The organism is Phenylobacterium sp. (assembly GCF_965229015.1).
GTDB lineage: Bacteria > Pseudomonadota > Alphaproteobacteria > Caulobacterales > Caulobacteraceae > Phenylobacterium.
Genome location: NZ_CBDDIM010000001.1, coordinates 2,827,181 through 3,047,962, shown reverse-complemented (window position 1 = coordinate 3,047,962; position 220,782 = coordinate 2,827,181). Strand labels below are relative to the sequence as shown.

The 220,782-nt window shown below is 69.6% G+C and carries 210 protein-coding genes and 2 tRNA genes (2 of these 212 only partly in view); 99 read left to right on the top strand and 113 right to left on the bottom strand.

Annotated features, from left to right (window positions below; all coding sequences use genetic code 11):
- Together ACO06I_RS15310 and ACO06I_RS15305 are read left to right on the top strand one after the other, a co-directional pair.
- On the top strand, positions 1-53 hold the final stretch of the coding sequence (locus ACO06I_RS15310; protein WP_421933424.1) for a hypothetical protein. It extends 208 nt beyond the left edge of the window; only the last 53 of its 261 coding nucleotides appear in the window; its start codon lies beyond the left edge, outside the window; the stop codon is at positions 51-53.
- Between the two features lie 65 nt (positions 54-118).
- Positions 119-685, top strand: a complete 567-nt coding sequence (locus tag ACO06I_RS15305; RefSeq protein ID WP_421933423.1) for a histidine phosphatase family protein — start codon at positions 119-121, stop codon at positions 683-685.
- Here the strand turns inward: ACO06I_RS15305 and ACO06I_RS15300 are convergent.
- From ACO06I_RS15300 to fsa, 3 genes are read right to left on the bottom strand one after another with little or no spacing between them, the layout of a single operon-like run.
- The gene (locus tag ACO06I_RS15300) at positions 682-1,611 is read right to left on the bottom strand and encodes a tyrosine recombinase XerC (protein ID WP_421933422.1); all 930 of its coding nucleotides are present in this window, start codon (positions 1,609-1,611) and stop codon (positions 682-684) included. The genes ACO06I_RS15305 and ACO06I_RS15300 overlap by 4 nt on opposite strands.
- Positions 1,596-2,273 (bottom strand): DUF484 family protein, encoded by a 678-nt coding sequence (locus ACO06I_RS15295; RefSeq protein WP_421933421.1) that lies wholly within the window; start codon positions 2,271-2,273, stop codon positions 1,596-1,598. Before ACO06I_RS15295 ends, ACO06I_RS15300 begins: the two co-directional genes overlap by 16 nt.
- A gap of 17 nt (positions 2,274-2,290) precedes the next feature.
- Positions 2,291-2,944 (bottom strand): fructose-6-phosphate aldolase, encoded by a 654-nt coding sequence (fsa, locus tag ACO06I_RS15290; RefSeq protein WP_304697892.1) that lies wholly within the window; start codon positions 2,942-2,944, stop codon positions 2,291-2,293.
- 308 nt (positions 2,945-3,252) lie between these two features.
- Between fsa and ACO06I_RS15285 the strand changes: the two genes are divergently transcribed.
- Positions 3,253-5,418 carry a primosomal protein N' gene (locus ACO06I_RS15285; RefSeq protein ID WP_421933420.1) on the top strand — a complete coding sequence of 722 codons (2,166 nt, stop codon included), beginning with the start codon at positions 3,253-3,255 and terminating at the stop codon, positions 5,416-5,418.
- A gap of 177 nt (positions 5,419-5,595) precedes the next feature.
- Here ACO06I_RS15285 and ACO06I_RS15280 read toward each other — a convergent pair whose 3' ends face one another.
- The 4 genes from ACO06I_RS15280 to ACO06I_RS15265 all read right to left on the bottom strand — a co-directional run bounded on the left by ACO06I_RS15280 (position 5,596) and on the right by ACO06I_RS15265 (position 9,084).
- The gene (locus ACO06I_RS15280) at positions 5,596-6,072 is read right to left on the bottom strand and encodes a hypothetical protein (protein WP_421933419.1); all 477 of its coding nucleotides are present in this window, start codon (positions 6,070-6,072) and stop codon (positions 5,596-5,598) included.
- A gap of 33 nt (positions 6,073-6,105) precedes the next feature.
- Complete coding sequence (locus tag ACO06I_RS15275; protein WP_421933418.1) at positions 6,106-7,773, bottom strand: MDR family MFS transporter; 1,668 nt, start codon at positions 7,771-7,773, stop codon at positions 6,106-6,108.
- Between the two features lie 101 nt (positions 7,774-7,874).
- The gene (locus tag ACO06I_RS15270) at positions 7,875-8,690 is read right to left on the bottom strand and encodes a TerC family protein (protein WP_421933417.1); all 816 of its coding nucleotides are present in this window, start codon (positions 8,688-8,690) and stop codon (positions 7,875-7,877) included.
- Positions 8,691-8,943: 253 nt separating this feature from the next.
- On the bottom strand, positions 8,944-9,084 hold the full coding sequence (locus ACO06I_RS15265; protein WP_421933416.1) for a hypothetical protein: 141 nt from the start codon (positions 9,082-9,084) through the stop codon (positions 8,944-8,946).
- Positions 9,085-9,300: 216 nt separating this feature from the next.
- Between ACO06I_RS15265 and ACO06I_RS15260 the strand changes: the two genes are divergently transcribed.
- The 3 genes from ACO06I_RS15260 to ACO06I_RS15250 all read left to right on the top strand — a co-directional run bounded on the left by ACO06I_RS15260 (position 9,301) and on the right by ACO06I_RS15250 (position 12,226).
- Entirely contained in the window at positions 9,301-9,930 is a 630-nt protein-coding gene (locus tag ACO06I_RS15260; RefSeq protein ID WP_421933415.1) for a CHAP domain-containing protein, read from the top strand.
- A 5-nt stretch (positions 9,931-9,935) separates the two neighbouring features.
- Positions 9,936-10,892, top strand: a complete 957-nt coding sequence (locus ACO06I_RS15255) for a magnesium transporter CorA family protein (protein WP_421933414.1) — start codon at positions 9,936-9,938, stop codon at positions 10,890-10,892.
- Positions 10,893-11,014: 122 nt separating this feature from the next.
- Positions 11,015-12,226 (top strand): pentapeptide repeat-containing protein, encoded by a 1,212-nt coding sequence (locus tag ACO06I_RS15250; RefSeq protein ID WP_421933637.1) that lies wholly within the window; start codon positions 11,015-11,017, stop codon positions 12,224-12,226.
- 166 nt (positions 12,227-12,392) lie between these two features.
- On the opposite strand, the gene ACO06I_RS15245 is transcribed toward ACO06I_RS15250, so the two are convergent.
- Positions 12,393-13,253, bottom strand: a complete 861-nt coding sequence (locus tag ACO06I_RS15245; protein ID WP_421933413.1) for a crotonase/enoyl-CoA hydratase family protein — start codon at positions 13,251-13,253, stop codon at positions 12,393-12,395.
- A 196-nt stretch (positions 13,254-13,449) separates the two neighbouring features.
- Positions 13,450-14,088, bottom strand: a complete 639-nt coding sequence (locus ACO06I_RS15240) for a COQ9 family protein (RefSeq protein WP_421933412.1) — start codon at positions 14,086-14,088, stop codon at positions 13,450-13,452.
- Between the two features lie 176 nt (positions 14,089-14,264).
- On the opposite strand from ACO06I_RS15240, the gene rpsU reads away from it, so the two are divergent.
- Positions 14,265-14,504, top strand: a complete 240-nt coding sequence (rpsU, locus tag ACO06I_RS15235; protein WP_215342650.1) for a 30S ribosomal protein S21 — start codon at positions 14,265-14,267, stop codon at positions 14,502-14,504.
- A gap of 189 nt (positions 14,505-14,693) precedes the next feature.
- Complete coding sequence (gene ftsH, locus ACO06I_RS15230) at positions 14,694-16,574, top strand: ATP-dependent zinc metalloprotease FtsH (RefSeq protein WP_421933411.1); 1,881 nt, start codon at positions 14,694-14,696, stop codon at positions 16,572-16,574.
- Positions 16,575-16,710: 136 nt separating this feature from the next.
- Here ftsH and ACO06I_RS15225 read toward each other — a convergent pair whose 3' ends face one another.
- Positions 16,711-17,598 (bottom strand): 4-hydroxy-tetrahydrodipicolinate synthase family protein, encoded by an 888-nt coding sequence (locus tag ACO06I_RS15225; RefSeq protein WP_421933410.1) that lies wholly within the window; start codon positions 17,596-17,598, stop codon positions 16,711-16,713.
- 245 nt (positions 17,599-17,843) lie between these two features.
- Positions 17,844-18,047, bottom strand: a complete 204-nt coding sequence (locus ACO06I_RS15220; RefSeq protein ID WP_421933409.1) for a hypothetical protein — start codon at positions 18,045-18,047, stop codon at positions 17,844-17,846.
- A gap of 211 nt (positions 18,048-18,258) precedes the next feature.
- Here ACO06I_RS15220 and ACO06I_RS15215 point away from each other — a divergent pair, with 211 nt between their 5' ends.
- Together ACO06I_RS15215 and folP are read left to right on the top strand one after the other, a co-directional pair.
- Positions 18,259-18,642, top strand: a complete 384-nt coding sequence (locus ACO06I_RS15215; protein WP_421933408.1) for a hypothetical protein — start codon at positions 18,259-18,261, stop codon at positions 18,640-18,642.
- A gap of 22 nt (positions 18,643-18,664) precedes the next feature.
- A complete protein-coding gene (gene folP, locus ACO06I_RS15210; RefSeq protein ID WP_421933636.1) occupies positions 18,665-19,441 on the top strand; it encodes a dihydropteroate synthase in 777 nt (258 codons plus the stop codon).
- 144 nt (positions 19,442-19,585) lie between these two features.
- Here folP and ACO06I_RS15205 read toward each other — a convergent pair whose 3' ends face one another.
- Positions 19,586-20,338: an SDR family oxidoreductase gene (locus ACO06I_RS15205; RefSeq protein ID WP_421933407.1), complete on the bottom strand. Its 753-nt coding sequence runs from the start codon at positions 20,336-20,338 to the stop codon at positions 19,586-19,588.
- 61 nt (positions 20,339-20,399) lie between these two features.
- Between ACO06I_RS15205 and thiD the strand changes: the two genes are divergently transcribed.
- Together thiD and ACO06I_RS15195 are read left to right on the top strand one after the other, a co-directional pair.
- The gene (gene thiD, locus ACO06I_RS15200) at positions 20,400-21,203 is read left to right on the top strand and encodes a bifunctional hydroxymethylpyrimidine kinase/phosphomethylpyrimidine kinase (protein WP_421933406.1); all 804 of its coding nucleotides are present in this window, start codon (positions 20,400-20,402) and stop codon (positions 21,201-21,203) included.
- A complete protein-coding gene (locus tag ACO06I_RS15195) occupies positions 21,200-21,769 on the top strand; it encodes a nucleotidyltransferase family protein (RefSeq protein ID WP_421933405.1) in 570 nt (189 codons plus the stop codon). The genes thiD and ACO06I_RS15195 overlap by 4 nt, the downstream gene beginning before the upstream one ends.
- Here ACO06I_RS15195 and ACO06I_RS15190 read toward each other — a convergent pair.
- The 5 genes from ACO06I_RS15190 to ACO06I_RS15170 all read right to left on the bottom strand — a co-directional run bounded on the left by ACO06I_RS15190 (position 21,760) and on the right by ACO06I_RS15170 (position 27,171).
- Positions 21,760-22,194, bottom strand: coding sequence for a GNAT family N-acetyltransferase (locus tag ACO06I_RS15190; RefSeq protein ID WP_421933404.1), 435 nt, complete (start codon positions 22,192-22,194; stop codon positions 21,760-21,762). The genes ACO06I_RS15195 and ACO06I_RS15190 overlap by 10 nt on opposite strands.
- A gap of 53 nt (positions 22,195-22,247) precedes the next feature.
- Positions 22,248-23,954, bottom strand: coding sequence for a response regulator (locus tag ACO06I_RS15185; RefSeq protein WP_421933403.1), 1,707 nt, complete (start codon positions 23,952-23,954; stop codon positions 22,248-22,250).
- Between the two features lie 113 nt (positions 23,955-24,067).
- On the bottom strand, positions 24,068-24,655 hold the full coding sequence (locus ACO06I_RS15180; RefSeq protein ID WP_421933402.1) for a hypothetical protein: 588 nt from the start codon (positions 24,653-24,655) through the stop codon (positions 24,068-24,070).
- A 140-nt stretch (positions 24,656-24,795) separates the two neighbouring features.
- Positions 24,796-25,224, bottom strand: coding sequence for a hypothetical protein (locus tag ACO06I_RS15175; protein WP_421933401.1), 429 nt, complete (start codon positions 25,222-25,224; stop codon positions 24,796-24,798).
- A 126-nt stretch (positions 25,225-25,350) separates the two neighbouring features.
- Positions 25,351-27,171, bottom strand: coding sequence for an ATP-binding protein (locus ACO06I_RS15170; RefSeq protein ID WP_421933400.1), 1,821 nt, complete (start codon positions 27,169-27,171; stop codon positions 25,351-25,353).
- Positions 27,172-27,472: 301 nt separating this feature from the next.
- Between ACO06I_RS15170 and ACO06I_RS15165 the strand changes: the two genes are divergently transcribed.
- Positions 27,473-27,811 (top strand): hypothetical protein, encoded by a 339-nt coding sequence (locus tag ACO06I_RS15165; RefSeq protein WP_421933399.1) that lies wholly within the window; start codon positions 27,473-27,475, stop codon positions 27,809-27,811.
- Positions 27,812-27,874: 63 nt separating this feature from the next.
- A complete protein-coding gene (locus ACO06I_RS15160) occupies positions 27,875-28,321 on the top strand; it encodes a hypothetical protein (protein ID WP_421933398.1) in 447 nt (148 codons plus the stop codon).
- Here the strand turns inward: ACO06I_RS15160 and ACO06I_RS15155 are convergent.
- A complete protein-coding gene (locus ACO06I_RS15155) occupies positions 28,318-29,211 on the bottom strand; it encodes a DMT family transporter (protein ID WP_421933397.1) in 894 nt (297 codons plus the stop codon). The genes ACO06I_RS15160 and ACO06I_RS15155 overlap by 4 nt on opposite strands.
- Positions 29,212-29,407: 196 nt before the next feature.
- Between ACO06I_RS15155 and ACO06I_RS15150 the strand changes: the two genes are divergently transcribed.
- Complete coding sequence (locus tag ACO06I_RS15150; protein WP_421933396.1) at positions 29,408-30,577, top strand: phosphoserine transaminase; 1,170 nt, start codon at positions 29,408-29,410, stop codon at positions 30,575-30,577.
- Between the two features lie 80 nt (positions 30,578-30,657).
- Positions 30,658-32,232, top strand: a complete 1,575-nt coding sequence (serA, locus tag ACO06I_RS15145) for a phosphoglycerate dehydrogenase (protein WP_421933395.1) — start codon at positions 30,658-30,660, stop codon at positions 32,230-32,232.
- A 42-nt stretch (positions 32,233-32,274) separates the two neighbouring features.
- On the opposite strand, the gene ACO06I_RS15140 is transcribed toward serA, so the two are convergent.
- Positions 32,275-32,538, bottom strand: a complete 264-nt coding sequence (locus ACO06I_RS15140) for a MoaD/ThiS family protein (protein WP_421933394.1) — start codon at positions 32,536-32,538, stop codon at positions 32,275-32,277.
- Entirely contained in the window at positions 32,538-33,662 is a 1,125-nt protein-coding gene (locus ACO06I_RS15135) for a glycosyl hydrolase (RefSeq protein ID WP_421933393.1), read from the bottom strand. Before ACO06I_RS15135 ends, ACO06I_RS15140 begins: the two co-directional genes overlap by 1 nt.
- Positions 33,663-33,822: 160 nt before the next feature.
- Here ACO06I_RS15135 and ACO06I_RS15130 point away from each other — a divergent pair, with 160 nt between their 5' ends.
- From ACO06I_RS15130 to ACO06I_RS15105, 6 genes are all read left to right on the top strand, one after another.
- On the top strand, positions 33,823-34,146 hold the full coding sequence (locus ACO06I_RS15130) for a hypothetical protein (protein WP_421933392.1): 324 nt from the start codon (positions 33,823-33,825) through the stop codon (positions 34,144-34,146).
- A complete protein-coding gene (locus ACO06I_RS15125; RefSeq protein ID WP_421933391.1) occupies positions 34,074-34,607 on the top strand; it encodes an ImuA family protein in 534 nt (177 codons plus the stop codon). The genes ACO06I_RS15130 and ACO06I_RS15125 overlap by 73 nt, the downstream gene beginning before the upstream one ends.
- Positions 34,525-36,045 (top strand): DUF6504 family protein, encoded by a 1,521-nt coding sequence (locus ACO06I_RS15120; RefSeq protein ID WP_421933390.1) that lies wholly within the window; start codon positions 34,525-34,527, stop codon positions 36,043-36,045. The genes ACO06I_RS15125 and ACO06I_RS15120 overlap by 83 nt, the downstream gene beginning before the upstream one ends.
- On the top strand, positions 36,042-39,233 hold the full coding sequence (locus ACO06I_RS15115) for an error-prone DNA polymerase (RefSeq protein WP_421933389.1): 3,192 nt from the start codon (positions 36,042-36,044) through the stop codon (positions 39,231-39,233). The genes ACO06I_RS15120 and ACO06I_RS15115 overlap by 4 nt, the downstream gene beginning before the upstream one ends.
- Positions 39,234-39,338: 105 nt before the next feature.
- On the top strand, positions 39,339-40,832 hold the full coding sequence (locus ACO06I_RS15110; protein WP_421933388.1) for a carboxylesterase/lipase family protein: 1,494 nt from the start codon (positions 39,339-39,341) through the stop codon (positions 40,830-40,832).
- A complete protein-coding gene (locus ACO06I_RS15105) occupies positions 40,832-42,112 on the top strand; it encodes a sulfatase (protein ID WP_421933387.1) in 1,281 nt (426 codons plus the stop codon). The genes ACO06I_RS15110 and ACO06I_RS15105 overlap by 1 nt, the downstream gene beginning before the upstream one ends.
- A 6-nt stretch (positions 42,113-42,118) precedes the next feature.
- On the opposite strand, the gene otsA is transcribed toward ACO06I_RS15105, so the two are convergent.
- Together otsA and otsB are read right to left on the bottom strand one after the other, a co-directional pair.
- Positions 42,119-43,519, bottom strand: a complete 1,401-nt coding sequence (otsA, locus tag ACO06I_RS15100; RefSeq protein ID WP_421933386.1) for an alpha,alpha-trehalose-phosphate synthase (UDP-forming) — start codon at positions 43,517-43,519, stop codon at positions 42,119-42,121.
- The gene (gene otsB, locus ACO06I_RS15095; RefSeq protein ID WP_421933385.1) at positions 43,516-44,268 is read right to left on the bottom strand and encodes a trehalose-phosphatase; all 753 of its coding nucleotides are present in this window, start codon (positions 44,266-44,268) and stop codon (positions 43,516-43,518) included. The genes otsA and otsB overlap by 4 nt, the downstream gene beginning before the upstream one ends.
- A gap of 154 nt (positions 44,269-44,422) precedes the next feature.
- On the opposite strand from otsB, the gene zwf reads away from it, so the two are divergent.
- On the top strand, positions 44,423-45,886 hold the full coding sequence (gene zwf, locus ACO06I_RS15090) for a glucose-6-phosphate dehydrogenase (RefSeq protein ID WP_421933384.1): 1,464 nt from the start codon (positions 44,423-44,425) through the stop codon (positions 45,884-45,886).
- Here the strand turns inward: zwf and ACO06I_RS15085 are convergent.
- Positions 45,883-46,110 (bottom strand): DUF5961 family protein, encoded by a 228-nt coding sequence (locus tag ACO06I_RS15085; protein WP_421933383.1) that lies wholly within the window; start codon positions 46,108-46,110, stop codon positions 45,883-45,885. The genes zwf and ACO06I_RS15085 overlap by 4 nt on opposite strands.
- A 60-nt stretch (positions 46,111-46,170) precedes the next feature.
- Positions 46,171-47,958, bottom strand: coding sequence for a glycoside hydrolase family 15 protein (locus ACO06I_RS15080; protein WP_421933382.1), 1,788 nt, complete (start codon positions 47,956-47,958; stop codon positions 46,171-46,173).
- A gap of 125 nt (positions 47,959-48,083) precedes the next feature.
- On the opposite strand from ACO06I_RS15080, the gene pyk reads away from it, so the two are divergent.
- Positions 48,084-49,505 carry a pyruvate kinase gene (gene pyk / locus ACO06I_RS15075; RefSeq protein ID WP_421933381.1) on the top strand — a complete coding sequence of 474 codons (1,422 nt, stop codon included), beginning with the start codon at positions 48,084-48,086 and terminating at the stop codon, positions 49,503-49,505.
- 33 nt (positions 49,506-49,538) lie between these two features.
- Here pyk and ACO06I_RS15070 read toward each other — a convergent pair whose 3' ends face one another.
- A complete protein-coding gene (locus ACO06I_RS15070) occupies positions 49,539-51,689 on the bottom strand; it encodes a glycogen debranching N-terminal domain-containing protein (RefSeq protein WP_421933380.1) in 2,151 nt (716 codons plus the stop codon).
- An 11-nt stretch (positions 51,690-51,700) separates the two neighbouring features.
- The gene (locus ACO06I_RS15065; protein WP_421933379.1) at positions 51,701-52,765 is read right to left on the bottom strand and encodes a glycosyltransferase family 4 protein; all 1,065 of its coding nucleotides are present in this window, start codon (positions 52,763-52,765) and stop codon (positions 51,701-51,703) included.
- Positions 52,766-52,911: 146 nt separating this feature from the next.
- On the opposite strand from ACO06I_RS15065, the gene pgl reads away from it, so the two are divergent.
- Genes pgl through eda form a run of 4 tightly spaced genes read left to right on the top strand, consistent with a single transcriptional unit; the run spans position 52,912 to position 57,006 of the window.
- The gene (gene pgl, locus ACO06I_RS15060; protein ID WP_421933378.1) at positions 52,912-53,586 is read left to right on the top strand and encodes a 6-phosphogluconolactonase; all 675 of its coding nucleotides are present in this window, start codon (positions 52,912-52,914) and stop codon (positions 53,584-53,586) included.
- A 17-nt stretch (positions 53,587-53,603) separates the two neighbouring features.
- Positions 53,604-55,418, top strand: a complete 1,815-nt coding sequence (gene edd / locus ACO06I_RS15055) for a phosphogluconate dehydratase (RefSeq protein ID WP_421933377.1) — start codon at positions 53,604-53,606, stop codon at positions 55,416-55,418.
- A complete protein-coding gene (gene glk, locus ACO06I_RS15050; protein ID WP_421933376.1) occupies positions 55,415-56,389 on the top strand; it encodes a glucokinase in 975 nt (324 codons plus the stop codon). The genes edd and glk overlap by 4 nt, the downstream gene beginning before the upstream one ends.
- Positions 56,386-57,006 (top strand): bifunctional 4-hydroxy-2-oxoglutarate aldolase/2-dehydro-3-deoxy-phosphogluconate aldolase, encoded by a 621-nt coding sequence (eda, locus tag ACO06I_RS15045; protein WP_421933375.1) that lies wholly within the window; start codon positions 56,386-56,388, stop codon positions 57,004-57,006. Before glk ends, eda begins: the two co-directional genes overlap by 4 nt.
- A gap of 89 nt (positions 57,007-57,095) precedes the next feature.
- Here the strand turns inward: eda and ACO06I_RS15040 are convergent, their stop codons facing one another.
- Genes ACO06I_RS15040 through ACO06I_RS15025 form a run of 4 tightly spaced genes read right to left on the bottom strand, consistent with a single transcriptional unit; the run spans position 57,096 to position 60,126 of the window.
- A complete protein-coding gene (locus tag ACO06I_RS15040; protein WP_421933374.1) occupies positions 57,096-57,455 on the bottom strand; it encodes a hypothetical protein in 360 nt (119 codons plus the stop codon).
- 39 nt (positions 57,456-57,494) lie between these two features.
- The gene (locus tag ACO06I_RS15035) at positions 57,495-58,178 is read right to left on the bottom strand and encodes a GNAT family N-acetyltransferase (RefSeq protein WP_421933373.1); all 684 of its coding nucleotides are present in this window, start codon (positions 58,176-58,178) and stop codon (positions 57,495-57,497) included.
- Between the two features lie 5 nt (positions 58,179-58,183).
- The gene (locus tag ACO06I_RS15030) at positions 58,184-58,963 is read right to left on the bottom strand and encodes an enoyl-CoA hydratase/isomerase family protein (RefSeq protein WP_421933372.1); all 780 of its coding nucleotides are present in this window, start codon (positions 58,961-58,963) and stop codon (positions 58,184-58,186) included.
- Positions 58,960-60,126, bottom strand: coding sequence for an acyl-CoA dehydrogenase family protein (locus ACO06I_RS15025; RefSeq protein ID WP_421933371.1), 1,167 nt, complete (start codon positions 60,124-60,126; stop codon positions 58,960-58,962). Before ACO06I_RS15025 ends, ACO06I_RS15030 begins: the two co-directional genes overlap by 4 nt.
- 172 nt (positions 60,127-60,298) lie before the next feature.
- On the opposite strand from ACO06I_RS15025, the gene ACO06I_RS15020 reads away from it, so the two are divergent.
- Positions 60,299-61,516: a CaiB/BaiF CoA transferase family protein gene (locus ACO06I_RS15020; RefSeq protein WP_421933370.1), complete on the top strand. Its 1,218-nt coding sequence runs from the start codon at positions 60,299-60,301 to the stop codon at positions 61,514-61,516.
- A gap of 175 nt (positions 61,517-61,691) precedes the next feature.
- On the opposite strand, the gene ACO06I_RS15015 is transcribed toward ACO06I_RS15020, so the two are convergent.
- From ACO06I_RS15015 to ACO06I_RS15005, 3 genes are all read right to left on the bottom strand, one after another.
- Positions 61,692-62,105 (bottom strand): Zn-ribbon domain-containing OB-fold protein, encoded by a 414-nt coding sequence (locus ACO06I_RS15015; protein WP_421933369.1) that lies wholly within the window; start codon positions 62,103-62,105, stop codon positions 61,692-61,694.
- Between the two features lies 1 nt (position 62,106).
- On the bottom strand, positions 62,107-63,291 hold the full coding sequence (locus ACO06I_RS15010; protein ID WP_421933368.1) for a thiolase domain-containing protein: 1,185 nt from the start codon (positions 63,289-63,291) through the stop codon (positions 62,107-62,109).
- Positions 63,292-63,536: 245 nt separating this feature from the next.
- Positions 63,537-65,018 carry an AMP-binding protein gene (locus tag ACO06I_RS15005; protein WP_421933367.1) on the bottom strand — a complete coding sequence of 494 codons (1,482 nt, stop codon included), beginning with the start codon at positions 65,016-65,018 and terminating at the stop codon, positions 63,537-63,539.
- 205 nt (positions 65,019-65,223) lie between these two features.
- Between ACO06I_RS15005 and ACO06I_RS15000 the strand changes: the two genes are divergently transcribed.
- From ACO06I_RS15000 to ACO06I_RS14985, 4 genes are all read left to right on the top strand, one after another.
- Positions 65,224-66,774: a class I adenylate-forming enzyme family protein gene (locus ACO06I_RS15000; protein ID WP_421933366.1), complete on the top strand. Its 1,551-nt coding sequence runs from the start codon at positions 65,224-65,226 to the stop codon at positions 66,772-66,774.
- Positions 66,771-67,268, top strand: a complete 498-nt coding sequence (rraA, locus tag ACO06I_RS14995) for a ribonuclease E activity regulator RraA (RefSeq protein ID WP_421933365.1) — start codon at positions 66,771-66,773, stop codon at positions 67,266-67,268. Before ACO06I_RS15000 ends, rraA begins: the two co-directional genes overlap by 4 nt.
- A gap of 97 nt (positions 67,269-67,365) precedes the next feature.
- A tRNA-Ser gene (locus ACO06I_RS14990) sits at positions 67,366-67,455 on the top strand.
- 432 nt (positions 67,456-67,887) lie between these two features.
- Positions 67,888-68,556: a hypothetical protein gene (locus ACO06I_RS14985; RefSeq protein WP_421933364.1), complete on the top strand. Its 669-nt coding sequence runs from the start codon at positions 67,888-67,890 to the stop codon at positions 68,554-68,556.
- A 634-nt stretch (positions 68,557-69,190) separates the two neighbouring features.
- Here ACO06I_RS14985 and ACO06I_RS14980 read toward each other — a convergent pair.
- Both ACO06I_RS14980 and ACO06I_RS14975 read right to left on the bottom strand, forming a co-directional pair.
- The gene (locus tag ACO06I_RS14980; protein WP_421933363.1) at positions 69,191-69,640 is read right to left on the bottom strand and encodes a hypothetical protein; all 450 of its coding nucleotides are present in this window, start codon (positions 69,638-69,640) and stop codon (positions 69,191-69,193) included.
- A complete protein-coding gene (locus ACO06I_RS14975) occupies positions 69,630-70,169 on the bottom strand; it encodes a hypothetical protein (protein WP_421933362.1) in 540 nt (179 codons plus the stop codon). Before ACO06I_RS14975 ends, ACO06I_RS14980 begins: the two co-directional genes overlap by 11 nt.
- A 432-nt stretch (positions 70,170-70,601) precedes the next feature.
- Between ACO06I_RS14975 and ACO06I_RS14970 the strand changes: the two genes are divergently transcribed.
- From ACO06I_RS14970 to ACO06I_RS14955, 4 genes are all read left to right on the top strand, one after another.
- Positions 70,602-71,093, top strand: a complete 492-nt coding sequence (locus tag ACO06I_RS14970) for a hypothetical protein (RefSeq protein WP_421933361.1) — start codon at positions 70,602-70,604, stop codon at positions 71,091-71,093.
- An 85-nt stretch (positions 71,094-71,178) separates the two neighbouring features.
- Positions 71,179-72,096 carry a DUF6454 family protein gene (locus ACO06I_RS14965; protein WP_421933360.1) on the top strand — a complete coding sequence of 306 codons (918 nt, stop codon included), beginning with the start codon at positions 71,179-71,181 and terminating at the stop codon, positions 72,094-72,096.
- A gap of 44 nt (positions 72,097-72,140) precedes the next feature.
- Entirely contained in the window at positions 72,141-72,335 is a 195-nt protein-coding gene (locus tag ACO06I_RS14960; protein ID WP_421933359.1) for a hypothetical protein, read from the top strand.
- A gap of 100 nt (positions 72,336-72,435) precedes the next feature.
- Positions 72,436-72,819 (top strand): hypothetical protein, encoded by a 384-nt coding sequence (locus tag ACO06I_RS14955; protein WP_421933358.1) that lies wholly within the window; start codon positions 72,436-72,438, stop codon positions 72,817-72,819.
- A 21-nt stretch (positions 72,820-72,840) separates the two neighbouring features.
- Here the strand turns inward: ACO06I_RS14955 and ACO06I_RS14950 are convergent, their stop codons facing one another.
- The 4 genes from ACO06I_RS14950 to ACO06I_RS14935 all read right to left on the bottom strand — a co-directional run bounded on the left by ACO06I_RS14950 (position 72,841) and on the right by ACO06I_RS14935 (position 75,190).
- On the bottom strand, positions 72,841-73,014 hold the full coding sequence (locus tag ACO06I_RS14950) for a hypothetical protein (RefSeq protein ID WP_421933357.1): 174 nt from the start codon (positions 73,012-73,014) through the stop codon (positions 72,841-72,843).
- Positions 73,015-73,103: 89 nt separating this feature from the next.
- Positions 73,104-73,232, bottom strand: coding sequence for a hypothetical protein (locus ACO06I_RS14945; protein WP_421933356.1), 129 nt, complete (start codon positions 73,230-73,232; stop codon positions 73,104-73,106).
- A gap of 53 nt (positions 73,233-73,285) precedes the next feature.
- A complete protein-coding gene (locus ACO06I_RS14940; protein ID WP_421933355.1) occupies positions 73,286-74,350 on the bottom strand; it encodes a sensor histidine kinase in 1,065 nt (354 codons plus the stop codon).
- Positions 74,351-74,563: 213 nt separating this feature from the next.
- Positions 74,564-75,190: an FMN-dependent NADH-azoreductase gene (locus tag ACO06I_RS14935; RefSeq protein ID WP_421933354.1), complete on the bottom strand. Its 627-nt coding sequence runs from the start codon at positions 75,188-75,190 to the stop codon at positions 74,564-74,566.
- A 103-nt stretch (positions 75,191-75,293) separates the two neighbouring features.
- Here ACO06I_RS14935 and ACO06I_RS14930 point away from each other — a divergent pair, with 103 nt between their 5' ends.
- Positions 75,294-76,232 carry a LysR substrate-binding domain-containing protein gene (locus tag ACO06I_RS14930; RefSeq protein WP_421933353.1) on the top strand — a complete coding sequence of 313 codons (939 nt, stop codon included), beginning with the start codon at positions 75,294-75,296 and terminating at the stop codon, positions 76,230-76,232.
- On the opposite strand, the gene ACO06I_RS14925 is transcribed toward ACO06I_RS14930, so the two are convergent.
- Complete coding sequence (locus tag ACO06I_RS14925; RefSeq protein WP_421933352.1) at positions 76,229-76,591, bottom strand: hypothetical protein; 363 nt, start codon at positions 76,589-76,591, stop codon at positions 76,229-76,231. The genes ACO06I_RS14930 and ACO06I_RS14925 overlap by 4 nt on opposite strands.
- A 117-nt stretch (positions 76,592-76,708) precedes the next feature.
- Here ACO06I_RS14925 and ACO06I_RS14920 point away from each other — a divergent pair, with 117 nt between their 5' ends.
- On the top strand, positions 76,709-77,224 hold the full coding sequence (locus ACO06I_RS14920) for an RNase H family protein (RefSeq protein WP_421933351.1): 516 nt from the start codon (positions 76,709-76,711) through the stop codon (positions 77,222-77,224).
- A 90-nt stretch (positions 77,225-77,314) separates the two neighbouring features.
- Positions 77,315-80,101, top strand: a complete 2,787-nt coding sequence (locus ACO06I_RS14915; RefSeq protein ID WP_421933350.1) for a PAS domain S-box protein — start codon at positions 77,315-77,317, stop codon at positions 80,099-80,101.
- A 67-nt stretch (positions 80,102-80,168) separates the two neighbouring features.
- Here ACO06I_RS14915 and ACO06I_RS14910 read toward each other — a convergent pair whose 3' ends face one another.
- Both ACO06I_RS14910 and ACO06I_RS14905 read right to left on the bottom strand, forming a co-directional pair.
- Positions 80,169-80,858 (bottom strand): hypothetical protein, encoded by a 690-nt coding sequence (locus tag ACO06I_RS14910; RefSeq protein WP_421933349.1) that lies wholly within the window; start codon positions 80,856-80,858, stop codon positions 80,169-80,171.
- 62 nt (positions 80,859-80,920) lie between these two features.
- Positions 80,921-81,562 (bottom strand): hypothetical protein, encoded by a 642-nt coding sequence (locus ACO06I_RS14905; RefSeq protein WP_421933348.1) that lies wholly within the window; start codon positions 81,560-81,562, stop codon positions 80,921-80,923.
- Positions 81,563-81,613: 51 nt separating this feature from the next.
- On the opposite strand from ACO06I_RS14905, the gene ybaK reads away from it, so the two are divergent.
- Together ybaK and ACO06I_RS14895 are read left to right on the top strand one after the other, a co-directional pair.
- Positions 81,614-82,084: a Cys-tRNA(Pro) deacylase gene (gene ybaK, locus ACO06I_RS14900; protein ID WP_421933347.1), complete on the top strand. Its 471-nt coding sequence runs from the start codon at positions 81,614-81,616 to the stop codon at positions 82,082-82,084.
- Between the two features lie 98 nt (positions 82,085-82,182).
- On the top strand, positions 82,183-83,877 hold the full coding sequence (locus tag ACO06I_RS14895; protein ID WP_421933346.1) for a hypothetical protein: 1,695 nt from the start codon (positions 82,183-82,185) through the stop codon (positions 83,875-83,877).
- On the opposite strand, the gene ACO06I_RS14890 is transcribed toward ACO06I_RS14895, so the two are convergent.
- Positions 83,874-84,560, bottom strand: a complete 687-nt coding sequence (locus ACO06I_RS14890) for a TMEM175 family protein (protein WP_421933345.1) — start codon at positions 84,558-84,560, stop codon at positions 83,874-83,876. The two genes, ACO06I_RS14895 and ACO06I_RS14890, sit on opposite strands and share 4 nt — an antisense overlap.
- 233 nt (positions 84,561-84,793) lie before the next feature.
- Here ACO06I_RS14890 and ACO06I_RS14885 point away from each other — a divergent pair, with 233 nt between their 5' ends.
- From ACO06I_RS14885 to ACO06I_RS14850, 8 genes are all read left to right on the top strand, one after another.
- The gene (locus tag ACO06I_RS14885) at positions 84,794-87,088 is read left to right on the top strand and encodes a TonB-dependent receptor (protein WP_421933344.1); all 2,295 of its coding nucleotides are present in this window, start codon (positions 84,794-84,796) and stop codon (positions 87,086-87,088) included.
- Between the two features lie 121 nt (positions 87,089-87,209).
- A complete protein-coding gene (locus ACO06I_RS14880; RefSeq protein WP_421933343.1) occupies positions 87,210-87,893 on the top strand; it encodes a GDSL-type esterase/lipase family protein in 684 nt (227 codons plus the stop codon).
- An 87-nt stretch (positions 87,894-87,980) separates the two neighbouring features.
- Positions 87,981-89,252 (top strand): LLM class flavin-dependent oxidoreductase, encoded by a 1,272-nt coding sequence (locus ACO06I_RS14875; RefSeq protein WP_421933342.1) that lies wholly within the window; start codon positions 87,981-87,983, stop codon positions 89,250-89,252.
- A gap of 11 nt (positions 89,253-89,263) precedes the next feature.
- Entirely contained in the window at positions 89,264-90,040 is a 777-nt protein-coding gene (locus tag ACO06I_RS14870; RefSeq protein ID WP_421933341.1) for an alpha/beta fold hydrolase, read from the top strand.
- Between the two features lie 65 nt (positions 90,041-90,105).
- Positions 90,106-91,578 carry a hypothetical protein gene (locus tag ACO06I_RS14865; protein ID WP_421933340.1) on the top strand — a complete coding sequence of 491 codons (1,473 nt, stop codon included), beginning with the start codon at positions 90,106-90,108 and terminating at the stop codon, positions 91,576-91,578.
- Positions 91,575-92,345, top strand: a complete 771-nt coding sequence (locus ACO06I_RS14860) for a hypothetical protein (protein WP_421933339.1) — start codon at positions 91,575-91,577, stop codon at positions 92,343-92,345. Before ACO06I_RS14865 ends, ACO06I_RS14860 begins: the two co-directional genes overlap by 4 nt.
- 274 nt (positions 92,346-92,619) lie before the next feature.
- A complete protein-coding gene (locus tag ACO06I_RS14855; RefSeq protein ID WP_421933338.1) occupies positions 92,620-92,967 on the top strand; it encodes a c-type cytochrome in 348 nt (115 codons plus the stop codon).
- On the top strand, positions 92,964-94,358 hold the full coding sequence (locus tag ACO06I_RS14850; protein ID WP_421933337.1) for a D-arabinono-1,4-lactone oxidase: 1,395 nt from the start codon (positions 92,964-92,966) through the stop codon (positions 94,356-94,358). Before ACO06I_RS14855 ends, ACO06I_RS14850 begins: the two co-directional genes overlap by 4 nt.
- 150 nt (positions 94,359-94,508) lie before the next feature.
- Here ACO06I_RS14850 and ACO06I_RS14845 read toward each other — a convergent pair whose 3' ends face one another.
- The 3 genes from ACO06I_RS14845 to ACO06I_RS14835 form a co-directional block, all read right to left on the bottom strand.
- Positions 94,509-95,567, bottom strand: coding sequence for a GDSL-type esterase/lipase family protein (locus tag ACO06I_RS14845; protein ID WP_421933336.1), 1,059 nt, complete (start codon positions 95,565-95,567; stop codon positions 94,509-94,511).
- Between the two features lie 258 nt (positions 95,568-95,825).
- Entirely contained in the window at positions 95,826-97,028 is a 1,203-nt protein-coding gene (locus ACO06I_RS14840; RefSeq protein ID WP_421933335.1) for an acetyl-CoA C-acyltransferase, read from the bottom strand.
- Positions 97,029-97,134: 106 nt separating this feature from the next.
- Entirely contained in the window at positions 97,135-99,216 is a 2,082-nt protein-coding gene (locus ACO06I_RS14835; RefSeq protein WP_421933334.1) for a 3-hydroxyacyl-CoA dehydrogenase NAD-binding domain-containing protein, read from the bottom strand.
- Positions 99,217-99,389: 173 nt separating this feature from the next.
- Here ACO06I_RS14835 and ACO06I_RS14830 point away from each other — a divergent pair, with 173 nt between their 5' ends.
- The 5 genes from ACO06I_RS14830 to ACO06I_RS14810 all read left to right on the top strand — a co-directional run bounded on the left by ACO06I_RS14830 (position 99,390) and on the right by ACO06I_RS14810 (position 105,224).
- Complete coding sequence (locus ACO06I_RS14830) at positions 99,390-100,166, top strand: SDR family oxidoreductase (protein WP_421933333.1); 777 nt, start codon at positions 99,390-99,392, stop codon at positions 100,164-100,166.
- 94 nt (positions 100,167-100,260) lie between these two features.
- Positions 100,261-103,302 (top strand): intermembrane phospholipid transport protein YdbH family protein, encoded by a 3,042-nt coding sequence (locus ACO06I_RS14825; RefSeq protein ID WP_421933332.1) that lies wholly within the window; start codon positions 100,261-100,263, stop codon positions 103,300-103,302.
- A 19-nt stretch (positions 103,303-103,321) separates the two neighbouring features.
- Positions 103,322-103,504: a YnbE family lipoprotein gene (locus ACO06I_RS14820; protein ID WP_421933331.1), complete on the top strand. Its 183-nt coding sequence runs from the start codon at positions 103,322-103,324 to the stop codon at positions 103,502-103,504.
- Between the two features lie 11 nt (positions 103,505-103,515).
- Entirely contained in the window at positions 103,516-103,869 is a 354-nt protein-coding gene (locus ACO06I_RS14815) for a YdbL family protein (RefSeq protein ID WP_421933330.1), read from the top strand.
- A 125-nt stretch (positions 103,870-103,994) separates the two neighbouring features.
- A complete protein-coding gene (locus tag ACO06I_RS14810; RefSeq protein WP_421933329.1) occupies positions 103,995-105,224 on the top strand; it encodes a TetR/AcrR family transcriptional regulator in 1,230 nt (409 codons plus the stop codon).
- A gap of 61 nt (positions 105,225-105,285) precedes the next feature.
- Here the strand turns inward: ACO06I_RS14810 and ACO06I_RS14805 are convergent, their stop codons facing one another.
- The 4 genes from ACO06I_RS14805 to ACO06I_RS14790 all read right to left on the bottom strand — a co-directional run bounded on the left by ACO06I_RS14805 (position 105,286) and on the right by ACO06I_RS14790 (position 112,824).
- Complete coding sequence (locus tag ACO06I_RS14805) at positions 105,286-106,773, bottom strand: MFS transporter (RefSeq protein ID WP_421933328.1); 1,488 nt, start codon at positions 106,771-106,773, stop codon at positions 105,286-105,288.
- Positions 106,774-106,832: 59 nt separating this feature from the next.
- Complete coding sequence (locus tag ACO06I_RS14800) at positions 106,833-108,326, bottom strand: MFS transporter (protein WP_421933327.1); 1,494 nt, start codon at positions 108,324-108,326, stop codon at positions 106,833-106,835.
- A 90-nt stretch (positions 108,327-108,416) separates the two neighbouring features.
- Complete coding sequence (locus tag ACO06I_RS14795) at positions 108,417-109,940, bottom strand: MFS transporter (RefSeq protein WP_421933326.1); 1,524 nt, start codon at positions 109,938-109,940, stop codon at positions 108,417-108,419.
- 274 nt (positions 109,941-110,214) lie between these two features.
- Positions 110,215-112,824 (bottom strand): TonB-dependent receptor, encoded by a 2,610-nt coding sequence (locus tag ACO06I_RS14790; protein WP_421933325.1) that lies wholly within the window; start codon positions 112,822-112,824, stop codon positions 110,215-110,217.
- 438 nt (positions 112,825-113,262) lie between these two features.
- Between ACO06I_RS14790 and ACO06I_RS14785 the strand changes: the two genes are divergently transcribed.
- The 5 genes from ACO06I_RS14785 (at position 113,263) to ACO06I_RS14765 (ending at position 118,890) form a co-directional block, all read left to right on the top strand.
- Positions 113,263-114,141 carry an SDR family NAD(P)-dependent oxidoreductase gene (locus tag ACO06I_RS14785; protein ID WP_421933324.1) on the top strand — a complete coding sequence of 293 codons (879 nt, stop codon included), beginning with the start codon at positions 113,263-113,265 and terminating at the stop codon, positions 114,139-114,141.
- A gap of 402 nt (positions 114,142-114,543) precedes the next feature.
- The gene (locus ACO06I_RS14780) at positions 114,544-115,911 is read left to right on the top strand and encodes an alginate export family protein (protein WP_421933323.1); all 1,368 of its coding nucleotides are present in this window, start codon (positions 114,544-114,546) and stop codon (positions 115,909-115,911) included.
- A gap of 14 nt (positions 115,912-115,925) precedes the next feature.
- On the top strand, positions 115,926-117,206 hold the full coding sequence (locus ACO06I_RS14775) for a CmpA/NrtA family ABC transporter substrate-binding protein (protein WP_421933322.1): 1,281 nt from the start codon (positions 115,926-115,928) through the stop codon (positions 117,204-117,206).
- An 11-nt stretch (positions 117,207-117,217) separates the two neighbouring features.
- A complete protein-coding gene (ntrB, locus tag ACO06I_RS14770) occupies positions 117,218-118,093 on the top strand; it encodes a nitrate ABC transporter permease (protein ID WP_421933321.1) in 876 nt (291 codons plus the stop codon).
- A gap of 11 nt (positions 118,094-118,104) precedes the next feature.
- Positions 118,105-118,890 carry an ABC transporter ATP-binding protein gene (locus ACO06I_RS14765; protein ID WP_421933320.1) on the top strand — a complete coding sequence of 262 codons (786 nt, stop codon included), beginning with the start codon at positions 118,105-118,107 and terminating at the stop codon, positions 118,888-118,890.
- A 6-nt stretch (positions 118,891-118,896) separates the two neighbouring features.
- On the opposite strand, the gene ACO06I_RS14760 is transcribed toward ACO06I_RS14765, so the two are convergent.
- On the bottom strand, positions 118,897-119,874 hold the full coding sequence (locus ACO06I_RS14760; protein ID WP_421933319.1) for an NAD(P)H-quinone oxidoreductase: 978 nt from the start codon (positions 119,872-119,874) through the stop codon (positions 118,897-118,899).
- 84 nt (positions 119,875-119,958) lie between these two features.
- On the opposite strand from ACO06I_RS14760, the gene ACO06I_RS14755 reads away from it, so the two are divergent.
- Together ACO06I_RS14755 and ACO06I_RS14750 are read left to right on the top strand one after the other, a co-directional pair.
- Positions 119,959-120,165 (top strand): DUF1192 domain-containing protein, encoded by a 207-nt coding sequence (locus ACO06I_RS14755; RefSeq protein ID WP_421933318.1) that lies wholly within the window; start codon positions 119,959-119,961, stop codon positions 120,163-120,165.
- Positions 120,166-120,283: 118 nt separating this feature from the next.
- Complete coding sequence (locus tag ACO06I_RS14750; RefSeq protein WP_421933317.1) at positions 120,284-120,796, top strand: DUF1465 family protein; 513 nt, start codon at positions 120,284-120,286, stop codon at positions 120,794-120,796.
- Positions 120,797-120,927: 131 nt separating this feature from the next.
- Here ACO06I_RS14750 and rpmE read toward each other — a convergent pair whose 3' ends face one another.
- Entirely contained in the window at positions 120,928-121,152 is a 225-nt protein-coding gene (gene rpmE, locus ACO06I_RS14745) for a 50S ribosomal protein L31 (protein WP_293495507.1), read from the bottom strand.
- A 118-nt stretch (positions 121,153-121,270) separates the two neighbouring features.
- Between rpmE and ACO06I_RS14740 the strand changes: the two genes are divergently transcribed.
- Complete coding sequence (locus ACO06I_RS14740) at positions 121,271-123,121, top strand: ABC transporter transmembrane domain-containing protein (RefSeq protein ID WP_421933316.1); 1,851 nt, start codon at positions 121,271-121,273, stop codon at positions 123,119-123,121.
- Between the two features lie 3 nt (positions 123,122-123,124).
- Here the strand turns inward: ACO06I_RS14740 and ACO06I_RS14735 are convergent, their stop codons facing one another.
- From ACO06I_RS14735 to ACO06I_RS14710, 6 genes are all read right to left on the bottom strand, one after another.
- Positions 123,125-123,484, bottom strand: coding sequence for a GIY-YIG nuclease family protein (locus tag ACO06I_RS14735; RefSeq protein ID WP_421933315.1), 360 nt, complete (start codon positions 123,482-123,484; stop codon positions 123,125-123,127).
- Positions 123,485-123,573: 89 nt separating this feature from the next.
- Positions 123,574-124,596, bottom strand: coding sequence for a glycerophosphodiester phosphodiesterase (locus tag ACO06I_RS14730; protein WP_421933314.1), 1,023 nt, complete (start codon positions 124,594-124,596; stop codon positions 123,574-123,576).
- Positions 124,597-124,662: 66 nt separating this feature from the next.
- Positions 124,663-125,457 carry an inositol monophosphatase family protein gene (locus tag ACO06I_RS14725; RefSeq protein WP_421933313.1) on the bottom strand — a complete coding sequence of 265 codons (795 nt, stop codon included), beginning with the start codon at positions 125,455-125,457 and terminating at the stop codon, positions 124,663-124,665.
- Positions 125,457-126,026 (bottom strand): elongation factor P, encoded by a 570-nt coding sequence (efp, locus tag ACO06I_RS14720; protein WP_421933312.1) that lies wholly within the window; start codon positions 126,024-126,026, stop codon positions 125,457-125,459. Before efp ends, ACO06I_RS14725 begins: the two co-directional genes overlap by 1 nt.
- 67 nt (positions 126,027-126,093) lie before the next feature.
- On the bottom strand, positions 126,094-126,741 hold the full coding sequence (gene thiE / locus ACO06I_RS14715; protein WP_421933311.1) for a thiamine phosphate synthase: 648 nt from the start codon (positions 126,739-126,741) through the stop codon (positions 126,094-126,096).
- Between the two features lie 66 nt (positions 126,742-126,807).
- A complete protein-coding gene (locus tag ACO06I_RS14710) occupies positions 126,808-127,929 on the bottom strand; it encodes a cytochrome ubiquinol oxidase subunit I (protein ID WP_421933310.1) in 1,122 nt (373 codons plus the stop codon).
- 209 nt (positions 127,930-128,138) lie between these two features.
- Between ACO06I_RS14710 and ACO06I_RS14705 the strand changes: the two genes are divergently transcribed.
- From ACO06I_RS14705 to ACO06I_RS14695, 3 genes are all read left to right on the top strand, one after another.
- Positions 128,139-128,324 (top strand): (2Fe-2S)-binding protein, encoded by a 186-nt coding sequence (locus ACO06I_RS14705; protein WP_421933309.1) that lies wholly within the window; start codon positions 128,139-128,141, stop codon positions 128,322-128,324.
- 111 nt (positions 128,325-128,435) lie between these two features.
- Positions 128,436-128,927, top strand: a complete 492-nt coding sequence (gene bfr / locus ACO06I_RS14700; protein WP_421933308.1) for a bacterioferritin — start codon at positions 128,436-128,438, stop codon at positions 128,925-128,927.
- A gap of 193 nt (positions 128,928-129,120) precedes the next feature.
- A complete protein-coding gene (locus ACO06I_RS14695; RefSeq protein WP_421933307.1) occupies positions 129,121-130,761 on the top strand; it encodes an MFS transporter in 1,641 nt (546 codons plus the stop codon).
- Here ACO06I_RS14695 and ACO06I_RS14690 read toward each other — a convergent pair.
- Positions 130,758-132,023: a TetR family transcriptional regulator gene (locus ACO06I_RS14690; protein WP_421933306.1), complete on the bottom strand. Its 1,266-nt coding sequence runs from the start codon at positions 132,021-132,023 to the stop codon at positions 130,758-130,760. The two genes, ACO06I_RS14695 and ACO06I_RS14690, sit on opposite strands and share 4 nt — an antisense overlap.
- A gap of 159 nt (positions 132,024-132,182) precedes the next feature.
- Between ACO06I_RS14690 and ACO06I_RS14685 the strand changes: the two genes are divergently transcribed.
- Complete coding sequence (locus ACO06I_RS14685) at positions 132,183-134,426, top strand: TonB-dependent receptor (protein ID WP_421933305.1); 2,244 nt, start codon at positions 132,183-132,185, stop codon at positions 134,424-134,426.
- Positions 134,423-135,535 (top strand): serine hydrolase domain-containing protein, encoded by a 1,113-nt coding sequence (locus tag ACO06I_RS14680; RefSeq protein WP_421933304.1) that lies wholly within the window; start codon positions 134,423-134,425, stop codon positions 135,533-135,535. Before ACO06I_RS14685 ends, ACO06I_RS14680 begins: the two co-directional genes overlap by 4 nt.
- A gap of 64 nt (positions 135,536-135,599) precedes the next feature.
- On the opposite strand, the gene fba is transcribed toward ACO06I_RS14680, so the two are convergent.
- From fba to tkt, 5 genes are all read right to left on the bottom strand, one after another.
- Entirely contained in the window at positions 135,600-136,685 is a 1,086-nt protein-coding gene (fba, locus tag ACO06I_RS14675) for a class II fructose-bisphosphate aldolase (RefSeq protein WP_421933303.1), read from the bottom strand.
- Between the two features lie 30 nt (positions 136,686-136,715).
- A complete protein-coding gene (locus tag ACO06I_RS14670; protein ID WP_421933302.1) occupies positions 136,716-137,906 on the bottom strand; it encodes a phosphoglycerate kinase in 1,191 nt (396 codons plus the stop codon).
- Between the two features lie 11 nt (positions 137,907-137,917).
- On the bottom strand, positions 137,918-138,928 hold the full coding sequence (gap, locus tag ACO06I_RS14665) for a type I glyceraldehyde-3-phosphate dehydrogenase (protein ID WP_421933301.1): 1,011 nt from the start codon (positions 138,926-138,928) through the stop codon (positions 137,918-137,920).
- Between the two features lie 216 nt (positions 138,929-139,144).
- Positions 139,145-140,344, bottom strand: a complete 1,200-nt coding sequence (gene purT, locus ACO06I_RS14660; protein ID WP_421933300.1) for a formate-dependent phosphoribosylglycinamide formyltransferase — start codon at positions 140,342-140,344, stop codon at positions 139,145-139,147.
- Between the two features lie 177 nt (positions 140,345-140,521).
- Positions 140,522-142,489 carry a transketolase gene (gene tkt / locus ACO06I_RS14655; protein ID WP_421933299.1) on the bottom strand — a complete coding sequence of 656 codons (1,968 nt, stop codon included), beginning with the start codon at positions 142,487-142,489 and terminating at the stop codon, positions 140,522-140,524.
- Between the two features lie 134 nt (positions 142,490-142,623).
- Between tkt and ACO06I_RS14650 the strand changes: the two genes are divergently transcribed.
- On the top strand, positions 142,624-142,935 hold the full coding sequence (locus tag ACO06I_RS14650; protein WP_421933298.1) for a DUF4164 family protein: 312 nt from the start codon (positions 142,624-142,626) through the stop codon (positions 142,933-142,935).
- Positions 142,936-142,937: 2 nt separating this feature from the next.
- Positions 142,938-143,264 (top strand): cell division protein ZapA, encoded by a 327-nt coding sequence (locus ACO06I_RS14645; protein ID WP_421933297.1) that lies wholly within the window; start codon positions 142,938-142,940, stop codon positions 143,262-143,264.
- Between the two features lie 171 nt (positions 143,265-143,435).
- Here ACO06I_RS14645 and ACO06I_RS14640 read toward each other — a convergent pair whose 3' ends face one another.
- Both ACO06I_RS14640 and mutL read right to left on the bottom strand, forming a co-directional pair.
- Positions 143,436-143,912 carry a hypothetical protein gene (locus tag ACO06I_RS14640; protein ID WP_421933296.1) on the bottom strand — a complete coding sequence of 159 codons (477 nt, stop codon included), beginning with the start codon at positions 143,910-143,912 and terminating at the stop codon, positions 143,436-143,438.
- A 9-nt stretch (positions 143,913-143,921) separates the two neighbouring features.
- A complete protein-coding gene (mutL, locus tag ACO06I_RS14635) occupies positions 143,922-145,766 on the bottom strand; it encodes a DNA mismatch repair endonuclease MutL (RefSeq protein WP_421933295.1) in 1,845 nt (614 codons plus the stop codon).
- A gap of 58 nt (positions 145,767-145,824) precedes the next feature.
- Here mutL and ACO06I_RS14630 point away from each other — a divergent pair, with 58 nt between their 5' ends.
- Both ACO06I_RS14630 and ACO06I_RS14625 read left to right on the top strand, forming a co-directional pair.
- Positions 145,825-146,757, top strand: coding sequence for a TraB/GumN family protein (locus ACO06I_RS14630; protein ID WP_421933294.1), 933 nt, complete (start codon positions 145,825-145,827; stop codon positions 146,755-146,757).
- A gap of 76 nt (positions 146,758-146,833) precedes the next feature.
- Entirely contained in the window at positions 146,834-147,208 is a 375-nt protein-coding gene (locus ACO06I_RS14625) for a hypothetical protein (RefSeq protein WP_421933293.1), read from the top strand.
- Here the strand turns inward: ACO06I_RS14625 and ACO06I_RS14620 are convergent.
- The 7 genes from ACO06I_RS14620 to ACO06I_RS14590 all read right to left on the bottom strand — a co-directional run bounded on the left by ACO06I_RS14620 (position 147,205) and on the right by ACO06I_RS14590 (position 155,635).
- A complete protein-coding gene (locus ACO06I_RS14620; protein ID WP_421933292.1) occupies positions 147,205-148,620 on the bottom strand; it encodes an esterase/lipase family protein in 1,416 nt (471 codons plus the stop codon). The two genes, ACO06I_RS14625 and ACO06I_RS14620, sit on opposite strands and share 4 nt — an antisense overlap.
- Before the next feature lie 89 nt (positions 148,621-148,709).
- Positions 148,710-149,267, bottom strand: a complete 558-nt coding sequence (locus ACO06I_RS14615) for a DUF3035 domain-containing protein (RefSeq protein ID WP_421933291.1) — start codon at positions 149,265-149,267, stop codon at positions 148,710-148,712.
- 81 nt (positions 149,268-149,348) lie between these two features.
- Entirely contained in the window at positions 149,349-149,834 is a 486-nt protein-coding gene (gene lspA, locus ACO06I_RS14610) for a signal peptidase II (protein ID WP_421933635.1), read from the bottom strand.
- 2 nt (positions 149,835-149,836) lie between these two features.
- On the bottom strand, positions 149,837-152,749 hold the full coding sequence (ileS, locus tag ACO06I_RS14605) for an isoleucine--tRNA ligase (RefSeq protein ID WP_421933290.1): 2,913 nt from the start codon (positions 152,747-152,749) through the stop codon (positions 149,837-149,839).
- Positions 152,750-152,913: 164 nt separating this feature from the next.
- Positions 152,914-154,005 carry a S1C family serine protease gene (locus ACO06I_RS14600; RefSeq protein WP_421933289.1) on the bottom strand — a complete coding sequence of 364 codons (1,092 nt, stop codon included), beginning with the start codon at positions 154,003-154,005 and terminating at the stop codon, positions 152,914-152,916.
- A gap of 266 nt (positions 154,006-154,271) precedes the next feature.
- Positions 154,272-155,207, bottom strand: a complete 936-nt coding sequence (locus tag ACO06I_RS14595) for a bifunctional riboflavin kinase/FAD synthetase (protein WP_421933288.1) — start codon at positions 155,205-155,207, stop codon at positions 154,272-154,274.
- Positions 155,208-155,212: 5 nt separating this feature from the next.
- Positions 155,213-155,635, bottom strand: coding sequence for a MaoC family dehydratase (locus ACO06I_RS14590; protein WP_421933287.1), 423 nt, complete (start codon positions 155,633-155,635; stop codon positions 155,213-155,215).
- Positions 155,636-155,744: 109 nt separating this feature from the next.
- Here ACO06I_RS14590 and ACO06I_RS14585 point away from each other — a divergent pair, with 109 nt between their 5' ends.
- Complete coding sequence (locus ACO06I_RS14585; RefSeq protein WP_421933286.1) at positions 155,745-156,221, top strand: copper resistance protein NlpE N-terminal domain-containing protein; 477 nt, start codon at positions 155,745-155,747, stop codon at positions 156,219-156,221.
- 6 nt (positions 156,222-156,227) lie between these two features.
- Here ACO06I_RS14585 and ACO06I_RS14580 read toward each other — a convergent pair whose 3' ends face one another.
- From ACO06I_RS14580 to ACO06I_RS14555, 6 genes are all read right to left on the bottom strand, one after another.
- Positions 156,228-157,085, bottom strand: a complete 858-nt coding sequence (locus tag ACO06I_RS14580; protein WP_421933285.1) for a TIGR01459 family HAD-type hydrolase — start codon at positions 157,083-157,085, stop codon at positions 156,228-156,230.
- A 177-nt stretch (positions 157,086-157,262) separates the two neighbouring features.
- Positions 157,263-158,525: an EAL domain-containing protein gene (locus ACO06I_RS14575; protein ID WP_421933284.1), complete on the bottom strand. Its 1,263-nt coding sequence runs from the start codon at positions 158,523-158,525 to the stop codon at positions 157,263-157,265.
- A gap of 86 nt (positions 158,526-158,611) precedes the next feature.
- Entirely contained in the window at positions 158,612-160,270 is a 1,659-nt protein-coding gene (locus tag ACO06I_RS14570; protein WP_421933283.1) for a GMC family oxidoreductase, read from the bottom strand.
- A gap of 77 nt (positions 160,271-160,347) precedes the next feature.
- On the bottom strand, positions 160,348-161,226 hold the full coding sequence (locus ACO06I_RS14565; protein WP_421933282.1) for a 3-hydroxybutyryl-CoA dehydrogenase: 879 nt from the start codon (positions 161,224-161,226) through the stop codon (positions 160,348-160,350).
- 228 nt (positions 161,227-161,454) lie between these two features.
- A complete protein-coding gene (locus tag ACO06I_RS14560; RefSeq protein WP_421933281.1) occupies positions 161,455-162,399 on the bottom strand; it encodes an electron transfer flavoprotein subunit alpha/FixB family protein in 945 nt (314 codons plus the stop codon).
- Positions 162,399-163,145, bottom strand: coding sequence for an electron transfer flavoprotein subunit beta/FixA family protein (locus ACO06I_RS14555; protein ID WP_421933280.1), 747 nt, complete (start codon positions 163,143-163,145; stop codon positions 162,399-162,401). Before ACO06I_RS14555 ends, ACO06I_RS14560 begins: the two co-directional genes overlap by 1 nt.
- Before the next feature lie 151 nt (positions 163,146-163,296).
- Here ACO06I_RS14555 and ACO06I_RS14550 point away from each other — a divergent pair, with 151 nt between their 5' ends.
- Positions 163,297-163,566, top strand: coding sequence for a hypothetical protein (locus tag ACO06I_RS14550; protein WP_421933279.1), 270 nt, complete (start codon positions 163,297-163,299; stop codon positions 163,564-163,566).
- Here ACO06I_RS14550 and ACO06I_RS14545 read toward each other — a convergent pair.
- Positions 163,563-164,135: a cob(I)yrinic acid a,c-diamide adenosyltransferase gene (locus ACO06I_RS14545; RefSeq protein WP_421933278.1), complete on the bottom strand. Its 573-nt coding sequence runs from the start codon at positions 164,133-164,135 to the stop codon at positions 163,563-163,565. The genes ACO06I_RS14550 and ACO06I_RS14545 overlap by 4 nt on opposite strands.
- Positions 164,136-164,137: 2 nt before the next feature.
- Positions 164,138-164,338: a twin transmembrane helix small protein gene (locus tag ACO06I_RS14540; RefSeq protein WP_421933277.1), complete on the bottom strand. Its 201-nt coding sequence runs from the start codon at positions 164,336-164,338 to the stop codon at positions 164,138-164,140.
- Positions 164,339-164,893: 555 nt separating this feature from the next.
- On the opposite strand from ACO06I_RS14540, the gene ACO06I_RS14535 reads away from it, so the two are divergent.
- Together ACO06I_RS14535 and ACO06I_RS14530 are read left to right on the top strand one after the other, a co-directional pair.
- A complete protein-coding gene (locus ACO06I_RS14535) occupies positions 164,894-165,502 on the top strand; it encodes a TetR/AcrR family transcriptional regulator (protein ID WP_421933276.1) in 609 nt (202 codons plus the stop codon).
- Positions 165,503-165,616: 114 nt separating this feature from the next.
- The gene (locus tag ACO06I_RS14530; protein WP_421933275.1) at positions 165,617-166,222 is read left to right on the top strand and encodes a TetR/AcrR family transcriptional regulator; all 606 of its coding nucleotides are present in this window, start codon (positions 165,617-165,619) and stop codon (positions 166,220-166,222) included.
- Between the two features lie 12 nt (positions 166,223-166,234).
- Here the strand turns inward: ACO06I_RS14530 and ACO06I_RS14525 are convergent, their stop codons facing one another.
- Positions 166,235-167,884, bottom strand: a complete 1,650-nt coding sequence (locus tag ACO06I_RS14525) for an acyl-CoA dehydrogenase family protein (RefSeq protein ID WP_421933274.1) — start codon at positions 167,882-167,884, stop codon at positions 166,235-166,237.
- Positions 167,885-167,951: 67 nt separating this feature from the next.
- Between ACO06I_RS14525 and ACO06I_RS14520 the strand changes: the two genes are divergently transcribed.
- A complete protein-coding gene (locus ACO06I_RS14520) occupies positions 167,952-168,590 on the top strand; it encodes a glutathione S-transferase family protein (RefSeq protein WP_421933273.1) in 639 nt (212 codons plus the stop codon).
- Between the two features lie 15 nt (positions 168,591-168,605).
- On the opposite strand, the gene ACO06I_RS14515 is transcribed toward ACO06I_RS14520, so the two are convergent.
- Together ACO06I_RS14515 and ACO06I_RS14510 are read right to left on the bottom strand one after the other, a co-directional pair.
- Positions 168,606-169,388 carry an alpha/beta fold hydrolase gene (locus ACO06I_RS14515; protein ID WP_421933272.1) on the bottom strand — a complete coding sequence of 261 codons (783 nt, stop codon included), beginning with the start codon at positions 169,386-169,388 and terminating at the stop codon, positions 168,606-168,608.
- 53 nt (positions 169,389-169,441) lie between these two features.
- Entirely contained in the window at positions 169,442-170,323 is an 882-nt protein-coding gene (locus ACO06I_RS14510) for a D-alanyl-D-alanine carboxypeptidase family protein (protein ID WP_421933271.1), read from the bottom strand.
- 38 nt (positions 170,324-170,361) lie between these two features.
- Here ACO06I_RS14510 and ACO06I_RS14505 point away from each other — a divergent pair, with 38 nt between their 5' ends.
- Positions 170,362-171,456, top strand: coding sequence for a L,D-transpeptidase family protein (locus tag ACO06I_RS14505; RefSeq protein ID WP_421933270.1), 1,095 nt, complete (start codon positions 170,362-170,364; stop codon positions 171,454-171,456).
- A gap of 138 nt (positions 171,457-171,594) precedes the next feature.
- Positions 171,595-172,572 (top strand): hypothetical protein, encoded by a 978-nt coding sequence (locus tag ACO06I_RS14500; protein WP_421933269.1) that lies wholly within the window; start codon positions 171,595-171,597, stop codon positions 172,570-172,572.
- A gap of 124 nt (positions 172,573-172,696) precedes the next feature.
- Here the strand turns inward: ACO06I_RS14500 and ACO06I_RS14495 are convergent, their stop codons facing one another.
- The 6 genes from ACO06I_RS14495 to ACO06I_RS14470 all read right to left on the bottom strand — a co-directional run bounded on the left by ACO06I_RS14495 (position 172,697) and on the right by ACO06I_RS14470 (position 180,357).
- Positions 172,697-174,007: a DUF2272 domain-containing protein gene (locus ACO06I_RS14495; protein WP_421933268.1), complete on the bottom strand. Its 1,311-nt coding sequence runs from the start codon at positions 174,005-174,007 to the stop codon at positions 172,697-172,699.
- The gene (locus ACO06I_RS14490) at positions 174,004-175,236 is read right to left on the bottom strand and encodes a hypothetical protein (RefSeq protein ID WP_421933267.1); all 1,233 of its coding nucleotides are present in this window, start codon (positions 175,234-175,236) and stop codon (positions 174,004-174,006) included. The genes ACO06I_RS14495 and ACO06I_RS14490 overlap by 4 nt, the downstream gene beginning before the upstream one ends.
- 54 nt (positions 175,237-175,290) lie before the next feature.
- Positions 175,291-176,391 (bottom strand): Rieske 2Fe-2S domain-containing protein, encoded by a 1,101-nt coding sequence (locus ACO06I_RS14485; protein ID WP_421933266.1) that lies wholly within the window; start codon positions 176,389-176,391, stop codon positions 175,291-175,293.
- A gap of 17 nt (positions 176,392-176,408) precedes the next feature.
- Complete coding sequence (locus ACO06I_RS14480) at positions 176,409-178,010, bottom strand: alpha-amylase family glycosyl hydrolase (RefSeq protein ID WP_421933265.1); 1,602 nt, start codon at positions 178,008-178,010, stop codon at positions 176,409-176,411.
- A gap of 1 nt (position 178,011) precedes the next feature.
- Positions 178,012-178,623 carry an ATP-dependent Clp protease proteolytic subunit gene (locus tag ACO06I_RS14475; protein WP_421933264.1) on the bottom strand — a complete coding sequence of 204 codons (612 nt, stop codon included), beginning with the start codon at positions 178,621-178,623 and terminating at the stop codon, positions 178,012-178,014.
- 258 nt (positions 178,624-178,881) lie between these two features.
- The gene (locus ACO06I_RS14470) at positions 178,882-180,357 is read right to left on the bottom strand and encodes a M20 family peptidase (protein ID WP_421933263.1); all 1,476 of its coding nucleotides are present in this window, start codon (positions 180,355-180,357) and stop codon (positions 178,882-178,884) included.
- Positions 180,358-180,489: 132 nt separating this feature from the next.
- On the opposite strand from ACO06I_RS14470, the gene ACO06I_RS14465 reads away from it, so the two are divergent.
- Together ACO06I_RS14465 and ACO06I_RS14460 are read left to right on the top strand one after the other, a co-directional pair.
- Positions 180,490-180,861, top strand: a complete 372-nt coding sequence (locus ACO06I_RS14465; RefSeq protein ID WP_421933262.1) for a hypothetical protein — start codon at positions 180,490-180,492, stop codon at positions 180,859-180,861.
- Positions 180,828-181,241 (top strand): extensin family protein, encoded by a 414-nt coding sequence (locus ACO06I_RS14460; RefSeq protein WP_421933261.1) that lies wholly within the window; start codon positions 180,828-180,830, stop codon positions 181,239-181,241. Before ACO06I_RS14465 ends, ACO06I_RS14460 begins: the two co-directional genes overlap by 34 nt.
- 239 nt (positions 181,242-181,480) lie before the next feature.
- Here the strand turns inward: ACO06I_RS14460 and ACO06I_RS14455 are convergent, their stop codons facing one another.
- Entirely contained in the window at positions 181,481-182,605 is a 1,125-nt protein-coding gene (locus ACO06I_RS14455; RefSeq protein ID WP_421933260.1) for a 3-deoxy-7-phosphoheptulonate synthase, read from the bottom strand.
- A 173-nt stretch (positions 182,606-182,778) separates the two neighbouring features.
- On the opposite strand from ACO06I_RS14455, the gene ACO06I_RS14450 reads away from it, so the two are divergent.
- Positions 182,779-183,687 carry an aminoglycoside phosphotransferase family protein gene (locus tag ACO06I_RS14450; RefSeq protein WP_421933259.1) on the top strand — a complete coding sequence of 303 codons (909 nt, stop codon included), beginning with the start codon at positions 182,779-182,781 and terminating at the stop codon, positions 183,685-183,687.
- A gap of 174 nt (positions 183,688-183,861) precedes the next feature.
- On the opposite strand, the gene ACO06I_RS14445 is transcribed toward ACO06I_RS14450, so the two are convergent.
- On the bottom strand, positions 183,862-184,473 hold the full coding sequence (locus tag ACO06I_RS14445) for a pyridoxamine 5'-phosphate oxidase family protein (protein ID WP_421933258.1): 612 nt from the start codon (positions 184,471-184,473) through the stop codon (positions 183,862-183,864).
- Between the two features lie 94 nt (positions 184,474-184,567).
- Here ACO06I_RS14445 and ACO06I_RS14440 point away from each other — a divergent pair, with 94 nt between their 5' ends.
- The gene (locus ACO06I_RS14440) at positions 184,568-185,446 is read left to right on the top strand and encodes a LysR substrate-binding domain-containing protein (RefSeq protein ID WP_421933257.1); all 879 of its coding nucleotides are present in this window, start codon (positions 184,568-184,570) and stop codon (positions 185,444-185,446) included.
- A gap of 20 nt (positions 185,447-185,466) precedes the next feature.
- Complete coding sequence (locus ACO06I_RS14435) at positions 185,467-186,663, top strand: M20 metallopeptidase family protein (protein ID WP_421933256.1); 1,197 nt, start codon at positions 185,467-185,469, stop codon at positions 186,661-186,663.
- Here the strand turns inward: ACO06I_RS14435 and ACO06I_RS14430 are convergent, their stop codons facing one another.
- From ACO06I_RS14430 to ACO06I_RS14400, 7 genes are all read right to left on the bottom strand, one after another.
- Positions 186,664-187,629 (bottom strand): alpha/beta fold hydrolase, encoded by a 966-nt coding sequence (locus ACO06I_RS14430; RefSeq protein ID WP_421933255.1) that lies wholly within the window; start codon positions 187,627-187,629, stop codon positions 186,664-186,666. It abuts the gene before it with no gap.
- A 120-nt stretch (positions 187,630-187,749) separates the two neighbouring features.
- Positions 187,750-188,079, bottom strand: coding sequence for a UrcA family protein (locus ACO06I_RS14425; protein WP_421933254.1), 330 nt, complete (start codon positions 188,077-188,079; stop codon positions 187,750-187,752).
- Between the two features lie 416 nt (positions 188,080-188,495).
- The gene (locus tag ACO06I_RS14420; protein ID WP_421933253.1) at positions 188,496-188,825 is read right to left on the bottom strand and encodes a UrcA family protein; all 330 of its coding nucleotides are present in this window, start codon (positions 188,823-188,825) and stop codon (positions 188,496-188,498) included.
- 316 nt (positions 188,826-189,141) lie between these two features.
- Complete coding sequence (locus ACO06I_RS14415) at positions 189,142-189,333, bottom strand: hypothetical protein (protein ID WP_421933252.1); 192 nt, start codon at positions 189,331-189,333, stop codon at positions 189,142-189,144.
- 33 nt (positions 189,334-189,366) lie between these two features.
- A complete protein-coding gene (locus tag ACO06I_RS14410; RefSeq protein ID WP_421933251.1) occupies positions 189,367-190,044 on the bottom strand; it encodes an MnmC family methyltransferase in 678 nt (225 codons plus the stop codon).
- A 27-nt stretch (positions 190,045-190,071) separates the two neighbouring features.
- The gene (locus ACO06I_RS14405) at positions 190,072-190,761 is read right to left on the bottom strand and encodes a hypothetical protein (RefSeq protein ID WP_421933250.1); all 690 of its coding nucleotides are present in this window, start codon (positions 190,759-190,761) and stop codon (positions 190,072-190,074) included.
- Between the two features lie 7 nt (positions 190,762-190,768).
- Positions 190,769-191,146 carry a VOC family protein gene (locus ACO06I_RS14400; protein WP_421933249.1) on the bottom strand — a complete coding sequence of 126 codons (378 nt, stop codon included), beginning with the start codon at positions 191,144-191,146 and terminating at the stop codon, positions 190,769-190,771.
- A 213-nt stretch (positions 191,147-191,359) separates the two neighbouring features.
- Between ACO06I_RS14400 and ACO06I_RS14395 the strand changes: the two genes are divergently transcribed.
- The 5 genes from ACO06I_RS14395 (at position 191,360) to ACO06I_RS14375 (ending at position 195,371) form a co-directional block, all read left to right on the top strand.
- Positions 191,360-192,124, top strand: a complete 765-nt coding sequence (locus ACO06I_RS14395; RefSeq protein ID WP_421933248.1) for an SDR family oxidoreductase — start codon at positions 191,360-191,362, stop codon at positions 192,122-192,124.
- A 219-nt stretch (positions 192,125-192,343) separates the two neighbouring features.
- On the top strand, positions 192,344-192,793 hold the full coding sequence (locus ACO06I_RS14390; RefSeq protein WP_421933247.1) for a GNAT family N-acetyltransferase: 450 nt from the start codon (positions 192,344-192,346) through the stop codon (positions 192,791-192,793).
- A 106-nt stretch (positions 192,794-192,899) separates the two neighbouring features.
- Positions 192,900-193,988, top strand: a complete 1,089-nt coding sequence (locus tag ACO06I_RS14385; RefSeq protein WP_421933246.1) for a sensor histidine kinase — start codon at positions 192,900-192,902, stop codon at positions 193,986-193,988.
- Positions 193,989-194,000: 12 nt separating this feature from the next.
- A complete protein-coding gene (locus ACO06I_RS14380) occupies positions 194,001-194,432 on the top strand; it encodes a response regulator (RefSeq protein ID WP_421933245.1) in 432 nt (143 codons plus the stop codon).
- A gap of 135 nt (positions 194,433-194,567) precedes the next feature.
- On the top strand, positions 194,568-195,371 hold the full coding sequence (locus ACO06I_RS14375; protein ID WP_421933244.1) for an enoyl-CoA hydratase/isomerase family protein: 804 nt from the start codon (positions 194,568-194,570) through the stop codon (positions 195,369-195,371).
- Positions 195,372-195,534: 163 nt separating this feature from the next.
- On the opposite strand, the gene ACO06I_RS14370 is transcribed toward ACO06I_RS14375, so the two are convergent.
- The 4 genes from ACO06I_RS14370 to ACO06I_RS14355 all read right to left on the bottom strand — a co-directional run bounded on the left by ACO06I_RS14370 (position 195,535) and on the right by ACO06I_RS14355 (position 198,691).
- Positions 195,535-196,404, bottom strand: coding sequence for a CPBP family intramembrane glutamic endopeptidase (locus ACO06I_RS14370; RefSeq protein ID WP_421933243.1), 870 nt, complete (start codon positions 196,402-196,404; stop codon positions 195,535-195,537).
- Positions 196,401-196,997: an HAAS signaling domain-containing protein gene (locus tag ACO06I_RS14365; RefSeq protein ID WP_421933242.1), complete on the bottom strand. Its 597-nt coding sequence runs from the start codon at positions 196,995-196,997 to the stop codon at positions 196,401-196,403. The genes ACO06I_RS14370 and ACO06I_RS14365 overlap by 4 nt, the downstream gene beginning before the upstream one ends.
- Entirely contained in the window at positions 196,994-197,356 is a 363-nt protein-coding gene (locus ACO06I_RS14360; protein ID WP_421933241.1) for a PadR family transcriptional regulator, read from the bottom strand. The genes ACO06I_RS14365 and ACO06I_RS14360 overlap by 4 nt, the downstream gene beginning before the upstream one ends.
- A 162-nt stretch (positions 197,357-197,518) precedes the next feature.
- Complete coding sequence (locus ACO06I_RS14355) at positions 197,519-198,691, bottom strand: aminotransferase (protein WP_421933240.1); 1,173 nt, start codon at positions 198,689-198,691, stop codon at positions 197,519-197,521.
- Between the two features lie 55 nt (positions 198,692-198,746).
- Here ACO06I_RS14355 and ACO06I_RS14350 point away from each other — a divergent pair, with 55 nt between their 5' ends.
- On the top strand, positions 198,747-199,202 hold the full coding sequence (locus ACO06I_RS14350; RefSeq protein ID WP_421933239.1) for a GNAT family N-acetyltransferase: 456 nt from the start codon (positions 198,747-198,749) through the stop codon (positions 199,200-199,202).
- Here the strand turns inward: ACO06I_RS14350 and ACO06I_RS14345 are convergent.
- The 4 genes from ACO06I_RS14345 to ACO06I_RS14330 form a co-directional block, all read right to left on the bottom strand.
- The gene (locus tag ACO06I_RS14345; protein ID WP_421933238.1) at positions 199,199-199,558 is read right to left on the bottom strand and encodes a response regulator; all 360 of its coding nucleotides are present in this window, start codon (positions 199,556-199,558) and stop codon (positions 199,199-199,201) included. The genes ACO06I_RS14350 and ACO06I_RS14345 overlap by 4 nt on opposite strands.
- Positions 199,555-200,865: a sensor histidine kinase gene (locus ACO06I_RS14340; protein ID WP_421933237.1), complete on the bottom strand. Its 1,311-nt coding sequence runs from the start codon at positions 200,863-200,865 to the stop codon at positions 199,555-199,557. The genes ACO06I_RS14345 and ACO06I_RS14340 overlap by 4 nt, the downstream gene beginning before the upstream one ends.
- Before the next feature lie 7 nt (positions 200,866-200,872).
- On the bottom strand, positions 200,873-202,705 hold the full coding sequence (gene typA, locus ACO06I_RS14335) for a translational GTPase TypA (protein WP_421933236.1): 1,833 nt from the start codon (positions 202,703-202,705) through the stop codon (positions 200,873-200,875).
- Positions 202,706-203,115: 410 nt separating this feature from the next.
- On the bottom strand, positions 203,116-204,021 hold the full coding sequence (locus ACO06I_RS14330; RefSeq protein WP_421933235.1) for an N-formylglutamate amidohydrolase: 906 nt from the start codon (positions 204,019-204,021) through the stop codon (positions 203,116-203,118).
- A 129-nt stretch (positions 204,022-204,150) separates the two neighbouring features.
- Between ACO06I_RS14330 and cpdR the strand changes: the two genes are divergently transcribed.
- The 4 genes from cpdR (at position 204,151) to ACO06I_RS14310 (ending at position 212,067) form a co-directional block, all read left to right on the top strand.
- The gene (gene cpdR / locus ACO06I_RS14325) at positions 204,151-204,510 is read left to right on the top strand and encodes a cell cycle two-component system response regulator CpdR (RefSeq protein WP_215338251.1); all 360 of its coding nucleotides are present in this window, start codon (positions 204,151-204,153) and stop codon (positions 204,508-204,510) included.
- Between the two features lie 74 nt (positions 204,511-204,584).
- Positions 204,585-204,659, top strand: a tRNA-Val gene (locus ACO06I_RS14320).
- A gap of 553 nt (positions 204,660-205,212) precedes the next feature.
- Positions 205,213-208,362, top strand: coding sequence for a TonB-dependent receptor domain-containing protein (locus tag ACO06I_RS14315; protein ID WP_421933234.1), 3,150 nt, complete (start codon positions 205,213-205,215; stop codon positions 208,360-208,362).
- A gap of 564 nt (positions 208,363-208,926) precedes the next feature.
- A complete protein-coding gene (locus ACO06I_RS14310) occupies positions 208,927-212,067 on the top strand; it encodes a TonB-dependent receptor domain-containing protein (protein ID WP_421933233.1) in 3,141 nt (1,046 codons plus the stop codon).
- A gap of 175 nt (positions 212,068-212,242) precedes the next feature.
- Here the strand turns inward: ACO06I_RS14310 and ACO06I_RS14305 are convergent, their stop codons facing one another.
- From ACO06I_RS14305 to ACO06I_RS14290, 4 genes are all read right to left on the bottom strand, one after another.
- On the bottom strand, positions 212,243-212,647 hold the full coding sequence (locus ACO06I_RS14305; protein ID WP_421933232.1) for a DUF6491 family protein: 405 nt from the start codon (positions 212,645-212,647) through the stop codon (positions 212,243-212,245).
- Between the two features lie 34 nt (positions 212,648-212,681).
- On the bottom strand, positions 212,682-214,493 hold the full coding sequence (gene mnmD, locus ACO06I_RS14300) for a tRNA (5-methylaminomethyl-2-thiouridine)(34)-methyltransferase MnmD (RefSeq protein WP_421933231.1): 1,812 nt from the start codon (positions 214,491-214,493) through the stop codon (positions 212,682-212,684).
- Positions 214,494-214,562: 69 nt separating this feature from the next.
- Complete coding sequence (locus ACO06I_RS14295) at positions 214,563-214,853, bottom strand: hypothetical protein (protein WP_421933230.1); 291 nt, start codon at positions 214,851-214,853, stop codon at positions 214,563-214,565.
- Between the two features lie 193 nt (positions 214,854-215,046).
- Entirely contained in the window at positions 215,047-215,334 is a 288-nt protein-coding gene (locus ACO06I_RS14290) for a hypothetical protein (protein ID WP_421933229.1), read from the bottom strand.
- Between the two features lie 259 nt (positions 215,335-215,593).
- On the opposite strand from ACO06I_RS14290, the gene ACO06I_RS14285 reads away from it, so the two are divergent.
- Complete coding sequence (locus ACO06I_RS14285) at positions 215,594-216,484, top strand: alpha/beta fold hydrolase (protein ID WP_421933228.1); 891 nt, start codon at positions 215,594-215,596, stop codon at positions 216,482-216,484.
- On the opposite strand, the gene ACO06I_RS14280 is transcribed toward ACO06I_RS14285, so the two are convergent.
- Positions 216,473-217,402, bottom strand: coding sequence for a thioesterase family protein (locus ACO06I_RS14280; protein ID WP_421933227.1), 930 nt, complete (start codon positions 217,400-217,402; stop codon positions 216,473-216,475). The genes ACO06I_RS14285 and ACO06I_RS14280 overlap by 12 nt on opposite strands.
- A gap of 156 nt (positions 217,403-217,558) precedes the next feature.
- Here ACO06I_RS14280 and ACO06I_RS14275 point away from each other — a divergent pair, with 156 nt between their 5' ends.
- Positions 217,559-218,389 carry a cytochrome b/b6 domain-containing protein gene (locus tag ACO06I_RS14275; protein WP_421933226.1) on the top strand — a complete coding sequence of 277 codons (831 nt, stop codon included), beginning with the start codon at positions 217,559-217,561 and terminating at the stop codon, positions 218,387-218,389.
- The gene (locus ACO06I_RS14270) at positions 218,386-219,162 is read left to right on the top strand and encodes a molybdopterin-binding protein (RefSeq protein WP_421933225.1); all 777 of its coding nucleotides are present in this window, start codon (positions 218,386-218,388) and stop codon (positions 219,160-219,162) included. Before ACO06I_RS14275 ends, ACO06I_RS14270 begins: the two co-directional genes overlap by 4 nt.
- 1 nt (position 219,163) lies before the next feature.
- Here ACO06I_RS14270 and ACO06I_RS14265 read toward each other — a convergent pair whose 3' ends face one another.
- The gene (locus ACO06I_RS14265; RefSeq protein ID WP_421933224.1) at positions 219,164-219,970 is read right to left on the bottom strand and encodes an acid phosphatase; all 807 of its coding nucleotides are present in this window, start codon (positions 219,968-219,970) and stop codon (positions 219,164-219,166) included.
- Between the two features lie 180 nt (positions 219,971-220,150).
- On the opposite strand from ACO06I_RS14265, the gene ACO06I_RS14260 reads away from it, so the two are divergent.
- Together ACO06I_RS14260 and ACO06I_RS14255 are read left to right on the top strand one after the other, a co-directional pair.
- Positions 220,151-220,498 carry a DUF2089 domain-containing protein gene (locus ACO06I_RS14260; protein ID WP_421933223.1) on the top strand — a complete coding sequence of 116 codons (348 nt, stop codon included), beginning with the start codon at positions 220,151-220,153 and terminating at the stop codon, positions 220,496-220,498.
- Positions 220,495-220,782, top strand: partial view of a hypothetical protein gene (locus ACO06I_RS14255; protein WP_421933222.1) — the 5' portion only. The gene runs 75 nt beyond the window's last position; only the first 288 of its 363 coding nucleotides appear in the window; the start codon lies at positions 220,495-220,497; the stop codon falls past the right edge of the window. The genes ACO06I_RS14260 and ACO06I_RS14255 overlap by 4 nt, the downstream gene beginning before the upstream one ends.

Here is a 220,782-nt window from a genome sequence, read left to right as displayed (position 1 = left end):
CCACTATCGTCCGCGACGTAGCGCAGGGCGACGGCCGCTTCGCCAAACCCTGATCGCCCCTTGATGCGCGGCTGAAAATCGGTCCCTTGGAGGGCAAAGCCTCCGGGGAAGGAAACCGATGGAACTCGTGCTCATCCGCCATGGCCTGCCGGTGCGCAGCGCCGAAAGCTCCGATCCGCCCCTGCATGAGGAGGGTCACGATCAGGCCCGCAAGGTGGCCGACTGGCTGGCGGGCGAGCGCTTCGACGCGGTCTATTCCAGCCCCATGCTGCGCGCCATCGAGACCGCCGCCCCCCTGCTGGCGGCCAGCGGCCATGAGCTGCGCCACCACGAGGGCATCGCCGAGTTCGACCGCGACTCAGGCGCCTATGTCCCAATGGAGGAGCTCAAGCGCGAGGACTACGCCGCCTGGAAGGCCATGGCCGAGGGCGACCACGGCGTCGACATCGGCCAGTTCCAGCAGGCGGTCGTCTCGGCCCTGGAGGAGATCATCGAGGCCCATCCCGGCCAGCGGGTGGCGGTCTTCTGCCATGGGGGCGTGATCAATGTCTGGACCGCCCACGTGCTCTCCATGGCGCCGCGCCTGTTCTTCGAGCCCCGCTACACCAGCCTCCACCGCTACATGTGCGCCCGCAGCGGCCAGCGGAACATCCTCAGCCTCAACGAGACGGCGCACCTGCGCTAGGCGTGTGGGTGCGCGCTGTTGTACGCGCTCAACAACGCCGCCGCGTCCACGTCGGTATAGCGCTGGGTGGTCGACAGGGAGGCGTGGCCCAGCAGTTCCTGGATGGAGCGCAGGTCGGCGCCCGCCCCCAGCAGGTGGGTGGCGAAGGAGTGGCGCAGGGCATGTGGCGTGGCGCTGGCGGGCAGGCCGAGCCGGCCGCGCAACCCCTGCACCGTGGCCTGCACGTGGCGCGGGCTCAGCGCCCCGCCCCGCTTGGCGCGGAACAGCGGCTCGCCCGGCGAGAGCACGAAGGGAACCGCCGCCAGATAGGCGTCCACCGCCTCGCGCACGGCCGGCAGCACCGGCACGATCCGCGTCTTCGACCCCTTGCCGACGATGCGAAGCGAGTCCCCCAGCGGCGCGTCCGAGCGCTTCAGCGACAGCCCCTCGGAGATCCGCAGGCCGCAGCCATAGAGCAGGGTCAGCACCGCCTCGTCGCGGGCGACTTCCCAGTCCTCGCGGTCAGGGTCCATGGACGGTTCGGCGATCAGGCCACGGGCCTGGTCCTCGGTGACCGGGCGCGGGGCCGAGGGCTTCACGCGGGGGCCGCGCACCAGGGCCAGGTGCGGGTTGGGGGTGTCGTGGCGGCGGTCGAGATAGCGGTGGAAGGTGCGGATCGCCGACAGAGACTGGGACAGGGACCGGGGCGATAGGGGATGGTCGCCGGACCTCAGGTGCGCCAGCCAGGCGCGGATCTCGCCGGCGGTCAGCTCACCGCAGGCCTTCAGCGTCAGGGTCTCGCCCCGATGGCCCTCTTGAAACGTGATGTAGCGGCCGGCGGCGAAGCCATAGGCCTCCACCGTGCGCGGCGAGGCGCGGCGTTCCTGGGCCAGGTGGACCAGCCACTGCGCCAGGACCGCGCGGGCCGTGGTCACAGGACCGGCCATCGCTCCGCCGTGCGTTCCACCACGCGCGCCAGGAAGGCCACCAGCTCGGCGCCCATGTCCTCGGTGAAGCCGTGCGCGTCGGAAGACCCGAAGGCCAGCAGGCCGGTGCGGGCCGGCTCCCAGATCGCCATGCGGACCATGGCCATGGACTTGATCTCCGGGGCGCGTTCCCCGAACAGGCCCAGAGCCGTGGGCTGGAAGCCCATCAGGGCCACCCGCTGGTGACCGATGACCAGATCGATCTGACCCTCGGCCATCACCCGCCAGCCGGCCGGCGTGCGGTCAGGCCCCTCCAGGGCGACGACCCCGGCGGCCAGGCCGAAGCGCAGCTGGGCCAGTTCGTCCACCCGGCGGGCCAGGTCGGCGTGGTTGCGGGAATCCAGCAGGTCCACCACCGCGCCGTGGGTCTGGGCCTGGGCGGCGAAGTTGGCCCGGGCCGTGGCCTCCAGGTGCTTGCGCGCCCTGGATTCCTTCTTGTGGGCCTCGTGCACGCGGGCCAGCGCCGCGGGGCCGAAGTCCACGATATTGGCCGCGTCGGGCCGCAGGCTCAGCTCGGCCATTAGGGCGGTGTCGGTCAGCAGGAAGTCGGGGTTGTCGGAAAGGAAGCGGCGCACCTCGTCGGGGCCCAGCGTCTGATCCTTCAGCCCGACCCCGAGATCCATGCGTCGCCCCTGTGGTTCTACAGAATGGACTGGCCGGTTTTGGCCCAGTCGCTCATGAACTGTTCAAGACCCTTCTCGGTTAACGGGTGCTTGAAGAGGTCCAAGAAAACCCCTGGCGGTATTGTCGCACAGTCGGCGCCGGCGAGCGCCGCGGCGGTCACGTGGGCCGGGTTGCGGATCGAGGCGGCCAGGATCTCGGTGTCGAACTCGTAGTTGTCGTAGATCGCCCGGATCTCGGCGATCAGCTCCATGCCGTTGGCGCCGTGGTCGTCCAGCCGGCCGACGAAGGGCGAGATGTAGGTTGCGCCCGCCTTGGCGGCCAGCAGGGCCTGGGCGGCCGAGAAGCACAGGGTGACATTGGTGGAGATGCCCTGCACCGCGAACTCGGCGGTGGCGATCAGCCCCTCGCGGGTCAGGGGCACCTTGACCACGATATTGGTGGCGATGGCGGCCAGCTTGGCGCCCTCGGCCAGCATGCCGGCCACGTCGGTGGCGGCCACCTCCGCGCTCACCGGGCCCTCGACGAGATCGCAAATCTCGGCGATGACCTCCAGCATGGGCCGGCCGGACTTGGCGATCAGGGTGGGATTGGTGGTGACGCCGTCCACCAGGCCCGTTCCGGCCAGGTCCTTCAGGACCGCGGTGTCCGTGGTGTCGAGAAAGAGCTGCATGAAGGGCCTCTGCGCGGGAATGAACGGGGCTTCCTTAGCCTTTGCGCCCCGGCGCGGCCAGCCTATGTGCGGGGCGTGATGCACCAACTCCCGCTCATCCCGGCGAAGGCCGGGACCCAGATTCATTCCGCACGCCAAACGCCGGCCCGCTGTTCTTGTGGTTCGTGGACAATCTTGACGGGCCTCTGCGACGTCGCCTCCGAAAGAGTTGGAACCACGAACCACACGAACCACACGAACGGGTTTCCTGATCGAAATCCGGAGATGAAGCTGGGTCCCGGCCTTCGCCGGGATGAGCGGGTCTTTCAATGACCCGCCGCATCGCCTCCATCCTCCTGCCCATGCCCCTGCCCGAGGCCTTCGACTACGAGGAGCCCGAGGGCATGGGCCTCCAGGTCGGCGACCAGGTGGCCGCCCCCCTCGGCCCCCGCCTGCTGCGCGGCGTGGTCACCGCCCTGCGCGACGGGACCGGCGGCAACCGGCCCCTGAAGGCGGTGGAGGCCAGGCTCGATGATCCGCCCCTGCCCGAACGCGCCCTGGAGTTCATCCAGTGGGCCGCCCGCTATTCGGTGGACTCTCCCGGCGCGCCGCTGGCCATCACCCTGCGCGGCGCCCGCGCTCAGAAGGCGAAACCCGAGAGGGTCGTCGAGGCCACCGGCGTCCAGCCCGCCCGCGCCACCCCGGCCCGGACCCGGGTGCTGGAGACCGTCGCGGCCCAACAGCTCTCGCCGCCGGACCTGGCCCGCGCCGCCCAGGTCTCCTCCGGCGTCATCAAGGGCCTGGTGGACGAGGGCGTCCTGGCCGTCCGCCTGGTGGAGGCGCCGGTGGCCTTCGATCCCCCGGACCTGACCCTCGCCGGCCAGCCCCTCAACGCCAGCCAGGACGCCGCGGCCAGGATGCTGGTGGCGATGCTGGGGGAGGGGGGCTTCAATGTCGCCCTGCTGGACGGGGTCACCGGCTCGGGCAAGACCGAGGTCTATCTGGAGGCCGTGGCCGCCGCCCTCGCCGCCGACGCGCAAGCCCAGGTGCTGATCCTGCTGCCGGAGATCGCCCTGACCCAGGCGGTGATCGCCCGGGTCGCGGCCCGCTTCGGCGCGGCCCCGGCCGAATGGCACTCCGACATCACCCCGCCGGCGCGGCGCCGGGTGTGGGAGGCCGTCGCCACCAACCAGTGCCGCATCGTCATCGGCGCCCGCTCGGCCCTGTTCCTGCCCTTCGCCAAGCTCGCCCTCATCGTGGTCGATGAGGAGCACGACGCCTCCTACAAGCAGGAGGAGGGCTTCATCTACCAGGCCCGGGACCTGGCCGTGGCCCGCGGCAAGATCGAGGACGCCGCCGTCATCCTGGCCTCGGCCACCCCGTCCCTGGAATCCCTGCGCAACGCCGAGCTGGGCCGCTATCGCTGGCTGCGGCTGTCCTCGCGCCACGGGACCGCCGTCCTCCCCGACATCACCCTCATCGACATGCGCGAGACCCCGCCGGAGACCGGCCGCTGGCTCTCGCCGCCGCTCATCAAGGCCATGGGGGAGACCTGGGCGCGGGGCGAGCAGACGCTCTTGTTCCTCAACCGCCGCGGCTACGCCCCCCTAGTGCTGTGCAAGGCCTGCGGCGAGCGCATGACCTCGCCCGACACCGATTCCTGGCTGGTGGAGCATCGCTATTCCGGCCGCCTGGTCTGCCACCTCACCGGATTTTCCATGCCCAAGCCGGCGGCCTGCCCCCACTGCGGGGCCAAGGACAGCCTGGTCTCCATCGGGCCGGGGGTGGAGCGGGTGGAGGAGGAGGCCAAGGCCCTGTTCCCCGACGCCCGGGTCAGCGTCTTCTCCTCCGACACCGCCTGGGATGCGCGGGAGGCCAAGCGGCTGATCGGGGCCATGGAGGAGGGCCAGATCGACATCCTGGTGGCGACCCAGGCCGCCGCCAAGGGCCACAACTTCCCGGGCCTGACCCTGGTGGGGGTGGTGGACGCCGACCTCGGCCTGCGCGGCGGGGACCTGCGGGCCGCCGAGCGCACCTATCAGCTCCTGGCCCAGGCCACGGGCCGCGCCGGCCGCAAGGACCGTCCCGGCCGCGCCATGCTGCAGACCTATGCGCCCGAGCACCCGGTCATGCAGGCGCTCAAGGCCCAGGACCGCGACGCCTTCACCACCGCCGAGCTGGAGGAACGCGAGATCGCGGGTCTGCCGCCCTATGGCCGCCTGGGCGCCATCATCGTCTCAGGCCCCGATCCGGCCCAGCTGGAGGCCTTCGTGGAGAAGATGGCCCAGGTCGCCCCCAACGCCGAGGGCGTCGCCGTCTACGGCCCCGCCGACGCCCCCCTCGGCCTGATCCGCGGCCGCCGCCGCAAACGCTTCCTCATCCGCGCCGACCGCACGGTGGACCTGTCGGCCTACCTCGCCGCCTGGCGCGCGCGGTTCCGCCCCCCCGGCATGATCCGCGTGGCCATCGACGTGGACCCGTACAGCTTTCTGTAAGGCGTCTATCCGGCTCGCCGTCGCTCCTCCTCGCCCCCTTCAGGGGGAGAGGATGGGAGAGGGGGCCTCCGCGTAGCGGAGGTCTTGCGCCCGCAGCAACAACGGAAGCTCAGAAAGAGCCCTCACCCTACCCTCTCCCGCAAGCGGGAGAGGAAGGCGCTTCCGCCAGGCGCGAGACTAATTCGCGCTCAGGGAGACGTACCAGTCATCCTCCACGGGGCGATCACCATAGGCGTACCTCTGCGCCTCTCGACCCTGCGCCAATTCGTCATCAGTGCTGCGGATGATCTTTTCGGGTGGATCGTCGGAGTAGGTCATGCCTTTGAGGGTTCCGCCGATCGAGAGGCCAGACACATGGGCGTCGAAGGCGACGTGATTGGACCCCGCGCGAATCGAAGTGAGTCTGGCGCACGCGAAGACATCGCGGATAGGGCGCGCCCGGGCCTCTGGCACACCGACCGGCTCGAACTGGAGTTCGCCAGCTTTCGAGGCCTCGACGCGCCTTATCAGGGGGCGCTGCCGGATCGCCGCCAGGGCTGCTTGATACTGTGGTTGGCAACGATGGAAATCGGCGATCAGCGCCTCGTCAGTTGGGACAGCTTCACGGCTGCAGCCAAGTAGCGCGGCGAGGCACACAGGAATCAATATCCGCATTCCTGGGCTCCAGGTTGGGCATGAGCGAAGATCCTAAGCCTCCCCCGCCTCCATCGCCACATCATCCCCCGGCCGCGCGGCATGGGCCGCCGCGATGGGCCGCTCCCGCAGGGTCGCCACCGGGATGAACAGCATCAGCACGAAGCCGCAGAGCAGGGAGCAGAGCGCAAAGATCATACCGTGGACGATGGCCACGGAGAAGCTGGTGCGGATGGTCCGCTCCATGGCCACCTGCTTGGGATCGGCGGCCCGCGCCGCGGCCTGCTCGGGGTGCAGGTTGCGCTCCATGGCCATCTTCTGCAGGTCCGAGAGCTCCAGGTGGCGCACCACGGCGCCGGGCTCGGCCGGCGCGTGCTTGGCCAGCTCCGAGGCGAGCCCTGAGGTCAGCAGGGCGCCGAACAGGGCCACCCCCATGGTCGAGCCGATCTGGCGCACGAACTGGCCCGAGCTGGTAGCCACCCCGATCTGGTGGAAGGGCACGGCGTTCTGCACCGCCAGGCCGAACAGGCTCTGGCCGGGGCCGAGGCCGATGCCGACGATCAGCAGCCGCCAGGCCAGGTCCAGGGTGGAGGTGTCGGGTCCGATGAAGCACATCAGGAAGACGCCGAGGATCAGCACGCAGCCGCCGCCGATCATGAAGGGCTTGTAGCGGCCGGTCTTGGTCACCAGCTGGCCGTTGATGGTCGATGAGGCGATCATGCCTCCCATCAGGGCCAGCATGGTCAGGCCGCTGGTGGTGGCGGGAATCCCTTGGCCCACCTGCATGTAGAGGGGCAGGAAGCTGGTCACCCCCATGAAGGCCATCGAATAGACGAAGGCCGCGCCGTTGGCGGTGGTGAAGGTGGGGTTCCGAAACAGCTCCAGCGGGATGATCGGGTCGCGGACCTGCTTCTCCACGAAGACGAAGGCGGTCAGGGCGGCGACCGCGAAGACCAGCATGCCGACGATCAGGGGCGAGGCCCAGGGATACTCCCGCCCGCCCCAGGTGATGGCCAGCAGCAGGGGGACGAAGCCGGCGATGATCAGGCCCGCCCCGCCCCAGTCGATGCGTCCGGTTCCCCGGATCGGCAGGGTCGGCATCTTCACCAGGATCATGGCCACGGCGGCCAGGGCGAAGGGGATGTTGCAGTAGAAGACCCAGCGCCAGCCGGCGATGACGTGGCCGAACAGGGTCACGGTCCCGTGGTCGGTGAAGAAGCCCCCCACCACGGGGCCGAACACGCTGGCGATCCCGAACACCGAGCCGAACAACCCGGAGAACTTGGCCCGCTCGCGGGGCGCGAACAGGTCGGCGATGATGGCGAAGGCGGTGGTGAACAGGGCCCCGCCCCCCAGGCCCTGGACGGCCCGAAAGACGATCAGCTGGGTCATGCCGCCGCCGAGCAGGGGCAGGGTCCCGAACTCGCCGGCCAGGCCCGCCAGCCAGGAGCCGGCCAGGAAGATGCCGATGCCGGCCAGGAGGATGGGCTTGCGCCCGTAGAGGTCCCCCAGCTTGCCCCAGATCGGCACCATCACGGTGGAGGCCAGCAGGTAGGCGGTGGTGGCCCAGGCGTAGAGGTGGAGACCCGACAGCTCGGCGATGATCCGCGGCATGGCCGTGCCGACGATGGTCTGGCTCATGGCCGACAGCAGGAAGACGATCATCACCGATATGAGCGTCAGCCGGCGCTCGTCGTCGCTATAGACGTGGGGCTCGTTCAATTGGCGTTTCCCGGCGGCGAAATGGGCCGCCCCTAATGATCTAATTTTATGGTCGCAGCGTCCGGGGGCGGACGGAAATGCCGCCGCCCCCGCATCCGATGTTACGGAACGCTATCAGACTTTTCCATGGGCGCGGCCGCGGCCTTGCGCTGCTGGGCGCGGCGCGAGGCCATGTTCAGCCCCTCGACGAGGCCCGAGAAGGCCATGGCCGCGTAGATGTAGCCCTTGGGCACGTGCACCCCGAAGCCGTCGGCGATCAGGGTCGCGCCGATCATCAGCAGGAAGCCGAGGGCCAGCATCACCACGCTGGGATTGGCGTTGATGAAGTTGGCCAGCGGGCTGGCCGCCACCAGCATCAGGCCCACCGCCACGATCACGGCGATGACCATGATCGGCAGGTCGTCGGTCATCCCCACAGCCGTCAGGATCGAGTCGATGGAGAAGACGATGTCCAGCAGCAGGATCTGGATGATCGCCGCGCCGAAGTTGATGGCGATCGGCGCCTTCTTGTCGAGGACGTCGTGGCTGGGGGTGGGATCCATGGTGTGGTGGATCTCGTTGGTGGCCTTCCAGACCAGGAACAGGCCGCCGGCGATCAGGATCAGGTCGCGCCAGGAGAAGGCCAGCTCGAACGCCGGATGCCCGTCCGCGCCCACCGGCCCCGTCCAGGGCAGCTCGAACACCGGGGCGGTGAGGCCGACGATGAAGGCGATGGTGGAGAGCAGGACCAGCCGCATGATCAGGGCCAGGCCGATGCCCAGGCGCCGCGCCTTGGCCTGCTGCTCGGGGGGCAGCTTGTTGGACAGGATGGAGATGAAGACCAGGTTGTCGATGCCCAGCACCACCTCCATGACGATGAGGGTGATCAAGGCGGCCCAGGCGGCCGGGTCGGCGGCCAGGGTCATAAGGCTCTGCATGGGGGTCCTCTATCGGTTTCCCCACTTTTCTAGCTGATCCCGCGCCAGCGCCTACTGCGAATGGTTCTCAAAGTCGCCTGAGTCGGGCCAGGGCGCCGCGACGGGCGCCCCTACGGCGCCGCTTTTCAGGGCGCCGCGCGGTCGATGCCCGAAATGTGACCTGCCGCCAGGGGCGGCGTCTCTTCTTGGGCGTCGTCGCGCGAACCGGCGCCGAGGTCTTGGGAGGCCGCCCGTTCGTCTGTTTCGGTTTGTTTCAGGGTTCGGAGGCCAAAGTATCGGCGTGATGATCTTTGGTATCCATGAATGACGCCGTCATGGCTTGCCAGCTTAACAACAGGAATTTCGCGCGAATCGCGTGGTTAGTTTCCTTGGCGTTAAGGGTTTGATTTCCCATCTTATGGAATCAACTTGCCCCTGGACCGCGCCGCGACCCCTTGAAGCTGTGGATGGATCGGTGGGCGACTCGGCGACCTTCCGACGCACACGCCGAAAAGCTCTTTGCTTTCGCGCCGAGGGTGAGTATCCCTAATCGCAGTTCGCGTGGGGAGTTCCTCTTAACATGCTTAAACGGACCAGAACCGTTCTCGGTTCCCTGGCCGCCGCGGCGGTTATGACGCTCGCGCCCGTCACGGGCGCCGTGGCCGACACCTACTGGCAGTGCGTGCCCTTCGCGCGCCTGGTGTCCGGCGTCCAGATCTTCGGCGACGCCTGGACTTGGTGGAAGCAGGCCGCCGGCAAGTACGAGACCGGCTTCTCCCCCAAATCCGGCGCGGTGCTCTGCTTCAAGCCCAACGGCAAGATGCAGCTCGGGCACGTCGCCGTGGTGAGCCAGGTGCTCACCGACCGCGTCATCCAGATCACCCACGCCAACTGGTCGCGCATCGGCGGGACCCGTGGCCAGGTGGAGAAGGACGTCACCGTCATCGACGTCTCCCCGGCCGGCGACTGGTCCCAGGTCAAGGTCTGGTACGATCCGGTCCGCGACCTCGGCTCCACCACCTATCCCACCTACGGCTTCATCTACCAGGACTCCGCCGCCCAGCGCATGGCGAACTCCGGCCTGAACGCCGCCGGCAACACCGCCATCGCCATGGCCCAGGGCGCCGCCAGCCAGATGGCCTCGGCCGTCCGTCCCGGCGCCGGTCCCTTCTCCATGCTGAGCCAGGCGGCCGACTCCACCGACAAGATCGCCGCCCTGATCATGGCAGCGACCTCGCAAGGGTCCTCCGAAGCCAAGTAGGCCCCATGCTGACCCTGATCCGCCGCGGCGCTTCGGCCTCCACCCCCGAGACGCCGGGCCCGGGCTGGGTCCTGCCGACCGACACCCTCTGGATCGACCTGCTCAACCCCACCCGGGAGGAGGAGCTGGCTGTCGAGCGCGCGCTCTCCGTCGACCTGCCGACCCAGGAGGAGATGGCCCAGATCGAGCCCTCCTCGCGCCTCTACCAGGAGGACAAGGCCACCTTCCTCACCGCCACCCTGCTGTCCCACAGCCAGGAGGACCGGCCCGCCGGCACGCCGGTGACCTTCGTCCTGGCCCGGGGCGTGCTGGTCACCCTGCGCTACGCCCCGCTGAAGGCCTTCACCGTCTTCGCCGCCCGCGCCGCCGACAACCGCGACCTCACCAGCGGCGCCGAGGCCCTGCTGGAGCTGCTGGACGCGGTGGTGGAGCGCCTGGCCCACGTGCTGGAGGCCTCCTCGGCGGCGGTGCAGGAAAGCTCCAACGCCATCTTCGACCGCCCCCGCGGCGGCGCCTTCGAGCCCCTGCTGACCGGCCTGGCCCGCACCCAGTCGGTGGCCTCCATGGCCCGGGCCAGCCTGGTGAGCCTCGGCCGCCTGGCCAGCTTCGCGGCCCTGGCGCCGGAGATCGTCGCCGCCCCGGCCTGCCAGGCCCACCTGGTCTCCCTGCAACACGACATCCAGTCCCTCACCGAGCACTCCGGCTCGCTCTCCTCCCACATCGCCTTCCTGCTGGACGCGGCGCTGGGCCTGATCAACATCGAGCAGAACGGCATCATCAAGTTCTTCTCGGTGGTCTCGGTGGTGCTGATGCCGCCCACCCTGGTGGCCTCGATCTACGGCATGAACTTCCACCACATCCCTGAGCTCTCCTGGGCCCTGGGCTACCCCTGGGCGCTGGGCCTGATGCTGCTCACCGGGATCGGCCCCTTCCTGTGGTTCAAGAAGAAGGGGTGGTTCTGACCGCCCCCAGGCCTCGGAAAACCCTGGTCTTCGACAAGAATCGGCCTCTGTGGCGGATTGTCGCAACGGTTCCTTAAGCGCGTTCGGCGAACCTGTTGGCTTCCACGAGTTCTCCGCCCGACATGCCCGCCCCGGCCCTTCTCCTTCGTCCGCTCGACTCCGATGGCCTGCGCCTGGCGCTGGACAAGCATCGGCGATTCCTCGAGGGCCGCAGCGGCGGCCGCCGGGCCAATCTGGCCTATGTCGACCTCACCAACCGTCCCCTGGACGGGGCCGACCTGCGCGACGCCGACCTCACCGGAGCGCGGCTGAACGGAGCGTCCCTGGCCGGCGCCAACCTGGCCGGAGCGGTGCTGTTCGGCGCCGACCTGCGCGACACCGACCTGCGCAACGCCAACCTCGCCAAGGCCGACCTGCGCGGCGCCTGCCTGCGCGGCGCCAACCTGGCCCATGCCGACCTGTCGGGCTGCGACCTGCGCGAGGGCCGCATCGCCCTGCAGGACAAGACCGAGGGCTTCCGCATCCTGCAGCACGAGGACCGCCCCGGCGAACTGACCTTCGCGGTGCTCTCCGGCGCCAACCTAGCCGGCGCCCACATGCACGGCCTCTCGGCCATGGCCGCCGACTTCACCGACGCCGACCTTTCCGGGGCCACCCTGGGGGGCGCCCGGCTGGTGAAGGCGGTGCTGGACGGGGCCAACCTCACCGGCGCGGACCTGGCCGGCGCCGACCTGTCGGGCGCCTCGCTCAAGCGCGCCATCATGGTCCGCTGCGACGTCTCGATGTCCAACATCAAGGGCGCCGATCTCACCGGCGTGCTCCAGGCCCCCGCCGTGGCGGTCTATATCGACGACCAGCCCCTGGAGAAGATCCTCGCCGCCCACGAGGCCTTCTGCGACTCCGCCGGCAGGAGCGGCAAGGTCGCCCGCCTGCCGGAAACCGACTTCCGCTCCGCCGGCGCGCTCAAGGGCCGCAAGCTCAGCGGCCTCTCGGCCCCGGGCTCCATCTTCTTCGGCATGAACCTGCAGGGCATCCAGCTCCAGGGCGCCGATCTTACCGGCTGCGACCTGCGCGGCGCCAATCTGCGCCAGGCCGACCTGCGCGGCTGCCGCCTGGCCGACGCCCTGCTCACCCGCGCCGACCTGCGCGGCGCCAAGCTGGGGCCGCTCTCCATCGACGACGGCCGCATGGTCCGCACCGACCTCTCCCGCGCCATCCTGCGCGGCGCCGACCTCACCGGCGCCTCGGCTCCCCGCGCCCGCTTCTTCGACGCCGACCTCTCCGGCGCCAAGCTGTCGGGGGCCAACCTCAAGGGCGCCGAGCTGGAGGCGTAGAGTGAGATGCTCCCCTCCTGGGGGAGCTGTCGGCGAAGCCGACTGAGGGGGACTTTGACTCTTGTTTGGGAGGCCCTGCCGACCACCCCCTCCGTCACGCGCATATCTGCGCGCGCCACCTCCCCCAAACCGCGCTGACGCGTTGGGGGAGGATCTGCCAGAGCCCCTACATCCCGTGCTTCAGCGGCTGCAGGTCCTGGAAGTTCGGCTCGCGCTTCTCGGCCTTGGCCTTGAAGGCCTCGCCCATGTGGGCGCCGGAGAACATGCCGGTCTGCCAGACGGCGATATAGTCCAGGCCGTCGCGGATGGTGTGGTCGCGGGCGTAGTTGATCATCACCTTCGAGCCGGTCACCGCCAGGGGCGCCTTGGCGGCGATCTCGCGGGCCGTCACCAGGGCGTGGTCGAGACAGGCGGCGTGGTCGGGGAAGACCTCGTTGACCCAGCCGATCTCCTTGGCCTTCTGGGCGGGCATGCGGCGGCCGGTATAGGCCATCTCGCGCACCCAGCCCTCGGGGATCAGCTTGCACAGCCGCGGGAAGGTGCCGACATCGGCGGTCATGCCGATATTGATCTCCTGGATGCAGAAGAAGGCGTCCTCGGTGGCGTAGCGGATGTCGCAGGCGCTGGTCATGTCCACCGCCCCGCCGATGCAGCCCCCCTGGATCGCCACGATCACCGGGATCCGCGCGTCGTCCAGGCAGCCGAAGCAGTCCTGCAGCCACAGGATATGATGCCGCTGCTGCTCGGCGTTGATGTGCCGGTCCTGGTTCTGGTTGGCCGAGGTCGACCCCCCGCCGCCGAACACCGCCAGGTCCATGCCGGCCGAGAAGTGCTTTCCGGTGGAGCTGATCACAATGCAGCGGGCCCGCGCATTGTGGTCGATGTCCTTCACGATCACCGGCAGCTCGTTCCAGAACTCCCGGATCATCGAGTTCATCGCCTCGGGCCGCTTGAGCTGGATATGGGCGACGCCTGCCTCGATGGTGACCTTGAAGCAGGTGAAGTCGGTGGTGGTGACGTCGGTCATGGCGTTTCCTCTCGTTGGAAACATCATCCTCCCGTGACGCGGGGAAAGGGAAGGCCCCCTAAACCCTCGCCCCCTTGGGGGAGAGGGTAGGGTGAGGGGCGCGCAGCAAGGCTGCGCGTCGCTGAGGCGGAGCAACAACGGACGTTCAGAAAGAGCCCTCACCCTGCCCTCTCCCGCAAGCGGGAGAGGAATGAGCTCACCCGTACCGCATCTTCCCCAGGGCCGCGGCCACGTCCCTCAGCAGGTCCCCGCCCTTCAGGCCGGCCTTCCATTTCTCATAGGCCATGACGTTCTCGATCCGGCCGTCGACGAAGGCCATGGCGTCGGCCTTGCCGGAGGCCAGCCGGAGCGCCAGGGCCGAGGCCAGGATCCCCGAAAGGATGGCGCGCTTGGAGTAGTGGTTCTCGTCGGTGGCGGTGTCCCCGGCCCAGCGCCACAGGACGTCGGCGCTCTCCCACAGCAGCCGCAGGGCCAGCGGAATGTGCAACGGCAGGGCCAGCCAGCCGGCCCAGCGGCGAACGGCGCCCTCGTCGGCGGCCGCGGCGTCCAGCCGCGCCTCCACCGCCGCCCGGATGCGGGCGCGGATCTTCAGGTTGGCGGGATCGGTCCCCGCCAGCCGCGCCAGGGCCTGGGCGTCATGGCGCCGCGACAGCAGGGCCGCCAGGTCGGCGGGGCCGTGCGGGATCAGCAGTTCGGTCTCCGGCCCGGTCAGGCCGCAGGCCTTGCCGGCGGCCCGCGCCATGGGCCAGGTCCAGCCCTGGGCGGGCGCGAGCTTGAGGGCCGCGTCCAGAATCTGTTGTTCGGTGGCCTCAGCCCAGTCGGTTTCGTGCGCCATGGCCCACAATAACGCGGTCGAGGGCCCCTGTCCGCCGTGGACATCACCCTCCGTCTCTGGTATTTCGCCGCCCTCATCCCGGAGGCTCTTCGCCTACGGGGGCAAGGCTATTGTCCGTTCGCCGCCGCCTGACCCCAGGACTGGCCGAGCGGGAACGGGTAACAGGAGAGATAACTCTGGTTCAGATTTTCGTCCGCGACAACAACGTCGATCAGGCCCTGAAGGCGCTGAAGAAGAAGATGCAGCGCGAGGGCTCGTTCCGCGAAATGAAGCGGCACGTGCACTATGAGAAGCCCAGCGAGAAGCGCGCCCGCCAGAAGGCCGAGGCCGTTCGCCGCGCCCGCAAGCTGGCCCGCAAGCGCGCCCAGCGCGAAGGCCTGATCCCGGCCCCGAAGAAGGCCCCCGGCGCCCGGTAGGGAGCTGAGCCTCTCGAAGCTTAAGTATTTGAAAGGCCGTGCGGATCCCCGCGCGGCCTTTTGCTTTGCCCAAAATCCCATGCTCACGCTGCGAACTTCCGTCGCGTGGCGCCGTGCTTGCTGGTGAAACCGCGTCCGGCCTCCTATCTTGAGGTCTGACGGACAAATTCCGGAACGGTCTGGACCAAAATGAACCTGCGCAATCTCGCCATCTGGGGCGTCATCGTCGTCGTCCTGATCGGGCTCTACAGCATGATGACCGGGGGCGGCCACGCGGCCGGCTCGGGCCAGATCACCTACAGCCAGCTGCTTACCAAGGTGGCCTCGGGCGAGGTCAAGCAGGCCACCATCCGCGGCGCCAGCGTCGAGGTGAAGGATGCGGCCGGCAAGACCTTCGCCGCCGTCACCCCCAACAACCAGGACGACCTGGTCAAGCGCCTGGAAGGCCAGGGCGCCGACATCGAGGTCAAGCCGATCGGCGGCGGCCTGGTGGGCCTGCTGGTCCAGAGCCTGCCGATCCTGCTGCTCGTCGGCGTCTGGATCTTCTTCATGCGCCAGATGCAGGGCGGGGCCCGCGGGGCCATGGGCTTTGGCAAGTCCAAGGCCAAGATGCTGACCGAGAACAAGAACCGCATCACCTTCGACGATGTGGCGGGCGTCGACGAGGCCAAGGAGGAGCTGACCGAGATCGTCGAGTTCCTCAAGGACCCGCAGAAGTACCAGCGCCTGGGCGGCAAGATTCCCAAGGGCGCCCTGATGGTCGGCCCCCCCGGCACCGGCAAGACCCTGCTCGGCCGCGCCGTGGCCGGCGAGGCCGGCGTGCCCTTCTTCTATATCTCCGGCTCCGACTTCGTGGAGATGTTCGTCGGCGTGGGCGCCAGCCGCGTGCGCGACATGTTCGAGCAGGCCAAGAAGAACAGCCCCTGCATCATCTTCATCGACGAGATCGACGCCGTCGGCCGCCACCGTGGCGCCGGCCTGGGCGGCGGCAACGATGAGCGCGAGCAGACCCTCAACCAGCTGCTGGTGGAGATGGACGGCTTCGACCCGTCCGAGGCCATCATCGTCATCGCGTCGACCAACCGTCCCGACGTGCTGGACCCGGCCCTGCTGCGTCCGGGCCGCTTCGACCGTCAGGTGGTCGTCCCCAATCCGGACATCGGCGGGCGCGAGCGCATCCTGCGGGTCCACATGAAGAACGTGCCCCTGGCCGCCGACGTCGACGTCAAGACCATCGCCCGCGGCACCCCGGGCTTCTCCGGCGCCGACCTGGCCAACCTGGTCAACGAGGCCGCCCTGATGGCCGCGCGCAAGAACCGCCGCATGGTCCTGCAGCGCGACTTCGAGGACGCCAAGGACAAGGTCATGATGGGCGCCGAGCGCAAGTCCATGGCCATGACCGAGGAAGAAAAGCGCCTCACCGCCTATCACGAGGGCGGCCACGCCCTGCTGGCCCTCTCGGTCCCGGCCACCGACCCGGTGCACAAGGCCACCATCATCCCCCGCGGCCGAGCGCTCGGCATGGTCATGCAGCTGCCGGAGCGCGACCAGCTCTCCATGTCCTATGAGCAGATGACCTCGCGCCTGGTGATCCTGATGGGCGGCCGGATGGCCGAGGAGATCATCTTCGGCAAGGAGAAGATCACCTCGGGCGCCTCGTCGGACATCGACCAGGCCACCCGCCTGGCCCGCGCCATGGTCACCAAGTGGGGCTTCTCCGACAAGCTGGGGGTCGTCTCCTACGGCGAGAACCAGGACGAGGTCTTCCTCGGCCACTCGGTGTCGCGCACCCAGAGCGTCTCGGAAAAGACCGCCAACCTCATCGACGAGGAGGTCAAGAAGCTGGTCCAGACCGCCTTCGACGAGGCCCGCCGCATCCTGACCACCAAGCTGGACGACCTGCACACCCTGGCCAAGGCCCTGCTGGAATACGAGACCCTGTCCGGCGACGAGATCATCGCCGTCCTCAAGGGCGTCGCCCCCAACCGCGACGACAGCGATAGCAAGCGCCCCATGGGCCCCGCCGTCTCGGTCCCCCTCTCCCCCCGGGCCGACCCCGAACCGGCCTGAGGCCCAGAGGCCTGACCTACCCGAAGGGGAGCCCACGGCTCCCCTTCGTCTTGTGTGGGCCTGGACCAGGGCGGGTCGCCCAGGTCCGCTCCCCCACCCCTTGGCGACATTCCGACCGTCCGCCGCGAGGCGGCCTTCACTGGGCCCAGGATGTCGCCAAGGCGGAATCCAGCCTTTGGGCGAGGGCGGGGCTGACCGGCGTCATGGGAAGCCGGACCTCCGGACTGTCGATCAATCCCCTTCGCCAGAGGCAGTGCTTCAGCGGCGCGGGATTGGGTTCGGAGAACAGCAGCTCGGGGATCTGCGAGAGCCGGGTCCAGGCCTGATCGATGGCGGATCTGTCGAGGGCCAGAAGCTGCCGGAAGCCGTGGGGATCGATGTGGGCCGAGGCCAGGACCCCGCCGTCGGCTCCGTCCCTCAGGGCGACCCCAAATCGGGCGTCGTCTCCCGTGAGCACGGCGAAGCCCGGGGGCTTGCGGCCGATGAGATCGCGGCTCTGCTCGAAGTCCGCGCAGCAGTCCTTGACGCCCTTCAGGTTGGGCCGCTCGGCCAGGCGCAGCAGGGTGTCGTTCAGCAGGTTCACGCCGGTCCGATAGGGGATGTTGTAGACGAGCAGGTCCGCCTCGGTGCTGTCGGCGAGCGCCTCGAAGTGGAGCCTGAGCCCTTCCTGGGATGGACGGACATAGTGCGGGCAGCTGACCAGGACGGCGTCGGCCCGCCAGCCCTCGACGGCGCGCAGGGCCTGGACGACAGCCGAGGTCGATACGCCATGCAGCCCGAGCATGATCAGGGTCCCGGCGCCCGCCGCCTCGATCTCCTCGGCCACCGTCCGCACGACTTGGCGCGCCTCATCTGCGGACAGCGCCATGCCCTCTCCGGTCGTGGCGCAGAGAACAAAGCCGTCGACCTTGCCGATATAGGCGCGCGCCAGGCGACGCAGGGACGGCTCGTCGAGCCTGTCGTCCTTGAACGGGGTCACGAACGGCAGCCAGAGGCCGGCGTAGCGGGGGTGGGGGTCGGTCATGGTCGTCTCCTTTGGCCGGAGACGAAGCACCTGGGACCCCGTCGCGCCGGCGGGGTCAGTGAGGGTGTGATTGGCGCGTCAGATGGCGCGCGAAGACCAGCCCAGACCCCTGAGGAGGGGCTGTTTTTTCGCGACGGCGTTGGCCAGGGCGGCGGTCATGGGCTCACATCACGCAATCGTTCGGCCAAGGTCAAGTCGGAACCACGCGTCCGCGCTGACGCGCTGGGGGAGGGTGAGAGCCACCCTCAGACCGGCGACTTCTCCAGCATCTTCACGGTCTGCTGCATGATCCGGCGGCCCCAGCTGGAGAGGTCCTCGCGGGCGAGCTTGGCGCGGGCGGCCTCGAGGGCCGTGGAGCCATAGCGGCGGCGAAGCATCTGGGCTTCCTCCAGCGCCTCCTGGTTGAGACGCCGCCAACGCTTATAGAGACGCACCGGATTAATGATCATGGCGACCCCGCTCGATCCGGTGCTGCATAGCACCATCTCGTGACGGAATGGAGGCAGGAACCCATTCTGGGTCGCACGTGGGGCGTGGAATCCCTGGCGCTGCACGGTATCCGAGCGCCGCGCCCGCCTGGCGGGTGGATCGGCGCGCATCTTTCCCCGGGCCCTGTCCTTGCACCCAACTTCGGCGTCTGTCCTGATTGGGGAAACCGCCATGACCCGTCTGTTCACCCTGTTGCTGGCCGCCCTGGCCTTCGCCCCGCCGGCCCTGGCCGCCCCCTATGGCGAGGCGCGGGTGCTGCCGGTCCGCAGCCAGGCCCAGGCGCGCCCCGGCTATCACCTGGCCCGGCCCGACCTGCTGGCCACCGCCTCGGGGGTCCGCGCCCACGGCATGATCTGCCGCCGGGCGGGCCATGCCGGCCTGCCGGTCCGCCGGGTGCGGGTGCAGCATCTGGACCCCGCCGGCCGCGTCCTGGACGTGGTCGAGGTGCGCGTGGACTTCGACTCCGTGCGCCGGTCTGCTAGCTGCACGGCCTATGACCTCGCCACCGCCTGGAAGATCGACCCCGCCGACACGGTCCTCGCCTCCGCGCTCTGACGGAGCCGCGCCCGTGCGGGTGATGGGGATCGTCAACGCCACCCCGGACTCCTTCTCCGACGGCGGCCTGTTCCTGGATACCCAGGCGGGCCTCGACCACGCCCTTCGGCTGACAGCCCAGGGCGCCGACATCCTCGACATCGGCGGCGAGTCCTCCCGCCCCGGCGCCCAGCCGGTGGGGGAGGCCGAGGAGATCGCCCGGGTCGTCCCCCTGATCACCCAGGTCCGCGCCCGCTCGAGCGTCCCCATCTCCGTCGACACCGTGAAGCCCGCCGTGGCCCGCGCGGCCATGGCGGTCGGCGCCTCGATCTGGAATGACATCACCGCGCTCGCCGTCCCCGGCGCCCCGGAGCTGGCCGCCGAGCTGGGCTGCGAGGTGATCCTGATGCACATGCAGGGCGAACCCCGGACCATGCAGGCCGCCCCGCGCTATGACGATGTGGTCGCCGAGGTCTGCGCCTTCCTGACAGCCCGCGCCGAGGCGGTCCTGGCCGCCGGGGTGGCCCGCGACCGCATCTGGCTCGATCCGGGGATCGGCTTCGGCAAGACCCTGGCCCACAACCTGGCCCTGCTCTCCGCCCTCGACAGGATCGTGGCCCTGGGCTTCCCCGTCCTGCTGGGGGTCAGCCGCAAGAGCTTCCTCGCCCGCCTCGACCCGGCGGCCAAGGACCCGGCCCACCGCCTCGGCGGCTCGCTGGCCTGCGCCCTGGCCGGCGCCTCGGCCGGCGTCGCCGCCATCCGCGTCCACGACGTCGCCGAGACAGTCCAGGCGCTGCGGGTGTGGGCGGCGGTCAGCTGACTCCTCCTCGCCCCCTTCAGGGGGAGAGGTCGGGTGAGGGGGCCTCGGCGCAGCCGAGGTCTTCCTGAGGTGGAGGTGATCGCGGCCCCTTCGGAAAGAGCCCTCGCCCGACCTCTCCCGCAAGCGGGAGAGGGGGAGATGCGATCACCCCCGCCCGATGAACGGCATCTTGGTCGCCATCACCGTCATGAACTGCACATTGGCCTCCAGCGGCAGGCTCGCCATGAACGCCACGGCGTCGGCCACCGCCTTGACGTCCATCATCGGTTCGGGCGCCAGCGTCCCGTCGGCCTGGGGCACGCCCCTGGCCATGGCCGCGGTCATCTCGGTGGCGGCGTTGCCGATGTCGATCTGGCCGCAGACGATGTCGAAGGCCCGCCCGTCCAGCGACGTCGACTTGGTGAGCCCGGTGATGGCGTGCTTGGTGGCGGTGTAGGCGACCGAGCGCGGCCGGGGGCTATGGGCCGAGATCGAGCCGTTGTTGATGATCCGCCCGCCCCTCGGGTCCTGGGCCTTCATCAGCCGAATGGCGCCCTGGGTGCAGAGGAAGGCGCCCGTCAGGTTCACGTCCACCACCCGCTTCCAGTGGGCCAGGCTGAGCTCCTCCATCGGCACGGGCGGGGCGCCGGTCCCGGCGTTGTTGAACAGCAGGTCCAGCCGTCCGAACTTCGATTTCACCGCCGCGAACAGGGCCAGGACCTGGGCCTCGTCGCTCACATCGGTGGGGATCGTCGTGCACATGTCGGCCTTGGTTCGTCGGGCCGTCTCCTCCAGCTCGACAGGTCGGCGCCCGGCCAGGAAAACGTGAAATCCCGCGTCTACAAGGGCTAGCGCGCTCGCCCGCCCGATCCCGGAGCCGGCCCCGGTGACGATGGCGGTCTTGATGTCGGTGCTCATCGGGCCAGACCACCCGAGTCTTCCATCCACGACAACCGACGAATCCTGTATTTCCTCGCAGATGGCCGAACATCGCGGACGCGTCCTCATCATCGCCGGCTCCGACTCCGGCGGCGGGGCGGGCATCCAGGCCGACATCAAGACGGTCACGGCGCTCGGGGGCTACGCCGCCACCGCCGTCACCGCCATCACCGTCCAGAACACGCTCGGCGTCACCGGCGTCCACCCGATCCCCCCCGCCGTGGTGGAGGCCCAGGCCCGCGCCGTCCTCGACGACATCGGCGCCGACGCCCTCAAGACCGGCATGCTCGGCGACGTGGAGATGGTGGAGACGGTGGCCGCGATCCTTGATTCCACAAGGGCTCCGGCCGTCGTCGACCCGGTGATGGTGGCCAAGGGCGGCGCCAACCTGCTGGCCGCCTCGGCGATCGAGGCGGTGCGGTCCCTGATGGTCCCCCGGGCCTTCCTCCTGACCCCCAACGCCCCCGAGGCCCAGGCCCTGACCGGCCTGACGGTGGAGACCACCGACGACCTGCGCCGGGCCGGCGAGGCCCTGCTGGCCCTGGGCGCCCAGGCGGTCCTGATGAAGGGCGGCCACGTCGCGGGCCCTCGGGTGATCGACATCCTGATGACCCCCCAGGGCGAGACCAGCTTCGAGGGCGAGCGCCTGGAGACCCGCCACACCCACGGCACCGGCTGCACCCTGGCCTCGGCCATCGCCGCCGGCCTCGCCCAGGGCCTGGACCTGCCCGACGCCGTCGCCCGGGCCTGGGCCTATGTTCATGAGGCCATGCGTCAGGCCCCCGGCTTCGGCGCCGGTCACGGCCCCCTCGACCATGCCTGGCCCCTGCGGGGCAGGGCATGAGACACCGCGACGAACTCGAAGCCATCCTGCGGGCCACGCCGGGCCTGATGCACGTCATGGAGACCGCCCGGACCCTGGACCTGCCCGACTGGCTGGTCTTCTCCGGGGCCATCTACCAGCCGGTCCTGAACCACCTCACCGGCCGCCCGGCCGACCACGGGATCAAGGACTACGACCTGGCCTACTTCGACCCCGACACCTCCTACGAGGCCGAGGATGCGGTGATCCGCCGCGTGGCCGCAGCCTTCGAGCCGCCCTTCCGCGAGATGGTGGAGGTGCGCAACCAGGCCCGGGTCCACCTGTGGTTCGAGGCCAAGTTCGGCGAGCCCTACGCCCCGCTGGTCTCCAGCGCCGACGCCCTGCCCCGGTTCGCCAGCCCGCTCAACGCCGTGGCCGCCCGGCTGGAGGCCGACGGGTCCATGACCCTGCTGGCGCCCTTCGGCCTGGAGGACCTGTTCTCCATGACCTACCGCGCCAATCCGAGCCGCCGGGTCAGCGGCTTCGCCCGCACGGCGGGGTCCGCCCAGAGGCGGTGGCCGGAACTGACCGTCATCCCTCAGGAATAGGTCTTACGGATCTCCATCCAGCGGTCGGCGCCGGTCAGCGGCCCGAAGCCATACTGGGCGTAGAGGCCGTGGGCGTCGCGGGTGGCCAGGTGCATGCGCCGGAAGCCCTGCAGGTCCGGATGGTCGGTGATGAAGGCCATGATCGCCTTGCCCAGCCCCGCCCCGCGATGGGCGGCGTCGACATAGACGTCGCAGATCCAGCCGAAGGTGGCGCGGTCGGTGACCACCCGGGCCATGCCCGCCATGGTTCCGTCGGGGCCGTAGACGCCGATGGTCAGGCTGCCGGCGACGGCCGCCTCGAAGGTGGCCCGCGGGATGCCGGTCCCCCAGTAGCTCTCGGCGGAGATCCAGTGATAGGCGCGCGCGATATCGAACCGCGCCGGGTCGTCGCTGACCGTGTAGCCGCCGGTGTGCTGGGTCTCCATGACCGCCTCCCTCCGCTGGAAGGCCGGCTGTTAGGAGAAAACGAGCCGCGGCGCTAGGCCACCGCGGCCACGGCGGGGTCGGCGTCCAGCACCGCCTCGATGGCGTGGAACAGCTCGGCGGCCTCGACGGGCTTCATGACGAAGGCGTTCATCCCGGCGGCCAGGCACAGATGGACCTCGGCGCGCCCGGCCGAGGCGGTGAGCGCGATCACCGGGGTGCGCTGGTTGGGGCCGGGTGTGGCGCGGAGAATTCCCACCGCCTCCAGCCCGCCCATCCGCGGCATGTTGAGGTCCATCAGCACCAGGTCGAACCGCTCCAGGGCCAGGGTGTCCAGGGCCTCCTGGCCGTCCTGCGCCGTGGCGATGGTGTCCACCGCCCCCTGCAGGATCAGGGTGAAGGCGCGCCGGTTGATCTCGTGGTCGTCGACGATCAGCACCCGCAGCCCCGTCTGGGCCGTCGCGATGACCGGCGTCTGGATCGGGGCCTGGGCGGCCGCCAGCCCGAGGGCCAGGCGGAAGGTCGAGCCCTGGCCCGGCGCGCTGCTGGCCGTCAGGTCGCCCCCCATCAGGCGGGCCAGCTCGCGGCTGATATTGAGGCCCAGCCCGGTGCCGCCATGGGTGCGGGCGACGCTGTCGCTTCCCTGGCCATAGGCGGTGAACAGGCCGCCCATCTGCTCGGCCGTCATGCCGGCGCCGGTGTCGGCGACCTCCAGGGCGATGTTCCAGGTCCCGTCGGCGGCGGGGGCGGCGACCATGCGCAGGGTGACGGCGCCGACCTCGGTGAACTTGAGCGCGTTGGAGAGCAGGTTGTTGAGGATCTGGCGGACGCGGGTGGGATCGCCCGCCACCCAGGCCGGCAGGCTGTGGGCGCCCTCCAGGCGAAAGGTCAGGCCGCGGCCGCGGGCCACCGGCGCCCAGAACCGCACGGTCTCCAGCATCAGGCGCCGCAGGTCGAAGGCGATGGTCTCCACCCCCATGCGGCCGGCCTCGATCTTGGAGAGGTCCAGCAGGTCGTCCAGCAGGGCGCGCATCATCCGGCCGGAGGAGGCGATCAGCTCCAGGTTCGAGTCCCGCGCCCCTTCGGAGCGGGCGCCCCGGGCCTCGGCGGCGCCGGCCAGGATGGCGCTGATGGGGGTGCGCAGTTCGTGGCTGACCATGGCCACGAAGGCCGACTTGGCCGCGTCGGCGGCCTCGGCCCGAGCGCGGGCCTCGCTCTCGGCGGTGAGCGCGCGGGCGGCGGCCCGCCAGATCATGTGGGTGAAGACGATGATCAGGACGGCCGCCGCCGCCAGGGCGATGGCCTGATGAATCTTCGCCCCGAGCCAGAGGGCGACGAAGGGGATGGTGGCCAGATAGACCGCGAAGGGGCTCGAGGCGGCCAGGAAGGCCAGGCGCGACTTCTGGCTGGTGAGGGCCGAGTTGAGCTGGCCGCCGCACAGCAGGCAGATCCAGCAGGCCAGGCCGAAGACCCCGTCGCGGAGCGGGCCGGCGGCGGCGAAGGCGCCGAACACCACGCCATTGGTCATCAGCAGGGCCAGGGCCGCCCAGGTGGGCGGGGTGCGCCGGTCGAGGAGGAAGTACTCCACCGCCTGCAGGCCGCCATAGAGGGCCAGCCACACCAGGGCCCAGGTCCAGCCGGTGATGGCGCCGAAGCCCAGGGTCAGCCCGATGGCCAGGCCGGCCCGCATCCGCGCCTGGGCCCGACGCGCCGCGATGACCTCCATCAGGTCGGACGAAAGGGTCCCAGCCGCGGGCGGCATGTGGTGAGTCTCGACGAATGCGTTACGCCAATAGACGCCCGACCAAGCTAAGCTTGGATGAATCCCGGAGCGGCCGGTGGGCGGCGCGGCGGAATGTCGCGCCGCCCGGGACCCTATCGGCGATAGCCGTAGCCGTAGCGATCATAGTCGTTGGCCTCGACCCGGATGCGGGCCGAGAGGGTGTCGAACCGGCGATCGAGGTCGGCCCGCTCCCAGTTGGAGAGGCCGCCCGCCCGATAGCGGCTTTCCAGTCGGGCCAGGGCGGCGAAGTCGGCGCGCAGACGATAGGCCTCGGCCCGCGTGATCCGGCCTGTGCGGACGCCGCGATCGATGCGGCGATCCAGGTTGGCCTGGCGCTGGTTGATGTTCACCCAGGCGCCGCCGTGATTCCAGCCGTCACGGTCGTTCCGCTCATAGCGGATGCGGCTGGACAGGGCGTCGAAGCGGCGGTCGAGGTCGCTCCGCTCCCAGTTCGACAGGCCGTTCACCCGATAGTTGGCCTCCAGGCGGGCTACGGCGCGGAAATCGTCGCGCAGGGCGATCGCCTCCCGGCGGGTCAGGTCGCCGCTGCGCACGCCGGCGTCGATGCGGGCGTCGAGATTGGCTTGGCGCTCGTTGATCGACATCCAGGTCTGGGCCGAGGCGGCCCCGGCCGAGAGGGCCAGGACGGAGGCGGCGGCGAGCATGGTGAGCGTCTTCATGGGATCATCTCCTTGGTGGTCTTCGTGTCCCTCGGTCGTGTCCCCCGATCGGCGAACTCAACGGCCTCCCGCCCGAAGGGTTCTGGCCAAGCTTGGCGGGCCGCCCCCGCGGAGAGTCCCCGCGGGGGCGGCGCCCGGACCTAGCGGCGATAGCCGCCGTAGCCCGCGCCGTAGTCCCGATCGTTGCGCTCGTAGCGCAGCTGCATCCGGATGGAGTCGAAGCGGCGATCCAGGTCGGCGCGCTCCCAGCGGGTCACCACGCCGTCGGCGCGGTAGCGCCAGGACAGGCGTTCGGTCACCCGGAGCTGCTCGCGCAGGCGGAAGGCTTCGCGACGGCTGATCTGGCCCGAGCGCTCGGCGCGGTTGATGCGGACCTGCAGGTCGTCGTCGCGCACGATGCCCTGGGGCCCGCCGCGATCGTTGTAGCCGCCGGCGCGATCGTCGTAGCGGCCGCCCCGGTCGTCGTATCGGTCGCCACGATCATAGCCGCCATAGGTCTGGGCGGCGGCGGGGGTGACAGCCGCGGCCAGGGCGGAAGCTGCCGCGATCGAAATCAGAATCTTCTTCATCTTCCATCCTCCTTGGATGTCCAGCGGCGCCGGAGGGCGTCGTTGAGGAGGAGAAGACCATTTCGAACCTGAAACCGATCTGAGGCCGCCGTTGTCTGGCGTTCAGCTTGGCTGGCCCGTCACGCCCTAGGCGGCGGCGGAATTCGCCGTCGTGGCCGCCGCCGCGTTCTGGGCGGCCTCGTTGAGGGCGCGGCTGATGGCCTCGTAGAGCTTGGCGATCTCGATGGGCTTGGCCACGTGGCCGTCCATCCCGGCGGCGAGGTATTCCTCCACCTGGTGGGACAGGGCGTTGGCGGTGAGCGCCACGATGGGGGTTCGCGGCCGGCCCTGTTCGCGTTCGGCGGCGCGGATCGCCCGGGCGGAATCGATGCCGTCCATGACCGGCATCTGGATGTCCATCAGGATCAGGTCGTAGGCCCCGTCGCGCCAGGCCTCGAAGGCCTGCTTGCCGTCGGCGACGATGTCGATCTCCAGACCCAGGGAGCCCATGACCGCGGCCAGGACCTGCTGGTTGGTGGGATTGTCCTCGGCGGCCAGCAGGCGCAGGGCGCCGTCCTCGGAGGTGTCGGCGGCGGCGGCCGGGGCGGGGGCGTCGGCGGCGACCTCGCCGCGTTCCAGGGGCAGCTCGACGGTGAAGGTCGAGCCCTTGCCTTCACGGCTGTCGACCCAGATCGCCCCGCCCATCATCTGGGTGAGCTCGCGGCAGATGGCCAGCCCCAGCCCGGTGCCGCCGAACCTGCGGGTGGCGGAGTTGTCGGCCTGGACGAACTTCTCGAACAGATTGGTCAGCTTCTCGGCGGCGATCCCCAGGCCGGTGTCGCGCACGGTGAGCTTCAGGGCGCCGGTCTCGGGATTGAGGTCGAAGGCCGCGGCCACCTCGCCGGAGGGGGTGAACTTCACGGCGTTGGACAGCAGGTTGCCGACGATCTGGCTGAGGCGGTCGGCGTCGCCGCGCCAGGCGCCATGGGCGGCCTCGGACACCTCGAGCTTGAAGTCGAGGCCCTTCTTCTGCGCCATCACCGCGAAGCTCTCGCGGGCCGGGGCGATGGCGGTCTCGAGGTCGAAGTCGTCCATCAGCAGGGTCAGCTTGCCCGCCTCGATCTTGGACAGGTCCAGGACGTCGTTGAGCACGGCCAGCAGCAGGCCGCCCGACTGGCGGATGACCTCCAGGCGCTCGCGCTGCAGCTCGCTCATCTCGCCCATGGACATGACCTCGGCCATGGCCAGGACGCCGTTGAGCGGGGTGCGGATCTCGTGGCTCATATTGGCCAGGAACTGGGACTTCAAGGTATTGGCGGCGTTGGCCGCGTCGCGGGCCTCCACCAGTTCCTGCAGGGTCCGCTGCAGGGCCTGTTCGCGGGCGTCCAGCTTCTCCAGCAGGTGGTTGAAACTGGCGGTCAGGCTGCGGAACAGGGCGTCCTGGGCCTCCACCTGAACCGGTGCGAAGCTGCCGCTGGCGGCCACGTCATGCATGGCCTCCGAGAGCTTCTGCACCGGGGCGATGACCCGGTGGGCCAGGCCGCGGGCCAGGAACAGGGCCACCCCGACCCCGCCGAAGAAGAGGGCGCCGGTGAGCGCGATGAATTGGGGCAGCAGGGCGCCGAGCGCCGGCGGAGCGACCTTGACCACCAGTTCGCCGACCCGCAGGCCCTGGATCTTGACCGGGGCGTGGATCACGTCGGTTCCGGGGCCGCCGGCGCCGGGCCGGCGATAGACGGCCACGGTCTGGCCGGTTCCGTCGAACAGCTTGGCCTCGGTGACCGACGGCGCCTGGGCCAGGGCCGAGATCGTGGAGCGGGCGGCGGCGAAGTCCTGCTCCGAGAGGGCGGGCCCCGCGGCGCTGGCGGTGATCTGTGACAGGGCGGTGTGGCTGAGGTGGCTCTGCTCGCGGGCAACGGCCCATTGCTGGAGCATGAAGGTGAGACAGGCGGCGATCAGCACGACCATCGTGGTGACGAGCGCAATACCCGCAACGCGCGCATGGAACGTTGCGTTGTGTGCCGTTCCCGCCGCGCGAAGATGTTGGGTCATGAGGTGCGAAGTCCCGTCCAGAATTCGCGTTTAGGCCAATTCTCCTAACGCTTCGCTTCCAAGTACTCGCCTCTCGGGAGAATCCGTGTCCTTGCCGACACAGTCGCAACTTGCGCGCGCAGTTGTCGCAGTTAACGAAGCGTGAATCGGATGGACCAAGCTTAACCTCTGGTTTACCTTTGCTACGTTGAGTTAATCCTCTGGAAGGGGCTCCCCCATGGAAAAGGCCTTTGTCGCGCAACGCGTGGCGACCAAGTTGTTCACGACGGAAGCCGCGGTCGACGCGGCGATGATCGAAGCCACCGAACTGATGGCGGACCTGCTCAAGGCCCGTTCCGACGTGGGCACCTCGCTGGTGTTCGCCGACGACGTTCAGGTGAAGATGGTGGAAGCCATCCAAGCCCTGGGCGCGGCCCGGACCGCCATGGTCGGCGTTCACAATGAACTGACCGAAGCCAAGCTCCGCCTCGGCATCCGCACCACCCTCGGTGGCGTGGAAAACAAGCCCTCCTTCATGCGCAAGGCGGACAAGACCGCCATGCGTGAGGTTGGCTGACCCTCACGGGTTGCAATAGTTTAACTGTTTTTGCGCCCCTAATGTCTGTTAGGGGCGCAAATCATGCCAACAACACTGACGACGCAAATCATCTGGGCCGCCGTGCTGGTGGTTTGCATGTTCGGGCTCCTCAAGGGGGGCCCTGCGGAACGATTTGGCGCCGGCCTGACTGTCGGGATCGCCATCGCCTTCCAGATCGTCAACATGGTGCTACCGGATGAATCGCGCCCCGTGCCGCATCTCGTCCTGGACGGAATCCTCGCCCTCGGCTTCCTGGGTCTGGCCGTGCGGTACGCCAGTCTCTGGCTTGGCGGGGTGATGCTGCTCCAGGGTGTGCAGTTCAGTCTCCACGCCTATTTCTTCGTCACCAAGCTGACCCCGGGTGTCACCTATGCTGTGGCCAACAATCTGATCACCTGCGGGACCTTGCTTGGCATCCTGCTGGGCACCGTCGCCTTCCTGCGCCAGAGCCGGGCCGCGGCCGCCGAGAAAGCCACCCCTTCCGCCTAAGGGGCCGTCCTTGGCCGCCGCTCCAGGGTCGCCAGGGCCACCCCGCCGAGGATCAGGGCCAGGGCCGCGAAGGCCGTCCAGTTGAGCCGCTCGGCCAGGAACACCACCCCCACCGCCGTCGCCCAGAGCGGCGCCATGTAGATGGCCATGGACAGGAACAGCGGGCCCCGCCGCTGGATCAGATAGACATAGCCGATGGTGGCCAGCGCCGTGGGGAACACCCCCTGGGCGGTCACCGCGATCACCGAGGACAGGGGCGGCCAGGCGGGGAAGGGCCCGGTGAACGGCGCCGCGATCGTGGCGAACACCGCGCCCCAGGCGCACATCATCAGGGCGCCCACCGCCGAGGGCACCGGCGGCGCGCGCTTGGTGACCACATTGGAGACCGCATAGAGGGCCGCCCCGGTCAGGGCGCCGATCAGGGCCAGCGCTTCCAGCGTCATGCCCCCGGTCAGGCGCGGCCCCACCAGCACCAGCAGGCCGACAAAGCCCAGGCCCACCCCGCCGGCCTTGCGCGCCGTGAGTTGTTCGCCGGAGACGAAGGCGTGGGCCAGGGCCGCGGTGAAGATCGGCGAGGCGCCGTTGCAGATGGCGTTGACCGCCGAGGGCAGGCGCTCGGCGGCCAGCGCGAAGAGGGCGAAGGGGACGGCCATCCCCACCAGGCCGTTGAAGGCGTAGAACCGCCAGGCGCGGTCGCGCCAGCCGGGCAGGGCCTGGCGCTGCAGCCCCAGGACGACGCCCAGGGTCGCCACCGCGATCCATAGCCGCAGGGCGGTGTTCCAGAACGGCGGGATGTGGGCCACGGCGATCTTCAGGGCCGCGAAGGCCGATCCCCAGGTGACCACCAGGGCGGCGAGAACCAGCCAGTCTATGGGTTTGGGGCGGGTCATGGCGGCTCCGGCGGCGGGGGCCGCGAGGTCAGGAATCACGCCTTGGCGCCCAGGCCAAGCCCGGGCGTTCTCAGCCCCGCTCAATCTGTCTTTCGAAAAATTACGCTTGCCCTGGCCGACAAACCGGCGTTTTTGCGCGGCGGGCCACGCCCCCCCAACGGGGCGCTGCTCATCTGTAAGGATGGGAGACATCGCTATGAACACCCTCGCCAAGCCGGCCATGCGTCCGGCTCGCCCCGAATTCTCTTCCGGCCCGTGCGCCAAGCGCCCCGGATGGAATCCCCAAAATCTCCAGAACGCGGTCCTCGGCCGTTCGCACCGCTCCAAGCTGGGCAAGGCGCGTCTGAAGGAAGCCATCGACCGCACCCGCGAGGTGCTTCAGGTCCCCGACGACTATCTGATCGGCATCGTCGCCGGTTCGGACACGGGCGCGGTGGAAATGGCCCTGTGGTCCATGCTGGGTCCCAAGCCGGTGCAGCTGCTGGCCTTCGAGAGCTTCGGCAAGGACTGGGTCACCGACGTGGTCAAGCAGCTGAAGCTGCCCGCCGAGGTGCTGGACGCCCCCTATGGCGCCCTGCCGGACCTGACCAAGGTGCGCAAGGACGCCGACCTGGTCTTCACCTGGAACGGCACCACCTCGGGGGTGCGGGTTCCCAACGCCGACTTCATCGCCGCCGACCGCGAGGGGATCGTCATCTGCGACGCCACCAGCGCCGCCTTCGCCCAGGCGCTCGACTGGGCCAAGCTCGATGTCGTCACCTTCTCCTGGCAGAAGGCGCTCGGAGGTGAGGGCGCCCACGGCGTCCTGATCCTCGGCCCTCGCGCCGTGGCCCGGCTGGAAAGCTATACGCCGGCCTGGCCGATGCCGAAGCTGTTCCGCATGACCAAGGGCGGCAAGGTCAGCCTCGACATCTTCGAGGGCGCCACCATCAACACCCCCTCCATGCTCTGCGTGGAAGACGCCATCGACGCCCTGAAGTGGGCGGCCTCCATCGGCGGCCTCACCGAGATGCAGCGCCGCGCCGACGCCAATCTAGGGGCGCTGGCCGACTGGGTCGCGAAGACCCCGTGGGTGGAGTTCCTGGCCGGCGATCCGGCGACCCGGTCCAACACCTCGGTCTGCCTGAAGGTGGTCGATCCCGCCGTCACGGCCCTGTCCGACGACGCCCAGGCCGACTTCGCCAAGAAGCTGGCCGCCCTCCTGGAGAAGGAAGGCGTGGCCCTGGACATCGGCGGCTATCGCGACGCCCCGGCGGGTCTGCGGATCTGGTGCGGCGCCACGGTGGAGACCTCCGACCTGGAGGCTCTCACGCCCTGGCTCGACTGGGCCTTCGCCTCCACCATCGCCGACCTGCAAGCCGCCTAAGGCCCTAGCGCTCCCGCCGCCCGGACCGCCGCACGCGCCGGCGCCGGGAGCGCACACCCAAATCTCAAGGACACCGCCCCATGCCCCGCGTTCTCATCGCCGACAAGCTCAGCCCCGCCGCCATCGACATCTTCAAGCAACGCGGCGTCGACGCCGACGTGAAGACCGGCCTGACCAAGGACGAGCTGCTCAAGATCATCGACCAGTATGACGGCCTGGCCGTCCGCTCGGCCACCAAGGCCGACAAGGACGTCATCGCCGCCGCCACCAACCTGAAGGTCATCGGCCGCGCCGGCATCGGCGTCGACAATGTCGACATCCCCGCGGCGACCTCCAAGGGGATCGTGGTGATGAACACCCCCTTCGGCAACTCGATCACCACCGCCGAGCACGCCATCGCCATGATGTTCGCGCTGGCCCGCCAGCTCCCGGCCGCCGACGCCTCCACCCAGGCCGGCAAGTGGGAGAAGAACCGCTTCATGGGCGTGGAGCTCTACGCCAAGACGCTGGGCCTGATCGGCGCCGGCAATATCGGCGGCATCGTCGCCGACCGCGCCAACGGCCTGAAGATGAAGGTCGTGGCCTATGACCCCTTCCTCTCGGCCGAGCGCGCCGTGGAGATCGGGGTCGAGAAGGTGGAGCTGGACGAGCTGCTGGCCCGCGCCGACGTCATCACCCTGCACACCCCGCTCACCGACAAGACCCGCAACATCCTGTCGGCGGAAAACCTGGCCAAGACCAAGAAGGGCGTGCTGATCGTCAACTGCGCCCGCGGCGGCCTGGTGGACGAGGCCGCCCTGCGCAAGGGCCTGGATTCTGGCCACATCGGCGGCGCGGCCTTCGACGTCTTCGTCGACGAGCCGGCCAAGGAGAACGTCCTTTTCGGGGCCGAGAACTTCATCGCCACCCCGCACCTGGGGGCGTCCACCATGGAGGCCCAGGAGAACGTGGCCCTGCAGGTGGCCGAGCAGATGAGCGACTACCTGCTCACCGGCGCGGTCTCCAATGCGCTGAACAGCCCCTCGGTCACCGCCGACGAGGCGCCGAAGCTGCGGCCCTTCGTGGCCCTGGCCGAACGCCTGGGCGCCTTCGCCGGCCAGATGGTCGACGTGGAGGTCAAGGCCGTGGACATCGCCTATGAGGGCGAGGTCGCCAACCTCAACACCCGTCCGCTCACCGCCGCCGCCCTGGCCGGCGTCCTGCGGCCGATGCTGGAGGACGTCAACATGGTCTCGGCCCCGGCCGTGGCCAAGGACCGCGGCATCACGGTGTCGGAGAGCAAACAGGACGACAGCCCCATCTATGAGAGCCTGGTGCGGATCACCGTCACCACGGCCATGGGCAAGCGCTCCTTCGCCGGCTCGGTGATGGCGGGCACCCCGCGCATCATCGAGGTCAAGGGCATGGACCTGGACGCCCCCTTCGGCGCCACCATGCTCTATGTGAACAACCTCGATAAGCCGGGCTTCATCGGCAATCTCGGCGCCATCCTGGCCGACGCCAACGTCAACATCGCCACCTTCAACCTGGGCCGGGTCTCCGCCGGCGAGGACGCCATCGCCCTGGTGGGGGTCGACCAGGAACCGTCGGAGGCCCTGATCACCAAGATCCGCGCCCTGCCGCACGTGAAGGAAGCCCGCACCCTGCGGTTCTGATCTTAGACTTGATGGGCGGCGGCTTCCTCGTGAAGCTGCCGCCTAGCCCCCGCTGAGCGCCCCGAAGATCAGCACCTCGTCGCCATCGCGCAGCGGGGTGGCCAGGTCGACCACCGGCTGGCCATTGGCGAAGACCCGCATGTGGCGGCGCACCCGATCCTGCTCGTCGATCACCCGGAAGCGCAGGCCCGGGAAGCGGCGGTCCAGATCCTCCAGCACCCCGTCCACCGTGCCGCCCGCGGCCTGCAGGCGCGCGACGCCCTCGGTGTAGGACTGCAGCTGGCTGGGGATCAGGACGGAGATCATCACAGGGGCGCGGCGGTGACCGAATAGATTTCCGGCAGGTGGGCGGCGATGGACCGCCAGGTCTCGCCCTCGTCGGCGCTCATCCAGACCTCGCCGTTGGTGGCGCCCAGATAGAGCCCCACGGGGGTGTTGGCGTCGGCGCAGAAGGCCTGGCGCTTGACGGTGAACCAGGCCTGGTCGGCGGGGAAGCCGCGATCCTGCCGGGTCCAGCTCACCCCCGCGTCCGCCGTCCGATAGACCGCCGGCCTACCGCCGGGGCTGGTGCGCGGCCAGACGTCGGTCCCGTCCATGGGGAAGACCCAGGCGGTGTCGGCGTCGCGGGGATGGGGGATGATGGTGAAGCCGATGTCGCCGATCTCGGCCGGCATGGCCTTGCCGATCCGCTCCCAGGCCTCGCCCGGCCGGTCGAGCCGGTAGATCCCGCAGTGGTTCTGCTGCCAGATCCGGTCGGGCTTGGTGGGGGCGAGCGCGATGTAGTGGGCGTCCTGACCATATTCCGGATAGGGGTCGGGCATGAAGTTGGCCTCCACCCCCTGGTTCAGGGGCGCCCAGGTCCTGGCCCGGTCGGTGCTCTCGAACACGCCGCCGCTGGAGGTCGCCACATAGATGTGGGCCGGGTCGCGGGGATCGATGGCGATCTGGTTCAGCAGGGAGCCGTCTGGAGTGCCGGCCTCGGGGGGCGCCCACTTCCAGTACATCGGGTGCTCGTTGAAGCCCTCGACGCTGTCCCAGGTCTCCCCGGCGTCGTGGCTGACGAACAGGCCCGGGGGCGAGACCCCGGCCCACCAGACATCGGGCTCACTGGCATGGCCGGGCTGGAGCCAGAAGGTGTGGTCCACCGCGCGCGCGGTGGCCGGGTCGGCCGACTTGGGGAAGGCCGGCGGCCGCCGGGCCTCGGTCCAGGTCGTCCCGCCGTCGACGGACTTGAAGATGGTGGGGCCCAGATGGCCGGTCTTGGCCGCCATCAGCAGGGTGCGCCCGTCCCGGGGATCGAGCACCAGATGGTTGACGATCTGGCCCAGGAAGATCGGACCCTGGACCGACCAGGTCCGTCGCCCGGCGTCGCTGCGGTAGATCCAGGCGCCCTTTCGGGTGCCGATGAGAAGCTGGATGGCGTCGGACACGGGAGCCCCCGTTCTGGTCAGGAGCCCCGATCATACGCCGCCGCGCCGATTGGGCGAGTCCCTGCGCCCGGGTTGGAAGGGGGAACCGGCTCCACCCTGGGGTGATTGACTCTTCCGCGCTCAAGCCTAGAACAAAATAGGAACAAAGGAACAGGAAGCCATGTCCGGTTTTCGCGATGAGCGGCTCGCCGCTCTCAAGGCGAAGATCGCCACCCTCGAGGCGGGCGGACGGGCGGACTCTGAATCCCTGTCCTTCGGCGATCCCCGCCTCGACGACTGCTTTCTCTCGGGCGGCCTGCCGCTCGGCTGTTGGCACGAGTTCGGGGCCGAGGGGCTGGAGGCTGAGACCGCCGCCTGTCCCGCCGGCTTCGCCGCCCTGCTGGCCGCGCCCCTGGCCCGGCGGGGGGAGGCGTGTGGATCCTGCGCCGCGACGACCTCTTCGCACCGGGCCTGGTGGGGCTGGGCTTTCCGGCCGAACGGCTGATCCAGGTCTGCGCCCGGGACGAGGCCGAGGCCCTGGCCGTGGCCGAGGACGCCCTTTCCACCCCCGGCGTCGCCGCGGTCTTCGCCGAGGTGGAGGCGGTCAGCCTGACCGCCGGGCGGCGCCTGCAACTGGCCTGCGAGAAGCGCGGCGCCACCGGTTTCGTCATCCGCCGGCGGCCCTATGGCGGCAAGGCCAGGGCGGGCGCCGGTTCGGCGGCGGCCAGCCGCTGGCGGGTCGCCCCCGCCGCCAGCGAACCGGAGCCGGGGGAATTCGGCCTGGGGCCGCCCCGCTGGGCGGTGACCCTGGAACGCTGCCGCGGCGGCCGCACCGGCGCCTGGCTGTTCGAGGCCGGCGACGCCTTCACCTATGAGGCATCTGATGGGACGCATCCTCTGCGCCTGGTCGCCCCTCTGGGCGATCTCCAACTGGCGCCGGCGCAACCCCTCCGACGCGCCGGCTAGTCCGTTCGCGCTCATCGAGCAGGCCCGGGGCACGCGCCGGCTGTCGGCCGTGGACCGCGCCGGACGCAGGCTTGGCCTGTTCGTGGGGCAGAAGGCGACTGACGCCGCCGCCATCGCCCCGGAGCTGGTCACCGCCGAGGCCGAACCGGAGGCCGACGCCCAGGCCCTGTCGGCCCTGACGGACTGGTGCGTGCGCTTCTCGCCGGCCGTCGCCGCCGACGAACCCGACGGCCTGTTCCTCGACATCAGCGGGGTCGCCCACCTGTGGGGCGGGGAGGCCCGGCTGCTGGCCGACTTCCAGGCCCGGCTCACGGCCAATGGCCTGGCCTTCCGCTGCGCCATCGCCGACACCCCCGGCGCGGCCTGGGCGCTGGCCCACTATGGACAGGACGGCGCCATCGCCGAACCCGGCCGACAGATCAGCCTGCTGGCCCCCCTGCCGCCGGCGGCCCTGCGGCTGGCGCCGGAGACCGCCGCCCAGATCGACCGCCTGGGGCTGAAGGCCCTGGCCCAGCTCTTCGTCATCCCCCGCGCACCGCTCGCCCGCCGGTTCGGGATGGAGACCCTGACCCGTATCGACCAGGCCCTGGGGCGCTCCAAGGAGGCGCTCAGTTTCCGCCGCCCGCCCAATCCCTGGTTCGCCAGGCTGGCCTTCGCCGAACCCATCAGCACGCCGGAGGACCTGGCCCGGGTCGCCTTCGACGTGGCCGCCAAGCTCTGCAGACGGCTGGAGACGGAGGGGCAGGGGGCGCGGCGCTTCGAGCTCTGCTTCCATCGGCTGGACGGCCATGTGGCGCCGCTCACCGTCGGCCTGTCCCTGGCGGCCCGGGACCCGGCCCGCATCGCCAAGCTGTTCGCGCCGAAGCTGGAGACCATCGACCCCGGCTTCGGGATCGAGGTGGTGACCCTGGAGGCGGCCGAGGTGGAGCCGGTCTCCGGCCGCCAGGCGCGGCTGGATTCCCTGCTCGAGGCCACCAGCGCCGAGGGCCTCGCCCCCATGATCGACCGGCTGGTCAACCGGCTGGGGGAAGACCGGGTCTGGAAGGCCCGCGCCGTGGAGAGCCACGTGCCCGAACAGTCCGCCGCCCCGGGGCCGCCGATGGCGCCGCCGCTCGCTGGCTGGGACCCCGAGCGGCCCCGGCCCCTGCGCCTGTTCCGCCGCCCCGAGCCCCTGGAATTCGTCTCCGCCCCCGTCCCCGACGACCCGCCCCTGCAGTTCCGCTGGCGCGGCCAGCTGCACCGCGTGCGACGCGCCGAGGGGCCCGAGCGGATCGGCGAGGAGTGGTGGCGTGGGGCCATCGACGAGGTCCGGACAGATCACATCCGCGACTATTACCGGGTGGAGGACGAGGCCGGCGGCCGCTTCTGGCTGTTCCGCGCCGGTCTCTACGCCGAGGGGGTGGCGCCCAGGTGGTGGCTGCACGGGCTGTTCGCATGACCCGCTATGTCGAGCTCCAGGCCACCACCAACTTCTCCTTCCTGCGCGGAGCCTCCCACCCGCACGAACTGGTCCAGACCGCCGCGGCCCTGGGTCTGGAGGCCATCGGCGTCGTCGACCGCAACAGCCTGGCGGGCGTGGTGCGCGCCTGGTCGGCGGCCCGCGACCTGGGACCGGGCGCGGGGTTCAAGGCCTTCACCGGCTGCCGCCTGGACTTCGCCGACGGCGCCCCCTCCCTGCTCTGCTATCCCTCCGACCGCGAGGCCTATGGCCGCCTGACCCGCCTGCTCACCGTGGGCCAGAGGCGCTCGATCAAGGGCCAGTGCGAGCTGCACTGGGAGGACTATCTGCAGCACGCGGAGGGCCAGCTCACCCTGGTGGTCCCGCCGCTCCGGCTGGACGACGCCTTCGCGGCCGACCTGGCGCGGATCGCCGGGGCCCTGAAGGGCGCGGTCTGGCTGGCGGCCTCGCGGCCCTATGGCGCCCGCGACGTCCACCGGCTGTCGAGGCTGGCGGCCATGGCTGAGACCACCGGGGCGCCGATGGTGGCCACCAACGACGTCCTTTATCACGGCCCCGAGCGCCGGGCCCTGCAGGACGTGGTCACCTGTATCCGCGAGACCTGCACCATCCAGGAGGCCGGCCTGCGGCTGGAGGCCAACGCCGAGCGCCACCTCAAGGGGCCGGCGGAAATGGAGCGCCTGTTCGCCCGCTTCCCCGGGGCGGTGGCGCGCAGCGCCGAGATCGCCGACCGGATCAAGTTCGATCTCGGCCAGCTCAAGTACGAATATCCCGACGAACCGGTGCCGCCGGGCAAGACCGCCATCCAGCACCTGCGCGACCTGGCCTGGGAGGGCGCCCGGTGGCGGTTCTCCACCGGCATGGGGGAGAAGGAGCGGGCCACCATCGCCCACGAGCTGGACCTGATCGAGAAGCTGGGCTTCGCCAACTACTTCCTCACCGTCCACGACATCGTCAAATGGGCCAGGGACCAGGACATCCTCTGCCAGGGCCGCGGCTCGGCGGCCAATTCCTGCGTCTGCTTCTGCTTAGGCATCACCGCGGTGGATCCCACCAAGGCCGACCAGGACCTGCTGTTCTCCCGCTTCATCTCCGAGAAGCGCGGCGAGCCGCCGGACATCGACGTCGACTTCGAGCATGAGCGGCGCGAGGAAGTGATGCAGTACGTCTATCGCCGCTACAGCCGCGAGCGGGCGGCCATCGTCGCCACCGTCATCCACTACCGCCCGCGCATGGCCATCCGCCAGGTGGGCAAGGCGCTGGGCCTCACCGAGGACGTCACCGCCGCCCTGGCTGGCACGGTCTGGGGCAGCTGGGGCGACATGGTTCCCGACGACCACATCCGCCAGGTGGGGCTCGACCCCGCCAACCCGGAGATCCGCCGGGCCACGGCGCTGGCCCAGGAGCTGCTGAAATTCCCCCGCCACCTGTCGCAGCACGTGGGGGGCTATGTGCTCACCAAGCGGCGGCTGGACGAGACCGTGCCCATCGGCAACGCCGCCATGAAGGACCGCACCTTCATCGAGTGGGACAAGGACGACATCGACGCCCTGCAGCTGATGAAGGTCGACGTCCTGGCGCTCGGCATGCTGACGGCGCTGAAGCGCAGCTTCGCGATGCTGCCACCCCTGGAGGACGGGAGCCTCATCACCGACATCGCCCACATCCCCCAGGAGGTCCCCGAGGTCTACGACATGCTCTGCAAGGCCGACTCCATCGGCGTCTTCCAGGTGGAGAGCCGGGCCCAGATGTCCATGCTGCCCAGGCTGCGGCCGCGGAAGTTCTACGATCTGGTGATCGAGGTCGCCATCGTCCGGCCGGGGCCCATCCAGGGCAACATGGTCCACCCCTATCTGAAGCGGCGGGCCGACCCGTCCCAGGTGACCTATCCGCGCCCGTCGCCGGAATATCCCCAGGACGAGCTGGAAAAGATTCTCGGCAAGACCCTGGGCGTGCCGCTCTTCCAGGAGCAGGCCATGCGGATCGCCATCGAGGGCGCCCAGTTCACCGAGAACGACGCCGACGGCCTGCGCCGGGCCATGGCCACCTTCCGCCACCACGGCAATGTCGGGGAGTACGGGACCAAGTTCATCGAGGGCATGCGGGCGCGGGGGTATGAGCCGCAGTTCGTGGAGGACTGCTTCCACCAGATCGAGGGTTTCGGCTCCTACGGTTTCCCCGAAAGCCACGCCATCAGCTTCGCCCTGCTGGTCTACGCCTCGGCCTGGGTGAAGTGGAGATGGCCCGACGCCTTCTGCGCCGCCCTGCTCAACAGCCAGCCCATGGGCTTCTATCAGCCGGCCCAGCTGGTCCGCGACGCCCGCGAACACGGGGTGGAGGTCCGCGCCCCGGACGTCCTGGCCAGCGACTGGGACTGCGCCCTGGAGCCCCTGGAGGGGCGGCGCCTGCGGGCCGTGCGCCTGGGGCTGCGGCAGATCAAGGGGTTCAAGGAGGCCGACGCCCTGACCCTGATGGAGATGCGCAGCGCCGGCGTGCGCACCGTGGAGGGGTTCGCCCGCGGGCTCTCGCGCCGGGCCATGGAGCTGCTGGCCGAGGCCGACGCCTTCGTGTCCCTGGGGCTCGACCGCCGCCAGGCCCTGTGGGCGGTGAAAGGCCTGTTGGGGGAGGCCAGGGTGGAGACCGAGGCGCCCCTGCTGGCCGGGATGGGCCGCCCGGAGGTCCAGGTGGAGCTGCCCCTGATGAGCCTGCCCATGAACGTCACCGAGGACTACCGCACCACGCGCCTGTCCCTGAAGGCCCATCCCTGCGCCTTCTTCCGCGGGGAGCTGGCCCGGGCCGGGGCGGTCCCGGCCGCGGCCCTGAAGTCCATGCGCGACCGGCGCTGGACCTCGGTGGCCGGCATCGTCCTGGTGCGCCAGCGGCCGGGCACCGCCAAGGGGGTGGTGTTCATGACCCTGGAGGACGAGACGGGCGTCGCCAACATCGTCATCTGGAAGGACGCCTTCGACGCCAACCGCCGCCTGGTGATGACCGCATCCTTCCTGCAGGTCCACGGCCAGCTGCAGATCGAGGGCGACGTGGTCCACCTGGTGGCCAAGAGCTTCACCGATCTCTCCCACTACACCGCCCGCATGCGCGACGAGGGCCCGGCCGCCGACTCCGGCCGCAAGGCCGGCGGCCTGATCCACAGCCGCGATTTCCACTGAACCCCATGCTCAAGCTTGACCGGATCCCGCGCCCGGCGAATGGTTCGGCCCCATAAGCAGACCGGCCACCCGCATTTTCAGGCCGCCGCCATTTCGGGGGATTCCATGAAGCTCGCCGTGCTCTCCACGATCCTGGCGCTCCTCGCCGCCCCCGCCCTGGCCGAACCCGTCAAGGTCACGGTGGAGGGTGGCGCCGTCCTCGGCGTCGAGACCGGCCAGGTCGACGCCTGGCGCAACATTCCCTACGCCGCCGCCCCCGTGGGCGCCCTGCGCTGGGCGCCGCCGGCCCGCGCCCCGGCCTGGAGCGGCGAGCGGGACGGGACCAAGGCCGGAGTCTCCTGTCCCCAGCCCATGCGCCCCGACGGCGCCCCGAACATGGCCGGCGCCAACGGGCCGGTCAGCGAGGACTGCCTGCAGCTCAATGTCTTCGCCCCCAAGGGCGCCAAGCAGGCCCCGGTCATGGTCTGGATCCACGGCGGCTCGCACCGCTATGGCGCCGGCTGGATCTTCGACGGCTCAAACTTCGCCCGCGACGGGGTGGTGCTGGTGGCCATCAACTATCGCCTGGGCCCCCTGGGATCCTTCGCCCACCCGGCCCTCACCTCGGCCGCCAAGCCCGGCGAGGCCGTGGGCAATTACGGCCTTATGGACCAGATCGCGGCCCTCGAATGGGTCCGGCGCAACATCAAGGCCTTCGGAGGCGACCCCCGCAACGTCACCGTCTTCGGCGAGAGCGCCGGGGGCGGCAGCACCCTGGCCCTGCTGGCCACGCCCCGGGCCAAGGGGCTCTATCAGAAGGCGGTGGTGCAGTCGGGCGGCGGCTGGTCGGCGCCCGTCACCCTGGCCGCCAAGGAAACCGAGGGGGTCAAGGCCGCGCAGAACCTTGGCCTCTCCAGCCCCACCGCCGACCAGCTTCGCGCCGTGCCGGCCGAGGAGCTGGTCGCCAAGCTCGAGGGAAGCTTCGGTCCCTTCGTGGACGGCAGGCTGATGAAGGAGACTCCCGCCCAGGCCTTCGCCGCCGGCCGGGCCAATGACGTGCCCCTGATCATCGGCTCCAATTCCGGCGAGGACTCGCTGATGGGTGAGTTCGGCCAGGACCCGGCCAAGCTGGGGGCCGCCCTGCCGGCCGGGGTGCGCGCCCTCTATGCTGAGGAGGCCGCCCAAGGGGACGCGGCCCTGGCCCGTGCGGTCTTCACCGACCGCGCCATGGGGGCGCCCGCCCGCTGGATCGCCGCCCGCGCCTCGGGGGGAAAGCCGGCCTGGCTCTATTACTTCTCCTATGTGGGCTCCCGCTTCCGCCCGATGGTGACGCGGGCCTTCCACGCCGCGGAGATCCAGTACGTCTTCGAGTACTGGGGCCGCCGCACGCCGCTCAGCCTGATCAAGCCCGACGACCAGGCCATGGCCACCCTGATGCACGGCTGCTGGGTCGCGTTCGCCAAGACCGGCAAGCCGGGCTGCGACTGGCCCGCCTATGATTCCAGGACGGACCAACTGATGGAGTTCGGGGCCGACAGCGGCGTGCGCGTCGGCTTCCGCAAGTCCCGCCTCGACGCCCAGGAGGCCTTCGTCCTCCCCACTCTTTCCCTGAGCCAATGATGTCCAAGCGCCCGCCCAACTTCATCGTCATCCTGGCCGACGACCTCGGCTACGGGGACATAGGCTGCGACGGCGGCGCGATCATCCGCACCCCCAACCTCGACCGCATGGCCGCCGAAGGGGTGAGGTTCACCGACTTCTACGCCTCGGCCAATGTCTGCACCCCGTCCCGCGCCGGCCTGCTCACCGGGCGCTACGCGATCCGTTCCGGCCTGGCCCACGAGGTGATCCAGCCGGCCGACACCACCGGCCTGCCGCTCAGCGAGATCATCATCCCCAGGGCTCTGGGGGACGCCTACGCCAGCGCCCTGATCGGCAAGTGGCACCTGGGCCATGTGGCGCCCCACTGGCCGCCCACCGCCTACGGCTTCGACCGCTTCTACGGCCTGCCCTACAGCCACGACATGCGGCCCCTGTCCCTCTACGCCGGCGACGGCGCGGCGGTGGAGGTCACCGAGGCCAAGGTCGACTTCGCCCGGCTGACCCAGAACTTCTTCGAACAGACGCTGGCCTTCGCCGAGCAGAACCGCGACCGACCCTTCTTCGCCCTGGTGGCGCTCACCGCGCCCCATGTGCCCCTGCGCCCCAATCCTGACGACCTCACCGGCTCGCCGGCCGGCGCCTATGGCGAGGTGGTGGAGGAGATCGACCTCAATGTCGGCCGACTGCTGGCGCGCCTGAAGGCGATGGGCCTGGAGGAGGACACCCTGGTGATCTTCACCTCCGACAACGGCCCATGGTTCGAGGGCTCCTCGGGGCCGTTCCGCGACCGCAAGGGCGGCTCGGCCTGGGACGGCGGTTTCCGCGTGCCCTTCATCGCCCGCCAGCCGGGGACCCTGCCGGCCGGGGTGGCGACCGACGCCCTGTCCAGCAATCTCGATCTGCTGCCGACCCTGCTGGCCATGGCCGGGATCGCCGCGCCGGCCGATCGCGAACTGGACGGCGCCGATCTGACGGCGGTGATGACTGAGGGCGCGGCCTCGCCCCACGACCAGATCGTGCTGTTCGACAACACCCACGTGGCGGCGGTGCGCACCGCGCGCTGGAAATATGTGGCGCGGTCCTACTACCGGACCATGGACATCCCCCTGGACCGCTATCCCCTGCTCTTCGATATGAGCATCGATCCGGGAGAGACCTACAGCGTCGCGGCCCTGCATCCGGAGGCGGCCGCCGACATGGTGGCCCGCATCGCGGCCGCGCGGGCCAAGTACGATCCCATCGGCCGGGCCTTCCCGCCCCACGTCGCCCCGGCCAGCGCCGCCGACCACCCCGACTGAGGCGGCCTAGCTGGCGAGCGCCGTGTGGACTTCCCGGATGTCCTCCAGGGCGCCGACGAAGGCGTCGCGCCAGGCGCTGACGTCCTCGCGGCGGACATTGTCGAACATCATCCGCCAGCGCTCCTTGCGCTCGGCCAGCGGCATGGCCAGGGCCCGCTGCAGGGCGTCGGCGATCTCTTCGGGGCTGTTGGGATTGACGATCAGCGCCTGCTTGAGCTGGTTGGCCGCCCCGGCGAACCGCGACAGGATCAGCACCCCGGGGTTCTCCGGATCCTGGGCGGCGACATACTCCTTGGCCACCAGGTTCATGCCGTCGCGCAGGGGGGTGACCAGGGCCACCCGGGCGGCGCGGTAGACGCCGGCCAGTTCGTCGCGGCGGTAGTTCTTGTTCACGTAGCGGACAGGGTTGCGGTCGATGTCGGCATATTCGCCGTTGATGCGGCCCGACAGGGCGTCCAGCCGCGCGCGGATCTCCTGATAGGCTTCGACCCCCTCGCGGCTCACCGGGGCGATCTGCAGCATCAGCACCTCGCGCACCATCTCCGGATGGGCGGCCAGGAAGTGCTCGAACCCGATGAACCGCTCCTCCAGCCCCTTGGAATAGTCCAGCCGGTCGACGCCGACGATCAGGCTGCGGAAGGCGGTGTGGGCCATCATCACGTCATAGGTGCGCCAGGCCCGGTCGCTCTTGGCCATCTCCGCGAACTCGGCGGCGTCGATGCCGATGGGGAAGGCGCCCACCTTCACCGTGCGGCCGAAGGCCCGCAGGTCGTTGGGGCCCACCGCCGCGCCGCGGGCCTCGGTCAGGACGTATTCCTCGAAGGCCTGGCGGTATTCCGGCGTCTGGAAGCCCACCAGGTCGTAGTCGAACAGCGACTGCACCAGCTTCTGGTGGCCGGGCAGGGTGACCATCAGCTGATGGGCCGGCCAGGGGATGTGCAGGAAGAAGCCGATGCGGTTCTTGATCCCCAGCTTGCGCAGCTCGCGCGCCAGCGGGATCAGGTGGTAGTCGTGCACCCAGATCAGGTCGTCGGGCTGGATCAGCGGCGCCAGGGTCTCGGCGAAGCGCTTGTTAACCCGCTCATAGCCCTCGCCATAGGACCGGTCGTAGGCCGTCAGGTCCTGGCGGTAGTGGAACAGGGGCCACAGGGTCTTGTTGGCGTAGCCGTTGTAGTACTCGTTGAGGTCGGACTCCTCGAGGTCGATGGTGGCCACCGTCACCCCGTCACAGCGCTCGACATTCAGGTGACCGGTGAATTCCGGCGTGGTCTTGCCGCTCCAGCCGAACCACAGGCCGGAATATTCCCGCAGCGCCGCCGACAGGGCCATGGCCAGGCCGCCGACGGTCTCGTCCCCCTTGCCGGTGGGCGGGTTGACCCGGTTGGAGACGACGATCAGCCGGCTCATCGGGCGGCCTCCAGCCAGGCCAGGGCGGCGTCCACGCTGTCCAGCCGCAGGCGCGCGGCGGTGGTCCGGGCGGGGCCTACCAGCACGCCGAAGCCGCCCAGGGCCTGGGCGGCCTTGAAGCCGTCCTCGTCGGTGAGGTCGTCGCCCACGAACACCGGCTTGGCGCCGGCGAAGGGGGGATGGGCCAGGAAGGCGGCCACGCTGTCGCCCTTGGTGGCGCCGGGGGTGCGCAGCTCCCACACCATGTCGCCGGCCTGCAGGGTCAGGCCTGTGGCCGTGGCGATACGCTCGGCCTCCGCGCGGGCGGCGGCGGCCTGATCGGGGGCGCCGCGATAGTGCAGGGTGGCGCTGACCTGCTTGTCCTCCACCAGCAGACCCGGGTGCGCGGCGGCGAAGCGGCGCAGGTCGGACAGGGCCCGCGGCAGGGCGGGATGGGGGATCGCCTGGTCCACCTCGCCGCTGGCGTCTCGGCGCACCAGACCATGGACGGCGGCCACGGCGGGAATCCGGCCCTCGAGGATGCGGTCGACGTCGGCCAGGGTTCGTCCGCTTACGACCGCCAGCCGGCCGCCCAGGGCGCCCAGCAGGGTTTCGAGGATGCCGGTCCGTCGCGGATCGGGGGTGACGTCCTGCGGCCGGGCCGCGATGGGGGCGAGCGTGCCGTCCAGGTCGAGGAACAGGGCCGTGTTCGCCAGGGCCAGGGGCGCCGGCGGCGCGTCAGGTCGGAGGTGGAGTTCGGCGATGGCCATCAAATCCCTAGCCCCAGTCACGCCGACAAAACGCCTGGCGCGGGGGATCGATCCTTTCGTTGCAGCGCTAGAACGAATGAGCAGGGCTTGACGTTGCAGGGGCGAACGCCGCTATGCGCGGTTTGAACCCCCCGGCTCCGCGAAAGGTGACGCGATGGCGAAATCCCCCCTGGCCGACGTGATCGTCCTGTTCGGCGGCACGGGCGACCTGGCCCAGCGGATGCTGTTCCCCTCGCTGTATTTCCTGGACGCCGACGGCTTCCTGCCCGCCGAGTTCCGGATCATCGCCACCGCCCGGGCCGAGATGACCCGCGAGGCCTTCGCCGACCAGGTGCGCGAGACGGTGAAGTCCCGCGCCGGCGGCGTCGACGACAAGGTCTGGAGCCGCTTCGCCCAGCGCCTGGACTATGTGGGCGGCGACGCCACCCAGCCGGCGGGAACCGAGGCCCTGAAGGCCGCCATGGGGCCGGCCAAGACCCCGATCTTCTACCTGGCCCTGTCGCCCAGCCTCTATGGCCGGGTCTGCGGCGCGCTGGGGGCCGCGGGCCTGGGCGGGCCCTCGGCGCGGATCGTGCTGGAAAAGCCCATCGGCCGGGATCTGGAAAGCTCCAAGGTGATCAACGACGCCGTCGGCGCGGTCTTCCCCGAGGAGAGCGTCTTCCGCATCGACCACTATCTCGGCAAGGAGACGGTGCAGAACCTCATCGCCCTGCGCTTCGCCAACACCCTGTTCGAGCCGCTGTGGAACAACCTGACCATCGACCACGTGCAGATCACGGTGGCCGAAACCGACGGGGTGGGGGACCGCTGGCCCTATTACGACGAGTACGGCGCCCTGCGGGACATGGTGCAGAACCACATGCTCCAGCTGCTCTGCCTGGTGGCCATGGAGCCGCCCTCGGACATGGCGCCGGAGTCCCTGCGCAACGAAAAGGTCAAGGTGCTGCGCTCGCTGCGTCCGATCACCCGGGCCGACGTGCAGTCGATCAGCGTGCGGGGCCAGTACACCCCCGGCGTGGTGGGGGGCGCCTCGGCGGCGGGCTACGAGACCGAGCGCGGCCAGGCCAGCAACACCGAGACCTTCGTCGCCCTGCGCGCCGATATCGACAACTGGCGCTGGGCGGGCGTGCCCTTCTTCCTGCGCACCGGCAAGCGCCTGCCCGAGCGGCGCACCCAGATCGCCATCCAGTTCAAGCCCGTGCCCCACTCCATCTTCGGCGACGGGGCCAAGGCCGACCTGGTGGCCAATCGGCTGGTGATCGACCTGCAGCCGGACGAGGACATCGAGCTGACCCTGATGAACCAGGCGCCGGGCCTGACCCACGGCGGCATGCGCCTGCAGTCCCTGCCGCTATCCCTGTCCCTGCTGCGCGCCTATTCCGGCCCCAACGCCCGGCGGCGCATCGCCTATGAGCGGCTGCTGCTGGACGTCATGCACGGCGCCGGCACCCTGTTCGTGCGCCGCGACGAGGTGGAGCAGGCCTGGACCTGGATCGACGGCATCGAGGCCGCCTGGGCCGACAGCGGCATGGCGCCCCGGCCCTATGCGGCGGGCAGCTGGGGCCCCTCGGGCGCCTTCGCCCTCATCGAGCGCTCCGAGCGGGCCTGGTACGACTAGCCGCAGGCCTCCGCTTCCCCCGACCCCAGGTCGATGCGGAAGCAGTGACGTTCGCCGGTCTCGGTGTCGGTGACCATCACCTCGACCTCGCCGTCCTCGTCCGGGGCGGGATGCCAGCGATCGACGAACTCGAAGGCGGCGGTCTCGAAGTCGGGGCCGGTCACGTCGAAGGCGTGCTGGCGACCCTCGGTGGCGGCGCGGGCGGAGAAGTGACGGTCGGGCATGGGCGGCTCCTGAGATGACCTAAACGCCGACGCCGGCGAAAGGATTCACCGGCGCGCCGGTCACCGGACGCTGGTCCAGGGCTTGCTCAGCATGTTGGCGCAGTTGATCAGGCCCACCAGGGAGTAGGTCTGGGGATAGTTGCCCCAGAGCTCCGCCCCGTCGAGGGTGATGTCCTCCGACAGGAGTCCCGCGGCCGTCCGCCGGCCCAGCATCTCCTCGAACAGGTCGCGCGCCTCCTGGGCGCGGCCCGACATGTGCAGCACCTCGATCAGCCAGAAGGTGCAGATGTTGAAGGCGGTCTTGGGCTCGCCGAAGTCGTCGGGCACGGCGTAGCGCAGCATGTAGGGGCCGCGCCGCAGCCCCTCCTCCACCGCCTTGATGGTGGCGGCCATGCGGGGGTCCTCGGGCGCCACGAACCGCACGTCCACAAGCTGCAGCAGGGAGGCGTCCAGCTCGTCGCCGCCGAAGGTGGCGGCGAAGCGGCCGAGCTTCTCGTTCCAGGCGCCCGTCTCGATGGTCTGCCGCACCTTGGCCGCGCGGTTGTTCCAGAAGTCGGCCCGCTCCATCAGGCCCAGTTGCTTGGCCGCATTGCCCAGCCGGTCGCAGGCGGCCCAGCACATGACCGCCGAATAGGTGTGGACGTTCTCGCGGCCGCGGAACTCCCATAGCGAGGCGTCGGGCTTGTCGTGCAGTTCGAAGGCGCGCTCTCCCACCGGCTCCAGGGCGCGGAAGTCCTCCACCGTGGCGGGGCGGAACAGCCGCTGGTCGAAGAAGGCCTGGACGGTGGAGAGCACGATCTGGCCGTAGACGTCGTGCTGCAGGTGTTCGTGGGCCTGGTTGCCGACCCGCACCGGCCCCATGCCGCGATAGCCCGGCAGGTGCTCGGCGAACCGCTCCACCAGGGAGGGCTCCAGCCCCACCCCGTAGAGGGGCTGGACGTGGCCGCCCCTGGCGCTGTCGATGACATTGCGCAGATAGACCAGATAGTTCTCCAGCAGGTCGGCGGCGCCCAGCCGGTTCAGGGCCTGGACCACGTAATAGGCGTCCCGCAGCCAGCAGTAGCGGTAGTCCCAGTTACGCTGGGAGCCCTCGTGCTCGGGGATCGACGTGGTGAGCGCCGCGACGATGGCCCCGGTCTCCTCGTGGGCGCAGAGCTTCAGGGTGATGGCCGCGCGGATCACCGCCTCCTGCCACTCCAGCGGCACGGTCAGGGTGCGAACCCAGGTGCGCCAATAGTGGGTGGTCTCGCTCAGCATCCGCTCGGTGGTGGCCGCCACGTCGGCGTCGAAGCCCTCGTCGGGGCCCAGGAACATCGAGAAGGCTTCCTCCAGCCGGAACAGCCGTTCGTCCTGGATGTGGGAGACCGGCGCCTCGGTGGTCAGTCTCAGGGTCATCTCGCCGCCGACATAGCGCAGATGGTTGGAGCCGGTGGTCACCGCCGCCGGCGCCTCGCCCCAGTTGACCATCGGCCGCATCCGGATGCGGATGCGCGGGACGCCGCTGACGGGCCGCACCCGGCGGATGAAGGCCATGGGCCGGTAGGTGCGGCCGAACTGCCGGTAGCGGGGACAGAAGTCGATGATCTCCACCACCGCCCCGGACTTGTCGGTGATCTCGGTCACCAGGATCGGGGTGTTGCGCAGATAGCTCTGCCGCACGCTGGCCATGTCCTCCACCTCGATGGCCCAGAACCCCTGGTCCTCCGACTTCTCCCCCGACAGCAGGGCGCAGAAGGCCGGATCGCCGTCGACCCGGGGCGCGCAGGCCCAGACAAACCGGCCGCGACGGTCGATCAGGGCGCTGGCGGCGCAATTGCCGATAGGAAAGAGGTCGAGAGTCTGGGTCATATGGGCCGAATCCTCGAGGGTGGTGATCGGTTCGCGGCGCCCGCCGCAGATGCGCCCTGACCACAGGAACGTCTTTTGATAGTCATCGATCTCATGAGCGCAACGCGATTTGGCAGGGAGGCCCGATGATCCGCGCCCGACACGCCCGCATTGTGGCGACCCTCGGTCCCGCCAGCCGCGAGCCCGCCCAGATCCGCGCCCTGGCCGAAGCCGGCGCCGATGTCTTCCGGGTCAATTTCAGCCATGGCGGCCACCGGGACCACGCCCGCACCATCGCCAATGTCCGGGCCGTCGAGGCGCTGGTGGGCCGGCCGCTGGCGGTGCTGGCCGACCTGCAGGGCCCCAAGCTGCGGCTGGGGGAGTTCGCCGACGGCCGGGTGCGGCTGAAGACCGGCCAGAACTTCCGCCTCGACCGCAAGGCCGTCGACGGCGACGCCTCCAGAGTCTGCGTGCCCCACCCCGAGATCTTCGCGGCCCTGAAGCCCGGCGCCGACATCCTGCTGGACGACGGCAAGGTGCGGCTGCGGGTGGAGAAGTGCGGCGCCGATTTCGCCGACACCGTGGTGGTCTCCGGCGAGGCGCTCTCCAATCACAAGGGGCTCAACCTGCCGGGCCTGGCCATCCCGATCCCGGCGCTCACCGCCAAGGACCTGGAGGACCTCAACTTCGCCCTGTCCGAAGGGGTCGACTGGGTGGCGCTCTCCTTCGTCCAGCGGGCCTCGGACATGGCCGAGCTGCGCCAGATCGTGCAGGGCCGCGCCGGGGTCCTGGCCAAGATCGAGAAGCCCGCGGCCCTGGAGGCGCTGGACGAGATCCTGGACCTCTGCGAGGCGGTGATGGTGGCCCGCGGCGACCTGGGGGTGGAGCTGAACCCGGAGGACGTGCCGGTGGTGCAGAAGGCCCTGATCCGCGCGGCCCGCACCCGCGGCATCCCGGTGATCGTCGCCACCCAGATGCTGGAGAGCATGATCAAGTCCCCCAGCCCCACCCGCGCCGAGGCTTCCGACGTGGCCGGCGCGGTCTATGAGGGCGCCGACGCGGTCATGCTCTCGGCGGAGACCGCGGCGGGCGACTATCCGGTGGAGGCGGTGACCATCATGGACCGCATCCTCACCCGGGTGGAGCAGGACCCCCGCTGGCCCGAGCTGATGCGGGCCGAGTATCCCGTGGAGGACGCCGACGCCGACGCCCTGGTGGCCGCGGCCCGCCGGGCCGGGGAGGCGGCGTCCACCGGCTGCCTGGTGGCCTTCACCACCACCGGCCAGACCGCCCTGCGCCTGTCTCGGGAGCGACCCCTGCAGCCGATCCTGGCCCTGACCACCCGCCTGGCCGCGGCCCGGCGCCTGGCCCTGGCCTGGGGCGTGGAGGCCCGGGTGATCGACGAGGTCACCGATCCGGAGGACCTGGTGAGGGTGGCGGTCAACATGGTCACCGACCTGGGTCTGGCGCCCCCCGGCCACCGGGTCCTGATCCTGGCCGGCCTGCCCATGGGCTCGCCCGGAGCGGCCAATATCCTGCGCCTGGCCCACACGCCGATGAAGCGTTAGGCGCATATCGTTCAATCTTGAACGAAATCGGCTCTAGCGGATCTTGACCGGCACGCCCGAGCGGCTGTGGGCGTGGACCGTGACCTTGCCCGAGGACCGCTCGAACAGCAGGTTGACCCGGGCCTCCCCCAGCCTCAGGCCATCGACGGACAGCCGGTCGATGCCGATGGGCAGGCGCGGATCGACGATCTCGATCTCGCCGTCGGCGCCGTTCACGCAAATCCCCAGGCAGGCCTGCAGCATCATGAACACCGAGCCCGCCGCCCAGGCCTGGGGCAGGCAGGCGACCGGATAGTTCACCGGCGGCTCGCCGGCGTTGCGCGGGAAGCCGCAGAACAGTTCGGGCAGCCGCATCTCGAAGCTGGCGGCGGTCTCGAACAGGCCCGAGGTCAGGTTCACCACCCCGTCGCGCTCGCCATAGCGCGACAGGCCCATGGCGCAGACCGCCGTGTCGTGCGGCCAGACCGACCCGTTGTGATAGCTCATCGGGTTGAACCGGGCCTCGCCGGTGGCCAGGGTCCTCAGCCCCCATCCGGACTCGAACCGCGCCGAGAGCAGCTGCTCGGTCACCTTCTGCGCCCGCTCCGGCGAGGGCAGGCCGCAGAACAGCAGGTGGCCCGGATTGGTGGTCCGTGTGCGGCACAGCTCACCGTCGCCGTCGATGGCGATGCCGTAGAACTGCTGGTCCTCCATCCAGAACCGGGCCTCCACCGTTTCGCGGATGTGCTCGGCCCGGGCGCCCCAGCGGTCGTGGCTGTCGTCGTCGCCGCGCAGGCGGGCGAAGCGGGCCATGGCCCGGTAGGCGGAGAAGGCGTAGCCTTGAACCTCCACCAGGGCGATCGGCCCGTCGGGGAAGCGTCCGTCGGCGTGGAAGACGCTGTCCTGGCTGTCCTTCCAGCCCTGGTTGGCCAGGCCGCTCTCCTGGCCCCGGGCATAGTCGATCAGGCCGTCGCCATTGGTGTCGCCGAAGTGCTCCATCCAGGCCGTGGCGGCCATCAGCGCCGGCCACAGGTCGTCGATCAGGGCCATGTCGCCGGTACGTTCGGCATAGGCGCCGGCCAGGGCGACGAACAGCGGGGTAGTGTCGACCCCGCCGTAATAGCGGCCGAAGGGCACCTCGCCGAGGGCCGGCATCTCGCCCTTGCGGGTCTCGTGCATGATCTTGCCGGGCGCGGAGTCGCGGAAGGCCGAGACCTCCTCGGCCTGGTGGGCCGCCAGATAGGTCAGCACGCCCTTGGCGAGGGAGGGTTCGAACCACAGGATCTGCCAGGCGGTGATGATGGCGTCGCGGCCGAAGGCCGTGGAGAACCAGGGGATGCCGGCATAGGGATAGGGGCCGGTCTCCATGCGGGTGGTGAGCAGGGCCAGGTCCGCCCGGGATTTCTCCAGCCATTCGTTGAACAGCCGCCCGGAACTCTTCAGCCGCGCCCCGTGCCGGCGCCGGGCGCGCATGTCCCAGCGGGCGCGGGCCGCCCCGTCCCGGAACCGCTCCCGGCTGGGGATGTGGCCGTCGGTGGCGCCGATCTCCAGATAGAGCTCCAGCTTTCCCTCGGGGGCCAGGGAGTACATGAACTCCGCCCGCTGGGCGCTCAGCCGGCCGGGCGGGTCGGAGAAGGCGATGATGCTGGCCCGCTCCACCTGGTCGAGCCCGACATAGCCGAACCGCACCCGGCGGCCGTCGATCTGCGGCGGCAGCATCTGGCCGCGCCGGGCGCGCTTCATGCCGCGCACCTCGAACATGTCGTGGAAATCGGCCCCGAACTCGATCACCAGGGGCAGCAGCACCACGTCGCGGCTGTAGTTGGTGCAGGAGATCCGCTCATAGAGTCGCTCCTCCCACAGGAAGCGCTTGCGCTCGATGTGCAGCACCCCCGGCGGGCCTACCGGGCCGCCGGGATAGGGCAGGGCCTGGTTGGCGCCGTTGAAGGTGAAGAACACATTGTCCTGGGCGATGGCCGCCGACAGCAGGGACGGCGGCTTGCCCCCCAGCAGCACGCGGAACCGCGACAGGATGCGGGTGTCGTTGTGGAACAGGCCGTCGCCGGACCCCAGGATGTCGCCATAGGAGTCGGCCACCACGAAGGTGTCCTTGTCCTTCAGGGCGTGCAGCCGGTGCGGGGTGCGCGGCTCGACCGACTCGCCCAACTCCACCGGCGCGTCCGGGGCCGGCGCGAGATCGTCCATGTCTTGGTGCCTCAGGCGGTGGCGGCGAAGGCGAAGTCCTGGCTGAGCGGTGCGCCCAGCCGGGCGTAGAGGTCAAGATAACGCCGGGCCATGGCGGTGGCCGAGTACTTCAGTTCGAACTGCTGACGAACCTTGCGGCGATCCAGGTCGCCCAGCCGGCGGACGGCGTCCACCGCCTCGTCGTCGGTGCGCACGATATAGCCGGTCACGCCGTCCTCGATCACCTCGGGCACCGAGCCGCAGGCATAGGCCACCACGGGCGTGCCGCAGGCCATGGCCTCGATCATCACCAGGCCGAAGGGCTCGGGCCAGTCGATGGGGAACAGCAGGGCCCGCGCCCCGCCCAGGAAGGCGGATTTCGCCTCGTCGCCGATCTCGCCGATGAACTCGATCAGCGGCTCCCCCAGGATCAGGGGTTCGATCTTCTCCTGGAAATAGCGCTGGTCGGCGGCGTCCACCTTGGCGGCGATCTTCAGCTTCAGGCCCAGGCGCTTGGCGATGGCGATGGCGCGGTCGGGGCGCTTCTCCGGCGAGATCCGGCCCAGGAAGGCGAGGTAGCCCTCCGAGGCGGGGTGGAAGTCGTAGATGTCGGTGGTCATGCCGTGATGGACCGTGCCGGCCCAGTTGGCGAAGGCGAGCGGCCTGCGCTGGTCGTCGCTGATGGAGACCAGGGGATATTGCGGCCAGCGCCGATAGACCCCGTCCAGGTCCTTGAGGTCGAGCCGGCCGTGCAGGGTGGTGATGGTCTTCTCGGCCATGTCCTCGAAGAAGGGGAAATGGATCATGTCGGTGTGGAAGTGGATGACGTCGAATTCGGCCGCGCGGCGGCGAACCTCCGACAGCATCGACATGTGGGCGGCCAGGTCGGATTTCAGCTGGGCCGGGTCCAGGCGGATGGCCTGGTCGCGCACGACGACCACCTTGGCCTTGGTCCGCGCATCGGCGCTGGCGAACAGGGTGACGTCGTGGCCCAGCTCCACCAGGGCGTCGGTCAGGTGAGAGACCACCCGCTCGGTCCCGCCATAGAACCGCGGGGGAACGGCTTCATACAGAGGCGGAACCTGGGCGATTCTCATGGCGAAATCCTGAACTGGGGGCGAGTCTCCGCAGACGCCGGAGGGGGCCGCGCCTGCAAAGGCATAGCTCCCGAGCTCGCGGGAAAGTTCCGCATCCGAACGCTGTTTTTGCGATCCGTCCGCCTCGCGCCGCGTTATGGGCGGGTATGATCGAGTCCTTCCCCGACGAGACGGCCCTGGCGGCCGCCGCGTGCGCCGCCACCGTGGGCGCCCTGAGCGCAGGCCTCGCGGCGCGCGGTCACGCCAGCCTGATCGGCACCGGCGGCCGCTCGCCGGCGCCGGTCTATGACGCCCTGAGCGTGGCCGGCCTCGATTGGGGGCGGGTGACGGTGAGCCTCTCCGACGACCGGTTCGTCCCCGCCACCTCGCCCGACTCCAATGAGCGCCTGGTCCGTGAGCGCCTGCTGCGGGGCGCCGCCGCGGCGGCCACCTTCCTGCCCCTCCATGCCAGCGTCCCGACCCCGGACGCCGCCGCCGACCTCGCCGAACCCCATCTGCGGGCGCTGGCCCCCTTCGACATGCTGTTCCTCGGCATGGGGGAGGACGGCCATATCGCCTCCCTGATCCCCGGCAGTCCGGTGATGGCGGCCGGTCTCGATCTGACCGGCGACCGCTTCGTGATCGGGGTTCCGGCGGGTGTCGGCTCGCCGCCGATCGCCCGCGTCAGCCTCACCCTGCGCGCCCTGCTGCAGGCCCGCGCCACCCTGGTGCTGATCCGCGGCGCGGTGAAACGCCAGATCGTCGAGGCGGGCTCAGGACTGCCGGTGCACGCCTTCCTCAAACAGGCTAAAGCGCCCGTTCGCGTCCTCTGGACGCCGTGAGTCCTAGGAGCACGTCCATGCATCCGGTCACCGCCGCCGTCACCGCGCGCATCGTGGCGCGCAGCCGCGAAAGCCGCGCCGACTATCTGGCGCGCATGGAGGCCGCCCGCCACGCCGGGCCCGGCCGCGCCAAGCTGTCCTGCGCCAACTGGGCCCACGCCTTCGCCGCCTCCCCCGACGGCGACAAGCAGCGGATGCGCAATCCCAACGCCCCCAACGTGGCCATCGTCTCGGCCTATAACGACATGCTCTCGGCCCACCAGCCGCTGGAGCGCTTCCCCGACATCATCAAGGCCGCCGCCGAGGCGGTGGGCGCCACCGCCCAGTTCGCCGGCGGGGTGCCGGCCATGTGCGACGGCGTCACCCAGGGGCGCCCCGGCATGGAGCTCTCCCTGTTCAGCCGCGACGTGATCGCCATGTCCACCGCCGTGGCCCTGACCCACGACGCCTTCGACGCGGCCCTGATGCTGGGGATCTGCGACAAGATCGTGCCGGGCCTGACCATCGGGGCGCTCGCCTTCGGCCACCTGCCGGTGATCTTCGTCCCCGGCGGTCCCATGACGTCGGGCGCCTCCAACGCCGAGAAGGCCCGGGTGCGCGGCCTCTACGCCGAGGGCAAGGCCACCCGCGACGAGCTGCTGGACATGGAGATGAGGTCCTATCACGGCCCGGGGACCTGCACCTTCTACGGCACCGCCAACTCCAACCAGATGATGATGGAGATGATGGGCCTGCACCTGCCCGGCGCGGCCTTCGTCACTCCCAACACCCCCCTGCGCGACGCCCTGACCGCGGCGGCGCCCCGCCGCGCCATCGAGATCGCCGACGGGACCAACGCCTATGCGCCGATGTCGGCGGTGGTGGACGAGAAGTCGATCGTCAACGCCATCGCGGGCCTGCTGGCCACCGGCGGCTCGACCAACCACACCCTGCACATCGTGGCCATGGCGCGCGCCGCGGGCGTCATCGTCGACTGGAGCGACTTCGACGAGCTCTCCAAGGTCACGCCCCTGCTGGCGCGGGTCTATCCGAACGGCAGCGAGGACGTGAACGCCTTCCACGCCGCCGGGGGCATGGCCTATGTGGTGCGCGAGCTGCTGGACGCGGGCCTGGCCCACGAGGACGTCACCACCATCGCCGGCCCCGGCCTGCGCCGCTACCAGCAGGAGCCCTTCCTGGAGGACGGCAAGCTGGTCTGGCGCGAAGGGCCCACCGCCTCCCTCAATCCCGACATCCTGCGGCCGGCCAACGATCCCTTCCAGCCCGAGGGCGGCATCCGCCTGCTGTCCGGCGGTCTGGGTCGCGCGGTCATCAAGACCTCGGCGGTGAAGGACGAGCACCTGATCGTCGAGGCCCCGGCCATCGTGTTCGAGGACCAGGACGACCTGCTGGAGGCCCACAAGAACGGCGAGCTGAACCGCGATTTCATCGCCGTGGTCCGCTTCCAGGGGCCGCGGTCCAACGGCATGCCCGAGCTCCACAGCCTGACGCCCGTGCTGGGGGTGCTCCTGGACAAGGGGTACAAGGTGGCCCTGGTCACCGACGGCCGGATGTCCGGCGCCTCGGGCAAGGTGCCCGCCGCCATCCACGTCTCGCCGGAGGCCGCCATGGGCGGGCCGCTCGCCTACGTGCGGACCGGCGACCTCATCCGTGTCGACGCACATGCCGGGGTGCTGGAGATCCTGGTCCCCGCCGACGAGCTGGCGGCGCGGCCCGAGGCGCCCAGGCCCGCCGCCGCCTTCGGCTATGGCCGTGAACTCTTCGGCGCCATGCGCCGCGCCGCCGGACCCGCCGAGGCCGGGGCCTGCACCTTGTTCGGGGACGCCGCGTGAAGACCAACTATACCGGCCTGGTGGGCGACGTCGGGGGCACGAACGCGCGCCTGGCCCTGGTGGACGACGCCGGCCATATCCGTCACCCCAAGACCTACGCCGCCGCCGACTTCGGCGCCCTGGGCGAGGTGATCGCCCAGTATCTGGAGACCACCGTCGGCCGCCGCTGTCCGCCGCGCGCCGTCCTGGCGGTGGCCGGCCCGGTGGTGGACGGGGAGATCGAGTTCACCAACCTGGCCTGGCGGATCTCCGAGGGTGAGCTGGTGGGCGCCTTCGCCTTCGAGGGCGCCCAGCTGCTCAACGACTTCGCCGCCCAGGCCCTGGCCGCCCCGGCCCTGGACACCGATGACCTCAAGCCCCTGGGGCCGGTGCTGAAGGGGACGGAGGGGGCGCCCCTCGTCGTGCTGGGTGCGGGCACCGGCTTCGGGGTGGCGGGTCTGGCCCGCTCCGACCGCGGCGACGTCCCCATCGCCACGGAGGGTGGCCACGGGGCCTTCGCCCCCTATGACGAGCTGGAGGCCGAGGTCCTGGCCTGGCTGCGCAGGCGCCATGGCCGGGTCTCCATCGAGCGGGTGCTGTCCGGTCGCGGCATGTTCGAACTCTACAAGGCCCTGGGCGAGATCCGCGGCGTCGAGACCGCCCTGGCCGACGAGAAGGCCGTGTTCGCCGCCGGCCAGGCGGGCGACCCCCTCTGCTCGGAGGCCCTCGACCGCTTCTGCGGCATCCTGGGGTCCGTGGCCGGGGACCTGGCGCTCACCTTCGGCGCCCGCGCCGGGGTCTATGTCTCCGGCGGGATCGCCCCGCGCATGGTCGATCGTCTGAACGGCGGGGAGTTCCGCAGGCGGTTCGAAGACAAGGGGCGGCTTTCCGACTATACGCGCGATATCCCCACCTCCCTGATCGTCCATCCCTACGCGGCTCTGGTAGGGGCGGCCCGGGCGCTGAAACAGTTGGAAGGAAACCGGCTTTGACCCTGCAGGAGATCCTCAAGCTCGCGCCGGTCGTCCCGGTCCTGATCATCGAGGATGAGGCCCACGCCGTGCCGCTCGCCAAGGCCCTGGTGGCTGGCGGGCTCTATGCGCTGGAGGTCACCCTGCGCACGCCGGTCGCCCTGGAATCCATCCGCCGCATCGCCGGCGAGGTCGAGGGCGCGGTGGTCGGCGCCGGCACCATCACCACCGCCTCGGCCCGCCAGTCGGTGGCCGACGCAGGCGCCAGGTTCGGGGTCAGCCCCGGCCTGATCGAAGGCGAGGGCTTCGACGGGCCCGTCCCCCTGCTGCCGGGGATCGCCACGGCGACGGAGCTGATGTGGGGCCTGCGGGCCGGCTACAGCCATTTCAAGCTGTTCCCCGCCAACATCGTCGGCGGCGTCGGCGCCCTGAAGGCCTTCGCCAGCCCCTTCCCCCAGGCCACCTTCTGCCCGACGGGCGGGGTGACCCTGGAGAACGCGCCGGACTATCTGGCCCAGCCTAACGTCATCTGCGTCGGCGGATCGTGGGTCGCGCCCGCGGACGCGGTGCGGGCGGGCGACTGGGGCAAGATCACCGAGCTGGCCCGGGCGGCCTCGCAGCTGGGCAAGAGCGCCTAGCCCAGACCTGTCGTCCCGGTGTCCGCGTGGGGGAAGACCCTGCCCATAGACACCGGTCGTCCGTGAGGCTCGGGGCTTCTATTTCGGCGCTAGGCCTTGTCAGGCGTCTGGTCCGACTTGCGGCCAGATCGGAACTCCCGCCGGCCCTTTTGCTGATCCAGATACTCACCCAGCGCCTTGTCGGGCGACTTGGTCCATCCGCCGACCCGGTCGACGTCATGCCGAGCCGAGCTTTCGACGACGGCGGCTGAGGCTTCATCGAGCTCAGGGATGGCGGCGACGGCCTGGTTGACCTTGCGCCTCACGCTCCGGGCCGCCTGCGCCTTGCGCAGAGGGATGAGCTTTCGCGAGGCCTTGTCGTTCTCGCCATAGCTGTTGCGCCGATCGCTGGCGTAGCTGATCTGCTTCTTCTCCTGGGGAGATTTCGGGGTGGGCGGACGACCTTTCATCCTCTCGATCTAAGCCCGTCCGTTGATTTGGCAAGTCGTCTAGGCGCGCGCCAGCACAGTCGCCGTCACTTCGCGGCGGATCACGAACCCCAGGGACTCATAGAGCCGGATCGCGCCCAGGTTGCTGGCGTAGGAATGCAGGAACGGCGTCTCGCCGCGGGCCGCGATGCGCCCGGCCACCACCTGCATCAGGCGCCCGGCATGGCCGCGGCCGCGATGGTCGGGATGGGTGCAGACGCCGCTCACCTCGGTGAAGCCCTCGGGCCGCATCCGCTCGCCGGCCATGGCGATCAGCCTCCCGTCCTGCTTGACGCCCACGAAGGCGCCCAGGCGATGGGTGGCCTCGAAGAAGGGGCCCGGCTCGGTGAGGGTGGCGAGCGCCAGCATCTGCGGGGCGTCAGCCTCGGTCAGGTCCTCGAAGGCGAAGGCGAAGGCCGGATCGCCGGGCTTGGGCCGTTCCGCAATCATCTGGGCGCAGACCGCCGCCTTCACCACCGTGACGCCGGGCGGCGGCGCGAAGGGCTCGGCCTCCACCACCCACAGGGTCCCGTCCGCCGGGATCAGGTCGGCCAGGGCGGCCAGGTTTTCCGGCGATCCGTCGGCGGCCGCGCCGAAGACGTTGTAGCGGGGGTCGAACCGCAGGGCCCGGCCATCGCCCAGGGCCAGATCCCGCTGGCGTGTGCTCAGCGTGCTCCAGACCGGCCGGTCCAGCGGGTGGTCCATTCCCCCTAGCGTCCCTTGAAGTTACCGACCCGCCGTTCCGACACCGCCTTCACGCCCTCGGCATAGTCCTCGGTGGCTCGCAGGATGGTCTGCTGGCCATGCTCGTGGATCGTCTGGGCGCGAACGGCCGCGGCCAGGTCGCCGCGCAGGGTCTTGCGGGTGGCGATGACCGCCAGGGGCGCGTTCTCGGCGATCTCCAGGGCCAGGCGGCTGGCGGCGGCCCGCAGGTCGGCCAGCGGCGCGACCTCGTCCACCAGGCCCCAGGCGAGCGCATCCTCGGCCTTCACCCGCCGCCCGGTCAGGAACATCAGGTTGGCCCGGTGCTCGCCGATCAGCCGGGGCAGGGTGTGGGTCAGGCCAAAGCCCGGATGGAAGCCCAGCTTGACGAAGTTGGCGGTGAACCGCGCCTCGGGCGCGGCGACCCGGAAATCGCCCACCAGGGCCAGGCCCAGGCCGGCCCCGACGGCCGCGCCCTGCACCGCCACCACGATCGGGGTCTCGATGGCGTAGAGCCGCACGGCCTGATCATAGAGGCTGCCGATGCCCCCCATGCCGCTGCCGGCGATGCCGTCGCTGGCCACCAGGTCGGCCCCGGCGCAGAAGGCCTTGCCCGCCGAGCACAGCACCACGGCCCGGGTCACCCCGTCGCCGTCGATCCGCTCCAGGGCCTCGGCCAGGTCGGCCATCAGCTCCACGGAGACGTGGTTGAAGGGCGGGCGGTCGATCTCCACCGTCGCCACGTGGCCGTCGTGGGTGACCTTCAGGTGGTCGTAGGTGGTGCTCATCGTCTCGTTCCCATCAGGTTGCGGGCCACCACCATCCGGTGGACTTCCGAGGGCCCGTCATAGATCCGCATGTTGCGTACCAGCGAGGCCATCAGCTGCAAGGGCATTTCCTTGGTCATGCCCATGGCGCCGAAGCACTGCATGGCGTTGTCGATGACCTCCCAGGCCATCTCGGTGGCGAAGACCTTGATCATCGAGATCTCGTTACGCACGTCGCGGCCCTGGTCGAGCTTGGCGGCGCAGTCATAGGTCATCAGCCGGGCGGCGTGGATCTTGATGGCCGCGTCGGCCGCCCACCACTGCACCGCCTGGCGGTCCGACAGGGGTTGGCCGAAGGTCACCCGCTGGGGGGCGTACTCGCACATCATGTCCAGGGCCCGCTGGGCCAGGCCGATGCACCAGGCGGCCATCTCCATCCGCCGCGTCCCCAGCCGCACCTGCATGGGCGCGAAGCCCTGGCCCTCGGTCCCCAGCAGCTTCCAGCCCGGCACCCGGCAATTCTCCAGGATCACCTCATAGGTCATGGCCCCGCCGATCATCGGAATCTTGCGCAGCACCTTGAAGCCCGGATTGTCCCCGTCCACCAGGAAGGCGCTCATCCCGCCCCGGGCGCCCTTCTCCCTGTCGGTCACCGCCATGACGATGGTGAAGTCGGCCTCGGCCGCCCGGCTCGTCCAGATCTTTCTTCCGTCGATGATCCAGTCGTCGCCGTCGCGCACGGCCTTGGTGATCATGCCGGCTGGGTCGGCGCCGGCGCCGGGCTCGGAGATGCCGATGGCGCTGATGGTCTCGCCGCGCACATAGGGGGCGAGATAGGCCTCCCGCTGGCGCTCGGTCACCGTGGCCATCAGCATGCGCAGGTTGGGCGAGTCCGGCGGCAGGGTGTAGGGGGTGACCGTCGAGCCCAGGGCCTCGTTGACCGCCACCAGGGCGACCTGCGGCAGGTCCGAGCCCCCCACGTCCTCCGGCGCGTCCAGGCCCCAGAGGCCCAGGCGTTTGGAGACCACGTCGATCTTCTCGCGCTCCTCGGTGGTGAGGCCCACGCCCTTGCCCGCGGCCTCGCGGGCCAGGACCGTGCTCTCCAGCGGCATGAGTTCGTCGCGGACGAACTTCTGCACCAGGTCCTTGAGCATCCGGTGCTCTTCGGAAAGTTCGAAATCCATGGTCCGCCCTCGACGCCTGTTGTTTCGGCCTTGGCTGGAATTAACGGGGTTGCCGCTCCGGACGGCAAGCGCCCGCTGAAAATTCCTCAGAGCGGCGCCCCGGCGTGACCCCTTGCGCCGACCCCGGCTTCAATGATCTTCCAGGACCAAGAGGCGACCGGGAGGGACGAACGTGACCGACACCATGAAGTTGGAGACCAAGGCCACCGGGCCGCTCGCCGGGGTGCGCATCCTGGACCTCACCAGCGTGGTGTTCGGCGCATACGCGACCCAGATGCTCGGCGACCAGGGCGCCGAGGTCATCAAACTCGAGGATCCGGGCTCCGGCCGCGGCGACGGCGGCGACATCATGCGCTGGGCGGGCCACGTGCCCGAGGGCTGCCCGCGGGATCTCGGCCCCATCTTCCTGACCATCAACCGCAACAAGCGCTCGGTGCTGATGGACATGAAGGACCCGGCCTCGCGCCCCCTGCTGGAGGCGTTGATTGCGAGCTGCGACGTGTTCGCCACCTCGGTCCGCTACGAGGGGCTCAAGCGCCTGGGCCTGGCCTATGAGGACGTGAAGGCCCTGCGGCCGGACGTGGTCTATGTCCATGCCGCCGGCTATGGCTCGGACGGCCCCTATGCCGGGGAGCCGGCCTATGACGATCTGATCCAGTCGGCCTCGGGCCTGGCCGACCTGCTGCCGCGCACCGACGGCAACCCCACCCCGCGCATCCTGCCGACCCTGGTGGCCGACAAGGTCTCGGGGCTGTTCATGTGTCAGGCCATCACCGCCGGTCTGCTGCACAAGGAACGCACCGGCCAGGGCCAGTTCATCGAGGTGCCGATGCTGGAGTGCGTCACCAGCTTCAACCTGGTGGAGCACCTCTACGACCACACCTTCGAGCCGCCGACGGGCCAGTGGGCCTACCAGCGGGTGGCCAATCCCAACCGCAAGCCCTACCAGACCAAGGACGGCTATATCGGCCTGCTGCCCTATACCGACAAGCAGTGGGACCAGTTCTTCGCCGCCGCCGGCATGGGCGAGACCTTCGGCAAGGACCCGCGCTTCTCCGACTACGCCACGCGGGCCAAGCACATCGGCGAGCTCTACGGCCTGGTGGGGGAGGTGACCCAGACCAAGACCACCCAGGAGTGGCTGGACCTGCTCAAGCCGCTGTCGATCCCCATCGTGAAAACCGCGCGGCTGGATGATTTGCCCGACGACCCGCACCTGAAGGCTGTCGGCTTCTTCGAGCGCTACGACCACCCCCACGCCGGGCCCTACAACGCCATGAAGCCGCCGGTGAAGTTCACCGGTTCCCCCTCCAATATCCGCCGCCACGCGCCAAGGCTGGGCGAGGACACCGCCCAGGTGACGGCCGAGATGGGGCTGAAGGCGGAGTAGGGCGCCAGATCCTCCCCCAGGCGCGGAGCGCTGATGTGGGGGAGGTGGCAGGCGGCGTAGCCGGCTGACGGAGGGGGATCGACGTCGTCGACATCCCTTCGACCCCAAACAAGAGTCAAAGTCCCCCTCAGTCAGCTTCGCTGACAGCTCCCCCAGTGGGGGAGCATCGCTAGGCCTAGACCGGCGAGAACACCGGGACGGGCGGGCCGCCCTCGGTGGCCTGGAACTTCACCTTCACCTTCTGGCCGATGGCCAGCTTGGAGAGGTCGCAGTCCACGAAGTTGGTCAGCACCGCCGGACCCTCGTTGAGGGTGACGTAGCCGATGGCGTAGGGGCCGGTCGGCGAGCGGTGCATGGTGGAGTAGGTGTAGATCACCCCTTCGCCCGGGCTCTCTTCCCAGACGGTGTCGTCGGAGAAGCAGAAGGGGCACAGCGCGCGCGGATACCAGTGCGGCTCCTTGCAGGCGTTGCAGCGCTTGATCAGGAACTTGCCCTGTTCGGCCGCGTCCCAGAAGGGCTTGGACTCGATGGTCACGGCCGGAGCCGGGATCTTGCGGCCCTCGGCCGGCTTGTCTTGAACGTCGCTCATCCTAAGCCTCCCGTTCCATGATGACGGTGCCCGCACCGTGGCGGGTGCCCAGTGATCCGCCCGTGCCGTGGGCCAGCGCCAGGTCGCAGTTGGGAACCTGGACCTTGGGGTGGGCCTCGCCGCGCAGCTGGCGCACGGCCTCGATCACCTTGGTGATGCCGCCGCGGTTGGTGGGGTGGTTGTTGCACAGCCCGCCGCCGTCGGTGTTGAAGGGCAGCTTGCCGACGCCGGAGATCAGGTTGCCGTCGGAGACGAACTTGCCGCCCTCGCCCTTCTTGCAGAAGCCCAGATCCTCGAGCTGCATCAGCACCGTGATGGTGAAGCTGTCGTAGATCGAGGCGTACTTCATGTCCTGCGGGGTGACCCCGGCCTCCTCGAAGGCGATAGGGCCGGACCACAGGGCGCCGGAGTGGGTGAGGTCCAGGTCCTTGCCGCCGCGCGGTCCCTTGGGGGATTCGCCGGCGCCGATCACCTTCACCAGGGGCCGCTTCAGGCTCTTGGCGACTTCCGGGCTGGTGACGATCAGGGCGCCGCCGCCATCGGTGACGACGCAGCAGTCCAGCAGGTGCAGCGGATCGGAGATCATGCGGGAGTTCACCACCTGCTCAACGGTGACCACGTCCTTCAGGAAGGCGTGCTCGTTCCACTGGGCGTGATGGCTGGCGGCCACCTTGATCCAGGCCAGCTGCTCGCTGGTGGTGCCGTACTCGTACATGTGGCGCATGGCGCACATGCCGTAGGTGTTGTGGGTCGAGCCGCCGTAGATGTTCTCGAAGCCGGCCTCCGGCGGTCCGTCGGTGAGTTGGCCCGGTCGGCCGCCCCCGCCGGGGAAGAACTTGTTCTGGCGCGGACGGCCGGCCAGGGTGATGAGCGCCACGGTGCACTTGCCCGCCGCGATCGCCTGGGCCGCGTGGCCGACGTGCAGCAGGTAGGACGAACCGCCGGTCTCGGTGGAGTCCATGTGGCGGACGTTCTTCAGGCCCATGTAGTCGACCATGGACATGCCGCCGAACCCGGGGGCGTCGCCGGCGCAGAAGTAGCCGTCGATGTCGTCCTTGGTCAGGCCCGCGTCGGCGAGGGCGCCCTTGGCGCATTCGGCGTGCAGCTGCGGCGTGGATTTGTCGGGAGCATCCCGAGTGGGGTGCTCATAGGCCCCCATGATGTAGGCCTTGCCCTTAATACTCATCGGTCCCCTTCCTCGAAATTCGTCTTCAAATGAATGGCGGTTGGCTTAGCCCGCTCCATCCTGGGTGTCATCCCGCATGCAGCGCCGCAGGCGCGGAAGTGCGGACTCCGCCTCTCCCCCTTGGGGGGAGAGGATGGGTGAGGGGGCCTCCGCGCAGCGGAGGTCTTGCTGCGCCCGGAGTGACAAGGGCGCTTCAGAAAGAGCCCTCACCCTACCCTCTCCCGCAAGCGGGAGAGGGGAAGACGCTAGGCCGGCTGGCCCTCCTTCAGCTTGGCGATGCGGGCGTCGCGCAGCGCCGTGCGGCGCACCTTGCCGGCGTCGTCGCGCAGGGGCTCGTCCACGAACTCGTAGGTGCGCGGCTGCTTGTAGGTGACGAGTTTGGTCTTCAGGTACTCGCGAAGCGCTGCCTCGTCTCCCGCGCCCTTGGTCTGGACAATGGCGTGGATCTTGTTGCCCAGGTCGTCATCGGGGATGCCGATCACCGCGACCGACTGCACGCTGTCATGCTCCTCCAGCGCCGCCTCGATCTCGGCGGGATAGACGTTGGAGCCCCCCACCAGGATCATGTCGGTGCGCCGGTCGGCCAGGTAGAGATAGCCGTCCTCGTCGAACCAGCCGATGTCCCCCAGGCTCTCCCAGCCGCCCGGCAGCACCTTGGCCGTGGCGCCCAGGTACTTGTAGCTGGGGGGCATGCCCTCGGGCCGGCGCATGTAGATCTCGCCGATCTCGCGGGGCGGCAGCTTCTCACCATTATCGTCGAAGGCGACCATCTCGCCCATCCGGACCTTGCCGACGGACCCGCGGTGCTCCAGCCATTCGGTCCCGGAGATCACGGTCGACGCCTGGGCCTCGGTGCCGGCGTAGAGCTCCTGGATCACCTCGCCGCCCAGCCAGTGGATGAAGGCCTCCTTCAGCCAGGGCGGACAGGGCGCCGCCAGGTGCCAGAGGGTCTTCAGCGAGGAGAGGTCGTACTTGGTGCGGACCTCCTCGGGCAGATGCCAGATGCGGTTCATCATGGTCGGCACCATGTAGATCCAGGTGGCCTTGCGCTTCTCGATCTCGGCCAGCGTGCCTTCCGGATCGAAGCGCGGCAGGACGATCAGGTGCGCCCCCAGGTTCAGCACGCTCATCATCATGCCGAAGCCGGCGTTGTGATAGAGCGGCGCCGGCAGGACGGCGACGGACTGCGAGGTCAGTTGCCAGCCGCCGACGGCGGGCGTCTCCCGGGTGGTCACGCCGGGCTGGCCAGCCAGGATCAGCTTGGGGCGGCCGGTTGAGCCTCCGGACGTCGGCGCCTTGGAGACAGGCGCGGTGGCGTCGGGCAGGTCGCTGTCGTCGTCGCTCTTGGCCAGCAGGTCGGAGACCTTCAGCAGCGGCCGGTCGATCCTGGCCTCGAACTCGGCGATCACCACCGGAGTCTTGGCCAGCTCCATGATGGCCTCCAGCTCGGCCTGGGGCAGGCGGAAGGCCACCGGCTGCGGCGTCGCGCCGATCTTCCACATGGCCCAGCAGGCCACGGCGAAGTCGGTGGAGTTGGGCAGGCCGAGCGTCACCAGGTCGCCGTGCTTGACCCCATAGGCCAGCAGGCCGCGGGCGGCCCGGTTGGTGAGCCGGTGGAACTCGCCATAGGAAAGGGTGGTGTCGCCGCAACTGACCGCCGGGGCGTCGGGCTGCGATTGGGCGAAGGCTCTCAGCTTCGCGCCGAGGGAAATCATCTCGTCGGCCATAATATCGTCTCGTCCCAAATGGATGCCCGATTGCAGGTTCGGGCGGTGCTGAAAGGCGTCCATGCCCCCGCCTATGCTGCGGGGTTGGCCGCCAGTTTCCCTCGCGGAAGACGGGGTCGGCAAGCGGCATATTCGGTTGTCGGGCGCCGCGCCTTGCGGCTAAGACGACGCGATAAAATTTGAACATTTGGTAGGGAGTGATGCGATGTCCGTCGAACAGATGCTGACCCAGGACTTCGGGACCCTGGCCGAGGTGATCGGCGAGCAGGCCAAGGAGCGCCCGGACAAGCCCGCCCTGGTGGACGCCCGTTCCAGCCTGACCTACCGCCAGCTCGACGCCTTCATGGACCGCATGGCCGCAGCCCTGCAGCGGGAGGGCGTGGAGAACGCCGACGTCGCGGCCATCTGCGCCACCTCCTCGGTGGAGTACGGCGCGACCTTCTTCGGCATCCTGCGGGCCGGCGGCGTCGTCGCGCCGCTCGCGCCCTCCTCGACGCCCGAGAGCCTCATCGGCATGCTCAAGGACTGCGGCGCCAAGGTCTTCTTCCTGGACAAGGGCGTCTCCGACGCGCTCGCGGGCGTCGCGGGTCAGATCACCGCCCAGCGGGTGGCCCTCGACGGCTCCGACGCCGGAATCCCGCTGCTGGACTGGTTGGCCCCGGAGGGCTCCAAGCCCCAGCCGGTGAGCGTGACCCCGCAGCAGGGCTTCAACATCATCTATTCCTCGGGCACCACCGGCACCCCCAAGGGCATCGTCCAACCCCACGCCATGCGCTGGGGCCAGATCCGCCGGGGGGTCTATCCCGAGAGCGCGGTGACCATGATCTCCACCCCGCTCTATTCGAACACCACGCTGGTTTCCTACCTGCCCACCATCTCCAACGGCGGCACGGCGGTGCTGATGCCCAAGTTCGACGCCGAGCAGTTCCTGAAGCTGTCGGAGAAGCACCGCGCCACCCACGCCATGCTGGTGCCGGTGCAGTACCGCCGCCTGATGGAGCGACCGGACTTCGACTCCTACGACCTCTCCAGCTACGTGATGAAGTTCTCCACCAGCGCCCCCTTCGCCGCGGCCCTGAAGGCCGACGTGCTCAAGCGCTGGCCCGGCGGCCTGATCGAGTATTACGGCATGACCGAGGGCGGCGGCTCCTGCGGCCTGCTGGCCCATGAGTTTCCCGACAAGCTGCACACTGTCGGCCGGCCCCTGCCGGGCCACGACATCCGGCTGATCGACGAGGACCTCAAGGAGGTGCCCCAGGGCAAGATCGGCGAAGTCGTCGGCCGCTCGGGCGCCATGATGGTCGGCTATCACAACCAGCCGGGCAAGACCTCGGAGGCCGAGTGGTACAGCCCCGAGGGCCTCCGCTACATCCGCACCGGCGATGTGGGCGTGTTCGACGCCGACGGCTTCCTGACCCTCATGGACCGCAAGAAGGACATGATCATCTCCGGCGGCTTCAACATCTATCCCTCCGACCTCGAGGCCGAGATCATCCAGCACCCCGAGGTGCTGGAGGCCGCGGTGGTCGGCGTGGCCTCGGACAAGTGGGGCGAGACCCCGGTGGCCTTCGTGGCCCTGAAGAAGAACGCCAAGGTCACGGCCGAGGACCTCAGGGCCTGGACCAACGCCAAGCTGGGCAAGACCCAGCGCCTGGCCGACCTCATCCTGGTGGACAGCCTGCCCCGCAGCCACATCGGCAAGGTGCTCAAGCGCGAACTTCGGGACGACTACAAAGGCGTGGCGCTGACCGCATGAACAATCCCGCCCAGAAGCCCGCCAAGAGCGTCGCCGACCTCTGCGACGAGCACGAGGACGAGGTCGAGGTCTGCCTCGTCCAGTTCCGCGACTATGGCGGCCGCAAGGCCTTCTCCGGCCCCATCCGCACCGTCCGCTGCCGGGAGGACAACTCCCTGGTCAAGGCGACGCTCGCCGAACCCGGCGAGGGTTGTGTCCTGGTGGTGGATGGCGGCGGGTCGCTGGCCAAGGCCCTGGTGGGCGACATGCTGGCCGCCGACGGGGTGAAGAACGGCTGGGCCGGGATCGTCGTCTATGGCGCGGTCCGCGACACGCCGATCCTGGCGACCCTGGATATCGGCATCAAGGCCCTGGGCTCGGTTCCGATCCGCAGCGTCAAGCGTGGCGACGGCGTGGTGGACACCCCCGTGGCGTTCGGCGGCGTGGTCTTCCTGCCGGGCGACGTGCTGCACGCCGATCCCGACGGGGTGGTGGTCCTGGCCGCCGAGGACTGAAAACTCCGGCGCCGGACGGGCTTGCGCCGCCGGAGCCGTATGAGTAGGTTCCGCCCTCGCTCGGCGGGCCCCCCTTGGGGAGCCTCCAGACGGCTCCGGAGAGGTGGCTGAGTGGTCGAAAGCACCGCACTCGAAATGCGGCGTACCTTTACCGGTACCGTGGGTTCGAATCCCACCCTCTCCGCCAAGCACTTAAGTGCTTGTTTCTATTCAATTATCTCCTGAATTCAGTTGTTTTGAACGTTCCGCGCCTTAGCTGGCGCGATAGCGCCATTTAAGGCGCGATCCTGCCGCGTTTTTCGGCCAAAGAGAGAGGGCTACACAGAGCCATTCTCTGCCCACATTTGGGCCAGTGCGCTTCTCTCAAAAGCCGCGCACCAGAGAGCTATTAGTATCTGGCTTGGCTACCGGCGAGGTCGACAAAACCGCGCAGATGAACAGCCGAAAACATCAAACCTCACCCAGTCATTTTGCATCCCACGTGGTGCATTAGTTGAACTGATGCGACAGTTTGTTCGCCACCACTGGCGACACCGAGAATTGACTCAAATTGCAGACTCACCGGCAGGATTTCAGAAGGTGAGAACTCAGCTCAATTCTCGTTTCCGGCGAGGCAACAATGTCCTTTCATCTGATCGGCTTGGGTAAGCTTCTAAACGCGATGTACGCGAGCGACGCTCAGCGTACGACGCTTTTGCGAACGGACATTCGGAGCGGGATCAAGAAGGCCAGCGGCTCGAGCACCGAGAAGGGCGGGGATTTTTACGGACCCTTCTGGGCGGACGCGAAGCGCCACGTAGCCGGCGAGTTGGATTTGCGCACCGTCACCTCCCAACGGGCGGCGGGCAACAAGACGCGGGAGCGCCTGTATCCGTTGCTGTGCGACGGCTTCCTGCTCTGGTGGGAGGAAAAACGGCGGCTTAGGAACGTGCCCTTCAGCGTTATCAATACCAGCGTGAAGGCTCGCTACGACGCTCTCGGGCTAGGAACCGTGAAGGTGGAAAACACGCTGTCATTCACGGTCGGGGAGGATGGCCACCGCATCCTGTACCCCTACTTCTGCGAGGATCCGGCTCTCTCAGACGAAGCGGCACGGTTGGGCCTGTGGGCGATGTCCCAGTGCATCAAAGGGTACGCGCTCAAGGATCTACGGCTTCTAGACGTCCTTGAGGGCCGTTCGTTTTCGGTTTTGGACACGCCTTTGATCGGCAACGAGGAGACGTTCTTCCTCCAGAAGTACGCCTTCGTTCTTGAGGAGTGGCAGAAGCTTCGAGCGGAGTATCCCTAGCTCCGTCATCGGCCTGTGCTCGGCTATCGGTCTGCCGCGAAGGCTGAGCCTTGGCGCTCCGAGGATGGCGGCAGCTGATCTGCGGTTAGCGCGTCAAGACTGACAGCACCACTTTGGCGTCCACGAACGATGTCGCTGATGATGTTAGGCGCCAGGTACGCAAGCGACAACCGTCGACCCAAAGGTGGTCAGTCCTCAAGGGCGCCTGCGCAGCAGCAAGAGGACAAGTTTGACGACTATTCGCCGGCTTCTTGGGAGGGACGACCGGCGGCAGGTCAGTATCAGCTAGCCGCCGCGCCGCCTCGGGGCTTTTGGGACTACTGGGGAATCCGGGGGTGCCAGAGTTGTCACGGATATACTCCAGGTACGCTGCCTCCCTATGGCGGCGGCTTCCCGTCCGGCTACAGTCCGCGTTCCGGCGGCGGCTCCGGTGGCTCGGCACGACCGGGTGAGAAATGGAGTGACAGGCCCCAATGCAATCAACAGTTCGAAGCTGACAGGAAGATTTGTCAGGCGGCAAAGAGTCCGAGGTGCTGGGAAAACCAAACCAAGCGGTTGGGGTACTGCAGCGCGACTGGGGAAGTCGGTACGCCAGCGCTGAGATTTGGCCCGCCCGGCCGGTAGTGGGTCATCCTCAACGAGCAGGCAGGCTGCTCGAAGAGAATGAGAAGTCGACGAGGCGCATGCCTCGACCGTCGCCATCGGCTCCCGTCAGCCTGAGATGGCGCCAGACTGTGCTTAGGCAAATAGTGGCTGTGAGCCACGCATCCTTGGGAATGTAGAGCGTGGTCTCCAGGCCGCCCCCTGGAAGCTCTCCCGCCCGATCATAGATGTCGCCGATGTGGGGCGGCTCACTTCGACTGAAGTGCCAGCTCTCCAGTTGGTCTAGCCAGATGCGCACTCGGCGGCCGGCCAAACCTTCAGGCGCAACCACACGACCCTCTATTTCAATCGTTCGAGAGTAGATCAGACCGTTTTGAAAGCGATGCGCCTTCGGGACCGACGGCGGGCAAGGCATAAGGCCGAGCCCGCCGTCGTAGCCACGCAGCTCGATGAGAAAGTCTAGCCGCGCTTCAGTCAGCATTTGCCCAGGCTTCGAGATTTGGGTGAATGCTGCAGTGGAAGTGGTAGGCGACGATGCTTGTGCTCCCGGGACCGCCGACGCCGATCCGGATCTGGAGATGCTTCCAGGTCAACGCCAAGGACGTTGCGGTAGAGGCGATCGCCTCTTCGGGCAACATGAGCATCGCCTCAAAGTCGAAGTCGGAGCCTGGGGGCAACTCGGCCAAGGCGCCCACCTGCTGCAGGCCTCTCTGTCCAAAGCGCACCCTCGGGCCAAACGGCGACAGCGTCACTTTCATCTCCTTGCCGCGAAGTTCGCGGGGTGCGCGGACGCGGCCGTGGATAGTGAAGTCGCGGCTGTAGTCCAGGCCGTGGGACCGCGCCTTTGGGCGAGTCACTGCTTGGTCGCCAATCGCAACCCGCAGGTTCCAATTCCAAGCAAGGATATCGATCATCAGCCGGCCATCGAAAAAGCTCGGATCTAAGGCCGCGTTCGGAGGATTTACGTCTGACACAACAAAGTCTGTACGCGCTTTGTTCTCGTTCAGCAAGCTTCGCGCCCAGTGGCCTCGCCCCGGCGCCGGGTGTCGTGGTGGTCGCAGATGTTCTTCTAGCCGGTCGAGATGATGCCTTGCTCTCCCGCCGAAGGATCCCTGTTCTGCGAGTCGAGATTCCCTGTTCTTGGAGCGCTATTTCACCTGTCCCAGAGGTGCATTCCGACGACGAAAGCGCCATTCTCCGGGGCGAGCTCGGCGAGGCAGTGTCAGGCGCGCGCCATCCGGCGGAAGATAAAATATCGAAACAGGGAAATGCAGAGAATGGTTGGCGGCGCACTGCGCCCACCGCCACGCATCCTTTGCGACGAGCCGTCGACCGCGCCGACGCGATCACCCCCGCAAATTGGCCTCATCGCCTCTCACGGCCAAGCTTCACGCCCGGCTAGTCACCGCTCCCGGCCCGCTCCTGGGCCCAGGAGAAGATGCATGAAGACGCTTGCTTGGGCCGTGGGCCTGGTTTCCCTGTTCGCCGTCGGCGGCGCCTCGGCCGGCGTGGCCGTCAATCCGCTGGTGGAGCAGGTCCGCGCCGCCAATGAGCGGTTCAAGGATGTGAAGGTCGCCGTCGCCGAGGGCTATGCGCCGATCCCCTGCACCAGCGGGATCGATGGCGGGGCCATGGGGGTCCACTATGTCAACGGCGACTTCCTCAAGGACGAGGTTCCCGACGTGAAGCGGCCGCAGGCGGTGATGTATGAGCCGGGGCCGGGCGGGAAGATGACCCTGGTGGCGGTGGAGTACATCTCCTTCAAGGGGCCGGCCTCGCTCTCCGGTCACCTGTTCGCCTTCAACGGCGCCCCCAACCGCTATGGGCTGAACCCCTTCTACGAACTACACGTCTGGGCCTGGAAGCCGAACCCCAAGGGCGCCTTCGCCGACATGAACCCCAATGTCAGCTGCGAGCACATGCACGGCGGCTAGGATCCGGGGGCGGCCTGCGGATTTCGGTTGCGGACGGACCGGAAGGTCGGGCGTGGTGGCCGCGACCGCCACGCGGAGTCCCTGGATGATCAAGACCCTCACCCTGCTGATCCTGTCGGGTTTCGGGCTTCTGGGGGCGCCGGCCCTCGCCGCGCCGTCCCTGGCCGACCGGCTGATGCAGGTGGACCGCGCCACGGTCTGGACCCTGGCCGCCGCGGTTCCCGTGGCCGGCCCGGCCTACCATCCCCAGGGCATGGTCAGGATCGGCCAGGACGTCTTCGTCTCGGCGGTGGAGATCAAGGCCTATCCCTCGCGTCTGGCCGGGGCGCCGGGCGGCCGGAGCCCCGGGGCGGGCGTGGGGCATCTGCTGCGGATCGGGGCCGCCGGTGAGCGCCTGGGGGATCTGATCCTCGGCGACGGCGACGCCTATCACCCCGGCGGAATCGACTTCGACGGCCGGGATCTCTGGGTCCCGGTGGCCGAGTACCGCCCCGACAGCCGCGCGGTCATCTACCGCGTCGACCCGAAGACCCTGCGGGCGGTGGAGGTGCTGCGGGTCGCCGACCACATCGGGGCGGTGGCCTATGACCGTCAGACCCGGACCCTGCATGGGGTCTCCTGGGGCGGGCGGCGGTTCTACAGCTGGTCGATATCGCGCGCGGGCCGCGCCGGTCCGCCGAAGGTGAGCGCCAATCCCACCAGCTACATCGACTACCAGGACTGCCACGCCCTGGGCGGCCGTAAGATGCTGTGCTCGGGCCTGGCGGACTATCGCAGCCCCAAGGGCGGGAGCCTCTCCCTCGGCGGGCTGGAGATCGTCGACCTGCGCGACCACCGGCCGGTCTGGCAGGCGCCAGTGGCCCTATGGGCGCCGTCGGGCCGGCCCATGACCCAGAACCCGGTCTTCGTCGAGGCGAGCGGCGGGGGCGTGCGCGCCTGGTTCATGCCCGACGACGACCGCGCCACCCTCTTCGCCTACGACGCCGCCCCACCCCGGAATTGACGCAGAGCATGGCGCGCGGCCGGCGGGGAGCGTAGTTTGCAGCCATGCACCAGAATCTCACCGGCCCCGATCGTGTCCTGCTGGACCGCTATATCGAAAGCGTCCTGCTGCGCTTCAGCGACGGCAAGTACAACCTGCTGGAAGCCACCCAGGAACTGGGCCAGGCCTTCACCCAGGCCTCTCGCGAGGAATTCCTCGCCCATCTGCGGGGCGTGGTGGAAGCTGGCGACGACGCCTGAAGCCCTGAGGTCCCGACGCGCCCGGTGACAAGTCCGGGTCAGGCTGCGAAGCTGGCGGCGACGCCGCGAGGCGCGGCGGACCTGTTGCGGGAGGCTTGGCATGCAGAGGTTATGTCGCTGGGGCGTCGCGTCAGGGCTCGGTCTGGCCCTGGTCTGGGCTGAGGCCCCGGCGCGTGCCGAGACCTGGCTGCAGGTCTCCGATTCCCCGATCGAAGGGCTCGAGAGCTGCGTGGACACCGACAGTGTCCATCCGGGTCCGGACGGAAAGACGGCGTTCCGGTTCCGGTTCTGCGGCGTTCCCAAGGGCGTCCGCGATCATCGGGTGAACTGCGCTCAGAACACCTCTGGATGGTCGTCCTATGACCCCGACAAGTCCACCTGGGCGGTGCTCGACGAGATGAAGGACGGGGTCTTCCGTGAGACGCGCGTGGCCGGGGGCAGCCCCCTTGTCGAGGCCGCCAAGTGGGTGTGCGACCATCGTTAGGCTCAAGGGCCGACGCCGCGCCTAGCGAGACATCCAGGGCTTGGACTTGGCCGAGGACGAGGCCGCCGCCGCGCGTTCGCGCTGGAAACGGCCGCCGCGGGGCGGCTTGGGCTTGGCGTCCAGGGCCGCCTGTTTCAGGCGCAGAGCCTTCTGGATCGGGGTCTCGGCGGGCGGGTCATCTGTCGGGTCAGCCAAGGGATCGTCCTCCGGAAGCCTTATCCTAACACGTCACGCCGCCCGGCGGCCCGCAGTAAAGCTTGACTATCGGGCCGCCCGTTCGACGATCAGCGCCGCTGCTGGCCGTTGGGCAGGGCGGCCTGGACGAGCTTGGGCCGCTCGGCGGTGGGGCCGGTGGAGCGGGGGTCGTTCAGGCCCTTGGGGGCGGTGGGTCGCGTGCTGGGATAGGTTCGCATGAGAGAGGGTCCTTGCGGCTTGGCCTGGCGGCCCGGGGCGGGCCGTCAGTCGTCTAGACCGCCTCCGTCGTCGCCGGGGCGACGCCGTGGAGGACGGGGAGGGCCGTGTGGACGATCGAAATCCGCGTCCCGGGATGGGCCTGCGTGATCTCGACCCCGGCGCTGAGCTGGTTGGCCAGGGCCTCGACGATGCTGGTGCCCAGGCCCGGTTTGGCGGCCTCCACGTTCGTGGGCATGCCGACCCCGTCATCCTGCACGCAAAGGGTCCAGTTGTCGCCGTCGCGTTGGTAGTCCACCACGATCTTGCCGCGCCGATGGCCGGGAAAGCCGTGTTTCAGGGCGTTGATCACCAGTTCGGTGACGACCAGGCCCAGGCTCACCGACACATTGGCCTCGATAAGACTGTCGTCGCAGGTCACCGCCAGGGTGATCTGGTTGGGGTCGCGGATCATCGAGGCGCCCAGACTCTCGCACAGCCGGCCCAGATAGGGGCCCAGCAGAACGGCGTCGAGGCTGGTGGCGGAGAGCTGCTGCTGCACCGTGGCGATGGACATCACCCGGTTGTGGGCGTCCTTCAGATAGGCGCGGGTCTCCTCCGACGGAACCTTGCGGGCGGTCTGCAGCAACACGCTGGCGATGATCTGCAGGCTGTTGGCGACCCGGTGCTGGACCTCCCGCAGCAGGATGGCCTTCTCCCGCAGCAGGTCGTCCTTCTCCTTCAGGGCGTCGGCCCCCTGCCGGTCCCGCAGGCGGACGCCGGTGATGTCGGTGACGGTGAGCAGCAGGCGCGGGGCCTCGGCCTCCCCGTAGTCGAGCCGCCGGGCGTTGAGGATCAGGGCGTGGGGGCCATCCGGCGCCTTGAGGTCCATCTCATAGGCGTCGATCTCGGCCCCCGACAGGCTGGCGGCGAGCAGGGAGCGAAGCTGCGGCACATCCCACTCGCCGGCGCCCAGGGCGAAGATCGGGCGCCCCGCCACGGCGGGGGGCTCGACATGAAAGGTGGTCAGGAACGAGGCGCTGGCCGCGATTACCGCGAACTCTCCGTCCAGCAGCAGCAGCGGGGCGGTGGAGGACGCCACCATGGCCATGGCGAGGCTCTGATCGGCGGTGCCGGGCAATAGAAAGCTCCTTCGCGCATGGCGGGAGCACGGGCTTTCGCCCAGATCTCTCTGCCGTCGGCGCCAAGAACTCTTCCAACGGTAAGTCTATTATTTCACATAACTTGTCTTGTGTCAGACATAATAAGAGATCTCAGAGGCAATTGGTCGCGAGTACAGCTCAATGCGCCCGGAGAACCTTCCTCCCCGGGGTGGGGGAGGAAGGTTCAACCGTCAGGCCGCCTGGGGCAGGCCCCCCGCGATGACCTGGGCCAGCCGGGTCTTGGCGCCTGCGATGGCGGCGTCGCGGGCGTCGGGGCCATAGCCGATCTTCTCGGCGTGGACGAAGGTGACGTCGGTCAGGCCGATGAAGCCCAGAAGCTGGCGCAGATAGGGCTCCTGGAAGTCGATCGCCTGGGCCGGGCCCTCGCTGTAGAGGCCGCCGCGGCTCTCCACCACGATCACCTTCTTTCCCTCCAGCAGGCCCTTGGGACCGGCCTCGGAATAGCTGAAGGTCTCGCCCGCCCGCAGGACGTGGTCGAACCAGGCCCGCAGGGTGGTGGGGATCGAGAAATTGTACATCGGCGCCCCGATCACGATGGTGTCGGCGGCGCGCAGCTCGGCGATCAGCGCGTCCGACAGGGCCCGGGCCGCGGTCTCGGCCGGGGTCGTGGCCGTGGCGCGCACCCCGGCGACGGTCTGGGGCGTCAGGTGCGGAACCGCGGCGTCCGCCAGGTCGCGGATCACCACCTTGGCGGCGGGATCGCGGGCGGTGAGCCGGGCCACGGTTTCGGCCACGAGAATGCGGGAGACCGAGGCTTCGCCGCTGAGGCTGGAATTGAGAACGAGAACTTGGGACATGTCGCCCTCCGGGGCGCTGAGTGATTGACCCGTCCAAGCTGGTGGTTCCAAACTCGCAACAATAGTGAGGCTTATGGCCCCAGACTGTTGCGGAAATGGGAACATGTTCGATCTCGAGGATATCCAGGCCTTCGTCACCGTGGCCGACGCCGGCGGCTTCGGGCGGGCGGGGCAGAGGCTGGGCCTGTCGAAGTCCATGGTCAGCCGGCGGGTGGCCCGCCTGGAGGCCGAGCTGGGCGCCCAGCTGCTCAGCCGCACCACCCGCGGGGTGGCCATCACCGAGGCGGGGCTGGAGTTCAAGGGCCGGGCCGACCAGGTCCTGGCCGACCTGGAGGCCGCCCGCGACGCCCTGGCCCAGCGCGGCGACGAGGTCGTAGGGACCCTGCGCATCGCCGCGCCGCTGTCCTTCGGCCTGACCCACCTGGCGCCGGTGCTGGCGGAGCTGGCCATGCGTCATCCCCGTCTGCAGGTGGAGGCCTCCTACAGCGACCGGTTCGTGGACCTGATCGGCGAGCGGTTCGACGTGGCGGTTCGGCTGGGGACCCTGTCGGACTCCAGCCTGATCGCCCGCAAGATCGCCCCCATCCATGGGGTGATGGTGGCCAGCCCCGACTATCTGGCCAGCCGCGGCGAGCCCAGGACCCCGGCCGAGCTGGCCGGCCACGACGCGGTGCTGCAGATGAACGAGGTCTGGCGCTTCCGGGACGGCCGGCGGGAGATCACCGTCCAGGGCCACGCCCGCTTCCGCGCCGACAATGGCCAGGCCCTGGTCTATGCGGCGGAGGCCGGGGTCGGGATCGCCATGCTGCCCACCTTCCTCAGCGGCCAGTCCATCGAGAAGGGGACCCTGGTCCCGATCCTGCGCGACTATCCGATCCCGGAGGCCGGCCTCTATGTGGTGCGCCCGCCCCCGGCCAGCCACATGGCCGGCAAGGTTCGGGCGCTCACCGAGCTGCTGCTGGAGCGGTTCGGCGGCGAGCCCTACTGGGACGCCTGCTACGCCCACCGCAAGGCGGCGAAAGCGGCCGACCTCCCGACCTAGTCGTCGTCGAATTCGCCCAGCATCTCGGCCTTGGTGGCCTCCCAGCGGGCGGCGCCCTCGCGCAGGGAGGCGCGGATGGTGGCGATGTCCACCGGGGCGTAGGCCTCCTGGTGCACCCCCAGGGCCACCAGGAAGGCGGTGACGAAGTCGCGGTAGTCGACCCAGGTCTTGCCGGCCAGCTCCATGGGCCAGGCCAGCAGGCTCTCGTCGGCCCCCTGCCAGCCTTCGCTCAGGCGGATGGCGGCGATCTCATAGGGGAAGGGATCCCCCAGGGTCTCAAGGCCGAAGTCGGTGACGATCCACTGGCGGCCGCGCCAGACGATCTCGCTGGCGCGATCGCCGATCTCTTCTTTACGCATTTCGATATTCCGGCAGGGCCGCGAACGGCCGCGTGAGCCCAGCAGATGATCGCTTTGCGGCGGGCCCGCAAGGCTTAGGGCTTGCGGGTTGGCGCAAGCGCGGGGCAAGAGGCGGCCATGACCGACACCATCACCCTGTGGACCGACGGCGTCTGCACCGACAGCCGTGGCTTTGGCGGCTGGGCCTATGTGCGGACCTGGCGCGGCGAGGCCCGCGGCGTCGCCGGCGGCGAACGCCAGGCTGTCACGCCGCGCATGGAGCTGACGGCGGTGGTCCGCGCCCTGGCCGAGCTGGAGGGAACCCCCGCCGCCGCGGCGGTCACCGTCTGTTCCGACAGCGCCCTGGTGATCGCCGGCGCCGCCAGCCTCGCCGCCTGGAAGGCCGCCGGCTGGGTCACGGACACGGGCGAGCCGGTCGCCCATCGCGACCTCTGGGAGAAGGTCGCCGCCGTCGTCCTGGCCCGGCCCGTGACCTTCACCCGGGTCACCGCCACCCCCAGCGGCAAGGAGCCGGCCGGCTTCGTCGCCGCCTGGTCGGACTTCGCGCGGGAGAAGTGCAAGGCCGCCGGGGCCTTCACCTCGCCGATCCCCAAGCCCAACCTCGCCAAGTTCCCCGGGCTTTCGGACGCCTGAATTCCGGCCGCGCATGCAGCCAACGCCAAGGTTGCGCGTTTAGGGCCGCGAGGGGGCGCTCATCTTGCCAGACAGTCGGCCGCCGCGCGCATGAGCCTGCGGGAAGCACCTGAGTTCCAGTGGCCAAGGGGTGGCGGCGAGACCGGCGCCCTGATCCGGAGGTTCGACTGGGGGGCCACCGGCCTCGGCCCCATCGACCTCTGGCCCCAGAGCCTGAAGACCGCCACCGACATCCTGCTGCAGACCCCGGTTCCCATCGTCATGCTGTGGGGCCCCGACGGGGTGATGATCTACAACGACGCCTACTCCATCTTCGCCGGCAAGCGTCACCCCCAGCTCCTGGGCTCCAAGGTGCTGGAGGGCTGGCCGGAGGTGGCCGACTTCAACGCCAATGTCATGAAGGTGGGCCTGGCCGGCGGCACCCTGGCCTACCGCAAGACTCAGCTGGTGCTATTCCGCAACGGCGCGCCGGAGGAGGTCTTCCTCGACCTCGACTACAGCCCGGTGCTCGACGAGCACGGTGTTCCGGCTGGCGTCCTGGCCATCGTCTTCGACATCACCGAACGGGTCCGCGCCGACGAGCGCCTGCAGATCGCCCAGCGGGCCGGCCGCGTCGGCGCCTTCGAATGGTATCCCGACAGCGGCCGCGTGGAGGTCTCCGAGGAGTACCGCCGGATCTGGGGCATCGCGCCGGAGGTGGAGGTGACCGACAAGCTGCTGGTCAGCCTGGTGGACCCCGCCGATCGTCCGTTGACCGGCCCCCACCGCATCCAGTCCGACAAGCCCCTGGAGTATTCGGAGTACCGGATCACCCGGCCCGACACCGGCGAGGTCCGCTGGATCGGCCGCCGCGGCGAGGTGCTGCCCGCCGACGAGAACGCGCCCCGCCGCTTCCTGGGGGTCAGCTTCGACATCACCGACATGAAGGCCGCCCAGGCCGCCCTGCGCGACAGCGAGCTGCGGTTCCGCACCCTGACCGAGGCCATGCCGGGCTTCGCCTGGAGCGCTGCTCCCGACGGGGGGCTCGACTACGCCACCCAGCAGTGGCTGACCTATTCCGGCCTGACCCTGGAGCAGACGGTCAGCGACGGCTGGTTCGCCGCCATCCATCCCGACGACCTGGCGCGGGTGGGCGGAGTCTGGAGCGCCTGCGTGGCCTCGGGCGAGCCCTACAATGTCGAGTTCCGCCTGCGGCGGCACGACGGCGCCTATCGCTGGTTCCTGGTCCGCGGCCTGCCCCTGCGCGACGAGGCCGGCCGGGTCACCAAGTGGGTCGGCGCCGCGGCCGAGGTGGAGGACATGGTCCTGGCCCGCGAGGCCCAGGCCAGCCACCAGCAGGCCCTGGAGGAGGAGGTCGAAACCCGCACCCGCGAGCGCGACCGCATCTGGAACGTCAGCCGCGACCTGCTGATGGTCACCGACAAGGCCGGGATCGTGCTCAGCGCCAACCCGGCCTGGACCGCCACCCTCGGCTGGCCCGAGGACGAGATGGCCGGCCGCACCACCGAGTGGCTGGAACATCCCGAGGACCGGGCCCGCACCCGCGAGGAGGTCCGCAAGCTGTCGGTGGGCGAGCCCACCCAGCGCTTCGAGAACCGCTTCCAGCACCGCGACGGCGGCTATCGCTGGCTCTCCTGGACCGCCGTCTCCGACGAGGGCCTGAACTATTGCGTGGCCCGCGACATCACCGCCGACAAGGAGGCCGAGGCCCGGCTGCGGGAGACCGAGGACGCCCTGCGTCAGGCCCAGAAGATGGAAGCCGTCGGCCAGCTCACCGGCGGCATCGCCCACGACTTCAACAACCTGCTCACCGGCATCATCGGCTCCCTGGACCTGATCAAGCGGCGCATCGAGACCGGACGACTCTCGGAGATCTCGCGGTTCATGGAGGCGGCCTCGACCTCCGCCAGCCGGGCGGCGGCCCTGACCCATCGCCTGCTGGCCTTCGCCCGTCGCCAGTCGCTGGATCCGACCGCGATCGACGTCAACGCCCTGGTGGCCTCCATGGGCGACCTGCTGCAGCGGACCCTCGGCGAGCAGGTGGCGCTGGAGATCGCGCTGGATCCCGGTGTCTGGCCGGCCTTCGGCGACGCCGGCCAGTTGGAGAACGCCGTCCTCAACCTGGCCATCAACGCCCGCGACGCCATGCCGGCCGGCGGCAAGCTCACCATCGAGACCGCCAACACCCACCTGGACGCCCGCTATGTCGCCCGCCACGATGACCTGCAGGTCGGCGACTATACCGTGCTCTCGGTCACCGACACCGGGACCGGCATGACCCCGGAGGTGATCGCCAAGGCCTTCGACCCCTTCTTCACCACCAAGCCCATCGGCCAGGGCACCGGGCTGGGCCTGTCCATGATCTACGGCTTCGCCCGCCAGTCCGGCGGCCACGTCCGCATCTATAGCGAGGTGGGCCAGGGCTCGAGCGTGAAGCTCTTCCTGCCGCGCTTCACCGGCGAGGCCGGCGAGGGTGAGGCCGAGCCCATCCGCCCCGAGGCGCCCCGCGGGGCCGGCGAGACCGTGCTGGTGGTGGAGGACGACGACGCCGTGCGCCTGCTGGTGGTGGAGGTGCTCTCGGAGCTGGGCTACGCGGCCATCGAGGCCCATGACGGCCAGGCCGCCATCCCGATCCTGCAGTCGGACCAGCGCATAGACCTGATGGTCTCCGACGTCGGCCTGCCGGGACTGAACGGCCGCCAGGTGGCCGAGATCGGCCGCCAGCACCGGCCGGGCCTGAAGGTGCTGTTCGTCACCGGCTACGCCGAGAACGCCGCCGTGCGCTCGGGCTTCCTGGACCCGGAGATGGAGATGATCACCAAGCCCTTCGCCCTTGATCAGCTGGCCGCCAAGATCCGCGAGATGATCGAGCGCTGAGCGGGATGAGGAAGAGTGGGAACCGGCTTTCCGGCCCCCTCCCGCTCCAACTCAAGGCGTCGCGGGGTCAGCGGGTCTGGGCGCCCGGGTCGGTAAAGAAGAACAGGGCCAGCGCCATGGCCGCGGCCGCGTCCCGGTCGGGCGATCCCTGGACCGGCAGATAGACCGTCCCCTTGAAGGGGGTGCGGACCATGCCGCCGACCTCCTGATCGCCCTTCAGGATCACGTAGGACATGGTGCTTCCGCCCCCCAAGGGCATGGAGCCGGGCATCTTCCTGGTCTTGGCCCGCAGGGTGACGCCGCCATAGCGGATCTCCGCGGCCCGCTGCGGCTGGTACAGCTTGTCCATGAACTTGCCGTCGCTCAGAACCAGGGCGAAGGAGGCGTCCGGGGGGCCGCCCTCGAAGTTGCAGACATAGGCCAGGTCGTTGCGCTTGAAGTCGATCCAGCTGAAGCCGAACCGGTTTTGACCGCCCTCGCAGCTGACGTTCATCGGCGCCTTCAGGCGGGGCGAGGACACGGTGAAATTGGTCTTGGCGTAGTCGCTGGAGAACATGCCGAGCGCCCGGGTCTGCTTGTTCATCGCCTTGACCTGGCCGGAGTATTCCCCGAGGTCGTAGCCGTAGCCCAGCAGCAGGCCCTTCACCCGCTTGGGCTGCAGGCTCAGCTTCTCGGTGTGGCTCATGTCCTGCGCCTGGGCCGGAGCCCCGCCCGCGAGGATCGCCGCGGCGAGGACGCTCAAAGCCAGTCGTTTCATGGTCGCTACTCCCCGTTGCAGGACCACAAGTCTAGGCTGACAAGCGTCGCCTTGGAAGACGTCTAGGAACGCGGTTCGATGAGCAGGGCGTCGGTATAGGTCTCCACCACCAGGCTGAAGGGCGTCCCGTCCGGCGTCGTCAGCACCGCGCGGTGGCGCAGGATCTCGTGCGGCACGGCCAGCGCGCCCGGCCCGGCCGCGGGCAGGGGGCGGCCCTCCCACCCGGCCGGCAGGGGCTGGAACAGCGCCTCGGCCGTCAGGGTCCGGCGGCGGAAGTCCAGCGGCCGCACCACCACCCCGAAGGGGGTCTGGGTCGTGGTCAGGGCGGTGTTCATGGCCGGGGTCAGGCGGGCCGGCAGGTACCAGTTATCGGCCTCCGACAGCACCTTGTCGCCACAGGCCAGCTCCACCCGCCGATAGGCCAGGGGGGCGTCGGCGGAGACCCGTAGGTCGCGCCTCTCGGTTTCGCCCGCGGGCTTGTCGGCCCAGGTGATCCGCCGGGCGACGATCTTCGCCCCGCCGCCGGGCCCGTGGGCGTCGCACCAGAGCTGCAGGGTGGCCGTGGCGCTGTCGCGGCTCAACAGCTCGGCGTTCAGGCCCTGGACCTGGGCCTGGGCCGACAGGCGGGCCAGGGGCGTGTCGGGCCAGTCGGCCGCCGCAGCGGGACCGGCCAGGAGGACGAGGAGCAGGGGAAGGACGCGCATGGCCCTCGTCTCGCATTCTCAAGCCCGCCCCGTCCAGCTAGCTTGCCGACCATGGCCAAGACCACTCCCGCGACCCTGGCGCTGCGCAAGGCGGGCGTCGCCTTCTCTCTGCACACCTACGACTATGATCCGGAAGCCGGCCGCGTGGGTCTGCAGGCCGCCGAGAGCCTCGGCGCCGATCCGGCGAGGGTGCTCAAGACCCTGATGGCCCAGGTGGACGGCAAGCCGGTCTGCGCGGTGCTGGCCTCGGACCAGGAGGTGGCCATGAAGAAGCTGGCCGCCGTGTTCGGCGGCAAGGCGGCGGCGATGATGAAGCCCGCCGACGCCGAGCGGATCACCGGCTACCGGGTCGGCGGGGTCAGCCCCTTCGGCCAGAAGCGCCCGGCCCTCACCGTGGTGGACGAGGCCGCGCTCGCCCACGCCCAGGTCTTCGTCAACGGCGGCCAGCGGGGCCTGCAGGCGCAGCTCGCGCCCGCAGACCTGGTGGCGGCCCTGGGGGCCAAGGTGGCGGCCATCACCTGACCCGCGCCCGCCCTCGGGCCGCGCCGGGGAGGAAAGGGGATCGACTTGCGCGGGCCCGGTGTAAGCTGGTCCTCCCGGTCTCCGCCCCAAAGGCCCGAATGTCCGCCGCCCAGTCCAAGGCCAACGTCGCCCTCGTCATCGAGACCATGTACGCCGTCGCCGCCGATCCCGAGCGCTGGGAGCAGGTGATCGAGGCCCTGGACGTGCCGGCCCAGGCGGAGGATGACCAGGGAACCCGGGGCATGGCCAGCCTGGCCCGGGCCGCGGCCGGCGGCGAGCCCGGCCGCGCCGACGTCGGCGTCATCGTGGTCTCGGGCGCCGGCGGGGCGGTGGCCTGCAATCGGGCCGGGGAGAGCCTGTTCCGGCGCCGGCTGGGACGCATCGAGGCCCGCGGCCTGGCCTTCCTCAACCCCTCCAATCACGAGGCCCTGACCCAGGCCCGCAAGCGCCTGCGGGAGACCCGCGGCCGCCAGGTCATCGTCAAGTTCCTCGACGAGGACGACGAGGGCCCGCACTTCGCCTATGTCACCCCCGCCGCCGCCCTGCCGCCGGCCCTGGCCGCCACCCTGCCGTCGCCATCACCGCGAGGGGAGGGGGACATCGCCATCGTCTTTCCGGCGCTGGAGACCACCGACCGCCTCTGGGCCAGCGTCCGTGAGAGCTTCGGCCTGACCCCGGCCGAGACGCGGCTGGCCGCCCGGCTGAAGGACGGTCTCTCCCTCAAGGAGGCCGCCGAGGACTTGGAGGTCAGCCTCAACACCGTGCGCAACCAGCTGCGCGCCGTCTTCGACAAGATGGGCCTCAACCGTCAGAGCGAGCTGGTCCGGGCCCTGACCCAGCTCGGAACCCTGGCCCAGGCCTTCGAGGACCCTGGCGCCCGGCGCGCCTCCCCCACCATCTTCGCCACCGAGCGCGGCGCCGCCGAGACCGCGCCGCCGGTGCAGCTGTTCAAGCTCGCCGATGGCCGCCGCCTGGCCTGGCGCGACTATGGCGACCCCGCCGGCCGCCCCGTGCTGGTGATCACGCAGGACCTGGCCTCCAGCCTGCTGCCCCGGGGCACAAATGCGCTGGCCCGCGACCTGGGCCTGAGGGCCATCGTCACCGAGCGGGCCGGCGCCGGACGGTCCGATCCGCACCCGGACTTCACCTACGCCAATGTGGCCGCCGACTCCGTGGCCCTGTGCCGTCATCTGGGTCTGGACGGCGTCCAGATCATCACCAACACCGACGGAGCGGCCTACGCCCTGGAGGCGGCCCTGCAGCTGGGGGATTCCGCCACCCGGATGCTCATCGTCTCCGGCCGCCCGCCTGGCCTGCAGGCCGAGCGCGAGCGTGACAAGGGCCATACGCTCACCCTGTTCTGGCGGCGCATCTACCGCAACCCGTGGCTCTCCGACATGATCTTCGAGATGATGCGGCTCAGCCTCAGCCGCGCACAGTTCGAGCGCTACGCCCGCGCCGCGGCCTCGGCGCCCGGAGACGCCGCCTATCTCAAGGCCCATCCGGAACTGCTGGATTTCATCATCGACTACACCCGGGAGTCGGTGGCGGTGAGCGCCCGCGGCGCCGCCGACGCCATCCGCTGCGCGGCCCGTCCGGGCGGCCCTGACCTCTCCGACCTCGCCTGCCCTGTTACCCTCTGGCACGGCGACCAGGACCCCATGAACGGGGTCGAGGAGATGCAGGCCTGGCTGGGGGACCACGTGGAGGCCGTCCGCGTCTTCCCCGATATCGGCCGCTTCCTGGGCCACCGGTACTGGCCCGAGATCATGGCCTGGCTGGCCCAGGGCTAGGCGGGGCGTTTCGGCGCCAGCAGCAGGCGGGAGGCCAGGAACAGCGCCGGGATCAGCAGCCAGCAGAACCGGGCCAGGTCCAGGCGCCCGAGGGCCAGGGCTCCCAGCCCCGCCCCGAAGGCCAGGCCCGGGGCCGCCGCGCGGCTGACGCGGTAGAGCGCCAGGCCGGGGGACGCGCCCCCGGTCAGCCGGCCCTTGCCCCGCCAGAGGGTCAGGACCAGGGCCACATTGGCCGCCGAGGCGGCGATCAGCACCCAGCTGTAGATGGTCCAGGCCAGGGCCTCGAACCGCGCCTCGGCCATCAGGCCGGTGACGAAGGGCAGCAGGCAGATGGGAAACAGGAAGACCAGGTTCACCAGGGCCGTGGGCCAGTCGAAGCGCCGCAGCGCCCGCAGGGTGTTCATGTGCGCCGCCCAGAAGATGCCGATCACCGTGAAGGTCATGGCGAAGGCGACGAAGTGGCCGCCCATCCCCGCCAGGGCGGCCCGCAAGGCCTCCGGCCCGTGCGCCTCCGGGGGCCGCAGCTCCAGGACCAGCAGGGTGAGCACGATGGCGAAGACCGCGTCGGAGAAGAACAGCAGGCGGTGCAGCAGGCTCTCGTCGTGCGGCTCGGCTCGGACGGCCAGCGCGGGCGCCCCCCTGTGCGCGACCTTGGCCGTCGCGGCCCGCCTCGATGACGCCATGCCCGCCCCCTTGGAGGCGGCGAGGCTAGCGCGACGGTGGTGACGCTGTCGAGGCCCGCCTCCGCCCCGGCAGGCCAGGGACTCAGCTGGCCGAATATTAGTTTGGCACCAAACTATTGCGTTCGGAACCGTACGATCTACCTAACTAACTGTTTGTGACCCATCATATTTCTGTTGCCACATCTCGCAGACCCATGTTTTGTAAGTCCAACAAACAATATGGGGAGGACATTATGCTGCATCAGACTGGCAGGACTCGCGCCCGCTTGATGGCCGCCGGCGCGGCCCTCGGCGCCGCGGGATCGCTTGTGAGCTTTGCGCCGCCGGCGCTCGCCCAGGGGGCCGAGGCCACCGCCCAGGTGGAGGAGGTGGTGGTCACCGCCCGCCGGCGCGAGGAGCGCCTGCAGGACGCCCCGGTCGCCGTCACCGCCTTCGGCGCCGAGGCCCTGGCCGACCGGGGGGTGGACAATGTCGCGGAGATTTCCAAGTTCGCGCCCAATGTTCGCTTCGACGGGGCCGCCCAGCTCTCGGGGGGCAACTACAACGCCACCGTCTTCATCCGCGGCGTCGGCCAGAACGACTTCGCGATCTTCTCCGATCCGGGAGTCGGCATCTATGTGGACGGGGTCTATTTCGCCCGCTCCATCGGCGGCATGCTGGACGCCTTCGACGTCGGCCGGATCGAGGTGCTGCGCGGGCCCCAGGGCACCCTGTTTGGCAAGAACACCATCGGCGGGGCGGTGCTGATCACCTCCCAGGCGCCGGGGACCGAGCTGGCCGGGCGGCTGGAGGGCACCGTCGGCAGCTTCAAGCGCCGCGACCTGAAGGGCCACCTCGACATCCCCCTGGGGGAGAACCTCTTCGCCCGCATCTCGGGGGGTAGCCTCAATCGCGACGGCTACGCCCATCGCCTGTCCGATGGCCAGGACCTGGGGAATCGCAACGCCGACGCTGGCCGGGTGCAGCTGCGCTGGACGGCCACGCCGGACCTGACCGTCGACCTCTCGGCCGACTACACCCGGGCCCGGGAGCACTCCGCGCCCCAGACCCTGATCGCGGTGGGCAATCGGCCCGGCTTCACGGGCGCGCCCTTCCTCACCAACTTCAACACCTTCGTGGCGCCGGGCCTGGGGATCACCGCCCCCAACGGCCAGAAGACCCTCAACCCCTCCTTCATCACCGGCGACCCCTATACGACCTGGGGCTCGGGCCCGAACGTCAACGATCTGGACCTCTGGGGCGTCTCGGGGACGGTGAACTGGGACCTGGGGGCGATCCAGGCCAAGTCGATCACCGCCTATCGTCACCTGAAGGCGCAGTTCGCCCGCGACGGGGACAACAGTCCCTTCACCTTCCGCCACACCCAGAACTGGGACAAGCAGCGCCAGTTCAGCCAGGAGTTCCAGTTCAACGGCGAGGGCTTCGACGGCCGGCTGACCTGGGTGGCGGGGCTCTACTACTTCAATGAACACGGCTCGGACCGCGGCTACGCCCACCTGGCCCTGGGCCTGCGCCCGCCCGCCACGCCGCCGCCGATCTCGCCCTCGGCCAATGTCTATACGGTGGTGGACGCCACCACCTACGCGGCCTTCGCCCAGGGCTCCTTCAACCTCACCGACCGGCTCAGCCTCACCCTGGGCGGACGCGCCAACAAGGACGAGAAGACCTACTACCTGGACCATCGGCGCATCGCCGACGGCTTCATCGTGGCCAACACCACGGTGTCGGATTCCTGGTCGGCCTTCACGCCAAAGGTCGGACTCGAGTTCAAACCCAAGTCCGACGTCCTGCTCTACGCCTCGGCCGGAAAGGGCTTCAAGAGCGGCGGCTTCAACGCCCGTCCCCTGGCCGACATCACCGAGGTCACCGCCTATCAGCCGGAGACCATCCGCACCTATGAGCTGGGCGCCAAGACCGCCTGGTTCGACCGCCGGCTGGTGCTCAACGGGGCGGCCTATTTCAGCCAGTACGACGACATCCAGGTTACGGTGAACCAGACGCCGCGCAACTTCGTGGCCAACGCCGCGGCCGGGGAGATCAAGGGCTTCGAGATCGAGGCCGTCGCCCGTCCGGCTCCCGGCTGGGACGTCAACCTGGCCGTCGGCCACACCAAGACCAAGTACACCGAGGTCGGCCAGGGCCTGGGCCCCACCCAGATCCTGCCCATCAAGCTGACCACCAAGTTCGTGAAGTCGCCGGAATGGACGGTCAACGCCGGGCTGCAGCACCGCGTCGAGCTGGGGAACCTGGGCTCCCTCACCCTGCGTGGCGACGTCAGCTATTTCGGCAAGTACTACAACGACATCGCCAACGACGAGGATCTGGCCCAGAAGGCCTACAGCCTGGTGGGGGCGCGGATCACCTGGGCGTCGCCCGACGAGGCCTGGCGGATCGAGGCCTTCGGGACCAACCTCACCGACGAGCAGGTCAAGGTCAGCGGCAACGCCTCGAGCGCCGCCTTCGGCCTGAAGGAGGCCAGCTACGGCCCGCCCATGGAGTGGGGCGTGTCCCTGGCGCACGACTTCTAGGAGATGAGAGCTGGGCGGGGGCCGGTTCGGCCGCCCCCGCCCAGATGTGGCGCCTCCGGCCGGCGCGCCCTGGCGCTATCGCGGCCCGCTGACTAGTCTCCCCGCAAACGGGGAGACGCTCATGTCCAGGTCCATCGCGGCTCTGCTGTCGCTCGCGCTGCTGTCGCTCATCGCCGCCGCGCCGCCGCCGGAGACCCGGTTCTCGCCGGAGATCGCCCACTTCGCGGAGCTCGACAAAACCGCGCCGCCCAAGCCCTGCGGCTTCCTCTTCATCGGCTCCTCCAGCGTGCGGTTCTGGAAGACCCTGGACCAGGACATGGCGCCCTATCGCGTCATCAACCGCGGATTCGGCGGCTCGCAGATCGCCGACGTCACCCTCTATTTCGACCAGGTGGCGACGCCCTATCGCCCGAGAGCAATCTTCTTCTATGCCGGCGACAACGACATCCATGTGGGCCGCACGCCCGCCCAGGTGGTCGCCGACTTCCAGGCCTTCCTGGACCGCAAGGACAAGACTCTGGGCGCCACTAAGGTCTACTTCCTCTCGCTCAAGCCCTCTAAGGCCCGCTGGTCCGAACTGGCCGCCCAAACCGAGGCCAACGCCCAGATCAAGGCGCTCGCCGACCAGCGCGCCGACCTCGACTATGTCGACGTGGTCCCGCCCATGCTGGAGGGCGGCGCGCCGAAGGACATCTTCGTCGGCGATGGTCTCCACATGACCCCGGCCGGCTATGAGCTGTGGACGGAGGTCGTCCGCCCGGTGCTGGAACACGAGGTCAAGACGGGGAGGGCCTGCGAGGGCTAGCCCCGCGCAAAGCCCTTGGCGCCGGGGCTCATGGGGTTATCGTCGTTCACATGACCGCCCGACAGAGGCGGCGCGGAGGAGACCCCGATGAAGTTCACCTGGTTCAACCTGATGCCTTGGCCCTATCTGCCGGACGATTTCCGGGAGAAGAACCGGTCCGTCTGGGTCGATATCGACCAGAAGCTGTTCGATCCGGCCAAGAGCCATGAGGTCTACAACACCTATATGGACCTGCTGGAATACGCCGACACCCTGGGGTTCGACGGCGTCGGTGTGAACGAGCACCACCAGAACGGCTACGGGATCATGCCCAGCCCCAACATCATCGCCGCCGGCCTGGCCCGCCGCACCAAGGACGCGGCCATCGTCGTCCTGGGCAACTCCATCGCGCTCTACAACCCGCCGATCCGCGTGGCCGAGGAGTTCGCCATGCTGGACTGCATTTCCGGCGGGCGGCTGGTGGCGGGGTTCCCGGTGGGGACCTCCATGGACACCAACTACTGCTACGGCCAGATACCGTCGCTCACCCGCGAGAAGTACCAGGAGGCCCATGACCTGATCATCAAGGCCTGGACGACGCGGGAGCCCTTCGCCTGGAACGGCCGCTACAACAAGCTGCGGCACGTCAACATCTGGCCGCGCCCGATCCAGGACGCCCCCCACCCGCCGGTCCACATCCCCGGCGGCGGCTCGGTGGAGACCTACGACTTCTGCATCGACAACACCTATTCGTACTCCTACCTCAGCTTCTCCGGCTACCTGCGGGCCCAGGCCCTGATGGACGGCTACTGGCGCCGAGTCGACGAGCGCGGGGTGGACAAGAGCCCCTACCGGGCGGGCTTCGCCCAGACCATCCTGGTGGCCGATACGGATGAAGAGGCCGAGCGGCTCTATTCCGAGCACGTCAGCTACTTCTACAACCGCTGCCTGCACGTCTATCCGGGCTTCGCCGACGCCCCGGGCTACCGGACCATCAAGACCATCCAGACCGGCGCGCTCTCGCAATACGCCCCGCCGCGCGGCGGCTACACCCAGTTGACCTGGAAGGAGCTCACCGAGCAGGGCCACGTGATCGCGGGCTCGCCGGAGACCGTCCGCCAGCGGATGGAGGAGCTGATCAAGGGCCTCAACGTCGGCAACATCTTCTGCCTGATGCACGTGGGGAACATGCCCGCCGACAAGTGCATGTATTCCACCAAGCTGTTCGCCGAGAAGGTGATGCCCAAGCTTAGGAACATGTTCCCCGACTGGGACGACGACAACCGTTTCTGGACCAGCCCGCTCGCCAAGCGCGTCACCTCGGGCAGCCTGCCCAAGGAGGCGCCCACCAGCGCCGAACTCGCCAAGACCTACGCGTGAGGGGAACGAACATGGACCTCAAGACCGTTCAGACACAGCACGTCCCCGTCCGCTATCTGGAGGGCGGATCGGGCCCCGACCTCGTCTTCCTGCATGGCGCGGGGGGCGTCACCGCCGAGGACCCCTTCCTCAAGGCGCTCGCCGAAAAGCACCATGTCTACGCCCCGCTGATCCCCGGCTACGGCGACAGCGAGGAGTGCCCCGAGATCCGCGACATGCTGGATTTCACCCAGCACAGCTGGGACGTCGTGGAGGCCCTGGGCCTCAAGGACCCGATCCTCGTCGGCCACTCCATGGGCGGCATGATCGCCGCCGAGATGGCCGCCAGTCAGCCCAACGACCTCAGCCGCCTGGCGCTCATCTGCCCGGCCGGCCTGTGGAACGACGACCATCCGGTGGCCGACATGTTCTCCCTGATGCCCTACGAGATGCCGCAGTACCTGTTCCATGACGCGGCGGCGGGCGCGGCGATCCTGACGGCTGGGCGCAATGTCGAGGATCCCAACTTCCTGCAGACCTATCTGGTGACCAACGCCCGCCAGCTGGGCATGGCCGGCCGCATCCTGTTCCCGATCCCCGAGCGGGGCCTGGCGCAGCGCATGTACCGGATCAAGGCCCGGACGGTGGTGGTCTGGGGCGACTCCGACCGCATGGTGCCGCCCTTCTACGCCCACGGGTTCAAGAAGGGCATCAAGGGCGCCGAGCTGGTCTCCATCCCCGAGGCCGGACACATGGTGATCGTGGAGAAGACCGCCCAGGTGGTGGACGCCATCGGTAGGTTAGGCTGATCATTTAGAATTCACCCCTTTTCCTGACCCTCGGCTCATGCTGAGTTGGGGCCAGGGAGAGCGGCATGAGGTGGCGAGGCTTGGTGGGCTGCGGGATGGCGCTGGCGCTCGCCCTGCCGCTCGCCGCCCAGACCCCGGACCGCGTCGACGTCCCCGCCGCCAAGTCCTGGTGGACCGCCGGCGACGGTCGGGCCATGGCCGCGGCGGCCACCTACGCCAACCCCTATGGCCGGCTGGAGGTGCTGAACGCGGGCGGAGGGCTTGAGACCCGGGGGCATCCCTTCTTCACCCCCCTGGGCGTCAACGGCCGCGCCTGCGTCACCTGCCACCAGCCCGCCGACGGCATGAGCGTCTCGGCAACCTCACTCCGCGCGCGCTGGAAGGCGACCCACGGCCGCGACCCGGTCTTCGCCGCCATCGACGGGTCCAACTGCCCGAGCCTGCCGCAGGCCCGGCGATCCTCCCACAGCCTGCTGCTGGACCACGGCCTGTTCCGCATCTTCCTGCCCTGGCCCATCAAGGGGGCGGAGTTCTCCATCGAGGTGGTCCGAGACCCCACCGGCTGCAACACCGATCCGGTCTATGGGCTCTCCAGCCCCAACCCGATGATCTCGGTCTTCCGCAGGCCGCGGCCGGTGGCGAACCTGAAGTACGTGACGACGCCCGACCCCATCGGCTTCAACGTCAAGACCGGCATGCCGCTGGCCCGCGACCCGCAGACCGGCGCCCCGGTCTCCATGCAGCTGATGGCCGACGCCCGCCAACCGACCCTGAGGACCCAGGCCGTCGACGCCGCCCTCACCCACCTGCAGGCGGGGGCTCCGCCCACCCGTGACCAGCTCGACCAGATCCTCGCCTTCGAGAGCCAGGTCTACGCCGCCCAGGACGTGCCCGCCGGTTCGCCCCCCGGCCTCGGCGCCGCGGCCCTGGCCCGCGCCCATCCCGGCCTGCTGGGCAACGACCTCAAGACCCCGGTCTTCCAGCCCTTCGACCTCTGGCGCGCCAAGGCCGGGGCGAAACTGAAGGGGGCGGCGGCCTTCCGCGCCTCGGCAGCCCGGGGCGCCGACGTCTTCCTGACCCGCCCCTTCTGGATCTCCGACACCAGCCACCTCAACACGGTGGGCCTGGGCAACCCCATCAAGCGCACCTGCTCCACCTGCCACAACGCCCAGATGACCGGGATGGACGTGGCCCCCGGCTGGATGGACATCGGGACCAGCAACCAGCCCACCGCCGATCCCCTGCGCCACCTGCCGCTGTTCAAGGTGACCTGCCGCCCCGACGCCCCGCCGCATCCGTTCCTGGGGCGGACGATCTACACCCACGATCCGGGGCGGGCCCTGATCTCCGGCCTGTGCCGCGACGTGGGGTCCATCACAATGCAGCAGTTCCGCGGCCTGGCGGCGCGGGCCCCCTATTTCGCCAACGGCTCGGCCAAGGACCTGGCCGCCCTCGTCGACTATTACGACCGCCGCTACGCCATCCACTTCACCGCCCAGGAAAAGCGCGACCTGGTCAATTTCATGAGCGTGCTGTGAGACGGTTGGCCCTCATCGCCTGCCTGGCGCTCACCGCCGGCGCCCCGCCCCCGGCCCAACGAAGTTTCGTCGCCTGCCCGATGATCCGCGATACACAGCCGGTGCCCTGCTGGCTCGCCGAGTATGGCGGGGAGCTCTACTATCTCGGCGTCCAGGGGGACATCAGCGAGGCTTTCCACCCGCCCCAGCTGCGCCACCGGGCGCTGGTGGAGGGAACGGTCTTGGACGGCTCGCGGATCTGCGGCGGGATCGTGCTCAAGCCCGCCACCGTCTCGGCCCTGCCGGAGATCGACGAGACCTGCGCCAAGGTCCTGCCCGCCGAGGGTTTCAGGATCACCGACTTCCCCCGCGGGCCCGGCCCCGCCAACCGCGGCCGCCAGCTGGCCACCGGCCCTGAGGTCCCGCGCCCGGTCCCGCCCGCGCCCCAGCCGCCGTTCACGGCGAAGACCTGGGATGTCCGCTTCGGCTTCGAGGGCCTCTATATCAATGTCCACCAGTTCCGGGGCGTCCTGGACGCTGTCGCCTACGCCAAGGCCTCCGGCGGCAAGGTCAGGATCGACGGCTGGCGCGGGGCGAGCCTGCTGTCGGACGGGGAGACGCTGGCCGAACCGGCGGGCCTCGCCCAGGCGCGGACCGACAAGGTGGCCCAGGCGCTCACCGAGCTTGGGGTCGCCCCGGCGGCCGTGCTGGCCCACCCCGAGCTCGAAATACCCGATGGCGTCACCGACCCGGAGCGCCGCCGGGTGCGGATCACGGTGACGCCGTAGAGGCGGCCCGCGAACGCCACGAACAGGGGCGCAGCGACGGGCTCCCCTCCGTGTCATCCCGCATGGAGCGGCGAAGCCGCGGAAGTGCGGGACCCAGACGCGCAGATCTCTCCGGCAAGCCCCGCGCATCTGGGTCCCGGCCCTCCGCTTCGCTACGGCCGGGATGACACCTCTTGGCTGTTCGTGGCCCTCGCGAGGTTCTGGGTTCCAATCCTCCCTCGACCCCGGCTAGGCTCCCCCCGACAAGAGGGCGATCGCGCCCCGGGGAGGACGCTTGAGACACCTGTTGATCCTGGCCGCGCTGCTGAGCCTTTCCGCCTGCGCCAAGCCGGCGGGCCCGCCCGCCGATTTCGCCAGCCTCAAGCCCGCCGATCCGCGCCTGGCCGGTCTCTATGAGGGCGCCTGCAAGACCTGCCACACCAACCCGGCATCGGGCGCGCCTCTGACCCACGACGCCCGGGCCTGGCTGCCCCGGTGGCATCAAGGGGAGGCCGTGCTGCTGGACCACGTGGTCCAGGGTTACCGGGCCATGCCGGCCGGCGGCCAGTGCGCCGCCTGCACGCCGGAGGACTACCGGGGGCTCATCGCCTTCATCGCCGGCCACGAGGGAGACAGGTCATGATCAGCCGCCGCAAGGCCCTGCTGGCCGGCGCCGCCGGCGTGGTCGTCGTGGGCGGCGGGGGTGTCTTCCTCGCCACCCGCGAGAAGCCCGAGCCGGCCTCGCCCCCCAGCGTGAACCCGCAGGGGCGGATGCTCTGGCGCAACTGGTCGGGGATCGAGAGCGCCTATCCCGCGATCCGCAGCGCGCCCAAGTCCGAGGCCGAGGTCGCCCAGACCTTGAAGACCACCCCCGTCCCCATCCGCCCGGTGGGCGCCGGCCACTCCTTCACGGGTCTGGTTCCCACCTCCGGCACGCTGATGACCCTGGACCAGGTGGCCGGGATCGACCGCTGGGAGGGCGACGAGGCGGTGGTCTGGACGGGCACGCGTCTCGGCGCGCTCGGCCCTGCCCTGGCCGCCAAGGGCCGGGCCATGCCCAACCTGCCCGACATCAACAAGCAGTCCCTGGGGGGCGCCATCGGCACCGGCACCCACGGCACGGGGACCGCCTTCAAGGCCATCCATGGCGATATCACCGCCCTGCGCCTGGCGACGGTGGGCGGCGAGATCCTGGACTGCGACGCGACCCACAACGCCGACGTCTTCAACGCCGCGCGGGTCTCCCTGGGCGGCCTCGGCGTCATCACCCAGGTGCGTCTGAAGACCTCGGCCAACCGCCGCCTGCACCGCCACGTCTGGATCGAGCCGCTCGCCGAGACGATCGCCAAGGCGGAAGACCGCTGGGCCAAGCACCGCAACTACGAGTTCTACGCCGTCCCCTTCACCGATCTCGCCGCCAACATCACCCACGACGAGACCGACCTGCCGGCCACCCCGCGCGCGGCCTCCAGCGACGACGCCTTCCTCGAGGCCCTCAAGCAGCTGCGCAACCTGCTGGGGTTCTCCACCCCCCTGCGCAAGGCCGCGGCCAAGGCCTTGCTGGGTTCCACCAAGCCGGAGGAGGCCGTGGACGAGGGCTGGAAGCTGCTCTCCACCGAGCGTCCGGTGCGCTTCAACGAGATGGAGTTCCACCTGCCGCCGCAGAACCAGCTGGCGGCCCTGAAGGCGGTGGTGGCGGCCCTGGAGACCCACCGAAAGGACGTCTTCTTCCCCATCGAGGCCCGCCGGATCGCCGGCGACGACGCCTGGCTCTCGCCCTTCAATGGCGGGCCCAGAGGCTCGGTGGCCGTCCATTGCTACTACAAGGACGACTACAAGTTCCTGTTCGAGCTGATCCAGCCGATCTTCCTGGCCCACGGCGGCCGCCCCCACTGGGGCAAGCTGCACAGCCTCAAGGCGCCGCAGCTGTCAAAGCTCTATCCCGACTGGGCGGCCTTCCAGGTGGTCCGCCGCCGGCTCGACCCGCAGGGGAAGATGCTGAACCCCTATCTACGGGAGCTGTTTGGGGCCTGAAGATCCTCCCCCAGCGCGCCAGCGCGGTGTGGGGGAGGTGGCAGGTGGCGTAGCCACCTGACGGAGGGGGATCGACGTCGCCGACCTCAGCTGACAAGAGTCAAAGTCCCCCTCAGGCGCTAGGCGCCAGCTCCCCCAGAGGGGGAGCATCTATCGGATCAGCGCCCCGTCGCCGCTCAGGGCCAGGCGGTGGAACCGCTCCCCCATCAGCCGGTAGCCCTCGGTGTTGGGGTGCAGGTCGTCGGGCAGCAGGGCGGCGTCGGCGGGGCCGAAGAGTTCCAGGCCGTCGAGATAGCGGATGGCGGCGTCCCCGCTCTGGACCCGGGCCGCCACCACCACCTGCAGCAGCTGGCGCATGCGCTGCAGGCTGGGTCCGTCGCCGGCCTCTTCCCGGGGCGGCGACCAGATCGGCGAGACCACGGCGATCGGGGTTGTGGGGTGCTTCTCGCGGATGATGGAGATCATGGCGTGGGCGGCGTCGAGGAAGTTGCGCTCCTTCAGCTGCCCGTCGGTGTGGACGTTGATCCCCAGCTTCAGGACGATGGCGTCGGCCCGCTGGTCGCGGATGATCCGCGCCGCCAGGCCGCTCAGCAGGCAGGAGCCGGCCCAGCCCAGGTTCAGGTGATCCAGGTTCGCCAGTCCGCTGGCCACGGCGGGCCAGTTGGCCGTGGCCCCCTCGGCCTCCATGCCATGGGTGATGGAGCTGCCGTGGAACAGGATGCGCTTGCGCCATTCGGCGGCGGGCTCCAGGGCGGCGCGGTCGTCGATGAAGAGGCCGGTGATGGCCACCGTCGCGGCCTGGGGCAACCACAGCTCCACGGTCTTGGTCCTGGCCGGCAGGCCCGTGAAGGTGATGGCGAAGGCCTCGTCCCCGCTCAGCTTGCCGTCGGCCTCCATCACCGCGCCGCCCTCGCCCCAGCCGCGTCCGAAGAACGTTCCGTCCACATAGAGGTCGTAGGCGCCGCGCTTCTCCCCGTCATTGGGTTGCGCCAGCAGGTGCTGGGTGGCGGTCAGCCGCACCGTGGTGCTGTTGGTGGAGAACCGCAGCCGGCATCCCGTGGCGCAGGAGGCCACCCAGCGGGTGAAGGGGTCGTAGAAGGCCAGCTCCTTCACCGGCAGCCGCATCGGCTGCAGCGATCCCTCGCGGCGGCGGATGTCGATCTGGCCATCCATCAGGGTCTCGATGGCGGTGAGGGGTACGGCTTGCATGCGGGACTCCGGCGTTAGGCGATCAGTCTAGGACATTCGCCGGCCGTGGGGAGACTCCTCCTCGCCCCCTTCAGGGGGAGAGGTTGGGTGAGGGGGCCTCCGCGCAGCGGGGGTCTTTCGGCGCCGGGAGCGACAACCGCCCTTCAGAAAGAGCCCTCACCCTACCCTCTCCCGCAGGCGGGAGAGGGGGAGCCGCGCCCACGAAAAAGGGCCGCCCTCGCGGACGGCCCTTCGTCGAACTCGGTGGCGTTGGAGACCCTAGAAGATCTCGAACAGGCCGGCAGCCCCCATGCCGCCGCCGACGCACATGGTCACCACGCCGTACTTGTAACCGCGACGCTTGCCCTCGTGCAGGATGTGGCCGGTCGCCCGGGCGCCGGTCATGCCATAGGGGTGGCCGATGGAGATGGCGCCGCCGGAGATGTTGTACTTGGCCGGGTCGATGCCCAGCTTGTCGCGGCAGTAGAGGCACTGCGAGGCGAAGGCCTCGTTGAGCTCCCACATGTCGATGTCGTCGATCTTCAGGCCGTTACGCTCCAGCAGCTTGGGGATGGCGAAGACCGGGCCGATGCCCATTTCTTCCGGACCGCAGCCGGCCACGGCCATGCCGCGATAGGCGCCGAGCGGGGTGAGACCAAGCCGCTCGGCTTCCTTCCGCTCCATGAGCACCACGGCGGCGGCGCCGTCGGAGAGCTGGGAGGCGTTGCCGGCGGTGACGTACTTGCCTTCCTTGACATAGATGCCGCCCTTGAAGACAGGGGCCAGCTTCTGCAGGTCGGCCAGGGTGGTCGACGGACGGTTGCCTTCGTCCTGGGTGAGGGTGACTTCCTTCTCGGAGAACTCGCCGGTCTCCTTGTTCTGCACCATCATGATCGAGCTCAGCGGCGCGATCTCGGCGTTGAACACCCCGGCGGCCTGGGCCGCGGCGGTGCGCTGCTGCGACTGGAAGGCGTATTCGTCCTGGGCTTCGCGGCTGACGCCGTAGCGCTCGGCCACGATCTCGGCGGTCTCCAGCATCGAGGTGTGGATTTCCGGCACGTGCTCGTTGAGCCACTTATCGCTGGTGCGGTAGCGGTTCATCTTGTCGTTCTGCACCAGGCTGATGCTCTCCAGCCCGCCGCCGACCGCGACATTGGCGCCGTCGTTGATGATGTACTTGGCGGCCGTGGCGATGCCCATCAGGCCCGAGGAGCACTGGCGGTCCAGGGTCATGCCCGAGACGGTGTTGGGCAGGCCGGCGCGCAGGGCGGCCTGGCGGGCGATGTTGTTGCCGGTGGAGCCCTGCTGCAGGGCCGCGCCCATCACCACGTCGTCGATGGTGGCCGGGTCGATGCCGGCGCGCTTGACGGCCTCGGCGATCACGTGGCCGCCCAGCTCGGCGCCGGAGGTGTTGTTGAACGCGCCGCGATAGGCCTTGCCGATCGGCGTGCGGGCGGTGGAGACGATGACGGCTTCACGCATGAATTTTGAGTCCTTGGTTTGTAGGCGGTTGAGATAGGCCCCTGGGCGGCAGGGCACAACACCTCCGCCCGCTCATCCCCGCGCGGGCGGGGATGAGCGGGGGTGATTACAGGTCGGAGAACTTCTTGCCCTCGGCCACCAGCTTTTCCAGCAGCGGGGCGGGCTTGAACGTATCGCCCATGGTGGCCTGGAATTCCTTCATCTTGGCCAGCACCTTGGCGGGGCCGACCTGGTCGCCGTACCACATGGGGCCGCCGCGATAGACCGGCCAGCCGTAGCCGTTCTGCCAGACCACATCGATGTCGGAAGAGCGGATGGCCTTGCCCTCCTCGAGGATCTTCACGCCCTCGTTGATCATCGGGAAGATGCAGCGCTCCAGGATCTCCTCGTCGCTGATCTTGCGCGGATTGGCGCCCGACTTGACGATGAAGTCGTGGATCACCTTCTCGGTGAAGGGGCTCGGCTTGGCGTTGCGGTTCTCGTCGTAGTCGTAATAGCCGGCGCCGGTCTTCTGGCCGCGGCGGTCGGCTTCGCAGAGCACGTCGCGGATGCTCTCGCCGTTGGACTTTTCCTTGACCCAGCCGATGTCCAGGCCGGCCAGGTCGCTCATGGCGAAGGGCCCCATGGGGAAGCCGAAGTCGTAGAGCACGCGGTCGATGTCCCAGGGCATGGCCCCTTCCATCACCAGCTTCTGGGCTTCGCGCTGGCGCTGGCCGAGGATGCGGTTGCCCACGAAGCCGGGGCAGACCCCCACCAGGACCGCGACCTTGCCGATCTGCTTGGCCAGCTTCATCGAGGTGGCGATGACGCTGTCGGAGGTGTGGTCGGCGCGGACGATCTCCAGCAGCTTCATGACATTGGCCGGCGAGAAGAAGTGCAGGCCGATGACGCTCTCGGGACGCTTGGTCACCGAGGCGATCTCGTCGATGTTCAGGCCCGAGGTGTTGGTGGCCAGGATCGCGCCGGGTTTGCAGATGGCGTCCAGCTTGGCGAAGATGTCCTTCTTGATGTCCATCCGCTCGAACACCGCCTCGATCACCAGGTCGACGTCCTTGAAGCTGTCCTCCATGGAGAGCGAGCCGGTGATCAGGCCGCAGCGCTCCTCGACCTGGGCGGCGGTGATGCCGCCGCGCGAGGCGGTCCGCTCATAGTTCTTGCGGATGATGGCCAGGCCCTTGTCCAGGGGTTCCTGCTTCTGCTCGACGATCACCACCGGGATGCCGGCGTTGGCGAAGTTCATGGCGATGCCGCCGCCCATGGTGCCGGCGCCGATCACGCCGACCTTCTTGATGGGGATCAGCGGGACGTCGTCGGCGATGCCGGGAATCTTCTGGGCCTGGCGCTCGGCGAAGAAGGAATAGCGCTGGGCGGCCGACTGGCTGCCGCTCATCAGTTCGCCAAACAGCTTGCGCTCGACGGCCAGCCCCTCGTCGAAGGGCAGGTTCACGGCGGCCTCGATGGTCTGGATGTTGTATTCCGGGGCCAGGAAGCCGCGGAACTTCCGCGCATTGGCCTTGCGGAAGTCGGCGAAGATCTCGGGCTTGCCGCGGGCGGCCTCGACCTTGGCGTTCTGGTCGCGGATGCGGGTCAGGGGGCGGCCCTCGGCCACCACCTTGCGGGCGAAGGCCAGGGCGCCCTCGCGCAGCTTGCCTTCCTCAACCAGTTCGTCGGCCAGGCCGCCGGCCAGGGCCTCCTTAGCCGGCACGTGGCGGCCGCTGGTCATCATCTCCAGCGCGCGCTCGGGACCCACCACGCGGGGCAGGCGCTGGGTGCCGCCGGCGCCGGGCAGCAGGCCCAGGTTCACTTCGGGAAGACCGAACTTCGCCGACGGGACCGCGACGCGGAAGTGGGCGCACAGCGCCACTTCCAGCCCGCCCCCCAGGACCGTGCCGTGGATGGCGGCGATCACCGGCTTGGGCGAGTTCTCCATCATGTCCTGCACGTCGGTCAGGCTGGGACCGGCCATGGCGCCGCCGAACTCGGTGATGTCGGCGCCGGCGATGAAGGTGCGGCCCTCGCAGATCAGCACGATGGCCTTGGCGGCCGGATCGGCGCCCGCGGCCTTGAAGCCCTCGAACAGGCCCTCGCGGACCTTGGCCGACAGGGCGTTCACCGGCGGCGAATTCAGGGTGATGACGGCGATGTCGCCATCGAGCGTGAGGTCGGTCACGGAGTTGACGGCGGTCATGGGCGCATCCTCGGCTTGTCGTTTCAGGGCCGCCTCTCGGCAGGGCGGCTGGAGAGATTCAAACGCGTGTTACAGGCCACGCCGACCCGGTGCGAGTCAAATGTGCGTAGGGTTTTCGTGACGGAAACACGGGTCTATGACCCAGCTTCAACGCTGAAAAAGGGACGCGCCTGATGGCTCTGGATCTGTTCTCACTGAAGGGCCGCGTGGCCCTGGTCACCGGCGGCTCGCGCGGCATCGGCAAGATGATCGCCGCCGGCTTCATCGAGCAGGGCGCCAAGGTCTATATCTCCTCGCGCAAGCCCGGCGCCTGCGACGAGACCGCCGCGGAACTGGGACCCAACTGCATCTCCCTGCCCCAGGACGTCTCCACGGTGGAGGGCTGCCAGGCGCTGGCCAAGCGCTTTTCCGAGCATGAACCCAAGCTCGACATCCTGGTGAACAACGCCGGCGCCGCCTGGGGCGCGCCCTTCGACGAGTTCCCGGAGAGCGGCTGGGACAAGGTGATGAACCTGAACCTGAAGTCGCCCTTCTTCCTGACCCAGGCCCTGCACGGGGCGCTGAAGGCCGCCGCCAGCCACGAGCAGCCGGCCAAGGTGATCAACATCTGCTCGATCGACGGCATCCGGCTCAATCCGCAGGAGACCTATTCCTACCATGCGAGCAAGTCGGGCCTGATCTACCTGACCCGCCGCATGGCCGCGACGCTCATCGAGGACTCGATCAACGTCACCGGCATCGCGCCGGGCGCCTTCGCCTCGGAGATGAACCGGGTGGCCCGCGACCAGGGCGACGAGATCGCCAAGCGCATCCCCTCGCGCCGCATCGGCCGCGACGAGGACATGGCCGCGGCCGCCATCTACCTGGCCAGCCGCGCGGGCGACTACGTGGTGGGCGAAACCATCGCCGTCGACGGCGGCGTCGCCCTGGCCAGCCTCGGCGGACTTTAGGAAATCGGGCCGTTTCCCGCCGGTGCGGGGAACGGCCTCGCCCTTGCCGTTTTTGCGCTAAGACTGGAGTCCCCAGTCGCAGCAACGGCGCGCCTTGACCGACCCAGCGATCATCCCCCGGCGAACCTGGCGCACCGTCCTGGTCCTGGCCGCCGCCGCCCTGGTCCTGGTCATGGCGCTCGCCTATGCCGGCCGCCGGATCATCGCCCGCGAGGCCCTGACCGGCTGGCTGCGGTCCCAGGGGGTGGAGTCGCAGGTGGCCTTCTCCACCTTCGGTCCAGGCGGTTTCACCGGGACCCTGCGCATCGGTCCGGCCGCCCACCCCGATCTCACCGCCCAGGTGGCCGAGGTCCGCTACGGCCTCACCGGCTGGTGGGCGGGCAAGCCCTTCGGGGCCACGGTCACCTCGATCCGCCTGGCCAGCCCGGTGATCCACGGCCGCTGGAAGGCCGGCCGCCTCAGCCTTGGCGAGCTCGACCCCCTGATCGAGACCCTGCGCAAGCGCCCGCCGCGCCCCGACACCCGCCAACCGGCCATCACCATCGAGAACGCCCGCCTGCGCCTGGACACTGACTATGGTCCGCTGCTGGCTCGGGCCGCCGCCCGGCTGGATGACGGCCGCCTGCTGCGCCTGGACGCCACCTTCGCCCCCACCGAGCTCAAGGGCGCCGACCGCGCGGTTCGTCTGGGCCCCGGCGAGCTGCACCTGGTGACCGCCGGCGACCAGGTGGTCTCGGCCCTGGAGGTCAGCGTCCGCGACCTGACCCTGGGCCAGATCGCGGCCCGGGACGCCACCCTGCGGCTCACCGCCCGCACCGCCTATCCCGACCTGAAACGGAAGCGTGGCGACGGCGGCCTGACCCAGACCCTGAAGGTCCAGGCCCGCCAGGTCAGCTACGGCGCGACCCGGATGCAGGACGCCAGCCTGCAGGCCAGCTTCACCGGCCAGTCCGCAGGCTGGATCGACACCCTCTCGGTGACCGGCGACGGCGCCGCGACCCTGGGGGCCGCCCGCGCCGAGCTGGCCGGCGCCCAGGTCCGCGCCCTGCGCGTCGCCGCCGACGTGAAGGGCCTCAACTGGACCCGGCGGGGCGGGGACCGGGTCGCCGCGGGCCTCGCCGCCCGGATCGCCGCCGAGGCCCTGACCCGCGACAAGCTCGCCCTGACGCGGCTCGCCGGCGACCTGCGCGGCTCGGCGGTCCTGGCCGCCAAGGGGGGCGACCTGGCCCTGGCCGGCGCCGTCTCCACCCACGGCGACTGGTCGGGCCTGGGGCCCGCCAGCGACAAGGACGCCCCTGAGATCGCCGCCCTGAAGCGCGCCGCCCGCAGCTTCGGCGCCGCCACCCAGGGGCTGTCCCTCACCGCCCGTGACGGGGGCCTGACCCTGGCCCTGACCGCCCCGCTGGTGGTGCGGCCCGCCGCAGGCGGCCAGGCGGTCCTCCGCGCCCTCGGCCGCGCGCCGCTCTACGCCCGGGGCGGCGGCGCCCTGGACCTGAAGGTCGACGGCGGCGGCCTGCCGCAGCTGGATCTCGCGGTCGACCGCTACCGCCTGACCCCTGGCGGCCTCACCGCCCAGACCCGCCTGAGCGCCGTCACCGGCGTCGGCCCGGTCCGCGACGGCCACGTCACCGCCCAGGGCGAGCTGCGGTTGACGGGCGGGGCCCTGGCCTTCACCGCCAGCGGCTGCGCCCCGGTCTCCGGCCGGCTGGAGCTCGGGACCAACGACGTCGAAGCTGTCGCCGGCGAGCTCTGCCCGACGGCCGCCCCACTCTTCACCCTGGCCCACGGCGACTGGCGCATCCGGGCCGCCGCCAGGGGCCTCTCGGCCAAGGTCCCGTTCCTGCAGGCCGCGCTCAGCGCGGGCGCCGGCGGCCTGGACCTGGGGACGACCAACGGCCGTCTGGCCGGAACCCTCGACCTCGCCGCCGGTGAGCTGGCCGACACCAGTCCCGACCGCCGCTTCCATCCGGTCCGCGCCACCGCCACCGCCCGGGTGGCCGGCGAGGTCTGGCGCGCCCAGATCGCCGCCGCCGATCCCGCCGGCCACGCCCTGGGCCGGGGCGACCTGACCCATGACGGCGCCACGGGGGCCGGCGCGCTCACCTTCGACACCGGGACGCTGGTCTTCGCCGAGGGCGGCCTGCAGCCGGCGGCCCTCTCCCCCCGCGCCGCCCTGGTGGGCGCCCCCGCCGTGGGCCAGGCCCGCTTCCACGGCGAGGTGGCCTGGACCAAGACCGGGTCCGCCAGCGGCGGGGTGCTGGACATCCCAGGTCTCGATTTCCGCAGTCCGGCCGGCCAGGTCACCGGCCTGGCGGGCCAGGTCGTCTTCACCAGCCTCGCCCCGCTCACCGCCGCCCCCGGCCAGCACCTGACCGCCCGCAGGATCGACGCCCTGGCCGGCCTGACGGAGGCGGAGGTGACCTTCGGCATCGCGGCCGAGGCGGTGAACGTGTCGGCGCTGGACCTCGCGCTCGGCGGCGGCCAGGTGCGGCTGGAGCCCTTCAGTCTGCCCTTCGCCGGCGGCCAGACCTGGAAGGGGGCGATCACCTTCACCAACGTCCAGCTTTCCGACCTGGTGGAGGCTTCGCCCTTCGCCGCCCGCATGGACCTCACCGCCAAGGCCAGCGGGACCATCCCCTTCCTGGTCACCCCCGACGGGGTGCGGGTGTCCGGCGGGACCCTGCACGCGGTCGGTCCCGGCCGCCTGTCGATCCGCCGAGACGCTCTGAGCGCGGTGGCCGCCGACGGCGCCGTGGCCGCGGGTCCGCTGGGGGACAAAACCCCGCCGCCCACCACCGACACCTTCACCGACTTCGCCTACCAGGCCATGGAGAACCTGGCCTTCCAGAGCCTGGACGCCCAGATCAACAGCCTGCCCAAGGGCCGGCTGGGGGTGCTGTTCCATATCAAGGGGGAGAACGCGCCCCCGACCCATCAGGAGATCTGGCTGACCCCGCAGGAGGTGCTGACCCGCAGCTTCCTGAAGAAGAAACTGCCCCTGCCCTCGGGCACCAAGGTCGACCTGACCCTGGACAGTTCGCTGAACCTGGATCAACTGCTGGGCGACTTCGCCGAGTATCAGAAGCTACGCGGTTCAGACCCCGTTCAGCCGCCGACTGGGACAACCCCCAAATGACGCCCCGGAGATGACGCCCATGCCACCTCGATCCCTCGCCGCCCTGGCGTTCGCCGGCCTTGCCCTGACAATGGGCGGGTGCGCGACGGTGCATGTGGATGTGAAGCCGATCACGATCTACGCCAAGCTCGACGCCGATGTCCGCCTGCGGCTGGACGACGACGTCAAGGCGCTGATCAAGCAGAATCCGGACCTGTTCTAGGGGCCATGACCATGACCTTCCAAAAGATGCTGATCCCCGTCGCCGCCATCGTCGGGACGATCATCGCCGGCCCGGCCTTCGCCGCCGGCGCCAAGGCCACCGTCGACGCCGCCAAGTCCGCGGGCGTCGTCGGCGAGCAGAACGACGGCTTCCTGGGCTTCGTCCAGGGCGAGGGCGATCCCGCCGTCCAGGCCGCCGTGGCCGAGATCAACGCCGGCCGCGCCCAGCTCTACCGCCAGGCCGCCGCCAAGAACGGGGTGACTCCCGAGGCGGCCGGCGCCGCGGCCTATGCCAGTGTCGTCCAGCTCAAGCTGCGCCCGGGCGACTACTACCAGACCCCCGAAGGCGCCTGGGTGCAGAAGTAGCCGACGCCATTCCCGCGGTGGGGTGACGTCTACGGAAACATGCCGCTTGGCGCGGCGGCGGCCGTTCCGATAGAGAGGGGAGGTTCGCGACGGGCTGGAACCGGCCGCGCGAGGCTGGAGGGGAGATGGCTGACCGCAACGTCGCCCGGTCGACGGACCGCTTTGAGAAGAAGCGCGACGCCATCCTCGACGCCTCCACCGTCATCCTCAACACCCAGGGGGTGAAGGGCCTGACCCTGGGGGTGGCCGCCGCGGCCGTGGGTCTGTCCACCACCAGCGTCACCTACTATTTCAAGCGCAAGGACGACCTGGCCGCCGCCTGCCTGATGCGCGGTGTCGAGTGGCTGACCCAGGCCGCCGAGACCGCCCTGCAGGAGCCCACCCCCACCCAGCGCCTGCGCCGCCTGCTGGACCTCTATCTGGAGCGCCTGCGGCTGACCGCCACCGGGGAGCTGCCGCCCCTGCCGGTGCTGTCGGACATCCGGGCCCTGAACAATCCGCGCCGCACCGAGGTGTTCGACGCCTTCATGAAGCTGTTCCGCAAGGTGCGGAACCTGTTCGAGGCGCCGGAGCTGGCCTGGCTGGGCCGCGGCCGCCGCACGGCCCGCACCCACATGCTGATGGAGCAGCTGTTCTGGGCCGCGGCCTGGCTGCCGAAATACGACCCCGAGGACTATGGCCGCATCGGCGACCGGATGTTCGACATCCTCACCGGCGGCCTGGCCATGCCCGGCGCCGAATGGGCCCCGGCGCCCGCGCCCCTGGCCGAGCTGGCGGCGCCCGACTCCGGCGAACTGGGCCGCGAGACCTTCCTGCTGGCCGCCACCCGCCTGATCAACAGCCGCGGCTACAAGGGCGCATCGGTGGACAAGATCTCCGCCGAGCTCAACGTCACCAAGGGAAGCTTCTACCATCACCACGAGGCCAAGGACGACCTGGTGGTGGCCTGCTTCGACCGCACATTCGAGGTGATGCGCCGGGTCCAGCGCTTGGCCATGAGCCTGCCGGGAGACCAGTGGGCCAAGCTCTCCAGCGCCGCCGCCGCCCTGGCCGAATACCAGCTGTCCGAATACGGCCCGCTGCTGCGCACCTCGGCCCTCTCGGCCCTGCCCGAGGCCATGCGCGAGGAGCAGGTGGCCCACTCCAACCGCGTCTCCGACCGCTTCGCCTCGATGATCTCCGACGGCATCGCCGAGGGCTCCATCCGCCCGGTGGATCCCTTCATCGCCGCCCAGATGCTCAACGCCACCCTGAACGCCGGCGCCGAGCTGGGCTTCTGGGTGCCGGGCGTGACGCAGAAGGCCGCGCCCTCGGTCTTCGCCCGGCCCCTGCTGATGGGCATCTTCGCCCGGTAAGCGTGACAGCCGGAAGTGGACGCCGGTTCCGGCGCCCGTCACGCGCCAAGCAAGATGCGATTCAGGACAGCTTGCCGGTCTCGCTGGCCGGTTCGCCCTCGTTCACCAGGTCGGCGGCCGCCGCCAGCTGGCGCAGGGATTCGGCGTGGCCCTCGCGGGTGATGCGGTAGCCGTTCATGAAGATCACGCAGAGGCCATAGAGCACCACCAGGACCGGGACGTAGATCATCCCCAGGCGGGCGATGATCGCCGGGTCCACCTCGCCGGGCTTGGCGCCCTGCGGGAAGGCGGCGGCCTTGAGCAGCATGGCCGAGGTGAAGATGCCGATGCCGGTGACCGCCTTGGCCACGAAGGCCGAGGCCGCGAAGAACAGCCCCTCCGACCGGCGGCCGGTCCTGAGCTCCGAGTCCTCCACCACGTCGGCGATCATCGAGGAGGTCAGGATGTTGGCGGTGATGGTGGCGCCGGTGGAGATCACGTTCTGGGCGAACAGCAGCGGGAAGAGCAACGCACTGCCGTTCTCGGGGAACAGCCCCAGCAGGCGCAGGACGATCGGCGTGCAACCGACGGTGAGCCCGATCAGCAGCAGGGTCATGGCCGAGCGCTTCTTGCCGAACCGCCGCGAGAGGGCCGGGGCCGCGGCGAAGGCGAACAGGGCCGAGGTCAGGCTGGCGAAGGTGAACAGCGCGATCTGGGCCGAGCTGAACTCCCAGAAGAAGGTCGTGAAATAGAGGCTGATGGACAGGGTCAGGCCGCCGGCCATGGCGGCGAACAGGTTGGCGGTGAGGATGCGCAGGAAGGACCGGTGGGACAGGGTGCCGAACATCTCCCGGGCCAGGGTCGACAGGGAGAGCTTGCGGTGCGGCGCCTCGCGCAGGAACGGGATCTGGCTGTGGGTGCCGCCGGCCGAGACCAGGATGGCCAGCAGCATCAGCAGGGCCGCGGCGATCCCGTAGTGGGCGTAGCCCTCGACATTGAGCTGGCCCACCTTGTGGCCCGCGTCGGGGCGCAGGAAGATCTTCAGGGCGGCGAAGTACATCGCCAGGCCGCCGATCCAACCGAACAGGAAGCGGTAGCTGAGCAGCTTGGTGCGCTCGTCGTAGCCAGTGGTCAGCTCGGCGGCGAGGGCCGAGGACGGGATCTCGTAGCAGGTGATGAAGCTGCGGATCAGGATGGCCGTGCCGATCAGGTAGAAGAACAGGCCCTGGTGATCCAGCGACTTGGGCGGGTTCCACAGCAGCAGGTAGGAGACCGCCACGGGGATCGCCGCGGCGTACATGAACGGGTGCCGCCGTCCCCACCGCGAGCGCAGATTGTCCGACAGCTGGCCGACGATGGGATCGAGGAAGGCGTCGACGAACAGGGCGATCATGATCGCCAGCCCCACCGTCTGGGCGGGCAGGCCCATGACCTGGTTGTAGAAGATCAGCAGGAAGTAGGAGAAGCCGTTGTCCTTCACCCCGAAGGCCACCGAGCCGAAGCCGTAGAACAGCTTGGTGGGCAGGCTCAGCCGGCGGTCGGTTTGAGGTCCTGGTACGGCCTGCGTCATTGTTCCTCCGGGACTTCTGTTCTGTTCTGCAAACCTAGCCCGGTTTTGGGGAAGCGTCTCTAGACGCTGGAGGCCCCGTCGACGACCGGCCGCGCCTCCTCGATCCGGGCCCGCTCGGCCACCGCCGCGGCCGCCTCGAGGGTGGCGACATTGGAGGCGTGGCGGGTCTCGTCGATCTTGTAGGGCAGCAGGACGGCGATGGAGAGCAGGCTCATGCCGGTGTTGATGGGCAGGAAGATCAGGGCCAGGCGGCGCATGATCTCCGGGTCCACGGTCCCGGCCGCCGCGTGGGTGGGGAAGGCCACCACGGTCAGCAGCACCCCCGACAGGAAGACCCCGATGCCGCCGGTGAACTTGGGCAACAGGCCGTTGGCCGCCAGCAGCAGGCCCTCGGAGCGGACCCCGGTCTTGACCGCGGCGTCCTCCACCACGTCGGCGATCATCGAGGAGATGATGATGAAGCCGGAGATGGCCAGGGTGGTGGCGATGAAATAGTCCACCAGCAGCAGGGTCAGCACCAGGCCGCTGTCGGTGGGCGCCAGGTTCAGCAGCTTCAGCGACAGGGGCACGGCCGAGGTGAAGACCGAGCAGACGAACAGCACCAGCATCGCCCGCTTCTTGCCCCAGATCCGCGCCGCCGGGCCGGCCACGGCGACGCCGGAGACCGAGGCCAGGACCCCGGCCATGGAGATGAAGGAGATCGAGGCGGCGCTGACCCCCCAGAGCTCGATGTAGAAGTACTGGCTGAGCGCGCCGGACAGGCCGCCGGCCACGCCCGAGCAGAGGCCCGAGATCATCACCACCACCAGGGAGCGGTTGCCGATGGTGCCCAGCACCTCCTTGACCACCTGGCTGAGGGGGACCTGGCGGACCGGCGGCTGGTAGAGGCCCTTGACGTGGCGGTGGGTGCCGAGCGCCGAGACGATGATGGACAGCGCCATCACCCCGCCGGCCAGAATCCCGAAATTGGCGTAGCCGGTGCGGTTGAGGATGCCCCCCGCCGCCGGCGACAGGAAGACCTGGTAGAGCACCACGTTCATGCCCAGGCCGCCGACCACCCCGAAGAAGAAGCGGTAACTGAACAGGGTGGTGCGCTGGTGGTAGTCGCTGGTGAGCTCGGGGGCGAGCGCCGCCGAAGGGATCTCGTAGAGGCTGACGCAGAGCCGCAGCAGCACCAGCATGCCGATGACGAACACCCCTGTGGTGGCGGGGGGCCAGGTGGCCGGGGAGTTCCAGAAGGCGATGCAGGCCGCCGCGATCAGGGGCGCCGAGGCGTACATCAGCGGATGGCGCCGGCCCCACTTGGTCCGCAGTTTGTCCGACCATTGGCCGATGGCCGGGTCGATGATGGCGTCCAGCATCAGGGTCAGCATGATCGCTGTGCCCACCCACATGGCCGGCAGGCCGATGACCCGGTTCAGATAGGGCTGCAGCAGGGAGGAGGAGAGGCCGAGCGTGGCCACCCCCACGGCGATGGAGCCCACTCCGTAGGACAGCTTGGTGGACAGGCCGAGCCTCGGCGCTTCTCGAAGGGTCGGTATGTCGTCTGACAAGGTGGCGCTCTTGGGCTTGAGGGGCGGGAGGGCTAGGCGGTGCGAATCGGCGGCAGGTTAGGGCGGGAACGCCGTGCGTCGATCATGACCTCACCCGCGTGGGGCGATAGGCGCCGCGCCGCCGGCCACGCCGGGCAGGCCGCCAATCTGGTCGTCGGCGCCCGACAGCTCGGCCAGCGCCGCGGCGTCCTTCAGCTTGGTGAGGTTGGACTCGTGGGTCGCCTTGTCGATCTTGAAGGCGAACAGACAGAGGATGGCCGTGCCGTAGAGGGCCGTGGCGATGGGCAGGTAGATCAGGGCCAGTTCCCGCAGGATGTCGGGGTCCACCTGGCCGCGCTTGGCGTTGGCGGGGAAGTTGACGAAGGCCAGCAGGCTGCCGGAGACGAAGATCCCCATGCCCGAGACGATCTTCTTGAACAGGTTGTCGGCGGAGAACAGCAGGCCCTCGGAGCGGCGGCCGGTCTTGACCTCGGCGTCCTCCACCACATCGGCGATCATCGAGGAGAGCAGGACCCCGGTGGCCACGGCCATGGCGCCGTTGAAGAAGGTCTCCACGAAGATGATGTAGAACATCGCGTCCGAGCCCGGCGGCGGGGCGATCCCCATCAGGGTGATGGTCAGCGGGGTGATGCCGGTGGCGAGCGCCCCGGTGAACAGGGTGATCGCCGCGCGCTTCTTGCCGAACAGGGCGCCCGCCCGGGGCGCCAGCATGACGCCGGCGACGCTGGCGGCCACGCCAACGATGGTCAGGATCGAGAGCTGGCCCTGGGTCAGCTGGAAGAAGTAGAGGGCGAAATAGAGCTCCAGCCCGTTCTTCAGGCCCATGGCCACGGCGATGAACATGCCGGCCACCGCGGCCACCACGAAGGAGCGGTTGTTGAGGGTGGCGGCCACTTCGCGGGCCATCAGCCGGAAGCCGATCTTCCGGACCGGCGGCTGGCGCAGATAGGGAATCTGTTTGAAGGTCCCGGTGGTGGAGACGATGATCACCGTGAAGATCAGCAGGGCGGCGAACAGCGAATAGCCGAAATAGCCCGCCCGCTCGGTGATGCCGCCCGAGCCGTCCGGCCCCTCCTTCATGAACACCTGATAGACCATCAGGGTCATGCCCAGGCCGCCCAGAACCGTGAACAGGCCGCGGATTGCGATCAGGCTGGTGCGCTCGTTGTAGTCATGGGCCAGTTCCGGCGCGAGGGCCGAGGAGGGCAGTTCGAAGAAGGTGTCGAACAGCCGGATCACCAGCAGGCAGGCCAGCATGTAGCCGAACAGCTCGCCCTGGCTCCAGCCGCTGGGCGGGTTCCAGATCAGGAAGAAGGCCACGCTGACCGGCAGGGCCGCGGCGTACATGAACGGGTGGCGCCGGCCCCAGGGCGAGCGGAAGTTGTCGGAGATCTGCCCCACCAGCGGGTCGCAGAAGGCGTCGAAGATGAGCGCGATGAAGATGGCCGTGGAGACCATCTGCGGCGGCAGGCCCACCACCTGGTTGTAGAAGATCAGCAGGAAGGTCGACAGGCCGCGCGCCTTCACCGCATTGGCCACGGCTCCCAGGCCGTAGAGCACCTTGGTGGTCATGCCCACCGGAGGCCGCGCCCCCGCCGGGAGTCCGCGCGTCATCGGCGCAGGAGAGCCGCGATCCACCTTGTTCCTCCCGCCGCGTGGCGACGCCCGCGGCCTTGTTATCATCTTGCTTGGAACGAACCGTGCGGGAGGCCCGCCATGCCGTCAACGGCTTTGATCTTACAGTTCTGACACATTGCAAGCCCTTGCCTGCCAAGGGTTTGCCACCCCCTCCGCCGGTGCCGCCGGCCGCGTTCGCGACCTGTTCCGGCGGCCGCCTTTCGAGGACCGGGGATGGCGGGCGCGCCGCGCGCGGCGCGCCCGATCGCCCCTACCAGCGGTACTGCAGCTCCACCCCATAGGTCCGCGGCGGGACCAGGACATAGGTGCGGTTCAGGTTGTAGACCCCGCTGGCGTTGAAGCCGGTCTGGCGGGTCGCCGACAGGGTGTCGAAGTCCTGCTCGTCGGTCAGGTTCTTGCCGTAGAGGATCACGGTGTAGCGGTCGGCCGCGTCCTTCCAGGCCAGGCGCGCGTCGATCTGGCTGCGGGCCGGGGCCTCGTAATAGGGGCGGTCGAAGATCGAGGAATAGACCTTGTCGCGCCACACATAGCTCACCGAGCCGGTGATCGAACCCGGCTCGAACTCCCAGGTGTAGTTGGCGTTGAAGCTGATCTTGTTGCGCGGCGCCACCGGCAGGTGGTTCCCCGACAGGTCCTGGCCCCGGGAGTTGGGGGCGCCGGTGATCGGATCGACGGCGGGCAGGGCGCCGGCCGGCTTGGCGCCGGGCTGGGCCGCGGCCGGGTCGGCCCCGTCCTGGATGCAGCAGGACTCCCGGATCGTGGCGTCCAGGTAGGAGTAGTTGAACAGGATCTGCAGGTTGTTGATGGGCTGCCAGATCGTCTCCAGCTCGATCCCCATGCTGCGGGCCTTGGGGATGTTGTAGAAGATCGAGGTCAGCGGCCCCACCGCCGGCTGGGTGCTCACCGGCACCTGGGCGTCCTGATAGTCGTAATAGAAGGCCGAGACATTGGTCTGCAGCGAGCCGCTCCAGTCCTTCTTCAGGCCCAGTTCGTAGGCGTTCACGTGCTCGGAGTCGGTCTCCGGGAAGGCGGTGATGGTGCCGGAGTTGAAGCCCCCTGCCTTATAGCCGCGGCTGTACTTGGCGTAGCCGAGGGTGTTGCTGTCGGGCTGCCACTCCAGGCCGAGCGTGCCGGTCCAGGCGTTCCAGGTGTCGTAGAGTCCCCGCCGGCGGATGCCGGTGGCCGTGTCGGTGACGGCCGGGCCGACGACGCCCTTCTGCGGATCGGTGACCCCGGCCGGGCGGTTCCCTGAGAAGGTCGAGGTGGTGATGTCCAGCACCGGGGTGAAGGAGCCCAGGATGCGGGGGTCCACCGCCGCCGAGCAGCCGAAGCAGAACAGCCGGCCGGCCTCCACCCCCTTCTTCTTGTCGGCGGTGTAGCGCAGGCCCGCCGTCAGTTTCAGGGTGTCGGTGAACTGCCAGTCGACCTGGCCGAAGGCAGCCTGGGACCAGGCCTCCATCGACTGATCGGTGTAGTAGATGATCCGCTTGGGATTGGCCGCGGCGGCTGACGGCGTGGCCAGCTCGGCCTGGTCGGGCAGGGTGATCTGGTAGGGCTGCTTGTACTTCTCGTTGTAGAGATAGGCGCCCAGGATCCACTGCACGGGGCCGTCGCCCGTCGAGGCCAGGTTCAGCTCGTGGCTGAACCACTCCTTGTTTTCCTTGTACAGGCTGACGACGTTCGGGCGCGCCACCAGCGGCCGGCAGATCCCCGCGGCCACGTAACCCGGGTTGCAGGCGGCCGGCGAGGTGATCCCGGGGTTCAGCGGGATCGTGTAGGAGAGCAGGGCGGTGCCGTCGAAGTCGCTCTGCAGGGCGTACTTGTAGTGCTGGAATCCGCCGATGTACTTCAGGTCCGCCCCGTCGAAATGATAGGTGAGGTTGGCCTGGAGCTGGCTGGAATAGTCCTCCAGCTTGTTGAAGGTCTGGGCGTTGGTGGAAAACGCGGTCAGGTCGCCGGTGGTGACGAAGGATCCGTTCCGCGCCGGGCCCAGGGCTACGACGTTCTGGCCGAAGGCGAAGCCGTAGCCGACGCCGGGCGACAGGCTGCCCGGTGTGATCAGGGCGGTGTCCAGCGGGGTCAGGCTGCCGCCGGTGCGCCCGCCGGGCGCCGAGCGGTTGTCGTACTTGCTCTTGGCCGCCTTCAGCCAGAAGTCGGCGTGTTCGCCCAGGTCGCCCTCGAGCTGGAGCTCGTAATAGCTCTCGTCGCGGATGTCGCCCTCGTCGGGCCCGCCGGCGATATTGTGGAACCAGCCCTTGTCCTGCTTGGTCATCGAGGCCCCGAGGCGGTAGCGCAGGCCCTCGGTGATCGGGCCCGAGACCGTGCCCTCCAGGACCCGTCGATCGTAATTGCCGTAGCTGCCGCGGATCTCGCCGGAGAAGTCGTCGGTGGGGCGCTTGGATATGGCGTTGATCGCCCCGCCGATGGAGTTGCGGCCATAGAGCGTGCCCTGGGGTCCGCGCAGCACCTCCACGCGGTCCACGAACAGCGGCGAGCGGCCCACCTCGACGGTGGAGGAGGTGTAGACCCCGTCCACATAGGTGGCGACGCCGGGCTCGGAGGCCAGGTTGTTGGTCAGGCGGCCGATGCCCCGCAGGCTGATGCGGTCGTTGCCGGCCGAATAGGCCAGGCCCGGGGTGAAGTTGGTGATGTCCTGGACGCTGCTGATCCCGATCAGGTCGCGCCGCTCCGAGGTGAAGGCCGAGACCGCCACCGGCACGTCCTGCAGGCTCTGCTCGCGCTTCTCGGCGGTGACCACCAGCTCCTCGATGGTGGTGGCGCCGCTCTGGGCCTGGGCCCCGCCGGCCATGGCGACGGACGCCAGGGCGGTGGCCGCCAACAATTGGAATCTATGATGCATCCTAGGAATCCTCCCCCTGTGGCTCTTCGGCCTAACGCGGTGGCCGCGTCGTCTTCGAACTTGCGGTACGCATTCCGCTCCGTCAATCTCTGACGTGGGGGTCAATTCACGAGGGGATGTGGGTCGATCCACCTCGCGAGGCTGGAATCTTTCGAAGTTCGGGTTCGTGAGTTCCGGCGCCGGATAACCTGTTACGCCTTATGAATCCTAGGAATGGGTACTGTCTGGCCGAGTTCGGCGCGCCCGCGGCCAAGTCCGCCGGGGCGGCGCGCGCGCGGTTCAAAAAAACCAGCGTTACGCCAAATTCTCGCGCCGTGGCGGCCCCGCGCCGGGCTTCGCAGGCGCCCCGCCATTCTTCGAAGAATGGGTTTGCGCGGGCGATGGGGGAGGCCCATTCTGGACATGGGGAGCGCCCGATCGGGCCGTGGGGAAACGCATATGGACCGCCTGAAGACCAAGATCGCCGTCATCACCGGCGGCTGCTCCGGCATCGGCCTGGGGACGGTGGAGCGCTTCGTGGCGGAGGGCGCCAGGGTCATGGTGGGCGACATCGACGACGCGGCCGGCGTGGCGCTCGCGGCCCGCTTCGAGGGCCAGGTCGCCTATCGCCACTGCGACGTGACGCAGGAGCGCCAGATCGAGGCCCTGATGACCGCCTGCGCGGAGATCTTCGGGGGGCTGGATATCCTGTTCAACAACGCCGGCGCCGGCGGCTCTCCCGCCCGGCTGGAGGACATGACCGGCGAGGCCTGGGATCTCAGCCAGACCCTGCTGCTGCGCTCGGTGGCGCTCGGCATTCGCTACGCCCTGCCGCACATGAAGGCCCGTGGCGGCGGGGCCATCGTCAACACCGCTTCCATCGCCGGGACCCAGGCCGGCGCCGGGCCGATCGCCTATTCCGTGGCCAAGGCCGGCGTCATCCACCTCACAAAGGTCGCCGCCGCCGAGCTGGCCCGCGACGGGGTGCGGGTGAACGCCATCTGCCCGGGCCTGATCCTCACCAACATATTCACCCCCAGCTCGGTGATGCCCGTGGGCCTGGCTGAGATGGTCAAGCAAGGCATGGCCCAGACCGCCCCGGACGCCCAGCCCATCGCCAAGCCGGGTCTGCCGGAGGATATCGCCAACGCCGCCCTGTTCTTCGCCAGCGACGAGAGCGCCTTCGTCACCGGTGTCTCCATGCTGGTGGACGGCGGCATGCATGTGGGGCCCCGCACCGCCTGGGATCCCGCCCTGCGCGCCGAGCGCACGGCCCAGATGGAGGCCCGCCGCGCGGCCTTCGAAGCCGGACAGGCCGAGGCCGCCCGGCAGGGGTGAGCCTTCGCAAGTGCGGTGAACGCGGCGCTCGCCCCTGCGGACGGGTCTGGCCGTCCGGCCTCGGGCGCGCTCCGGATCTGTTGGGAAGTCCCGCGCTCACGGCTTTGCAGCCCATCCCAGGCGTCGGAAACGCGCGAAATGCGGGCAGGTCCCCCCGTCATCCTGCTTTGCTGCTGTGCAATATGACGCCGATCGCGGGCGATCCCGCCAGATAGCGCTGCTTTCCGATTGCCGAGCTGATCGGGCCGTCCCCTCCTGAAGGCGACACGCGGGACAACGAGGTTCCGCGAGGGCCCGAGAGGGCCGCCGACGGTGATCGTCGGATGGATGGACAACGACGTCCGGAGAGGCCGCTCAGCGGCTTAGCCGGGCGTCTTTTTTTTGGCCTTGGGGGATTGAGGCATGACGAGAACCAAGACGAGGCTGGCCCTGGGAACGGGTGTCGCGGCCCTGCTCTGGGCGGGGCTGGCCCAGGCGCAGACCGCCGATCCACCGACGGCGCCGGACCCGACGACCGAGGCGCCCGCCGAGCCGCCGATGCCGCCGGCGCCCGAACCGACGCTGAGCGACCAGATCGCGGCCGGCAGGCTGCTGCTGGAGGTGCGCGCCCGCTATGAGACCGTCGACCAGACCCGCACCGCCGTGCTGCGCGACGAGGGCCAGGCCTTCACGGTTCGCACCCGGCTCGGCTGGGAGACCGCCGACTTCAGGGGCTTCAAGGGCCTGATCGAGTTCGAGGATGTCCGCCAGATCGGGCCCGAGCACTTCGCGGTCAACGTGCCCGGGGCGGCCACCCCACCCCTGAACGGCGCCGACAAGGCCCGCTATCCCATCATCAACGATCCCGACGTCACCGAGCTGAACCGCGCCCAGCTCACCTGGACCCCAAGCGCCGCCCTGCAGGTGACCGCCGGGCGCCAGCGCATCCTGCTGGACGACCAGCGCTTCGTCGGCAATGTCGGCTGGCGTCAGGACGAGCAGACCTTCGACAGCGTGCGCGCCGACGTCGCCCTCGGCCGGGTCAAGGCGACCTACGCCTATGTCACCCACATCAACCGTATCCTCGGCGAACTGAAGGACTGGGACAGCGACAGCCACCTGCTGAACGTCACCTGGTCCCCCGCCGAGGCCCTGCGCCTGCAGGGCTTCGTCTACGCCCTCGACTTCGGCAACTCGGCGATCAATTCCTCCATCACCAAGGGAGTGAAGGCCTCGGGCAAGACCTGGCTCGGCCTCTACCAGGTCGCCTACAACGCCACCTACGCGGTGCAGAGCGAATATCACGGGAACACCGCGCCCTTCGACCTGGCCTATGTGGGCGCCGACCTGGCCGGGACCTTCGACATCTACACCCTGAAGGTCGGCTACGAGTCCCTGGAGGGCGACGGCGTCCGGGGCTTCACCACGCCGCTCGCCACCGTGCACGCCTTCCAGGGCTGGTCGGACGCCTTCGTCTCGGCCGGCGGCAACAAGAGCTTCGCCGACGGCATCGAGGACAAGAACCTCAGCTTCAACGCCAAGCCGCGGTTCAAGAAGACCTACCTGTTCAACAGCGACATCCTGGTCCGCTACCACGACTTCGACGACCAGAGGACTGGGGCCGACCTCGGTCACGAGTGGGACGTGCAGGTCACCGCCGCCATCACGCCCAAGCTGTCGATCCAGCTGAAATACGCCGACTTCCAGCGCGAGGCGGCCGTCCCGATCGGCACGCTGGCGCCGCCGCCCTCGCGCGCCAAGGCGTGGCTCACCCTCGAATACAAGCTCTAGGGGACTTGCAGATCATGACCCACAAGACCGACTCAGGCCTGACCCGCCGCAACGCCATCCTGGCCGCCACGGCCACCCTGGCCGCCGCCAAGTCCGCCTTCCCGTCCGGAGCCCATGCCGCCTGGGCCGGGCCCGAGGTGGCCAAGGCCCGCCTGGGCTTCATCGCGCTGACCGACTCCTCGCCGATCATCATCGCCAAGGAGCGGGGCCTGTTCGCCAAGCATGGCCTGCCCGACGTGGAGGTGGTGAAGCAGGCCTCCTGGGCCGCGACCCGCGACAACCTGGTGCTGGGCTCCGGCGGCGGGGGCATCGACGGCGCCCATATCCTGTCGCCCATGCCCCTGCAGTTCACCCTGGGGGTCCAGACCGGCGGCAAGCCCCTGCCCATGTACATCCTGGCCCGGCTCAACACGAACGGGCAGGCCATCTCTGTGGGCAATGACCTGAAGGCTGTGAAGGTCGGGCTCAACGCCGCCGGGGCCAAGGCCAAGTTCGCCCAGCTCAAGGCCGCCAAGAATCCGGCCAAGATCGCCATGACCTTCCGGGGCGGGACGCACGACCTGTGGATCCGCTACTGGCTGGCGGCGGCGGGCATCAATCCGGAGACCGACGTCTCCACCATCGTCATCCCGCCGCCCCAGATGGTGGCCAATCTGAAGGCGGGCACGCAGGACGCCTTCTGTGTCGGCGAGCCCTGGAACGGCCAGACCGTGAACCAGAAGATCGGCTACACCGCGACCACCACCAGCGAGATCTGGATGAACCACCCGGAGAAGGCGCTGGGCATGCGCGCCGACTGGGTGGACCGCTATCCGCGCGCGGCCCGGGCGCTCACCGCCGCGGTCCTGGAGGCCCAGATCTGGTGCGACAAGATGGGCAACCGCCCGGCCATGTGCTCCATCGTCTCGGGCCGGCAGTACGTCAATGTGCCCATGGGCGACATCCTGCCCCGGCTACAGGGGACCATCGACTATGGCGACGGCCGCAAGGTCACGGGGTCGCCCCACACCATGAAGTTCTGGGCCGATAACGCCAGCTTCCCCTTCAAGTCCCACGACCTGTGGTTCGCCACCGAGAACGTCCGCTGGGGCGTCCTGCCCCAGGCCACCAACACCAAGGCCCTGGTCAACAAGGTCAACCGCGCCGACATCTGGCGCGCGGCGGCGGCCTCCATCGGCCAGGCCGCGCCAGCCGCCGACAGCCGGGGCGTGGAGAGGTTCTTCGACGGCAAGGTCTTCGACCCCGCCAACCCGGCCGCCTACCTGGCCAGCCAGCCGATCAAGAAGCTGGTCTAGGGGGCGAGGCGATGAGTTTCCCCAAGCCCGCCTTCACCCCCAGCGAGCCGATCGCCGTGACCCTGCGCGAACCTCCGCCCAGGCCCCTCGCCGGTCTGGCTCGCCGCGCCGGCGCCGCCGCGGCGGCCGTCCTGCCGCCGGCCCTGACCCTGCTGATCATCATGGTGGTCTGGCAGCTGCTGTGCGGCGACTCCTACGAGGGCCTGCCCTCGCCCTCGCGCATCTGGTCGGAGTCCCGCGAGCTGATCGTCGATCCGTTCTTCGACCGGGGCGGCGTCGACAAGGGCCTGTTCTGGCACATCGCCACCAGCCTCAAGCGGGTGGCGCTCGGCTTCTCCATCTCGGCGGTCTGCGGGGTGCTGCTGGGGGTGCTGATCGGCGCCAACCGCTGGGCCCACCGGGGGCTGGATCCCATCTTCCAGGTGCTGCGGACCGTGCCCCCCCTCGCCTGGCTGCCGATCTCCCTGGCCGCCTTCCACGAGGCCAACCCCTCGGCCCTGTTCGTGATCTTCGTGACCTCGATCTGGCCCATCGTCATCAACACCGCCGTGGGCGTGCGCAACATCCCCGACGACTACGTCAATGTCGCCCGCGTCCTGCGGCTGTCGCCGGTGGAGTACTTCTTCAAGATCCTGCTGCCGGCCACCACCCCCTACATTTTCACGGGACTGCGCATCGGGGTGGGGATGAGCTGGCTGGCCATCGTCGCCTCCGAGATGCTGCTGGGGGGCGTCGGCGTCGGCTTCTTCATCTGGGACCAGTACAACGCCTCCCGGATCTCCGACATCGTCGTGGCCCTGGCCTGGGTAGGCCTTACCGGCTTCTTCCTCGACCGGGTGGTGGCTCTGGCCGGCCGCATTGTCTCGCGCGGCAGCGCGCTCAGCTAGGGAATCCGACCATGGCCAAGGCCTATCTTTCCATCGAGGGCGTCGGCGTCACCTTCCAGAAGGGGGCGAGCCGGTCCGAGGTGCTGCGTGACATCAACCTTCAGGTGGACCAAGGGGAGTTCGTCTCCCTCATCGGCCATTCCGGCTGCGGGAAATCCACCCTGCTCAATGTGGTGGCCGGCCTGATCCCGGCGACCACCGGGGCGGTGATCCTGGACCGCGAAGCGGTCGAGTCGCCGGGTCCCGAGCGGGCGGTGGTGTTCCAGAACCACTCCCTGCTGCCGTGGCTGTCGGTGCAGGAGAATGTCCGCCTGGCGGTGGACAAGGTGTTCGCCGGCAAGAAGTCCGCCGCCGAGCGCCGCGACTGGACCCTGCACAACCTGGACCTGGTGAAGATGACGGAGGCCCGGGACAAGCGGCCCTCGGAGATCTCCGGCGGCATGAAGCAGAGGGTGGGGATCGCCCGGGCTCTGGCCATGCAGCCTAAGGTCCTGTTGCTGGACGAACCCTTCGGCGCCCTGGACGCGCTCACCCGCGCCCACCTGCAGGACAGCGTCATGGAGATCCAGACGGCGCTGAGGAACACCGTCCTGATGATCACCCACGACGTCGACGAGGCGGTCCTGCTGTCGGATCGCATCGTGATGATGACCAACGGCCCGCGGGCGACCATCGGCGACATCCTGGCCGTCGACCTAGCCCGGCCCCGCGACCGCCTCGCCGTGGCCGGAAACCCGACCTATGTCGGGGCCCGGGCCTCGGTGATCGAGTTCCTCTACGCCCGGCGCGCGGCCTGACGCCGGTCAGGCCGTCAGCATCACCTTGCCCACATGGGCGCCGCCCTCCAGGTGGGCGTGGGCCTTGCCAGCCTCGGCCAGCGGGAAGGTGGCGTCGATGCGGGGGCGGATCTTGCCGGCCTCGATCCAGGGCCAGACCGTCGCCTCCACGGCGGCGGCCAGGCGGGCCTTCTCGTCGGGCGCCCGGGGCCGCAGGGTGGAGCCGGTGATCACCGCGCGCTTCATCATCATCCGGCCGATGGGCAGGGTGACCTCGCCGCCCCCCTGGCTGGCGATGAAGACGATGCGGCCGCCGGTCTTCAGGGCGTCCAGGTCCTTGGCGAAATAGTCGCCGCCGACCATGTCGAGGATGACGTCGCAGCCGCCCTCGCGCTTGGCGACCTCGGCGAAGTCCTCGGCCGTGGCGTCCACCGCCACGTCGGCCCCCAGGGCCTTGGCGGTGGCCGCCTTGTCGGCCCCGCGGGCCGTGGCGATCACCTTGGCGCCGGCGGCCTTGCCCATCTGGATGGCCATGACCCCGATCCCCGAGGTGGCGCCGTGCACCATCAGGGTCTCGCCGGCCTTCAGGCCGCCGTGCTCGAACACATTGGCGAAGACGGTGAAGACCGTCTCGGGCAGGGCCGCGGCCTCCAGCAGGGACAGCCCCTTGGGGATGGGCAAGGCGTGCCTAGCGTCCGCCACCGCGTATTCCGCATAGCCGCCGCCCCCCAGCAGGGCGGTGACCTGGTCGCCGGCCTTCCAGCGGCCCGCGCCGGTCACCACCTCGCCGGCGACCTCCAGGCCCATGGTGTCGGGAGAGCCGGGGGGCGGCGGATAGAAGCCCATGCGCTGGATCAGGTCGGGGCGATTCACGCCGGCGGCCGCCACCTTGATCAGGATTTGGCCGGGGCCGGGCTCGGGGCGGGGAATCTGCACGGCCTTCATGTCGGCCGCCGATCCCTTGCCACCCTCCACGGCGATCGCCGTCATGCTCGATTGGCTCATGGTGTGGCCTCCCCGGTCTTGCGCGCTGATGTCGTTGGGGGTTCAGATAGGCGCAGAAACGGAACCGGCAAAGGGAGGTCTTCAATGGAAGAACCCGCAGAGGTTCGGATCGGCCTTGGCCAGGGGCTCGCCGATGCGGTTCGCGAGGACCTGGAGCTCTATGGCGTGGCCGAACTCGAGGAGCGGATCGAGACGCTGCAGGGCGAGATCGTCCGCTGCCAGGCGCAGATCCAGAAGAAGCGGGCGGGGCGGGAAGCCGCCGACGCCCTGTTCGGGACGAAATCCGGTTAGTCGAATTCGGGGTGGGGGCGTTCTGTCGCACGCGTTTGGCTCTTGGCACGGCGGTTGCAACGGCTAGGACCAGACGGCGCATCTGTGCGCAGACGAATTTGTCAGGGACTGTAAGTTCATGAGCGACGGGACTTTGCCGGCGGGAGCCTGGCGGGCGGACGTGATCCAGGACTTCGCCCGTTCGGAACTCTTCGACCGCACCTTCCAGGAGGGCATGGACCTCGTCGAGGAGACCGCCGGCTATCTGGACGGCTCCGGTCGACAGGAATCCAAGCTGCTGGGCCGCAACGCGGCGCTGGCCTATGCTGGCGAGAGCATGCGGCTCACCACCCGGTTGATGCAGGTGGCCTCCTGGCTGCTGGTGCAGCGGGCCGTCCGCGAGGGCGACATGCCCCCCGAGGGCGCCTGCGACGAACGCTACCGCCTGGGCGCCGAGGATGTCTGCCGGGCGCCGCCGGAGACCAACGAGGACCTGCCCAGCGGCCTGCTGCTGCTGCTGGACCGCTCCGAGCGCCTCTATGAGCGGGTCCGTCACCTGGATCGCCGCATGTATGTCGAGGACACCGACGTCGAGACGCCGAACCCGGTCCAGACCCAGTTCGACCGCCTGCGCACCGCCTTCGGCGGCTAGATATCCTCAGGTGAAGGCCTCCGCCCGGCGGAGGCCCTTCGCCCATCACCAGACAGCAAAAAACGCCGCGTGATCCACGCGGCGTTTTTCGTGACCCAAGTCGCGCGCGCCGGCGAGCCGGCGCGGCGCTCTTACTTGCGGGTGAAGGCGCCGAACTTGGCGTTGAAGCGCGAGACGCGGCCGCCACGGTCCAGCAGTTGCTGGTTGCCGCCGGTCCAGGCCGGGTGCGTCTTCGGATCGATGTCCAGGTTCAGGGTCGCGCCTTCCTTCCCGTAGGTGGAGCGCGTGCGGTAGGTGGTGCCGTCGACCATCACCACATTGATGAAGTGGTAGTCGGGGTGGGTGTCTTGTTTCATCGCGCGGGCATCCGACGTAAAGGAGCGGCCATAGAATAATCGCTCCGCCGGCAGGCGGATCGAACGGAGCCGCGCCTATACAGGAAAAGGCGGGGCAAGAGCAAGGGCGCGGGTTTTCATGAGTGATTTTGGGTCCGGGCCGGCTGTCGATGGCCGACCGACCGTGGGTGCGTCTCTCGCCCAGGATATCTCCGAGGCCGCCGAGCGCCGGCCCAAGAGCCGCAACATCAAACCCCTGGCGGCCCTGACGCCCTTCCTGAAGGCCCACCTGGGCGATGTCGCCCTGGCCGGGGTCTTCCTGATCACCGCGGCGGCCTCGACGCTGGGCCTGTCGGGCGCCGTGCGGCTGCTGGTGGATCACCTCACCAAGGCGCGGACCACCGGGGCCTCGGTGGACCAGTGGTTCTGGCTGATGGGGGTGGTGGCCGTCGCCTTGGCCGTCTCCTCGGCCATGCGCTACTTCTTCGTCACCAAGCTGGGCGAGCGGATCGTGGCCGACCTGCGCAAGGCCACCTACGCCCACATCCTGACCCTGGATCCGGCCTTCTTCCTGCACATGCGCACCGGCGAGGTGCTCTCGCGCCTGACCACTGACATCCAGATCGTCGAGAGCCTGATCGGCACCTCCATCTCGGTGGCCCTGCGCAACCTGCTGATGCTGATCGGCGCCCTGATCCTGATGGTGATCGTCAGTCCGCACCTCACCGGCATGGTGGTGGTGCTGATCCCCGTGGTCCTGGCGCCGCTGTTTCTGTTCGGCCGCAAGGTGCGCAAGCTGACCGCCTCGACCCAGGACCAGTTCGCCCAGGCCGTGGGCCACGCCGGCGAGACCCTGGACGCCCTGGAGACCGTCCAGGCCTTCGGGCGCGAGGCGGCCGGCGCGGCGGTGTTCGGCGGGGCCGTGGAGGCCTCCTTCCGCACCTCCCTGCGCCGCATGACCGCCCGGGCCGGGATGATCGCCGCGGTGATCACCCTGGTGTTCGGCGGGGTGGTGGGCATCTTCTGGCTCGGCGTCCATGCCGGCCTGCGGGGCGACATGACCTGGGGGGCGCTGTTCCAGTTCGCCTTCCTCTCGGTGATGGCCGCGGGCTCCGTGGGGGCGCTGGGCGAAACCTGGGGCGACGTCCAGAAGGCCGCCGGGGCGATGGAGCGCATCACCGACCTGCTCTCGGCCCGTCCGGGCATCGCCGCGCCGGCCGTGCCCAAGCACCTGCCGGCCCCGCCGCGCGGCGAGATCGAGTTCTCCAACATCACCTTCGCCTATCCAGGCCGCGCCGACCTGCCGGCCCTGCAGGGCTTCGACCTGCGGGTGGCGCCCGGCGAGCGGGTGGCCCTGGTGGGCCCCTCCGGCGCCGGCAAGAGCACGGTCTTCCGCCTGCTGCTGCGCTTCTATGATCCCCAGTTCGGCACGGTGAAGGTGGACGGCGTCGATGTCCGTGAGGCCGACCCCGCCGAGGTGCGCGCCCGCATGGCCCTGGTGGCCCAGGACTCGCCGCTGTTCTCCGGCTCGGCCCTGGACAATATCCGCTTCGGCCGCGAGGGCGCCGACCTCGAGGCGGTCCGCGCCGTGGCGCGCGCCGCCCAGGCCGACGGCTTCCTCGACGCCCTGCCCCAGGGCTTCGACACCCCGCTGGGGGAACGGGCCCGCAGCCTCTCCGGCGGCCAGCGCCAGCGCCTGGCCATCGCCCGGGCCCTGATCCGCGAAACCCCCATCCTGCTGCTGGACGAGGCCACCAGCGCCCTGGACGCCGAGAACGAGCGCCTGGTCCAGCGGGCGCTGGAGGAGGCCATGGAGGGCCACACCACCCTGGTCATCGCCCACCGCCTGGCCACCGTGCTCAAGGCCGACCGCATCGTGGTCATGGACAAGGGCCGGGTGGTGGAACAGGGCTCCCACCACGAACTGCTCGCCAAGAGCGGCCTCTACGCCCGGCTGGCGTCCCTGCAGTTCGGGGACGCGGCGGCCTAACCTCTAAATCTCCGTGTCATCCCGGTTTTCGCGAAGCGAAAGACCGGGACCCAGAAGCACCGGCCCATCTGGAACGGGCGCCATCATCGACGGGTAGAGATCGCCCCATTGAGGGTTTTCACTCTCGATCAGATTGACCTTCCAGTTCCGGCGCCACCGCTTCAGTTGCTTCTCGAAGTGGATGGCCTCGGTGACTTCGCGGTAGGCTCGCCACCAGACTAGGCGGTCGACGCCATACCGCTTGGTGAACCCCGGGACTTCCTTGGCCTTATGCTCGGCGATGCGGCGCTCCAGGCTGTTCGTCACCCCGACATAGAGCGCGCCGTGCTGCCGGCTGGCGAGAATGTAGACGAAATAGGACAAGGCGGCTGGCCTCGGTGTCTCTGGGTCCCGGTCTTCCGCTACGCGGAAACCGGGATGACACTTTAGGGTGCGGTCCAGATGAGCAGCAACTAGCCCCGCGCCTTGACCGCCAGACCCGGGAAGTCGCTGAACAGGCCGTCGACGCCGGCGGCGAACAGGGCCCGGTAGACGGCGCCCACGTCGCCGTGGGCGGCCGGGGCGGTCCCGCTGCGAAGCGTCTCCGGCAGGAAGCGGTTCTCGGCCCGCACGGTCCAGGGATGCACCGCCAGGCCCACGGCGTGGGCGTCGGCCACAAGGCTGGTGGGCGGGCCGAGGGCGCCGTCGAGGGTCGGAACCACCAGCGACCAGTCGGGACCCACGCCGTCGGCATAGGTGGCGATGTCCTTGAGGCCCGCCGCCGTCACCAGGTCCTTGGCGTCGCCGGCCACCAGCCGCACCCGGCGGGCCCGGGACAGCTTGGCGAAGGTCTTCAGGGGCGCGGTCTCGAAGCACTGGACGAAGACCGGCGCCGTGCGGCTGTCCAGGCCGTTGGCCTTCAGCGCATCGGCCAGGCGCGGTTCGATAACCAGGCCGAGGCTGGCCAGGAAGCTCGGATGCTTCATCTCCGGATAGACGCCGATCGTCCGGCCCACCCGCTTGGTTTCGGCCTTGGCCAGGTCCACCACCTCCTGGAAGGTGGCGATGGCCTCGCGGCCGTCGAAGGCCGCGCTGGCCGGCCGCAGCTCCGGCAGCCGCTCGCGGGCCCGCAGGGTCTTCAGTTCGGCGAGCGTGAAGTCCTCGGCGAACCAGCCCTCAACCTGCTCGCCGTCCACCACCTTGCTGGTCCTGCGCGCCGCGAACTCCGGACGGGCGGCCACGTCGGTGGTCCCGCCGATCTCGTTCTCGTGGCGGACCACCAGGTGGCCGTCCTTGGTGAGCACCAGGTCCGGTTCGATGAAGTCGCAGCCTTCCTCTATGGCCAGCCGATAGGCCATGGGGGTGTGCTCGGGCCGCTCGCCGCTGGCGCCGCGATGGGCGATCACGATGGGCCGGCGGGCCCCGGCGGCGAGGGCCGGGGTGGCGGCGAGGGCCGCGGCGGCGGCGGCGGAGAAGGCGCGTCGGGTCAGGGTCATGGCTCCGATCTAGCCGGCGCCTGTGACGGTATCGTCAAGCCTGGACCAGAACCAGTCGGAGGTCGGTCAGGCCGCGGCGCGCAGGCGCTGCAGGATCAGGGGATGCAGTTCGAGGTTGGAGGCGCAGATGCTGCCCGAACCCAGCACATCCTCGTCGCCCTCGGCGCTGGTCACCTTGCCGCCGGCCTCGCTCACCAGCAGCAGGCCCGCCGCTAGGTCCCAGGGCTTCAGGTCCCGCTCCCAGTAGCCGTCGAAGCGACCGGCGGCCACGAAGGCCAGGTCCAGGGCCGCCGCGCCGAACCGGCGCACGCCGGCGACCCGCTGGCTGATCTGGTGCAGCTCCTTCAGGAAGGTGGCGTGCTGGCCGTGGCCCAGGAAGGGGATGCCGGTGGCCAGCACGCTCTCGGCGAGGTGCTGACGGGCGGCGACCCGCAGGCGCTTGTCGTTGACGAAGCAGCCCTTGCCCTTCTCGGCCCAGAACAGCTCGTTGGTCACCGGATTGTAGGTCACCGCCGCCACGATCGCGCCCTCGCGCTGCAGGGCGATGTTGATGGCGAAGTGGGGGATGGCGTGCAGGAAGTTGGTGGTGCCGTCCAGCGGGTCGACGATCCAGGTGTGGGTCTTGTCGGTGCCCTCGATCAGGCCGCGTTCCTCACCCAGGAAGCCGTAGCCGGGACGGGCCTTCTGCAGCATCTCGAAGATGGTCTGCTCGGCCTTCAGGTCGGCGGCGGAGACGAAGTCGGCGGCTCCCTTCTTGGAGACCTGCAGCTCGGTCAGTTCGCCGAAGTCGCGGTTGAGGCCGCGGGCCGCCTTGCGGGCGGCGTCGGACATGACCTTCAGGAGGGCGGTTTGGGTGGACATCAGTCGGCCCTGCGCACGTATTCGCCGGTCTCGGTGGAGACCAGGACGCGTTCGCCGGCCTCCATATAGGGCGGGATCAGGATGCGCATGCCGTTGTCCGCCTTGGCCGGCTTGTACGAGGAGGACGCCGTCTGGTTCTTCACCACGGCGTCGGCCTCGACGATGGTCAGGACCACCTGATCGGGCAGGGTGATGCTGATGGGGCGTTCCTCGAAGAGCTGCAGCTTCACCACCATGCCGTCCTGCAGGAAGCGGACCTGATCGTCGCCGACGAAGTCCTTGGCCAGTTCGATCTGCTCGTAGGTCTCCTGGTCCATGAAGACCAGCATGTCGCCCTGCTCGTAAAGGAAGGAATAGTCCTTCTGGTCGAGGTGGATCTGCTCGACCGTGTCGGAGGTGCGCCAGCGCTCGTTGAGCTTGCGGCCGTCCTCGATGTTCTTCAGCTCCACCTGGGCGAAGGCGCCGCCCTTGCCGGGCTTCACGTGCACGACCTTCACGGCCACCCACAGTCCCCCGTCATGCTGCAGGATATTTCCCGGCTTGATCGAGACGGCGTTGATTTTGGACATGAGGTTCTTTGCGAAATTTGAGGCGCGGAACCTAGTGGGCGCGGGCCCCTAAGGCAAGGCGAGGGGGTCAGGCCCTGTCGGCGACGCCCAGCGCGATCTGCTCGTTCAGGGCCTTCACCGCCGCCGCCGGCCCCTCCGGATGGCTCCACACCCCGGCCGAGACCGCCAGGAAGTCCGCCCCGGCGGCGGCCAGGCCGCGCGCGTTCTCCACCGTGATCCCGCCGATGGCGACGCAGGGGGTCTCCATCACCTCCTGCCAGATGGACAGGATCTCCGGCTCGGCGCGGGTGGGCGCATCCTTGGTGGTGGTGGGGAAGAAGGCGCCGAAGGCGACATAGTCGGCTCCGGCCTCGGCGGCCTCCATGGCCAGATGCCGGCTGTCGTGACAGGTCACCCCGATCATCGCGTCCGGTCCCATGATCCTGCGGGCCTGGGGCAGCGGCATGTCGTCCTGGCCGATATGGACCCCGTCGCACTTCAGCTTCGCCGCCAGGACGGGATCGTCGTTGAGGATCACCGCCGCGCCACGGGCCTGGATTATCGGCGACAGCACGTCCACCGCCGCGGCGATCACCTCTTCGGGCTGGTCCTTCAGCCGGATCTGCACGGCCGCCACGTCTCCGGCGTCCATGGCGTGGGCCAGGGTCCTGCCGAAGGCGACCAGGTCGTCGATGCGGGGCGGGGTGATCAGGTAGAGGCGGCAGGACGGGGTCATGGACTGTCCAATACCCCATCCCGTCCCGTCCTGGGGAGAGGCTGATCGCCGGGGGGCCGGCCGCGCTCAGGGATGGGCCACGTCGGGCGGCTCGCCGTTCGCCGGGCCCTGGCCGATCAGGCGCAGGACGTAGAGGGCGCCGAGGCCGAGAACCAGGCCGTGCAGGGCCAGGACCGCCAGCAGGGAGACCGGCGCCGTCACCGAGGCGGCCCCGCCGGCCGCGCGCAACAGGTCGTGGACGACGAAGGCCGGCAGCCCTCGCCCGGTGAGCGTCCAGCCGGCGACCACGCTGACAAATCCCGTCGGCCCCATGACCATCGCCGCGATCAGATAGACGGGTGTCCGCGCCAGGCTGTTGCGCCAGGAAAGCCAGGCGCCCCAGACGCCCAGGCCGATCATCGCCACGCCGAGCCCGACCATCACCTGATAGGCCCGGGACACTTCGAGGATCGCCGCGTCGCCGGTCCAGCCGCCGCCGGTCACCAGCTGCAGGGGGGCGGCGATGGCCACCAACCCCACTCCCATGCGCAGGGCGGTGGCGGACTCGGCCTCCTCCGGGTCCCTCAGCACACCCCAGGCCGAGGCCGCCCCGACCACCAGGGCCGTGGTCAGGTAGGAGGCCAGCGCCAGATGGGCGAAGCGGGACGGGAAGCCCGGCGACAGCACGGCCGCCCGCCAGCCGATCGTCGCGGGCTCAGCCGCGGTCGGCCCCGGAAGGACGATCGGATGCTGCATCCAGCCGGCGGCCGACACGAGCCAGAAGGAGAGCAGCAGGGCGCCGAGGGCCGCCAGGACGGTGGCGGCCAGGTGCAGCCGCGGGTCCAGCCTCCGCCACCCCAGCAGCATGACCGCCAGCAGCCCCGTCTCCAGGGCGACGGCGGTGATCAAGGCCGCGGCCGGCCGGGGCGCCAGCAGCGGCGCGAAGGGCGTGGAGAGCAGGCTCCAGTTGGCGGCGATTTCGCAGCCCAGCCCCGCCAAGGTCACCACGCACATGCCCAGCGAGACAGCGAAGATCTTCAGCCAGAAGGCGTAGAGCGTCTCGAAGACCCGGTTGCCCGACCCCAGCCACAGGCCCTCCAGCACCGCCAGATAGCCGGCCAGTCCCACGGTGAGGCTTGGAAAGGTGATGTGGGCGGCGGTCAGGGCGGCGGCCTGCAGCCGTGACAGCAAGAGGGCGTCGACCTCCATGTCCGCGGCCCTTTTTCGCGAGGTGGCCGGTGAGAGGCGCCCACGGACCAAGGGCGCCACTCTCATCCCGGATAACGTGTGACGCCAAGCGTGGGTTTAGCGACAAACCGTCGCGCCCATACCGCGAGGCTCGGAACCAAGATGATAATGAGTTGCAACGGCGTTCGCATCTGGTAGAGATGGAGGCGTAGTCGGAGGGAAGAGTCCCCGTGTACGTCTGTAACTGCAACGGCATCCGCGAACGCGACGTCCGCGCCGCCATCGAGGGGGGCGCCCAGCGCCCGGCCGAGATCTTCCGCGCCTGCGGGGCCAAGCCCCAGTGCGCCCGCTGCGTCTGCGACATGAAGCAGATGGTCGATGAACAGGGCGAGGCCCTGCGCTACGCCGCCGAATAGCCTCCGCCGGGGCCGGCGAGGCCGGGCGGGCTTGTTTCGAACATAGGCTTTGACAGGTCCCGCGCTCCGCCTGAGGTTGCGCGCCTGACGGGCGAATTCACGGAGGCTCACATGCAGGGCGACAAGGCGATCATCCAGCTGCTCAACGCGGTCCTGACCAATGAGCTGACCGCGGTGAACCAGTACTTCCTGCACGCGCGGATGTACCAGAACTGGGGCCTGGCCCGTCTGGGAGCGGTGACCTACGAGGAGTCGATCGGCGAGATGAAGCACGCCGACAAGCTCATCAAGCGCATCCTGTTCCTGGACGGCCTGCCCAACCTGCAGGACCTGCACAAGCTGAAGATCGGCGAGAACGTGCCCGAGTGCCTGGCGGCCGATTTGGCGGTCGAGGTCGGCGGCCGCGCCGACCAGGTGCGCGGCATCAAGCTCTGCGAGGACTCGGCCGACTATGTCAGCCGCCAGATCCTGCGCGAGATCCTCACCGACACCGAGGAGCACATCGACTTCCTCGAGACCCAGATCAGCCTGGTGCGCCAGCTGGGTGAGCAGAACTACCTGCAGAGCGCCATGGGTGAACTCGCCGGAGGCGAAGGCCACTAGACCCTGACCGTCTCAGATGGACTCATCTGAGACGGCAAGAAGGGTCTAGACTTAAAACATTAGAGCACGTCGGGCGGCGGAACCGGTATCCACTTCCGCCTGACGTGCTCTAAGTCGGTCCAGGTTCTCCCGGAAGGTCGACACCCGCGCAATTGAAGCTAGGCTCGCCTTCGAAACTTCGGGGGAGGGCGTCATGGCTCAGGAAAAGCGCGCGAGCGGCAACGGCATGGTGATCGCCGGGGCCTCGGTGGGCACGGTGTTCGAGTGGTACGACTTCTACCTCTACGGCTCCCTGGCCGGCTTCATCACCCAGCACTTCTTCTCGGGGGTCAACGAGACCACCGGCTATATCTTCGCCCTGCTGGCCTTCGCCGCGGGCTTCGCGGTGCGTCCCTTCGGCGCCCTGGTCTTCGGCCGCCTCGGCGACCTCTGGGGCCGCAAGAACACCTTCCTGGTCACCATGCTGCTGATGGGGCTCTCGACCTTCGCCGTCGGCCTGCTGCCCGGCTATGACCAGATCGGCGTCGCCGCCCCGGTGGCCCTGATCGTCATGCGCCTGATCCAGGGCCTGGCCCTGGGGGGCGAGTACGGCGGGGCGGCCACCTATGTCGCCGAGCACGCGCCGCCGGGGAAGCGCGGCCTCTATACGAGCTGGATCCAGACCACCGCGACGCTCGGCCTCTTCCTCAGCCTGATCGTCATCCTGGCGGTCCGCACCAGCCTGGGGGAAGAGGTCTTCAAGGCCTGGGCCTGGCGCATCCCCTTCCTGGTCTCGGCCCTGTTGCTGGCGGTCTCCCTGTGGATCCGCCTGCGGCTGCACGAGAGCCCGGTCTTCCAGAAGATGATCGACGAGGGGACCACCTCAAAGAAGCCGCTGACCGAGGCCTTCGGGGAGTGGGGCAACCTCAAGCTGGTGCTGCTGGCCCTCGCCGGCCTTACCGCCGGCCAGGCGGTGGTCTGGTACACCGGCCAGTTCTACGCCCTGTTCTTCCTGGAGAAGATGCTCAAGCTGGACGGGGCGCTGGCCAACACCCTGGTGGCCTTCGCCCTGATCCTCGGCGTGCCCTTCTTCGTGGTGTTCGGCTGGCTGTCGGACAGGATCGGGCGCAAGCCGATCATCCTGCTGGGCTGCCTGCTGGCGGCGCTCACCTATTTCCCGATCTTCAAGGCCCTGACGGCCGCCGCCAACCCCGCCCTGGCGGCCGCCACCGCCAGCGCCCCGGTCACCGTGATCGCCGACCCCGCCGACTGCGCCTTCCAGTTCGATCCCGTCGGCAAGAAGGCCTTCACCTCCTCCTGCGACGTGGCCAAGTCGGCCCTCGCCACCGCCGGGGTCTCCTATTCGAACCAGGCCGCCCCGGCCGGGACCCTGGCCGTGGTGCGGATCGGCGCCGTCGAGGTGGCGAGCCTGGACGGGACCAGTCTGCCCAAGGCGGAGTTCGCCGCCGCCAAGACCGCCTGGGCCAAGACCCTGACCGCCGCCCTCTCAGACGCCGGCTACCCGGCCAAGGCCGACAGCGCGCTCGTTCACAAGCCCGCCGTGGTGGGGCTGCTGTTCCTGCTGATGTTCTATGTGACCATGGTCTATGGCCCGATCGCCGCGGCCCTGGTGGAGATGTTCCCGGCCAAGATCCGCTACACCTCAATGTCGCTGCCCTATCACATCGGCAACGGCTGGTTCGGCGGCTTCCTGCCCACCACGGCCTTCGCCATGGTCGCCGCCACGGGCGATATCTACTACGGCCTCTGGTACCCCATCGTCATCGCCGCGGTGACCGTTGTGGTGGGCGCGTTCTTCGTGAAGGAGATGCGCGGGGCCAATATCGACGACTAGGCCGCGCGGGTCTCCAGCCCCAGGGCGAAGAGGTCGGTGATCTCGTCGGCGATCTTCATGGGGCTGAGCGGATAGGCCTCCGGCAGCCACTTGGGCAGCCACAGGAAGATGCCAGCCGCAACCTCGGCGGCGAAGGTCGCGTCGCAGGGCCGGCAGGAGCCGTCGGCGACCCCCTGCTTCAGGCTCCGCGTCGAGGTCATCCGCAGCTTGCGCGAGGACTGGCTGAAGCGGGCCACCGCGTCGGCCGGCAGGGCGGTTCGTCCGGGTTGCAGCATCAGGGGCGAGAGCGGTCCGGCCTGGGCCTGGACGTTCAGGTGCAGACAGATCAGGGCGCGCTCGAAGCCGGTCCCGCCCGTCGCGACGGCGGTGTCCATGAACACGTCATAGAGGTCGAAGGCCCGCCGGTAGCACCGCACCACCAGGTCGGCCTTGTCGTCGAAATAGTGATAGACCGCCCCCTTCGTGGCCCCCACCGTGGCGCTGATCTCATCCAGCGAGGTCCCGTCGATGCCGCGCCGGTTGAAGAGGCGTGAGGCCGCGGCGATCAGTTGGGTGATCTTGATCTCGTTGGTCTGGCGGCGGTCGAAGGCGTTGAAGGGCCTGGCGGTCAGGACCTCCACGTCGATCTCGCAGCGCCCGGTCTCCGGTCCCGCGCCGAAGCCGCCCAGGAAGAGGTCGCTGATCGCCGCGATCATCCGCTTCCTCGCCGCCCGCCCGTCGCGATATCCCAGCCAGCCGGCCGAGAGTCTGGCCCAGGACAGCATGCCGATCAGGGCCTGTGCCGCCACCTCGGTCTCGCAGGGGCGGAAGGTGCCGCTCGCCACCCCCTCGGCGATCATCGCCCGCAGGTGGCCGACGTTGCGGCCGTGGTGCTCGCGGATCAGGCCGCGCTGCGGTTCGGGCAGGAAGTCGATGTCGCTCAGCACCGCCTGGGCGGGCCGCTCAAAGGCCAGCGAGGTGCGGATGAACAGGGCCAGGCGCTCGGCCGGGGTCTGTCCCTGCTCATGGGCGGTGACCAAGTCGTCGGTCATGGTCTCGCAGGCCCGCAGGTAGGTCCGGAACACCAGGTCGGCGCGGTCGGCCACATAGTAGTAGAGGGCGTTGCGCGACAGCCCCACCTGCTCGGCGATGTCGTTGAGCACGATGGCCCCGGCGCCCTGCGCATTGATGCGCCGCGCGGCCTCGTCCAGCAGCAGGTCGCGGCGCGCGGCGCGCTTGCGCGCCGGCTTTGGCCGCCCCGTTCCCGACTCGTCCTGCGCCATGGGCTCCCACGTTCCTGGTCATCAGATACAGCAAACCTACTTCAATGTCGAAAAACTTGACGCGAGAAACTGTGCGTGTCGTTATCCAAACAAACTCAAGTGTCGAAAAAATGGTGACCCGGGAAGGGCGCCAGACGACAGGCCTAGGGAGGGCGAGGGATGACTCAGCAATCGGGACGCGCGCGGCTGGTCGCCGGCGTGGGGGCCGCGGCCCTGATGATGGCCGGGGCCGGTCTGGCGCGGGCGGACGAGCCGGTCATCGAACTGGAGGCCATCACCGTCACCGCCCAGAAGCGGGCCCAGGATACCCTGGACGTCGGCCTCAACGTGGCGGTGATCTCCGGCGCCGACCTTGCGGCCCGCCGGGTGACCCAGGTCAGCGACCTGACGGCCTTCACCCCCAATGTCGACATCAAGGAGAACATGCCGGGCATCCTGCCGGTGGTGACCATCCGCGGCGTCGGCCTCAACGACTTCTCCGCCACCAACAATCCCAGCGCTGGGGTCTATGTGGACGAGGTCTATCTCTCATCCCTGGCCCTGATGAACTTCGACCTCTTCGACCTGGAGCGGATGGAGGCGCTTAAAGGTCCGCAGGGGACCCTCTACGGCCGCAACTCCACGGCCGGCGCCATCAACATCCTCACCGCCCGGCCCACCTTCGGCGGGATGGAGGGGCGGATCGCCGGCGGCTACGGCGACTACAAGACCGGCGAGCTGGAGGGCATGGTCAATGCGCCCCTCTCCGACACCTTCGCCGTGCGGCTCAGCGGCAAGGGGGTCAAGCAGGACGAGGGCTTCTTCTTCAACCGCGCCACCAACACCGACTTCGGCCGCCGCAAGGTGGGCCTGGGCCGGCTGCAGGCGCGCTGGGCGCCCAGTGACGACCTCGACGTCCTGCTGAAGCTGGAGGTCCAGAAGTTCCGCTCCCAGGCCGGCGCGCCGGAGTTCTTCGGCCTGCTGGCGCCTCCGGGCGCCCCGGCCAGCCTGGTCTGCCCCGGCTCTCCGGGCTGCACCGACTTCCTCGGTTATCGCGACATCGATGGCGACCCCTTCAAGGGCGAGTACTCGGTGGATCCCACCTATGACGTCGATCAGCGGGCGGCGACCCTGCGGATCAGCGCCGACCTGGGCTGGGCGACGCTGACCTCCATCACCGGTTATGTGGACTTCAAGCGTCAGTGGGGCGCCGACACCGACGCGGGCCCCTTCCGCCAGACCGACTTCGTCGAGCACGACAAGATCAACCAGGTCTCCCAGGAACTGCGGCTCTCCGGCGCGGGCGAGCTCAGCGACTGGCTGGTGGGCGCCTTCGCTTCGCGGGATCGGGTGGAGATGACCTATGACGGTGCCCTGCAGGACCTCTTCAACACCACCAGCCTGACCTTCTCCAACCAGACCTCGAAGTCGGCGGCCGCCTTCGGAAACATCGAATACCACCTGCGCCCGACGCTGAGCCTGGTGGCCGGCCTGCGCTATACCTGGGAGGAGAAGGCCGATGTCGGGGCGACCCTCGACCTGGTCTCCCAGCCGCCGGGCAGCGCCCTGACCGGCGCGCCCTTTGGCGCCCCGCCGATCCCGCTGGCGGTGGTGGACGCCACCATCGACGACACCAACTGGTCCTGGAAGGTCGGCCTCAACTGGAAGCCCGACCCCACCCTGCTGGTCTATGGGTCCATCAGCCAGGGGGTGAAGAGCGGCGGCTTCTTCTCCGGCGTCGCCACCAATTCCGGCCAGCTCCAGCCCTACGGCCCCGAGACCCTGATCGCCTATGAGGCTGGCGTGAAGCAGCGCCTGTCGGCCGCCGGCCTCTCCTGGTCGGGGAGCGTCTTCTATTACGACTATTCCGATGTTCAGACCTTTATCCGCGACACCTCCGGCGGCCTGCCGATCCAGCGGCTGGGCAATGTGGAGGAGGCCACGATCTATGGCGCCGACCTCGACGGCATGTGGTCGCCGGCCGCGCTTCCGGGGCTCGACCTGACGGCGGGCCTCGGTCTGCTGCACACCGAGCTGGGGGAGTTCGCCTCCTCCTTCGGGATCACGCCGAAGGGTAACAAGCTGCCCGACGCGCCAGAGGTCAGCTTCAACCTCTCGGCGGCCTATACCGCCGACCTGGGCGAGAACATCCAGGCCAGGGTCCAGGTCGACGGCCGCTACGCCGACGACATGTTCAAGGATGCGCTGAACGATCCGTTGATCGCCACCCAGAGCTACTGGCTGTGGAACGCCCGGGCGAGTCTGTTCTCCGGCGCCGACTGGGAGGTGGCGGTCTGGGGCAAGAACCTGGCCGACGAGCGCTACGTCACCCAGGGGGTCAACAATCTGCCGCTAGGGGTCGGCTTCCGGGTCTATGGCGCGCCGCGCACCTGGGGCGTCTCCTTCTCCAAGAGTTTCCGATGAGCATCCAAGGAACCACCACCCCGGCCTTCGCGGCCCTGGCCAGGGCTTTCGAGGAGAACTTCACCGAGCGGGGTGATGTCGGCGCCTCCCTGGCCGTGGTGAAGGACGGCGAACTGCTGGTGGACCTCTGGGGCGGGAGCCTGGACGCGGCGGGGACGCGGCCCTGGGCCGCCGACTCCGTGGTCAATGTCTGGTCCACCACCAAGGCGGTGAACGCCTTGGCCTTCGCCATGCTGGTGGACCGGGGGCAGGCGGCCTACGGCGATCTGGTGGCCCGCTGGTGGCCGGAGTTCGCCGTCCAAGGCAAGGACCAGGTCACCATCGCCCAGCTCCTGTCGCACCAGGCGGGCCTGTGCAGCTTCCGTGATCCGGCGGTGGTCGAGGACTTCTACGATCAACCCAAGGCCGCCGCTCGGTTGGCGGCGACCGAACCGCTGTGGCCGCCGGGCTCGCGGTCCGGATACCACGCCATCTCCATCGGTGTGCTGGCGGGAGAACTGTTCCGCCGGATCACCGGTCAGAGCCTGGGGCAGTTCATCGCCAGTGACCTCGCCGGTCCCATGGGACTGCACCTGACCCTCGGTCTTCCGGTCTCGGAGGAGGTGCGGCGGGCTGAGATGATCGCGCCGCCGGAACTCGCCACCTCGAACATGGGAACCGACCTCAACCCCTCCCAGGTGGCCGCCTACACCAACCCGGTGATCGAGCCCCTGCTGCCCAACACGGCCGCCTGGCGGGCCTGCGAGCTTTCCTCCGCCAACGGCTTCTCCAACGCCCGGTCGCTCGCCAAGCTGTTCGGAGCGGTGGCGGCGGGCGATGTGTTGAAACCCCAGACCCTGGCCCAAGCCACCGCCAAGCAGATTGAGGGGGTCGACGAGGTCCTGGGGATTCGCGCCCGCTGGGGCGCCGGGTTCCTGCTCAACACTGACGGCCTCTATGGCCCCCAGGATCGCGCCTTCGGCCATTCCGGCTGGGGCGGCTCCTTCGTGGTGGTGGACCCGGTGGCGCGCACCGCCATCGCCTACGCCATGAACCGCATGGGGACCGACCTAGTGGGCGACCCCCGCGACGTGGCGCTGATCGCCGCGGCCTATGAAGGGTTGGCCTGAAACGAATGAAGCCGCCGCTCTGGCGAGCGGCGGCTTCGGTCGTGGTGACAACTGAGAGGTCGAGCTACTCCGCGGCCTGGCGGGAGACGCCGATCTTCGGGGCCAGTTCGCCCGAGGCGTAGCGCTTGGCCATGTCCGAGAGCGGGATCGCCTTGATGCTGGAGGCGTGGCCCGCGGTGCCGAACTCCTCGAAGCGTTGGACGCAGATCTTGCGCATCGCTTCCTTGGCGGGCTTCAGGTAGCCGCGCGGGTCGAACTCACCGGGCTTCTCGACGAACACCTTGCGGATCGCGGCGGTGATGGCCATCCGGTTGTCGGTGTCGATGTTGATCTTGCGCACGCCGTGCTTGATGCCGCGCTGGATCTCCTCCACCGGCACGCCCCAGGTCTGGGGCATCTCGCCGCCGTACTGGTTGATGAGGTCCTGCAGGTCCTGCGGCACCGACGAGGAGCCGTGCATCACCAGGTGGGTGTTGGGCAGGCGGCGATGGATCTCCTCGATCACCCCCATGGCCAGGACGTCGCCGTCCGGCTTGCGGGTGAACTTGTAGGCGCCGTGGCTGGTGCCCATGGCGATGGCCAGCGCATCGACTTCGGTGGCCTTCACGAACTCGACGGCCTGGTCGGGATCGGTGAGCAGCTGGTCGTGGCCGAGCTTGCCCTCGAAGCCGTGGCCGTCCTCCTTCTCGCCCATGCCGGTCTCGAGGCTGCCCAGCACGCCCAGCTCGCCCTCGACGCTGGCGCCGACCCAGTGGGCCATGTCCACCACGTTGCGGGTCACCCTGACGTTGTAGTCGTAGTCGGCGGGCGTCTTGCCGTCGGCCTTGAGCGAGCCGTCCATCATCACCGAGGTGAAGCCGTACTGGATCGCGGTGGCGCAGGTGGCCTCGTTGTTCCCGTGGTCCTGGTGCATGCAGATCGGGATGTGCGGGTACATCTCGGCCATGGCGTCGATCAGGTGCTTCAGCACGATGTCGTTCGCATAAGACCGGGCGCCGCGCGACGCCTGCATGATCACCGGCGAGTCGGTGGCCTCCGCGGCCTCCATGATCGCCAGGGCCTGTTCCATGTTGTTGATATTGAACGCCGGCACGCCGTAGCCATGCTCGGCGGCGTGATCGAGAAGTTGTCTCAGTGTGACCCGGGCCATGTGTCCCCGCGCTCCATCAAAATCGTTAGTCTAAATGGCGAGAGCCGCCACGCCGGGCAGTTCCTTGCCTTCCATCCATTCAAGAAACGCGCCGCCCGCCGTGGAGACAAAAGTAAAGTCATCCGCGCAGCCGGCCGCATTCAGAGCCGCCACAGTATCACCACCGCCGGCCACCGCCACCAACTTGCCGGCCTTGGCCAGGCTGGCCGCGTAGCGCGCCGCGCTCACCGTGCCCTTGTCGAAGGGCGGCATCTCGAACACGCCGAGCGGGCCGTTCCAGATCAGGGTCTTGGAGTTGTCCATGGCTCGGCACAGCCGCTCCACGGTCTCGGGGCCGGCGTCGAGGATGCGCTCGTGCTCATCCACCTCGCCCAGGCCGCGCACCCGGGCCGCGGCGCCGGGGGCCAGGGTCTCGGCCACCACGATGTCCAGCGGCAGGAAGAGCTTGCAGTTGTTCTGGCCGGCCAGGCGGATGATGTCGCGGGCCGTCTCGGCCAGGTCCTTCTCGCAATAGGACAGTCCGACGTCGTGGCCCTGGGCGTAGAGGAAGGTGTTGGCCATGCCGCCGCCGATGGCCAGCTTGTCCAGCCGGGTCACCAGGTTGCGCAGCAGGTCGAGCTTGCTGGAGACCTTGGAGCCGCCGACGATGCCCATCACCGGCCGCTCGGGATGGCCCAGCGCCTTGTCCAGGGCGGTCAGCTCCAGGCGCATCTGCTCGCCCGCATAGGCCGGCAGCAGGTGGGCCAGGGCCGCCGTGGAGGCGTGCGCCCGGTGGGCGGCGGAGAAGGCGTCGTTCACATAGAGATCACCGTTGGCGGCCAGCGCCTTGGCGAAGTCGGGATCGTTGCTCTCCTCGCCCGCATGGAAGCGGACGTTCTCCAGCAGCAGGACATCGCCCGCCTTCAGGGCCGCGACGGCCGAGGCCGCCGCCGGACCCACGCAGTCGGGGCCGAAGGCGACGGGCGCCCCCAGCACCTTGGCGAGCGCGGGCGCGATGGGCTCCAGGCTCATGGACGGGACCACCTTGCCCTTGGGCCGGTCGAAGTGGGCCAGCAGGATCACCTTGGCCCCGCCGGCCCGCAGCTTCTCGATGGTGGGGACCGCCGCGCGCAGGCGGGTGTCGTCCGACACCGCGCCGTCGTGCATCGGCACATTGAAGTCCACGCGAACCAGGGCGCGTCGGCCCTTCAGGTCGGCGTCGTCGAGGGTCCGGAAGGTCATGATCTGATCTCTTAGATCAGTTTCGCCATGGCCACGGCGGTGTCGCTCATGCGGGTCGAGAAGCCCCACTCGTTGTCGTACCAGGACAGCACCCGGCACAGGCCGCCGTCGACGATCTGGGTCTGGGGCAGGGCCACCGTCGAGGAGGCCGGGGCGTGGTTGAAGTCGATGGAGACCAGCGGGTCCTTGGTGACGGCCAGGACGCCCTTGAGCTGGCCCGAGGCCGCGGCGGCCTCGAAGGCGGCGTTGATGGCCTCCACCGTGGTGGTCTTGCTGGGCACGAAGGTCAGGTCCACCACCGAGACGTTGGGGGTCGGGACGCGGATGGAGGAGCCGTCCAGCTTGCCCTTCAGGGCCGGGATCACCAGGCCCAGCGCCTTGGCGGCGCCGGTGGAGGTGGGGATCATCGACATGGCCGCGGCCCGCGCGCGGTACAGGTCGGAGTGCATCGTATCCAGGGTCGGCTGGTCGCCGGTGTAGGAGTGGATCGTGGTCATGTAGCCACGCTCGATGCCGCACAGGGCCTGCAGCACGTGGGCGACCGGCGCCAGGCAGTTGGTGGTGCAGGACGCGTTGGAGACGATCAGGTCCTCGGCGGTCAGGGTGTCGTGGTTGACGCCATAGACGATGGTCTTGTCGGCGTCGGTGCAGGGGGCCGAGACCAGGACGCGCTTGGCGCCGGCGGTCAGGTGGGCGGCGGCCTTCTCCTTGGTGGTGAAGAGGCCGGTGCACTCGAAGGCGATGTCGACGCCGAGCTCCTTGTGCGGCAGTTCGGCCGGGTTGCGGATCGCGGTGACCTTGATCTTGCCATGGCCGAGATCGATCGTGTCGCCGTCGACGGTCACCACGCCCGGGAAGCGGCCGTGCACGCTGTCATAGCGCAGCAGGTGGGCGTTGGTCTCCACCGGGCCCAGGTCATTGATGGCCACGACCTCGATGTCCGTGCGGCCATGTTCGACGAGCGAGCGCAGGACGTTCCTGCCGATGCGGCCGAACCCATTGATGGCGACGCGGACGGTCATGGAGATCTCCTCGAGTGCTGAACCGATACTTGGATTTGGGCGCGGTTTTTCGGGTTGGGGGCGCTTGAGTCAACCCCTGGACCGATCAAGTCTTGCCGCAAAGTGTGTCTGACCCTGGATTTCCGGCCGCGCGCGCGCGAACAGCGTCCCTCGGACGGCCGATCCGGCTAATTATATGATCTTCAGGGGTTTCCTCCGCGGAAGGCCGCGTCGGGGTCAGCCCTGGACCACCGCCACCCGGTCGGCGGCCAGCTTGGCGTTGGCGCGCGCGGTGTCGGTGTCGGCGGCGCGGGCCAGGGCGACCCCCATACGGCGGCGCTCGAAGGCCTCGGGCTTGCCGAACAGGCGCAGGTCCGCGCCGGGCACGCTGAGCGCCTGGGCGACGCCCTCATAGGCCACGCCCCGGCCCTCCATCCCGCCATAGATCACCGCGCTGGCGCCGGGCTCGCGCAGGCTGACGTCCACCGGCAGGCCGAGGATGGCGCGCGCATGCAGGGCGAACTCGCTCTGCACCTGGGTGGCGAGCGTCACCAGGCCGGTGTCGTGGGGCCGGGGGCTGACCTCGGAGAACCACACCTCGTCGCCCTTCACGAACAGCTCCACCCCGAACAGTCCCAGCCCGCCCAGGGATCCGGTCACCACTTCGGCGATCTCGCGGGACCGCGCCAGGGCGGCGGGGCTCATGGCCTGGGGCTGCCAGCTCTCGACATAGTCGCCCTTCACCTGGCGGTGGCCGATGGGGGCGCAGAAGGCGGTCAGGGTGGTTCCCTCGGGGCCGCGATAGCGGACGGTGAGCTGGGTGATCTCGAAGTCGAAGGCGACCCGGCCCTCGACGATCACCCGGGGCTGCTCCACCCGGCCGCCCTCCAGGGCGTATTTCCAGGCGGCGGGAATGTCCTCGGCGCGCTCCACATAGGACTGGCCCTTGCCCGACGAGCTCATCACCGGCTTCACGAAGCAGGGGAAGCCGGTCACGCCGTTCGCCGCCTCAGCCAGCTCGGCCTCGGTGGACGCGAACGCATAGGCGCTCGTGGGCAGGCCGAGTTCCTCGGCGGCCAGCCGGCGGATGCCCTCGCGGTTCATGGTCAGCTGGGCGGCCCGCGCCGTGGGGATCACCGTGGCCAGGCCCTCGGCCTCGATCCGCACCAGCTCGTCGGTGGCGATGGCCTCGATCTCCGGCACGATCAGGTGCGGGCGCTCCAGCTCCACCACGGCGCGCAGGGCGGCCGCGTCGGTCATGGCGATCACGTGGGACCGGTGGGCCACCTGCATGGCGGGCGCGTCGGCGTAGCGGTCCACCCCGATCACCTCGCAGCCCAGCCGCTGCAGCTCGATCGCCACCTCCTTGCCCAGTTCCCCGCAGCCGAGCAGCATGACCTTGACGGCGGAGGGCGAGAGCGGCGTGCCGAGGCGCATGGGAGGCTCCTGGTGAGTTCAGTCAGGGATTAAACCACGTACCACACGAACAAGGGTGTCATCCCGGAAGCCGCGTCAGCGGCTGTCCGGGACCCAGACGCGCGGGGCGTGCCGGAGGGATCGGCGCCTCTGGGTCCCGCACTTCCGCGCTGCGCGCTCCATGCGGGATGACACCTTTTACAGCTTGCCCTTCGCCGCGGCGGCCACGGCCTCGGCGGTGATGCCGAACTCCTTGTAGAGCCGTTCGGCGGGCGCGCTGGCGCCGAAGCCGGTCATGCCCACGAAGACCCCATCCTCGCCGATGAACCGCTCCCAGCCGAAGCCGACCTGGGCCTCGACGGCGACGCGGACCGGCGCCTGGCCGATGACCTGCGCGCGGTAGGCCGCCGGCTGGGCGGCGAACAGCTCCCAGCACGGGGTGGAGACCACCCGCGTGGCGATCCCCTCGGCTTCCAGCAGGCCGCGGGCGGCGACGGCCACCGAGACCTCGGTGCCGGAGGCGAAGAGGGTCACCTGGGCCGGGCCGCCGGCGGCGACCAGCTCATAGGCGCCCTTGGCCGACAGGTTCTCCGCGGCGCTGTCGCGCACCGCCGGGACCTTCTGGCGCGACAGGGCCATGACCGACGGCGTGGTCTTGGTGGAGAGCGCCAGCTTCCAGCACTCGGCCGCCTCGATGGCGTCGGCGGGGCGATAGACGTTGAGGTTGGGGATCATCCGCAGGGCGCCGACATGCTCCACCGGCTGGTGGGTCGGCCCGTCCTCGCCGACCCCGATGGAGTCGTGGGTCATGACGTGGATCACCCGGGTCCCCATCAGGGCCCCGAGCCGGATGGCCGGGCGGCTATAGTCGGAGAACACCAGGAAGGTGCCGGAGAAGGGGATCACCCCGCCGTGCAGGGCCATGCCGTTCATGGCCGCGGCCATGCCGTGCTCGCGCACGCCGTAGTGGACGTAGCGGCCGGAATAGTCGGGCAGGTCGAAGGCCTTGGCGCCCTTCACATAGGTGTTGTTGGAGCCGGTGAGGTCGGCCGAGCCCCCCACCATCTCCGGGATCGCCGGCACGAGCTGCTCCAGCGCCGAGCCGGAATGCTGGCGGGTGGCGGCCGCGGGCTTGGAGGTGGCGGCCTCGGCCATGTAGGCGTCGATCCGCTCGAAGGCGCCGGCCGGCAGGTCGCCATTGATGGCGCGCTCGAACTCGGCCTTCAGGTCGGACTTGTCCAGCTTGCCCTGCCAGGTCTTGCGGGCCTTGCCGCCCTTGCGGCCGGCCGAGCGCCAGGGCTTCAGCACCGCGTCGGGCACCACGAAGGGCTCGTCCTTCCAGCCCATGGCTAGGCGGGCGTCGGCGATCTCGTCGTCGAATAGGGTGTAGCCGTGGCTGTGGGGGTCGCCTTCCTTGCGGCCCGCGCCCTTGGAGATCTTGGTCTTGCAGGCGATCAGGGTCGGCCGGTCTTGGCGGGTCGCCCAGCGCAGGGCCGCGGCGATCTTGCCAAAGTCGTGGCCGTCTACGGCCTTCACCGCCCAGCCATAGGCCTTGAAGCGGGCCAGCTGGTCGCCGGTCTCCGAGATGGTGGCCTCGCCGTCGATGGTGGTGTTGTTGTCGTCGAACAGCACCGTCAGCTTGCTCAAGCCAAAGCGCCCGGCGATGGAGGCCGCCTCGTGGCTGACTCCTTCCATCAGGCAGCCGTCCCCGGCGATCACCCAGGTGCGGTGGTCCACCAGGTCCTCGCCGAAGCGTGCGGCCAGGTGGCGCTCGGCCATGGCCATGCCGACGGCGGTGGCGATGCCCTGGCCCAGGGGTCCGGTGGTGGTCTCGACGCCGGGGGTGTGGCCGTATTCCGGGTGGCCGGGGGTGTTGGAGCCCCACTGACGGAAGTTGCGGATCTGATCCATGGTCACCGCCTTGAAGCCGGTGAGGTGGAGCAGCGAGTAGATCAGCATCGAGCCGTGGCCCGCCGACAGCACGAACCGGTCGCGGTCGGCCCAGTCGGGCTTGGCCGCGTCGTACTTCAGGAACTTGGTCCAGAGCACCGTGGCGACGTCGGCCATGCCCATCGGCATGCCCTGGTGTCCTGATTTCGCCTTGTGGACGGCGTCCATGGAAAGGACACGGATCGCGTCGGCCATGGTCTGGAGCGGTGCGGGCATGGGGCTTCCGGTGAGTCTGAACGGGAATTGCGGGCGGGGTCGCACGCACGCAACATCGGGTCAAGGAACGTGACGGGTTCCGGGGGCCGCCCGGCCCGGTCTATAGATTAACAGTCACACCTTCGGAGCGTCGAATGAACCGGGAGTCTGCGGGCGATAGCGCCCTCGACCAGGCCGCAAAACGGCTGGATCGCGCGGTCGCCCAGCTGGAACAGCGTCTGGCGGCCCGTGCGCCCCAGGCGGGCGAGGAGCCGGGCGGCCTGTTCGACCAGGACCGCGCCCAGCTCGCCGACCAGCTCGACCGGGCCCGCGCCCGCGAGCGCGCCCTGGAGGAGGCCGGCGCCGAGGCGTCTGCGGCGCTGGGTCGCGCCATCGCCGAAATCCAGGCGACGCTGGCGCAGGCGCCGCAGGATGAGGTTTCCGCCCCCGAGAGCGAGGAAGCCTAGTCATGGCCCAGATGATCATCGAGGTGAACGGCCGGCCCTACACCGTCGGCTGCGAGGACGGCCAGGAACAGCACCTGATCGAGCTGGCCCGCCTGTTCGACCGCCAGGTCCGCCAGGTCTCCCAGGACATGGGCCAGCTGGGCGACACCCGGCTGTTCCTGATGGGCGCCCTGTTGCTGGCCGACGAGCTCTCCGACGCCAAGGCCAGGCTCGCCACCGTCCAGGCCGAACTCGCCCGCATGCAGTCGGATCAGGCCCGCATCGAGGTGCGCGCCACCCTGGCCCTCGACAACGCCGCCAAGCGCATCGAGAAGCTGGCGGCGGAGTAGGGCGAGTTCTCTCCTCTCCCCCTTGGGGGAGAGGGTAGGGTGAGGGGGCCTCCGCGCAGCGGAGGTCTTACGGCGCTTGGAGCGAGAACGGACCTTCAGAAAGAGCCCTCACCCTACCCTCTCCCACAGGTGGGAGAGGGGGGCTGACCTAAGATCCTCCCGAGCCCCGGCCTAATACCAGGCGACGAACCGCTCATCGGGATCGTCGGGCAGCCCCGACTCCTGGATGCGGTCCCAGGGGCTCGTCAGCTTGCAGGTCCGCGAGGCGACGACCTTGTCGTCCTGCAGGATGGTCAGGACCGACCACGTCTTGCCTGGGGCGTCGTGCAGCGATCCCTGCTCGCCCGAGGAGACGATGTAGTTGAAGCCCTTGTTGGTGAAGCGCAGGCTGGTCTGACTCCCGCCGCCCCCGCCGATCACCACGCTTTGGAAGGCGTGCCCGCCGCCGCTGGCGATCTCGATCTCCGGCGAGCCCGGACGCCCATAGCGATAGGTCGCCTGGCCCGGCGTGGCGCAGACCGAGGCCACCTTGCCCTTGAACGCACAGGAGAAGATGAGCTGTTCGCCCTTGCGGCAGTCGGCGGCCTGGGCGGGGCCGAACGCGACGATCGCCAGCCCAAGGCCGGCCAGGGCGAGTTTGTGTCGCATGGCTTGGTCCTACCGCCGCCCGAACAGCCGCTCGATGTCCGCGAGCTTCAGCTCCACATAGGTCGGCCGGCCGTGGTTGCACTGGCCGGAGTGGGGGGTGGCCTCCATCTGGCGGAGCAGGGCGTTCATCTCCGGCGCCGACAGCCGGCGCCCCGCCCGAACCGAGCCGTGGCAGGCCATGGTGGAGCAGACCTCCGCCAGCCGTTCCTTGAGCGCCAGGGCCTGGCCGTTCTCCGACAGGTCGTCGGCGATGTCGCGGATCAGGCCGGCGACATCGGTCTCTCCCAGCAGGGCGGGCGTTTCGCGCACCAGCACCGCGCCGGGGCCGAAGGCCTCGACGGCGAGGCCCAGGGCCATCAGCTCGTCGGCCCGGGCGATGACCCGCTCGGCCTCGGCGGGATCGAGCTCCACCACCTCGGGCAGCAGCAGGGCCTGGCGGGTCACCCCGCCCTCGTCCATCTCCACCTTCATCCGCTCATAGACCAGCCGCTCGTGGGCGGCGTGTTGGTCGACGATGACGACCCCGTCGCGGGTCTGGGCGACGATATAGGTCTCGTGCACCTGGGCCCGGGCCGCGCCGAGCGGGAAGTCCACCGGATCGAACACCACCGAGGCGGCCGGCGCCTCCCGCAGACCGGGGCCGGGGACATAGCTGGAGGGCTCGTAGGGAAGCTCGGCGCGGGCCGAGACCTCGGTCAGGCCGGGGATCGCCTGGGCCGCCGCCTGGGCCCAGCCGCCCATGCGCCAGGCCGAGAACCCCTCCGCCGAGGGTTGAGGGGAATAGCCGGGGCGGAAGCCCGACAGCGCCTCGCTGGCCACGGAGGTCGAGGCCCGGTGCCCGGCGCCGGCCAGGACGTGGCGCAGGCCCGAGACGATCAGGCCGCGCACCATGGCGGGATCGCGGAACCGCACCTCGGCCTTGGCGGGGTGGACATTGACGTCCACCTGGCTGGGATCGAGCTCCAGATAGAGGGCCACCAGGGGATGGCGGTCGCGGGCCAGGAAGTCGGCATAGGCGCCGCGCAGGGCGCCCTGCAGCAGGCGGTCGCGCACCGGCCGGCCGTTCACGAACAGGTACTGGTGGGCGGCGTTGCCGCGATTGTAGGTGGGCAGGCCGGCGAACCCCGACAGCCGGATGCCGTCCCGCTCCTGGTCGATGGCCAGCGCATTGTCCTGGAACTCGCGGCCCATGATCGAGGCCAGACGGGCCAGGCGTCCTTCGGGCCCCTTGCGCTCGGCGGGCAGGCGCAGGGTGCGGCGGCCGTCGAGATCCAGGGCGAAGCTGACCGCCTCATGGGCCATGGCCTGGCGCTTGATCTCCTCGGCGATGGCCATGGCCTCCGAGCGCTCGGACTTCATGAACTTCAGCCGCGCCGGGGTGGCGTAGAACAGGTCGCGCACTTCGACCCGCGCCCCATGCGGGCCGGGGAAGGCCGAGGGCGAGACCGCACCCATGGCGCCGCCCTCCACCAGGATGGCGTGGGCGTCGGCCGATCCCCGGGCGCGCGACGAGATGGACAGGCGCGCCACCGAGCCGATGGAGGGCAGGGCCTCGCCCCGGAAGCCCAGGGTGTGGATGTGCAGGAGGTCATAGTCCCCGGCGTCGTCGGGGCTGAGCTTGGAGGTGGCGTGGCGCTCCACCGCCAGCGGCAGCTCCAGGGGCGAGAGGCCCGAGCCGTCGTCGGCCACCAGGATGCGGGTCAGGCCCCCGCCGTCGGCCTGGACCTCGACCTGGGTGGCCCCGGCGTCCAGGGCGTTCTCCACCAGTTCCTTGACCGCGCTGGCAGGCCGCTCCACCACCTCGCCGGCGGCGATGCGGTTCACGGTCTCGGGCGGCAGGCGGCGGATGGTCATTTTGGGGTCTAGGTCCTCAGACTGGATATATAGGACGATTCCAGCCGGCATGAGGCCCATGACCTTCGCACGATCCCTGGTCCTCGCTTTTCTGCTGGCGACGCCCGCGGCGGCCCAGACGCCGGACCCCGACGCGACCCTGGTGGAGGAGCTGGTGGTCACCGGCCGCCTGCCGGGACCGGCCTGGTGGCGGGTCTCCGACGCCGACACCACCGTCTATGTCCTGGGCGCCCCCTCGATCATGCCCAAGTCCTTGCCCTGGGACGAGAGCGTGCTCCTGCGTCGGCTGGAGGGCGCCAACCGGGTGATCCTGCCCTTCAACCAGGTCAGCGTCAGCCTGCTCACCGTCCCCGGCGCGGCCTTCAACCTGCTGCGGCTGAGATCCAGGACCCCCTATGAGGAGACCCTGGCGCCGTCCCTGCGGGCCCGGTTCGCCGCCGTGCGCGTCAAGGCCGGCAAGCCCGCCGACCGTTACCGGGTCAAGAACGGCCTGGCCGCCGGCCTGATCCTGGTGGACGACTACCGCCAGGCCGCCCAGCTCACCGCCGCCGATCCCGCCAAGACCGTGCGGCGCCTGGCCAAGGCCCGCCGGCTGAAGGTGGAGGAGAAATCCTATGACGGCGGCGCCCTGCTGGGTCAGGTGGTGAAGACGCCCCAGGCCGCCCAGCGGGCCTGTCTGGACGACGCCCTCGACGAGGCCGAGGCCGGTCCCGGCGGCGCCCGCCGCGCCGCCCAGGCCTGGGCGCAGGGCGATGTCCGCGGCGCCCTGACGGCCGAGCGCGGCTTCGAGAAATGCCTGGCCGCCGCGCCGGGGGCCCTGGCCCTCGACACCCGTTTCAAGACCGACCAGGCCGCCGCCATCGCTCGCGCGCTCAAGACCCCGGGCCACGCCGTGGCCGTCGTGCCCCTGCGCCCCCTGCTGGCCCAGGGCGGGGTGCTGGATCAGCTGAGGTCCCAGGGGTTCGAGGTGAAGACGCCCGGGGAGGAGTAGGGGCCCTTGATCGCGGTCAAGGCGGGCGATGCGCCGGCGGCCTCTGGTTCGATCTGCAGACACCGGAGGGGGCGAGATGGCCGATCCGAGACACATCGCCGGCTTGGCCGGGCCGACCCTGATGGTGGTCACCGCCTCCGAGGCCCTCAATCTGGACATCTGGAGCGGGGTCAGCCCCACCTTGGTCTATCTCAACGGTGTCCTGCTGTTCGTCGCGGGCCTGGCGATCGTCCGGACCCACAACGTCTGGAGCCGAAGCTGGACGGTGGTGGTGACCCTGCTGGGCTGGGCGGCCCTGCTGGCCGGCCTGGCGCGCATGTTCGCGCCGGCGGCCCCGCAACTCGGCGAGACGCCATCGACCTATGGGGTCATCGGAATGTTGTTCCTGGTGGGCGCGTTCCTCACCCTCCAGGCGCATCGAGCGCCAAAGCACCGGGCGCCCACGCCCTAGAGGAACGAGAACACCTTCTCGATCGGGCGACGGGGGATGATCACCTCGATCAGGTGGGTTCGATTGCGGTACAGCCGCACCTTCAGGGCCGCCCGATCCTCCACGTCCTGGGCATGAATCCTGATCTGCCCCCTCGCGGTGTCGGTCTTGGAATCGAAGTACTTCACGTTCCGGCCCGGCGCCGCGGCCGAAATGCTGACGGCCAGTTCGTTGGCCTTGTCATAGAAGATCTGCAGCAGGTCGGTGTGGTCGATGAGCAAGCACCGGTAAGCCGGATGGATCGAGTTGGTGTGCACCGACTCCAGCACGTCGGTGTGGAAGCTGATCATGCTCTTGGTGTTGCGCACCTTCGGCTCCCCGAACTCCAGGAAATAGTCCCCCACCAGGTTGCCGTAGTCGTCCCGCACCATGACCATCAGCTGCGCATAGCGGTGGAAGTGGTCGGGCTTGGGATCATCCTGGTCGCCGAAGACCTGCGGGATGCGCTCCGGATGGAAGGCGAGGTCGGCGGTCTCGTCGCTGATCTGGGTCCATTCGGCGGCGATCGCGGCATAGTCCTGGGCGGTCTCGCAGTGCAGGGCGCGAAGCAACAGCTCCCGAAGGCGGGTGGCATAGGGCGCCACCGCCTCCCCATCCTGCTCCGGGTGGGTGATCTCGCTGTGATCGCGCTCGGGCAGCACCGCCAGGGGCACGTGAGCCGCGCGGCGGTCGGCCCAGGGCGTGATCACCGGTTCGCCGCTTTCCGGACTGAAGTCGATGGTCAAGCCCACGGCGTTGAGGTCCGCGGCCGGGACGCGGACGGTGCCGTCCGACCCGTTCTCATTGATGATCTGTTGCGGACCGGAATCGTAGCCTCGGGTGCCGACGATGACGAAGGGCATGACGCCCCCCTGGCCGTAGGGGCCCTTGTTGTCCGACGCTCCGGGGGGCGCCAGCAGGTCCTGGCGAGTCAGGACCCACTGGTAAGGTGAGGCCAGCTCCAGGGCGCGAAGCATCTCCTCCCCGGTCTCCAGTCGGTTGGAGAGCCCCTTGGTGATCCGGCCGATCATGCTCTTGCCCACCGTGGCGAGCTTGGAGCCGAAATTGGCGGGGGCGAGCATCACGAACCGCCGGACCGGAATCTCCCGTCCCGCCTGGTGCAGGTTGAGCATCCACTGGCGCGCCACCAGGGCGCCGGTGGAGTGGACGATCAGGTCGAAGGGCTTGCGCAGCTTGCCGCTGTCGACGAGCCCCTGCACGACCACATCCATCCGCTTGGCCACGTCCTCCACACGGACGTCGTCGTCCATCGAGATGTAGTTGCCGAGGAAGACGTCCTGGCTCGGGAAGCCATTGGCGGCCAGGAAGTCACGGAGCGGCCCGAAGGACTCGCCCTTGTCGCTCCAGCCGTGCAGCACCGCGACGCACGCCATGGCCGTACGCTCCCCAATCGCTCGTTGGGGTGGAGTTTGCGTTCAAAGATCGCCGTTAGACAAGACCCCCAGGTGTGGGGTCGTGGCGATTACAGACCGGGAAGCTTGATCCGCGAGCTCTTCTCGCGGGCGATGATCACCGGCTTGTCGCCGGTCACTTCGCGGATCTTGGCGGCTTCGGCGGCGGGATCGATCGGGGCGGCGACATTGTCGCCCGCGCCGGCGGCGGCCGCGGCGTTGGCCTTGTTGTCCTTCCAGAACATCACCTTGTCGGCGAAGCTCTTCTCCTTGTGGGCCAGGTCGCCGCCCTCGTCGTCGACGACGTAGCGGATCAACGGGTCGGCCTTGTCGGCGCCGGCCTTGGCCACCAGCAGCTTCTCGCCCTCGGTGCGGGCCTCGGCGTCGCGGCGGCCCAGCAGGGCGGTGCGCGCGGCGCTCTCGGGCTGCAGTTCCTGCGGACGGGGCTCACCCGGCGCCGGCGGGCGCAGGGAATAGTCGGGCGGCACCACCAGGGGCGCCTTGGAGACCACGCGGAACTCGTCGGGGGTCACCTTGGTCATGCCCAGGGCCTTGCGGCTCGAGGCGCAGCCGGTGAGACCCACCATCCCGATCAGGGCGGTCGCGACGATCACTCGGTTCAAGCTCATCAACTATAGGCTCCGATAGGCCGCCCCCGGCCGGGATGGATAGGTGAGATACCGCAAACGGCGATTAGCGCCAACGCGCTTTCAGGCCGCAGCTTCCTTGCGCGCGGAATCGAGCAAAAGGAAGACCACCCCCACGGTGATGGCCGCGTCGGCCACGTTGAACACCCAGGGGAAGAAACCCAGGCGCTGGAAGTCCAGGAAATCCACCACCGCGCCGAAGCGGATGCGGTCGATGGCGTTGCCGATGGCCCCGCCGATCACCAGGCCCAGGCCCAGGCCCATGGCCAGGCGCTCGGTGCGCCGCGCCCAGCCGCCGAGCAGGACCGCGACGATCAGGGAGAAGGCCACCAGCAGCCAGCGCACCAGGTCGTGCTCGGCTCGGAACAGGCCGAAACTGACCCCCTGGTTCCACACCAGGGTCAGGCTGAAGGGCCCGCCCACCGGCATGCTGGAGCCCGCCTGGGTCCCCAGCAGGTTGAGGATCGCGGCCTTGGCGATCTGATCCAGCACGATGACCGTGGCGGCCAGGCCGTAGGCCAGCCAGCCGAGCTTGGAGACGGATTTCACGTTCAAGCCCTTTCAGCGTCCCAGGCGGCGACGGCTTCGGCGTCGCGCAGGGAGAGTTCCGGATAGCGCGGGTCTGATCCCACCTCCGGCAGGATGCGCCAGGAGCGGGCGCACTTCTTGCCTTCGGCCTTCAGGGGCTCGACCGCCACGCCGGGGGTCTCGGGCAGCCGGAAGGCGCTGGCCGGACCATCGCCGGCCAGCAGCGTCGCCTGGCTGGTGCGGAACAGCTCGGCGGCGTCCAGTCCCTCGAAGGCGGCCATCAGGGCGGGATCGGCCAGGTGGACGCGCGGAGCGGCCTCCAGGGCGGCGCCCATGCGCTTCTCGCGGCGTTCGACCTCCAGGGCGCCGGTGACCACCGAGGTGACCGACTGGATCTTGGCCCAGCGTTCGGCCTCGGCCGGGTTGGCCCAGGCCGCCGGGGTCTCGGGGAAGACCCGCAGGCAGTTGGAGGCGGAGTCCGGGAACCGGGTGGTCCAGGCCTCTTCCATGGTGAAGGGGATCAGCGGGGCGAGCCAGATGGTCAGGCGCTCGAACACCGCGTCCATCACCGTGCGGGCGGCCCGGCGGCGCAGGGACGAGGGCTGGTCGCAATAGAGGGCGTCGCGGCGGATGTCGAAGAACAGCTGCGACAGCTCCACCTGGCAGAACTCGGTGATCGGCCGGCTGACGTCCTGGAACAGATAGGCCGCGTAGGCGTCGCGCACCTGGCCGTCCAGCTCGTGCAGGCGGTGCAGGATGAAGCGCTCCAGGGGCGGCATGTCCTCCAGGGCCACGCGCTCGCTCTCGTCGAAGCCGGCCAGGGCGCCCAGCAGATAGCGGACGGTGTTGCGCAGCTTGCGATAGGCGTCGGTGGTGGTGGCCAGGATGGTCTTGCCGATCCGGCTGTCGTCGGAATAGTCGATCATCGAGGCCCAGAGCCGGATGATCTCGGCGCCGGACTCGCGGATCACCACCTCGGGGTCGACGGTGTTGCCCTTGGACTTGCTCATCTTCTCGCCGTTCTCGTCCATGGTGAACCCATGGGTGAGGATGGCGTCGTAGGGCGCGCGGCCCCGGGTGCCGGAGCTCTCCAGCAGCGAGGACTGGAACCAGCCGCGGTGCTGGTCGGAGCCCTCGAGATAGAGGTCGGCAGGCCAGCGGGTGTGCTCGCGGTTCTCCAGGGTGAAGGCGTGGGTCGAGCCGGAATCGAACCAGACGTCGAGGATGTCCTCGACCTTCTCGAAGCGCTCGGGATCGTGCTCCCCCAGGAAGTCGCTCACCGGCCGGGTGAACCAGGCGTCGGCGCCCTCGGCGGCGATCAGGTCGACGATCCGCCGGTTGATGTCGGCGTCCACCAGGGGCTGGCTGGTCTCCTTGTCGACGAACATGGCGAGCGGCGCGCCCCACGCGCGCTGACGGCTGATCAGCCAGTCGGGGCGGCTCTCCACCATGGCGCGGATGCGGTTCTTGCCCCCGGCCGGATAGAAGGTGGTGGCCTCGATGGCGTCGAGGGCGGTCTCGCGCAGGGTCTTGCCGTCGTGGACCTTGTCCTCGATGGGCTCGTCCATGCGGATGAACCACTGGGGGGTGTTGCGGAAGATCACCGGCGCCTTGGAGCGCCAGGAGTGGGGATAGGAGTGCTCGACCCGGCCGCGGGCCAGCAGGCGTCCGGCCTCGATCAGCTTGTCCTGCACCGCGGCGTTGGCCGGGCCGAACTTGCCGACCTTCTTGCCCTCGGTCTCCAGCACCTTCAGCCCCGCGAACAGGGCCACGTGGTCGTAATAGGCGCCGTCCGGATCGACGGTCTCGGGAATCTCGCGATGGCCGTGGGCCAGCCAGACCAGATAGTCGTCGGCCCCGTGACCCGGGGCGGTGTGGACGAAGCCGGTGCCGGCGTCGTCGGTGACGTGGTCGCCGTCCAGCAGCGGCACGGCGAACTGGTAGTAGCTGTCCAGCCCCGCCAGCGGATGCTCGGCGGTGACGCCCTGCGGGTCGAAAGTCTCGATCCGGCGGGTCGCGGCGATCTTGGCGGCCTTGAAGACCTCGCCCGACAGCTTGTCGGCCACGATCAGCTTGTCGCCGGCCCTGGCCCAGGGCTCGAACTCCAGCCCCTCCTCCATGGCCTCGACGAGATAGACGCCATAGGCGATGTCGTTGTTGTAGCTGATCGCCCGGTTGGCGGGGATGGTCCAGGGCGTGGTCGTCCAGATGACGATGCTGGCCCCGCGGGCCGCTTCGCTGCCGTCCACAACGGGGAACTTCACCCAGATGGTGGGGGAATTGACGTCGGCGTACTCCACCTCGGCGTCGGCCAGGGCCGTGCGCTCGACGGGGCTCCACATCACCGGCTTGGAGCCGCGATAGAGCTGGCCGGAGGTGACGAACTTGTGGAACTCCGCGACGATGGCGGCTTCCGACGAATAGTCCATGGTGGCGTAGCGGTTCTCCCAGTCGCCCACCACGCCCAGGCGCTTGAAGCCCTCGCGCTGCACGTCGATCCACTGGGCGGCGTAGGCGCGGCAGCGCTCGCGGAACTCGGCCTTGGAGACCTCGTCCTTGCGGCGGCCCTGGCCGCGCAGTTCCTCCTCGATCTTCCACTCGATGGGCAGGCCGTGGCAGTCCCAGCCGGGCACGTAGTCGACGTCGTAGCCCATGGCGAACCGCGAGCGGACCACGAAGTCCTTCAGGGTCTTCTGCAGGGCGTGGCCGATGTGGATGGCGCCGTTGGCGTAGGGCGGGCCGTCGTGCAGCACGAACAGCGGGGCCTTCGCCGCCTGCCGCTCCGCACGCATGGTGTTGTAGAGGTCGAGCTTGGCCCAGCGGGCCAGGATCTCGGGTTCCTTGACCGGCAGGCCCGCCCGCATCGGGAAGGGGGTGTCGGGAAGGAAGACGGTTTCGCGATAGTCGCGCGCGGGCTTGTCAGCGTCGTCGGCCATGGGGCTTTCCAGCAGGGTTCGGAACGAGTGTGCGGGTGATCCCGGCGCGCGCTGGAGCTTCGTCCGGCGGCGTCACGCCGGGCGGGTAATTCGCGACATTGTCCGAACCAGAGTCATAGCGGCGGGCAATAGCAGAGGGCGCCGCGTGGGGCGAGCCCTTTGGTTCAGCGCCGGCGCTCGCGCGGCGTGACGGTGACGGTCAGGCGCCGGCCCTGACGTATCACCTCGAAGGCCATGGGCCGGCCGATGGTGTCGGTCCCCAGCACCCGCATCAGATCGTCCAGGCCGGTCAGGGGCGCCCCCTCGGCCGCCACCAGCAGGTCGCCCGGCAGCAGGCCCGCGCGGGCGGCGGGGCCGTTCACCTCGCAGGTGGCGATCCAGACCCCGAAGGGCTGGTCCAGGCCCACGGCGCGGGCCAGGTCGCGGGGAATCGGCGCCTGCTGGGCGATGACCCCGATGGAGCCCCGCCGCACCCGCCCGTGCTTGATCAGCTCGCCTACCACCAGGGCCGCGGTGTTGGCCGCCACGGCGAAGCAGAGGCCCTGGGCGCCGGAGATCACCGCGGTGGCGATCCCCACCACCTCGCCGGCGGAATTGACCAGGGGCCCGCCCGAGGAGCCGGGATTGAGCGAGGCGTCGGTCTGGATCAGGTCCTCGATCAGCCGCCCCCGCTCGCCCCGCAGCGAGCGGCCCAGGGCCGAGACGATACCGGCCGTCACCGTGGCCTCGAACCCCAAGGGCGCGCCGATGGCGATCACCAGCTGGCCACGCCGCATGGCCTTGGAGTCCCCAAGTTTGGCGTAGGGCAGGGTGACCCCGCCCTCGATGCGCAGCAGGGCCAGGTCGGTGTCGGGGTCGTCGCCGATCAGCCGGGCGCGGAACACCCGCCCGTCGAGGCCGACGATCTCGGCCAGGGTCGAGCCGCGCACCACATGGCTGTTGGTGAGGATCAGGCCGTCCGGGGCGATGACCACGCCCGAGCCCACCCCCTCGGGCCCCTCGGGGCTGCGCCAGGGATGGACGCTGACCACGGCGGGGCCTACCCGCTCCACGGCGCTCACCACCGCGTGGGAATAGGCGTCCAGCAGACCCGCGTCGCCGCCCGGCGTCGCCAGGTGGGTCGGCGGCTGGGGCGGCAGCTCCGAATAGGTGAAGGTGGCCCCCGGCGCGAAGGCGTAGGACGGCGGCCGCTTGCGCCGGGGCCGGCGCGCCGCGGCGAAGGCGGCGTATTTGAAGCCCTTCATATGGCTCGGCATCGGCCCCTCGCAGTCCTGGCGACAGGAAACCCCACCCGTTAACCAGGAGTCCAGGGGTGTCGCGCGGGAGGAGAGGCGGGCTGGGCGGCGCTTCCCCTCCGTGTCATCCCGCATGCAGCGGCGAAGCCGCGAAAGTGCGGGACCCAGAAGCGCCGACCTCTCCTGCACGACCCGCGCGTCTGGGTCCCGGACAAGCGCTGCGCGCTTTCCGGGATGACACCCTTGCCTGTTCGGAAGCCCCCTGCGCCTTGAAACGGCGAGAGAGATCAGATCTCCGGCAGCAGCATGGCCCGGGCCCGGGCGGCGTCGGCCATGATCTGGGCGGTCATGGCGTCCATGCTCTCGAACTTGGCCTCGTCGCGCAGGAAGGCGATCAGGTCGGTCTCGATGACCTGGTCGTAGATGTCCTCGTCGAAGTCGAACAGCCAGACCTCCAGCCGCGGCGCGATGGTCCCGTCGACGGTGGGATTGATCCCGATATTGGCCACCCCGGCGATCTCCCGGCCGTCGGGCAGGCGGGTGCGGGTGGCGTAGACCCCGAAGCGGGGCTGCACATAGTCCCTCAGGGCCACATTGGCGGTGGGATAGCCGAGCGTGCGGCCGAGCTGGCGGCCGTGTTCCACCATGCCCTCGATGGCGAAGGGCCGGCCGAGGATCGCCGCGGCCATCTCAGGATGGCCGTCCCGCAGGGCCTCGCGCACGGCGGTGGAGGAGAACTTGGAATTACCCTCGCCGATCTCCTGGGCCACCGAGACGCCGAACCCCAGCTCCTGGCCATAGCGGGCCATGATCTCCGGGCTGCCGGTGCGGCCCCAGCCGAAGGTGATGTCGAAGCCGACGGCCACGTTGCGGACGCCCAGGCCCTTGTGCAGCACCTCAGCCACGAACTCGTGGTCGCTCATCCTGGCGAACGGCCAGTCGAAGGGCAGGATGTAGGAGATATCCACCCCCAGGGCCGCGAGGGCGCGGGCCTGCTGGTCGGGCTGCATCAGCCGGAAGGCGGGCGCATCGGGCTGGAAGATGCGGCGCGGGTGCGGGTCGAAGCTGATCACCGCCAGGGGCGCCTTCAGCTTGCCGGCGGCCTTGGCGGCGAGCGCGATCACGTGCTGGTGGCCGCGGTGAACCCCGTCGAAATTGCCCAGCGCCACCGACGCGCCGCGATCGGCCTCCGCCAGGCCTCTCCAGTCATGGACGATCCGCATGGGGTTCAGGCGCCCTTCCGGGGGACCATGATGACGGCCTCGCCGTCCACGACGGTCTTGCCGTTCACCTGGCAGACGGTGGCCAGCGTCGCGTGGCCGCGGGCCTCGTCCAGGGCCTGGATCGTCACCCGGGTCACCACCGCGTCCCCCAGCTTCACCGGGCGGCGGAAGCGCATCGACTGCGACAGGTAGATGGACCCGGGGCCCGGCAGCTTCGTCCCGATCACCGCCGAGATATAGGCGCCCGACAGCATGCCGTGGGCGATGCGGGTCTGGAAGGTGGTGGTCTTGGCGTAGGCCTCGTCCAGATGGACGGGATTGGTGTCGCCCGAGACGGCCGCGAAGGCCTCCACGTCATTGGCGGTCACGACCCTGGTGGTCTCGGCCGACTGGCCGAGGCTCAGATCTTCGAAGAACAGTCCCTGCACGCGCGGTTCCTTCAGCCCCGGCTTCCTTAGCCGCCTTGGGCGCTCAAGCGAAGCCCTGGACGAGATCGGGCGTCCGGGGCAGGCTGGCAAGTCCGATTGGGAGGCGATGATGAGAAACCTGGCCCTGGCCTTGGCCCTGACCGCGCTCGCGGCCTGTTCCCCACCCGCCGCCAAGGCCCCCGCGGCGCCCGCGCCCGCCGCGCCCGCCGCGGCCCCCGCCGGCACGCCCCCGGCCGCCGAGCCCCTGACCATGAGCTTCTCGGGCCTCCTGCCCTGCGCCGACTGTCCCGGCCTGAAGACCGAGCTCACCCTCACCCGCGACGCCCCCTATTCCGGCGACGGGACCTACCGGCTGGTGGAGACCTATCTGGAGCGCGGCGCCCCCTTCACCACCACCGGCAAGTGGGGGACCCTGCGCGGCGACGCGATCGACCCGGACGCCACGGTCTACGAGCTCGACCCCGACAAGCCCAACGGGGCTCGCCACTTCCTGCGGGTCGGGAACGATGAGGCGCTGAAGGCCCTGGACGGCGACATGAAACCCCTGCCCGACGCCCTGCCGAGCACGCTCAAGCGGGTGAAGTAGGGCCCGCTACCAGACCAGGTCGGCGATGGCGTAGGTGGCGGTGAGGCCGTCGGCGGCCAGCAGGTCCTCCACCGCCTTGGCGTTCAGGCCGTCGGCGTCGATGGTTTCGGCTCCGTGGATGCCGCTGGCCACGAACAGCACGTCCAGGCCTTGGTCGTTGGCGCCCTTGACGTCGGTGGGCAGGCCGTCGCCGATGCAGAGCACCCGCGAACGGTCCACCGCCCGGCCCAGCAGGCGCTCCGCCTCGATCAGGCACAGATCGTAGATCGGCGCGTAGGGCTTGCCGGCCATCAGCACCTCGCCCCCCAGACTGGAATACAGTTGGGCCAGCGCCCCGCCGCAATAGATCAGCCGGTCGCCCCGCTGCACCACGATGTCGGGATTGGCGCAGATCATGGTCAGGCCGCGCTTGGCGCAGGCCTCGAAGCGGTCCTGGTAGTCGCCGGGGCCCTCGACCTCGTCGTCATAGGGGCCGGTCACCGAGATGAAGGCGGCCTTGTCATGGTCGGCATAGTCGAGGCCCAGGCCGTCATAGAGCGGGGCGTCGCGGTCGGGGCCCACGGTCCAGGCCGGGCCCGGCGCCCGCGCCCCCAGCAGCACCCGGGTGGCGTCGCCGGAGGTGACGAAAGCCTGCCACGTCGCGCGGGGGACCCCCAGGCCGTCCAGCTGCGGGATCACCGAGTGCGAGGGCCGCGGGGAGTTGGAGATCAGCACCACCGGCCCCTTGGTCTCGCCCCAGCGGGCCAGGGCCCCACAGGCGGCCGGGAAGCTTTCGCGCCCATTGTGGATCACCCCCCAGACGTCGGAGAGGATCACGTCGTAGCGGTCGGCGAGGGCGGAGAGTCCGGAGATCAGCGCGGTCATGGGCCTGGGCGGTAAAGCGCGAGGTGCGGCGGGTCAATGCCGCACCACCCTGTGTCATCCCGGAAAGCCCGCAGGGCTTGTCCGGGACCCATAGGCGCGGGGCGTACAGGAGGGATCGGTGCTTCTGGGTCCCGGTCTTCCGCTGGCGCGGAAACCGGGATGACACCAGTGTTTATGCTAGTGCCGCCCGCCGCCGGCGCGGCGGCGCATGGTGCTGCGCAGGAATTCGGCGGGGGGATCGGTCTCGGCCAGGACGGCGTCCTTGATCGGCCGCGGCTCGCCGAACAGGTGGCCCTGGCCATAGGCGATGTCGAGTTCGAGGATGTCGACGATCTGGCGCTCCTCCTCGACCTTCTCGGCGATGATCTCCACCCCGTAGCGGCGGGTGAGCGTCGCGAAGTCCTGGGCGGCCAGGTCGGGCATGGACTTCAGCACCAGGCCCTCGTCGGTCTCCATCAGCTGGCTCAGCAGGAACTGGGCCCCGATCTTCAGGAACTTCACGTCGGATCGGGCCAGGTCCTGGAAGTCCAGGTCGAGGTCCACGACCTTGTCGAGGCTGAAGCGGAAGCCGAGGTCGGCCAGCTTGCCCATGTTGCGCGCCTCGGTGGCGCCGCGGGCGTCGAAGGCGGCCTGGCCCAGCTCGAAGATCAGGGCGCCGGCCAGGTCGCGGTTGGCGGCCAGCAGGTCGAGGAACTGCGGGAAGAAGCTCTCGTCGGCCAGGCTGGAGGTGGAGATGTTGCAGAAGATGCCGATCTTCTTGTCGGTCTTGGCCAGCCTGCGCACGATCTGCACGCAGCGGAACAGCAGCAGGTTGTCGATGGAGGTGACCAGGCCCTCGGGCTCGGCCACGGCCAGGTACTCGGCGGGCATCATCACCCGGCCGGTGGCGTCGCGCAGGCGCGAGAAGCTCTCGTAGAACACCGTCCGGCGCTGGGGCAGGCCCACCACCGGCTGCAGGTAGAGGTCGACGCGGTTCTCGGCCAGGGCCTCGCGGATGGTCTCCAGCAGGGCGGCGGACTGGCGGTGCTGCGGGGCGTGGCGGGCCGTCAGCGGGGCCTGGACCATCCGCTCCTCCAGCCTCTGGCCCATGCGCTGGACCAGATCCTCCAGCATGTGGACCTCGCCGGTCAGCTCCTCGGAGCGGCGCAGAGCGTCGTCGGTGACGGTGGAGACCACCTCCACCACCCGGGCGTCCATGCGCTCCATCTGGTCGATCAGGATCCGCTGGGCCTCCCGCACGGTCTCGAGCTCGCGGCGCAGGGCGGCGTTCTCCAGGCTGTGCATGATCAGGCCGTGGAAGGTGTAGCAAAGGGCGAACCCAGCCGCGAGCATGGCCAGGCCGGCCGCCCAGCCTCCCCCGTTACGCCACAGGAGGAGGGCGAAGATCAGTGCAACACAGAGATAGGCGCCCGAAAGCAGCGCCAATGTGAGCCGTCGCATGGTCCCGCCTGCCCGAATCGCTTCTGAGTATCCGATGCGCCGCCGGTGCAAGTCGAACAGATTAACGATTGCGCGAGCGCCTCGCGCTAATTGGACGCGGCGACCTTGCCCAGCAGCATGTCAGCCGCCTTCTCCGCGATCATGATGGTCGGGGCATTGGTGTTGCCCGAGACCAGGCGCGGCATCACCGAGGCGTCAACCACCCGCAGGCCCTCGACGCCGCGCACCCGCAGCTGCGCGTCCACCACCGCCATCGGCCCCGAGCCCATCTGGCAGGTTCCCACCGGGTGATAGATGGTCGAGCCGGCCATGCGGGCGTAGCCCAGCAGGGCCTCGTCGTTGTTGAAGTCCGGGCCCGGGAGCATCTCGTGGTCGATATAGGGGGCGAGCGCCGGCTGGGCGGCGATCTTGCGGCCCCATTTCAGCCCGGCCACCGCCACCTCCTGGTCTAGGGGGTCGGAGAGGTAGTTGGGGGCGATGGCGGGATAGACGCTCGGGTCGGCCGACTTGATGCGGATCGTGCCGCGGCTTTCGGGGCGCACCTGGCAGGGGGCGATGGTCAGGCCCGGCGCCCCGTCCAGCTCCATCTTGCCGCTCATGGCCTTTTCCAGGTTCTGGGAGGCCGGCAGGATGTGGAACTGGATGTCCGGTCCTGCGAGATCGGGCCGAGACTTACAGAAAGCCGCGACGTGCGCCGCCGAAAGGGTCAGCAAGCCCTTGCGCTGGAATGCGTATTTCAGGATCTCGCCCAGGAAGCGGGGCCCCTTGGTCAGCTCGTTGACCGACACCGTCCCGGCCTTCAGCCGGTAGGTGACCGCCATGACGTAGTGGTCCTGCAGGTTCTCGCCGACGCCGGGCAGATCGGCCACCACCTCGATCCCATGGTCGCGCAGCAATTCCCCGGGGCCGACGCCCGAGAGCTGCAGCAGTTGCGGCGAATTGATCGCGCCGCCGGCCAGGATCACCTCGCGCCGGGCCTTGGCGATCTTGCGGACGCCGTTCTGGAGATACTCCACCCCCACCGCCCGCTTGCCCTCGAAGATCACCCGGGTGGTGAGCGCGTGGGTCTCGACCTTCAGGTTCGCGCGGCCCATGGCCGGGTGCAGATAGGCCACCGCCGCCGAGCAGCGCTGCCCGTTCTTCACGGTCAGCTGGTAGTAGCTGACGCCTTCCTGGTCCTCGCCGTTGACGTCTTCGTTGCGCGGGATGCCGGCCTCGACGCAGGCCTCCACCACGGCGTCGGACACCGGATGCTTGGTGGTGACGTCCGAGACGTTGAGCGGGCCGCCCACGCCGTGATGGGCGCTGGCCCCGCGTTCCTGGTGCTCGGAGCGCTTGAAATAGGGGGCCACGTCGTCCCAGCCCCAGCCCTCGCAGCCCAGCTGGCGCCAGCCGTCATAGTCGGCCTGCTGGCCGCGGATATAGAGCAGGCCGTTGATGGAGGACGAGCCGCCCAGCACCTTGCCGCGCGGCCAGGTGTGCACCCGGCCGCCGGTGCCGGGATCGGGCTCGGTGGGGTAGAGCCAGTTGACCTTGGGATCCTTCAGCGTCTGGGCGTAGCCCACCGGCACGTGGATCATCACGTTGGAGAAGAACTGGCTGGGCTCCTTGGTGGGCCGGTCGTCGCCGCCGGCCTCCAGCAACAGCACGGCGTTGGCCGCATCCGCGCTCAGGCGGTTGGCCAGCACGCATCCGGCCGAACCCGCGCCGACAATGATGTAGTCCGCGGTGGAGGTGTCGGACATCGGGGGCGCTCCTGCATGGTGGGTTGCAGGGCCCGTTGTGTCGGTTCGAAGCGCCGCCGTAAACGGTGGAATGCGGTCTAGCGGGTCGGGACCGGGACCTCGCCGCGGTAGTCGTAGAAGCCGCGGTCGGTCTTGCGGCCCAGCCAACCGGCCTCGACATATTTCACCAGCAGGGGGCAGGGCCGGTACTTGGAGTCGGCCAGGCCCTCATAGAGGACGTTCATGATCGACAGGACGGTGTCCAGGCCGATGAAGTCGCCCAGCTCCAGCGGGCCCATCGGATGGTTGGCGCCCAGCTTCATGGCCGTGTCGATGGCCTCCACCGTGCCGACGCCCTCGTACAGGGTGTAGATCGCCTCGTTGATCATCGGCACCAGCACGCGGTTGACGATGAAGGCCGGGAAGTCCTCGGCGTTGGCGGTGGTCTTGCCCAGGGACTTGGCGAAGTTGACGGCGGTCTCGTAGGTGGGCGCGTCGGTGGCGATGCCGCGGATGATCTCCACGAGGTTCATCAGCGGCACAGGGTTCATGAAGTGCAGGCCGATGAACCGGCCGGGCCGGTCGGAGGCCGCCCCCAGGCGGGTGATGGAGATCGACGAGGTGTTCGACGCCAGCAGGGTGTTGGGCCCGAGGTGCGGGGTCAGCGCCTTGAAGATCGACTTCTTGACCTCTTCGTTCTCGGTGGCCGCCTCGATGGCCAGGTCCGTGGCCCCGATGGACTGCAGCTCCGGCGCGGCCTTGATGCGGGCGATGGCGGCGTCCATCGCCTCCTGGGTGATGATGCCGCGGCCGACCTGGCGGGTCATGTTCTTGCGGATCTGGGCCAGGCCCGTCTCGATCCGTTCGGCGCTCACATCGTGCAGCAGCACGTCGTAGCCGCCCAGGGCGACCACGTGGGCGATGCCCGAACCCATCTGACCAGCGCCGATGACGCCGACCGATTTGATATCCACCATGCCGACAAAGCCTCGATCATGCGGGGCGGTATCCCCTGTCCGCCGCCGCTTGTGACGAGTTTCTAACATGGGCATGTGCGGCGCCGCCAAGGCTTTTGCTGCGCCGCAGCGCGAGGAGGGCCGGCGACTGTGGCGCGGACGCCGCGATCGGACCCGCCGGAGCGCAACGAAAAAGGGCGGTCCCTCGCGGAACCGCCCCTGGTCGTATCGGCCCTTGATCGGTCGGGGTTACTTCCCGGCGGCGGTCAGGGCGTCCATCAGTTCCGGCACGGCGGTCTTGTAGTCGGCCACCAGACCGAAGTCGGCGACCTGGAAGATCGGCGCGTCGGCATCCTTGTTGATCGCCACGATGATCTTGGAGTCCTTCATCCCGGCGAGGTGCTGGATGGCGCCGGAGATGCCGATGGCGACATAGAGCTCCGGAGCCACGACCTTGCCGGTCTGGCCGACCTGGTAGTCGTTGGGGGCGTAGCCCGCATCGACCGCCGCGCGGCTGGCGCCGATGGCGGCCCCGAGCTTGTCGGCCAGGGGGTCGATGACCCGCTGGAACTCCTCGGCCGAGCCCATGGCCCGACCCCCGGAGACGACGATCTTGGCGCCTGCGAGTTCGGGACGGGCCGACTTCACCAGTTGCTGATCGACGAACTTGGTCTTGGGGGCGCCGTCGCCGGCGCTGACGCTCTCGACCGGGGCCGAGCCGCCTTCACCGGCCGCCTTGAAGGCGGTGGCGCGGACGGTGATCACCTTCTTGGCGTCGGAGGATTGGACGGTCTCCAGCGCGTTGCCGGCGTAGATCGGGCGCACGAAGGTGGAGCCGTCGACGACCTCGACGATTTCCGAGATCTGGGCGACGTCCAGCTTGGCCGCGATGCGGGGGCTGAAGTTCTTGCCCTGCGAGGTGGCGGGGGTCAGGACGGCGTCGTAGCCGGCCATCAACGGAACGACCGCGGCGGTGACCGCCTCGGCCAGGCCCTGGCCCAGCGCGTCGCTCTCGGCCAGCAGAACCTTGCGGACGCCGGCGATCTTGCCGGCGGCCTCGGCGACGGCCTTGGCGCCGGACCCGGCCACCAGGATGTCGACGTCGGACGACAGCGCGAGCGCCGCGGTCACGGTCTTGTGGGTGCTGTCCTTCAGGGACGCGTTGTCATGATCGGCGATAACGAGAACGGCCATTAGAGCACCCCCGCGGTCTTGAGGTTGGCGACGAGGTCGGCGGCGCTTTCCACCTTGATGCCGCCGCCGCGCTTCGGCGGTTCGGTGACCTTGACGACCTTGAGGCGCGGGGCGGTGTCGACGCCGAGCGAGGCGGCTTCCTTCACGTCCAGCGGCTTCTTCTTGGCCTTCATGATGTTGGGCAGCGAGGCGTAGCGCGGCTCGTTGAGACGCAGGTCGGCGGTGATGATCGCCGGCAGGGTCACGTCGATGGTCTGGATGCCGCCGTCGACCTCACGGCCCACCTTGGCGTCGCCCGCGTTGAGCTCGATGGAGTTGGCGAAGGTCGCCTGCGGCCAGTCGAGAAGGGCCGCCAGCATCTGGCCGGTGGCGTTGTTGTCGCCGTCGATGGCCTGCTTGCCCATGATCACCACGTCGGGGCTCTCTTCGGCGATGATCGCCGCGAGCAGCTTGGCGACGGCCAGGGGTTCGGGATCCTGGTCGGTCTGGATCAGGATCGCGCGGTCTGCGCCCATGGCCAGGGCCGTGCGCAGGGTTTCCTGCGCCTGGGCCGGGCCGATGGACACGGCCACCACCTCCGTGGCGACGCCCTTTTCCTTCTGGCGCACGGCTTCTTCGACCGCGATCTCGCAGAAGGGGTTCATGGACATCTTCACATTGGCGAGGTCCACACCGGATTGGTCCGGCTTGACCCGGGCCTTGACGTTGTAGTCGATCACCCGCTTCACGGGGACGAGCACCTTCATGGCTTCGCTAACGCCTCAAATTGCTAAAAATTGAACGGTTGGGGCATAACGGTTCCGACGCGCATTGCAAGCCGGGCGCGGGTCACACTGCGCCGCAATTTTGTCCGGGCGGCCAGATAGGCCGCTCAAAACCCCTGCCAAGACGAAGATCATGAACCGAACGATCAAGCGCCTGATGTTGATTTTCGTGGGCGCCTTCGCCCTCTCCACCGTGGCGGTCATCGTCTATCAGGTGGGCTGGGTGATCCCGGGACAGCGCTGTGAATCCAACGGCGACTGGTGGGACTGGCGCGGCCGCACCTGCGCCCACCCGGTGCTGATCTCCGACATCACCGGCCGGGTGATCGACAACGACGCCCAGCGCAAGGCCGCCAAGGCCGCCGCCGCCAAGGCCCGGGGCGAGACGGTTCCGGCGCCCTAGCGGGTGGCGCCCGAGCGCCAGAAGACGTCGGCCCGGCCCTGGTCATTGGCCGCGCGGGCGGCGACGAACAGCAGGTCCGACAGCCGGTTGAGATAGCGGAAGGCCGGGCCGGAGACATCTTCGCCGGACTCCATCAGGGCCACGGCCACGCGCTCGGCGCGGCGGGCCACGGTGCGCGCCAGGTGCAGGGCCGCCGCGGCCGCCGAGCCGCCGGGCAGGACGAAGGAGGTCAGGGCGGGCAGGCCGCCGTTGAGGTGATCGATCTCCTGCTCCAGCCGCGCCACCTGCGAATCGAGGATGCGCAACATCTGCCCCTCGATCTCGTCGGGCTTGGCCGGGGTGGCGAGGTCGGCGCCCAGGTCGAAAAGCTCGTTCTGGATGCGGGCCAGGATGTCGTCCAGCGGCCCGCCAGCCGTGTGCAGCCGGGCCAGGCCGATACAGGCGTTGGTCTCGTCCACCGCCCCGTAGGTCTCCACCCGCAGCGAGGCCTTGCTCACCGTGGCGCCGCTGGCCAGGCGGGTGGCGCCCTTGTCGCCGGCCCGCGTGTAGATCCTGTTGAGGGTCACCATGGCTAGCCCCGGTGCCGCCACCAGACCGCGGTCACCAGCAGGGCCACGGCGATGGCCTGCAACAGGACCCGCAGGCGCATCAGCTTGTTCGAATAGGAGCGGCCGAAGTCGCCCCCTCGGAACAGGGCGTAGAGCCCGATGAACAGGGTCACGGTCACCGCCAGCAGGGCGAGGGGAATCAGAAAGTCGAAAGCGCGTTCCATCCGGCCAATCTAGAGCGGCGCGGCCGATGAAACCATCCGGCGAATCCCACGTTGAAACGTCGTTACACGAGCATGCTCAGTGATCGGGGGTATGCTCCGGCGTCGTGTTTCCGACCCGCAACAGTGGGAAAGGCCTCGAAATGGCGAGTGCGACGCTGCGCCACACAGTCCAGCCTCAACCTATGAGCTAAGTCCCGCCCTCTGCTCGTATCGCGGAACGAGTTAGATGAACTTGATCAAATAACGCCCTTTCGCTTGGACGCGCCGCGGCGAACGGGTTAGAGAACGGACACCTGTCATGCCGCCTCCCCAGGCCAGTGACCCGGGCGCCTCCCCGCGCCCAGATTCTGAAGTTGAAATGTGCGAGCTCATCGCTGACCTGCGCGATGCCGCCCGGGACGGACGCCGCCTTGCGCGGCTCGAACCCGGGCAGCTTGAGAAGGTCGCCGGCGAGTCCCGCCAATGGTTCGAACACTCCGCGGAGGCGGCCCTTTCGAGGCTGGACGCTCAATGAAACACGTTCCCGGTACTCTCCACGGCGCCCAGGAAGCCGAAATGCGCGTGCCCACCCGCCGCGCCCTGGCCAAGCAGCAGACCCGCGCCAAGGTGCTGGCCGCCGCCCGCCGGCTGTTCTCCGAAGAGGGCTATGAGGGCGCCACCATCCGCGACATCGCCGCCGCGGCGGGCATGTCCACCGGCGCGGTGTTCGCCAACTTCTCCGACAAGTCCGACCTGTTCCGCGAGATCATGCTCGCCGACATGGCCGACGTGGCCGAGACCATGCGCGAAGCCGCCCTGCGCGGCCGCAATGTGGATGACGCCCTGCTGAAGGCCTTCGCCGCCGGCTACGCCTTCTACAAGACCCAGCTGCCGCTGGCCCGTGCCGCCTTCTCCATCTCCTGGTCCCCCGACCAGGGCCAGGAGTTGCGCAACATGCCTCCGGTCCAGGCCCTGCACGACCTGATCAACGAACAGCTGGTCCTGGGCGTCGAGCGGGGCGAACTCAGCCAGGAGGCGGAGGTCAAGCTGCGCACCCAGATGCTGTTCGACTGCTACCTGGCCAACTATCCCGAGGCGATCTTCCAGGGCTGGAGCATCGATGCGCTCCAGGCCAAGGCCAAGGATCAGATCCGCGTCATCCTCGCCGGCGCCCGCCGCGGCTGACCCGAGTGGGTGCGACGTACTGTCGCACCCTCCTGTGGGCGGCGCCCGGCCGCGTGGTTTCACCCTAACCATGGGTCAAGCCGCGCGTGAGACGTGGCCTTAGGGGGACACCATTTGAGCGTAAGACAGTCTCAGAAGGAGGCGACCCGTAAACGCGTGCTCGACGCCGCGCGCGATCTCTTCGAGAGCCGCGGCTACGAGGAGACCACCGTCCGCGAGATCGCGCGCGTCGCCGGGGTCTCGGTGGGCAGCGTCTTCACCACCTTCTCCTCCAAGGGCGACATCCTCAGCCAGGTCATGGCCGACCGGCTGGACGCCCTCTACGCGGAACTCGATCGCGTGGTGCCGCATCTGCGGGGCTCCACCGCCGACCGCCTGGCCTCGATGTTCGCCATCCACTACGCCTTCGAGACCCGGCGCACGAAGCTGTTCCTGGCCCACATCGCCGCGGCCTACGACTGGACCCTGGAGGCCAGCTCCCGGCCCTTCGGCCGCAATCCCCATCTGATGCAGGTGGTGCGCGACTGCCTGGCCGAGGGGATCGCCCGCGGCGACGTCGATCCGGCCACGGACCTGGACATCGCCGTCGACGCCCTGATGGCCTCCTACGCCTGGACCTATCGGCTGGCGGCCTGGAACGGCTCCGACGCCGACGCCATGAGCGCCGTCTTCGACCGCCATATCGGCCTGATCTGCCAGGGCTTCGCCCCGCGACCGTGAGCGCGCGCTCCGCTAGTTGGCGCCTTCCAGCAGCCGCCGGGCGATCACCTGGGCCTGAATCTCGCCCGCGCCCTCGAAGATGTTGAGGATGCGGGCGTCGGCCAGCAGGCGGCTCACCGGCTGCTCCACGGCGAACCCGGTCCCGCCATGGATCTGGACGGCGTTGTCGGCGCAGGCCCAGGCGATGCGGGCGGCGACCAGCTTGGCCATGCCCGCCTCCAGGTCGCAGCGGCGGCCCTCGTCCTTGGCCCGCGCGGCGAACCAGGCCAGCCGCCGGGCCCCCAGCAGTTCGGCGGCCATCATGGCCAGCTTGTTGGTCACCCTCGGGAAGTCGGCGATGGCCTGGCCGAACTGGCGCCGCGCCAGGGCGTAGTCCAGGGCGATGTCCAGGGCCGCCTGGCCCACCCCGATGGCGCGGGCCGCGGTCTGGATGCGGGCGCTCTCGAAGGTGGCCATCAGCTGGGAAAAGCCCTGACCCTCCTGGCCCCCCAGCAGGTTGGCGTGGGGAACCTCAAAGCCGTCGAAGGCCAGTTCGTACTCCTTCATGCCGCGATAGCCGATCACCCCGATCTCGCCGCCGCTCATGCCCGCCGCCGGGAAGGGGTCGGACGCGGTCCCGCGCGGCTTCTCCGCCAGGAACATCGACAGGCCCCTGTGGTCCTTGCTGGCCGGGTCGGTGCGCACCAGCAGGGTCATCAGGTCGGCCCGGGCCGCGTGGGTGATCCAGGTCTTGGCGCCGCTGATCCTCCAGACATCCCCCGCCCGCACCGCGCGCGTGCGCAGGGAGCCCAGGTCCGAGCCCGCCTCCGGCTCGGTGAAGACCGCGGTGGGGATGATCTCGCCCGAGGCGATGGCCGGCAGCAGGCGGGCCTTCTGGTCGGGGGTCCCGTGGGCCAGGATCAGCTCGGCGGCGATCTCCGAGCGGGTGCCCAGGGATCCGGTCCCGATCCAGCCCCGCGACAGGGCCTCGGAGACCACGCACATGGCGATCTTGCCCAGGCCCGATCCGCCATGGGCCTCCGGCACGGTGAGGCCGAACACCCCGAGATCGGCGAGCTCCCTCAGCAGCGCCAGGGGGATCAGCTCGTCGCGCAGGTGCCAGCCGTGGGCGAAGGGACTGATCTTCTCCGCCGCGAAGGCCTGGAACTGGTCGCGGACCATGTCCAGCGTGGCGTCCAGGCCGCTGGCCTCCAGGGAGGGCCGGCCCCGGGCGGTCTCCAGCAAGGCCACGATGCGGGTCTTCACCGCCTGGCCGGCGCCGGGCCGCAGGCGGTCGATCACCCCGCGCAGCCGGTCGTCGATCAGCCCCAGGTCGGCCAGCCGGAAGGTCTCCCCCTGGTTCATGGGAATCCCGCCGGCCAGCTGGCTCAGATATTCGAAGGCCAGCAGCTGGGCCGGCAGGGCCTCGGATTCGGTGAAGGCGCCGTCGGCCGCCAGGGCCCCGGCCCAGGCCGCCGTCTGCCGCAGGGTCTCGGCATAGGCCGCCGCCCAGGCCAGGCCGTGGGCCACGTGCTGCTCGGCGTCCAGGGCGGCCCGATCCAGCCGGCCCTCCACTGTCACGCGGGCGGAGACGGCGGCCCGGGCCTCGGCGACGATCGCCTCGGCATGGTCGGCGGCCTCGGCCAGGAGTTGGGGGAGATGGGGCAGGATCAGCGCGGTCATGCAGGAACTATAGGCGCCGGCCGCTACGTCGCCCTATAGGTCGAGGAGAAAACCCAGGGAGCGCGCCATGATCGTCGTCCACCACCTCAACGACTCGCGCTCGCAGCGCATTCTGTGGCTGCTGGAGGAGCTCAAGCTCCCCTACGAGATCAAGCACTACGCCCGCGACGCCGTCACCCGTCTGGCCCCGCCCGAGCTGAAGGCGGTCCATCCCCTGGGCAAGTCCCCGGTGGTCACCGACGGCGACATGACCGTCATCGAGAGCGGCGCCATCGTCGACTACATCATCCGCCGCCATGCCGGCGGCCGGCTGCAGCCCGATCCCGCCACGCCCGCCTACGACTATTACCAGCAGTGGATGCACTATTCAGAGGGCTCGGCCATGCTGCCCCTGATGCTGTTCATGTATGTCGGCCGCCTCGGCGAGGCCGGAGCGCCCTTGCATCCGCGGATGGAGAGCGAGATCGCCAACCACCTGGGCTATGTGGACCAGGCGCTGGCCGGCAAGGACTGGATCATGGGCGCCGAGTTCTCCGGCGCCGACGTCCAGATGAGCTTCGTCGGCGAGGTCACCGGCGCCTTCGGGCGGCTCGCCACCTATCCCAACATCGCCGCCTGGCTGGAACGCTTCCAGGCCCGCCCGGCCTACCAGGCCGCGCTCGCCAAGGGCGGCCCCTACAACATGGGGCCGAGGGCGAAGGCATAGGGGTGAGGGCCTAGCTTAGGACGGATAGTCCAGCTCCCCGTCCAGGAAGTCGAACACCGCGGCCTTGGTGAGCGCGTGGGGGATGGCCGAGAAGTGGTCGCAGCCGGGCACGGTGATCCCGTGGGCGTGCGGGAACACCGCCGCCAGCTCGGCGGGGTCTCCGGCCCCGGTGTCCCCCTGGCCGGCCACCACCAGCACCGGCATGGGCAGCATCGCCATGGCGTCGCGGTCGAAGGCCGGGTTCACCGCCCCGGTCATGGCGGCCAGGGCCTGGCGGTCCTCCCCCTGCTCGTCGGCGAACTGGCGGAAGCTCTTCAGCATCGGCTCCTTGATGGTCTCGGGATCGGCCGCCAGCATTGCCTCGGCCATCGGATTGCCGCCCGGCAGGGCGCGTTCGCCGATCAGCTTGCCGCCCACCCCGCCCAGCATCAGGTTCGAGATGCGGTCGGGCGCCTTGAGCGCCGTCGCCAGCGCGGTGCGCGAGCCCATGGAATAACCGAACAGGTCGACCCGGGAGAGGCCCAGGTGGTCCAGCAGGGCGATGACGTCGCCCGCCAGCTTGTCGCGGGTATAGGCCTCGGCCTCGTGCGGCTTCGCGCTCTCCCCATGACCGCGCTGGTCGAGCGCGATGCAGCGGATGCGGCGGCGGTCGAAGGCCGTGTACCAGCCCGTCCGCTTCCAGCCCTCGTTCCGGTTCGACGCGAAGCCGTGGACCAGGACGATGGTGCGCTCCCCGCCGCCGGGCGGGACATTGTCGTCATAGGCCAGGGTCAGGCCGTCGGAGGTGAAGGTGGGCATCAGGCGTTTCCGTGTGCGGCGCGGCTCTGCGGCCGCCTCGCGCCCATCATTACCTAGGGCGCCTGGCCGATCCACTCCCAGTGCCAGGGTTCGAAGGGATAGTTCACGAAGCCGTAGCGCCCGGCGTTGGCCAGCAGCCAGGCATAGGTCGGCGTCTTGGTCATGAACAGGCGGTTGGGGTCGGCGCTGGAGTCCGGCTTGAAGCCCGGCGCCTCCCCCACATAGAGGTCGAAGGCCAGGCCGGTGCGGTGGGCCGAGCAGGTGGCCCGCGCCACACCGTCGCAGTTGCCGTCGGTCAGGCAGCGGACGTCGTCGGCGTCCGGCGCGCGGAAGCCGGAGAAGATGGTCAGGTTGCGCGGATCGGCGCGGATGGCCGGCGACTCCCGCCGCGCCGCCTCGGCCATCCTGCGATAGGCGTCCAGTGCGCCGGGGCGCGCTGGGATGGTCTTGCCGCCATAGCTCTCGGCCGGGGCGGCGACGGCCAGGGTCGCCGGGTCCGGCGGGTCGGGGCAGATCCCCTTGACGTTGACCATCACGAAGGGCCGGCGCTCCTGCCAGACCCCCTTGAAGTGGTTGAAGGTGTCCACGTCCATCTCGCCGGTGCCCTTCATCCGCGCCTGCTTCTGATAGCCGGCCAGCAGCTGGGCGAAGCGCGAGGTGGTGGGGCCGCAGCGCGTGCGCAGGTCCCGGGCCACCAGGGGCGCGTAGACCTCCCAACCGATCTCCGCCCGGCGGAAGGGCGCCCAGACCAGGGTGTTGAGCGAGGCCGCGTTGATCCGCGCGGCCTCCTCGAAGGCCGGCACGCGGCACGCCGCCGGCGTCGGCGGCGCGGAGGGGGTCTGGGCGCAGGCGCCCGCCCCGCCGAGCGCGAGGCCCAGGGCCGCGGCGCCGGCCCACCGCCGGAACCGGCGCGAGGTTGGAGGCTTCCAGATCACGGCCCGCATTGTGCGCGGGTCAGCCCGGAGGTCCACTGATGAACTGGTCTGCATCGATCCTTGTCCTGACCTTCGCGCTCGCCGCCTGCTCCGAACCGCCGCCGGGCGGGCGCGCGGCCAAGGAGGCGAACGCGCAGACCGTCCCGGCGCTCCAACCGGTCGCCACCGCGCCCCTGGCCGTCCCCGCCACCGGCTCGGCCACCGCCCAGGGTCAGGCCATCGACGCCGCCGTCCTGCCGGGGGCGGAGGTCAAGGACCCGGCCCTGCTCAAGCCCGCCCTGATCCGGGCCCAGGTGCTGCTGGACCGCGCGCACCTGTCCCCTGGGGTCATCGACGGCGCCAAGGGGGAGAACCTGCGCCAGGCGGTCTCGGCCTTCCAGAAGGCCAAGGGCCTCCCCGACACCGGCGAGCTGGACCTGGCCACCTGGGACGCCCTGATCGCCGGCGCCGCCCCGGTCACCGCCGACTACGTGATCACCGCCGAGGACCTGACGGGACCCTTCGTGGCCGTACCGGTCAAGAGCGAGGACCAGGCCAAGCTCGACCACCTGGGCTACGCCAGCCCCGCCGAGATGTTCGCCGAGCGGTTCCACATGGACGAGAAGCTGCTCAAGGCCCTCAACCCCGACGCCGACTTCGCCGTGGCCGGGACCTCCATCCTGGTGGTGGCCCCGGGCTCCGACACCCTGGGCGGACAAGTCGCCCGCATCGAGGTGGACAAGGCCGAGCGCGAGGTGCGCGCCTATGGCGAGGGCGACGTGCTGCTGGCGGTCTATCCGGCCTCGGTGGGCTCGGCCGAGCGGCCCGCGCCCTCCGGCGAGTGGGCGGTGCGCACCATCGCTCCCAACCCCACCTGGATCTACGACCCCAAGCGCCTGACCTTCGGCGACGGCAAGAAGGGCAAGTTCACCATCGCCGCCGGCCCCAACAATCCGGTGGGCTCCATGTGGATCGACCTCACCAAGGACACCTACGGTATCCACGGCGGCCCCGATCCCAACCACATCGGCAAGACCGACAGCCACGGCTGCGTCCGGCTCACCAACTGGGACGCCCAGGAACTTGGCGCGGCGGTCAAAAAAGGCGCGAAGGTGGTGTTTATGGGGTCTGAAACCAAGGCGGGAAAAACGTAGCGGGATCAATCCCCTGGGTCGATTTTAACTTGCCGGTCAGAAAACAGGGTTACTTCTCGGGAACCCCAAAATGGGTGTGACGAAGAGTCTCGGAGCGGAGAAATGTCAGGGGAAACGGCGAAGACCGTAATCGCGACGATGAACCGGATCGACCGGGCGACCAAGCGCACGCTGCGGGAGCGCGAGCGCAAGGAACGCGTGGCCGCCCGCGCGAAGAAGCCCGAAACCACCGCCGCGGCCGCCGCGGCCTATGACAAGCTCATCGAACGCCTGACCCGGGCCCACTGCATCAAGTACGCCCGCAAGAACTGGACCGAGATCGCCGCCCGCGGCCTGGTGGAGCCGGCGCCCCGCACCCACACCAAGGAACAGATCGCCCGCAAGAAGCTGGCCCGCTACGAGCCGGGGATCATCGACGCCTTGTTTGGTTTGGGCGCCGACCGCCGGCGGGCCCTGGCCGAGGCGGTGCTGACCGCCGCCAAGGAGGACGCCGACCTCTACAACCGCGGCAAGCGCGCCGCCGAGGCGCACAATCTCGACGTCAACCTGGCCGCCAGCGTGCTGGCCCGCGACCTCTCGGCCATCGAGCAGACGCTGAGGATCAACCTCGACCTCGACGCCATCACCCCGGCCCTGGAGGGCTTCGCCGTCGTCCAGCCCGGGCCCGGCCGGTTCATCGTCTATATCGACGCCCTGGAGTTCGACGCCCTGCCCGACGAGGCGGTGGTGGCCATCGACGGCGAGCGCGCCGGCTATATCCCCGTGCCCTTCGCCAATCTCCAGGAGCTGCACATCTCCAATGTCTGCTCCATCTCCCTGCGCATCGGGACCGAGGTCCTGTCGGTGGTGGGCGGCGACGAGGTGGAGGTGATCACCCGCTGCCACCTGGCCCAGCGCCAGGGCGGCGAGTTCGAACAGCATCCGGTGCTCTATGTCCGTCTGCCCCACGCGGCCCTGACGCGGATGGACCTGACCCGGCTGGAGCCGGTCTCCACCGTCACCGCCCTCGGCGGCCGGCTGGACTGGGACTCCACCCGCGGCTTCGCCCCTATCCGCATCGACGACCTGCGCCTCACCGATCCCGCCCCCGCCGCCGCGCCGCGCAAGGTGGCCTAGGGGCCACGACCCAGGGGCTGCATTCAATCCCCTTGGGTCCCGGATCGGCCTATCGGCCGTCCGGGATGACGATGTTTGGACTGGGGGCGGAGCGCGACACGCCGCCCATCCCGGAAATCTGCATCTAGGTCGGCGCCGGCGCAGGCGCTGACTCGTCGGCCGGCTCGTCCGGCTCGTCGGGCTTTGCGGGATCGACCGCGGGCGGCGGCTCCGGCGTGGGCGCGGCTATGGGGGCCGGCTCCGGTGGCGGAGGCTGGGGAGCGGGCGGCGGGCTCGGCGCGGGGGCGGGCGCCGGCGGTTCAGGCGTGGGCGGCGGCGGCTCCGGGGCGGGTGGAACCGGTGCGGGCGGCGGCGGCTCGGGGGCCGGGACTGGAGGAACAGGCGTGGGCGCAGGTGGCGTGGGCTCTGGCGTGGGTGGCGTGGGCGCGGGCGGTGGCGGCGCGGGCGGCGGCGCGGGTTCAGGCGCAGGCGGCGGCGGCGGCGGCGGCGCGGCGCCCGGCTCGGGCTTCAGGACCAGGACCGCGATCCAGGCGATGGGTCGCCCGGTGGTGATGGGCCCGCCGGCCAGCGCCCGCTCGGTCTTGGTGACCGTGTCGCCGACATTGCCGCCGATGGAATGGACGATGTGGCGGGGCGCCCGGGCCACCTGGCTGACGATGTCGCAGTGGCTCTCATAGGCGTACTGGCCGCGCTTGGCCGAGACGCCCTCCACCCCGGCCAGGACCTGGGGGAAGGAGCGCACCGGGCTGGCGTTGCGCGAATAGCAGATCACGTCCCCCACCCGCGGCTCGATCCAGCTGGGATCGCAGGGCAGGTAGGCGTAGGCGCTGCGGCCGAAGCCATAGGCGTCGATGGCGGCCTGGATGTAGCCGGCGTGGGCCGCGGCCGAGCGGAACTGGTCGGTGGTCAGCCCCGCCCGCTTCATCACCGAGGAGACGAACACCGCCGACCAGGGCAGGGACGAGGTGCTGGAACGCTTGATGGCCCCGGCGATGGCGCGGGCCGGGGGCGTGCCCACCCCGAACTTGGCGTTGGCGGCCTCGATATTGGCCTTGCTGTTGGCCTTCAGGATCTGCGGGGAGGCCCCGTTGAGCACCACCTCGTAGGGGAAGGTCAGCATGTTGTCGTAGCCGGTGAAGGCCCAGAACTGCCAGACCGCGTCCCAGGACAGCGAGCCGGCCAGCGCCCCGTCCCCCTGCTTCTCGATCACCGCGTCGGCGGCGGTCTCCTTGACCCGGCCATAGCCGAACTTGGCCCACTGGTCGGTGGCCACCCGGGCGATCTCGGCGCCGATGGGCGGCGGCGGCTTGGCGGCGGCCGCCAGGCAGGCGGCCTTCAGCTCGGTGCGGTCGATGCTGTAACCGGCGGCGTGGGCCGGCGGCGGGGCGACGGCCACGCAGGTGGCCAGCGCCCCGGCCAGAAGCAGGGCTCTCATGGCGGGGCTCCGGGGCAGCCGGGCAGGAAGACCACGTCGCAGGGCGGGGCGTAGGGCTCCTCGGTCAGGCCCACATCGGAGGCCTTCAGCCGGCTGTTCTTGATCCAGGAGGTGCGCTCGGTCTCGTCCAGCCCCTCCTGGCCGAGCGCGTCGACGAAATAGACAGCGTCGCGGCCGATCTGGTAGCTGCGCGAGCCGGGCGAGGTGAAGGGGGTCACGTTGGCGATCAACCGGCGGGCCTGCCAGTTGGTCATGTGGCCGGCGCGCACCGTGTCGGCCAGGCTGGCGACCTGGGCCTCGGTCAGGGGCGGATAGTCCAGCGACCGGTCCAGGAAATAGGCGAAGTCCATCTTGGTGGGCTTGAGACCCGCCCGGGCGTAGAGGTCGTAGTGGCGGGCGATGCGGCGGCCCAGATAGCCGTCGGGGCCCAGGAAATAGCCGTCATAGCCGGCCCGGATCTCCGGGCGCCCCGCCAGCTTGGCGAAGATGATGCGGAAGGTCTCGCGCCGCTCGGAATCGTCGAACACCGGCTTCAGGATCCCCGGCGCCCTGGCGCACCAGTCGGGGCTCGATTGGTCGATCAACTGGTCCAGCAGAGGCCCCTCCTCGGCGAAGGCCTCGCGCACCATGGGGCCGGTGACGGGACTGGCCGTCAGCACCGACAGCACCCGCTGGAAGGTGCAGCCGTGGCCGGCGGTGGCCTTGTAGGGCCCCCAGCTGAAGATGGAGTCCGGGTCGGCGCTGGTGAAGCCCGAGCCCCGGTCCCAGTCCCACAGGGTGCGGTCATAGTCCGGCGTCAGGGGGGCGGCGCCGAAGGCGATCACCTTGGCGCGGTCGAGCGGCGAGGGCAGGGGCCGCTTCATGATCTTCAGCCACAGCTTCTCGTCGGCGGCGCCCGGCGGCGTCGATTTCTCGAACCAGCGCTTGCGGCAGGCGCGCAGGGCCGAGAGCGCCTCGGCCGAGGACTTGTCCAGCCGGTTGGGGGACATCTGCAGCGGGGTGATCACCGCCGGATCGACCTTGCGGCACTTCTCCAGCTCCGACGCCACGGCCTGGGACAGCGGGCTGATGAAGCCCCAGTTGGAGTCGGTCAGCCGCCAGGTGCGGGCCTGGGCGCTGAGGTTCACATAGCTGGGCGCCCGGATCAGCACGCCCGCGGCGGCCGGCGCGGCCCAGGCGAGCCAGACGCCCAGAGCGATGATCAGATGTGTCGAGCGGCCCCACGCCATTGATCGCTCCCCCTAGGGTAGAGCGTCGCGCGCGAACGGCGTTAGGTCAACGCCTCAGCTGCGCCACTTCAGGACGGCGGCCTCGACGGGATTGCGGAACGGGCGGCCCTCCTTGCGGCTGGCGGTCCATTCGCGCTTGAGCTGCTGGTACCACTTGGCCTGACGGTCGGCGTCGTCGATCCACAGCAGGGCCGGGTCGTAGCGCAGGCCCTCGTTCTGCAGGTTCACCATGTCGCCGTCCTGACGCAGGAAGATCCGCGCCCCCCAGGCCACGAAGGGCTTGAGGAAGAAGAAGGCCGGATGATCCGACCAGACGATCTGGGTGATGCGGGTCTTGGTCTCCGACAGCGGCGTCAGGCAGGTGAGCGACAGCACCTGATGCTTGCCCACCGTCACGTGCTCCCAGCGCATGCCGGGGATGCGGAAGGTGATCTCGGTCAGGGGCTCGCCGCCGAGCACCACATAGGCGCGGCTGTTCTTGGAGGGCTCGTGGCGGACCATGGCGAAGCCCTGCTCGCGGGGCTCGAACCTCTTGGCCTTGTCGTGCTGGCTCTTGGCCGAGCGCCACCACCACTGCTGATGCACATAGGGGCCGTGGGCCGGGTCCATAAGCCCCACCACCGCGTGGTCGATATGGGCGTCGAACTCCATGCGGTCGACGAGCTTGGGCTTGCCCCCCACCACGCCGGGGAAGACCGGCGGGCCTTCCGGCGGCTCGCCCTCGAAGCGCGGATCGGAGCTGATCCAGACGAAGACCAGGCCCTGGCTCTCGGCCACCGGATAGCTGCGCACCCGGATGCGCCCGGTCTCCATCGCCTGTTCGGCCACCAGGGAGGGGATGGCCGTGCAGGCCCCGTCGCCGCCGAACCGCCAGCCGTGATAGGGGCAGGCCACCACCTCGCGCCCGTCGGCCTCGGTGGTGAGGGTCCCGGCCGACAGCGGCGCGGCCCGGTGCGGGCAGATGTCCTTGATGGCGTGGGCGACGCCGGCCCGGTCGCGGTACAGCAGCACCGGCTCGCCGAGCAGTTCGTAGCGCTGCAGCTTGCCGCGCTTCAGGTCGCTCGACAGGGCGGCGAAGTACCAGATGTCGGCCAGGAAGCCGCGCCCGAACTTGGCGTCGGCGGAGGAGCTGCGGGCCGGGGCGTCGTCGGGCATGGGGTCCTTGTAGCGGTTCAGGGCCGGCGGATGAAGGCCACGCCGTGGGCAGCAAGCGCCACCTTGCCGTCCTCCACCTTGGCCTGGATCAAACCGGGCAGGGGAACCGCCTCCCCCGTCAGCCCGGCCTGGGCGAAGACGGCGGCCTCGGGCCCCATGTTGAACAGGCACAGCACCTGTTCGTCCCCCAGGGTCCGGGTGAAGGCCAGCACAGGGCCCTCGGCGGGCGCCATCTCGATCTCGCCGCGGGTGAGCGCCGCCGAGCCCTTGCGCAGGGCGATCAGGGCCTTGGAGAGCGCCAGGGTCGAATTGGCGTCGGCCGCCTGGGCCGCCACGGTCAGGTCGCGGTGCTCCGGGGCGCTGGGCAGCCAAGGCTTGGCGCGGGAGAAGCCGAGATTGTCCCCGGGCGCCCAGGGCATCGGCGTGCGCGAGCCGTCCCGGCCCTTGGAGATCGGCCAGTAGAGGTCGCCCACCGGATCGCGGATCTCGGTGCGGGTCAGGCTCTGGGCCTCGGGCAGGCCGAGCTCCTCGCCCTGATACAGCAGCGTCGTCCCCTTCAACGACAGCAGGAGCGCCAGCATCAATCGCGCGACAGCCTCGCCGCCGCCGAACCGGGTGGCGGTGCGCATGATGTCGTGGTTGCAGAAGCTGATGCAGGGCCAGTGGCCGGGATGGCGGGCCAGGGTCTCGAAATGGTCGCGGAAGATCTGCGGATTGAGCTTGCGCGCGTGCAGCAGGACGAAGGTGTAAGCCGAGTGCAGCCCGTCGTCCGGCGTGCAATAGGCGCCGCAGCGCTCCTCCTCCTCCGAGAACTCCCCGAACACGAAGCGGTCGCCGTGACGGTCCACCCGGGCGCGGATCTCGTCCAGCAGGGGGATGTTCTCCGGCAGGTTGGAGTCGTTCAAATGGACCTGCATCTCGCTGGCGTGGGCCCAGTGGTGGCGGGTCCGCTGCGCCGCAGGCACGGCGGGGTTATCGGTGAGGGTGTCGTCGTGCAGGAAGGTGCCGGCCACATCCAGGCGGAAACCGTCGATCCCCTTGGCCAGCCAGAAGTCCAGCACCGAGATGGCGGCCTCCTTGGCGTCGGGATTGCGCCAGTTCAGCTTGGGCTGCTGGCGCAGGAACTTGTGGTGATAGTGCTGCCGCCGGGCCGGCTGGTAGGCCCAGGCCGGGCCGCCGAACACCGAGAGCCAGTTGTTGGGCGCCGTGCCGTCGTCGGCCGGATCGGCCCAGACGTACCAGGACGCCTTCGGACCATCGGGCCCCCCGTCGCGGCTGGCGGCGAACCAGGCGTGCTCGTCGGAGGTATGGGACAGCACCTCGTCCAGCATGACCTTGATCCCCCGCCCGTGGGCGGCGGCTGTCAGGGCCTCGAGGTCGGCCATCGAGCCGTAGTCGGGATGCACGCCCTCGAAGTCGGAGACGTCATAGCCCCAGTCGCGGTTGGGGGAGGGATGCACCGGGGAGAGCCAGATGGCGTCCACCCCCAGGCTCTCGATATAGTCCAGCTTGGCCGCGACGCCCTTCAGGTCGCCGTGGCCGTCGCCGTCGGAGTCGAAGAAACTCCGGACATAGATGTGGTAGACGACCGCGCCCTTCCACCAGGGCGCGGCCGACACCTTAGGCCTCGTCCGCGCGGCTGATGATGCGCGACACGATGCCGTATTCCTTGGCGGCCTCGGCCCCCATCCAGAAGTTCCGGATCGTGTCCTTGACCACCTTCTCGTAGGGCTGGCCGGTCTCGCGCGCGATCATGCGGTTGACCCGCTCGCGCATCTTCACGATCTCCTCGGCCTCGATCTCGATGTCCGAGGCCTGGCCGCGCACGCCGCCCGAGGGCTGGTGCAGCAGGAAGCGGGTGTTGGGCAGGCACATCCGGTTTTCCTTCGGCGCGCCGAGATAGATGTGGGCGCCGGCGCTGGCGACCCAGCCGGTGCCGATCATCTTCACCTTGGGGCCGCAGAAGGTGATCATGTCGTGGATGGTGTCGCCGCTCTCGACGTGGCCGCCGGGCGAATTGACGATCACCCGGATGTCGGCGTCGCTCTCGTTGGACAGGGCCAGCAGCTGGGCGGTGACCCGCTCGGCCAGCCGCATGTCGATCTCCCCGAAGACCAGCACCGTGCGGGCCTTGTAGAGGCCGCTCTGCACGGGACCCGCCGTCATCGGCATGTCGGGCTTGCGGGCGCCGTCTTCGCCCTCGTCGTCTTCGTCCAACCGCCAATTGCGCATTCGAAAGTCTCCAGGTCTCAAGTTGGACGGAACGTGCGTTGCGCCGCAGCGGATCGCAAGGTCTGCAGGGTTAAGATCGGCTGTTTTATCGGGCGAAATGGCCGGACGTGCCGTCGCGGCGAAGCGCCCCTCCGTGTCATCCCGGTTTCCGCGGCACGCGGAAGACCGGGACCCAGAAGCACCGATCCCTCCTGTACGCCCCGCGCCTATGGGTCCCGGACAAGCCCTGCGGGCTTTCCGGGATGACACCGCTGCTGTTTACCGCGCCGCCGTCGCGATCAGGCGGGCGTAGAACTGCACGCACTGTTCCAGGTTCTCCAGGGACAGGTGCTCGTTGGTCCCATGGATCATGGTCGTGTCGGCCAGGGAGAAGGTCATCGGCTGGAAGCGGTAGACGTCCTTGGCCACCGGGGCGAGGTAGCGGCTGTCGGTGCCTGCCGTCACCAGGCCCGGCGCCACCGGCGCCCTGGCCAGGTCGCCGGCCACCGCGGCGATGGTGGTCCAGCCCAGGGAGGTGGTGGAGGAGACCGGCGAGGGCTCGTCCGGGGTCTTGGTCCAGACCATGTCGACGGCCAGGTCGCCGACCGCGGCCTTGGTGTGGGCCATCACCTTGGCCGAGCTGTCGCCGGGCGCGATGCGGTAGTTGATCCAGGCCGTGGCGTCCTGCGGCAGGACGTTCTCCTTGGGGCTGCCCTTCAGCATGGTAGGGGCGATGGTGGTGTGCAGCAGGGCCGCGCCGGCCGGGGTCGCCGCCGTCTGGGCCACGATCAGCGGCGAGAACAGCCAGGCGTTGGCCACCGCCATGCGGATCGGCAGCGGGCCCGAGGGGGCCAGCGCCGTCAGCATGGCCGCGCCGGGGCCGGAAAACTTCATCGGGAAGGGATGGTCGCCGATGGCCGCCACGGCCTTGGCGAGCGTCACCACCCCGCCGCCGTCCTTGGGCGGCGAGGAGGAGTGGCCGCCGGGCGCGCGCGCGGTGACCTTCAGGGTGGCGTAGCCCTTCTCGGCGATGCCGATCAGGGCCACCGGCCCGCCGGTGATGGGGTTGTCGGAGATGATCGCCTGGCCCTCGTCGAGCACGAACTCGGCTTTGATCCCGCGGGCCCGCAGCAGGGCGGCGGCGGCCCGGGCGCCCTGGCCGCGCACCTCCTCGTCGTGGCTGGAGACGATCATCACCGTGCGCCGGGGCTTGAACCCCTGGGCCGCCAGGATCTCCGCGCCCTCGAACAGGGTCACCAGGGAGCCCTTGTCGTCCACGGCGCCCCGGCCCCAGACCGCGCCGTCGGCGATCTCTCCGGCGAAGGGCGGATGCTTCCAGTCGGCCTCGGTGCCCGAGGTCACCGGCACCACGTCCTGGTGGGCCATCAGGATGATGGGGGCGAGGCTCGGATCGGTCCCTGTCCAGGTGTAGATCAGGGTGCGGTCGGCCACGACCTCGCGGGTCATGGCGGCGTGGGCCTTGGGATAGGTGGCCTGGAGCCAGGCGTGCAGCCGGTCCCATTCGGCGGGTTGGTCCTCGGCGGCGTCCTGGTGGCTGACGGTCTGGATCTGGATCGCCTGGGACAGGTGCTGGGCCGCCAGCGACCGGTCCACCCGCACCGCTGGCGCCAGCTTGACGCCTGTCAGGTCCGCGGCGGCCGGCGTCTTGAAGGTGGCCGTCCGCACCGCCACCACGCCCACCAGCGCCACAAGGGCCCCGCCCAGTCCGAGGCCGATCTTCGCCAAGGTCTTCATCGCCATTCCCCCCAAGGAAGCCTGGACCCTAGGCCGTTCTCGCAAGGGGAGGGAAGAGCTGTGCTATGCTCGCCGCGACCGACCACGGCCCCGGGCGATGAAACCATGCTGAAGCGTCACCGTTAGTCCGGCATGGCCTACCGCGCGCCCCGTCACCCGCACATCGAGAAACACGCCCGCCACCAGACCCTGCTGGCGCGGATCGTCGGCCTGGTGCTGATCTGGGCGGTGGTGGGGATCATGGCCCTGCTGGCCGAGCGCACCGTCCCGCCGGAACACCTGCCCTGGAAGCCGCTCAGCGTCATCGACCCGGTCGGCGTCGCCACCAAGGCCAAGGCCGCCCGCACCGGCGAGGACCCCGCCGCCTGCCGCGCCGTCCTCACCCACGGCGGCCTCGCCTTCAAGGAGGTAAGGAGGCCTCGGCCGACGGCGCCTGCAACGTCCCCGACGCCATCCGCTTCACCGGCGGCATGGCGCCCCTGCGACCCGCCGACGTCTCCCTGACCTGCAAGGAGGCGCTGGCCGTCTCCATCTGGGAGCGCCAGGTGGTGCAGCCCGCCGCCTTCGAGGTGCTGGGGGAGGCGGTCACCGCCATCGACAACTACGGCTCCTATTCCTGCCGCCGCATCTACGGCCAGGCCGAGGGCCCCATCAGCGAGCACGCCAGCGCCAACGCCCTCGATGTCGCCGGCTTCAAGCTGGCCAATGGCGAGGTGATCAGTGTGCTGAAGGACTGGAACGATCCGGGCCCGAAGGGCCAGTTCCTGCACCGGGTCCGCGACGGCGGCTGCCGCGTCTTCATCACCGTCCTGTCCCCAGACTACAACGCCCAGCACGCCAACCACTTCCATCTGGACATGGGCGGCTCGCCCCTTTGCCAGTGACGCCCTCCGCTCGCGGAACAAACGGGCATTAACACAAAATTCACCATGGTTAACGGATGGAACCCATGGGGAACGAACCGAGTCCGAATCGGAGTCGGGCCTAACCCTCGCCTCCTTCAGGGGGAGAGGGCAGGGTGAGGGCGCGCGCAGCAGGGCTGCGCGTCTCGACGCCGCAGTGACAACGGCCCTTCAGAAAGGGCCCTCACCGACCCTCTCCCGCAAGCGGGAGGCGAGTTGGTTCACGCCATCACCCCGTCCTTCACCCCGGTCGCCGTCACCCGCCGACGCGCGCGCACGCCCTCGGCCAGGCGCTCCAGCACGGCGACCGACGTATCCCAGTCGATGCAGCCGTCGGTGATGCTCTGGCCGTAGACGAGGGGGCGCCCGGGAACCAGGTCCTGGCGGCCGGCCTCGATGTGGCTCTCCACCATCACGCCCACGATGCGGCGCTCGCCGGCCGCCAGCTGGCGGGCCACGTCGTCCATCACCTTGGGCTGGTTGGCGGGGTCCTTCGACGAGTTGGCGTGGCTGGCGTCGATCATGATCGCCGGGCGCAGGCCCGAGGCCTCGATCACCTTGGCGGCGGCCTCGACGCTGGCGGCGTCATAGTTGGTCGCCGTCCCGCCCCGCAGCACCACGTGGCAGTCCTCGTTTCCGGTGGTGGCGGCGATGGACGAGCGGCCGTCCTTGCTCACCGCCAGGAAATGGTGCGGCTGGCTGGCCGCCTTGCAGGCGTCCACGGCGATCTTCACGTCGCCGCCGGTGCCGTTCTTGAAACCCACGGGACAGGAGAGTCCCGAGGCCATCTCGCGGTGGATCTGGCTCTCGGTGGTCCGCGCCCCGATCGCGCCCCAGCCCACCAGGTCGGCCAGGTACTGGGGGGTGATCACGTCCAGGAACTCCACCGCCGCCGGCAGGCCCATGTCGTTGATGTCCAGCAGCAGGCCCCGCGCCAGCCGCAGCCCCTCATTGATCTTGAAGGTGCCGTCCAGGTCCGGATCGTTGATCAGCCCCTTCCAGCCGACCGTGGTCCGGGGCTTTTCGAAATAGACCCGCATCAGGATCTCCAGCTCGCCCCCGAACCGCTGGCGTTCCTTCAGCAGGCGGCCGGCATAGTCCATGGCCGCCTCCGGATCGTGGATCGAGCAGGGGCCGATCACCACGGCCAGCCGGTCGTCCTGGCCGTGCAGGATGCGGTGCAGGGCGTGGCGGGCGGCGGTCACCGTCACGCTGGCGGCGGGCGTGCGGACGAACTCGGCCATCACCTGGGACGGCGGGCTGAGCTCGGTGAGGCTGCGGATACGAAGGTCGTCGGTGCCGGGCATGGGGAACTCCTGAAGCGGGGAGGTCACCGGGGCGGGCATAAAAAAACCGCCAGGGTGACTGGCGGTGGGTGGGCGCTTGTCTAGGACGGTGTCACGTCAAGCCAAGTCCTTCCTCCGCCAGGGGCGTCGGAAAGCTAAAATACCAGGCTTGGGCGGCGGTGCGCGTCATGACAGAAACCGCGATACACCAGCTTTTCCACGGAGTCACCCCGGTGAGCGTCGCCTACCGCAACCCGCATGTCGGCGCGCCGCCCGCGGAGATCGACATCACGCCGGACCTGGTGCGCGCCCTGCTGACCGCCCAGCATCCCGACCTCGCCCACCTGCCGATCCGCCTCGTGGCCTCCGGCTGGGACAACGACATGTTCCGGCTCGGCGACGACATGGCCGTGCGGATGCCACGCCGGCTGGTGGGGGTGGAACTGCTGCAGAACGAGCAGCGCTGGCTGCCGGAGGTGGCCCGGGGCGGCTTGCCCCTGCCGGTTCCGGCGCCACTGCGGCTGGGGGTGGCGGGCGAGGGCTATCCGTGGCCCTGGAGCGTGCTGCCCTGGATGCCCGGCGGCCCCGCCGACCTCGATCCGCTGCGCGCCGACCAGGCCCCGGTCCTGGCGCGCTTCCTGAAGGCGGTGCATCGACCCGCCCCTGACGACGCGCCCCTCAACATGGGACGCGGTTTGCCCCTGAGGGAGCGGGTCAGCTATGTCGCCCCGCGCATGGCGCGGCTGGCCGCCGAGACCGATCTGATCACCCCGCGCATCCGCGAGGTCTGGGACCGCGCCCTGGCCGCGCCCCTCGATGTCGAGGCCACCTGGCTGCACGGCGACCCCCACGCCCGCAACGTCCTGACGCAGGACGGCGTGATGACCGCCGTCATCGACTGGGGCGACATGTGCCGCGGCGATCCCGCCACCGATCTGTCGAGCCTCTGGATGCTGCTGCCCGACCTGGCCTCCCGCCACGCCGCCATGGCCGCCTACGGGGCCAGCGACGCCACCTGGCTCCGCGCCGCCGGCTGGGCGGTGAACTACGCCGTGGTCCTGGTGGACGCCGGCCGCGTCAACGACCCGCGCCTCGCGGCGATGGGGGCGAAGACCTTCGCGGCGATTGAAGCGGGGGACTGAGCCGGTAGGCCCGAGCCCCCTCCGTCACGCATCTTCGACGCGCGCCACCTCCCCCGGAACGGCCTTCGGCCTGGGGGAGGAATAGGGAGCGCCAAGTTCCTCCCCCAGCGCGAAGCGCGGTTCGGGGGAGGTGGATCGGCGAAGCCGAGACGGAGGGGGTTAGGCCCTCGCCCCTCACCACATGCTCGCCGCCGCCCGCGCCGGCCACTCGGCGTCGTACTGGTCGCCGCCCTGCGCCCCCGAGCTCGCCGCGGCCAGCATCCGCCCGGCGCTGGGCAGGCGCGCCGGATCGACGTGCTTGGCCGGATTCCACAGGTCGGCGCGGATCACCGCCCGGGCGCACTGGAAGAACACGGTCTCGAGGGTGATCACCACCACGCATCTCGGCGCCTTGCCCTCCATGCGGAAGGCCTCCAGCAGATCCGCGTCCGTGCGCAGTTCCGCCCGCCCGTTCACCCGCAGCGTCGAGCCTGACCCCGGGATCAGGAACAGCAGGGCCACGCGGGGGTCGCGGACGATGTTCCTCAGGGAATCGGCGCGGTTATTGCCCCGCCGGTCGGGCAGCAGCAGGGTGCGGTCATCGGCGATCCGCACCACCTCGCCCGCGTCCCCGCGCGGCGAGCAGTCCAATCCCTCCGGCCCCACGGTCGCCAGCGCGCAGAAGGGCGAGGCCTCGATCACCGCCCGGTACTCGGCGTTCAGGTGGTCCAGTTCCTTGAGGGTCGAGGCGGGGCCGGGCTGGCCGTACAGGGCCTCCAGGTCTTCGATCGTGGTCAGGGCGGGCATGTGTGAGCTTTCATCACCAGGTCCCCAAGCCTGCCCCAATCAGGCCCGGTTGAAAATTGACTACGGCGGCCAGATCGGTGAGGAAAGCTCACAGATGCGCCAGCTTCCGCCCCTCTCGGCCCTGCGGGCCTTCGACGCCGCCGCGCGCCTCGGCTCGGTGACCCGGGCCGCCGAGGAGCTCGGCCGCACCCACGGCGCGGTGAGCCGCCAGATCCGCAGCCTGCAGGACCATCTCGGCGCCCCCCTCTTCGACAAGGCCGGAGCGGGCCTGCGCCTGAACGCCCAGGGCCTGGCCCTCCACGCCGTGGTGGCCGAGGCCCTGGACCGCCTGGAGCAGGGCTGGCGGCGCGTCCGCGACGAGGCCCGCGGCCCCAGCGTCCACGTCGCCTGCAGCGCCACCTTCGCCACCCGCTGGCTGGCCCCGCGCCTGGCCGGCTTCTACGCCGCCCATCCGGAGGTCCGGGTGCGGCTCTCCATGACTTCGGCCCGCGAGATGCGCGACGAGGGCGCCGACCTGGTGATCGCCTGGGACTGGCGGGGCTTCCCCGCCGCCGACCAGGCCCGCGCCATCCCCCTGGCGCCCGTCGCCTTCGGCCCGGTCTGCGCCCCGGCCTATCCCATGGACGCGGTCCTGGGCCGCGAGATCGCGGTTCCCAGCCGCATCGCCCACGACCACACCTCCAGCGCCTGGGACCAGTGGGCCGCGGCCACCGGCCGCGCGGTCACCGGCGCCAGCGAGCTGAGCTTCCCCCACACCCATCTCTGCATCGAGGCCGCCATCACCGGCCTCGGCGTCGCCCTGGTGGAGCGGCGGCTGATCGCCGCCGAGCTGGCCGACGGCCGGCTGCGGGCGCCCTGCGGCTTCGCGGAATTCCCCCAGGGTCTGGTGGCCATCCCGTCCGGCGAGCGGCCCATGACCGCCTCGGCCAGGCAGTTCGTCGATTGGCTCACCGGCGCGCTTGTGACAGCCTAGCGCCTTTCCGGAGGCCCGCCATGACCACCCCCTGGCTCGAAGACGCCCGCGCCCTGCAGGCCAAGACCGTGGCCTTCCGGCGCGACCTGCACCAGCATCCGGAGCTGGGCCTGGACCTGCCCCGCACCACCGCCGCCGTCCGGGCCGCCCTCCAGGGCCTGGACGTGGAGATCGTCCAGGGAACCTCCAATTCCGGCCTGATCGTCACCCTCAAGGGCGATCCGCAGGGCTCCACCATCCTGCTGCGCGGCGACATGGACGCCCTGCCCATGGACGAGGACACCGGCCTCTCCTTCCAGTCCCGGGTCCCCGGCGCCATGCACGCCTGCGGCCACGACGCCCACACCGCCATGCTGGTCTCGGCCGTCCACCTGATGCACGCCCACCGCGAGCGCCTGGGCGGGACGGTGAAGTTCATGTTCCAGCCGGGGGAGGAGGGCGACTTCGGCGCCCGCCACATGATCGAGGACGGCCTGCTGGACCTGGCGCCCATGCCGAGCGCGGCCTTCGCCATCCATGTCAGCCCCAACATCCCGTCCGGGGTGATCGCGTCCAAGCCCGGCGCCTTCATGGCCTCGCCCGACCAGGTGGCCATCACCCTGAAGGGCCAGGGCGGCCACGCCTCCACGCCCCACCTCGCCCGCGACCCGATCCCCGTGGCCGCCGAGATCGTCATGGCCCTGCAGGCCTTCGTCGCCCGCCGCATCGACGCCTTCGACCCCGTGGTCCTGACCATCGCCAAGATCGAGGCCGGCACCACCCACAACGTCATCCCCGAGAGCGCCCACATGCTGGGCACCCTGCGCTCCTTCTCCGAACGCGCCCGGATCCGCGCCCACGAGGGCATCCACCGCATCGTCTCCAAGATCGCCGAGGCCCACGAGATGGTGGGCGAGGCGGTCATCACCGCCGGCTATCCGGTGACGATGAACGACGCAGCCTTCGTCGCCCGCGTGAAGGCCGTGACCCAGGACCTGCTGGGGGAGAAGGGCTTCCGCGACATGCCCAGCCCCGTCATGGGCGCCGAGGACTGGTCCTATGTCCTCCAGCGCCTGCCCGGCTGCATGGTCTTCCTGGGGGTCGCCCCGCCCGAGGTGAAGCCCGCCCACGCCCACTCCTGCCACTCCAACCGCATGCTGATGGACGAGGACGCCATGGCCCACGGCGTCGCCCTCCACGCCGCCATCGCCGAGCAGTACCTGGCCAGCGTGCGCTGACTACAGCCCCTTCAGCCAGGCCAGCAGGCGTTCGTTCACCTGCGCCGGCCGTTCCTGCTGGGTCCAGTGGCCGCAGCCCTCCAGGATGTCGGCGCCCCGCAGGTCGGTCATCTCCTCGCCCATGATCTCCAGCAGGTTGCCCCGGCCCAGCATGGACAGCACCAGGTCGCGCTCGCCGCCGATGAACAGGCTGGGCTGCTCGATCTTGCGGCCCTCGAACCTCGACAGGTACTCGAAGTCCCGCTGGTGGTTGCGGTAGCGGTTCAGCGGCCCCCGGAAGCCCGACTCGGCGAACTGGCCGGCGTAATAGGCGATGTCCTCGTCGCTCAGCCAGGCGGGGAAGGGATCGGGATCCACCAGGCCCTCCAGCAGGCTCTGGCCGTGGACCTTGTCGTTGGGCCAGGTTCCGTCCGGGGCGTCGCCGCTGATGGCGTAGTAGAACTTGCGGATCGACTGGGTGGGATCGGCCTCCAGCTCGGCCTCGGCCGGTCCGACGTTCTGGAACCAGGCCTGGTAGAAGAACTTGCCGCGCTGGGTGAAGACCTTGTCCACCAGCTCCATGAAGCTGGTCTTGGGGACCCCGGTATAGGGCACCGACAGGCCCGCCACCGCGCGCACCCGGTCAGGCCGGATCAGGGCCGAGTTCCAGACGATGGGCGCCCCCCAGTCGTGGCCGATCAGGATGGCCTTCTCCCCCGGCGTCAGGTGCTCGATGAGGGCGGCCACGTCGCCCACCATGTGCTCCATGTCGTAGGCGGCGATGTCCGCGGGCTTGCCCGAGCCGCCATAGCCGCGCACGTCGATGGCGCAGGCGGTGAAGCCGGCGTCGGCGATCGGCCCGATCTGATGGCGCCAGCTGTACCAGCTCTCCGGAAAGCCGTGGACCAGGACCACCAGGGGCCCCGATCCCTGCATCGCCGCGCGCAGGGAGACGTCGGGCAGGTCGATGGTGCGGAACTCGGGCATGGCGGTTCTCCTGGGCCGCCAAGCTAGGCGTGTGACGGGGCGTCCGCCAAACGCAAAAAAGCCCGCCGGGGAGGGCGGGCTTCTTCGGCTGTGACGTCCCGGCTGGGGAGGAAGGACGTCCTAGCGAGCGGCGAGTTCCGAGCGGCCGTAGGCGGCCACCTGGCTGCGCTGCGACTGGGTCAGGCTGTCCATGGCCTCGGCGCGGACCGCCTCGATGCAGCCGTCGGTGTTGACCATGCGGGTCCCGACGTCCTGGCGCTGGGCGGCGCACATCTTGCCCGCCACCTTGTCCAGGCGCTGCTCGAAGGCCGCGACCCCGGCGGCGGAGGAGAGGTCGCCCACCTTCACGCTCATCGGCGCGGCGTGGGCCGCGGTGGTCAGGGCGAGCATGGGGATGGCCGACAGGGCCAGGGTGGCGATGGACGCGATCTTGGCGGTGAGCTTGGACATGGTGGGTTCCCTCTGGGTCTTCGATGTGGTGGGCGGCGACACGCCGCCGATGACTGTTGAGATAGACCCGTGATCTTCGGAAGTCTCGTGAAGTTCAGGTAATGACCGAGATTTAAGAATGTTACGGAAAGTACATGAATAACAAATACGTCACGTTACTTAAGGTCCGGTAACATTCGGCGCCGGGACGTAACCGTTCCTCCCCCAGGCCGCAGGCCGTGTCGGGGGAGGTGGCGCGCGCGCCAGCGCGTGACGGAGGGGCTGGGGCGGTGGAGGCGGCAAGGTCTGAACCCCCTCCACCGCTTCGCGGTCCCCCTCCCCCGCCGGGGGAGGAACTTGATCCCAGACGCAAAGAAGCCCGCCGGTGAGGGCGGGCTTCCAGGCTGGCGATCCCCGACTGGGGAGGAAAGGATCGCTTAGCGGGCGGCGAGTTCCGAGGCGCCGCTGGCGGCGACCTGGCTGCGCTGGGCGGGCGTCAGCTTGTCGATGGCCTCGGCGCGGACCGCCTCGCGGCAGCCGTCGGTGTTGACCATGCGGGTCCCGACATCCAGGGCCTGGGCGGCGCAGACCTGGCCGGCGACCCTGTCGATGCGCTGCTCGAAGGCCGCGACCCCGGCGGCCGAGGAGAGGTCGCCCACCTTCACGCTCATCGGGGCGGCGTGGGCGGCGGTGGTCAGGGCGAGCATGGGGATGGCGGCCAGGGCGAGCGTGGCGACGGAGGCGATCTTGCTGGTGAGCTTGGACATGGTGGGTTCCCTCTAAGGTCTTCAATGTGGTGGGCGGCGACACGCCGCCGATGACCGAGGAAATACGGGGACAACCTCACCAAGTCTTGTGAATACCAGGTAATGACAGATATTTAAGAGAGTTACGGAACATCCATGCATGACATCCGGGTAACAGTACTTAACGGGCTGTAATGTTGGCGGTCCGCCGTCCCCGTCATCCCGGCCGCAGCGAAGCGGAGAGCCGGGACCCAGGGGCGGCGCGCTGGGCTCCTGGGTCCCGGGTCTCCCTGCGGTCGCCCGGGATGACGGGGTTGGGACGGAAGGAAGCCGCCTCCTACCCCTCGCCGCGCGCCTCGATGCGCTCCTCGAGGTCGACCTCGTCGACGCTGACCCCCTCGGAATCGGTCATGTCGAAGTCGATCCCGTCGGCGACCAGCTCGTCGCACTTGGCGAGGGCTTCTTCTTCGGTGGCCAGGGTGAAGGTCACCCCGCGGCCGGGATAGCGGGCGGAAATGCGATAGGTCATGGGCCACCCTACCACGGCCCCCCGTATCCCGCGCTAGGTTGAGGCGGGCGCCGTGGCCAGCCAGATCACGTGGCGGGCGCCGCGCTTGCCGCCCCCGGCCCGGACCTTGACCTCCTCCACCGAGAACCCCGCCCGCCGCAGGCGCTGGCTGAAGGCCGCGCTGGGGGCCGAGGACCAGACCGCCAGGATGCCGCCGGGCCTCAGCGCCCCGCGCGCCGCCGCCAGGCCCGCCCGGTCATAGAGGCGGTCATTGGCCTTGCGGCTCAGCCCCTCGGGGCCGTTGTCCACGTCCAGCAGGATGGCGTCATAGGCGCCGCGCGCCGCGGCGATCAGGCCGCCCACGTCGCCGATCGCCACCGTGACCCGCGGGTCCTCCAGGCAGCCGGCCGCCAGCTGCGCCATCGGCCCCCGCGCCCAGTCCACCACCGCCGGGACCAGCTCCCCCACCGTCACCCGCGCCGCCGGCCCCAGCACCGCCAGGGCCGCGCGCAGGGTGAAGCCCATGCCATAGCCGCCGATCAGGATGTGGGCCTTGGACCCCAGCCGGTCGCAGACCAGGGTGGCCAGGGCCTGCTCCGACCCGCTCAGCCGGCTGTTCATCAGCTCGATGGCGCCGGCCATGATCGAATATTCGGCGCCCCGCCGCATCAGCTTGAGCTCGCCGCCCCCGTCGGGGACGATGGCGGTGTCCAGGTGTTCCCAGGGGATCATGGGTCGCTCTCCGGCAGAGACGGCGGTCTAGGGCGCCGGAGGCGCCGGGGCCAGGGCGCAGGGCGTGACCCGCGCATAGGGCCAGCCCAGGGCCCCGTCCTGGGCGTCCAGGCACACCTGTCCCCCCACGGCGGCGGCGTCATAGACGTCCTGGCTCACCCACATGTCGGCGAACAGCCGCGGCGGGGTCTGCCGCGTGCGCAGGGTCAGCCAGGGGGTCTGGCGGCTCGGTCCCAGCCGGCGGTCGATGATCTCGGCCGCCGTGAAGGTCGGGGGATCGGGGTCCAGCCTCTGGTTGGCCAAGGCCAGCCCGCCCCAGATCCCGGCGCTCAGCACCACGGCCGCGCTCGCCACCGTGCCCGGCGGCATCCCCCGGTCGGCGCGCCAGGCCAGCAGGGCGGCCCCCGCCCCCAGGGCCAGGGCCACCAGCAGCATGCTCCCCCAGGCCGGGGAGGCGAGGTCGGCCTGGGCCCGGTAGGCCAGGCCGAAACAGGGCCCCAGCCACAGCAGGGGCGCGATCTCCGAGGGGCCCGCGTCCGTCGGCCGCCCCAGGGTCAGAACGCCCCGCGCCGCCAGGATCGCCGCGACAGGCGGCGCCAGGCCCGCCGCCAGCAGCACGGCCCCCGGCGGCTGGGCCCACAGATAGAGCAGGGCGAAGAGCGCCAGCCCGGCGCCGTTGGCGACGCCGGCCCAGCCGATCTTCCTCGCCCAGCCCATCACGGCCTCACCCCATGCGGTGCAGGGCGCACAGCTTGTTGCCGTCCGGATCGCGCAGATAGGCCAGGTAGAGCTTGCCCATGCCGCCGGCCCGCTCGCCCGGGGGATCCTCGATGCTGGTCCCGCCGGCCGCCACGCCCGCCGCGTGCCAGGCGTCGGCCTGTTCGGGGGAACTGCAGGCGAAGCCGATGGTGCCGCCATTGGGCGCCGTGGCCGGCTCGCCATTGATCGGCTTGGAGACCGAGAACACGCCGGTGGGGGTCATGTAGAAGATCCGGTGCCCATCCTGCATCGCCGGCGGGACGCCGAGCGTCCCCAGCAGGGCGTCATAGAACCCCTTGGCCCGGTCCAGGTCGTTGGTCCCGATCATGATGTGCGAAAACATGCTGTCCTCCCTTTGCTGTTGTGACGCTTCATAGGGGGCGGACAGGCGCCCTGACAACGGCTCCAATTCCTCCCCTGCGGTGGCGGGGGACCACAAAGCGGTGGAGGGGGCTGCGCCCACGCCACCCAACCCCCGAACCCTTGACGCAACGTCGCCCCGTCCCGCAAATGGCCCCCCATAAAACCAAACATCTGTTTTAAGGGAGTCGCGCTCATGGGTGAGCTGTTCGATCTGGCGGGCAAGGTCGCCGTCATCACCGGGTCCTCGCGCGGGATCGGCAAGGCCATCGCCCAGCGCATGGCCGAGCACGGCGCCAAGGTCGCCATCTCCTCGCGCAAGGCCGGCCCCTGCGAGGAGGTCGCCGCCGAGATCAACGCCAAGCACCCCGGCGCCGCCATCGCCGTGCCGGCCAACATCTCCTCCAAGGAGGATCTCCAGCGCCTGGTGGACGAGACCCGCAAGGCCTTCGGCAAGATCGACATCGTGGTCTGCAACGCCGCCTCGAACCCCTATTACGGGCCGATGAGCGGCATCTCCGACGAGCAGTTCCGCAAGATCCTCGAGAACAACATCATCGCCAACAACTGGCTGATCAACATGACGGCCGAGGAGATGAAGGCCAATAAGGACGGGGCGATCATCATCATCTCGTCCATCGGCGGCCTGCGCGGCACCTCGGTGATCGGCGCCTACGCCATCTCCAAGGCCGCCGACATGCAGCTGGCCCGCAACCTCGCCCAGGAGCTGTCGCCCCACAATATCCGGGTCAACTGCATCGCGCCGGGCCTGGTGAAGACCGACTTCGCCAAGGCGCTCTGGGACACCCCGGCCGGCGAGGCCCGCGCCAGCTCCGGCACCCCCCTGCGTCGCCTGGGCGAACCCGACGACATCGCCGGCGCCGCGGTCTTCCTGGCGTCGAAGGCCGGCTCCTGGATGACCGGCCAGACCGTGGTCATCGACGGCGGGTCCACCAGCTGAGGGCGCCGCCCCCATCGGGGCGGGGCTATCGCGCATGAACGCTGGCGCCAGGGTCGCGAGATGCTCCCCCTCTGGGGGAGCTGGCGCGCAGCGCCTGAGGGGGACTTCGACCCTTGTCTTAGGGCCGAAGGATTGTCGACGACGTCGGTCTCCCTCCGGCACGGGCCTGCGATCCGCGCCACCTCCCCCACATCGGCCCGCGGCCTGGGAGAGGATCTAGTGTTCACCTTCGCCCCCGCCACCCCCGCCGACCTGGAAACCCTCGTCGCCCTGAAGATCGCCGCCATGCGCGAGAGCCTGGAGGCGGTCGGCCGTTTCACGCCCGAGCGCGCCCGGGCCCGCTTCGTCGAGGGCTTCCGCCCCGAACACACCCGGCTGATCCAGGTCGGCGAGGCCCTGGCCGGCTGCGTCGCCTTCGGTCCCCGCGAGGGCGGCTGGGAGATCGAGCACTTCTACCTCGACCCGGCCCACCAGGGCGCGGGCCTGGGCGCCGCCGTCATGGCCGCCCTGCTCGCCGAGGCCGACGCGGCGCGCCGTCCGGTGAACCTCACCGTCCTGCGGGGCAGCCCCGCCAACCGCTTCTACGCCCGCTTCGGCTTTGAAGAGGTGGGCCGCGAGGGGGTGGACATCCTTTACCGGCGGTCGGTACGCAACAATTCGGCGGAATGAGTGTTACGTCCAACATAGTCCCCCGCTCCGGGCGAAGATTCTCGCGATAATCTGTCTGGGTACGGCTTTCGCCTCGCGAGCCTCCAGTTGTTTTGAAGGGCGCCCTATGGCGGCCCAGACCCCGCACGATTCCGAACAGGCCGCGCTCAGCCTGACCCTGGCCATCGTCGCCTCGTCACCGGGCCCCCTGCTCCTGCTGGACGGCGACCTCAACATCCTGGCCGTCAGCCAATCCTTCGGGGAGGTGTTCGAGATCGAGGTGGACGGCGCGGTCGGTGGTCCCCTGTCGGGCCTGGGCGTGGGGGAATGGGACGGGGCGCGCCTGCGCTCCCTCCTCGACGCCACCGTCTCGGGCGCCGCCCGGATCGACGCCTACGAACTGGACCTCGTCCGGCCTGGCCGTCCGCCCCATCAGCTGGTGGTCCATGCCCAGCGGCTGGTCTATCTCGATCTCGAGAACCTGCGCATCCTGATGTCGGTCACCGACACCACCGCCTGCCGCGCCGACCGGAAGCTGAAGGATGACGCCCTGGCGGAGAACCTGGTCCTGCTGGCCGAGGTGCGCCACCGCGTCGCCAACAGTCTGCAGATCATCGCCAGCGTCCTGTTGCAGAACGCCCGCAAGACGACGTCCGAGGAGACCCGCGGCCACCTGAAGGACGCCCACAACCGGGTGATGTCCGTGGCCGCCCTTGAGCGCCAGCTCAGCGAGTCCGCCGACGAGGCGGTCCAGCTCCAGGCCTATTTCGTCAGCCTGTGCGACAGCATCGCCGCCTCGATGATCGCCGACACCCGGCAGATCTCGCTGATCGTCACCGGCGAGGGGGGCCTGGTGGCGCCGCGCACCTCCGTCAGCCTGGGCCTGATCGTCACCGAACTGGTGATCAACGCCCTCAAGCACGCCTTCACCGGCGACCGGCCCGGGACGATCGTTGTGGACTGCCAGGTGCGCGGTCCCAACTGGACCCTTTCGGTCACCGATGACGGGGTCGGCGTCAACGCCCAGCCTGGCCAGCTCCGCGCGGGTCTGGGGACCAGCATCGTCCAGGCCCTGGCCAAGCAACTGGAGGCCGTGGTGGTGACCGCGTCCGCCCATCCGGGAACCCGGATCACCGTCACCCATAGCCAGATCGCCCTCGTGGATGACGCCGAGGACGAGCTGTCCCCCGGCGGCCAGGCCGCGGCGAGTGTTTGACGGAGCCTCCGCATGACCACGCCGCATACCCTGCTGATCGTCGAGGACGAGATCCTCCCGGCCATGTCGCTGAAGAGCGGGCTGGAGGACGCCGGCTATTGGGTCATGGACCTCACCAGCCGCCCCGAGGAGGCCATGGTCGCGGCCCTGGACCGCAAGCCGGACCTCGCCCTGGTCAACATCAAGCTCCACGGCCGCAATGACGGCATAGCCCTCGCCGTCGAGCTCAAGACCCTGGGGGTGCCCGTGCTGTTCATCAGCGGCCAGCCCAGCCGCGCCATCGCCGCGCGTTCCGTGGCGGTCGGCTCGCTCGCCAAGCCCTACAGCGTCGACGACATGGTCCTGGCGGTCGCCTACCTCCTGGCCCGCCTGGACGGCGACGCCTCCCAGGCCCTCCCTCGGGATCTGGAGGTCTTCGACGAGGACCTGCCCGAGGTGGCGTAGGGAACTGAAGGTCCTTCCCCCTCGCGAGGCAAGGGGAACCCCCTCGGCCATATTGGCTGATCGCCCCCTCCGCCCCCCGATCCTTGCGCCCCTCGCCCGCCCGGTTGATCCTCAGCCCAAAAGGGGAGCGCCGCCATGGATCCATTCGCCCACGCCTGGGAGCACCTGACCGTCCGCCGCGCCGGCGCGGTGGCGGAGGTGGCTCTGGCCCGCCCCGCCGCCCGCAACGCGCTCAACACCGCCCTGATGGAGGAGCTCACCGCCTTCGCCCGCGCGGTCCGGCGCCGCTCCGACCTCGCCGCCGTCATCCTCACCGGGACGGAGACCTATTTCTCCGCCGGCGCCGACCTCGCCGCCCAGGGGGAGCGCCGCAAGCCCACCCTGCTGGAGACCCGCGAGGCGGTCATGGCCGGCCCCGACATGTGCGAGGCCTGGGAGGCCATCGAGGCGGTGACGATCGTGGCCATCGAGGGCTTCTGCATCGGCGGCGGCTGCGCGCTGGCCGTGGCCTGCGACTTCCGGATCATGGGCCAGGGCGCCTATCTGCGGCTGCCGGAGGTCCCCCTGGGCATCAACATGAGCTGGCGCAGCCTGCCGCGCATCGCGGCCCTGGTGGGGCCGGCGCGGGCCAAGCGCTTCGTGATGTTCGGCGAGGCGACCGACGCTCAGGCCTGCCTGGACTGGGGATTCTGCGACGAGATGGCGCCAGCCGGCCAGGCCCTCGCCGCCGCCCGGATCTGGGCCGCCAAGCTTGCCGCCCTGCCGCCCCTGCCGGTGCGCATGACCAAGGAGGCGGTCAACGCCGCCGTCGCCGGGGGCGCCCACGCCGCGACCTTCATGGACCGTGACCAGTACCTGCTCACCAGCCGCTCCGCCGACTTCCGCGAGGGCGTCGCGGCCTTCTTCGAAAAGCGCCCGGGCCGGTTCCAGGGGGATTGAGCGGGTGGACATTCTCGACCGGCGGGTGGTGAAGCCTACTTCCTCCTCCTCCGGGGGAGGGGGACCGCGAAGCGGTGGAGGGGGTTAGGGCCCGGCCGCTTCCAAGGTCCAAGCCCCCTCCGTCTCGCAGCCTCCGCCCGCGATCCACCTCCCCCGAAACGCGCTACGCGCTGGTGGAGGAATTGGAGCGCCGCCGCAGCAGCGCCCAGAACACCAGCCCGAACAGCACCGTGAACCCCATGCGCAGCAGGTCCTCATAGAGCTGCGGCACGGTGAGGTGGAGGTTGCTCACCACCCCCTCCTCGATGGAGTTGCCCGCCCCGTGGGCGACCGCCGCGGCCCAGAAGCTGCCGGACTTCAGTGTCAGCCAGCCGAGAAAGAACGACATGGCCACCAGCTCGATGGGGAAGATCACCAGCGCGCCCAGCACGGGGTGCTGCGGGAAATTGTAGCCCGCCAGCAGGGACGGCAGGTGCCAGAAGGACCAGATCAGTCCCAGCAGAACGATGCCCCGTGCCGTTCCCAGCCGGTCGATCAGCTGGCCCTGCAGCAGGCCGCGCCATCCGGCCTCCTCGCCCATGGCCACCAGGCCGTTCATCACCGCGAACGCCCCGCCCGTGGCCGCCACATTGGCCAGGAACAGCGGCCAGGCCTGGGCTCCCTTGCCCAACACCCAGGGTCCGCCCGAGATGGTCACGCCCGACTGGCCGAAATCGAACCAGCCCGAGGCCCCCCAGCCCGTGGCCTCCACCACCGCCACCACGCCAAAGGCGATCAGGGTGGGGATCAGGACGGCGACCAGCATCAGGGGCAGCATCCGCCAGGCGGGCTTCCAGGCGAAGGCCGGGCGGAGGCTCTTGTCCAACAGCACGAAGGCCAGGGTGACCAGGGCCGGGACCGACATGGTGGCCAGCAGCCAGGGGGCGGCGTCCGGCGACTCCAGGTCCCCCACCCTGGCGATGACCGCGAATTGCAGGCTCCAGCTCAGGGCGAAGATCAGGACTAAATAGGCCAGCAGCTTGCGGAGGCTCATCGCGGGGCGCCCTCCAGGGCGGTGGCGGGCCGGTCGCGGGCGATGCGGCGCAGGGCGCCCACCAGGATCAGCCGCCCCGCCAGCCAGGCCAGGACCAGGCTCAGGGCCGCCAGGGGGAAGATCCAGATCCCCAGCAGTTCGTGGGCGCTGGCGGGATCGTCGATGATCCCGATGAAGAAGCCGGCGCGCCCCGACCACAGGCCGGCATGGGTGGGGTCGATCACCTTGTAGATCGCCGTCGTCACCACCACGAAGGCCGCCGCGGCGAGCAGGCAGGCCGCCGCCACCGCCGCCAGGGCCGCCAGGCTGCGGTGGGCGCGGCGCAGGATGGCGACGGCGAGATCCCCGGCGCGTTGCGAGCCCAGGGCGCCCGACAGCTCGAAGTCGTCCAGGAACCGGCGCCCATAGGCCTCCGGCGCCCCGAACCCGGCCAGGATCTCGGCGGGGGCCTGTCCGGCCTGGGCGCGCTGGTTCAGGTGGTCGCCGATCTCGGCCACGATGTCCTCGCGCTCGGGCGCGGGGATGGCGGCCAGCGACCAGCTCAGGCGCCGCAGCCAGTGGGCGATCTCCGGGGACTCGTTGCGGGGGGTCATCGGGCTATCCGTCGGTCGAGGAAGGGATTGAGGGCGGCGCTCAGCCGGCGCCATTCGACAAGCTGGCTGGCCAGTTCGCCGCGGCCCTGGTCGGTGAGGGCGTAGTATTTCCGCGGCCGGGCGCCGTCCTGCTCGATCCGCCATTCCGAGGCCATCAGCCCGGCCTTCTGCAGCCGGTGCAGCAGGGGGTAGATGGTGCCCTCGGCCAGATCGACCCCGGCGTCGGCGCGCAGCCGGTCCAGCAGCTCCAGGCCGTACTGTGGCCCCTCGTCCAGCAGGCTCAGCAGGGCCAGCTCCGCCACCCCCTTGAGGAGTTGGGCGCGGCGGGCGTCGGCTTCGGGTCTGTCATTGTCTGTCATCTTGTAATGCAAGATATCATTCCAGGCAATGTCGTCAATCCGCCGGCCACATGTCGGCGCATGTTGGTGGACCTGCCGGCCCGCAAACCCAGGCGGGGCAAGGCTTGGCGGTCAGGCGCGCGAAAGGTCGTTTTCCTCCATCCGCGGCCACCGACATGTGCGTCAGCCGACGGCCTTGCGCGACAGCTCCCGCGCCTTGGCCAGGCGCTCGACGCCCCCGTCCAGGGTCGCGTCCCCCTTGGAGAAGCACAGCCGCAGGATGCTGGTCACCGGGTCCTGCTCATAGAGGGCCGAGACCGGGATGGCGGCGACGCCCGCCTCCCGCACCGCCCGCAGGGCGAAGGCGCGGTCGGCCTCCACGATCCCCGAGGCGGCCAGGTCCACATTGAGGAAGTAGGTCCCCTGGCTCGGCAGCACCGCGAACCCCTCCCGGACCAGGCCCGCGCTCAGCCGGTCCCGCGACCGCTGCAGGCCCGCCGGCATGGTGGTGAACCAGTCGCCCGGCTCGTCCAGCCCGAAGGCCACGGCGGCCTGCAGGTTGGGCGGGGTGGTGAAGGTCAGGAACTGGTGGGCGCGGGCCAGGGCCTGGGTCAGCGCCGGGGCCGCGCAGAGGAAGCCCACCTTCCAGCCGGTCAGGCCGAACATCTTCCCCGCCGAACCGATCTTCACCGTCCGCTCGCGCATTTTCGGCAGGCTCATCAAGGGGATATGCGTCCGGCCGTCGAAGATCACCTGCTCCCAGACCTCGTCGCAGATGGCGATGACGTCGTGGGCCAGGCAGACCTCCGCCAGCAGCTCCAGGTCCTCCCGGGGCAGCACCAGGCCGGCCGGATTGATCGGATTGTTGAGCACCACGAAGCGGGTCTTCTCGGTGAAGGCGGCCTCCAGCATGGCCCGGTCGAACCGCCAGTGCGGCGGCGCCAGCCGCACCAGCTTCGGCGTCCCCCCGGCCCTGCGGATCAGCGGCATATAGGCGTCGTAGACCGGCTGGAACACCACCACCTCGTCCCCGGGCTGGACCAGGGCCAGGAAGGTGGCGGCCAGCGCCTCGGTGGCGCCGGAGGTGACGGTGACCTCGGTCCTCCAGTCCAGGTCCAGGCCCTGGGCGCGGGCGTAGTGGCCGGCGACGGCCTCGCGCAGCTGCGGCAGGCCGGCCATGGGCGGGTACTGGTTGTAGCCGTTCAGCACCTCGTCGGCGGCCTTCTGGCGCAGCGCCAGGGGCCCCGGATCGTCAGGGAACCCCTGTCCCAGATTGAGGGCGCCCAGCTCGCGGGCGAGGCCGGACATCTCCTCGAACACGGTGGTCGGAAGGTTGGCGAAGACGGGATGGACCATGCGCGCTCCTGGGACGACCGTTGCCTAGCATAGGTTCGGCGGGGATATTGAGCCCATGGAGATCATCGCCTTCGAACCCCGTCACGGTGAAGCCTGGAAGCGGCTGAACGAGGCGTGGATCGCCAAGCATTTCGCCATCGAGCCCAAGGACCGCGAGGTCCTGGACGACCCGACAGGCCAGATCCTGGCCAAGGGCGGGGCGATCTTCATGGCCGAGCGGGACGGGGAGGCGGTGGGCTGCGTGGGCCTGATCGCGCTTTCCGACGGCGGCTTCGAGGTGGCCAAGATGGCGGTGAGCGAGGCGGTCAGGGGCGGTGGCCTGGGCAAGCGTCTGATGGCCGCCTGCATCGATCACGCCCGGTCGGTGGGGGCGCCGCGGCTCTATCTGGAAACCAATTCGGCCCTGGCGCCGGCGCTCGCCGTCTATCGGGGGGCGGGGTTCAAGGACCTGCCGCCGCGGCCGACCCCCTATGCGCGGGCCGACGTCTTCATGGAATTGCCGCTCGCCTAGTGGACGGCGGCCAGGGCGTCGCCCAGGGTGCGGCGGGTCACCGGCTTGCCGAGGAAGCCGATCGGGTCGATGGCGGCCATGGCGCGGCGGAAGTCCTCGGTGATCGACCCCGAGACGAACAGGGAGCGGACGCCGAGCTTGGCGTAGAGCTTCTGCGCCAGCTTGCCGCCGTCGGTGTTCTTGGCCAGGCGGATGTCCACCAAGGCCAGGTCGGGCTTGTCTTCCTCGGCCATTTCCCAGGCGGTGCAGGCGTCGGCCGCTTCGGCGACGACCTCGTGGCCCATGTCTTCGAGCAGGCTCACGATGTCGAGGGCGATCAGGGCGTCGTCTTCAACAACCATAATGCGCATGGTCATCCGGTACTCCTCGGGAAGACGACCGCAAAACGCGCGCCGACGTCCGCATCTTCAATCTCGAAGCGCCCGTCCAGCTGCCGCGTCAGCGCGTCGATCGCCCTCATGCCCAAGCTCTTGGTTTTCTTGGGGATGAAGCCCTTGGGCAGGCCCTTCCCGTTGTCGGACACGCCCAAACGGTAGTTATCCCCGTCGGTTCCGAACGCCACCTGTATGCGCGGCGTCCGGTCGGTCGGGCAACCATATTTCAGGGCGTTGGTGACCAACTCGTTCAGGATGAGCGCCAGGGGCGCGGCCTGCCGCACATCGAGCAGGATCGGCTCGACCTCGGTCTCCAGGATGACGTTCTCCGCGCCCATCGAGTCCACCAGCTCCCGGGCCAGGGCCTCGGCATAGGCGCCGCCGTCGAACAGGCCGATCTGGCCGCCGGCCTTGTAGAGCTGCTCATGCACCCGGCCGACGGCCATGATCCGGGTCAGGGTCTTGTCCAGGGCCTCGCGAGTCTCGGCGTGCTCGGAGGCCCGCGACTGCAGCCGCACCACGCTGGCGATCTGCTGCAGGGAGTTCTTCACCCGGTGGTTCACCTCGTCCAGCAGCAGGGTGCGGTCGGCCAGCAGGGCGCGCAGCCGCTCGGCGGTGTCGGCCTCGACCTCGCGATCCAGGTTGATGTCGCGCAGGGCCCGGATGAACAGCCAGGCCAGCAGGCCCCCGAAGGCCACCAGGGTCAGCAGCACCAGGATGCGGATGGTGGCCGCGCGCTCGGCGCGCTGCGCCTCCAGGTCCGCCTCGGTGCGGTCGAGTTCGGCCACCAGGCGGCGAATCTCGGCCATGGCGGCGATGCCTTCGCCGCGGCGGATGATGCGGATGGCGGCGACCGGCGCGCCGGCGGCGCGGGCGACCATGGTCTCGTCGATCACCGACAACCGCCTGGCCATCTGGGTCCGCAGGACCTGCAGGCGGGCCTGCTGGTCGCCGTTGTCCTCGGTGAGGGCGCTGACGGTCTTCAGGTTGTGCTCGGCCTTGACGCGGGCCACCCTGACCTGGGTGACGAACATCCGGTCGCCGGTGAGGACATAGGCGCGCTGGGCCGATTCCGCGTCGCTCAGGGCCTGCAGGACATCGCTGATGCCGGTGCGCACCTGATGGGTGTGACTGACCCAGCGCGCGGCGCTGTCGTACCAGAGGAAGACCCCGCCCAGGCTGGCGAAGGTCAGGAAGAGCGCGCCGACGGTGGCCGCCAGCAGACGGAAGGCGCGCTCGCGCGCGCCCTGGCGGTCAGCGCCCGAAAGCTCGATCGGGTCGCGCGCCATGAACCGGCTATTCTTCCTTGGCGCGGCGCTTCCGCATGCTGGGGTTCAGCACCTGCTTGCGCAGGCGGATCGACTTCGGCGTCACCTCGACGAGTTCGTCCTCCTCGATGTAGGCGATGGCCTGTTCGAGGGTCATCCGGCGCGGCGGCGTCAGGCGCACGGCCTCGTCCTTGCCGGACGCGCGGATGTTGTTGAGCGCCTTGGCCTTCATCGGATTGACGTCCAGGTCGTCGGCGCGCGAGTTCTCCCCGATGATCATGCCCTGGTAGGTCTTTTCGCCGCCGCCCACGAACATGAAGCCGCGGTCCTCGAGGTTCCACAAGGCGAAGTCCGTCGTCTCGCCGTCGGAGTTGGAGACCAGCACGCCCTTGCGGCCCGCGTCGATGGCGCCCTTGTAGGGCTCGTAGTGGCTGAACACGCGGTTCAGCACGCCCGAGCCGCGGGTGTCGGTGAGGAACTCGCCCTGGTAGCCGATCAGCGAGCGCGACGGGCTCATCAGGCTGATGCGGGTCTTGCCAGCGCCGGACGGGCCCATGTCCTTGAGCTCGGCGCGGCGGGCCGAAAGCTTTTCGATGACGATGCCGGTGAACTCGTCGTCGACGTCGATCATGACCTCCTCGATCGGCTCCATGCGATCGCCCGTCTCCGGGTCGGTTTGGAACACCACGCGGGGACGGCTGATCGACAGTTCGAAGCCCTCGCGTCGCATGCTCTCGATCAGCACGCCCAGCTGAAGTTCGCCACGGCCGGCGACTTCATAGGCGTCCTTGTCGGAGGTCTCGGTCACCCGGATGGCGACGTTGGACTGGGCTTCCTTCAGCAGGCGCGCGGCGATCACGCGGCTCTGCACCTTGTCGCCTTCACGGCCAGCCAACGGGCTGTTGTTCACCGAGACGGTCATGGAGATGGTGGGCGGATCGATGGGCTGGGCCGGCAAGGCCTCGGTGACGTCCATCGCGCACAGCGTGTCGGCCACGGTGGCCTTCGACAGGCCGGCGATGGCGACGATGTCACCGGCTTCGGCGTCCTCGATCGGCTGGCGCTTCAGGCCGCGGAAGGCCAGCACCTTGGTGATGCGACCGCGCTCGACTTCCTTGCCGTCCAGCGACAGGGCGTGGATCGCCATGCCGGGCGTGGCCTTGCCCGACTGGATGCGACCGGTCAGCAGGCGGCCCAGGAACGGGTCGTTCTCGATCAGCACCGAGAGAATCTGGAAGGGCTTGTCCTTGTTTTCGACCACGGCCGGCTCGGGCACGTGCCGGACGATCAGGTCGAACAGGGGCGCCAGGTTGTCGTTGGGCTTGGCCATGTCCAGCGTCGCCCAGCCGTTCTTGCCCGAGGCGTAGATGTGCGGGAAGTCCAGCTGCTCGTCCGTCGCGCCCATGGCGGCGAACAGGTCGAAGGCGTCGTTCAGGATGCGGTCGGGATCGGCGTGCGGCCGGTCGACCTTGTTGAGGCAGAGGATCGGCTTCAGGCCCATCTTCAAGGCCTTGCCCAGGACGAACTTGGTCTGGGGCATGACGCCCTCTTCGGCGTCCACCAGGATGACGCAGCCATCCACCATCCCAAGGATCCGCTCGACCTCGCCGCCGAAGTCGGCGTGGCCGGGAGTGTCGATGATGTTGATGCGGGTCTCGCCGGCCTCGCCGTGCCACAGCACGCTGGTGCACTTGGCCAGGATGGTGATGCCGCGCTCGCGCTCCTGGTCGTTGGAGTCCATGGCGCGTTCGACCGTCGCCTCATTGGCGCGGAAAACCCCGGACTGGGCGAGCAGTTGGTCCACCAGCGTGGTCTTGCCGTGGTCGACGTGGGCGATGATAGCGATGTTGCGGAGCGACATTTAATTCTTATCTCGGGAGGGGCGCGCGCCTGGGAAGGGCGCGCGCTTGTAAGCGAGTGAGGGGCCTTTCACCAGCGCAATCTCGTCGCGGCGCTCGACCTTGTGGTTCAGCTGTTGTGCGATGCAGCACAGCCTAACTGGCTCGCGGCGCCCAAACATCCTTTTGATATTACGATATATTTAGGATGAGCCGCGAAAAAATCCAGGGCGATCGAACATTTAGCCTTGAACTTTTGTGCGCCGCACTGTACCTCTCTTTCTGTGAGGCGGCCTTGTCGCCTCTGCCCTTCCTGGGCGTTTCCTCCCTAATGAACTGCCGGGCCTTCGGGTCCGGCTTTTTTTTGGCCTGACGCCCGGGCGCGCCAGGCGGGCCGGAGGACGCGGCGCGGGGCCGGCCGGGATCGCGCCGCCTAGGCGGTCCTCAGGCCGCTCCAATCGGCCCCCGCCAGCATGGCGGTGAGCTGCGTCAGATCGCTCTTCAGCTTGTCGAAGCCCTCGGTGGGGACCAGGCGCGCCTCGTCCAGGTAGAGTCCGCGGCTGATCTCGATCTGCAGGGCGTGGGTCCGGCGGGCCGGGCGGCCGTAGTGCTCGGTCGTATAGCCTCCGGCATAGGGGGCGTTGCGGGCGACGCGGTAGCCCATGGCCTCCAGCTCCCGCTCCACCCTCTGGGTCACCTGGGGCGCGCAGGCCGCGCCGAAGCGGTCCCCCAGCACCATGTCGCAGGCGCCCCCGCCCGAGCGGGCCGCGGCGGCGGGCATGGAGTGCCAGTCCACCAGGATCGCAAAGCCGTGGGCGGCGTGGGCCTCCCCCAGCAGGCGGGCCAGGGCGGCGTGATAGGGGGCGTGCGCGCGCTCGATCCGGCCGCGCGCCTCGGCGAAGGTCAGCTTGCGGGCGTAGATCTCCTGGCCCTCGGAGACCACCCGGGCGATGGCGCCAAGGCCCGCGGCCACCCGGGCCGAACGGCCGCGGGCGAAGTCCGGCAGCTCGTCGGCGAACATGGCCGGGTCCAGCTCGAAGGCCTCGCGGTTGACGTCGATATAGGCCCTCGCCAGCCGGGCGGCGATCACCGCGGCGCCCAGGTCCGGCGCCGGTCCGATCAGCTCGTCGACGAAGGCGTCCTCCGAGCGGCGGATGGCGATGGCGTCCAGCGCCGTGGCGGCCATCATGTCCTCGGGATAGAGGCGGCCCGAATGGGGAGAGGCGAAGACCAGGGGCGTGGGCGCCGGGCCGCCGTCGAGGGCGGCGCGCCAGATGTCGAACACCGGCGCCGGCTTGGGCGCGGCGTCCTTGGCGACAAGGGGCTCGCAGGCGGTCATCGAGGGTCATATGAGGGCGTCCCCCGCGGGCGGTCAAACGATCAGCCGCGTGCATCCGCGATGGTTCATCGCGAGTTTACACCTCAGCCTCTATGATGAGGCCTTCTTGACCACTCGCGCGGAACACCCATGCCCCGGATCCTGTTGGCCGAAGATGACGATTCCCTGCGTGGCTTCCTCAGTCGCGCCCTGGAGCGCGCCGGCTACGACGTGACCGCCTGCGCCGACGGCGAGGAGGCCGCCGCCGTCCTCGACCAGGACTGGGACCTGCTGCTCACCGACATCGTCATGCCCGGCATGGACGGGATCGAGGTGGCGCGCCTGGCCGCGGCCAAGCATCCGGGCCTGCGCATCATGTTCATCACCGGCTTCGCGGCCGTGGCGCTGGCCGCCGGCGAGAGCGCGCCCCCCGGCGCCAAGGTGCTCTCCAAGCCCATCCACCTGCGCGAGATCGTCACCGAGGTCGAACGGATGATGGCGGCGGCCTAAAGGCCGCGCTTGCACCGGAAACGACCCTCCATTATACCGCCGCCTCCGCTCCCGAACGGGGACCTTGACGGTCTGGACGTGTAGCTCAGCGGGAGAGCACCTCGTTGACATCGAGGGGGTCACAGGTTCAATCCCTGTCACGTCCACCATCCGTTTTTCCCAGACATCCCTACGCGGCGCGAGGCGCCGCCCCGGCGGCTCCAAGCCCTTGCTCTCCTAGGTCTGACGATCGGTTCGTCGGCGGATGGTTCACGGCCGAAAAGGGGCGCGGCCTGACGCCGCGCCATACCGGTCTTGGCGCGGCGCGCCTTTTTCCCGCAGGTGAGGCGGTGTTGCAACACTGCCTTTTTTGGCGTCAGAGCCTTAATCCGCCTGGGCCCATAGGGTTTTTCGAAAGACCGGCACGATCCGAACATTGTTAGCCGTCCGGAGGGTCTGGAAAATCCGAGCGAAACCAAGACGCTAGACCTGACGAGGCCGTCAAGTTTGACATTTCCTGTTTCCGGTATGTCGGCGGGTAATATATTTCTCTGTTATGTCAAAAGCTTAGCGACCAGGGCGCGCTGTTTCGAACTTGAAACATTGCAAACCCCCCACTGGCGCTCGGAGGCGAGACGCCCGATGATCGCCTCACTCTTCGGCCGCTCAGCCCCCGTGCATTTCAACTGGGGGCAGGCCGTTTGAGGGGGAAAGGAAACATAGATGTCAAAAAGCAGGTATTTCTGCGGTGGCTCGATTCTGGCCGTCGCCCTGACGATGGGGCTCGCAAGCGCCGCCGCCGCCCAGGACAATGAGACCGTGGTCGAGGAGGTCGTGGTTACGGGCTCGTTCATCGCGGGCACGCCCGAGGACGCGGCCCTTCCGGTCGACGTGATCGGCGCCAAGGAGCTCGCGAACCGCGGCTCGCCCAGCATGGTTCAATTCATCAAGACCATCCCCTCCTCGGGCGCGGTCATCGGTGAGAACAACCGCTTCGGCTCCGGTTCCGGCGCGGCGACCATCAACCTTCGCAACCTGAACTCCGCCGTCACCGGCTCGCGCACCCTGGTGCTGTTCAACGGCCGGCGTCTGCCGACCTCGCCCCAGGCCATCTCCTCGGTGGACATCAACCTGCTGCCCACCGCCGCCATCGGCCGCGTGGAAGTCCTGAAGGACGGCGCGGCGGCCACCTACGGATCCGACGCCATCGGCGGCGTGGTCAACTTCATCACCCGCAACGACCTGCAGGGCTTCGAGCTCAACGCCAACTACCAGGGCATCTCGGGCTCGCCCGGCGACTATGAAGGCAGCATCGCCTACGGCTACAAGGGCGACCGCGCCAACCTGCTGCTGACCGCGGGCTACCGTCACCGGTCGGAAATGTCGGTCAAGGAACGCGACTGGGCCCTGCGCACCGGCGCGACCGGCTATCTGGAAAACCCGCTGGGCGGTTGGGCCGGCACCGGCAACCCGGGCCAGTACAACACCGCCACCAGCGCCGGCGCCGCCGCCCTGGGCAGCTTCACCGGCGCCCTGCCGGACATCGGCTGCGCCGCCAATGGCGGCGCCCCTTACGTGCTGACCACCACCATCGTCAGCCCGACCTCGTGCAACTTCCAGTACACGAGCTTCGACAACCTGATCGAAGACGAAGATCACTTCCAAATCTACGGGAAGATGACCGTCGACATCACCGACAACATCGAAGGCAATATCGAGGTTCTCTACGCCTCGCACGACACCCCCAACCAGAGCTGGGCGATCACGGGTCCGAACCAGTTCCCCGCGCCCTTCGCTCCCTATCCCGGCGGGGCCGCGGCCGGCGGCGGCGTCTCGCCGCTTCCCGCCACGAGCCCGACCGCCGAACAGTCGCGCTTCTACATCCCCAACACCAACCCCGGCCTGATCGCGCTGCTGGGTCAGATCGCCACGGCGAGCTGCGCCGGCCCGGTCCTGCCCTATGGCGTTGACGCCACTACCTGCGCCCAAGGCCTCGCCACCGCGCAGAGCCAGGCGACCAACGCCGCGCTCTACGGCGTCGCGGGCAGCCAGACCGCCTGGCGGCCCGTCGGCTTCGCGGGCAACCCCTACACCTCCGACCGCCACAGCCACTACTCGTACAAGGTCGACACCTTCCGCGTCGCGGGTGGCTTCAAGGGCAAGTTCGAGAACGGCATCGGTTGGGATGTCGGCCTGACCTACCAAGAGCAGGACTATAACTATAACCTGCAGGACACCTCGGTGAACCGCCTGCAGCTCGGCCTCAGCGGCTACGGCAGCCGGGCGGGCGACGCCAACCAGTGCACCGCGGCGGAAACCGCCAACTTCACCACCAATGCGGGGAACGCGGCGCTCGGTTGCTTCTACTTCAACCCCTTCGCCAACGCGATCCAGCAGAGCACCTCGAATGTGCCCGCCAACCCCTACTATGTGGGCAGCAGCAGCACGATCCCCGGCCTGAACGACGCCGTCGCCAACCGCGCCGCCGTCTTCGACTGGATGGAGGAAGAACAGCGCAACGAGATCTCCACCAAGCTGTTCGTCTTCGACGCGGTGTTCAACGGCGAGACCAACTTCAAGCTCTGGGGTTCGGACAACATCTCCTGGGCCGCCGGCGGTCAGTTCCGCTACGACCGGCAGATCCAGGATCCGGACGTGGTCTACGACGCCAACGCCACGCCGTGCGTCGACAGCCCGCCGTTCGGTGATGGTTCGCCCTATTGCGCCACCACCGCGAACGGCCCGTTCCTGTTCAACGCCAACCTGCGTCCCTACGACGTGGATCGTAAGATCGGTTCGGGCTTCTTCGAAGTGCGTCTGCCGATCACCGACAACCTCGAAGGCTCCATCGCCGGCCGTTACGAGTACTATCAAGGCCAGGGTGAGACCTTCAATCCGAAGGCCGCCCTGCGCTGGCAGGCCATGGACTGGCTCGCCCTGCGCGGTTCGGTCTCCACCACCTACCGGGCGCCCGCCGCCACCATCACCAACCCCAACTTCACCCGGGGTCTGACGGCGGCGAACGGCACCTACCGGGCCAACGACCTCTACGGCAACCCGAACCTCGATCCGGAAACGGCTCTGACCTACAGCGTCGGCGCCGTGGTCAAGATCGGCGGCTTCGACGCCACGGTCGACTACTGGAACTTCGACTTCGAAGACGCCCTGACCTCGGAAGCCACGGCGGATCTGATCCTGCTGATGTTCCCGGCCGGCGCCGCCGACCCCGGCACCCGTTGCGGCCAAGCGGCCTATGCCGCGATCCAGGCCCGCTTCACCTTCGCCGGCTCCTGCGCCCGCGGGAACATCCTCTCCTACCGCACCAACTACATCAACGGCGGCAAGGTGAAGACCAACGGCGTCGACTTCCAGGCCAACCTGCAGGTCGGCGAGTTCTTCGGCGGCGATGTCAGCACCGGCTTCGACGGCTCCTACCTGCTGAACTACGACGAAGACCCCTACTCCATCGAGGGGATCCCGGTGTCGTCCGGCACGGTGAAGCGCGCCGGCACCTACCGCGCCTCGATCTTCACGGGCTACAACCGCCTGCGGGCCAACGCCTATGTGAACTGGACGTCGGGTGGTCAGAACCTGCGCTGGCAGATCCGCCACGTGTCGTCGTCTCTGCAAACCGAGGCCAACTCGATCAACATCGCGAACGCGGTGCACTCGACCGCGAAGATCGCCGAGTACTGGCAGCACGACATCACCTATCGCGCGGAACTGCCCTGGGATACGGCCCTGACCCTCTCGGTCATGAACGTCCTCGACAAGGACCCGCCCTTCGCGATCGGCACCCAGTACAACTACGACCCGGGCAGCGGAAACCCGCTCGGCCGCGTCTATTCGGTCGGTATCAAGAAGCGCTTCTAAGATTCCGCTGGGCTCCGGCCCGACGGACGAGACCTGGACGCCGCCCTCGCAAGAGGGCGGCGTTTTCTTTTGGGCCGATGATCGGTTTGGCGCCTTGCGGGCCGCGCCTCTCATGCGGTCTTCAGGCCGCCTCCGCGGGCGCGGGGCTCACGTCGGGGAAGCTTCCTGAAAATATCCGCCCGAGCGCGTCTTTCTTGCAACACCAATCGCGGGCAAATGCGGCGCCGCACTCAAGGCGGGTCAGCCCTCGGCTTCGAAGGTCGGGTATGCATCCCTGGGTGGGATATCGGGGTTCTGCAAAACGGAGACGCCCCTATTGCGTAAGGGAAACCTGGCGCCCGGTTCGTTCGCCTGCCCGGCCGATCCCACTCAACCCGTTGTTTCGAAAGGCGCACCTGAACACCGATCACCCATGCGTTCACTGTGCGGCGCAGCACGTAACGACGTTATGTTTCATCACGGAGAAATTTCTGGCGCGGGCCCAACGCACGTCCGATGATCTTTTATTCGTAAGAGTCAGAAATTCGCCCGCTCAAAAGGGCGACTCTCGAGGGGGAAATTAAGTTGATCTTCAAAAGCAGTTATTTCTGCGGTGGCTCCGCCCTGACCATGGCCCTGGCCCTGGGTCTGGCGGGAGCCGCATACGCCCAGGAGCCCACCGTCGTCGAGGAAGTGGTGGTCACGGGCTCCTTCATCGCCGGTACGCCGGAGGACGCGGCCCTTCCGGTCGACGTCATCGGCGCCAAGGAGCTGGCCCAGCGCGGCTCGCCCACCATGGTCCAATTCATCAAGACCATCCCCTCCTCGGGCGCGGTCATCGGTGAGAACAACCGCTTCGGCTCCGGTTCGGGCGCGGCGACCATCAACCTTCGCAACCTGAACTCCGCCGTCACCGGCTCGCGCACCCTGGTGCTGTTCAACGGCCGGCGCCTGCCGACCTCGGCCCAGGCCATCTCCTCGGTGGACATCAACCTGCTGCCCACCGCCGCCATCGGCCGCGTGGAAGTCCTGAAGGACGGCGCGGCGGCCACCTACGGATCCGACGCCATCGGCGGCGTGGTCAACTTCATCACCCGCAACGACCTGCAGGGCTTCGAGCTCAACGCCAACTACCAGGGCATCAAGGGCTCCGCCGGCGACTACGAAGGCAGCATCGCCTACGGCTACAAGGGCGACCGCGCCAACCTGCTGCTGACCGCAGGCTACCGTCACCGGTCCGAGATGTCGGTCAAGGAGCGCGACTGGGCCCTGCGCACAGGCCCGGGGGGCTATCTTGAGAACCCGCTGGGCGGTTGGGCCGGCACCGGCAACCCGGGCCAGTACAACACCGCCACCAGCGCCGGCGCCGCCGCCCTGGGCAGCTTCACCGGCGCCCTGCCGGACATCGGCTGCGCCGCCAATGGCGGCGCCCCTTACGTGCTGACCACCACCATCGTCAGCCCGACCTCGTGCAACTTCCAGTACACGAGCTTCGACAACCTGGTGGAGGACGAGGATCACTTCCAGCTCTACGGCAAGCTGAACGTCGACATCACCGACAACATCGAAGGCAATGTCGAGGTCCTCTACGCCTCGCATAACACCCCGCTGCAGAGCTGGGCGATCACCGGGCCGAACCAGTTCCCCGCGCCCTTCGCGCCTTCCGGCGCCTCGCCGGGCGGCGGCGTCTCGCCCATTCCCGCCACTGGCACCAGCGAGCAGTCGCGCTTCTATATCCCCAACACCAACCCCGGTCTGCTCGCCCTGGTCGGCCAGATCGCCACGGCGAGCTGCGCCGGTCCGGTCCTGCCCTATGGCGTCGACGCCACCACCTGCGCCCAGGGCCTCGCCACCGCGCAGAGCCAAGCCGCCAACGCCGCGCTCTACGGCGTCGCCGCCAGCCAGACCGCCTGGCGCCCCGTCGGCTTCGCGGGCAATCCCTATACGAGCGATCGCCACAGCCACTACTCGTACAAGACCGACACCTTCCGCGTCGCGGGCGGCTTCAAGGGCAAGTTCGAGAACGGCATCGGTTGGGATGTCGGCCTGACCTACCAGGAGCAGGACTTCAACTACAACCTGCAGGACACTTCGGTGAATCGCCTGCAGCTCGGTCTTTCCGGCTACGGCAGCCGGGCCGGCGACGCCAACCAGTGCACCGCGGCGGAAACCGCCAACTTCACGACCGGCGCCGGCAACGCCGCCCTGGGTTGCTTCTACTTCAACCCCTTCACCAACGCGATCCAGCAGAGCACCTCGAATGTGCCCGCCAACCCCTACTATGTGGGCAGCAGCAGCACGATCCCCGGCCTGAACGACGCCGTCGCCAACCGCGGCGCCGTCTTTGACTGGATGGAGGAAGAACAGCGCAACGAGATCTCCACCAAGCTGTTCGTCTTCGACCTCATCTTCAACGGCGAGAGCCCCTTCAAGCTCTGGGGTTCGGACAACATCTCCTGGGCCGCCGGCGGTCAGTTCCGCTATGACCGGCAGATCCAGGATCCCGACACCGCCTACGACGCCAACGCCACGCCGTGCGTGGACAGCCCGCCCTTCGGCGACGGCTCGCCCTACTGCCCGACGACGGCCAACGGCCCGTTCCTGTTCAACGCCAACCTGCGTCCCTACGACGTGGAGCGGAAGATCGGTTCGGGCTTCTTCGAAGTGCGTCTGCCGATCACCGACAACCTCGAAGGCTCCATCGCCGGCCGTTACGAGTACTATCAAGGCCAGGGTGAGACCTTCAATCCGAAGGCCGCCCTGCGCTGGCAGGCCCTGGACTGGCTCGCCCTGCGCGGTTCGGTCTCCACCACCTACCGGGCGCCCGCCGCCACCATCACCACGACGAACTTCGCCCGTGGCCTGACCAATGCGAGCGGCACCTATCGGGCCAACGACCTCTACGGCAACCCGAGCCTCGATCCGGAAACGGCTCTGACCTACAGCGTCGGCGCCGTGGTCAAGATCGGCGGCTTCGACGCCACGGTCGACTACTGGAACTTCGACTTCGAAGACGCCCTGACCTCGGAAGCCACGGCGGATCTGATCCTGCTGATGTTCCCGGGCGGCGCCGCCGACACCGGCGCGCGTTGCGGCCAGGCGGCCTACGCCGCGATCCAGGCCCGCTTCACCTTCGCCGGCGCCTGCAGCCGCGCGAACGTGCTGTCGTACCGGACGCAGTACATCAACGGCGGCAAGGTCAAGACCGACGGCGTCGACTTCCAGGCCAACCTGCAGGTCGGCGAGCTGTTCGGGGGCGACCTGACCGCCGGCTTCGACGGCACCTACCTGCTGAACTACGACGAGGATCCCTATTCGATCGAGGGCCTCCCCGTCGCCAGCGGCACGGTGAAGCGCGCCGGCACCTACCGCGCCTCGATCTTCACGGGCTACAACCGCCTGCGGGCCAACGCCTATGTGAACTGGTCGATGGGCGGCCAGAACCTCCGCTGGCAGATCCGCCACGTCTCCTCCACCACCCAGGTGGAAGCGCTTCCGATCGCCATCGCGAACGCGGTGCACTCGACCTCGAAGGTCGCCGAGTACTGGCAGCACGACATCACCTATCGGGCTGAACTGCCCTGGGATACGGCCCTGACCCTCTCGGTCATGAACGTCCTGGACGAGGATCCGCCCTTCGCGATCGGCACCCAGTACAACTACGACCCGGGCAGCGGAAATCCGCTGGGCCGCGTCTGGACCGTGGGGATCAAGAAGCGCTTCTAGGACCCTGGGCGCGGGGCGACCGCCCCGCGTCAAAGGTTCGATTTAGAGACCCTCGCGCGCAGACGACCGTCTGAGACAGAGGGCTCTTGGCCAGACCGCCGGCGGGATCGACGCCGTCGGGTCGTCCAACGCAACTTCGGGGCGTCGTCCACTGGACGGCGCCCTATTTTTTTGGTCAGGGCCGCTCGCGGGAGGGGAGGGCGGCGATCTCCTCCAGGGTCAGCTTGCGCAGCTGCTTCACCTCGCACCGTTGCAGCCGCCCGAAGGGGCCGGCGGCGATGAGGGTGGCGTCCAGGGGCGAGCAGATGAAGGACGAGCCGTGCGACTTGATGGCGATCTTGGTCTGTCCGTCGATGTCGGGGCAGACCCCCAGCAGGTCCAGACGGTAGACGTCCTTGACGCCGACCCGGATGTTCACGGTGCGGTCGTCCACCACCGCGAAGTTCGAGACATTGCGGGCCGAGAAGCAGCTCTTGGCCGGCTTGGCGGGCCTGGACTCCGCCGACGAGGGCTGAGCGCCCGCCAGGGCCAGCAGGGCCAGCAGGGCCGCCAGGGCCGCGGCTGAGGGAAAGACTTTCATGACCTGAACCTCCGCATCGCGCGTCCCTGAGCCATCATGCCGCGGGGCCTGGGGCTGAATTGCGGCCCCGCCGGGCGGCGCGCCGGGCGAAACGGCCCGGGTCCACCAGCTCGGCGAGGTCGGCCGGAAGAGGCGAGGGCGCGGCAAGCGCCAGGGCCGCCACATGCTCGGCCAGCAGCGGGGCGGCGCAGAACCCCCGCGACCCGAATCCCCCCAGCAGGAAGAGGCCGGGCTCGGCGCCCGGCGCGGCGCCGGCCAGGGGAAGACGATCGGCCGTGGTGGCGCGGACGGCGGCCCGTCCCGTGAGGGGCGCCCCGGCGATGCGGCTCGCCAATTCGGGCAGGGCGGCGGCGAGGGCGGCGCGGTTGCGGTCGTGGTCGGCCTCCCGGACCTCGGTGGCCGTATCGTCCCGGTCGTGGGTGGCGCCGAACAGCAGGCCCTCGCGGGTGGACAGCACATAGCCGCCCCAGGCCGCGGCGTGGACCGTCTCGCCATCCCGCGTCCAGCTGGCCTGGCCGCGCACGGGGCGCAGCTCGGGGTCCGGCCACAGGGCCTGGCAGCCGGTGGCCAGGATCACCGCCTCGACCTCGGCGAGCGTCCGCCCCTCGGCGTCGGCGAGAATCCAGAGCCCGTCGCGGCGGCTCAGGCCCGCGACGCGGGCGCGCAGCACCTCGCCGCACCAGGCCGCCAGGATGGCGGCGGGCTCCACCACCAGGGCGCCGGTGAGGTCCAGGGCGGCGGGCGCCGGTTCTCCCAGCCGCTCGGCGGCCTGCGGCGGGGTCCGCAGCGCCAGGGCGCCGGGCTCGAAGAGGTCGCTGGCGGCGATCTTGCCGAACCGCTCCAGGTCCTTCGGACCCTCGGCCAGTTGCAGGACGCCGCGGGACAGGATGGCGTCGGGTATGGCGGCGTAGAGCCGCCCGGCCCTGCCCAGGGCCTGGGCGAACAGGGCCGCCAGGGGCCCGAGACCGGCATCGAGGCGAGGGGTGACGAGGGCCGCCGGATTGCCCGAGGCCCCCGCGCCGGGCGCTTCAGCCTCGATCAGCAGGGGCTCGCAGCCCAGGGCGCGCAGGGCCCGGACGGCGCTGGCCCCGGCGATCCCGGCGCCCACCACCGCGACGCTCTGTCGCGGCCTTCCGGCGCTCTCGCCCGGCCATCGGGCCTCCAACCGCTCTCGTTTGCGGCCGTGGCCGGGACGTTTCTCCACCAGGAACCCCGCCCCCTGCAGACCACGCCGCACCGCCCCGGCCACCGTGAAGGTGGCGACTCGGGCGCCGTGGGCCGAGCGGGCCGCCACCAGGGCCAGCAGGGCCTCGTCCCACATGGCGGGATTGAGGGCCGGGGAGAAGCCGTCGAGGAACCAGGCGTCGGCCTGGCCGGTCCAGCCCGACAGGGCCGCGTGGGCGTCCATCACCGCCAGATCGAGGGTGGCGCGCGCCTCGGGCAGTTCGATCCGGTGGAAGCCCCGCGCCTGGCCGGGCCAGCGGTCGGTCAGCAGCTTGGCCAGGTCGGCGAGTTCGGGCCAGGCGGCGAGGGCCCGGCGGGCCTCGTCGGCCGACAGGGGATGGGCCTCGAGGCTGAAGATGTGCAGGTGGGCGTCCGGCCCCGCGGTGGCTCGCCAGAGGTCCAGCAGGGCCAGGACGTTCAGGCCGGTGCCGAAGCCCAGCTCCCCCACCACGAATCGGTCCCGCCCCGCCCAGGCCTCCGGAAGGCCGCAACCGGCCAGGAAAACCGCCCGGGACTCCGCCAGGCCGTCCTCGGTGGAGAAATAGACGTCGCCGTAGAGGCGTGAGCGCGGCTGGCCGTCGTCGGCCCAGACCAGGGGGGAAGGGGGGACTGCGTCGCTCATGGAACCTGAAAAGCAAAAGGGCCGCCCCCGGGGGGACGGCCCTTCCTAGACGCAGATGCGTCGAGAAGCTTAGTGCTTCGCAGCTTCGGCGGCGGCCGGGGCGGCGGCGGCGGCGGCGGCCGGAGCAGCAGCAGCAGCAGCGGCCGGAGCGGCGGCGGCGGCGGCGGCGTCAGCGGTGGCCGGAGCAGCGGCGGCGTCGGCGGCGGCGTCAGCAGCGGTGGCGGCGGCGTCGGTCGCGGTGGCGGCCGATTCGGCGGCCGGAGCGTCGGCCTTTTCAGCGGGCTTGGAGCAGGCGGCGGCGGAGAGAGCGGCGACGGCGGCGCCGGCGACGAGCAGCTTGCGGAGAATGGCGGAGGTCATGTCCCAGATCCTTGGATTAGATTGTTGAAAGCACCCAACGAGGCGCCCCCCTACGGGAAGGCCCCAACAGGGGGAATATGCCTGGGTTCGCGTCGAGGGCAAGGCTGAGCTTCACCTCAATTTGATCAGGCCGAAAACAAAAGGGCCGCCCCAGGGGACGGCCCTTCGTAGAACGCGTGTGCGCTCGAGAAGCTTACTTCTTCTCGGGAGCGGCCGGCGCCATGGCGGCGTCGGCGGCCGGAGCAGCAGCGGCCGGAGCGGCGGCGGCGTCGGCGGCCGGAGCAGCGGCGGCGGCGTCGGCAGTGGCGGTGGCGGCGGCGTCGGTCGCGGTGGCGGCGGCGTCGGTCGCAGTGGCGGCGGCGTCGGTCGCTTCAGCAGCGGCGGCGTCGGCCTTTTCAGCGGGCTTGCCGCAGGCGGCGACGGAGAGGGCGGCGACGGCGGCGCCGGCGACGAGGAGCTTGCGAAGCAGTTCGGAGGTCATGTGGCTGGTCCCCTAGGAAACGGAGGTAATGAAGCGCCCGACTCGCCCCCCGATTGGGAAACGCCGCAAGCGCGAGAGAGGAATATGCCGTGGTTCGCCGCGAGGGCAAGGCTTTAATTCACGCTCTCGTGATCACTTTTCGCCGCAGGGGCCCTAAGCCCTTGAGATTCCCCGGTTTGGCGATCACGCCTCGCGTGAAGGCTTAGCTCTGGCCGCGCGCGTATCAGCGGCTATATGGACCGGTCGGAGGAGAGTTCCCATGAATGTTGCGGTCGCGAGCGAGCCTCGCCCGGTGCGGGTCGAGCTGCCTGAACGGGGCGGGACGATGTCTGCGCTGGAGTTCGGGCCCTCCGGGCGGCCGGTGGATATCCTCTTCACCCACGCCAATGGATTCAACGCCCGCGCCTACGCCAGCATCCTGGCGCCCCTGGCCGGGGAGTTCCGTATCCTGGCGGTGGACCAGCGGGGCCATGGCCGGTCCGGGCTGCCGCCGCAGATCGAGGGCCGGAACACCTGGTACAATCTGCGCGACGACCTGCTGGCCTTCATGGCCGCTCTCGACCTGAAGAACCTGGTGATGGCCGGCCACTCCATGGGCGGCACCGCCAGCATCCTGGCCAGCGCCGAGGCTCCGCAGCGGGTCCGGCGGCTGGTGATGTTCGATCCCGTCGTCCTGACCCCGGAGGCGATCGCCGCCAACCGGGGGGGCGAGCCCATCGAATCACCCCTGGTCCAGGGCGCCCTGCGCCGCCGCTCGGTGTTTCCGAGCCGGGCGGCCGTGATCGAGGCCTATACCGGCCGCGGCGCCTTCAAGAGCTGGACCCCGGCCATGCTGGCCGACTATGTGGCCGACGGCTTCCGCGACCGCCCGGACGGCGAGGTGGAGCTGACCTGCGCTCCGGAATGGGAGGCCTCGAACTTCACCTCCCAGGCGCACGACACCTGGGACGCCTTCGCCCGCTCCACCGCCCCCATCGCCATCTTCCGCGCCGAGCACGGTTCCACCTGCCGGGTGGACGGTCATGAGGCCGAACTGACCGCCTCGGGCCGGATCACCCTGGAGACCGTGCCGGGAACCAGCCACTTCCTGCCCATGGAGCGGCCTGACGTGGTCGCCGCCGCCCTGCGGGCGGCCGTCCTAAAGGCCTAGCCCTGGCGTCAGCTGGGCCCTGTAGGCGGCCTGGGCCTCGGGGGTGATGTCCACCACCTTGCGGGCGTCGAGGTCGAAGCTGATCACCACGGCTTCGGCGCTGGCCCAGGCCCGGCCGCTGACGGGGTCGACCATCCAGTGCATGACGCGGCGCGTGCGGCTGTCGCAGCCGGCGAAACCCGAGCGCAGTTCGATGGAATCGCCGGCCCGGGGCCAGTCCAGGTGCAGCACCCGATACTCCAGCACCGCCCCGCCGATGCGCTTGGGCGCCTCCCCCTCGACAGGGGCGGGGCCTGGGCGGGTCTCGCCGAACAGCCGACTCACCCCGTCCGAGACCCGGCCGATGAACATCTCGCCCCGCATGCGCCCGAAGACGTCGCACTCGGTGGGCTGGATCACCCCCATGCCGATCCGTTTCAGGTCCAGGGCCAGGGCCTTGTCGAGGGACGCCATCGGCGTCACCGGCGACAGGTCGATACTGCGGGCGGCGGCGAAGGCCGGGATCTCCACCTTGAGGGCCTGCGCCCGGTCCCGAATGCGCTGAGGCCAGGGGAAGGGCCGCAGGTCGTCGCCGGTGGCGTGGGACACCACCAGCTGGAAGGTCGCCGCGGGCTCGCCGGAGAGGTGGCGGATCACCAGCAGCAGGCGGGCGTCGGTCTGGCCCATCTCCACCACGCCGCCGGTCATGATCAGGCAGGCGCCGGGCCGGGCTTCCCGCAGGAAACGGATATGCTGCTCGCGCACCACCAGGGTGGAGACGGCGCCCTGGGTGAAGGCGCGCGGCATGCCGAGCTGGGCGGCCAGTCCGGCCAGCCCCTCCAGGGACTTGGCCACCCAGAACCGGACGTTCAGGTGCCCCATCTCGTCGCATTCCCAGGTGTTGACCCCTCCGCCCCAGACCTCGACGCCTTCGTTCACGCAACCATCCCCCATTGATGGCGCGAACTTATGGGACCGGCGGTGTAACCAACAGGGGGCGAGGGGCGAATTCGTCTGCACGCTCAAGCTCGGGCCAGTATCGCCGGCCCGCCGGCGGCGTGCGAAGCTCAAGGGCGCCTGGGAGGGAACGCGATCATGTCCGAACCGCCGCCGATGAAGGTGCTGGTCTATCGCCATGCGCTGCTCACCCGGATCACCCACTGGATCAACCTGGTGGCGCTGACCCTGCTGCTGATGAGCGGCCTGCAGATCTTCAACGCCCATCCGGCCCTCTACTGGGGCCAGAAGTCCACCTTCGCCGAGCCCTGGGTCTCGATGACGGCGGTGGAGAAGGGCGGCGACATGATCGGGGTCACCAAGATCGGCGCCCTTCAGATCGAGACCACCGGCCTGCTGGGCTATTCCGGCAAGCCGGGGATGCGCGAGCCCCGCGGCTTCCCGTCCTGGGCCACGGCGCCGGGCTATCGCAGCCTGGTTGACGGCCGCCACTGGCACTTCTTCTTCGCCTGGCTCTTCGTCCTCAACGGCCTGGTCTATCTGTCGGCCAATATCCTCAACGGCCACATCCGGCGCGACCTGCTGCCCACCCGCGACCAGCTGGCCCCGCGCCACCTCTGGCGGGAGGTGATCGACCACGCCCGGCTGCGGTTCGCCAAGGGCGAGGCGGCGCGGCGCTACAACGCCCTGCAGAAACTGGCCTATGGCGGGATCGTCCTGATCATCCTGCCGCTGATGGTCCTCACCGGCCTGACCATGTCGCCGGCGGTGGACGCGGGCCAGCCCTGGCTGCCGGCCCTGTTCGGCGGACGCCAGTCGGCGCGGACGATCCACTTCCTCTGCGCCGGGCTGATCGTGGCCTTCGTCCTGGTCCACCTGGCCATGGTCCTGCTCTCGGGCGTCTGGAACAATCTGCGGTCGATGATCACCGGCCGCTACGCCATCGAAGTCGAGGGAGACGCCCAATGAGCGCCGCCGACACCCGCCGCGGCTGGCTGAAGGGCGTGGCCGCCGGCGCCGCGGGCCTCTGGCTCACCGCCTGCAACAAGGTCAATGACGACCCCCGCGTCCAGGCCACGCTGCAGAGCGCCGAGGGCCTGACCCGCCGCGCCCACCGGCTGCTGATCAGCCGCAAGGCCCTGGCCCAGGAGTTCACCGAGGCCGACATCGCCCGCGACTTCCGCGCCAATGGCTCCATCAGCCCCTCGGACGACGAATATCGGGCCCTGCTGGAGACCGGCTTCAAGGACTACCGCCTGGTGGTGGACGGCCTGGTGGACAAGCCCCTGTCCCTGACCCTGGCCGAGATCCGGGCGCTCACCTCCCGCACCCAGATCACCCGCCACGACTGCGTCGAGGGCTGGTCGAGCATCGGCAAGTGGAAGGGCGCGCGGCTGGGGCCGCTGCTGGACATGGCCGGCCTGAAGGACACCGCCCGCTACATCGTCTTCCACTGCGCCGACAGCCTGGAGATGACCCTGGACGGGTCCGGGCAGTACTATGAAAGCATCGACCTGATCGACGCCTACCACCCCCAGACCATCCTGGCCTACGAGATGAACGGCAAGGTTCTGCCGGTCGCCCATGGCGCGCCCCTGCGCCTGCGGGTCGAGCGACAGCTCGGCTACAAGCACGCCAAGTACGTCATGCGCATCGAGGCCGTCTCCGACTTCGCCCAGATCGGGCGCGGCAAGGGCGGCTACTGGGAAGACCGCGGCTACGAGTGGTACGCCGGAATCTAGCCTACCAGGGGGTCTTGGCGGTCAGCTCCGCCTCCATCTTGCAGGCGCTGGCCGGGGGCTTGGCTCCGCTCAGGCGCACCGCTCCGATCTCGGCGCGGACAGCCTCCAGGTCGGCGCGGAAGGCCGGGTCGCCCCGCCAGGTGGCCACCAGGGCCGCGCCGTTGGTGCGGCCGGCCTCGACGGCGCTGACGCTGTGCACGCCGCAGACCACCCGGCTCTCGCCGAAGGCGCGGCCGCGGGTCAGGATCGGAGTCGCCCGGTCCGGCGCGATCTCGGCCAGCACCAGGGCCACGCCCCAGCCCCAGGTGGCGTGGCCGGAGGGATAGTCGGGGCTGGCGGCCAGGGACTCGCTCTTGGGCGCGCAGATGTTGCCCTCCCCGGCGATCAGATAGGGCCGCTGACGCTTGAACACGTCCTTGACGCTGGAGACCTGGCGGCTGGCGTCGATCCCCATCCGGCTCAGCATGGCCATCAGCTTGGGGGTGGACTGGGGGGAGAGCTGGGCGCCCATCGCGCAGCTGAAGTCGGTGAGCATGTTGGCCGGCAGGGATGGGACGTCGTTCTGGGCCAGGGACCAGCGGGGGGTGCCCTCCAGGGCGCGGCTGGTCTTGTAGATCGCCTGGTCCTCAGCTTCCCGCGGCGAGCCGGTGGCCGGGGCGGGAGGCAGGATGACCGCGGCGTTCGGCCAGGTCTGCGCGGTGAGGTAGCCCGAGGGCAGGGGGCGCGGGGCCGGTGCGGACTGGGCCATGGCGATCCCGGCCACGGTCAGGGCGCTCGTCAGGCTCAAGGCGATCAGTATACGGCTCATCCGGCTCACTCCCCAGGTCGTCGCCCTATCATGCGCGGGCGGCGGGCGGACGCAACGCCCGATCGTGAAATTGATTTTCTCAAGATATCGAAGTTGAAAACTCAATTTTCTTGAGGTATGGTCTTCGAAACCAGAGGCGAGGGACCCGTGGGTCAAGCGAAAGTTCAGGATTGGCAGGCCTTGACCCAGCTCACCGGCGGCGCGCCGCTGGTGGTGGAGCGGGTTCGGCTGGCTGACCGGGACATCGCCATCGAGGGGGCCTTCGAGCCCCCCCAGCTCGCCCGCCTCTCTGCCGAGGACCAGATCTTCGTCGCCGCCTTCCTGCGCAGCCACGGCTCCATCAAGGAGATGGAGCAGGTGTTCGGGGTCAGCTACCCGACCGTGAAGGCGCGGCTGAACCGCATCGCCGCCAGCCTGGATGTCTTCGACGTCGCGCCTCGGCCCTCCCGGGCCGAGGTGCTGGAGCGGCTGAGCCGGGGCGAGATCAGCGCCCAGGACGCCATCGCCGAACTGGAGTCCGTCCCATGAGTCCGGTTCCCACCCCCGTCCAGCCCACCGAGGTGGCCAATCCGGAACGCCGCAAGGCGCCGCGCGGCCTCACCCTGATGCGCGAGCGCGCCGAGCGGCTGCGCTGGCGCACCGTGCCGAGGGTCCGCAAGCCGGGGCCTCGGCGCGAGATCAATCTGTGGCTGCCGGTGACCCCGCTGCTGATCCTGCTGGCGCCCCTGCTGATGCTGATCATGGGGATCGCCGTCCTGCTGCCCCGGCCCTTCGGGGTCAATCCGGCCATGGCCATGATCGGGGTCGGCCGG

What these genes read in the sequence shown, in the direction of transcription:
- ACO06I_RS15305 (WP_421933423.1), top strand. Translation starts at nt 119, where the DNA reads ATGGAACTCGTGCTCATCCGCCATGGCCTGCCGGTGCGCAGCGCCGAA.
- ACO06I_RS15300 (WP_421933422.1), bottom strand. Translation starts at nt 1,611, where the DNA reads ATGGCCGGTCCTGTGACCACGGCCCGCGCGGTCCTGGCGCAGTGGCTG.
- ACO06I_RS15295 (WP_421933421.1), bottom strand. Translation starts at nt 2,273, where the DNA reads ATGGATCTCGGGGTCGGGCTGAAGGATCAGACGCTGGGCCCCGACGAG.
- fsa (WP_304697892.1), bottom strand. Translation starts at nt 2,944, where the DNA reads ATGCAGCTCTTTCTCGACACCACGGACACCGCGGTCCTGAAGGACCTG.
- ACO06I_RS15285 (WP_421933420.1), top strand. Translation starts at nt 3,253, where the DNA reads ATGACCCGCCGCATCGCCTCCATCCTCCTGCCCATGCCCCTGCCCGAG.
- ACO06I_RS15280 (WP_421933419.1), bottom strand. Translation starts at nt 6,072, where the DNA reads ATGCGGATATTGATTCCTGTGTGCCTCGCCGCGCTACTTGGCTGCAGC.
- ACO06I_RS15270 (WP_421933417.1), bottom strand. Translation starts at nt 8,690, where the DNA reads ATGCAGAGCCTTATGACCCTGGCCGCCGACCCGGCCGCCTGGGCCGCC.
- ACO06I_RS15265 (WP_421933416.1), bottom strand. Translation starts at nt 9,084, where the DNA reads ATGGGAAATCAAACCCTTAACGCCAAGGAAACTAACCACGCGATTCGC.
- ACO06I_RS15260 (WP_421933415.1), top strand. Translation starts at nt 9,301, where the DNA reads ATGACGCTCGCGCCCGTCACGGGCGCCGTGGCCGACACCTACTGGCAG.
- ACO06I_RS15255 (WP_421933414.1), top strand. Translation starts at nt 9,936, where the DNA reads ATGCTGACCCTGATCCGCCGCGGCGCTTCGGCCTCCACCCCCGAGACG.
- ACO06I_RS15250 (WP_421933637.1), top strand. Translation starts at nt 11,015, where the DNA reads ATGCCCGCCCCGGCCCTTCTCCTTCGTCCGCTCGACTCCGATGGCCTG.
- ACO06I_RS15245 (WP_421933413.1), bottom strand. Translation starts at nt 13,253, where the DNA reads ATGACCGACGTCACCACCACCGACTTCACCTGCTTCAAGGTCACCATC.
- ACO06I_RS15240 (WP_421933412.1), bottom strand. Translation starts at nt 14,088, where the DNA reads ATGGCGCACGAAACCGACTGGGCTGAGGCCACCGAACAACAGATTCTG.
- ftsH (WP_421933411.1), top strand. Translation starts at nt 14,694, where the DNA reads ATGAACCTGCGCAATCTCGCCATCTGGGGCGTCATCGTCGTCGTCCTG.
- ACO06I_RS15225 (WP_421933410.1), bottom strand. Translation starts at nt 17,598, where the DNA reads ATGACCGACCCCCACCCCCGCTACGCCGGCCTCTGGCTGCCGTTCGTG.
- ACO06I_RS15220 (WP_421933409.1), bottom strand. Translation starts at nt 18,047, where the DNA reads ATGATCATTAATCCGGTGCGTCTCTATAAGCGTTGGCGGCGTCTCAAC.
- ACO06I_RS15215 (WP_421933408.1), top strand. Translation starts at nt 18,259, where the DNA reads ATGACCCGTCTGTTCACCCTGTTGCTGGCCGCCCTGGCCTTCGCCCCG.
- folP (WP_421933636.1), top strand. Translation starts at nt 18,665, where the DNA reads ATGGGGATCGTCAACGCCACCCCGGACTCCTTCTCCGACGGCGGCCTG.
- ACO06I_RS15205 (WP_421933407.1), bottom strand. Translation starts at nt 20,338, where the DNA reads ATGAGCACCGACATCAAGACCGCCATCGTCACCGGGGCCGGCTCCGGG.
- thiD (WP_421933406.1), top strand. Translation starts at nt 20,400, where the DNA reads ATGGCCGAACATCGCGGACGCGTCCTCATCATCGCCGGCTCCGACTCC.
- ACO06I_RS15195 (WP_421933405.1), top strand. Translation starts at nt 21,200, where the DNA reads ATGAGACACCGCGACGAACTCGAAGCCATCCTGCGGGCCACGCCGGGC.
- ACO06I_RS15190 (WP_421933404.1), bottom strand. Translation starts at nt 22,194, where the DNA reads ATGGAGACCCAGCACACCGGCGGCTACACGGTCAGCGACGACCCGGCG.
- ACO06I_RS15185 (WP_421933403.1), bottom strand. Translation starts at nt 23,954, where the DNA reads ATGCCGCCCGCGGCTGGGACCCTTTCGTCCGACCTGATGGAGGTCATC.
- ACO06I_RS15180 (WP_421933402.1), bottom strand. Translation starts at nt 24,655, where the DNA reads ATGAAGACGCTCACCATGCTCGCCGCCGCCTCCGTCCTGGCCCTCTCG.
- ACO06I_RS15175 (WP_421933401.1), bottom strand. Translation starts at nt 25,224, where the DNA reads ATGAAGAAGATTCTGATTTCGATCGCGGCAGCTTCCGCCCTGGCCGCG.
- ACO06I_RS15170 (WP_421933400.1), bottom strand. Translation starts at nt 27,171, where the DNA reads ATGGTCGTGCTGATCGCCGCCTGTCTCACCTTCATGCTCCAGCAATGG.
- ACO06I_RS15165 (WP_421933399.1), top strand. Translation starts at nt 27,473, where the DNA reads ATGGAAAAGGCCTTTGTCGCGCAACGCGTGGCGACCAAGTTGTTCACG.
- ACO06I_RS15160 (WP_421933398.1), top strand. Translation starts at nt 27,875, where the DNA reads ATGCCAACAACACTGACGACGCAAATCATCTGGGCCGCCGTGCTGGTG.
- ACO06I_RS15155 (WP_421933397.1), bottom strand. Translation starts at nt 29,211, where the DNA reads ATGACCCGCCCCAAACCCATAGACTGGCTGGTTCTCGCCGCCCTGGTG.
- ACO06I_RS15150 (WP_421933396.1), top strand. Translation starts at nt 29,408, where the DNA reads ATGAACACCCTCGCCAAGCCGGCCATGCGTCCGGCTCGCCCCGAATTC.
- serA (WP_421933395.1), top strand. Translation starts at nt 30,658, where the DNA reads ATGCCCCGCGTTCTCATCGCCGACAAGCTCAGCCCCGCCGCCATCGAC.
- ACO06I_RS15140 (WP_421933394.1), bottom strand. Translation starts at nt 32,538, where the DNA reads ATGATCTCCGTCCTGATCCCCAGCCAGCTGCAGTCCTACACCGAGGGC.
- ACO06I_RS15130 (WP_421933392.1), top strand. Translation starts at nt 33,823, where the DNA reads ATGTCCGGTTTTCGCGATGAGCGGCTCGCCGCTCTCAAGGCGAAGATC.
- ACO06I_RS15120 (WP_421933390.1), top strand. Translation starts at nt 34,525, where the DNA reads ATGGGACGCATCCTCTGCGCCTGGTCGCCCCTCTGGGCGATCTCCAAC.
- ACO06I_RS15115 (WP_421933389.1), top strand. Translation starts at nt 36,042, where the DNA reads ATGACCCGCTATGTCGAGCTCCAGGCCACCACCAACTTCTCCTTCCTG.
- ACO06I_RS15110 (WP_421933388.1), top strand. Translation starts at nt 39,339, where the DNA reads ATGAAGCTCGCCGTGCTCTCCACGATCCTGGCGCTCCTCGCCGCCCCC.
- ACO06I_RS15105 (WP_421933387.1), top strand. Translation starts at nt 40,832, where the DNA reads ATGTCCAAGCGCCCGCCCAACTTCATCGTCATCCTGGCCGACGACCTC.
- otsA (WP_421933386.1), bottom strand. Translation starts at nt 43,519, where the DNA reads ATGAGCCGGCTGATCGTCGTCTCCAACCGGGTCAACCCGCCCACCGGC.
- otsB (WP_421933385.1), bottom strand. Translation starts at nt 44,268, where the DNA reads ATGGCCATCGCCGAACTCCACCTCCGACCTGACGCGCCGCCGGCGCCC.
- zwf (WP_421933384.1), top strand. Translation starts at nt 44,423, where the DNA reads ATGGCGAAATCCCCCCTGGCCGACGTGATCGTCCTGTTCGGCGGCACG.
- ACO06I_RS15085 (WP_421933383.1), bottom strand. Translation starts at nt 46,110, where the DNA reads ATGCCCGACCGTCACTTCTCCGCCCGCGCCGCCACCGAGGGTCGCCAG.
- ACO06I_RS15080 (WP_421933382.1), bottom strand. Translation starts at nt 47,958, where the DNA reads ATGACCCAGACTCTCGACCTCTTTCCTATCGGCAATTGCGCCGCCAGC.
- pyk (WP_421933381.1), top strand. Translation starts at nt 48,084, where the DNA reads ATGATCCGCGCCCGACACGCCCGCATTGTGGCGACCCTCGGTCCCGCC.
- ACO06I_RS15070 (WP_421933380.1), bottom strand. Translation starts at nt 51,689, where the DNA reads ATGGACGATCTCGCGCCGGCCCCGGACGCGCCGGTGGAGTTGGGCGAG.
- ACO06I_RS15065 (WP_421933379.1), bottom strand. Translation starts at nt 52,765, where the DNA reads ATGAGAATCGCCCAGGTTCCGCCTCTGTATGAAGCCGTTCCCCCGCGG.
- pgl (WP_421933378.1), top strand. Translation starts at nt 52,912, where the DNA reads ATGATCGAGTCCTTCCCCGACGAGACGGCCCTGGCGGCCGCCGCGTGC.
- edd (WP_421933377.1), top strand. Translation starts at nt 53,604, where the DNA reads ATGCATCCGGTCACCGCCGCCGTCACCGCGCGCATCGTGGCGCGCAGC.
- ACO06I_RS15040 (WP_421933374.1), bottom strand. Translation starts at nt 57,455, where the DNA reads ATGAAAGGTCGTCCGCCCACCCCGAAATCTCCCCAGGAGAAGAAGCAG.
- ACO06I_RS15035 (WP_421933373.1), bottom strand. Translation starts at nt 58,178, where the DNA reads ATGGACCACCCGCTGGACCGGCCGGTCTGGAGCACGCTGAGCACACGC.
- ACO06I_RS15030 (WP_421933372.1), bottom strand. Translation starts at nt 58,963, where the DNA reads ATGAGCACCACCTACGACCACCTGAAGGTCACCCACGACGGCCACGTG.
- ACO06I_RS15025 (WP_421933371.1), bottom strand. Translation starts at nt 60,126, where the DNA reads ATGGATTTCGAACTTTCCGAAGAGCACCGGATGCTCAAGGACCTGGTG.
- ACO06I_RS15015 (WP_421933369.1), bottom strand. Translation starts at nt 62,105, where the DNA reads ATGAGCGACGTTCAAGACAAGCCGGCCGAGGGCCGCAAGATCCCGGCT.
- ACO06I_RS15010 (WP_421933368.1), bottom strand. Translation starts at nt 63,291, where the DNA reads ATGAGTATTAAGGGCAAGGCCTACATCATGGGGGCCTATGAGCACCCC.
- ACO06I_RS15005 (WP_421933367.1), bottom strand. Translation starts at nt 65,018, where the DNA reads ATGGCCGACGAGATGATTTCCCTCGGCGCGAAGCTGAGAGCCTTCGCC.
- ACO06I_RS15000 (WP_421933366.1), top strand. Translation starts at nt 65,224, where the DNA reads ATGTCCGTCGAACAGATGCTGACCCAGGACTTCGGGACCCTGGCCGAG.
- rraA (WP_421933365.1), top strand. Translation starts at nt 66,771, where the DNA reads ATGAACAATCCCGCCCAGAAGCCCGCCAAGAGCGTCGCCGACCTCTGC.
- ACO06I_RS14985 (WP_421933364.1), top strand. Translation starts at nt 67,888, where the DNA reads ATGTCCTTTCATCTGATCGGCTTGGGTAAGCTTCTAAACGCGATGTAC.
- ACO06I_RS14980 (WP_421933363.1), bottom strand. Translation starts at nt 69,640, where the DNA reads ATGCTGACTGAAGCGCGGCTAGACTTTCTCATCGAGCTGCGTGGCTAC.
- ACO06I_RS14970 (WP_421933361.1), top strand. Translation starts at nt 70,602, where the DNA reads ATGAAGACGCTTGCTTGGGCCGTGGGCCTGGTTTCCCTGTTCGCCGTC.
- ACO06I_RS14965 (WP_421933360.1), top strand. Translation starts at nt 71,179, where the DNA reads ATGATCAAGACCCTCACCCTGCTGATCCTGTCGGGTTTCGGGCTTCTG.
- ACO06I_RS14960 (WP_421933359.1), top strand. Translation starts at nt 72,141, where the DNA reads ATGCACCAGAATCTCACCGGCCCCGATCGTGTCCTGCTGGACCGCTAT.
- ACO06I_RS14955 (WP_421933358.1), top strand. Translation starts at nt 72,436, where the DNA reads ATGCAGAGGTTATGTCGCTGGGGCGTCGCGTCAGGGCTCGGTCTGGCC.
- ACO06I_RS14945 (WP_421933356.1), bottom strand. Translation starts at nt 73,232, where the DNA reads ATGCGAACCTATCCCAGCACGCGACCCACCGCCCCCAAGGGCCTGAAC.
- ACO06I_RS14935 (WP_421933354.1), bottom strand. Translation starts at nt 75,190, where the DNA reads ATGTCCCAAGTTCTCGTTCTCAATTCCAGCCTCAGCGGCGAAGCCTCG.
- ACO06I_RS14930 (WP_421933353.1), top strand. Translation starts at nt 75,294, where the DNA reads ATGTTCGATCTCGAGGATATCCAGGCCTTCGTCACCGTGGCCGACGCC.
- ACO06I_RS14925 (WP_421933352.1), bottom strand. Translation starts at nt 76,591, where the DNA reads ATGCGTAAAGAAGAGATCGGCGATCGCGCCAGCGAGATCGTCTGGCGC.
- ACO06I_RS14920 (WP_421933351.1), top strand. Translation starts at nt 76,709, where the DNA reads ATGACCGACACCATCACCCTGTGGACCGACGGCGTCTGCACCGACAGC.
- ACO06I_RS14915 (WP_421933350.1), top strand. Translation starts at nt 77,315, where the DNA reads ATGAGCCTGCGGGAAGCACCTGAGTTCCAGTGGCCAAGGGGTGGCGGC.
- ACO06I_RS14910 (WP_421933349.1), bottom strand. Translation starts at nt 80,858, where the DNA reads ATGAAACGACTGGCTTTGAGCGTCCTCGCCGCGGCGATCCTCGCGGGC.
- ACO06I_RS14905 (WP_421933348.1), bottom strand. Translation starts at nt 81,562, where the DNA reads ATGCGCGTCCTTCCCCTGCTCCTCGTCCTCCTGGCCGGTCCCGCTGCG.
- ybaK (WP_421933347.1), top strand. Translation starts at nt 81,614, where the DNA reads ATGGCCAAGACCACTCCCGCGACCCTGGCGCTGCGCAAGGCGGGCGTC.
- ACO06I_RS14895 (WP_421933346.1), top strand. Translation starts at nt 82,183, where the DNA reads ATGTCCGCCGCCCAGTCCAAGGCCAACGTCGCCCTCGTCATCGAGACC.
- ACO06I_RS14890 (WP_421933345.1), bottom strand. Translation starts at nt 84,560, where the DNA reads ATGGCGTCATCGAGGCGGGCCGCGACGGCCAAGGTCGCGCACAGGGGG.
- ACO06I_RS14885 (WP_421933344.1), top strand. Translation starts at nt 84,794, where the DNA reads ATGCTGCATCAGACTGGCAGGACTCGCGCCCGCTTGATGGCCGCCGGC.
- ACO06I_RS14880 (WP_421933343.1), top strand. Translation starts at nt 87,210, where the DNA reads ATGTCCAGGTCCATCGCGGCTCTGCTGTCGCTCGCGCTGCTGTCGCTC.
- ACO06I_RS14875 (WP_421933342.1), top strand. Translation starts at nt 87,981, where the DNA reads ATGAAGTTCACCTGGTTCAACCTGATGCCTTGGCCCTATCTGCCGGAC.
- ACO06I_RS14870 (WP_421933341.1), top strand. Translation starts at nt 89,264, where the DNA reads ATGGACCTCAAGACCGTTCAGACACAGCACGTCCCCGTCCGCTATCTG.
- ACO06I_RS14865 (WP_421933340.1), top strand. Translation starts at nt 90,106, where the DNA reads ATGAGGTGGCGAGGCTTGGTGGGCTGCGGGATGGCGCTGGCGCTCGCC.
- ACO06I_RS14850 (WP_421933337.1), top strand. Translation starts at nt 92,964, where the DNA reads ATGATCAGCCGCCGCAAGGCCCTGCTGGCCGGCGCCGCCGGCGTGGTC.
- ACO06I_RS14845 (WP_421933336.1), bottom strand. Translation starts at nt 95,567, where the DNA reads ATGCAAGCCGTACCCCTCACCGCCATCGAGACCCTGATGGATGGCCAG.
- ACO06I_RS14840 (WP_421933335.1), bottom strand. Translation starts at nt 97,028, where the DNA reads ATGCGTGAAGCCGTCATCGTCTCCACCGCCCGCACGCCGATCGGCAAG.
- ACO06I_RS14835 (WP_421933334.1), bottom strand. Translation starts at nt 99,216, where the DNA reads ATGACCGCCGTCAACTCCGTGACCGACCTCACGCTCGATGGCGACATC.
- ACO06I_RS14830 (WP_421933333.1), top strand. Translation starts at nt 99,390, where the DNA reads ATGGCTCTGGATCTGTTCTCACTGAAGGGCCGCGTGGCCCTGGTCACC.
- ACO06I_RS14820 (WP_421933331.1), top strand. Translation starts at nt 103,322, where the DNA reads ATGCCACCTCGATCCCTCGCCGCCCTGGCGTTCGCCGGCCTTGCCCTG.
- ACO06I_RS14815 (WP_421933330.1), top strand. Translation starts at nt 103,516, where the DNA reads ATGACCTTCCAAAAGATGCTGATCCCCGTCGCCGCCATCGTCGGGACG.
- ACO06I_RS14810 (WP_421933329.1), top strand. Translation starts at nt 103,995, where the DNA reads ATGGCTGACCGCAACGTCGCCCGGTCGACGGACCGCTTTGAGAAGAAG.
- ACO06I_RS14805 (WP_421933328.1), bottom strand. Translation starts at nt 106,773, where the DNA reads ATGACGCAGGCCGTACCAGGACCTCAAACCGACCGCCGGCTGAGCCTG.
- ACO06I_RS14795 (WP_421933326.1), bottom strand. Translation starts at nt 109,940, where the DNA reads ATGACGCGCGGACTCCCGGCGGGGGCGCGGCCTCCGGTGGGCATGACC.
- ACO06I_RS14790 (WP_421933325.1), bottom strand. Translation starts at nt 112,824, where the DNA reads ATGCATCATAGATTCCAATTGTTGGCGGCCACCGCCCTGGCGTCCGTC.
- ACO06I_RS14785 (WP_421933324.1), top strand. Translation starts at nt 113,263, where the DNA reads ATGGACCGCCTGAAGACCAAGATCGCCGTCATCACCGGCGGCTGCTCC.
- ACO06I_RS14780 (WP_421933323.1), top strand. Translation starts at nt 114,544, where the DNA reads ATGACGAGAACCAAGACGAGGCTGGCCCTGGGAACGGGTGTCGCGGCC.
- ACO06I_RS14775 (WP_421933322.1), top strand. Translation starts at nt 115,926, where the DNA reads ATGACCCACAAGACCGACTCAGGCCTGACCCGCCGCAACGCCATCCTG.
- ntrB (WP_421933321.1), top strand. Translation starts at nt 117,218, where the DNA reads ATGAGTTTCCCCAAGCCCGCCTTCACCCCCAGCGAGCCGATCGCCGTG.
- ACO06I_RS14765 (WP_421933320.1), top strand. Translation starts at nt 118,105, where the DNA reads ATGGCCAAGGCCTATCTTTCCATCGAGGGCGTCGGCGTCACCTTCCAG.
- ACO06I_RS14760 (WP_421933319.1), bottom strand. Translation starts at nt 119,874, where the DNA reads ATGAGCCAATCGAGCATGACGGCGATCGCCGTGGAGGGTGGCAAGGGA.
- ACO06I_RS14755 (WP_421933318.1), top strand. Translation starts at nt 119,959, where the DNA reads ATGGAAGAACCCGCAGAGGTTCGGATCGGCCTTGGCCAGGGGCTCGCC.
- ACO06I_RS14750 (WP_421933317.1), top strand. Translation starts at nt 120,284, where the DNA reads ATGAGCGACGGGACTTTGCCGGCGGGAGCCTGGCGGGCGGACGTGATC.
- rpmE (WP_293495507.1), bottom strand. Translation starts at nt 121,152, where the DNA reads ATGAAACAAGACACCCACCCCGACTACCACTTCATCAATGTGGTGATG.
- ACO06I_RS14740 (WP_421933316.1), top strand. Translation starts at nt 121,271, where the DNA reads ATGAGTGATTTTGGGTCCGGGCCGGCTGTCGATGGCCGACCGACCGTG.
- ACO06I_RS14730 (WP_421933314.1), bottom strand. Translation starts at nt 124,596, where the DNA reads ATGACCCTGACCCGACGCGCCTTCTCCGCCGCCGCCGCCGCGGCCCTC.
- ACO06I_RS14725 (WP_421933313.1), bottom strand. Translation starts at nt 125,457, where the DNA reads ATGTCCACCCAAACCGCCCTCCTGAAGGTCATGTCCGACGCCGCCCGC.
- efp (WP_421933312.1), bottom strand. Translation starts at nt 126,026, where the DNA reads ATGTCCAAAATCAACGCCGTCTCGATCAAGCCGGGAAATATCCTGCAG.
- thiE (WP_421933311.1), bottom strand. Translation starts at nt 126,741, where the DNA reads ATGACCCCGTCCTGCCGCCTCTACCTGATCACCCCGCCCCGCATCGAC.
- ACO06I_RS14710 (WP_421933310.1), bottom strand. Translation starts at nt 127,929, where the DNA reads ATGGAGGTCGACGCCCTCTTGCTGTCACGGCTGCAGGCCGCCGCCCTG.
- bfr (WP_421933308.1), top strand. Translation starts at nt 128,436, where the DNA reads ATGCAGGGCGACAAGGCGATCATCCAGCTGCTCAACGCGGTCCTGACC.
- ACO06I_RS14695 (WP_421933307.1), top strand. Translation starts at nt 129,121, where the DNA reads ATGGCTCAGGAAAAGCGCGCGAGCGGCAACGGCATGGTGATCGCCGGG.
- ACO06I_RS14690 (WP_421933306.1), bottom strand. Translation starts at nt 132,023, where the DNA reads ATGGCGCAGGACGAGTCGGGAACGGGGCGGCCAAAGCCGGCGCGCAAG.
- ACO06I_RS14685 (WP_421933305.1), top strand. Translation starts at nt 132,183, where the DNA reads ATGACTCAGCAATCGGGACGCGCGCGGCTGGTCGCCGGCGTGGGGGCC.
- ACO06I_RS14680 (WP_421933304.1), top strand. Translation starts at nt 134,423, where the DNA reads ATGAGCATCCAAGGAACCACCACCCCGGCCTTCGCGGCCCTGGCCAGG.
- fba (WP_421933303.1), bottom strand. Translation starts at nt 136,685, where the DNA reads ATGGCCCGGGTCACACTGAGACAACTTCTCGATCACGCCGCCGAGCAT.
- ACO06I_RS14670 (WP_421933302.1), bottom strand. Translation starts at nt 137,906, where the DNA reads ATGACCTTCCGGACCCTCGACGACGCCGACCTGAAGGGCCGACGCGCC.
- gap (WP_421933301.1), bottom strand. Translation starts at nt 138,928, where the DNA reads ATGACCGTCCGCGTCGCCATCAATGGGTTCGGCCGCATCGGCAGGAAC.
- purT (WP_421933300.1), bottom strand. Translation starts at nt 140,344, where the DNA reads ATGCGCCTCGGCACGCCGCTCTCGCCCTCCGCCGTCAAGGTCATGCTG.
- tkt (WP_421933299.1), bottom strand. Translation starts at nt 142,489, where the DNA reads ATGCCCGCACCGCTCCAGACCATGGCCGACGCGATCCGTGTCCTTTCC.
- ACO06I_RS14650 (WP_421933298.1), top strand. Translation starts at nt 142,624, where the DNA reads ATGAACCGGGAGTCTGCGGGCGATAGCGCCCTCGACCAGGCCGCAAAA.
- ACO06I_RS14645 (WP_421933297.1), top strand. Translation starts at nt 142,938, where the DNA reads ATGGCCCAGATGATCATCGAGGTGAACGGCCGGCCCTACACCGTCGGC.
- ACO06I_RS14640 (WP_421933296.1), bottom strand. Translation starts at nt 143,912, where the DNA reads ATGCGACACAAACTCGCCCTGGCCGGCCTTGGGCTGGCGATCGTCGCG.
- mutL (WP_421933295.1), bottom strand. Translation starts at nt 145,766, where the DNA reads ATGACCATCCGCCGCCTGCCGCCCGAGACCGTGAACCGCATCGCCGCC.
- ACO06I_RS14630 (WP_421933294.1), top strand. Translation starts at nt 145,825, where the DNA reads ATGACCTTCGCACGATCCCTGGTCCTCGCTTTTCTGCTGGCGACGCCC.
- ACO06I_RS14625 (WP_421933293.1), top strand. Translation starts at nt 146,834, where the DNA reads ATGGCCGATCCGAGACACATCGCCGGCTTGGCCGGGCCGACCCTGATG.
- ACO06I_RS14620 (WP_421933292.1), bottom strand. Translation starts at nt 148,620, where the DNA reads ATGGCGTGCGTCGCGGTGCTGCACGGCTGGAGCGACAAGGGCGAGTCC.
- ACO06I_RS14615 (WP_421933291.1), bottom strand. Translation starts at nt 149,267, where the DNA reads ATGAGCTTGAACCGAGTGATCGTCGCGACCGCCCTGATCGGGATGGTG.
- ileS (WP_421933290.1), bottom strand. Translation starts at nt 152,749, where the DNA reads ATGGCCGACGACGCTGACAAGCCCGCGCGCGACTATCGCGAAACCGTC.
- ACO06I_RS14600 (WP_421933289.1), bottom strand. Translation starts at nt 154,005, where the DNA reads ATGCCGAGCCATATGAAGGGCTTCAAATACGCCGCCTTCGCCGCGGCG.
- ACO06I_RS14595 (WP_421933288.1), bottom strand. Translation starts at nt 155,207, where the DNA reads ATGCGGATCGTCCATGACTGGAGAGGCCTGGCGGAGGCCGATCGCGGC.
- ACO06I_RS14585 (WP_421933286.1), top strand. Translation starts at nt 155,745, where the DNA reads ATGAGAAACCTGGCCCTGGCCTTGGCCCTGACCGCGCTCGCGGCCTGT.
- ACO06I_RS14580 (WP_421933285.1), bottom strand. Translation starts at nt 157,085, where the DNA reads ATGACCGCGCTGATCTCCGGACTCTCCGCCCTCGCCGACCGCTACGAC.
- ACO06I_RS14575 (WP_421933284.1), bottom strand. Translation starts at nt 158,525, where the DNA reads ATGCGACGGCTCACATTGGCGCTGCTTTCGGGCGCCTATCTCTGTGTT.
- ACO06I_RS14570 (WP_421933283.1), bottom strand. Translation starts at nt 160,270, where the DNA reads ATGTCCGACACCTCCACCGCGGACTACATCATTGTCGGCGCGGGTTCG.
- ACO06I_RS14565 (WP_421933282.1), bottom strand. Translation starts at nt 161,226, where the DNA reads ATGGTGGATATCAAATCGGTCGGCGTCATCGGCGCTGGTCAGATGGGT.
- ACO06I_RS14560 (WP_421933281.1), bottom strand. Translation starts at nt 162,399, where the DNA reads ATGGCCGTTCTCGTTATCGCCGATCATGACAACGCGTCCCTGAAGGAC.
- ACO06I_RS14555 (WP_421933280.1), bottom strand. Translation starts at nt 163,145, where the DNA reads ATGAAGGTGCTCGTCCCCGTGAAGCGGGTGATCGACTACAACGTCAAG.
- ACO06I_RS14550 (WP_421933279.1), top strand. Translation starts at nt 163,297, where the DNA reads ATGAACCGAACGATCAAGCGCCTGATGTTGATTTTCGTGGGCGCCTTC.
- ACO06I_RS14545 (WP_421933278.1), bottom strand. Translation starts at nt 164,135, where the DNA reads ATGGTGACCCTCAACAGGATCTACACGCGGGCCGGCGACAAGGGCGCC.
- ACO06I_RS14540 (WP_421933277.1), bottom strand. Translation starts at nt 164,338, where the DNA reads ATGGAACGCGCTTTCGACTTTCTGATTCCCCTCGCCCTGCTGGCGGTG.
- ACO06I_RS14535 (WP_421933276.1), top strand. Translation starts at nt 164,894, where the DNA reads ATGCGCGTGCCCACCCGCCGCGCCCTGGCCAAGCAGCAGACCCGCGCC.
- ACO06I_RS14525 (WP_421933274.1), bottom strand. Translation starts at nt 167,884, where the DNA reads ATGACCGCGCTGATCCTGCCCCATCTCCCCCAACTCCTGGCCGAGGCC.
- ACO06I_RS14520 (WP_421933273.1), top strand. Translation starts at nt 167,952, where the DNA reads ATGATCGTCGTCCACCACCTCAACGACTCGCGCTCGCAGCGCATTCTG.
- ACO06I_RS14515 (WP_421933272.1), bottom strand. Translation starts at nt 169,388, where the DNA reads ATGCCCACCTTCACCTCCGACGGCCTGACCCTGGCCTATGACGACAAT.
- ACO06I_RS14505 (WP_421933270.1), top strand. Translation starts at nt 170,362, where the DNA reads ATGAACTGGTCTGCATCGATCCTTGTCCTGACCTTCGCGCTCGCCGCC.
- ACO06I_RS14500 (WP_421933269.1), top strand. Translation starts at nt 171,595, where the DNA reads ATGAACCGGATCGACCGGGCGACCAAGCGCACGCTGCGGGAGCGCGAG.
- ACO06I_RS14495 (WP_421933268.1), bottom strand. Translation starts at nt 174,007, where the DNA reads ATGAGAGCCCTGCTTCTGGCCGGGGCGCTGGCCACCTGCGTGGCCGTC.
- ACO06I_RS14490 (WP_421933267.1), bottom strand. Translation starts at nt 175,236, where the DNA reads ATGGCGTGGGGCCGCTCGACACATCTGATCATCGCTCTGGGCGTCTGG.
- ACO06I_RS14485 (WP_421933266.1), bottom strand. Translation starts at nt 176,391, where the DNA reads ATGCCCGACGACGCCCCGGCCCGCAGCTCCTCCGCCGACGCCAAGTTC.
- ACO06I_RS14475 (WP_421933264.1), bottom strand. Translation starts at nt 178,623, where the DNA reads ATGCGCAATTGGCGGTTGGACGAAGACGACGAGGGCGAAGACGGCGCC.
- ACO06I_RS14470 (WP_421933263.1), bottom strand. Translation starts at nt 180,357, where the DNA reads ATGAAGACCTTGGCGAAGATCGGCCTCGGACTGGGCGGGGCCCTTGTG.
- ACO06I_RS14465 (WP_421933262.1), top strand. Translation starts at nt 180,490, where the DNA reads ATGGCCTACCGCGCGCCCCGTCACCCGCACATCGAGAAACACGCCCGC.
- ACO06I_RS14460 (WP_421933261.1), top strand. Translation starts at nt 180,828, where the DNA reads ATGGCGCCCCTGCGACCCGCCGACGTCTCCCTGACCTGCAAGGAGGCG.
- ACO06I_RS14455 (WP_421933260.1), bottom strand. Translation starts at nt 182,605, where the DNA reads ATGCCCGCCCCGGTGACCTCCCCGCTTCAGGAGTTCCCCATGCCCGGC.
- ACO06I_RS14445 (WP_421933258.1), bottom strand. Translation starts at nt 184,473, where the DNA reads ATGCCCGCCCTGACCACGATCGAAGACCTGGAGGCCCTGTACGGCCAG.
- ACO06I_RS14440 (WP_421933257.1), top strand. Translation starts at nt 184,568, where the DNA reads ATGCGCCAGCTTCCGCCCCTCTCGGCCCTGCGGGCCTTCGACGCCGCC.
- ACO06I_RS14435 (WP_421933256.1), top strand. Translation starts at nt 185,467, where the DNA reads ATGACCACCCCCTGGCTCGAAGACGCCCGCGCCCTGCAGGCCAAGACC.
- ACO06I_RS14430 (WP_421933255.1), bottom strand. Translation starts at nt 187,629, where the DNA reads ATGCCCGAGTTCCGCACCATCGACCTGCCCGACGTCTCCCTGCGCGCG.
- ACO06I_RS14425 (WP_421933254.1), bottom strand. Translation starts at nt 188,079, where the DNA reads ATGTCCAAGCTCACCGCCAAGATCGCGTCCATCGCCACCCTGGCCCTG.
- ACO06I_RS14420 (WP_421933253.1), bottom strand. Translation starts at nt 188,825, where the DNA reads ATGTCCAAGCTCACCAGCAAGATCGCCTCCGTCGCCACGCTCGCCCTG.
- ACO06I_RS14415 (WP_421933252.1), bottom strand. Translation starts at nt 189,333, where the DNA reads ATGACCTATCGCATTTCCGCCCGCTATCCCGGCCGCGGGGTGACCTTC.
- ACO06I_RS14410 (WP_421933251.1), bottom strand. Translation starts at nt 190,044, where the DNA reads ATGATCCCCTGGGAACACCTGGACACCGCCATCGTCCCCGACGGGGGC.
- ACO06I_RS14405 (WP_421933250.1), bottom strand. Translation starts at nt 190,761, where the DNA reads ATGGGCTGGGCGAGGAAGATCGGCTGGGCCGGCGTCGCCAACGGCGCC.
- ACO06I_RS14400 (WP_421933249.1), bottom strand. Translation starts at nt 191,146, where the DNA reads ATGTTTTCGCACATCATGATCGGGACCAACGACCTGGACCGGGCCAAG.
- ACO06I_RS14395 (WP_421933248.1), top strand. Translation starts at nt 191,360, where the DNA reads ATGGGTGAGCTGTTCGATCTGGCGGGCAAGGTCGCCGTCATCACCGGG.
- ACO06I_RS14385 (WP_421933246.1), top strand. Translation starts at nt 192,900, where the DNA reads ATGGCGGCCCAGACCCCGCACGATTCCGAACAGGCCGCGCTCAGCCTG.
- ACO06I_RS14380 (WP_421933245.1), top strand. Translation starts at nt 194,001, where the DNA reads ATGACCACGCCGCATACCCTGCTGATCGTCGAGGACGAGATCCTCCCG.
- ACO06I_RS14375 (WP_421933244.1), top strand. Translation starts at nt 194,568, where the DNA reads ATGGATCCATTCGCCCACGCCTGGGAGCACCTGACCGTCCGCCGCGCC.
- ACO06I_RS14370 (WP_421933243.1), bottom strand. Translation starts at nt 196,404, where the DNA reads ATGAGCCTCCGCAAGCTGCTGGCCTATTTAGTCCTGATCTTCGCCCTG.
- ACO06I_RS14365 (WP_421933242.1), bottom strand. Translation starts at nt 196,997, where the DNA reads ATGACCCCCCGCAACGAGTCCCCGGAGATCGCCCACTGGCTGCGGCGC.
- ACO06I_RS14360 (WP_421933241.1), bottom strand. Translation starts at nt 197,356, where the DNA reads ATGACAGACAATGACAGACCCGAAGCCGACGCCCGCCGCGCCCAACTC.
- ACO06I_RS14355 (WP_421933240.1), bottom strand. Translation starts at nt 198,691, where the DNA reads ATGGTCCATCCCGTCTTCGCCAACCTTCCGACCACCGTGTTCGAGGAG.
- ACO06I_RS14350 (WP_421933239.1), top strand. Translation starts at nt 198,747, where the DNA reads ATGGAGATCATCGCCTTCGAACCCCGTCACGGTGAAGCCTGGAAGCGG.
- ACO06I_RS14345 (WP_421933238.1), bottom strand. Translation starts at nt 199,558, where the DNA reads ATGACCATGCGCATTATGGTTGTTGAAGACGACGCCCTGATCGCCCTC.
- ACO06I_RS14340 (WP_421933237.1), bottom strand. Translation starts at nt 200,865, where the DNA reads ATGGCGCGCGACCCGATCGAGCTTTCGGGCGCTGACCGCCAGGGCGCG.
- typA (WP_421933236.1), bottom strand. Translation starts at nt 202,705, where the DNA reads ATGTCGCTCCGCAACATCGCTATCATCGCCCACGTCGACCACGGCAAG.
- ACO06I_RS14330 (WP_421933235.1), bottom strand. Translation starts at nt 204,021, where the DNA reads ATGACCGCCTGCGAGCCCCTTGTCGCCAAGGACGCCGCGCCCAAGCCG.
- cpdR (WP_215338251.1), top strand. Translation starts at nt 204,151, where the DNA reads ATGCCCCGGATCCTGTTGGCCGAAGATGACGATTCCCTGCGTGGCTTC.
- ACO06I_RS14315 (WP_421933234.1), top strand. Translation starts at nt 205,213, where the DNA reads ATGTCAAAAAGCAGGTATTTCTGCGGTGGCTCGATTCTGGCCGTCGCC.
- ACO06I_RS14305 (WP_421933232.1), bottom strand. Translation starts at nt 212,647, where the DNA reads ATGAAAGTCTTTCCCTCAGCCGCGGCCCTGGCGGCCCTGCTGGCCCTG.
- mnmD (WP_421933231.1), bottom strand. Translation starts at nt 214,493, where the DNA reads ATGAGCGACGCAGTCCCCCCTTCCCCCCTGGTCTGGGCCGACGACGGC.
- ACO06I_RS14295 (WP_421933230.1), bottom strand. Translation starts at nt 214,853, where the DNA reads ATGACCTCCGCCATTCTCCGCAAGCTGCTCGTCGCCGGCGCCGCCGTC.
- ACO06I_RS14290 (WP_421933229.1), bottom strand. Translation starts at nt 215,334, where the DNA reads ATGACCTCCGAACTGCTTCGCAAGCTCCTCGTCGCCGGCGCCGCCGTC.
- ACO06I_RS14285 (WP_421933228.1), top strand. Translation starts at nt 215,594, where the DNA reads ATGAATGTTGCGGTCGCGAGCGAGCCTCGCCCGGTGCGGGTCGAGCTG.
- ACO06I_RS14275 (WP_421933226.1), top strand. Translation starts at nt 217,559, where the DNA reads ATGTCCGAACCGCCGCCGATGAAGGTGCTGGTCTATCGCCATGCGCTG.
- ACO06I_RS14270 (WP_421933225.1), top strand. Translation starts at nt 218,386, where the DNA reads ATGAGCGCCGCCGACACCCGCCGCGGCTGGCTGAAGGGCGTGGCCGCC.
- ACO06I_RS14265 (WP_421933224.1), bottom strand. Translation starts at nt 219,970, where the DNA reads ATGAGCCGTATACTGATCGCCTTGAGCCTGACGAGCGCCCTGACCGTG.